Raw genomic sequence first — 230,686 nt, forward strand, 5'->3', positions numbered from 1 at the left:
TGTGACTGACACATAAACGTCTTCACTTGCTACTAAAACTTCCATATTGATTTTAATTTCCTCTATATCCTTTTCAATCACTGAAAGTCTGGTGTTTTCATATTGCTTCTTGATTGCTTTTAATTCTTTTTTAATTACTGAAAGTAATTTTGCATCACTTGTTAAGATGGCATCAAGCTGACTGATTTTTTGATCAAGCTCAGCTGATTCTTTTTGAAGTGCAGTTACATCTGTATTAGTCAGGCGGTAAAGCTGTAATGATACGATTGCTTCAGCCTGGGCTTCAGTGAAATCAAAGCGCATTTCAAGATTATTTTTTGCATCCTTTTTGTCTTTTGATGCACGGATTGTGTCAATCACCTGATCAAGAATCGACAGGGCTTTAATCAGCCCTTCAACAATATGCTTCCGCTTAATCGCTTTATCGTAATCATATTTGGTTCTTCTGGTTACAACTTCTTTCTGATGTTCAATATAAGCATCAAGTAAATCCCTCAGTCCCATGAGCACCGGACGCTTATTATGAATGGCTACCATATTAAAATTGTAATGCACCTGCAGATCTGTATTTTTGTATAAAAAGTTTAATACACCATTAGCATCCGCTTCTTTTTTCAGTTCTACCACGATCCGAAGTCCAGTACGATCTGTCTCATCTCTGACTTCTGCGATCCCTTCAACCTTTTTATCAGCACGGTATTCGTCCATTTTCTTAACCAGAACAGCTTTATTTACTTCATATGGTATTTCAGTAATGACAAGCTGCTGCTTAGCACCGCGGATGTCTTCAACTTCAACCTTTCCGCGAATGACAATTTTTCCTTTGCCGGTACGATATGCTTGTTCGATGCCATCAACTCCCTGAATGATCCCACCTGTTGGAAAATCAGGACCCTTAATAACCGTCATCAGATCTCCAACTGTGGCTTCAGGTTTTTCAATTTTCATGACAGCTGCATCAATCACTTCACCAAGATGGTGTGGTGGTATTTCTGTTGCATACCCAGCTGAAATTCCTGTTGATCCGTTAACGAGTAGATTCGGATAACGTGCAGGCAGTACAACCGGCTCTTCAGATGTATCATCAAAGTTCGGTATATGATCTACAGTGTCTGATTCAATATCGCGCAATAGTTCGCCTGAAATCGCTGATAGTCTAGCTTCGGTGTAACGCATAGCTGCAGCCGGATCCCCGTCGATACTGCCGTTGTTTCCGTGCATTTCTACAAGTCGGTTTCTTACTTTCCAGCTTTGACTCATTCTAACCATCGCTTCATATACAGAAGAATCACCGTGAGGATGATAATTACCGATAACATTACCAACCGTTTTAGCAGACTTTCTAAAACCTTTTAAATGAGTGTTTCCTTCCATATGCATTGCATATAAAATTCTTCTTTGTACCGGCTTTAAGCCATCACGGGCATCCGGCAGCGCTCTTTCCTGAATTATATATTTACTGTATCGTCCAAATCTGTCCCCTAAAACTTCTTCGAGAGGAAGATCCTGAAAGCGTTCTGTCGCTGTCATTACATTATTCCTCCTCTGATGTCATAATCTGTTCATTTTCAAGAATATTTTCGTTATCTTCAAGTCCGAATGCTACATGAGATTCAATCCACTTTCTTCTTGGTTCAACCTTATCGCCCATCAGTGTCGTAACACGTCTTTCAGCCCTGGCGCCATCATCAATTCTGACTCTGATCAGCGTTCTTGTAGCAGGATCCATTGTTGTTTCCCAGAGCTGGGAAGCATTCATTTCACCAAGACCTTTATAGCGCTGCAACATATAACCTTTTCCGACCTTCTTTTGAACTTTGCCTAACTCATCATCTGTCCATGCATATTCAATGACTTCTTTTTTACCTGTACCTTTGCTCACCTTGTAAAGCGGTGGCAGTGCTATATATACTTTACCAGCTTCAACGAGCGGCTTCATATAACGGTAAAAGAATGTTAGCAGGAGCACCTGAATATGTGCACCGTCAGTGTCAGCATCTGTCATAATGACAACTTTATCGTACTGGACATCATCAAGGTTAAAATCCGGTCCGACTCCCGCTCCAATCGCATGAATAATTGTATTAATTTCTTCATTTTTAAAGATATCAGCAAGCTTTGCTTTCTCTGTATTGATTACTTTTCCGCGCAGCGGCAATACAGCCTGGAACTTTCTGTCACGTCCCTGTTTGGCTGAGCCGCCGGCTGAATCACCCTCAACCAGGTAAAGTTCATTTTTCGCAGCATTCCTGGACTGCGCAGGCGTCAGCTTTCCTGAAAGAATTGTATCTGATTTCTTTCTTTTTTTACCGTTTCGGGCGTCTTCTCTTGCTTTTCGGGCAGCTTCTCTTGCCTGTTGAGCTCTGATTGCTTTTTTAATCAGCATCGAACTGATATCAGGATTTTCCTCAAGGAAATAAAGCAGCTTGCCTGCAACTACTGCATCTACAGCTGACCTTGCTTCAGAAGTACCAAGCTTTCCCTTCGTCTGACCTTCAAATTGAAGAATCTGTTCAGGTACTCTGATTGAAATAATACTTGCAAAACCTTCTCTGATGTCACTACCTTCAAGATTCTTGTCTTTTTCCTTCAACAGGCTGACTTTGCGGGCATATTCGTTAAAAATGCGTGTAACAGCAGTTTTTGCACCTGCTTCGTGAGTGCCACCGTCTTTTGTCCGGACGTTATTAACAAATGAGAGAATCGTTTCAGAAAACCCATCATTAAATTGGAAAGCAAATTCCACTTCAATACCACTTTGCTCACCATCAAATGCGACTACCGGATGAAGCGCATCTTTCTCGTCATTCAGATAGGATACAAAAGCCTGAATACCTGTTTCAAATTGAAACAGTTCTTTTTTGTCATCTCTAAGATCTGCTATTTCAATTGCAAATCCTTTTAAAAGAAATGCACTTTCACGAAGTCTCTCGCTTAATGTTTCAAAATTAAAATGAGTTGTACTGAAAATAGATGGATCCGGCTTGAAGTGTATAAGTGTCCCTGTTTCTTTTGTAGTGCCTTTTTTCTCAAGCGTTGTTACCGGTTTGCCTCCATTTTCAAATCGCTGTTTAAAAACAGAGCCATCCCGGTAAATCGTAACTTCCAGCCATTCTGACAGCGCATTAACAACTGAAGCGCCAACTCCGTGCAGTCCGCCACTTGTTTTATATCCGCCCTGACCAAATTTACCACCGGCATGAAGCACTGTAAAAATGACTTCAGGTGTAGGTTTGCCGGAGCGGTGCATGCCTGTTGGCATACCACGTCCATAATCACGCACTGAAATACTGTCATCTTCATGAATTTTTACATCTATACGGTTGCCGTAGCCACCTAGTGCTTCATCAACTGAATTATCCACAATCTCATAAACCAGGTGATGCAGCCCTCTTGCATCTGTGGAGCCTATATACATCCCGGGTCTTTTACGCACAGCTTCGAGCCCCTCAAGCACCTGGATTGCATCATCGTTATATTCCATCATTACTTTTTTAGCCACTAAAATTCCCCTTCCAACTATCCAAACACGTGTTCGTTTTTCTCCATTATAGCATATAAATGCTGTACCCATCATATTCTATACTTATTTTATCAGGCATTTCAAATGCATTTAGATAAAATACATGTGTCAACCCATAATATTTTTTATTTTACAGAAAATTAAACAGCAAAAGAGCACTGCAAAATGCAGTGCTCAATTTTACTAAGGCTGTGTAATACTATGCTCGACTTTAATACACCTGTCCATTATGACCTGTCGTCCTTTGGATTTCAGCTGACTGAATACCTCTTCATCAATAACGTCGAGCTGTGTCCAGAAAACAGGAACATCTGTCTCCAGGTATTCTTCAGCGAGATCCTTTAAAAACTCTGACCGTCTGAATACATTAACAATATCTACATGATCCGGGATATCCTTCAGGCTTTTCAATGACTTTTCACCAAGTGCTTCATCAATCATCGGATTTACAGGAATAATTTTGTACCCTGCATCCTGCATGGCTTTTGAAACGCTGTGTGAAGTGCGTGCCGGATTATCACTTAGCCCGACGACTGCAATCGTTTTAGCAGTCTGTAAAATTGATCTGATTTCATTACGTTCCGGGTTTTCCAATTGATCCATCTCCTTATTCTTCAATAAGTCCTTTGCTCATTAAGAATTCTTCAGCTACTGCTCTGTAATCTTCACCGTCTATATCAACTTTCGCGTTCATCTCCTGCATTTCCTCTTCAGAAATCTGTCCTGCAAGACCGCTCATCACTTCTTCAAGTTCAGGGTAGTTATCCAGAATTTCCTGACGTACGATTGGAACTGCATCATATTTAGGGAAGAACCCTTTATCATCTTCAGTTGTTGCCAGGTCGAATCTTTCAATCCGGCCATCTGTTGTAAAGGCAGGAATCACATCCACTTCGCCTGTTCTTACTGCGTCATACATGATACTTGCATCAAAGCTTTCAGCTGATGTGAATTCAAAATCATAAGCTTCAACTAATGCATCATAGCCATCACCTTCCCGCTCATAAAAAGAGTGGGGTGCGCCAAAAACAAGATCACTGCTTACCGCTGCAAGTTCAGTGTAATTTGATGCATCAAGTTCTTCACCGCTTCTGTATGCCATGGTATAACTGTTTTCAAAGCCGAGCGGTTCAAGCCATACGACGTCAAATTGTTCCTGATAGCCTTCTCTGACACGTTCAAGTACAGAGTCACTGCTTTCCCCCTGTTCTGCTTTTTCATTTAGTACCGCTTCAAGTCCTGTACCGGTATATTCTACATACATATCAATATCCCCATTTTCAAGAGAAGGCGTAAGGATAGATACTTCACCAAGACCTTCTTCAAGGTCAACTTCGTAATCTGAATTCCCCTCGATATAAAGTTCAAGAATATGTGGCAGTATATATTGTTCTGTCCATGGCTTACCAGCTACAATAATCGGATCGCTGCTGTCCCCGGATCCACTGTCACTCCCGCATGCTGCGAGAATACCAGATAATGCAATTAATGAAGCACCTGCTATGATTTTTGACTGTTTCATTTGACCACTCCTCATTATGATTTTAACCCTTTTGGTGTTGTTTTCTTTTCAAGCATTTTCAAAATAAAGTCAAACAGTAATGCTAAAAGCGCAACAGGAATTGCACCTGCCAGAACCAGACTGTTGTTATAAGACTGCAGTCCCCTCCAGATCACATCACCAAGCCCTCCTGCCCCTACAAAAGTGGCAAGTGTTGCAACTCCGACAGTAAGTACTGTTGCTGTTCTGATACCAGCCATTAGAAACGGGAGTGACAAAGGCAATTCGATTTTAAATAATATCTGGGAGTTGGTCATTCCCATTCCTCTTCCCGCTTCAATCACTGCCTGATCCACTCCTGTAATGCCTGTATATGTATTTCTTAAGATCGGCAGCAGTGCATAAATAATAAGGGCTATTAATGCTGTTTCGAAACCGATTCCCATAATCGGAACCAGGAATCCAAATAATGCGAGGCTTGGGATTGTCTGAAAAACTGCTGTAACCCCGATATAGAATTCAGCCACTTTCTGATTTCTTGAAATGAAAATACCCAGTGGCAAGCTGATCGCAATGGCAATAAAAATTGCTGTAAAAGATAAATACAGATGTTCTAATGTGGCTTCGACAATTAAATCCTGACGTGATGTGATCGTATCTATAAAAGTCTGGAAAAAATTCATTTGACCGCCTCCTCTTCATCAATACCTGCAAGCGCAGTCAGCAGACGATCTTTTTCCAGCATGCCAATCACTTCATTATCCTCTTTTACTGCAGCTGTATCAATTTTGTTAGTGATAAAGTACCTGACTGCATCTTTAATTGATAATGAGCTGTCAATCTGGTGTTCATTCCGAGGGTGCTTATTCCTGGCGTCAATAAATGGCTTTATATTTTGTCTTGAATGATCATTCAAATAAGTCTGAATTCTTTCTTCGCCTATAAATGACCTGACAAAATCATTAGCGGGATTTTTCAGGAGGTTTTCCGGTGAAGCGATCTGCTGAATGAAGCCATCTTTCATTACGACAATTTCATCAGCTATTTTTAATGCTTCGTCCATATCATGGGTCACAAAAACAATTGTTTTTTTAATTGTAGTCTGAAGCTGTTTTAATTCATTTTGGAGCTGTTCCCGGCTGATCGGGTCCAGTGCACTGAATGGCTCATCCATCAGAATAATAGGCGGTTCACCTGCAAGAGCTCTTACTACGCCAACACGCTGCTGCTGTCCTCCACTTAATTCAAGAGGATATCTCTTTTTGTATACTTTCGGATCCAATCCTACAAGTTTCAGCAGTTCATCCACTCTATTTTGATATTCAGTTTTCTTTTTCCCTTTTAATTTCGGGATCAGTCCAACATTTTCCTCAATTGTCATATGCGGAAAAAGACCGATCCGCTGAATTACGTAACCGATGTTTCTTCTCAGTTCCACTTCTTTTACATCACCTGTATCCTTGCCGTCGATTTCAATGGTACCAGAAGTAATACTGATCAAACGGTTAATCATTTTCATAGTAGTCGTCTTACCGCAGCCACTTGGACCAATCAAGGCTACAAGCTGTCCTTCTTTAATATGTAAGTTCATGTCTTTAATCGCTTCCGTTCCATCTTCAAATGTTTTGGAAACGTTTTTGAATACGATCATAGATCCACCCCTTTCTAGTATCTATCAATTATTTCCCTTGGGACAAACCTCCTAAACTTATTTTTGGATATTTCGACATTTTTTCATCAATGTTATTTGCTACTCGCGTAAAAATCTATTTTTTCGCTGAATGTTCATGATAAGATAAGGTTATTCATCATACATAATTTTTTAAGGAGATTAAAAATGGAAATTGCAATCATTTTTATTATCGCCTATATTCTTGGTTCCATTCCTTCAGGACTTTGGATAGGCAAAGCTTTTTATAAAAAAGATATCAGAGAGTTCGGAAGTGGAAATCTAGGTGCTACAAACACGTTCAGAACGCTTGGTAAAAAAGCAGGTATTGTCGTCACAATCATGGACATTTTAAAAGGTACAGCTGCAACGCTTACCCCCTTACTATTTAACATGCCGGATATGATGCTATTAGCTGGCATCATATCCGTGATTGGTCACATCTTCCCTATCTTTGCAGGATTTAAAGGTGGTAAGGCTGTTGCTACTTCTTCGGGGGTAGTACTTGGATATGCTCCGATTTTATTCGTGCTCGTTGTAATCGTGTTTTTGATCGTACTGAAGCTTTCAAAATATGTATCGCTTTCTTCAATGGCTGCTGCTTTATTCGGTATTCTTTATTGTCTGATTTTTACCAATGATGTATTTCTGACACTGATTGTGGGTGTGATGGCAGTATTTATTGTCATTAGACACAAGGATAATATTTCAAGAATTAAAAACAAAACCGAACCAAAAATTAAATGGATGTAAAAAACAACCGTGCTGTCAGAATCGACAGCACGGTTGTTTAATGACCTGCAAGGTGTGGAGAAACAAAAATCATTACAATCGCTGCAGCAGCCAAAATGCCCGTAGTCATCAAGAAAGCTTTTCTATTCTTTCGACTGAGCAATACTAGCCCCGTGTAAATTACTGCTGCTGCTAAAATCGAAAGCAATGCTTCAATATAATAATAACTTTCTAATTGTATAAAAACCTGTATGGTCAAACCACCAAAAATGAACGCACCAATGATCCAAAAAAGATTTTTTTCCATCTGTAACACCCTTTCTTTGTCACAATAAATTTCTTACTCTATAATGTAGATTAATCAGGCAGCAATCAGCTGCATTCGGGAAAGGAGTTTTTCAATTGAATATTACATTATCTGATGATGCACTTAAATGGTTTGAAAACGAAATGCAAATTGAAAAAGGCTCCCATGTCAGGTTCTTTGCAAAATACGGTGGATCAAGCGCTGTTCAGGAAGGCTTCTCTTTGGGTGTATCCAAAGATGAACCTATTGAGCCTGCTGCTGAAACCGAAAAATCAGGGATATACTTTTTTGTAGAAGAAAGTGATGTCTGGTATTTTGATGGGCATGATCTGCATGTTGCATATGATGACAAGCAGGAAGGGCCTGACTATCAATACAACAAAGCTTAAACCGCAGAAATGCGGTTTTTTTATTTCAGCTTAAACCGCATAATATGGTCTTCTAGCCCTTCTGCTTTTAAAATATCCAGCTGCGCATCCCCAATTAAATCATAGTGGGAATAGCCATCATTCCTAATATGAATCCACTCTTTTTTCAACCCATACTGTTTTCCCCATTGATAAAGCTGGTCAATACTGAGTGCACCTGCCTTTGTCACCGTTCTCATTTGGCTAAAGCGGTCATCGACCCAGTAATGCGTGAGAAATGCAATCTTCCCTTCATCAATATCATGCTTCCACTTCAATAATTCTGACCTTTTAATACCAAAAGCCATTAATGCTTACTTCCTTGCATTTCTGGATGCTTTTTATATGTCTCGCATGCTTCATGCCAGGCCGGGAAGTACTTTCTGACTGAGACGGGTCTGAAGTTCTCTTTTTTTACACATACATGTTTTGATAATCCAGAAGCTGCAATTGTACCGTCTTCAAGGAGAATTTTATAACCGTAATGAGTTCTTAATCCATCATAGTGCTCCATCCATGTATGTATCGTAACGACATCTCCATATTTAGCTGGGCTTTTGTAGGAAATGTTAATATCCATAACCGGAGCAAGGATGCCTTCATCCTCCATATCAGAATATTTAAATCCCATTGTTTCAATCAGTGATGTGCGTCCGATTTCCATCCAGACTAAATAGTTCGCATGATAGACAACACCCATTTGATCAGTTTCCGCATAGCGCACCTCTACCTCTTTTTTAGCTGTTAACATGCATAACCCTCTTTTCATTACAATCTAGCCTCATTATATATGAAATAAATCAGAAAAAAAATAAAAGCACCCTATCCAGGCTGGACAGAATGCGATCTGATTAGTTTTTTTCACTCCAGGTAATCCATCTTTTTTCTAACCGTTCTTCAATACGATCCATTTTTACTGGATCTTTTTTGATGTCAGATCGATTCTCTGCCAACAGCTCCTGAAACGACTTGCCTTTTACTCTCATCGTGCACACCTCCTATTTACAGTATGTCACATAATGAGACTGTTTAAACTAAAATAGTTAGAATTTTTTAATAATTATAGACAGAAAAAATCCGACAGTGAAAAAACTGCCGGATTAAATGAATTATACTGTTAACTTGTCACGCAGAACCATTCTTAAAATTCCACCATGACGGTAGTAATCTACTTCAACATCTGAATCAAAACGAGCTAGTACTTCAAATTCAGTCACTTTACCGTTTTCAGCAGTAGCTGTAACAGTCAGGATATCACGAGGCTTTACATCGTCTGTAATATTTACAGCGATTGTCTCTTTTCCTGTCAGGCCGAGTGATTCAGCACTTTCACCTTTTTTGAACTGAAGCGGCAGTACGCCCATAAATACAAGGTTTGAACGGTGGATACGCTCATAGCTTTCAGCAATAACTGTTTTAATTCCAAGAAGATTAGTACCTTTTGCAGCCCAGTCACGTGAAGAACCCATTCCATAATCTTTACCAGCAAGTACAACTAATCCAGTGTTGTCTTCCTGATACTTCATACAAGCATCATAGATCGCCATTACTTCACCTGTTGGCCAGTATGTTGTATACCCGCCTTCAGTACCTGGTGCAATCTGGTTACGGATACGGATATTTGCAAATGTACCGCGCATCATGACTTCATGGTTACCACGACGTGAGCCGTATGAGTTAAAGTCACGGATTTCTACACCATTTTCACGCAGGTATTTTCCTGCAGGCGTATCTTTACCGATCGCACCAGCCGGAGAAATATGGTCAGTCGTTACAGAGTCTCCAAACTTACCAACTACGCGCATACCGCTAAGCGTTTCAATCGCAGATGGATGTTCTGTAAGACCTTCAAAGAATGGTGGATTCTGAATGTATGTTGAATCATTCGAGAATGCATAAAGTGCATCATCATTTGTTTCAATTTCATTCCATCTTTCGTTATTATCAAATACACGCTCATACTCTTCACGGAAAAGCTCAGGCGTTACAGTCGATTTAACGATCGCATTAACCTCTTCAGTTGTTGGCCAAATATCTTTAAGGAAAATATCCTGTCCATCTTTCCCTTTCCCGATTGGATCTTTTTGCAGATCAATATCCACTGTACCTGCAAGTGCATAAGCAACAACAAGTGGCGGAGAAGCCAGATAGTTAGCGCGCACTAATGGATGGATACGCCCTTCAAAGTTACGGTTTCCTGACAGTACTGATGATACAAGCAGATCACTTTCTGAAATCGTTTTTTCAATTTCAGGAAGAAGTGGACCTGAGTTACCGATACATGTCGTACAGCCGTATCCAACAAGGTCAAAGCCAAGGCTTGCAAGCGGATCAAGCAGATTCGCATCACGAAGATAGCCTGATACGACCTTTGAACCTGGTGCAAGCGATGTTTTAACATACTTTGGTACTTCCATGCCAAGCTCTACTGCTTTTTGAGCGACTAAGCCGGCACCAAGCATCACGTATGGGTTGGATGTATTGGTACAGCTTGTAATCGCAGCAATTGCAATTGCACCAGTTTTCATAGGTGCTACATCACCATTACTGAATTCAACAACGGCTTCTTTATCGATTTCCTGTTTTTCAAGTCCAAATCCTTGAACGCCTTCTTTTGCAGTAAGCGCTTTGTGGAATTCCTTTTGCATAGCAGATAACGGAATCAGATCCTGAGGACGTTTTGGTCCTGAAAGATTCGGCTCAACAGTTGAAAGATCAAGTTCAACAACATCTGTATAGGTTGGATCTGCTTTATCAGTTGTAAAGAACATATCATTACGCTGAAGGTATTCTTTTACGACTGCAATGTCACTGTCTTCACGGCCAGTTAAGCGCATGTAGTTGAGTGACTCTTCATCCACCGGGAAGAACCCGCATGTAGCGCCATATTCAGGTGCCATGTTGGCAATTGTTGCACGGTCTGCAAGTGGCAGATTGGCAACGCCATCACCGAAGAATTCTACAAACTTTCCTACAACGCCTTTTTGACGAAGCACCTGTGTTACCTTCAGTGCAAGGTCAGTCGCAGTAGCTCCCTGTGGCAGCTGATTAGTAAGACGTACACCGATTACTTCAGGAATCGGGAAATATGAAGGCTGACCAAGCATACCTGCTTCAGCTTCAATACCGCCGACGCCCCATCCTAATACACCGATACCATTGATCATTGTTGTATGTGAATCAGTACCTACAAGTGTATCAGGGAAAGCAATTGTTTCACCCTCTGCGTTCTCAATTGCATGGACAACATTTGCAAGGTACTCAAGGTTAACCTGGTGTACGATACCTGTTGCAGGTGGAACTGCACGGTAATTGTCAAATGCTTTCTGAGCCCATGAAAGGAACTGGTAACGCTCTGCATTACGTTCAAATTCAAGGTCCATATTGACCTGAAGTGCATCAGGCGTTCCATATTTATCTACCTGTACTGAGTGGTCGATAACAAGGTCAACCGGAATCTCAGGGTTGATCTTATCGGGTGAACCGCCCATTTTAGACATTGCATCACGTAATGAAGCAAGGTCAACGACTGCCGGTACACCTGTGAAATCCTGAAGAATAACACGTGAAGGCTTAAATGGCACTTCTGAATCTTTCACTTCTTCAGAACCCCAGTTAGCGAGGTTTTTAATGTGGTCTTCTTTAATTACTCTGCCGTCATATTGACGCAATACAGATTCGAGTAAAACACGAATCGAGTATGGCAATTTGGAAATGTCAGTAAAGCCCTTTTCTTCAAGCGTTTTCAGCTCATAGTAATGATAGCGTTTACCTTCTAGCTCAAAAGATTTTTTCGATTGAAAAATATCCTGATTAGCCATCTTGTTTCCCCCTCTTAATTTTGTAAAGCGACGTTATGTAACTTTTTTCGCACAATTCAATCTTAATACAACTGGCTTCATAAGTAAATATCAATAAAGTTATGTTATTTGATAAGTTAAACTTATCAAATAACTGATATACGATTACAAAACATAAAAAATGTGAGTTTGTACAGAGTTTAATTTTTATTTTTTCTGAGATCACTATATAAAGTGCTTTTCTGACATAATATTAATTTTCGTTCATTAAAATATGACTGATATTTAACAGCCAGTGTTCATTGCCTTTTGGCGCCATCACCTGAACCCCTAACGGAAGGCCGCTTTCAGCAGTATATAAAGGCAGGCTGACAGCAGGCTGTCCGGTCAAATTCGCCAGTTGGGTGTACGGTGTCAGTGTTAAGCTTGGTTCAAACATCTGATAGATCAGTTCCTGCTGTTCCTGCGCTGGAAGTGAGTGAATTTCACTAAGTGCTTTCATCATTGACTCAGAATGTTCTAGCTGACCAATTAAAGGTGCAGTGTGAGCAGCTGCTGGCGTGACAAATAAATCATATTGCTGATGGAACTCATTCATCAGCGCAGCCGCCTGATCCCATGCAGCTAAACTCCTGCTGAAATCTCCAGCTGAACATTTCAACCCTGCCTGATAGAGTGCCCATGATTCAATTTCAACATCATCAATTTTCAGCTTTCTATTAAGCACTTGCTCCAAATTATGTACAAGACCTGCCATTTCTCCGCAATTCATCATGTAATATTGCTGCATCAATTCTTTTCCGTTGATAGGAGGCGCCGCTTCTTCACAATGGAAACCTGCTTCTTTCAGCATGTTCACTGTCTTTAGCACTGCCTTTTCAGCTTCTTTACTAACAGGGGTCCCAACTGGGGAATGAATGGAATAAGCAATTTTATAATTATGCTTTAAAGTTACAGCATTTGTGTATTTTGATGGATACAGTGGCGTGTGAAAGGCAGCTTCCTTCTGATAGACTTGCATACAATCCAGTAGTCCGGCTGTATCACGAACAGATTTCGTCAGGAAAAAGTCTATCGCTGCCCCCTGCCATTGTCTGCCTGCTCCCGGACCAACAGGCATTCTGCCCCTGGTTGGTTTTAAACCTATTAACCCTGAGAAAGATGAAGGTATCCTAATCGATCCCCCACCGTCACTTGCACCCGCTACCGGGACCATGCCACTGCCTACTGCTGCTGCAGCTCCACCGCTTGATCCACCTGGTGAGTGACTTGGGCTGAGCGGGTTTCTTGAAGGACCATGAAGTTTTGGTTCAGTTATATTTTTTAATCCGAATTCAGGCGCATTTGTGTGACCAAGAACAATAAAACCTGCTTGAATCAGCTGGTCTACGAAATGACTGTTTCTGATTGCACGGTTTTCCTTAAGTAATCTTGCACCTGCAGTAGCCGGTGAGCCTTTAACGTTTTGGGACATATCTTTTAATAAAATTGGCACACCTCCAAACGGAGCACTCAAATCAGCCTTTTCAGCTTCAGCCATCGCTTCTTCATACCTTAAGTGAGTTACTGCATTGACACGTGGATTCTCTGAATCAATGATTGCAAATGCAGTTTCAACCATTTCCTTAGATGTGACTTTATTAGATTTAATTAAAGCTGCCATTTCAGTAGCGTCTAACTTTGCGTATTCTTTTTTATTCAATTAACCTACCTCCTATTTAGGTGCCCTGAATCCCGCACTCTTAGCTTCTTCAATCGTACAAAACCACTCTTCAGGTATTGTCTGATCATAATATGAGGAACCTTCTGTATGATAGATTTTATCCCCTCTGGAATTAATATTCCCTTTTATTGTACATCCTTCTGCCGGTTTATCATTCTGCATTTCATTTTGGTAATTTTCAACTGACCATATACCCTGTTCTGCATTTTTAGCCTCATTTTCAATCGCTCTGAACTCATCAACATATTTAGTATTAGGCGGATATACCGCAACCCGTGCAAGCCCCTGTTCAAGAAGCATTTCATTAAACATCTCACCATCATGCCATACATAAGCAAGCATTCTGCCATAGCGATCTCTTTCAGCCACGTCGAGTTCAAGTTCAACAAACTCTCCTTCAAGCTGAGAAGTGAACGCTGAGGCTTCCGGTCCGAATGGTTCGACACCTACTGTCGGGTGTTTTGTTTCTGGCGTATCAATTAAAAGAAGACGGATTCTTTCTACAGTCCCGTCTTCAAGTTTTACATCAAGCGTATCCCCATCCACTACATAGGTTACATTTCCTGATAATCCATTTAATTCATTATCGCTGCATCCAGCCATTAATAAAATGGCAATCAACATTCCTATTTTTCGCATCTTTTCACCGCTTTATGGATGTTTTTCTTTATATTCATAATAATAACCTAAAACATCATCGACATATTGATCACTGCGGTTATAGAGAAATATGGCTCTTTCAAGGTCGCCGTCAGATGCGCCATTTTGAGATAAATAATTCGCCGCACTATAAACAGCATCTTCAATATGATAAGGGTCCGCCACGCCATCCTGGTTTGCATCTACCCCATAACCACCGTACTTCTCAATTGCTGATGGATCTGTCAGCTCTGCTTCCGGTATATTACCTTCACCAAGCCCTTCACAGCTGGGATGTTGCCAGCCGATAAAAGTACATGGCATAAATTGCATATGCCCTTCTGCTCCAACAGGTGAAACGAGCGTATCCATAGTGGAAAACCTTGTTTCAACCCTGTGATGTGCAGCAAGTAAATGCCAGTCAATATCATATTTATCCGCTGCGTCTTTATAAACGGAAATATACTCTTCAGGTATTTCAAGCTCGATAGGTGCACCATTCTGTTCTAAAAGGTCCAGTGTCTTCCCTCTGTATTCATCGTCATTTAAAACCACAAAAATTGTAGAAATCATTACGACTGTTATTAAAGTCAGTAAAGTTAATAATAGTCTGAATTTTACCGATTTAGTTTTTTTATTTTTTACCAACTCTTCAACCTCATCTTTCATAAGCGCTTCATTTTCTATTGTAACGGAATTATGAATGGGTGAACAGAAGTTACATTTGTCATAATGATTCTTGCTTTTCTTTAATAACCATATTTAATTTCTTCAATGATTCGATCACAGTTTCAATTTCATGGATCGAGAGATGTGTATAATATTCTTCTCGCATTTTCTCATTAAAATCTTTTATTCTTCTTGCAAACATTCTCCCTTTTGGTCCCAGGTAAATGAGCGTTTCCCTTTTATTATCAGGATTCTTTTCTCTTTCAATAAAACGGTCTTTTTCGAGCCTGGCAACCACTTGACTGATTGCGCTTTTTGACACCTGAAACTCCCTTACAAGATCCTTAGCAGTCGCCGGTTCGAATTGCACGCAGTACATCAGGTAGCTTTCCTGCTGTGGTGTCAGATTAAACTGACTTAAAGTATCTAAGTCTGCTGTAAGCAGTCTGCTTGTCTCATCAAACGTATAATGAAGCTCTTTTATATACTGATCAAGTGATTTCATATCTATTTCCTTTCGATTAGTTAAGTTAACTTAACTTAATTATTATAACATTATTCGATCAATTTTTACAGAGTTCATATGATAATGAGTAATATTATTAGGAAGTTTTACACAATTTTATATTACCCACTACTTAAATTTGCGTGTTCGTTTTCGCTCAAGGCGTACTTCATGACTGTGTGAACCTCGCAATATTATCCTTTCTTCCCCTTGGCCCCTGACCAGCACAAAAAAAACACCCCGGCTGTCGAGGTGCTTTTAATACGGCTAATTATGTTAATCAGCTGTTTGATTTTTGTTCAGCTGTTTTCTCTTTCACAGCTTTCCTTTTGGGTTTCAGCATTAAGCCGAGATCTTTACGTTCCTGATTTAGAGCTTTATATGTTGAAATCATCATCAGGATCATTATAAAGGAGAATGGGAATGCTGCAACAATTAATGCATTTTGTAATGCCTGCAATCCATCTGCTGATAACAGGATTACAGCTACAGTCGATTGTGCAAGTCCCCAAGTCAGTTTTACCGTATTAGGCGGAGTCAGAGAACCGTAAGTAGTCTGCATCCCTAATACAAATGTTGCCGAATCGGCTGATGTAATAAAGAACGTACTGATCAGAAGGATAGCAATAACTGATAATATAGCGCCTAACTGATATTCATTAAACACTGCAAATAAAACTTCCTCAGTAAGTAAACCAGTCAGGTCAACGTTTCCTTCCTGCTGTACATTAATTGAACTTGAACCGAATACTGCGAACCAAAAGAAGCTGACTAGTGACGGCAGTACAAGTACACCGGCCATGAATTCTCTGATTGTACGGCCACGTGATACGCGGGCAATAAAGATCCCTACGAAAGGTGACCATGAAATCCACCATGCCCAGTAAAAAATTGTCCAAGCATTGATCCAGTCACGATTGCCCTGATCAAGCGGCGCGATTCTGAAACTCATTTCCAGCAGATTCTGTGCATATAAACCTAAAGAATTTGTGAAAAGGTTAAGAATCAGCATTGTCGGTCCGATCACAAGCATAACAATCACAAGGGTAACAGCAAGAATCATGTTTGTATTTGATAGATATCTGATTCCTTTACTGATACCTGACCATGCAGAAATCATAAATAACACTGTAACAACTGCAATAATAATAACCTGTGTTGTAAAGTTGATTTCGATTCCTGTCAGATAAGACAGTCCACCATTGATCTGGATTGCACCGAAACCTAGAGTAGTTGCTACACCAACAACTGTAGCGAAAACAGCAAGCACATCAACTACTGTACCCCAGCCTCCGCGCATTTTGTCACCAAATAACGGAACTAGTGTAGCTGAGACTAACCCAGGTTCACCTTTACGGAATTTAAAGTATGCAAGTGCGAGTGCAACTACAGCGTAAATTGCCCAGGCGTGAAGTCCCCAGTGGAAGAACGTATATTGCATAGAGTCCCTTAAGGCCTGATCACTCCCTGCTTCAGCAAGAGGTGGGTTACTTGCAAAGTGAAGCATTGGTTCAGCTGCACCCCAGAAAACAAGACCGATACCCATACCGGCGCTGAACAACATGGCAAACCATGTGCTTGTTGAATATTCCGGACGTTCATCCGGCTTCCCTAGTCTGATCTGTCCGATCGGCGTTACTGCAAGTATGATACAAAAAATGACCATACCAGTAACGATAATTAAGTAATACCAGCCAAAAGTAGATGAGATAAACGACTGAAGATTTGCCGTTCCTTCTTCAAAGCTGGTTGGTGCAGCAATGGAATATATAACAGCTGCTAATACGATTGCTAATGTAATCCAAAAAACATTTGATATTTTTCTCATTTTACTCTCCTTCCTTTATACTTTTTGATTTGTGTCTATCCAGTTGATTAGACAAATTATGGTGAAATAGCCTTCTGGTTATTAGGGACTACACTTATATACCCTTAACCGGGAATTAAAAACACGTTCATCATCGTAACATACTGTTATAAAGCCTTACAAGTGATAACCGAAAAAATAAAGGCGCATGACATCAACCAGGCGCCTTAGGAAAATTTATCTAATTAGGATCTTGAAAGTTTACTTCAGGCTCAATCGGATCGTTTGGCATCCGGACTTCCGTATCCGCCTGGCTGTCTTCTGATGAATCATTGTCCTGGCTCTGATCTGGCAATTCTTTCTGAAAATCAGGTTCATCACCGGGAGTTTCACCAAAATACTCATTGACCGTTTCCCCTTCATTGAATGATGGTCCGTCTTTATTTTTATCAGTATTTTCTCGATCAGCCTCTTCTGAAACAGCTTTTTCAACTTCCTGCTGGTCAGGCTCATCTGGAACAATTATTTTATTTTCTGATTGAGTTTTCTCAGAAAAATCTGTCTCAGATTCTGATAATAGTAGCAGAATCATCGTCATTGCACTTGATATTAGAACTGTCGACATGATAATTAGCAAAACCCATTGTTTTCGGTTCAAACAGGACCTCCTAAATTAATACGTCGTAAGCTTTAACGTTTTTTGCATCCAGTAAACTCCTCTTTGCCAAAAAGATAGTGTATCCTGGTACTTTTCAAGCGGTAATGTATACTCAGCTCCTTCATTATTCCACATCTGTTGAAAGTAAGCTTCAGTATCTTTCATTACTTGTGCATCATGAGGACCAGAAACTATGATAGCACTCTCGAGGTTATAATCTCTCATATTTCTCATTGTAAAATTAGTAGATCCAGAAATAATTTTACTCATTTCATCTGTACGGACAAACATCATTTTGGGGTGGAATTGCTCTACGCCCACATTATACCACCTGATGTTAATCTTTTCATTTGAATTTTCAACCATTTCATTTACGACTGGTCTGTTTGGAAGTCCGGTTTTTTTATTACCAAAAGCAGTTTCGTTCGGGTCGAGCACAATCGATACATTTACTTCTCTATTTGCTGCTTCTACAAGTTCATCTATTATTTCAGGCTCTGATAAATAATACATTGCAAGCCAAATATCATCGTCTTCATCAGTGTTCTGTATAGCAGAAATTACTTGTAATTTTGTCTTCCCTTCTGTACTGTAAGCAACTTTCAAATCGGAGCCAGTGTAATCCTCTGTAATTTGATAATGGGGGAACTCAACATCACTGCCTGACATTTTTGCCACCGCTTCTTCTGCTCTTAACATATCTTCGATTATAGGCCCTGTTACCTCATACCCGACGTTATTATGAAACCCCGATTCATCATGTGCATTAGCTGACATCACCATCGCGCTCTGGTCAGTGATTACAACTTTTCTGTGATTAGCTTTTATATTTGCAAGATCCAGGAATGACCTGATTGTCATATCAGGACCTCCTTCTACAAATGGATTCGGCAGCCAGCCATTACTGCTTTTTCCCAGGTGCATCGGACCCATCCGCCAAATCGTTGAATAAATAGGTGTTGAATCTCTTAAATCAGCCAGGTCAGTGACAATAACGTCAACACCTGCGTCTGCCATTGGATGCAGCCACTTGCCTTCATAAGATCCATATCCCGTATTGTAAGGATCGGTTATAAAAATAATTGGCATATCAGGATGTTCTGATTTCTTCCGGATGATTTTCTCCATAAGATTACCAGCCAAATCCGGGTAACCTTTTTCTTCACTCACTCTTCCATCCATCATAAAGATATCCATTACAATAAAATTTTCTGCTTCATCAACCATTTCATATACACGATCATATATCTGATGATCCAGCACCCGTTCACCATTCTCTTCATAAGTCAAATCCCGATAGAATTCCACACTTCCAGCTCTATGTTCAGCACTGATAATAGAAATCCCTTCAGGCAGAGACTTGTACTGATGATAAGTAAAAATAATTAAATAAGTGATTAAAAAGCCGAAAAAGTAGAATCGTTTCTTTTTATACCATTTGCTATTTTTCAACTTTATCCCCCAAATCAGCTGTCTTGAAGTGTTTTCAGATCAGCAATTATTTCATCCTCCGGGACTGATTCCAAACCGTCATAACTTTTGACAACAGTACCCTCTGGACTGATCAGGTAAATGCTGGTAGGATGAGTCATTTGATCAGATTTCGGGTCGTCTACAACGAGACCCTGGAATGATTCAAGCGCAAGCGTGCTGACGGTTTCAAATTCATATCCAGTCAAAAAATCCCATTTATCTTCATTTAACTCATATCTTTCTATAAACTCCTGTAAAGCCTCAGGCGTATCTTTCTCGGGATCTACACTGAAAGAAACCATACGGTAGTCTTCCACACCTTCATCTTCTATGGCTTCTTGTAAACCAGTCATGTTATAAGTCATCGGTGGACAGACTGTGTCGCAATTCGTAAAAATAAAGTTAGCAACCACCGGTGTTCCTTCCAAATCTATATTTGTGACCTGTTCACCATTCTGATTTGTAAATTCAAATGATGTTAATTCTTTTTCCATATTCCCTTCAAAATCACCGGAACATGCTGACATTAAAAACATAGCAGTCATCCCTGCTGTTATTACTCTTTTATTCATAAAAAAGCTCCTTTTTTTCTGATACTCACTTGCATTTAATCGTACAGAAATGAGGAACCTGTGACAAGATAGTCTGCTGTATGATGTTGTATATATTGTGACACTTACAGCGTTTCAAATATAAACTTCGTTGAACTGCCGCCTTTCGTTGAAAACACTTCTAATCTCGCATCAATTCGTTCTTTTAATTCAGGAACGTGAGATATGACTCCCACCAGCCTCCCGCCTGTCTGAATATCCATTAATGATTCAATTGCCTGATCCAGCGATTCAGGGTCAAGCGTTCCAAAACCCTCATCAATAAACATTGTTTCAAGAGAGACACCACCTGAATATGATTGCACAACGTCAGCAAGACCGAGCGCAAGCGCAAGCGATGCTTTAAATGCTTCACCACCCGACAGCGTCTTCACGTGTCTTTGCTGTCCTGTATAGTGATCCATGACTAAAAGCTCAAGCCCTCCCTGCTTGTTACCCTTTGAACGATCTTCTTTTCTATGCAATTCATATCGGCCGGAAGTCATTTTCAATAGCCTCTCATTTGCAACAATTAAAATGTCTTCAAGATAATAAGCCAATACAAATCTTTCAAACGTCAGCTTTAATTCATTCTGTCCATTGGCAATATCAGATAGTTGTCCAATTAACAAATACCTTTTTTCAACCTCTGCTGAAGCAGTCAGGTTTTCTTTCAATTGGCTGATGATTTGTTCATGCTGCTGGATATAAGCTGACAGCCGGGATTGTCTCTCCTCAAGCTGCCTGAGTTCAATTTCAACTGCTTCTTTTTCTATTTCAAGCTTTCTTATATCCGGTTTTGTGACATCTTTCAGATCATGATTCAGTTTTTCAGCGTATTCTTTCAATGAAAAAACTTTCTTTTCATAAGACGATATTTTTTGTTCCAATTCGTCACGGTCAGAGTCAGAAAGTTTCCCCTCAAGCAGTTCGTCAATGTGATCAAATGAAGACTTTTTAAGTACTTCCTGAAAATAGGCTGAACCGTCTTTAAGGGTTTTTTCAGAATTAAATACTTCATTTTCAGCCTGCTTTAATCGTTCTGACAGTCTGTTAAACTCTTTATCTGTATGCAGAAATTCCGCTTCAGTCCGTTCATATAGTGCTTTAAATTGCTGAATATTCTTCTCAAGTGCACTGATCTGATTGCTCAGATATTCTTTACTGCGATATTCTTCCGGGATTTCTTCTTTTAACTGATTGACCAGACTTCTGATGGAAATATAATCATCACGTTTTTTCTGAACAACATCCTCGAGCTGTTGAATGCGCCGATTCAGTTCCAGATTTTTTTGTTCAATACGCTTCATTTCTGCTGATGGTTCATTTTCTTTTAATTGCCTCAATAGATCTTGCTGCTCAGTTTCAAAGGCTGCTTTCTTATCGACATAATGACCGAGGCTGTCACTCTGATCAAAATACTTTAACGATTCTTTTTCATCATTAAGCTTTTTGATCTCATCATCTATTTCCCTGATTCTGCTATCAGCATGCTGAATAGCTGATTCGTTTCTGATTTTTTCAGAATGAAGTGACTGGATCTCCTTTTGAATCCCCTCAGTGTCTATGATTTCCCCTTCTCTGATTGCCGGATTTGGATGATGAGTTGAACCGCATACAGGACAGGACTCCCCTTGTATTAATTGCTTGGAAAGTTCAAAGGCATGCTGAACAGATTGTTCCTGCTGAGCTTTATTCAGGAGGTTCTGCTCATTTGTCAGCTGTTTGTTAATTCTAGACAAATTTTCTTTCTTTTCATTTACATCATTCGCTAAATTGTTTTTGACAGACCTGATTTGCTCAATCTGTCTGAGAGTTTTTATTAAAGTGTCTAAATGATTAATCTCAACTTTTAAATCTGCTGTTCTTGCCTGTTGCTCATAGCGTTTTTGCTGTTTAGCTGACAGCTCAATTTTTAATTTTTCATTTTGATCAAGCTGCTGTTTCAACCCTTCCAGCTTCTCTTTTTCAACTTTTCCAGCCTGAGCATGACGGGTCAGCTCCTCTGTCTGGATAAGATACCGGTCAAGTTTTTCTTTGACTGAAAGCAATTCTGAACATTTACTTTCATCTTCAGCGATATTACTTTTTTGAAGATTTAGCTTTTCTATACTCCGTTTTACTTGATCATATTTCTGCTGAATAGCAGACAACTTAGCTTTTGTTTCATTTTTAAACTCTATTCTGTGTTCGTATTCTTTCTTTTTATTTTCCGCATCTTTATAATACGGCCAGATCTTATCTGCTTCTCTGGAAATGCGTAATGTTTCTTTCCAGTCAATGACTTCCTGCTGAATTTTTTTCAATTGGCCCAGTTCATCATTTGTTTTTTGTAACTCAGTAAAAGCCCGTTCAATATAACGGGCATTTTCAATTCTCTTCAAAATATCTTTATAATTTTCTTTTTTATTATGAATATTTTTAAACTGGTTATTAAAATCATCTTTCTGAGTTGCTACTAAGTTTTTTACTAGTGTGAAGATTTTGTCATCGTGCTTTTGTTCCTGATCTAACGCTTCAGTTAATTCTTCATCACCAAGAGGGTCAATCGCATTATAATATCGTGCGCGATCTTTTAGAAAACCAGCTGCATTCTCTCTCAGTTCTTTTGATTTAAACTTTAAATACTCCTGAAAATATCGATATGATTCAGTATGAAAGAGTTTTTGAAGTATTTTCTCTTTATCTGTACTATCCGACGTTAACAGGGTTCTGAACTCTCCCTGTGGTATCATCAGTATTTGTTTGAACTGATGAAAATCCAGCTGCATCAGTTTATTAATCTGATCATCCGATTCACTTAGCGTTGCCCCCAGAAGCTTCTCTTCTCCATCCGTAATCTGATAAATTTCCGCTTTTGCACTGACTGTCGTAAAACCTTCACCTCTTGTTTTTTTTCTACTCTGAATGGGTGAACGTACGATACGATAAGTTCTATTTTTAAGGGAAAATGTAAAATCAACGCTTGTCAGCATATTCTCATCTGCAAAATCACTTCTTAAATCCTGAGCAGACCGTTCCTCGCCGCTCGTTTTTCCGTAGAGCGCAAAAGCAATCGCATCAAAGATCGTCGTTTTTCCTGCACCGGTTTTACCGGAAATTACGAACATTGTTCTTGAACCAAGCTCTTCAAAGTTAATTTCTTCTGTTTTTGCATATGGACCGAATGCATTGATAATTAACTTTTTTGGTCTCATAATCTATCACTTCCCTTAAGACTTACATTCATGCTCTCTTGTACTTCTGCTTCCATTTCTTTTGTCCACTCGGCCTCTGTGACATATTCAAAGAAGCGCTTGAATAGTTCAGTATCTGACAAGTTTTCATGACTTTCACGCACCTGTCGATCCATTTTTTTATCTCTCTCTGATATATCTCTTTCAAGATGAAGCACATTTGGGTAAATAGATCTGAGTCTGTTTATAGGATCAATTAATGCACCTTCATCGGTCAGTACAGCCTTTATATAATCCTCTTTCCGATCATAGAAATCGGGTCTCATCAGTTCTTCAAGCGACCCCTTAAGGATTGCCATATCCCTTTTTGGTTCAAGTAAGATTTCTTCAACTGAAATATGATGGTTTTCTATGGTTACACACTTCACCATTTTAGTATGATTAGCTTCTGAAAACGAATATTTCATTAAGGAACCGGAATAATGTACTTTATCATCCCTGATCGCGTGCGGACTGTGCAAGTGACCAAGCGCTGTATATGTAAATGGTTCAAATAACTCCTTACCAACAGTTCCCGCACCGCCTACTGACAGCGTTCTTTCCGAGTCAGTTGTAGTGCCGCCCGTGACAAATGAATGTCCAATCAGAACTTCCGGTTTTTCACCAAAATCCTCCAAAGAAGAGATTTCTTCAGTGATTTTCTTCATGGCATCATGATGAGAGGTGATTGAGTCATCATTTAATATTTCTCTAATAACGGAGGGTTCAGCATAAGGAACTGAATGAAATCTGACTCCTTTAATTTCCACTCCTTTTAAAGCCGGGCTCCATTTTCCTGTTACATGAAGATCTGAATGTTTGTACCATGCCGACCCGAATGCGATTCGGTCAGCACTGTCATGATTTCCTGAAATCGCGACAATCGGTATCTTCATCTCTACATTTAACCTGTATAAAGTTTCATTTAATAGATTAACAGCTTCAGCAGGCGGTACTGAACGATCATATAAATCGCCAGCTACAATAATCGCATCAGGCTGAACACGCTCAGCCAATTTGATAAATTGATCAAGGATATCTGACTGGTCTTCTGTCATGTATACCCCATGTACAAGCTTTCCAAGGTGCCAGTCAGCTGTATGTAAAAATTTCATCTGATCATTCCCCTTTTACAGCATAATGATTTCATTATAACAGAACAGGCGTTTGTTATAAGTAATCAGATTTATCAATCGTGTCAAAACGTATAAAAATTCATACTTTTGACTGATTTATTAATTTGAATTTTCAGATATTATTGTATATACAACCGAAAGGAGGCGTATTTATGAGAAAAATCGAACAAGAATATGTTGAACAGCATGATTTAGAATCCGAAGATTATATACGCGTGACCGCAGACAACGAAAATATATATGAAGTCCGCCGTGAAAACCTACACCAGTTACTCTCTCTTGGCTACCGTCAGGTAAAATGATATCTGCCACCTTCCTTATTCACACAGATGACAAACTTCATAGATGTCTTTACAAACCAGTTCTTGAAGCTGTTCATAAACTCCTTTATAATATTTGTAGATTAACTGAACGGAGTGACGAATGTGCTTGAAGGCTGGTTTTTATGGTTTATACTTTTTTGGGTCGTCGTGCTTGTCTCTTTGTTTGCAATCGGCGGGTTTTTTATGTTCAGGAAATTCCTGAAAAGAATGCCTAAAGAAGATGGAAAGTCAGATCTGGACTGGGAAGAACATTATGTTAATCAGACGATTCATCTATGGGGAACGAATGAGAAACAATTATTAAACGAACTTGTCAGCCCGGTTCCTGAACTATTCCGTGATGTAGCAAAACAAAAGATTGCAGGTAATATCGGGAAGCTTGCAATCTCTGAGAATGCTGATCATATCACGCTTGATCTGATTGTCAGAGGCTATATTGTTGCGACTCCCAAAAGGGACCATAAATTTTTAAGAAAAAAACTGGATGAGTTGAATATCGACATCACAGAATATGAAGATTTATTTGCATTATAAAAAAACATCACAATATGTGATGTTTTTTTATATCTTAGCCTATGCCATCTGAGCAGGCTGAGAGCCAGACCCTTTTTCCATCCTTCTGTATTGCAGCAGCATCGCACTTCTCCACGGTACAATCATTCCAAACGCTAATATCCAGAACATACCGCTTAATGTTCCGAGTTCAATCGTTGTGCTTAACGCAAGCTTCATAATAATTCTTAAGATAAGCAATCCGATTAAAATGAAAGGAAAAGCTTTAGAAGCCTTCAAGTAAATGCCGTCTTCTCTTTGCTCAAATTTTGAAGTTCTGATCAATACGATTGAAAATAGTGCACCGACAACCATTGCTTCAACTGCTTCTAAAGGTGTTACGCGGAAGTAAGGAAAAATAAACATTAAAGCTCCTGTACTCATAAAAATCGGCGGAAGAAAGATTTTTCTTGCTGTGACTGGTTTTTTTGCAGCCTTTAATCTGACTATAAATACAGCCGTTCCCATTATGACAGCGGCAATTGTTGAAAGATAAACAAGCATATGCACCCATCCTTAATTTCTTACGTATGTAAAACCTCAATTAAGTATAATAGAGATTTCACCGTTTGTAAAAGGCGCCTATTACTTATTTATTGACTACGCGGCTTAGAGCGTCCACAACACGTGTCCCGTCAAATGGTTTTACAATAAAGTCTTTCGCTCCCGCTTCAATCGCTTCAATGACCATTTTTTGCTGCCCCATAGCTGAACACATAATAATATTTGCTTTCGGATCTGCCTTTAATATTTCTTTAGCTGCAGATATACCATCTAATACAGGCATTGTAATATCCATTGTAACCAGGTCAGGGCTTAAGGATTTGTATTTTTCCACTGCTTCTTCTCCGTTTTCAGCTTCACCGACCACCTGAAAAGAAGAGTTTTCCAATACATTTTTCAACGTCATTCTCATAAATTTCGCATCATCTACAACAAGAACTTTTGTCATTCATATCACCCTTACTTATATAGTTAATATTAACTATACAACTAAACTAAAAGTCCTTCAACACAAACATGCATCAAAATTTTACAGAGAAAAGACTGAGACAGCAGTCTCAGCCTGGTGATGGTTTTATATATAATAGGAGGAAGCCTTTTAAAAGCCTGTAAAATCCCCAAAGATCGGAAGCAACAGGTTAATAATCCATGTCAGGCCATCGAAAAATAAAATAATACCCATTCCGATCATAATCCAGCCCCCCGTTTTCATAATCAGCATACTCTTCTTTTTGATCCAGCCAATTCTGCCAATAAAAAACGAAAGAATAAAAAATGGCAGTGCAAAACCTAAAAAGTACGCCATCATATAAGGAAACCCTGACCCCGGGTTAGAAGCAGACAATGTGAATACCGCTCCCAATATTGGTCCCATACAAGGCGTCCAGCCGGCTGCAAAAGCGAGTCCGATTAACAAAGAGCCTATATAGCCTGATGGTCTCGATTTAAAGCTCACTCTTCTTTCTTTCATGAGGAATTCAGGTGAAAATACACCCACAATAACCAATCCAAACACAACAATTAAAATTGCTCCTATCTGTCGGATAAAGTCATCATACTGAACAAAAATATCTGAGATCCAGGTGGATGTAAATGCAAGGCCTATAAAAACAAGCAGAAAACCTAAAAGAAAGAACAGGGTATGCAGCAGGCTTGATGTTTGTCTCATGCCTTTACCTTTAGATAACTCGTCTACTGACATTCCAGTTATATAAGATAAAAAAGCAGGATAAAGAGGCAGTACACACGGAGAAATAAAGCTCAAAAATCCCGCTCCGAATGCCCACAAAATATTTAAATCTTCCATCTAAACACTCCGATCCGTATTCACTAGCTTCATTTTAGCAAATTAACGATAAGTTCTCATTGACCTTACAATAATATGTATCAAACTATTTTGCAGAAGTTATAGTTTTGTCACAAATACACTTGTAAAAATATTGGTATTAGGGATTAATTTCTTTTCAATTCACTCTTTTTTCTGTATACTATACCCTAAGTTAAATGAATGACAAATAATGTATAGGCTCCTTATAGATATAGGATCCTGATGAAAGGGTAGACTTTGAATGGGGGATCAACAAAAAAAGCTACTTGAAGCGATTGAAGATAAACGTCAGGTATTAATCCGCACTGCTGCAAAAGAAGGATTATCATCCCCTTCTGCCGTTAGATATTCACAGGAACTTGACGATCTTCTGAATGAATTTGAAAAAATACACACTTACAGACCTGCTGCGTTAGAAATGCAGACCAAATAAAAAAGGCTTCCTGCTGAGAAGCCTTTTTTATTTTGTTTAAAGCGATGTGTAATAAACATAAAAGGCACTTCAGCCTAAGCGAAGTACCTGTTCATTTATTATTTTTCCTGCTGCTTATTCATAGCACTCATCATCTGATTGATTTTCTTCTGCGACGGTTTCATTCCCATCTGCATCATCATCATACGAAGCATTTGCTCATTAATCGGCGGGTTCTTTTTAAGATAAGTCATCATGTATTTACGAGCGATGAAAAATCCAAGTGCGACTCCGGCCAGCAAAGCTACAACAATTAATACAATTGCAAGCCATAATTCCATTTCATATTGCCTCCTATTTGTTACTTTCATATAAAAGTGTACAAGAACAATCCGTATTATACAATCATTTATTACATAATTCGTGCAGTTATATGATTTTTATTTTCATGACCGCTACAAATAAAGCTGGTGAGCAGAGTTACCGCCCACCAGCTTAGTCATTTTGATTAGGCCTGAAGTAAAGACTCTACCCGTTTTACAACATTCTCTACTGTAAAGCCATATTCTTCAAGTACTTTCCCGCCTGGAGCTGAAGCACCAAACGTATCAATTCCAAGCACTTCGCCTTCATCGCCTGTATAACGTTCCCAACCAAGCGGTGATGCCATTTCAATCGCGAAACGCTTCTTAACATTCTTCGGAAGAACAGACTGCTTATATTCTGCTGACTGCTTTTCAAAGCGGTCCCATGAAGGCATTGATACAACTGCTGCATCAATATTTTTTTCACGTAATGATTGTTGCGCTTCATACGCAAGACCTACTTCAGAACCGCTCGCTAAAAGAAGTACATCGGCTTCATCTTTTTCAGATGGAGATACGATATACGCTCCTTTTTTAACACCTTCATAGGCGCTCTCTGCAGTACCTGGCAGTGTAGGTAACCCCTGACGTGTAAGGACAAGTGTTGTCGGGTGATCTTGCGCTTCCATAGACAGCTTCCATGCAGCAGCCACTTCGTTACCATCAGCCGGACGAATCACTGATAACCCTGGCATCGCTCTCAGTGACGGCAGCTGTTCAACTGGCTCATGTGTCGGACCATCTTCACCAACAGCAATACTGTCATGAGTGAATACGTATGTAACCGGTACACCCATTAGCGCTGAAAGTCTGATTGCAGGTCTTACATAGTCACTGAATACAAAGAATGTACCACCATACACACGCAGTCCTCCGTGCAGTGCCATACCATTTAGCGCAGTTCCCATCGCAAATTCACGAACACCGAACCAGATATTTCTTCCTTCAGGTGTTTCAGGTGTGAAGTCAGCTTCATCTTTCATCATCGTGTTGTTTGATCCCGCAAGGTCAGCTGAGCCGCCAAATAACGTAGGAACCGTTTTAGAGATTGCATTAAGGACTTCACCTGAAGATGCACGACTTGCAAGTGCTTTACCTTCTTCATACACAGGAAGTTCCTGATCCCAATTATCTGCAAGTTTTCCGTTCATGGCATTTTCAAGTTCCTGTGCAAGTTCCGGATAAGCAGATTTATAACTCTGGAACTTTTCATTCCATTCATTTTCTTTTTCAACACCATTTTGAGCGACAAGCTCTTCAAAGCGCTTATACACTTCATCAGGTACATAGAAAGACTCTTCAGCTTCCCACTGATAAGCTTCCTTAGCAAGAGTGGTTTCATCCGCACCAAGTGGAGCACCGTGTGCTTTTGAAGTGCCTGCTCTGTTAGGTGAGCCAAAACCGATAACTGTCTTAATTTCAATCATTGTAGGACGGCTTGTATCAGCTTTAGCCTTTTTAATCGCATCTGCAACGTCAGCAACATCGTTTCCATCATCAACACGGATATATTGCCAGTTGTAAGATTCGAACCTTTGTTTTACGCTCTCAGAGAATGAACGGTCAAGGTCGCCGTCAAGTGAAATATCATTTGAATCATAAAGAACGATCAATTTGTCCAGCTGAAGATGTCCTGCAAGTGAAGCTGCTTCAGAAGATACACCTTCCATCAGGTCTCCATCTCCGCATAGTGTATAAGTATAGTGATCAACTACATTGTATTTTTCACGATTGTATTTGGCGCTTAAGTGCTTTTCAGCCATTGCCATACCTACTGCCATGCCAATTCCCTGTCCAAGAGGACCAGTAGTTGCCTCAATGCCTTTCGTATGTTTGTATTCAGGGTGACCTGGTGTCTTAGATCCCCATTGTCTGAAGTTTTTAATTTCATCAAGTGATAAATCATAGCCGGAAAGGTGAAGCAGGCTATAAAGCAGCATCGAGCCATGACCAGCTGAAAGAACGAAACGGTCACGATCGAACCAGTCCGGATTCTTCGGATTGTGGTTCATGAACTGAGTCCATAAAGTATATGCAAATGGCGCAGCCCCCATAGGAAGTCCCGGATGCCCCGAGTTTGCTTTATCAATTGCATCAATTGATAACGTTCTGATTGTGTTAATTGCTAAATCATCTGTCTTGTTAAACATCATCTACATCCTCTCTAAACTCACGTGATACGTCTTATTGTACAAAAAAAAAAGAGAGATGTACAAACATCTCTTCTTTTCTACAAAAAACTTCTTACTCCAGGTAAAAACCGGAAACATTCAGTTCATTTTATTCCTGTTTTTTGCATCTTTAAGTTTTTGTGGAGTGACATCCTGGCCTTCAGGATCAATGACAGTAACATTTTCAATCGTTTGTTTCATTGATCCTCTAAACGCCTGTAAATATTCCTGTCTTAGAGCCTGCTGTTCATCTGCTTCAGCTTTAGTAAGAGTATCTTCTTTTGATTTTTTTGACAGTTCATTTATTCTTTTAATTTTATCTTCAGATAACATGTCTTTCACCCTTTCTTTCAGGTAAGCTTCTATGTATGTTAAAAGAAAGGTTTAAGTTTGACAAGTAATTTGTTTACGTTATCTCTGATTCCATATACTCAACATACCTTCTATGAACAGTTGCTTTAGACACAGGGTGTCCAAGACCTCTTAATACAGATGCAATTTCCTGAAATGTTAGCCCATTCCCTCTCAGCCTGACGATCTCATCGACTGGTATTTCAATCTTTTCCCTACCTTCTTTGTTTCCACGGTTCTTCAGATTTCTATGCGGTTTGAAGCCCTGCTCTACAGCACGCCTCATTCCTCTTTTAATTTTCAGGTTATGGAGTTTCCGCTGATGCTCTTCCACCATACTCACAATTTGAAGAATCATTGAATCTGATTCAGACAGCTGAAGTTCCCCATCATGTGCAATGGTGAATATCTTCACACCTTCTTTTTGCAATGTATGTAAAAGTGCAATTTTAGCGTTTCCTCTTCCGATCCGCGTCTCATCCTGAATTAAAAGACCTTCAGCATTAAACTCCCGAACCTGCTCCAGCAGCTCAAATACACCTTCACGATCCAGATCAAATCCACTTTCCTTTTTACTAATAATCGAAACTACCTGATAGTTCATTTTATCGGCAAGGGCAATCAGTTCCTCTTCCTGCCGTGTAAGTGAAGTTTCCTGAGTTTCTTTTTCTGTACTGACTCTGCAGTAAATAATTACTTTCAACACGTTCACTCCTTAATTCCGTTCAGATGCCAGGTGAATCGCGTCTTCACTGAATTTAAAAGCTTCCTCGGGTACCGGAAGCTTCAGCTGTTCCCCTGTGACAATTTTATGGGAAGATAGCCCATTATATTCAGTTACCCATTCAATAAACCCTTCCGGGGACATCGAAGTATGACTTGAGTATTCTTCAGCATACGCCCAGAGAGTATCTCCTTTTTGAACAGTTATTTCTGCATAGGTTGCATCACTGTTCGCTGTGTTCGTAAAGACAAGAAATAAGCTGAAAAAAAGTGCAGTCACCACGAATAGAATAACAAATGAATATTTCCTCCACAATCCTGTCATAATTAACCGCCTCCATCGAATATGTGTTCGCTTTTGTTAACTTGAGTATAATACGAACATTTGTTTTGGTCAACACAAAAACTCGAACTTATGTTTGTATTTTTAAAATCGCTATGCTATAATTTAGAAAAGTTTCAAACTGAAAAGAGGTGCTGCAGTGTGAAGAAATTATCAAAACGACAGCTTGATATATTAAACTTCATTAAACGCGAAGTTCAGGATAAAGGTTATCCACCATCTGTTCGTGAAATAGGTCTTGCTGTTGGGCTGGCATCAAGTTCTACAGTACATGGTCATCTTGCGAGACTGGAAAGCAAAGGGTTAATCAGAAGGGATCCAACAAAGCCAAGAGCGATTGAAGTGATCTCTCTTGAAGAAGAAAAAATCCCTACTCAGCGTGTAATAAACGTTCCGCTTGTTGGTAAAGTTACTGCCGGATCACCTATTACTGCTATTGAAAATGTAGAGGAATACTTCCCTCTTCCCGAGAGACTTGCCTCATCGGATGATGCCGTGTTCATGTTAGAGATCATGGGAGATTCTATGATAGAAGCCGGAATTTTAGACGGAGATCTCGTCATCGTAAAACAACAAAATACTGCGAATAACGGAGACATTGTTGTAGCAATGACAGATGAAGATGAAGCAACGGTAAAACGTTTCTTTAAAGAGAAAGATTATGTAAGACTACAGCCTGAGAATTCTTCTATGGCACCTATTATTTTAAGTAACGTTTCAATACTTGGAAAAGTAGTAGGCGTTTACAGACAGGTTCATTAAAAAAGCAGAACGCATTGACAAATTTGTCAATGCGTTCTGCTTTTTTAATGATGCCTGATCTAAACATCTTAATCTATTCATCAAGCACTTTTTTAATATAAGAGGAAACTTCCCCCGAGATCTCTATTGGTAGCATATGTCCCCCGGAATCGAACATATGCGTATTACATGTTCGTATTTTATCACCTGCCTTTTCAAGCAGCTTATACGGATCATAAATAACTTCATCTCTTCCAACTGCAACGTAGACAGGCATCATTAACGTATCCAGTTCAGCTGCTTTAAACAGTTTCGGTGGTGTCATTACATACTCCCAGCTGACATGCTTCTGTCCAAGGTAATAAAGGTTAAACAGCCGCTTATGCTCTTCCGTTTTCTCCCTGGTCAGCCAGCTGCAGAAATGATTTTTAATGACGGTCTCATTTGGAATCATGTTCGTTAATAACAATCTGGAATAGAAAGAGACATTCATTCTTTTTATTGAAGCAGCAGGAGATAATATAATTAGAGATTTCACTCTATCCGGCTTTAAAATGGCGTAATTAAGTGCGTGCCATCCACCATTGGAATGGCCGATCATCGTTACATTCGCTATGTTTAGAGCATCTATTAGCTCTGTTATCCAATCAACATAATCTTCCCGTTCATTTAAATGTTCCTTTGTGTTGCTGTTATTAAACTCTCCTAATACATCGACAAAGTAAAGCAGATAGTCTTCCGCTAAGTTTTCAGCACATCCATACCATTCTGCAGAACTGAAACCAAACGCATGAAAAAAGATGAGCGGTTCTTTTTGCCGATTTCCGCATTCCAGAACTGAAACGTCTCCAAACTTAGTTGTAATCTTATTATCTTTATATGGTATCTTCCATAACTTCATGACCTCTTTATATGCGGATTGATACTGATTATATCCCTCTATTGATTTAAATCCTTTATATGATTCAGCCATTATCATCCCCCCTTACCGTTTATATACCCAGCTTTTTCATTATTGTACTGCTAAATAGAAAAAACCTCTGAAGCAAAGTTGCTTCAGAGGTTTGATTGATTAATACATTTCTAAATACTGTTCTCTCTCCCATGGGTGAACCTGCGTACGGAACATATCCCATTCGATTTCTTTAGCTTCAACGAAATGCTCAAAGATATGTTCTCCAAGTCCGTCGATGATAACCTGATCGTTCTTAAGTTCTTCAAGCGCTGCAAAAAGAGTACCTGGAAGATCTTTGATACCTGCTGCTTCACGCTCAGCTTTATCCATTACATAGATATTTCTATCAATTGATTCTGGTGGTGTCAGACCATTTTTAATTCCATCAAGACCCGCTTTAAGCATAACGGCCATTGCAAGATATGGGTTTGCAGATGGATCTACTGAACGCACTTCCACACGTGTACTCATTCCACGTGAAGCCGGGATTCTGACTAGCGGGCTACGGTTTCTTGCAGACCATGCAATGTAGCAAGGTGCTTCATAACCCGGTACAAGACGCTTGTAAGAGTTTACAGTAGGGTTTGTCACAGCTGTAAACCCTGATGCGTGCTTAAGCACACCAGCCATGAATTGCTTCATTGTTTCACTTAGCTGCTGATCAGCATTTTCATCAAAGAATGAGTTCTTGCCATCCTTAAATAATGACATGTTAAAGTGCATTCCAGAACCATTCACACCAAATAATGGCTTAGGCATAAATGTAGCGTGTAATCCGTGCTTTCTTGCAATTGTTTTAACTACAAGCTTAAACGTCTGGATATCATCACAAGCTGAAATTGCATCAGCATATTTGAAATCGATCTCGTGCTGACCTGGTGCTACTTCATGGTGAGAAGCTTCGATTTCAAAGCCCATTTTTTCAAGTTCAATTACGATATCACGACGGCAGTTTTCACCAAGATCCGTCGGCGCTAAGTCAAAGTATCCACCTTTATCATTTAATTCAAGCGTTGGCTCACCGTTAACATCCAGCTTGAAAAGGAAAAATTCAGGCTCAGGTCCTAGGTTAAAATCAGTAAATCCTAACTCTTCCATTTCTTCAAGCACACGCTTCAGGTTATTACGCGGATCTCCTGAAAAAGGTGTACCATCCGGGTTGTAAATATCACAGATCAGTCGTGCAACTTTTCCATCACCAGCAGTCCAAGGGAATACAACCCATGAATCAAGATCCGGGAACAGATACATATCAGATTCTTCAATACGAACAAACCCTTCGATTGAAGATCCGTCAAACATCATTTTATTATCAAGTGCTTTTTCTAACTGGCTTACAGGAATTTCAACGTTTTTGATTGTACCAAGGATATCAGTGAATTGAAGTCTGATAAAGTTTACATTTTGTTCCTTTGCCATTTTCATAATGTCTTCTCTTGAATACGTGCTCATTTGTGATTCCTCCTGTTTTTTATGTAATTTTTTTAACGAAAGAACCTCGAAAGGTCTCCCGCTCTTAAACTGTTTTTGCTGTACTTGCCATTACCCATCATTTCCTGTTTTAACAGCTTTCTTAAATCACTCTCTGATAAGTCCGGCTTTTTAGCAGGTCGATCTGATTCGGCTTCTGTGCCATCCCCCAGGATCCGCTTGATTCCAGCCATATTGACACCTTGCTCAAGAAGATCTTTGATCTCAAGCAGTTTATCAATATCGTTTAATGAAAAGAGACGGCGATTACCTTCCGTTCTAGCCGGAGCGATTAATCCATGCTCTTCATAGTAGCGAATCTGACGGGCGGTTAAATCGGCCAGCTGCATGACTGTTCCAATTGGAAAGAGTGGCATGCTGCGTCTAATATCACTGCCCATCATATAACCCCTTTCTTGCCTGTCGACCACTTAACTATATAACATGTTAAATTTTCTGTCAACTACATGTTAGGTTTTATTACATGATATTTACCTGACTATTTTTTTGTTCCCTCATTTCACACGTTTTATGCATATAATTTAAAAATAAATAATTTTTATACATTTAGCTATGTAAAAAAAGCTGAGGCAATAAATACCTCAGCTTAAAATGATCCTGTTATTCAGTTTTGAATACTTTTCAATCAGTAGTTAACCTTATATAGTTTTCATTTTTTGAAGCGCTGCAGTAATGGCAATTTTAATATGTTCATAGGTAAGTCCTCCCTGTATATACGCAGCATACGGAGGTCTTAGCGGGCCATCTGCTGATAATTCTATACTTGAACCCTGAACAAATGTACCTGCTGCCATAATGACGTCATCTTCATAGCCGGGCATATAATCCGGATATGGCATAAAATGAGCATTTATCGGGGAAAACTCCTGAACACCCTGACAAAATGCAATCATTTTATACCGGTCATGAAACTCCACAGCCTGTATCAGATCAGTTCTGTAATCATCCCAGGCAGGTGTTGTTGTCATTCCTTCTTCCTCTAACAGAGCTGAGGTATAAACAGCTCCTTTTAAAGCCTGGCTGACTACATGAGGCGCTAAAAAGAATCCCTGATACATTTCCTGCAGAGCACCCAGACTCGCACCAGCTTCGGCACCAATTCCTGGAGAAGTCATGCGGTAAGCACATAAGTCAATCAGCTTCTGTTTCCCAGCAAGGTAGCCTCCCGTTTTTGCAAGACCGCCTCCAGGATTTTTAATTAACGAACCTGCAATGAGATCAGCCCCGGCTTCAATTGGTTCTGCCTCCTCAACAAACTCCCCGTAACAATTATCCACAAAGACAATGACATCCGGATAATGTTTTTTGATATGAGCAACCGCTTGTCTGATATCTTCAATGGTAAATGAAGGTCTGATCGCATAACCTTTTGAACGCTGAATTCCGATCACTTTTGTGTTTTTATTCATATTTGCGAGAACAGCATCAATATCAATACGGCCATCTTTGAGATCAGTCTGCTGATAATGAATTCCAAAATCTTTTAACGAACCATTAGCTGTCCCTCTTAGACCAATAATTTCTTCAAGCGTATCATAAGGCTTCCCTGTAATGTAATGCAGCTCGTCTCCTGGCCTTAAAATGCCGAAAAGCGCAATATTAATGGCATGTGTACCTGAAATAATCTGAGGCCGGACTAACGCTGCATCCGCTTTGAACGTATCAGCATATACAGCTTCAAGTGCATCCCTTCCCTGATCGTCATATCCATACCCGGTAGTTGGGTTGAAGTGACTGTCACTGATCTTATTATTTTTAAAAGCCTGAAGCACCTTTAACTGGTTCAATTCAGCAACCTTCTCAATTTCCCTGTGCCGCCAGGCGATTTTCTCTTCAATTTTATTACTTAATCTAAAAGCTTCCTCTGTATAAAAACTCATTTAAACGCTCCTGTGTTATATTTTGCTTGCGAGTGGATGGTCTGTACTGATATATCCTTCAGCAAGATAATGTTCTTTTTCTTCAATAAAAGATAAATTTAACAGCATACTCTCTTTTTTCAGCTGAGCTAATACTTTGCCGTCATCAGATGAAACCGTCATCGAATAAGGCTTCAAAATCTGCTTCACTTCTTTTTCAAGCTCACTCAGAACTTTTTTACTTTCTTTCTTTGCAGCACTCATCAGTACAAATGGGTCACTGCGATCAGCTACAAACTCACTCGAGAGCAGATCTTCTTTATTATATACAGTCATTCTCGGAATCTGATCCATTTCAAGTTCATTTAGCAGCTTCCTAACAGTTTTTTCATGTTCAGCATGGTTGGGATGAGATGCATCAACGATATGCATAAGAAAGTCAGCTTCCTTTACTTCTTCAAGTGTAGACCTGAAAGAAGCAATAAGAGATGTCGGCAAATCTTTAATGAATCCTACAGTGTCTGTCATAATCGTTTCAAATCCACTTGGCAGAATACATTTTCTTGATAATGGATCAAGTGTCGCAAATAATTGATTTTCTTCAAATGAATCTGCATGTGTAAGTAAATTGAACAGCGTGGATTTTCCTGCATTTGTATATCCGATTAAAGCAATTTGGAATGCCTGATTCTGCTTTCTCCGCTCTCTGTAAATCGAACGGTGCCTTACGACCTGATCAAGCTTCTTTTTAATTTCCCTGATCTCTCTGCGAATATGTCTGCGGTCTGTTTCAAGCTTGGTTTCCCCTGGTCCCCTTGTACCAATTCCACCTCCAAGACGTGACAGTTCAACCCCCTGTCCACCAAGTCTTGGCAGCATGTATTCAAGCTGAGCAAGCTGAACCTGCAACTTTCCTTCTTTCGACCGGGCCCGCTGCGCAAAGATATCAAGAATTAATTGCGTTCTGTCAATCACTCTCGCATTCAGCTCTTCAGATAAGTTTCTATTTTGACTGGGCGATAATTCACTATTGAAAATAATCAGTTCCGGTTCAAATTCTTCTGATGCAGCAGTAAGTTCCTGAAGCTTACCTTTTCCAATGTAAGTTGCCGGATGAACTTTCTCCATATTCTGGACCAGATTCAACACCGGCTCAGCACCTGCAGTTTCAGCTAAAGCATACAGCTCATTCATTGATTCATTAAAATCTTGATCTGTTCTATCAGTATTCACGCCAACTAAAATCGCTTTTTCAATTCCCATTCATCACCACACCCCTTTATTAGTTGTCATTATGTTAAAGAATATCAATTTCTGAGATTGAAATGCATTCGATTCATGATACAATCAACTTTGGTTCAATTCAAGCGGAAGGCAGGAGGATAATCGTTGACCTGGGAAGTATTAAGTATGATTGGCACAATTGCTTTTGCAATATCCGGCGCGATTATCGCAATGGAAGAAGAATACGATATTTTAGGCGTATATATACTTGGGATTGTGACTGCCTTTGGTGGCGGTGCAATCAGAAACTTACTTATAGGTGTTCCTGTATCAGCACTGTGGGAACAGGGCATGTTTTTTCAGATTGCACTCCTGTCTATCACAGCAGTCTTTCTCTTTCCACATAATTTACTTAAACACTGGAAACGCTGGGGAAACATATTTGACGCGATGGGGCTTGCAGCCTTTGCCATACAAGGTGCAATTTACGCAGTTGAAATGAATCATCCTTTAAGCGCAGTGATTGTAGCTGCAGTCCTGACCGGGAGTGGCGGCGGCATAATCCGTGATTTACTTGCAGGAAGGAAGCCTCTTGTGCTTAGAGCAGAAATATATGCGGCATGGGCAATTCTCGCCGGAGCGGCTGTGGGTCTGGGCATTGCATCAGAACCGTGGCAACTATATACTTTATTTGTCATAACCACTGCACTTCGCATATTATCATATATTTACAAATGGAGATTACCTTTTAAATCGATTCATACCGCGCACTCTTAAGCAGGATCAGTCTATTGATCCTGCTTTTCTTTTTTATATTTTTCAATTCCTTTTACAACATCATCCTCTGATATCATCATGCAGTCTTTTTTTGTCAGCTCTTCACACTTTAATAACCTCACTGCCTGAGACCTGATAATAAATTCAGTCAGATTTCTGACAAAACGCCCATTCCCTGATACATCATCCATTTCTCTCATACTGCGTAACAATCGTTCACTCGCGTGTCTGGATAACTGATAGTCTTTGCTGTAAAACATATTTACAGCAATCGTATTTAAATCCTGCAAAGAGTAATCAGGAAAATATAGAATGTGGGCAAAACGGCTTTTTAAACCTGTATTCATCCGTAAAAAACCATGCATTTCCCTTTTGTATCCTGCAAGAATACAAATAAAATGCCCGCTCCTGTCTTCCATGTGCTTCACGAGCGTATCAATTGCTTCTCTGCCAAAGTCTTTCTCTCCCCCTCGGGATAACGAATATGCTTCATCGATAAAAAGAATTCCGCCCTCCGCTCGTTTGATCAGTTCTCGTGTTTTAACTGCAGTATGCCCAATATACTCTCCGACAAGATCGGCACGCTCCGCTTCTACGAGATGACCCTTTTCAAGTATGTTTAATTCTTTCAGCAGATCCGCCATAATCCTTGCAGCAGTCGTTTTTCCAGTACCGGGGTTGCCATAAAAAAGCATATGATGAGACTGTTTTTCAGTCTTTAATCCGAATTCTTTACGCTTCTGATTCACAACAGCCCACGCAGCTAAAGATTTTAATGCGTCTTTTATATGATCTAAACCGACAAACTGTTTAAAAGCACGGTCGATTTTTTTCCATTCCTGACTTTCAATCTGTTCGGATGAATGTTTCTGGCTGATGATAAATTTAACCTGCCCGTTCATAATTCACCCCTTAAAATAATTCATAATTCATTATATGAAAGAACAGAAACTACATGATAAATGAAAAAGCACGCCACCAGGGCGCACTTTTTTATTCTGCTTCAGTTTGAATGACAACATTTTTCGAAGGAACAAACGTTGAGATCGCGTGTTTATATACCAATTGCTGCTTCCCTTCGGATTCAAGCATCACTGTAAAACTATCGAATGCTTTAATTTGTCCACGGATTTGAAACCCGTTTAACAGGAACACTGTTACAAACGTACTTTCCTTTCTTAATTGGTTTAATACCTGATCCTGAATATTAACAGCTTGTTTCATCTGAGCGCCTCCTAAAATTGACTGTCTCTATATGTTCGCCTCTTATGACTAAAATCCTGCAAAATAATTGATTATTTCCTTAATCTTTTTTTCTCTGTTTTCTGTCATGTTAAACCACTTGAAGTCCATTTTATTACGAAACCATGTTAATTGCCTTTTAGCGTAGCGCCTGGAATTCTGTTTGATGCTTTCAATCGCCTCATTATAAGTCGTTTTCCCATCAAAATAATCGTATAGTTCCTTATAGCCAATCGCCTGAACAGATGTCACGTTCCGGATACCGTCCTCATAGAGACTTTTCACCTCCTGAACAAGACCTTCATCAATCATCAGATCCACTCTTTTATTGATCCTCTGATATAAATGATCCCTGTCCATATCGAGCCCGATCAGTTCATGATCGTAGATTGCTTCAGGTTTTTGGAGTGACTTTAATTCAGCCGGGGTCATACCTGTTGACTCGATGATTTCAAGCGCCCTAATCACCCGCCGCACATTATTCGGGTGAATATCAGCAGCTGAATCCTGATCAACTACTGACAGTTTTTTATGTAAATCAATCCCCTGCTGATGTGCTTCTTCAAGTCTAGTCCGAATATCAGGGTCTTTGCCTTTATCAGAGAAGTTATAATCATACAGGACTGATTGAATATATAGACCTGTTCCTCCCGTCAGCACCGGGATTGCTCCCCGGTCATGTATTTCACTAATTTTTTTCCGGACAGCACGTTGATAATCAGCAGCTGAAAAAACCTGGTCAGGATCCAATATATCAAATAAATGATGAGGCACTCCCTGCATTTCTTCAGGTTTGATTTTAGCCGTTCCTATATTAAGCCTTCTATACACCTGCATGGCATCACCATTGATTACCTCACCATTCATGGCTTTAGATAATCTGATACTAAGTTCTGTTTTTCCTACAGCGGTAGGACCTGCAATCACAATTACTTTTTTATTCATTTTATCCCTCTATCTTTTTAATCCACTTAAAAACGCCTTCAATGACCTGATCTGAATTTAGTTCATTAAGCATTTCATGACGACCATTTTCGTAAAGGTGAACTTCAACCGATTGAATCCCTGCATTTTGATAAATATTAGCTGACTTTAAAATACCTTTTCCAAAATCTCCAACAGGATCATCTTCCCCGCTGACGAATAATATTGGAAGATTTTTTCGTATATCAGATATTGCCTTTTTATTATAAATCATGCTAATTCCATTAAATAGCTTTTTATAAAATCTGTTCGTTGTGATGAATCCGCACAGTGGATCATCAATATATTGCTGCACTGCTTTTTCATCTGATGAAAGCCAGTCAAATGGTGTTTTAGAATCTGGAAATGATTGGTTATAGCTTCCGAATGATAACTTATTCAATAATTTGGCTTTTTCAGTCGGCTTGTAAAAGCTCATGATTGAAGCAATTAAATTTGCTGGAAGACTAATTATACCCATCGGTCCATTTGTTCCTGACAAAACGACCCCATCATAAAAAGTTGAATACAATTGAATAACTCTCCGAACAATAAATGACCCCATACTGTGACCCACAAGATAGACAGGCGTAGTGCCGAGGCAGCGGTCTCTGATTTCCATTACATCATAGGCAAGCCGGGTAAAGTTCACATTTGGACCAAAATCACCGAACCTGCCGCTGTGCTCAGCGGTATTCCCGTGCCCTCTACAGTCATGCCCAAACACATGAAAGCCTTCCTGATTGCACCGGAGTGCAAATTCATCATAACGACCAATATGCTCTGCCATCCCATGGCAGAGCTGTATTGATCCTTTTATCTGAGACTGATCAGACCTCCATACAACTGTATAAAGGTCGTGACCATCTGATGTTCTGGTGTAAAATGACTCTTTCATTTAACCACCTCTGACTTTTATTTTACCGGTTCAACAGCATCGTGAAGTTCTTTTTCAAGTTCTGCCTGATAAGTCTGGTATGTTGCTTCATCCCAGCCTAACAGGTTTTGCATTAATTTTAACACAACTTCTTTCTGTTCGTGTACGGCTTTAATGTCGAAGAATAAACGGCCGGTTCTTCTGATAAAGAAGTCAACAGGTTTCACTGTCATTTCCTCCTGGACAGCATACACAACTTCTGCATAAAGAGCAGGTGTCATAGGCGACTGAAGCTGCATGCCTTTAGCTGCATGTGCAAGTGCAAATAACTTGTCCGCATTCGAACCGTAGAACGCCGCAATTCGCTCTCCTTCCCGTTCAGTCAGTCCATATTGAAGCGCTTCTTTTGCTTTTGCATCAACAAATTGCTGATAATTTGATGAGCCTCCAAATTCTGCACCAGAAAGCGGCATTTTTACCGTTTTGCATTTACTAAATGATTTTTTAGCTTCTTTTTTTAAGCGCTCCGCAGCTAGGTCCACAACGTGTTCAGCCATTTTACGGTAACCTGTTAGTTTTCCGCCAGCAATTGTGATCAGCCCGCTGTCATGTTCCCACACTTCATCTTTTCGTGAAATTTCTGAAGGATCTTTACCCTTTTCAAAAATCAGTGGTCTGACGCCTGCCCAGCTTGATTCTACCTGATCTTCAGTCACATCCACACCAGGAAACATATAATTAATTGCATCCAGTATATAGCGCTGGTCTTCTGCTGTCATTTTAGGGTTGGCTGTATCTTTATCAGTGCCATAGAATGTATCAGTTGTCCCGATATATGCTTTTCCATCGCGCGGAATCGCAAACATCATTCTGCCATCCGGCGTATCAAAGTAAAGCGCCTGGTTTAACGGAAATACAGACTGGTCAATTACCAGGTGAACACCTTTTGTCAGCTGAAGCTCTTTGTCATTGGTTGAATAATCTTTATTACGCACCTTATCCACCCATGGACCTGCAGCATTAATCACTTTTCTGCCTAAAATTGTTTGAGTATTTCCTGACAGCTGATCTTTTACTTCTATCCCGGATACTTTCTTTTTATCATACGTAAATCTCTCAGCTTTTACATAATTGATAAAATCAGCACCGTTTTCAACGGCTTTTTTGATAATTTCTAATGTCAGTCTTGCATCATCTGTTCTATATTCAACATAATAACCTGCACCTTTGAGACCATCCTGCTTCACTAATGGCTCTTTTTCAGTCGCTTCTGATGCACTGAGCATTTTTCTGCGCTCCTGCTTTTTGACGCCCGCTAAATAATCATATACACGGAGCCCGACTGATGTTGAAAACTTACCGAAAGTGCCACCTTTATGAATCGGTAGCATCATCCACTCAGGAGAAGTCACATGGGGAGCATTTTCAAATACAATTGCTCTTTCCTTACCAACTTCCGCAACCAATTTCACTTCGAACTGCTTTAGATAACGAAGTCCGCCGTGCACAAGCTTCGTTGAACGGCTGGACGTTCCACCTGCGAAATCCTGCATTTCAATAACAGCTACTTTCATACCGCGTGTAACTGCATCTAGTGCAATCCCTGCACCTGTAATCCCACCACCAATAATCACTAAATCATATACCTCTTCTGACATTTTCTTCAGCTTTTCAGCTCTGGTTACACTTGAAAAATTCATTGAAAATCCTCCTTCAGTCTATTCCCTTGATAAATTTGGTGAAATTTGTAAAAGAAGAAAAAAGAGAGACCGAATCCATATATGAAAAAACTCATAATGAATCCAGGCCTCTCTGTTCTCTACCCCGTTTATTAACTTGAGATTATCATAACATAAACGGCGATTACTTAAAAGCCTGAGCTGCTTTTACTGCTTTTTGCCAGCCGCTGTATAACTGGTCACTTTCTTCAGTATCCATTACAGGGTCAAACTCTTTATCCGTCTTCCACATTTCAGCAATCTCATCTTTACTTTGCCAGAAACCGACCGCTAATCCTGCGAGATAAGCTGCCCCGAGAGCTGTTGTTTCACTGATCACAGGACGCTCAACCGGAACGTTTAATAAATCACTCTGGAACTGCATTAAAAAATCATTCTCTACTGCGCCTCCGTCGACACGAAGCTTTTTCAGCTCAATCCCTGAATCCTTTTCCATCGCATCAAGGACATCCTTTGTCTGATAAGCAAGGCTTTCAAGTACAGCACGGACAAAATGCTCTTTTGAAGAGCCGCGTGTTAAGCCAAATACCGCTCCTCTTACATCACTATCCCAATACGGTGTTCCAAGTCCGACAAATGCCGGTACAACATATACACCCTCAGTTGAGTCCACTCTCTTTGCATAATCTTCACTTGCTGACGCTGTTTTCAGCATCCGGAGTCCATCACGCAGCCATTGAATTGCACTTCCTGCCACAAATATACTTCCTTCTAATGCGTATTCAACTTTACCATCGATTCCCCATGCAAGAGTTGTTAAAAGACCGCTGTCAGACTTGACAGATTTTTCACCGGTATTCATTAACATAAAGCAGCCTGTACCATACGTGTTTTTTGCCATCCCGGTTTTGTAGCATGCCTGACCGAATAAAGCCGCCTGTTGATCACCTGCAGCTCCTGCAATCGGTATCTGCTTACCGAAGAAATGATGAGGTGCTGTTTTTGCATAGATTTCTGAAGAAGCTTTTACTTCAGGAAGCATAGACTCAGGTACTGTTAAGTGTTTTAACAGCTCAGGATCCCACTTCAGGTCATATATGTTATACATCAGCGTTCTTGAAGCGTTCGAATAATCCGTTACATGCGCTTCTCCACCTGATAATTTCCAGATTAACCACGTATCAATTGTACCGAATAGCAGATCACCGTTTTCAGCTTTCTCTCTTGCCCCATTCACATTGTCTAAAATCCACTTCACTTTTGTTCCTGAAAAGTAAGCGTCAATTAATAGACCGGTTTTGTCACGGAATGTATCATTTAATCCCTGATCCTTCAATTCGTTACAAATGTCAGCTGTTTGTCTCGACTGCCAGACAATCGCGTTATAAACCGGCATTCCTGTGTTTTTATCCCAAACAACTGCTGTTTCACGCTGATTTGTAATCCCGATTCCTTCAATCTGGTCAGGTTTTACCTCTGCTTCAGAAAGTACTGAAGCGATGACTGAAAGAATTGAACCCCAGATTTCGTTTGCATTGTGTTCAACCCAGCCCGGCTTAGGAAAAATCTGTTCAAATTCCTTTTGAGCAACTTTAACAATTTCTCCTTTTTTATTAAACAGAATAGCTCTTGAACTTGTTGTCCCCTGATCCAGTGATAAAATGAATTTTTCCATTATTAACTCCTCCTTATTGAATGTATGAAGTTTGTTTTTTGTCAACTAAGTACGCAGCCAGTAAACATAACACTGTAACCGCTGCCATGATCCAGAACATCACGTGGAAATCTCCGGAAAATATATAGCGGTAAAATAAGCCGCCAAATGAACCGCCAAGTGCGGGCCCAAGGATCGGAATCCAGCTGTACCCCCAGTTTGAATTACCCTTACCGCTGATCGGTAAAACAAAATGGGCAATTCTCGGCCCGAGATCACGTGCCGGGTTAATTGCATAACCTGTAGTTCCGCCTAACGATAAACCAATTGCAACAATCAGCATTCCCACAATGAAAGGATTCAAGCCTTCAGTAAAATCATTTGCTCCAATAAAAAGAATAGCCAAAACAAGTATGAATGTACCAATAATCTCACTCAGCAAATTTGAAAAGTTATGAGGAATCGCAGGACCTGTTGAAAAAACGCCAAGCTTTGCTCCTTCGTCTTCTGTCACTTTCCAGTGAGGCAGAAAATGCAGCCAGACCAGAACCGCACCTATGAAAGCGCCTGCAATTTGTGCCGCAATATATCCCGGTACCTTTACCCATTCAAAATCACCATTAAATGCCAGACCGAGTGTAACAGCCGGATTGATATGTGCGCCACTGAACTCTCCTACAGCATATACAGCCATAGCAACACCAAGTCCCCAGCCGAACGCGATTGCAACCCAACCTGCTCCTTCAGCAAGAGATTTCTTCAAACTGACATTTGCAACAACGCCACCTCCAAATAAGATTAGAATTGCTGTCCCGATCAATTCTGCGATATATTCATTCATCTCTAATCCTCCTGTGTTTGTAAAAAGCAAAAAACCCACAGATTCCCCCCTCTTATATAAGCATATAAGCTTCAGGATCTGTGAGTCTCTTGGTCTCTTCACGTATTATTAACTTGATGAATATAATATCAACTTCTGAAAACGCTGTCAAACTATTTCCCGAAATATGTCCAAAGTTCTTTGGAAGATGTGGTAATGGCACTCGCACCGGCTTTAAGTGCAGCATCTACCTCTTCAGGGTGATCAATCAGGCCTCCTGCAATGATCGGCTTACCCGTTTCTTTTCTTATTCTTTCGATCATTTTCGGCACAACACCCGGTAGCAGCTCAATATAATCCGGGTCTGATTGTTTAATCAGCTCAACGCTTCTTCTGTAGGCATTTGAATCAATGACGAATGTGCGCTGAATGGCTTTCACGTTTAGTTCGCGCGCTCTTTTTACAACATTTTTTCTAGTGGAAATAATCCCATACGGCTTAACAGTCTGACAAATATACTCAGCAGCAAATTCATCGTTGGCTAACCCCTGGATTAAATCCATGTGCAGAAACATTTTTTTATTTTTGCTGTTGGCATAATCAAATACACTTTTCACCATACCAACATGAAGATCAAGAAAAACGCCATATTCAAAAGAATACTTCAGCATTTTATCAAAATCTTTCATAGAATGAACCGCAGGCAGAATTTTTTGATCACCGAATTCCATAAGTCACCTTCTCTTTATAATCACATTACTCTTTTAAACATCTTTTCCATTTCATAAGAAGAAAAATGAATGATGACCGGTCTCCCATGCGGACATGTAAACGGGTCTGCGCATCCAGACAGTTCATCAAGTAAGTGCTTCATATCTTCTTTTGTTAAATAATGATTTGCTTTTATTGACCGCTTACAGCTCATGAGAATCGCCATTTCTTCCCTCAGCTTATAGCGGTCAATCTGCTTGTCTCTCAGCAGCTGTTCAATCATTTCATCAATCAGTTCACTTTCTTCACCCTTTGGAAACCAGACAGGATGAGATCTGACAATCAGGCTGTTTGACCCGAATTCCTCAGCTTTCACACCGTATTTTTCAAGGAGATGAAGGTTTTCTTTTATTTTCAGGAACTGATCGCCTGAAAAATCAAAAGTTAGAGGTACGAGGAGATCCTGTACATCCCCTGTATTGTGCGCAAGCTTTTCCCGGAAATATTCATATTTGATTCTTTCCTGAGCAGCGTGCTGATCAATCATATATAACCCGTCTTCACTCTGACAGATAATATAAGTACCATGTGCCTGTCCAATCACTGAAAGCTCAGGCATTCTCTTTTCAGGCTTCTCCGGTTCAGCGTCAGGCTCTTCTTTTCTTACTCCCTGATTCTTCAACTCAGGCGTGAAATCTTCTGGAGGAGCCTCATAATCAACCGGTGGACTCTCTTCCTCTTTTTGAGGAGAAATCATTTCCTCATCAGAATGAGCAATATCCGGTAATGGTTTCTCATTTGCAGTTCCCCATTGAAAAGACGTTTGTTCACTGTATTTCTTCGGTTCTTTTTTCTCAGGTACTCCGCTTGGAATCAGCGTTTCTTTTCTAAAAGTCTGTCTGATCGTCTCTGAGATTACGTGCTGAAGTTCTTTCTCCTTACTGAAGCGGACTTCCTGCTTAGACGGATGTACGTTGACATCTACAAGAATCGGGTCCATTTCAATGGATAAAAGAATGACCGGAAACCTGCCGATCGGAAGCAGTGTGCGATATCCTTCAAGGACCGCCTGGGTGATTCCATAATTTTTGATATAACGGCCATTGACCAGTATAGAAATATAGCTTTTTGAAGCTCTTGTCACTTCAGGCAGCGCTGCCCAGCCTGAGATTTTAAAATCCAGTGATTCCCCTTGAAATGGAAGCATCTTTTTCACAGTCTGAATACCGTATATAGCAGATAAAACCTGTCTAATATCTCCCTGCCCATTTGTATGGAGGAGTGTTCTTCCATTGTGAACCAGCCTGATTGAAATTTCAGGGTGAGATAGCGCGAGACGGTTCACAATATCTGTTATATTACCAAGCTCAGTATTGATTGTTTTCATATACTTTAACCTTGCAGGCGTATTATAAAACAGCTCCTCAACCCGGATATCAGTACCTTTTCTCGCTGAAGCTGCACCCCGGTCTATCAGCTTGCCACCGTGAATGACAGCCTTAGTCCCCTGATCTCCTGTTGAAGATGTAATTTCAACCTTTGACACCGAAGCAATGCTAGGCAGTGCTTCTCCCCTGAACCCTAATGTCTTGATCCTGAAAAGATCATGCTCATTTTTTATTTTGCTTGTTGCGTGTCTCGAAAAAGCGGTCAGCAAGTCTCCTTCCAATATCCCGTCACCATTATCTTTTATTCTTATACTGGTAAGACCTGCTTCAGCAATATCAATTTCTATAATCGTAGAATGGGCATCAATGGCATTTTCCATTAGCTCTTTTACGACGGATGCAGGGCGCTCTACCACTTCACCTGCAGCAATTTTATTCGCTAGAAATTCATCAAGCTGCTGAATGTTACCCATCAAGACCCCTCCTTATCTTATGACTTTGCCAGTATTTTACCGGCTTTTTTCTGAAGTTTATAAAGTTCATTCATCGCTTCCATCGGTGTCATTTCAAGCACGTTTATCTTTTGAATTTCTTTTAACACCTTATGGTCATCCTGGTCTGATTTTTCCGGCAGATCAAACAGCGTCATCTGCTCCCTGGATTCTGACCCCTTTTCTTTTTCCGCTTCAAATAAAGAAAGTAATTCATTCGCACGGCTGATCAATGAAGCAGGCAGTTCAGCGAGCTCAGCAACGTGAATACCGTAACTCTTATCAGCCGGACCTTCTTTAACTTTATGAAGAAATATCACTTTGCCATCCTGTTCTGCCGCTGCAACATGAATATTTTTCAGGCGATCCAGTTTTGAAGATAACTCTACAAGTTCGTGATAATGTGTAGAAAAAAGCGTTTTAGCATGAATTGAATCATGTACATACTCAATAATTGCCTGCGCTAGTGACATCCCATCATAAGTTGAAGTACCTCTGCCAATTTCATCAAACAGAATTAAGCTGTTTTCAGTCGCATACTCAAGCGCGTGCTTCGCTTCAAGCATTTCCACCATAAAAGTACTCTGCCCACTCACCAGATCATCCGCTGCACCGATTCTAGTGAAGATTCTATCAAATACCGGGAGCTCAGCGTGGTCGGCAGGAACAAAACATCCGATTTGCGCCATCACCGAAATTAAAGCAACCTGGCGCATATAGGTACTCTTACCTGACATATTTGGGCCGGTGATCAAAAGCATGGAACGGTCTGCATCCATTTGGCATGAATTTGGTACATACTCATTTAAATCCATCACTTTTTCAATTACAGGGTGTCTTCCTTCTGTAATGTTTAATACTTTTTGTTTAGAGAATTCAGGCTTCACGTAATGCCTTTTTTCACTAATATAAGCAAATGCCTGGAGTACATCTACCTCACTAATATCTTTTGCTAACTGCTGAATACGCGGAATTTCTTTTTTCACCTGCTCTTTCACCGTCTGAAAAATCCGGTGTTCAAGTTCGACCGATTTTTCTTCCGCCTCAAGAATTAATGTTTCTTTTTCTTTCAGTTCAGGCGTAATATACCGCTCAGCGTTCGCAAGTGTCTGTCGTCTTTCATAACGTTCATCATTTAAAGACGGAAGATTAGCTTTTGTCACTTCTATATAGTAGCCAAAAATCCGATTATAGCCGATCTTGAGTGATTTAATGCCGGTTAATGCCCGTTCTTTCTGCTCAAGTTCCGCTATCCACTTCTTCCCGTTTCGGCTGGCATCTTTATATTGATCAAGCTCCTCTGAATAGCCATCTTTTATAAAATTTCCATCCTTGATCGCGATTGGTGCCTGATCATCAATTGATGCATCGAGTAAGTCTGCGATATCAATACAGGAATCCATTGAATCAGATCTTTTGAGTAAACCTTCATCCGGGATTTCAGATAATTTTTCTTTAATGAATGGCACCTGCTGAAGAGACCTTTTCAGCTGAACGAGATCTCTCGGACTGATCGAACCAAACGCCACCCTGCCCGCAAGCCGTTCAAGGTCATAAACATTCTGTAAAAGCTCCCGTAATGATTCTCTTTCAAAATAATAATTTTTCAGACTCTCAACCAGGCTCAGTCTTTCATTAATCTGTGTCTGGTCGATAAGTGGTCTTTCAATCCATGATTTAAGCTGTCTGCTGCCCATTGCTGTAACCGTTTCATCCAGCAGCCAGACGAGCGACCCTTTTTTTGACCCGCTACGGTTATTCTCAGTTAATTCAAGGTTTCTTTTAGAATTCGGATCTATCTGTAAAAAGGCATTGACCTCGTAATGCTCTGTCTTTTGTAAATGTTCAAGTGACCGCTTCTGAGTATCAGCAGTATAATGCAAAAGAAGACTGATGCCACGCTTAACATCATCCCCTTCAAGTAATGAAAGCAGCGATTCATCAAAAACCAATGAATCATCATTTACTTTCGATATAGCTGTGATTCCTCTTTCTTTGAACTTGCTGATCAAATCGTCACTGACTGAAGAAGGCAGGATTAATTCTTTCGCTTTAACCAGTGTGATTTCCTGAATCAATAACGCTTCATTCTCAACCACCGATGCCTTGGATTCACCGGTAGATAAGTCAAGATAAGCAATACTGAAGCGGTTGTTATCGAGCTGCACTGCTGACCCAAGAAAATGGTTTTCCTTCTCATTTACAGCATTGACGGCCGTACCGGGAGTGATCATCTGAACAATTTCTCTTTTTACAACACCTTTTGCGTGCTTAGGGTCTTCTGTCTGCTCACACAAAGCGACCTTATATCCCCTGTCCACCAATTTCTCTATGTATGAAGCTGCTGAATGATAAGGCACGCCGCACATCGGAATTTTGTCTTCTTTATTGCCTCCGCGGGCCGTTAAAGTAATTTCTAATTCTTTCGAAGCTTTCAGTGCATCATCAAAAAACATTTCATAAAAATCTCCAAGCCTGAAAAACAGAAATGCATCCGGCACATCTGCTTTTATTCTTAAATACTGCTGCATCATTGGTGTATACTTCGTCAAAACTTCTCTCTCCGTTCATCAACTTTTTATATGTGAAGAGTATAGCATAAATGGACGTTAATCACTTACCCGTATACTTACTGATGACAAGAAAAAACACTGTCCGGAGACAGTGTTTTACTCATGATCGAATACATCCTGATTAATATGTTCGAGCTCTTCATCAAGTTCATAATCATCCCAGTCATCATTACCGTGATAATCATTAGTAAATGCAACGCAGACCTTTGTTTCCCCGACACATTCAGCTGCGATTTCTCTTTCAGCATGCACAACGATATGCTGTCCTTTTTCAGAAACCTCCGCCTCTATACAGTTAGGCTGCTGAAGCACTCTCGCAATGACTTCATGATCATCCCTGGCATCCTTATCACGGTAACGCAGACCAATTTCATCTCTGTATGAAACACTTTCAATGATGACAGACGTCTTCGTGTTGTGATGGTGCGAATACCATACATTCAGCTCATACGACCCATTCACTTCAACTTTGTTCCCTGATTTTTTCGCAGAGTATTTATGGTTGATAATCCAGCAGCCGAGTATACTTGACGGTTTGTGGGGCGGCTGTACAGTATGTTTGGATTTAACGTATTTACGTCCTTTCGCCACCACTGACTTCGTAATAATCTCACGGTATTCCGTCATTAAAGCGGCCTCCTTTCATTTCTCCCTTATCTTATGCACCGTTTTAAAAACATGTGCAAATAACCTGGTTTTATAAAAATAATAACGTTATTATTTTTATGATCTTTTAATAACAATTGTTATTTTATTAATTAGCAATTATAATCAAATTAATAATAACGTTATTATTAAGGAGTGAAAACATGCCTGTCACAATAAAAGATATAGCAAAAGAAGCGAATGTCAGTTTTTCTACAGTGTCAAAGGCTTTGAATGATAGTCCCTTGGTAAAGGAACCTACTAAACAGCGGATTTTAACTCTTGCAAAAGAGATGGGATATGAAATCAATACTTCAGCAAAAATCCTTGCTACTGGACAATCAAATGCTGTAGGTATTTATTGCCCGGAGATTACTGAACCCAGATACGCTGCCTATGTCCAGGAAGTAAGCAGACAGTTAAAACTGCGCGGTTTTTTACCGGCAGTTGCCACTTCTTCTTTTGATGATGCAAAAGAGTTGTTTTCAAGGTTAAAAGCCTCCTGTGTACTTGTTGCAGATCAGAATGAAGTCAATTTTCCTAATATTGATTTCACGTACAATCCATTCAGCGACACTTCAGATTACACATTTGCGAGTCAGAAAGCATTAAAAAAAGATGCAGCTCTAAAAGCTGCATCCCTTCTGTTACATTCCGGCCACCGGTCAGTACTCATAATCAATGAACACAACGATGAATGGCTTTACAGTCTAATTAAAAGAGAAAATAAATTTGAAACCATTCATCACCTGCCTATTCACACCGGCGATCCTGACCGGTTTTATACGTATGTTAAAGCCGTACTCGACCATACCATGCCCGATGTCATTATTTGCTCTACACGCAAGCTGGCAGAATTCACATTATTGGTAAGCAAAAGCCTTAATCTTCATATTCCTCAAGAATGCTCGCTGATTGCTTATGATGAGAATACAGATGTTGCCTCCCCTGTTTCACTATTTGGCTATTCCACAAATAAAGCAGCGGAAATGGCAGCAGACTTCGTATTATCGAGAACAAATCAACAGGAAGAATATTATGTTAACTTAAAGCCGGAAATAGTTATTAACCAAACAATAAAGCTCTAATAATAACAACGTTATTATTAGAGCTTTATTTAATTTCCTGTAATTTTTTCATATGCCTCTTTATCTAAGTGCGCATCAGTTTTACTTAGTAAAGATACAACTTCTTCTCTGTCTTTCTCATTTACATAGAACTCCAGCAGATAATTAAATGTATCTGAGGAATCCGCACTGCTGATAACATCACGATCAGTAATGACTCCTGTGTTAGGCATTGAACTGGATGTGAAACTTAATGCAGGCAGCAAGAACGGATTACTGTCAGCGTCAGGAATAGAATCTATCCTGGCATCTCTGATTGGACACCTCTGTAGCTTTGCTAATGCAGTTTCTGCATCACTTTCATTTTTAAAATAAGCTTGTAGATGATGTTCCATTTACATCCTCCTTAACAGTACGATTTACAGAATTTTACCCTTAATCACCACAATTAAACAATCTAAAGCTCCAGGAAGCTATGCGGAGTTGTAATCGAATGATCTATCACCAAAAAAGATCTCATATAAAAAACTCCGGTAAAAAAACCGGAGCCGTCAATTTTAGAAGAATCCTAATTTCTTCGGGCTATAGCTGACAAGCATATTTTTCGTCTGCTGATAATGGTCAAGCATCATCTTATGGTTCTCTCGCCCGATTCCTGACATCTTGTATCCGCCAAATGCTGCGTGAGCCGGATACTGGTGGTAACAGTTCGTCCACACACGACCTGCCTGGATGCCTCTTCCAAAACGGTAAGCTGTATTAACATTTCTAGTCCAGATCCCTGCACCGAGTCCGTACAGCGTATCATTCGCAATTTCCATTGCTTCTTCATCATTTTTAAAAGTTGTGACAGAAAGAACCGGTCCAAAGATCTCTTCCTGGAAAATTCTCATGTCATTTGTTCCTTTAAAGATCGTTGGCTGAATGTAATAGCCTTCAGCAAACTCCCCTTCTTTTTTATTAATGTCTCCACCGGTAACAAGCTCTGCTCCTTCATCTTTACCGATTTGCAGATAAGACTGGATCTTTTCCATCTGTTCAGTAGATGCCTGAGCACCCATCATTGTATTCGGGTCGAGCGGATTACCTGTATTAATTTCTTTTACTCTCTTCACAACACGCGCCATAAATTCTTCATAAATATCTTCATGGATCAATGCTCTTGAAGGACACGTACATACTTCCCCCTGATTAAGCGCGAACATCAGAAGACCTTCTACTGCTTTATCAACGAATTCGTCATCCTGGTCCATAATATCTTTGAAGAAAATATTTGGTGATTTACCGCCAAGTTCAAGCGTAACAGGAATAAGGTTCTGAGAAGCATACTCCATTATCATCCGGCCTGTTGTTGTTTCCCCTGTAAAAGCAATTTTAGCAATACGTTTACTTGATGCGAGCGGTTTACCAGCTTCAAGTCCGAATCCATTTACAATATTAATGACGCCTTCAGGAAGAAGGTCTCCTACAAGTTCCATCAATACTAAAATTGAAGACGGTGTTTGTTCTGCAGGTTTTAAGACAATACAGTTACCTGCAGCCAGTGCCGGAGCAAGCTTCCACACAGCCATTAGTAACGGGAAGTTCCAGGGAATGATCTGCCCTACTACACCAAGCGGCTCATGGAAATGATATGCAACTGTATCGTGATCGATTTCACCAAGTGTGCCTTCCTGTGCACGGATAACACCTGCAAAGTATCTGAAGTGATCAATTGCAAGCGGCAAGTCGGCATTAAGCGTTTCTCGAACGGCTTTACCGTTTTCCCATGTTTCAGCTACTGCCAGCATTTCAAGGTTTTCTTCCATACGGTCTGCAATCTTATTTAAAATGACAGACCTTTCAGTTACAGAAGTTTTTCCCCACGCGTCTTTAGCAGCATGTGCTGCATCCAGCGCTTTTTCTATATCTTCTTCTGTAGAGCGTGCGATTTGACAGAAGACTTTGCCATCAACCGGAGAAGGGTTGTCAAAATACTGTCCTTTCACAGGCGCAACCCACTCTCCCCCTATGTAGTTATCATATTTTTTTTTAAAATTTACTAGAGATCCATCAGTATTCGGATTAGCGTAAGTCATTATTCTTCCCCCTGTTGTTCAAGATATTATAACCAAATTCACCTCTATCCCCCTTTTATGTAATCGCTTTCATTTAATCGCAAAATAATAAGCTCTTAAAACGAGCCATAATTTATTTTTATCAAAAATTAAGATCATTGTCAATTTTCTGAACTTAATTAATATAAAAAGATCCGGCATTAAACCGGATCCAGTTTCACCTTTTTATGAACAGCTGCCCCCGGGGGAATTCTTAATCTGGGCACCGGTTTCACCTTTCATAATGTCTCCGCCTGTCTGACGGATAATTTCATCAGTCACTGTGTTTGATACTGTGTTAGCTACCATTTGAAGTAGATCGTTTACTTCAGTCTGTGACTGTTTGAATTCCTGAACAATTGGAATTTCATCAATTTCATTTTCAACTTTTTCAATTTTTGCTTCGATCATTTTCAAGGCTTCGTGCTTACCGTAATGCTGGAAGTTTACCGCCTGCTTTTGAAGGCTTCTCAGGCTGGCGATTTTTTCTCTGATTTTCTGATTTTCCTGAATCTGTGCCTCTGCACGCTTGAAAAAGTCTACTTCTTCTGTTTCTGTAATCATTTGTGCAAGCTCTTTTGCACGGGCAATAATTTCTTTTTTAGTATATCTTTTTTCCATTATCCATTCACTCCTACTGGTTCATCCGCTTCAACCAGTTCACCGTTCAGGCTCCAGGTTCTAGCGTCAGTAATTTTGACCATCACTCTTTTTCCGATGATGTGCTTTGGTCCTTTAAAGTTAACAAGTTTACTTGTTCTTGTATAGCCTGACAATACTTCAGCATTTTTACGGCTTTCACCTTCTACTAATACTTCCATTGTTTGACCTTCAAGTTTTTTCATTGCTGCAAGAGACATTTCATTTACAAGGTTATTTAATCGCTGCAAGCGCTCTTTCTTCACTTCCATCGGTACATTATCCTGCATTTTTGCTGCTGGTGTACCTTCCCGTGGAGAATAAATATAAGTAAATGCTGTCTCAAACCCTACTTCTTTATATAGTGATAGGGTTTCTTCAAACTGTTCTTCTGTTTCATTCGGGAAACCTACAATGATATCCGTAGTTAGAACAGCATTTGGTATCGCTTTTCTGATCTTACCGACTAGCGTCAGGAATTGCTCACGTGTGTACTTCCTTGCCATCAGTTTAAGCACTTGTGAAGAACCGTGCTGAACTGGCAGGTGAATATGCTCGACGAGGTTTCCGCCTTTTGCAAGAACCTCAATTAAATAATCGTCAAAGTCTCTTGGGTGACTTGTTGTGAATCTGATTCGCGGAATATCAATTTTACGCAGCTCATCCATTAATTGTCCAAGCCCATAATCCATATCCTTCAAATCTTTCCCGTAAGCATTCACGTTCTGACCGAGAAGTGTAATTTCCTGATAGCCTTGTGCTGCCAGGTGTCTGACTTCCTGTATGATATCTTCCGGCCTTCTGCTGCGCTCTTTTCCTCTTGTGTAAGGAACAATGCAATATGTACAGAATTTATCGCATCCATACATAATGTTAACCCAACCTTTAATTGCACCTTTTCTCACTTTAGGAAGATTCTCAATTACGTCGCCTTCTTTAGACCAGACTTCAATGACCATTTCTTTACTCATATAAGCTTCATTTAGAATATTTGGCAGACGGTGTATGTTATGCGTACCAAAAATCATATCGATATGCGGATGTGTTTTAAGAATCTTATTTACAACTGATTCTTCCTGAGACATACAACCGCATACACCAATCAGCAGATCAGGCTTTTCAAGTTTTAAAGGCTTGAGGTGTCCGATCTCACCGAACACTTTGTTTTCTGCATTCTCACGGATCGCACATGTATTCAGCAGAATAACATCCGCATCTTCAGTCGTATCCGTCGGCTCGTATCCAAGCTGAAGGAATATGCCTGCCATTACTTCTGTATCATGCTCATTCATTTGGCAGCCATAAGTCCGGATATAAAACTTACGTCCATTCCCCATTCCCTGTAAGGACTGATCTATTTTGAAATCTTCATGGTAATTTACATCTTCTTTACCGCGTCTTTTTGCATCTTTTAACGATGGCGGGCTGTAGACAGTTTGAAAGTATTGACTGTAGTCTTTTTCTTTCTTCTGTCCCTGAGATGTCTGAGTGGCATCTTGACTTGCAAGGCGCTGCTCTTCATTCATCTTAATGTCCCCTTTCCTCCCGGCTTTAATCCGTGCATCATTTGTAACAGGGCTCTAAAAACCCATGTTATATAAGTATAAATGCTATTTTACATACTGACAACACACCCGTTGATGATGTCGATAAATTGACTCAATTTCAGTATAAAAGCGCACGCTTGAATCACGTGCGCTCGGCATTTTACATAAATTCTTTTACCAAGTTGTTAAAGTATTCTTCATCAAGCTCGAGGTTCTGACTGCTGAGTGGTGCTTCATCATAGCCATCAATCAGCTCCTGATAAGATGGCTGTTCGACATCCTGATAAATCAGACCAGTTACAAGACCATCGTGCTTCATCAGCGTCTGCATTGCCGCTTCCTTATTTTGAGCATCGTAACCGTCTACTGCAGAAAGCTTCACAAGATTTTCCTTAAACCAGTCATACGTATTGACTTTGTTATACGTTACGCAAGGACTAAATACATTAATTAAAGAAAAGCCTTTATGGTTTAGCCCCTGCTCAATCAGGCTCGTTAATTCCTTCAAATCAGATGAGAATCCCTGCGCCACAAAAGTGGCACCTGACGTCAGTGCCATTTCCATCGGATTAATGGATGGTTCGATTGCCCCTTTAGGTGTTGATTTTGTTTTAAAACCTGCAGAAGATCTTGGTGATGTCTGCCCTTTTGTTAAACCGTAAATCTGATTATCCATGACGATATAGGTCATATCGATATTTCTTCTGATCGCGTGGATGGTATGACCAAGGCCGATCGCAAATCCATCCCCGTCTCCACCTGACGCAATGACAGTCAGGTCTCTGTTTGCCATTTTCACTCCTTGAGCAAGTGGCAGCGCGCGACCATGAATACTGTGGAATCCATATGAATTAATGTAACCTGAGATTCTTCCGGAACATCCGATACCTGATACGACAGCAAGGTTTTCAGGTGTCAAGCCAATATTAGCTGAAGCCCGCTGGATCGCAGCCTGAACTGAAAAGTCTCCACATCCCGGGCACCAGTTTGGCTTTACATTATTTCTGAAGTCTTTGAATGTAACCAATTAAATCAGCTCCTTCGTTAACAGCTCAACCTCTGAAGGCAGAAACGGTGTACCGTCATATTTTTTCAGACTGTGAATTTTTGAAGCCATTCCGACGTTCATCTTAATTAATGATGCCAGCTGACCTGTTGCATTATGTTCAGCTACAACCACTTTTTTTGCACTTTCCATTAATGGAGCAAGCTTTTCAGCAGGGAATGGATGCAGCAGTCTGATATGTGCATGATTCACCTTTAACCCATCTGCCTCAAGTCTTTCCTGCGCTTCTTCCAAAGCACCACGGGTAGAGTTAAAACCAATCAGCAAGACATCTGCCTCACCGTGACTTGCATTGTCTATATCCACCGCTTTATGAAGCGAAACATGATCAAGCTTTCTCATTCTCTTGTCCATCTGCATCTGACGGTTCAACGATGATTCCGAAGGCTTACCTGTCTCGTCATGCTCAACACCGGTCACATGGTGAATACCATTTTTCATCCCTGGCAGTACACGCTGTGACACGCCGTCTTCTGTTATTTCATAGCGCTTGAAGTATTGCTTTGGCTCAAGTTCGTCGAGCTGTGATTCATCAGCAACCAGCTTTCCGCGTCCAACCTTTACTTTCGAGTAATTCAACGGGTCAACTGACTGCTTTCCAAGTGAAAGCTGTAAGTCTGATAGAACAATAACCGGACACTGGTATTGCTCTGCCAGATTAAAAGCATCAATTGTATCATAAAATGCTTCTTCAGCTGTACTCGGTGCCAGTACGATCTTAGGGATATCACCGTGAGAGCCGTAGATCATCTGCATGAGGTCAGACTGTTCCTGCTTAGTCGGCAGACCTGTTGAAGGGCCTCCACGCTGTGTATCCACGATCACAAGCGGCTGTTCAGTCATACCTGATAAACCGATTGATTCCATCATGAGAGACAATCCAGGACCCGCAGAAGCTGTGAATGCACGCACACCTGCATAATTTGATCCAATTGCCATCGTTGCGGCTGCGATTTCATCTTCCGTCTGAATGACCGCACCTCCGAGCGCCGGAAGCTTTTTAATTAAATATTCCATGATTTCAGAAGCCGGTGTAATTGGATAAGCAGCCATAAACCTGACGCCTGCCGAAATTGCACCTAGCGCAATCGCATCATTTCCAATCATATACATTCGCTGAATGCCATCAGCTTCTGATAGTTTGTGTGATCCTTTTTTATCTGCAAGCAATTCTGAAGCTTTTATGTATCCCGCTTCAATTGCTTCCATGTTTTTCTGAACAACGACATCACCTTTACGTTTAAAAGTCTCCTGTAACACACTGGTGAAAGCTTTAGTCGGAAGGTTCATAATAGCACATGTTGCCCCGATCGCCACCATATTTTTCATTAATGATGTGCCTAATTCAGAAGCGATTTCAGTAAAAGGTACAATGACCAGTTCTGACTCACAGTCTTCAGGGTTTACGGGGTTAAATTTTTCATCTGCAATGATGATCCCTTCCGGACCCATTTCGTGATAGTTAACATCAATTGTTTCCTGATCAAACGCTACTAATATATCAAGTCTGTCTTCTACCGCTCTTACTCTGGTTGTACTGACTCTGATTTTATTATTTGTATGCCCACCTTTAATTCTGGAAGAAAAATGGCGGTAGCCGTATAAAAAATAACCCAGGCGGTTCATTGCCATGGAAAAGATTTCGCCGGTACTTTCGATCCCTTCTCCCTGCTGACCGCCAACTTTCCAGGAAAGCTGCTGTTTCATTCTAATCTCTCCTTCAACTGCGCAATATGTATAAATTCATCATTGTTCATTTTATCACGTTTACTACATTCGACACACCTTTTTAACGATACAACATATAAATTCAGCCCTTAGAATGAATATAAGTTTACATAATACAATTATCGTTAATAATAAAAGCCGCTGCATAAGCAGCGGCTTTATCTTACCTTGGTTCAATGATCAGTTTAATCGCTGTTCTTTCTTCTCCCTCAATCTGAATATCTGTAAATGCAGGGATGCAAATCAGATCAATTCCTGATGGAGCAACAAATCCTCTGGATATTGCGACTGCTTTTACAGCCTGATTAAGCGCCCCGGCTCCAATGGCCTGGACTTCTACAAATCCTTTTTCTCTTAAAACACCTGCTAATGCACCTGCCACTGAATTTGGATTAGATTTTGACGATACTTTTAATACATTCAACTGCAGATCCCCCTTCTTCAACCGCTAACGTGTGCTAGTGTCCATTCACTATATTCGTTTTCTGCTGAAGTTATGCAGGTGCAGGCAATATTAAGTGAAGGTTTTAAAAAGGATGGTCTTCATTAATCAATATGCGCTCAATAGAATCTGCTTTACCTGTTTTACGATCTAATGTAATCAGGCAGCCACTTAATATTGCGCGACCGGTTTTTGGCACTTCAAACCTTGATGGTAAACCAGTTACAAATCTTTTTAATACCGCTTCTCTTTCCATTCCCAAAATTGCATCGTACGGTCCTGTCATCCCTACGTCAGATAAATAAGCAGTTCCTTCCGGCAGGATTCTATTATCAGCAGTCTGAACGTGCGTGTGAGTACCAACGACAGCAGAAGCTTTGCCATCAAGATACCAGCCCATCGCCTGTTTTTCACTCGTTGCTTCAGCATGAAAATCAACAAATACAAATGGCGTCTGTCTTTTTGCCTCTGTTACTGCCTGTCTCACAGCCGGGAAAGGATCGTCTACAGGGTTCATGAACGTTCTGCCCAGTGCATTCACTACTGCCACTTCAGCGCTTCCTGCCTGAAAATAGCGAATACCTTTCCCCGGCGTCCCTTTAGGGTAATTCAGTGGTCTGACTAACTGATCAGCTTTATCTATAAAGTTAAACAGGTCTTTATTATCCCATGTATGATTACCAAGCGTAATCATATCAGCACCTGCCTGGATGAGCTGATCATAAATTTTCTGAGTAATACCTCTCCCGGAAGCCGCATTCTCACCATTCACGATTATAGCATCAGGTTCATGTCTTGCTTTCAACTTTGGAAGATACTCATCAATCATTTCCCGACCGGGAGCGCCTACTACATCTCCAACAAATAGTATTTTCATATTAATCCTCTTTCTACTGATATATTCGTTCAAACTTTAGCATGAAAGCCGGAGGGTTTCAACTTCCCTGTCATCCATTCATATGAAAAACGGTGTGCACGAGGCACACCGCTTTCACTTATTTTGCGTATTCAACTGCTCTTGTTTCTCTAATCACTGTCACTTTTATGTGACCCGGGTAATTCAGCTCTTCTTCTATCTGCTTACGGATATCCCGTGCAAGCCTGTGAGCTGTAAGATCATCAATCTGCTCAGGTCGGACCATAATCCGTATTTCACGTCCGGCCTGTATTGCAAATGATTTCTCTACACCGTCATATCCTTCAGAGATCTCTTCAAGACGTTCCAGTCTTCTGATGTAGTTTTCTAGTGTTTCACTTCTCGCCCCAGGACGTGCTGCTGAAAGCGCATCTGCTGCTGCAACTAGCACTGCAATCACTGAAGTTGCTTCATAATCACCATGGTGAGAAGCGATACTGTTAATCACTACAGGGTGTTCTTTGTATTTCGTTGCAAGCTCTACGCCGATTTCAACGTGGCTGCCTTCCACTTCATGGTCAATTGCTTTACCAATATCGTGGAGCAGTCCTGCTCTTCTCGCAAGCGCAACATCTTCACCAAGTTCAGCTGCAAGCAAACCTGATAGATAAGCAACTTCTGTAGAATGCTTCAGAACATTTTGTCCGTAGCTTGTACGGTACTTCAATCTTCCCAGGATCTTAATGAGATCCGGATGGAGACCGTGAACACCAATATCGAATGTTGTCTGCTCACCAATTTCACGAATGTGCTCATCTACTTCACGTCGTGCTTTATCAACCATTTCCTCAATCCGCGCAGGGTGAATGCGCCCATCCTGTACCAGCTTTTCGAGCGCAATACGTGCTGTTTCTCTTCTGATTGGATCAAATCCCGAGAGAATAACAGCCTCTGGCGTATCATCGATAATTAAATCGATTCCTGTCAGCGTTTCCAACGTTCTGATATTTCGTCCTTCTCTTCCGATGATGCGCCCTTTCATTTCATCATTCGGCAGGTTAACGACAGAAACAGTGGTTTCAGCAACGTGGTCTGCCGCACACCTTTGAATGGCCAGAGATAATAGTTCTCTTGCTTTCTTCTCTGATTCTTCTTTTGCGCGGTTTTCCTGTTCTTTTACCATAATTGCAATGTCCTGCGACAGTTCTTTCTCTACCTGATCAAGTATAATTGCTTTCGCTTCTTCACGCGTCAGTCCAGATACACGCTCAAGTTCGAGCTCTTGCTTTTGAACCATCTCCTCCACTTTGCTTTCCATCTCTTCAATATGTTGTTGTCTTTCATGCAAGGATTGATCTTTACGTTCCTGCATTGATTCCCGCTTGTTGAGCGAGTCATCTTTGCGATCCAGGTTTTCTTCCCGCTGCATCAGGCGGTTTTCCTGCTTTTGTAATTCATTTCTGCGTTCACGAAGTTCTGCTTCCATTTCTGAACGAAGCTTATGATTTTCATCCTTTGCTTCAAGCAGCGCTTCTTTCTTCAGTGCCTCTGCTTCACGCCTCCCATTAGAAAGGATTTGTTCAACAGTTCCCTTTGCACCACCGACTTTAGCGTCCATCATGAATTTGTGTATCATATAACCAACAACCACACCGACGATAATGCCAACCAAAATGAAGGTGATTTCGAGTGCTCCCATCGTATTCACCTCCTCTTGCTATTTCTTTTTTTCACTTTGTCTTTTCAGAATCCCCCAAATGTTTATTGGAAGACTTCATGACATTTACTTATCAATTAGAAAAATTGAAAAATATACAATCTTAATTTTAAGTCTGCAAAATTTCATTGTCAAGTAACCTAGAATAATCTGCCTCATAACATTTCATAAGAAAAGAGACAGGAAAATATCCCCTGCCTCATTTTACCCTGCTTACTTATCTTCTAACAGATCAAATTCTTCCGCTTCGTTCTGCTCATTCTCAGGTGCAGCATGTGGCTGATCCATCCCATGATGCTCACGAATCTTTAAGAGAATTTGCTGGCGCAGATCGGTATTTTCTTTCAGGAACTGCTTGGCATTTTCTCTTCCCTGTCCAAGGCGCTCTCCTTCGTATGAATACCATGATCCGCTCTTTTGCACGATATCAGCTTCTGCACCAAGGTCGATGATTTCTCCCTCTTTGGAGATACCTTCACCGTACATGATATCAACTTCTGCAATACGGAATGGCGGCGCAACCTTGTTTTTAACTACTTTAATACGCGTTTTATTACCGACCATGTCGTTACCCTGCTTAAGTGTTTCAGCCCGGCGAACATCCAGACGGACAGAAGAGTAGAACTTCAGCGCACGTCCACCAGGAGTTGTTTCAGGGCTTCCGAACATAACCCCTACTTTTTCACGAATCTGGTTAATGAAAATTGCGATCGTATTGGATTTGCTGATTGCACCGGAAAGTTTTCTAAGCGCCTGAGACATTAATCGCGCCTGAAGACCAACATGGGAATCACCCATCTCTCCTTCAATTTCCGCTTTCGGTACAAGTGCTGCAACAGAGTCAACAATGACAATTTCAACGGCACCGCTTCGTACTAATGCTTCTGCAATTTCAAGTGCCTGCTCGCCTGTATCCGGCTGTGATAAAAGAAGTTCATCTATATTAACACCAAGCTTTTGTGCATATACAGGATCCAGTGCGTGCTCAGCATCAATGAAAGCAGCCTGCCCGCCATTTGCCTGAACTTCAGCAATTGCGTGAAGCGCTACAGTTGTTTTACCCGAGCTTTCAGGACCGTAAATTTCGATAACACGGCCTCTTGGATAACCGCCTACTCCTAAAGCTGCATCCAGTGAGACAGAACCGCTTGATACAGTATTGACTCTTCTGTCAGTCTGCTCTCCAAGTTTCATAATTGAACCTTTACCGAACTGTTTTTCTATTTGTTTAAGCGCCATATCCAGCGCTGCCTGACGATCACTCACATTAATTCCTCCTTTAATATAGACGCATTAATGACGTCTCATAACCTAACTCTACTATACTCTTTTTCAGAACAGATAACAAGCAAAAACCGAACATTTATTCGTATTTTTTTAAAAGGTCATTTTCATCAGGATTTTATTAATCAAATCGTAAATCCGCAGTTAAATTCATTTTTTGTATCTATTCAATTTGGTTGATTATTTCAAAAAAATTTATTTTACAAACGGTCCGGTATTTTTCTCAATCAATTGAATCAAACCGTACATTCCATGTTTTACCGCTCTGATTCTTTTAAAGTTTCGGTCACCTTTAAGCAGTAATTTAAATGAAGCGACAATACCACCTCTAACTGATACACCAATCCACACTGTCCCCTCCGGAATACCGTTATAGTCTCCAGGACCAGCTACTCCGGTAAAGCTGATACCAATCTGACTGTCAAACTTCAGACGGACCTGTTCTGCCATGTTTTCAGCGCATTCACTGCTGACTGCCCCGTATTGACCAAGCAGGTCTCCCGGTACCCCGAGCACAGATTGTTTCGCATCATTTGAATAGACCGTCACACCGCCTGAAAGATAATTACTGGCACCCGGAACTGAAGCGATCTCAGAAGAAAATAATCCGCCAGTCAGACTCTCAGCTGAAGCAATCGTTAATTCCTTTTGTTCTAATAGCAAAGTGATTTTATGAAGCAGATTGTTCTGATCATATCCGTAACAATAGTGTCCAACTCTGTCATCAAGCACCGTAATCATCTGATCAATCAGCGCTTCAGCTTCTTTCAGCTCTTTGCTTCTAGCAGTAATTCTAAGCGTCACTTCACCGTCCTCAGCAAGCGGCGCTATTGTTGGGTTGGTTTGTTCGCTCAGAATATCATCAATACGCGACTCAAGATCTGCTTCTCCTATTCCGAAGAAACGCATGACTTTTGAGTAAATAGAGCTGCTTTCTGCTTTTTGATGATTCAGGTAAGGAAGAACCTGATCCACTAGCATTGGTTTCATTTCCCTCGGAGGGCCCGGAAGCAGCAGATATTTAGTGTGATGAACTTCCTTTAGCATTCCCGGTGCCATCCCGTGAAAATTAAAAAACACAGTACTGTTCTCTAAGACCAGTGCCTGCTTTTTATTGTTCTCTGTCATCTCGCTCCCGGTCTGCAGATAATATTGTTCGATTGCTTCTAGGGATTCTTTATCATAGGAAAGACTGCAGTCCAGATGTCTCGCTGCAGTTTCCTTTGTTAGATCATCTTTAGTCGGGCCAAGCCCCCCTGTAATGATGACAATATCAGATCTTTTTCCGGCTGTAGTAATCGTCTGTAACAGCCGCTCCTCATTGTCTCCAACTACACTATGGTAATATACATTGATTCCGGACTCTGCAAGTCTTGCAGAGATAAACTGGGCATTTGTGTTTGCAATCTGACCAAGCAGTAATTCAGAACCTACTGCAATAATTTCAGCATTCATAACAGCATCTCCTTATTTGGAATCTTTAAAAGCACCCCAGTTTTTAATAAAGTAGTCAACACCTGACCATACAGTGAAAAATGCTGCAATATATAACCCAATCACATCAAATGGTATGTTAAACATTGTGAAGAAAATATTGTGAAGTAGAAGTGCCGAAATCGCAACGATCTGCATCCACATTTTAATTTTACCAAGCATAGCAGCAGCATGGACTTCTCCGGTTCCGGCAAGAACCAGTCTGAGGCCTGTAATTGCAAACTCTCTGGAGATAATGATTATCACAATCCAGGATGGTGCCATTTGCAGTTCCACCAGAATAATTAAAGCAGCAGATACTAATAATTTGTCTGCAAGCGGATCCAGAAACTTGCCAAGGTTCGTTACCTGGTTGTATTTTCTTGCATAATAACCATCCACCCAGTCAGTCGTCGCTGCAAAAATAAAGATTAATGCGCCAATGAGATGGCTGACCGGCATTTCAGCACCAAGCAGTGTGATATCTCCCCAGTTAAAATCCACCAGCATGATCACCATAAATAGCGGGATCAGAAAAATTCTTGAGATCGTAATCTTATTAGGTACATTCATATAAGTGCTCCTTTAAAACAAATTTTTACTTATTACTAATTAATAACCGTCACTTACATCTACGTAAACCCCGATCAAAAAAATAGTCATCACGCATGATGACTATTTTTAAACATTTATGAAGGGTTCTGTACTTCGAAAATCATATTCTGAGTAATAATATCAACAGCGCCAAAGTCCACTTGTTCACCATTTATTGAAACAGTGGTACCAGGCGCACTGCCGACACGTATTCTGAACCAATTCAATTCTGAAGCGTCAAAAGTAAGCTCTTCGCTTCCTGACAGCATCTGATCTACAAGCTGATTTCCTGCCTGATCAGTAATACCAACCCAGGTTGAATCAGAATTAATCGTTACGGTCAGCGGCTCTTCAGCAGAAGTGATCTGATAGCTTGTTGTATCCCCTTCAGTACCGGCATTCTCAATTGCTAATGTTTCTTCTGCCGGTTCTTCCTCTGGCTGCTCTTCTTCATCTAGTTCTTCAGCTGGCTCTTCCGGCGCTTCTTCTGTCGGTTCCTCTTCGCTTGCATCATCAGCAGGATCATCGGATTGATCAAATGATAAAGGCTCTTCCTGCTGGACTTCTTCACTGCCTTCCGGTTCTTCACTATCAGCAGCCATAAACGACTGGAATAATACCCATGCCAGCGCAACGATTCCGATAACAAATAAAACCATAACGACAGTAGGTATAAACCTGAAAGCCGTTGAAGTATTTTTACTTCCTCTTGTCTTAACCCTTGAAAGCTGTGAAGGAATGTGGTCGTCCTGATTTGTAGGAATATCTGATGAATAAGTTTCAAACAGTTCCTCTACATTCAGATCAACAGCTTCAGCATACTGCTTTATAAATGCCCGTATATAAAACGCTCCGGGCATCATTGAATAATCTCCCTCTTCAATTCCCTGGAGATAACGTTTTTGAATTTTAGTTACACCCTGAAGCTCTTCAAGCGAGTATCCTTTTTCTTCTCTCGCTTCTTTCAGGTGGATTCCTAATTCTGTCAATGTTTACACCTGCCAATACTTAAAAGTCAAATTCTCCAAAATCCGATCCGCTGAACATCGTATTCTTATACATTAATTCGTATGTAATTTCTTCATCCGGATCGTGCCTGAGTTCAATAATGTAATCAAAATCATCAATAGAGTATTCAGTGTTTTGTACAAAGATGTCCGGATGTTCAATTACTTTAATTGAGGGCATTCTCATAATCTCCCTCACCAGCTGCCAGTGCTTATCTGATGCACGCTGAGTGGACACCACGCCGTCTATGATGAATAGATTATTCTCATTGTACTCATCCGGAATTAATTTATCACGCACGGTCTGTTTTAATAAAGTGGATGATACAAACAGCCATTTTTTGTTTGCACACACGCTTGCAGCAACAATCGACTCTGTTTTTCCTACACGGGGTAACCCGCGTATGCCAATCAATTTGTGCCCATCCTGTTTATAAAGCTCAGCCATAAAATCAACAAGAAGACCGAGTTCATCCCTGATAAAGCGGAACGTTTTTTTATCATCTGCATCTCTTTGAATATATCGTCCGTGCCGGACAGCCATTCTGTCACGGAGTTTAGGTTCTCTGAGTTTTGTCATTTGTATCGTATCCATTGTGCGGAGGATCAGCTCAAGTCTGACAATCTGCTCATCACTTCTGGCAAGAAGTAGCATACCTCTTCGCCCTTCGTCGACACCATTGATCGTTACAATATTGATAGAGAGCATACCAAGCAGAGATGATATATCACCAAGCAGACCGGGACGGTTTTTTTGAATTTCATATTCGAGATACCATTCCTTTTTCTCCATGGTGTCAGCTCCTTAATATAATTTCTTTCCAATCTATAAGGTTAATAATAAAGCATTTGTATGGAATAGAAAAGGAAAAACAGAAATTGTATCGAAATAAGTAGAAAATTGCCGCCTCATAAAATTGAGGGGGCAATTTTTACAATTAATGTTTGACCGATCCGCTTGAAAGACGGATCATCAAATTGGCAAGAACGTGCTGCTCTTTTTCATCTGCTGCTCTCCAAAGGTCTGCAAGCACTCTTTCCTGTTCATTTTTAGGATCTACATTGTTCGCTAAGTAATTTCCGATCTGAAAAGCTACTTCAGACATTTTTTCTTTATCCATTCCCTGCTTTTGTGCTGCAATGACTTTGTCTCCCAGAAAATCTTTCCACTGCTGCCAGTTATCCAGAATTGACATGTTTTCTCCTCCTTTATTCATGAACCTTGAAGGCTCATGAATAGTATGAACATCAGAAGGAAAATTATGCGGATCCTACCATCCACCGTTTACTGAGAGGACATGGCCATTCACATAAGTGGACTGGTCTCCAATCAGAAAGATGACTGCATCAGCGATTTCACCGGGATGAGCGAACCTGCCCGCTGGAATATCAGCTTCCAGTTCTTTTTTTACATCCGGAGGATAATGAGCGGTCATAGCAGTCTCCACAGCACCCGGAGCTACTGCATTGACTCTGATTCCACTCGGTGCAAGCTCTTTGCCAAGCGCCTTTACAAAAGCAATCTGAGCACCCTTAACAGCTGAATACATGACTTCAAAGGATGCGCCAGTCTCACCCCAGATTGAACTGATAAAAACAATTGATGCGCCTGATTTGTGCCGCATACCGGGGATCAGGCTCCGGATGATTCTTGCAGGCTGATACATATGAACATTCCATAATTGACCGATGATATGATCAGGCGTCTCTTCAAACAGCCCTTCATAATGATGTCCCCCGGCATGAACAATACTGTCAGGCTTCAACAACCCGGGAATAGCAAGGTCTACTTCACTGCCGTTATTCAGATTTAATCTCAGTGGAATCAGCTGATCTGCATGATCAGCATAACTAGACAGGCTTTGTACTTTTTTTTCATTCGTATGAAACTGAGCGATCACTGTGTGCCCCGTCATTAAAAGCTTTTTACACACCTCAAATCCGATCCCGCCACTGCTGCCCAGTACTAAAACTGTCTTATCCATTTACTTTAGGGAGGATATAAAAACTTGTCATCCTATCTTTTTTTACAAGTGAAGACAATGCTTCATTTACATCCTCTAATGTTAGAGTCTCAAGGACCGGTACAGCTTCAAACAGGTCCATATCATTGAATGCGTATCTGGTAAACTGATTAGCGATAAATTCAGGTGAATTAAGGGATCTTAAAAAACCGCCAATGTTCTTCTTCTTAACAGACTGCAGCTGCTCTTCCGTAATTGAAGGTGACTCAACCTCACTTAGAATGATCTGCTTGATCCGTTCAGAAAGCGCCTGTGGATTTGACGTGTTACTGCCAATTAGTGCAAACCCAAAGTTACTTTCCTGTGTGAAGTCGTATGAAAAATGGTCATCAATCAGACCTTCATCATACAGAGAAGTATAATGCTCAGAAGTTTTACCAAACAATACATCAAGTGCGGTATTAACTGAAAGTTCTTTTTTCATCAGCTGGATTCCACTGATCTCTTTTTCATTCGACTTGATTCCAACCATACATTTTGCAACCTGAACATCCATATGAAGCTCGTGGTGATCTCTGTTTACTTCTTCCGGTTCATCCTCAAATTTTCTTTTGATATCTTCTTCCTGATCAAACTGTTTTGCCAGCTGATTTTCCCTTATATGTGTCATCACAGACTCAGGATCTACAGAGCCCACAATAAAGAGCATCATGTTAGATGGATGATAAAAAGTACGGTAACACTGATAAAGGTGGTCCTTTGTAATTGAAGTAATTGACTCTATCGTTCCTGCAATGTCTACTTTTACAGGGTGATTTTTAAACATATTTTCAATTGCACCAAAATAAAGGCGCCAGTCCGCATTATCATCATACATCGTTATTTCCTGACCAATGATCCCTTTTTCTTTTTCCACTGTCTCTTCAGTAAAATAAGGTGATTGAACAAAATCAATCAAAACATCGAGGTTCTTTTCAAAATGTGATGTACTTGAAAATAAGTATGCCGTACGCGTAAAGGATGTGAATGCATTTGCAGAAGCGCCATTCATACTGAATTTCTGGAATACGTCCCCTTCTTCTTTTTCAAACATTTTATGCTCAAGAAAATGCGCTACACCATCTGGTACTCGCACGAAATCTTCTTCACCGAGCGGCAGGAACTGATTGTCTATTGACCCGTACTTTGTTGTAAAGGTAGCGAAAGTTTTATTGAAATCTTTCTTAGGCAATATACATACCTGAAGCCCGTTCTCCATTTTTTCAATATAAATTTCTTCTTCCAGCTGAGAAAATACTTTTTTATGCACTTTCAGCCACCTCCTTTGCAGTTAAAACATAAGTTGTATCTTTAATCAGCTTATGAGCTGCTTTTATCACATGATCCTTTGTAACAGCTTCAATCTCTTTAAACCATTCATTAATATGAACAGGAATGCCGGCAGTTTCACCCTGATATAGCACTTCTACAATGCCTCTTGGTGAATCGAGCGTTTCGAGCATCTGATTGGTCATGACTGCTTTCGTCTGACTCAGCTCCTGGTCTGATACATCTCCATTTTTTATGGCTTCAAGCTGACGTTCAATAATTTCTTCTGCCTGATCCACTTTCCCAGGATCCACACCGGACATAATCACAATAAGTCCTTTATGACTTTCGAGGCGGCTTGCTGCATAGTAAGCGAGACTTTCTTTTTCACGCACATTAATAAACAGCTTCGAATGCGGAAACCCGCCTAAAATGCCGTTCATCACAGCCATCGGTAAATAATCCTGATCGCCATATACGGTTTGGGAGCGGTAGCCGATATTAAGCTTACCCTGCTTAATCTGCTGCTTTTCAACAACTTTTCTTGATTGATCTACTTTAATAGCCTGAAGTTCGGCATAAATATTTTCACGTTCATTTAAAGAGAACTTTTCATCGCAAAGCGTTTCCATCTGATCAGCTTCAACGTCTCCTACGATATAAAGGTCTACTTCATCACGTTCGATCATTTCCTGATAAGTCTGATAAAGACTGTGGGGTGTAATGGCTGCTAATTCAGATTCAATACCGTTTGGATGAAGAGAATAAGCTTCCCCGCTGCACATTTCTTCAACGAGACGCTGTGACGCATAGCGCATTTTATCATCTTTCACGGCTTTCAGCTTTTGCATTAACGTGCGTTTTTCCGCTTCAACTACCTTTTCACTGAACACACCCTGCTCAAGAAATGGGTTAAAAATCATTTCATTTAAAACGTCCATCGCTTTTTCAGTCAGTGGTGTTTTGTCCTGAAGGTACTTTTCATTCGGTACATCCACAGCAAAAGTCAGGATATGATATTCACCCTTTTTATTTACGTCAACAGCAGCGCTGGCGCCATATAAATCATCGAGATGACTTCTGAAAAGCGCAGTAGTCGGCCATTTTGCCGTGCTGCTTTGAAGCACATAAGGCAAAAGTGCTCTGGCACTGACGTTTTCTTTGGATAGAAGAGATTTGAACTTGAAAACAAATTGATTAGTTTTAAATTTTTTCGTTTTAATGATTCTAATGTTCAGACCTTGCTGCTTCATTTTATGTTCGTCTAAATGCATAAAGGTTCCTCCCGGATTCGTGGTTTCTTAATAGTATTTATATTCACTACATTCACTATACATTTGTTGAAGCTTGTACAACAAGCATTTATCACCATAAAAAAACCGCCTGAGTGAAGTCAGACGGTTTTATCAGTTTATCTGCTGCCTTTAATGTAAGGCTTACCAATTGATTTTGGTGCATCAGCACGTCCGATAAATCCGGCAAGAGCAAGAATTGTCAGGATATACGGTGCTGAAAGTAAGATCCAGTTTGGTACATCTGCAAGCAGCGGGAAGCTTGATCCGATAATCGCAAGTGATTGAGCAAGCCCGAAGAACATTGCTGCACCCATTGCGCCAAGCGGATGCCACTTACCAAAAATAACAGCTGCCAGTGCGATGAATCCCTGACCTGTGATTGTACCTGCGCTGAAATCCTGTGTGATCGTCTGTGCATAAACACCACCGCCAAGACCACCGAAGATCCCTGATAGAAATACAGCGATATAACGCATTTTGTATACGTTGATTCCCATTGTATCAGCAGCCATCGGGTGTTCACCTACTGATCGCAGTCTGAGACCAAATGGCGTTTTGAATAATACAAACCAGGCAATAATTGCCACAAAAATGGCAATGTAAGAAGTTGCATAGTTATTAAAGAAGATTGGTCCAATGACCGGAATATCATATAAGAAAGGTACTCTTTCATAATAAAACGGAACTGGAATTTTCGGCGTCTGTCCTGCGCCGTACCAGTCTTTAATCAGGTAAACACCAAGACCAAGTGCAAGGAAATTGATTGCGACACCACTTACAACCTGATCTGCACGGAATGAAATGGAGGCAACTGCGTGAAGCAGTGAGAATACCCCTCCGATGACCATGGCAGCAAGGAGTGCAATCCATGGTGTCCATCCACCAAGTGCTGCTGCGAATGTAATATTAAAAACAACTGCCGCAAAGGCGCCAATAACCATCAGACCTTCAAGACCGATATTAACAACACCAGACCGCTCTGAGAAGACACCGCCTATTGCTGTGAAAATTAGCGGGGCTGATGCAAATAGCATGGATTTAACTAATATTTCAAAAGCTGATAATACATCCATTTATTTTGCCCCCTTTTTGAAACGCTGCAGAAGATACGCAATGATGTAACTTGATGCAACAAAGAAAATAATGATAGCAATTACAATCTCAACTAATTCAGTCGGTACACCCGATTGGAGCGGCATGATCAGTGCACCCTGTTTCAGGATTCCGAATAAAGAAGCTGCCAGGATGACACCGATGGCTACGTTTCCACCAAGAAGTGCTACCGCGATACCGTCAAATCCTACTCCTGAGAAAGCACCGTGGATAAATCCGTAACCGAACGTTCCAAGCCCTTCCATTGCTCCGCCAAGTCCTGCGAAAGCACCTGAGATGACCATAGAAAGAATAATGTTCCGGTTAACGTTCATTCCTGCATACTCAGAAGCATGCTGGTTAAATCCTACTGAGCGAAGTTCAAATCCAGTTGTTGTTTTTTCAAGTACAATAAAATAAATAATTGCTGCAGCTAGCGCCAGGAAGATACCATAGTGCATCGTTGAGAATTCAGTCAGTGTTTCAAAGAAAGGTGACTTTAATGATGCAGATTCAGGCACACGGTCTGTTGTATTCTGCTCATCTGAAATCACATATCGCACAAGGTAGTTACATAAGTGCAGTGCAATATAATTCATCATAATTGTGACGATTACTTCGTGAACACGAAGCTTTGCTTTTAACAGCCCCGGCACAAAAGCCCATAGCGCGCCTGCAACCGCACCAGCTAAAATCGCTACTGGAAGGTGAATGATTTTCGGCAGATCAAATGCAAGACCCACCCATACAGAAGCAATCCAACCAACTAATAGCTGACCTTCTACACCAATGTTAAAGAGTCCAGTACGGAAAGCAAATGCTACTGCCAGACCCGCAAAAATATAAGGTGTAATCTGTCTGATTGTTTCACCGATATAAAACCCTTCACCCAGTGAACCTGCTACCAATGCTGCATATCCTTCAATCGGATTGTAGCCCGAAGCCACCATGACTATGGCTCCGACCAGTAAACCGAGAAGAACTGAGATAACAGGGATCAGGATTTTCTGCCACCTGCTGAATTGATTAAACATTCTCTGTTTCACCCGCCTTATTCTTAGAGCCGGCCATCAATAATCCAAGCTCCTGTTCCGTTGTCGTTTTAGGATCAACAATTTCAATAATATTACCGTCATAAATAACCGCAATACGGTCACTTACATTAATAATTTCTTCAAGTTCAAATGATACAAGCAGCACTGCTTTACCATTATCACGCTGTTCAATCAGGCGTTTATGAATAAATTCAATGGCCCCTACATCCAAACCTCGTGTTGGCTGGGCTGCAATCAGCAGATCAGGATCACGGTCAACCTCACGTCCGATAATTGCTTTTTGCTGATTTCCCCCTGAAAGTGCACGTGCAGGTGTGTTTTCTGATGGTGTTCTGACATCAAATTCCTGAATCAGTTTTTTGGCCTGCTTATTAATTTCTTTATTGTTCATCAGACTGTATTTTGAATATGGCTTGTGGTAGTAGGTCTGCAGCACCATATTGTCCCCAATCGGAAAATCTAGTACAAGACCGTGCTTATGTCTATCCTGCGGGATATGTCCTACACCGGCTTCTGTAATCTTTCGTGTCTTATAAGAGGATAGATCCTGATCGTTTAATTTGATTGATCCTGATGAGACTTTTCTAAGCCCTGTAATGGCTTCAATCAGTTCAGATTGTCCATTACCATCAACTCCGGCAATCCCCACGATTTCTCCTGCTCTGACAGTCAGATCCAGGTCCTTAACGGCGGTGACTCCCCGTGAATCCTTTACATTCAGCTTTGAGATTTCGAGTACATTATGTTTCGGAGTAGCTTCTGTTTTGTCCGTTTTAAAGGTCACTTCACGGCCGACCATCAGACTGGCAAGCTGAGTTGGAGTCGTCCCCTCAACGTCTAACGTATCAATCCCTACTCCTTTTCGAATCACCGTTACGCGATCACACACTTCAATAATCTCTTTCAGTTTGTGAGTAATCAGGATAATTGATTTTCCTTCTGCAATCAGTGTTCTGAAAATCTGTATTAATTCCTTGATTTCCTGCGGTGTTAATACGGCAGTTGGCTCATCAAAAATCAGGATCTCGGCGCCGCGGTAAAGTGTTTTTAAGATCTCTACACGCTGCTGCATCCCTACAGAAATATCAGCAATTTTAGCTTTCGGATCAACTTTCAGTCCATAACGGTCTGAAATCTCCTGAACCTGGCGTTCCGCTCTTTTCATATCTACAACGGTTCCTAAGACATTTGGTTCATTTCCAAGGACAATATTCTCTGTCACTGTAAAAGTATCCACCAGCATAAAGTGCTGGTGTACCATTCCGATTCCAAGATCATTTGCAACATTAGGGCTTGTAATCTTTACCTTTTCCCCGCGTACTTTGATCTCGCCTTTTTCCGGCTGATACAATCCAAATAACACATTCATTAAAGTTGACTTCCCGGCACCGTTCTCTCCTAAAAGCGCGTGGATCTCACCTTTTTTTAATTGAAGCGTGATATTATCGTTTGCAACTATACCCGGAAACTCTTTTCGGATGTCGAGCATCTCTATAACATAATCCATCCGTTATCACTCCTTTATTTATCATGCGGTGGTAGGTTGAATGAGGTCTGACTTCTTTTACCAACCCTTTTTAAAAATGCTAAATGAAGAAGGAAGAATTTTTCCCTTATTCAGTTAACATTCTTGCAAAAAAAAAGGGAATTTCGGGACCGAATCAGTCCCTCCATTCCCTATGCATTTGTTATTACTCAAGTGTAGAAGGTACTTCAATTTCACCAGCAACGATTTGCTCTCTGTAATTTGCAATCTCATCAAGGATTTCCTGAGACAGGTTGTCCTGACTTTCTGCGATCGCAATACCTTCTTCCTGGATTCCGTACTCAATTATTTCTCCACCAGGGAAGTCGCCTTCCATTGCACGAGTTGAGATATCCTGAACAGCAACGTCAACACGCTTAACCATTGAAGTAAGAGTTACGTTGTCTTCTCCAACCTGACCTTCATCCCACTGGTCACGGTCAACTCCGATTACCCATACCTGACGATCAGGATCCTGCTGCTTAAGGTTCTTCGCTTCAGTGAATACACCGTTACCAGTCCCACCAGCTGCGTGATAGATTACATCTGTTCCTGAACCATACATTGAAGCTGCAATCTGCTGACCGCGAGCTGCATCATTGAAATCTCCAGCGAATTCAATCTGAACTTCTGCATCCGGGTTAACTGCTTCAACACCAGCCTGGAAACCTGCTGCGAACTTATTGATCAGGTCAGATTCTACTCCACCAACAAATCCGATCTGATCAGATTCAGTTGTAAGTCCAGCTGCTACACCTACCAGGAATGAACCTTCATGCTCTTTAAACGTAATAGATGCTACGTTGTCGCCTTCAGATACATCATCAATTAAAGCGAAGTTTGTTTCAGGATTTTGGCTTGCTACCTCAGTCAGTGCCTGATTTAAAAGGAAACCAACTCCAAAAACAAGGTTAAAATCATTACGTACAGCAGTATTCATGTTCGTTACATAATCTGCGTCATTATTAGACTGGAAATAAGTAAAGCCGTCAGTTCCTTCTTCAAGTCCATTGTCAGATCCGAACTGCTGAAGACCTTCCCAAGCTGACTGGTTAAATGACTTATCATCAACACCGCCAGTATCAGTTACCATTGCTACTTTAAAGTCACTCGTTTCTTCAGTGCCTTCTCCGCCACCGTTACCTTCATCTGTACCTGTGTCAGCCTCATCGCTGCCACATGCTGCAAGAACTGTACCTGCTGCAAGAATCATTGAAAGTGCTACTCCGTACTTACGCTTCTTCATTTTGTTACCCCCTGAAAATTTTTTCGTGTATTAGTAGGAATGCATAAATGCATTAAACACGCTTACGTACAACATGAAAACTAAATCGATCAGCTTTAAAATAATTCAGAGAATAAAGAATAGGCTGATCTTTATCATCATAATGAAGCTGCTTTAAAACAAGTAAAGCAGTTTCAGGTTCACAACCAAGGATTGGTGATACTTTCTCATGATAGCCTGCAGGTTCAATGTGGGTAACAGCATAAGATATGTACATACCCCCATTTTCCTCAAGCAATGAAAAAATCGACCGGTCCTCATGTGTAAATGAAGTAGGCATCAGATCTGCCGGAATTTTATCAATGCAATAAACAACCGGATCCCCATTTGCTGTTCTTACCCGCTCAATGATTGTCATATCATCATCAGGTGAACAGTTAAAACGGTGTATATCTTCATCAGTCGGCTGATGTAATGATGAGCTCAGGAATACTGTGCCCGGTTCCATCCCAGCCATCCGGATCATATCAGTTACGCTGTATAACTGTTCGATTCCTGAAGAAAATAGTGGCTTTGCATTCACAAACGTTCCTACACCGTGACGCCTGACAATCCTGTTTTCTTCTTCCAAAATTCTCAATGCTTCTCTCAGTGTAGCCCTGCTGATCCCCAGCTGCCTCGAAAGTTCAAATTCTGAAGGCAGGCGTTCTTTTTCCTTATAAACGCCTTTGTCGATATCCTTCTTCAGTCTGTCAATTACCTGAAGATACAGATGCCGATTATCTGATTTAATAGTCATATAAAGACACCACCAACTCTTTTGACATCAGACATCTGATGTATTTCATTCCTACTAATCGAAAATACTATAACACTTTTCTATTTGAAAAGGAATACAATTGTGTAGTTTTCACAAAAATTCTTTCTATTTGATTACATATAAATTACAACTGTTACAACATTATAAAGAACAGTGAAAAGAAACCCTTTAAAATGGTAATATAAGGTTTATAATCGGCTCTTTATATCGTTATAGTATTTCTGAAAGCGGTAACAATAGTATATCCTATTCTATTATTTCTTGTATATAGGTCAGACATCAAATGTCTGATTTTTATTAAATATATTTTTAAAAGTTCATAAATCGTTAACCGCTTAAAAAAACAGCAGATTTCATCACCTGCTGTTTTTATTACTCTTCTTCACTTTTCGCTTTCAATACAGTTCTTGGCTTACTGCCTTCATACGGACCGACAATTCCCTGCTGTTCCATGGCATCGATTAACCTTGCAGCACGGGTGTAACCCACTCTGAATCTTCTTTGAAGCATTGAGACAGATGCCGTCTGCATATCAACGACAAGATCAACTGCTTCTCCATATAACTCATCATCAGATGATTCAGGTTTAGAGTCATCCACTTCATCGGGTATCATCTCTTCCTGATATTGAGCTTTTTGCTGTTCAATTACAGCATTTACTACCTTTTCAACTTCTTCATCACTCAAGAATGCACCCTGTACTCTTACTGGTTTATTAGCACCAACCGGCATAAATAACATATCTCCCCGGCCAAGCAGTTTTTCAGCTCCACCTGTGTCAAGAATTGTTCTTGAGTCGATTTGAGATGAAACTGCAAATGCAATTCTCGATGGAATATTTGCTTTGATAACGCCAGTAATGACGTCAACAGACGGTCTCTGTGTTGCAATAATCAAATGAATACCTGCAGCACGAGCCATCTGGGCAAGCCTTGTAATGGAATCTTCCACATCATTTGATGCAACCATCATCAGATCTGCAAGCTCATCAACAATGACAACGATAAAAGGCAGTTGAGGCTGCTTTTCTTCATTCTTCTCATTGTGCTTTCTGACATATTCATTATAGCCTTCAATATTTCTCGTCCCTGTATGCGAGAAAAGATCATATCTTCTTTCCATTTCGCTGACCACTTTTTTAAGCGCCTGCGATGCTTTTCTGGCATCCGTTACAACTGGTGCAAGTAAGTGAGGAATACCGTTATACACGTTCAGTTCAACCATTTTCGGATCAATCATCATCAGCTTCACTTCGTGCGGTTTTGCACGCATCAAAATTGACACAATAATCCCGTTGATACAAACTGATTTTCCGCTGCCTGTTGCACCTGCCACAAGCATATGTGGCATTTTATTTAATTCAGCTGCTACAGCTTCACCGGTAATATCTCTGCCAAGACCAATCAACAGCTTTGAGTCATCCCGTTTGCTTTTATTCGCTTCAAGCACTTCCCTGAGGGAGACCATGGCTACTTCTGTGTTTGGGACTTCAATGCCAATTGCAGATTTACCGGGAATTGGTGCTTCAATTCTAATGTCCTTAGCGGCAAGTGCGAGTGCAAGGTCATCGTTTAAATTAACAATCTTACTAACCTTTACACCTACATCAGGATGGACCTCATATTTTGTCACAGCAGGTCCGAGATGGACTTGTGTAACTTTTGCTCTGACACCAAAGCTTTGAAAAGTCTTTTCTAATTTTGATGCGTTCTTTTGTATTGCTTTATATTCACTGCTCTGATCAGCATGCGGCGGCACTGATAGAAGATCTAATTGTGGAACTTTATATTCTTTGTTTTCAACTTCTTCCACTCCAGGTGAAGAGGTGAATTCTTCGAGTGCGGGATCCGGTGACTCTTCTTCATGCACCGCTTTCTCTTGATCAGTATCATCTTTAGTTTGCAGCGGCTCCTGAACCGGTGCTGCCTTTTCAGCAAAACTTGAGATCAGCGGTTCAAAGCCCTGCGAATCTTCTTCTTTATCTTCATCTTCTAACATTTCTTTAGGCGCTTCTATTTTACTTGAAGCAGATCGCCTTGATATCTGAGTCTGTTTCCGTTTGGCAAGTCTTGCATCTTGCTTTTCACTTATCCAGTCAGCTATCAATGTGATAAGACCCTTCAATTTTTCTCCGATCCAGGAAACAATTATTCTTCCGGTCTCCCCTACCGATTTACCCGAAATCATAATCAGACCAATAATCAATAGCGTAGCGGAAGCGACTTTTGAGCCTGTAGATCCGAATAACAGATCAAAAATGGCATAAATGAATGCTCCTATCATACCTGCACCGGCATTTTCAGTAAATTCATCAGTCAGAATGGTGTGCGTCTGAACAAGCACGCTGCTGCTGGTGATGAACTGATCACGTGCCAGCTGATCAAATAATAAAACATGACTGAGTAAAAAAATACTGATTAAAATGAGTATGCTCCCAATAATTTTTGACCCCTTAAATGAAGGCAGCCCTCTGTAAAGAATCGCGTAAACTGATAGCAGGATAATGATAATCGGAAAAAGCAGCTGAAAGTTACCGATTAAATACGTGAAGACCAACGTAAATAACTGTCCGGCAGCCCCAAGCTGAAATGCAGCGATAAGCGCCATCGCGATCATAACGATACCTGTTAATTCATATGTAAGTGCTGTATTTTTCTTTCGCGCTCTTTTCGTATTTTTTCTGGCCTGAGTTTTTCTTTTTACTGGTTTTCTTTTGGCTTCAGCCATATCATCTTCCTCCTTTTCCGGCTGAAAAAAACAGACAGAAAAATTCTGCCTGTTTTTGATTAATTGCTTCAGTCATTCCTGAATTTATACTTCCATGATAATTGGTAAGATCATTGGACGTCGTTTAGTACGTGTGTATAACAGGTGATTTAGTGAATCCCTGATTTCCTGCTTAATGCCTGACCAGTCAAATGTACGATTTTCAACATTTTTCTCGACAATGTTTCTTACCACTGTCACTGATTCTTCCATCAGCTTTTCTGATTCCCTTACGTATACAAATCCTCTGGAAATCACTTCAGGGCCTGCAGCGATTGTTTTTGTTTTACGATTTAATGTAACAACAACTAACAGGACACCATCCTGAGATAGCAGTCTTCTGTCACGCAGAACAATATTACCTACATCCCCTACACCTTTACCGTCAATCAGGACATTGCCTGTTTGAATTCTTCCGCTCATTTTCATTTTACCCGACTGGTATTCAACAATATCACCTTTATCAGCAATGAAAATATTCGCACGCGGTATACCCATTTCTTCAGCAAGGCGGCCATGTGTAATTAAATGACGGTACTCTCCCTGGATTGGTATGAAGTATTTTGGCTTCATTAAGTTCATCATCATTTTAAGATCTTCCTGGCTGCCATGACCTGAAACATGTACATTCTTACTTGAAGTCAGTACATTCGCTCCAGCCTTTGTCATTTCGTTTACAGAACGGTACAGATATACTTCCATTCCAGGTGATGGTGTGAATGTAATCAGGACTGTATCACCTTCTTGTATATTCACAATCGGATGAGTCTGGTTCGCCATGCTCTCCATTACTTTGAATGGCTCGTCATGCGTACCTGATAATATAATCACAATCTCATCATTATTGTACTGATCAATTTCATGCGGTTTAATACGCGTTTCTTCTTCATACGTTAAGTGTTCAAGTCTGGAAGCAACATTCACGACACGCTCAGCAGCTTCCCCGATAACAGCAACTTTTCTGTCTGAAGCAGCAGCTGCATCAAAGATTTGCTGAATACGAATCAGATTTGATGCATAACATGTGACAATGACTCTTCCATTCGCCTGATTAATGCTGTTTGACACATGTTTTTCAATAACCGCTTCAGAAGTAGTGTGACCCGGCTTTTCAGCTTCTGTACTATCTGATAGCAAAGCAAAAACACCTTTATCTCCAAGCTTGGCCATTTTTCCGATATTAGATGCATAGCCGCCACGGGAAGACTGATCAAACTTAAATTCACCCGTATGTACGATTGCACCTTCAGAAGTATGAATCGCAATACCAAGCGAATCCGGAATACTGTGTGTTGTATTAAAGAATGTGACGTTAACAGAGTCAAATTTCATATTGCTCTTTTCATGCACTGTATAAAACTTCACGCGATCTTTATAGCCATACTCTTTTAATAATGCTTTTGCAAGTGCTACTGTCAGTTTAGATCCATATACAGGCACTTTCACTTTTTCAAGTAAGTAAGGAAGCGATCCGATTGAATCGTCATGACCGTGCGTCAGAAAGATTGCTTTAACACGTTCTTTATTCGCTTCGATATATTGGAAATCAGGAATGACAATATCAATTCCAAACATCTCATCTTCAGGAAACATTAATCCTGAATCAATAATAAATAAATCCTCGTCCACTTCAATGACATACATATTTTTTCCGATCTCGCCTACTCCGCCGAGGGGAATAATTTTTACTTTTTCATTTTTCTCTTTAGACAAACTAATTTCCTCCTACAAAAATGTTATCCGACCTTTTGAAACAGCTGTGTTCATTATACTGTAAGATTGGAAAACTGTACATGTATTTGTGAACAGCCAGCGCTGTAAAAACAGAAAGGTCTTTTTCCGGATCGGAAAAAGACCTTCTCATGATCTTTAAGAAATACCTGACATTTTTAAACGGAATTCATTTAAAGCTTCTCTCAGCTGAGTCTCTTCATTCTGGTCCAGTTCAACTAACGGAAGTCTTACGCCCCCGCATAAAATGCCCTGATGATTCAGTGCAGATTTAACCGGTGAAGGGCTGGGCTGGGCAAATAGGGCTCTTGTAAGCGGCAGAAGCAGCTGATGGATCGACGCTGCTTTTGAATGTTCACCACTTAGAAAACAGCTGATCATTTCCTGCATTTCATTCCCCGCAACGTGAGATGTAACAGATACTACACCCGCTCCCCCAATTGAAAGGAGTGGCAGTGTCAGTCCGTCATCACCGCTGTAAACCTGAAATTGATCCTCAGTACCTGCAATAATTTCTGTCATCTGATCGAGGCTGCCGCTTGCTTCTTTCACAGCGACAATATTAGGGACAGATGATAATGAAATCACCGTTTCGGGTTCAATATTCACGGCTGATCGCCCGGGAATATTATAAATCATCACAGGCAGGCCAACCTTTTCAGCTACTTCAGTAAAGTGTTTCTTCAGCCCTGCCTGACTCGGCTTACTATAATAGGGAGCAACAAGCATAATTGCATCAACTCCCGCATCTTTCGCAGCCAATGACAGACTGATCGTAGAATCAGTACTATTCGTACCTGTTCCTGCTACGACTGGCACTCTGCCATTTACGAATTTTACAGTTGCTTTAAATAGTTCAATTTTCTCTTCTGATGTCAGCGTCGGTGATTCACCTGTAGTGCCTGCTACCACGAGAGAGTCTGTTCCATTGTCTAATAGATGGTTAATAAGATTTTCCAGTCTGCCATAATCTATGCGATTCTGCTGATCAAATGGAGTAGTCATTGCAGTGGAAACTCTGCCAAAATTCATTTTCTTCACTCCTGTATGGTTACTAGTTCATTGTTAATAAAAAATTGATGCAGCAGCTGTTGTGCCAACACTGACTTATTACTGTCGAGCAATATCCAAAACGTCATGTGACTGTCAGCTGTCTGCCAGATATTAATTTTGTTTTCCGTCAGCAATGTGACAATCGAAGATGCCACTCCCGGACGTCCCGCAATTCTGCTGCCAATCAATGCAATTTTAGACACCTGGTGCCTGCAGCTGAAATAAATATGATGATGATCCAGCGTATTTTTTAATAACTGATAATCTTTATCCTGAATTGTAAACTTTACTTCTCTCGGTTGAATGGAAATCAGATCAATACTGATTTCTTTTTCAGCAAGCAACCTGAAAATATGATCACAATCCTGTGCCTGGACAGAAATTTGGACGAGATTTTCCACAGCTGTCACCGAATGAATTGATTCTGCGTGATCTGCCTGTAGTCCAATCCATGTACCGCCTTCTCCGGATAAATCCCCTGTCCAGACTGGAATATTTCCTTTTCTTGCCCACTCCACCGCTTTGGGATGAATAATCTTCGCGCCTTGATGTGCAATATGAAAAGCTTCATCATATGAGAGCCTTTCTACAACCTCTGCATGATCTACAATGTGTGGATCTCCACTCATTATACCTTTCACATCTGTATAAAGCTTACATGATGATGCTGTGATCGTAGCAGCGATTGCACAGGCTGAAGTGTCACTTCCTCCGCGGCCGAGTGTTGAAGTCCTGCCTTTATTATCTTCCCCCTGAAACCCGGGAACAATGATGACATCTGAATGGTTCAGCGCTTCACAAAGAACAGATGGACTGACTGAGAGAATATCAGCATTATACGTTTTGTCTGTTTTAATTCCAGCCTGTTTTCCTGTCAGAATCTCACTTTTAATCCCTTCATGGTGAAGCGCAGCTGAAAATATTGCTGCAGAGATTAATTCACCACACGACAGTAAAAGAGATTTCTGATGCGGCGGCAAGTAACGCTTTTCAGTTAATGATAAAAGCGTATCCGTTGCATATGGATCTCCCATTCTGCCGATAGCTGAGACAATGGCAATCACCTGGTGGTTACGAGATAATTCACGTTTCACATTCCGAACGGCAGCTTCTCTCTTATATGACTCTGATAGTGAAGTCCCACCGAATTTCAAAACTGAAATTGGCAATGTAACGCTCCTCTCTAAGAGTGCGCATTAGACAAGCTTTAGTTTAATCAGACTTTCTGCGATTTGTACTGAATTCCACGCAGCTCCTTTTAATAGATTATCTGAGACGATCCACATATGGAATCCATGATCCTCATCCGGATCTTTTCTTACTCTGCCTACAAATACATCTGTTTTACCTGCAGCTGTGCTTGGCATCGGATACTCCTGCTGATCAGGGTTATCCTGAAGTGTCACACCGGGTGCCCCAGAGAGAATTCTGTGAATATCAGCTGTATTCTTTCCTTTTTCTTCAACTTCTATATAGACAGATTCTGCATGCCCCGTTTCAACTGGCAGTCGTACACAGGTAGCTGAAACTTTAAGTGAAGGCATATGCATAATTTTCTTGGTTTCATTGATCATTTTCATTTCTTCGAACGTATAGCCGTTTGTATCAAACACATCAATTTGCGGGACGGCATTGAAAGCGATCTGATAATATTTTTTATCCCCTTTTACAGGTAAGACATTTGCCTCTGGCTCTTCACCGTTCAGGATTGCCTGAGACTGTGATTTCATTTCATCAATTGCCTGTACCCCCGCGCCGGACACTGCCTGATACGTTGACACAATTACTTTCGATAGTCCGAGCTCTTTTCTGATTGGTTCAAGTGCTGCGACCATTTGAATCGTTGAACAGTTTGGATTTGCGATAATCCCTTTGTGATCCTGCAGATCTAATTCATTTACTTCCGGAACGACAAGTGGTACATCCGGATCCATTCTGAATGCACTTGTATTATCTATAACAATTGCCCCGCGTTTTGCTGCTTCAGGAGCAAGCTTTTTTGAAATGCTCCCTCCAGCTGAGAATAATGCAATATCAATCCCTTCAAAGCTTTCAGGTGTTGCTTCTTCAACCGTTACCGGAGCACCATTGAATTGAATTGTCTGCCCTGCGGATCTTGCTGATGAAAGGAGTTTAATTGTTCCAACTGGAAAATCTCTCTGCTCAAGCATTGAAAGCATCTGAGTTCCGACTGCTCCTGTTGCACCTACTACTGCTACGTTATATCCTGTACCTTTCATTGAAAAAACTCCCTCCTACTCTTCCCCTGTAATGCGTTAGACAGGTAAAGCACTAATGTGTATTCATACAACACATTGTATCATTTATTCTTTGAATTTCTCAATCTCTTTTACTCTTTGTTCTTAATGTTATGACAGGCTGATGCTGTCTTCCATTTAATGCCTGAATCACCGTCTCCGGAAGTTCTTCCATATGAGCAACCAGAGAATTCGGTTTTTTCTCAGGATCATCCTGACTGAAAGGAACAAAATACAGATTTTTCGCCGCCATCAGTTTCATCAGATTTATTCCATTTAAGCCAAGACCGTCATTTGTAGATATAGCAGTGACTACAGGTTTATGATTTCGCATTGTTGCTTTTGCCGCCATTAATACCGGGGAATCTGTCAATGCATTCGCAAGCTTTGCCAGCGAGTTCCCTGTTAAAGGTGCAATGACCATACAATCGAGCGGCTTAACTGGTCCAAGTGGTTCAGCATCTGCAATTGATCTGATACACTGATTACCTGAAGCCTGCTCAATTTTTTTCACCCACTCTTCACCTTCGCCAAATCTGGTGTTAGTAGTTTGCATTGTAAAACTGACTACCGGTATAATTTCTGCTCCCATCTCTTTTAATCGAATGAGCTGAGGTAATGCCAAATGGTAAGTACAATGAGAACCTGTAAATCCAAAACCAATCCTCTTTCCTTTTAACATTTGTTTATTCCCCTTTTTCAATGATCTTATCAAGAATGGCCTTTGCCAGGATATTCCCTGCCGTTTTTGGTGCAACAAGCCCTGGCAAACTTGGCGCTTCTAAATAGTGTATATTTTTTTCACCGGTCAGCACCCGCTGTCTTGCATTAGGATGAGACGCAAGTTCGATGATAAATATGTTAGGATGACTTGCTGTTAATGTCTCTTCGTTGATGATGTCTGCTCCGGGAATTGTATTGATCCATATATTTGCGTCTTTTATACATAAGTGAAGATCTTTTAAATGCATAGCCTTGACGCCTACCTCATTCATTCTTGCGATCTCTGATTTATTATTCGACAAGGCGGTTACTTTTGCACCCAGTGAACGCAGTACCCTTGCGGCAGTCAGACCGACTCTCCCACAACCGGTAATGACAACTTCAGCACCATGAATCGTGTAATCAGTATCCTGAATGATCAGCCACAGAATTCCTTCAACTGTAGGGATTGAATTTTGAATGGCAATGTCATCTTCTTCAAACAAATAAACAAATTCCCTCTTACTTGATGCAGTCCAGGAGGTCTCTATACCTGAAAACAACAAGCAGCTTTCTGGACATCTTTCTAATAACTGATGATTAATGTTAAGGTTTGCTGCGCTGAAAGAAGATTTTATGTCACCATCAGATTTGATTCCGCTCACCGGAAATATGAGTGCATCAAGTGCTTCATAAGGAATATCATCTACCTGTACTTTCCGGTAGCCCGGTTCAGTCAGGTTCAACTGATCAAATCCGCATAAAAAGACCTCAGCACCCTTTTTACAAAGTGCTTCAGCGATAACAAGCTGCCTTGCATCTCCACCGACAACTGCAGTCTTCTTACCTAATAATTGTTCTTTATACACCAGGCATCCACTCACTTCATTCTTCTTTATTCTCCGGTATATTATGTAATTGAGGGTGATCTTGTGATTGTTTGCCTTTGATCAGGATTAATTCTTTTCCTACGGCATGAACACTTTTCCACGGAATCGCATATTCACCTTTTGATCGATTAAAAGGACTCATCTTGCCTGCAGGTACAAGTATATTGAGTATTTCTCCCGACTCATCATTAAATTCAATATCTGCATTACCAAGAATCCCCATTCTCTCTGCTTCATCAATATTAATCATTTCTTTTCTATATAGTTCGCTCATTCTCATTACGTTTCCCCCTCAGATTTTTTTGTTCCTGATCCTAATACATATGTGGAGACGCAGTGAAATATAAAAAAGATGAGACAAATTCGTCTCATCTTTCTTTTCACGTTAATATACTGATACTTTTTCTCCCTGAGGTGAAATAACTGAAGATGCAAACTTCCCACCCAGTACCTGATCAGCTACTTTCTTAACAGATTCCTGAGATACCTGATCAATTTTTTCAATCATCTCATCCATTGAACGGTGACGCCCGAGCATCAGTTCATTTTTACCGTTGCGGCTCATTCTTGCATTTGTGCTTTCGAGTCCGAGAACCAAATTCCCTTTTAATTGTTCTTTAGATGAATGAAGTTCATCATCTGATAAACCTTCTGCTTTCAGCTTGTCAGTAGTAGACTGGATTGTATCGTAAAGTGCATCAAGCTGCTCAGCACCTGTTCCTGCATAAATCGTTAGCAGTCCGCTGTCACGGTGAGCGGAGTGATAGGAAAAGACTGAATAAGCAAGTCCTTTATCTTCTCTTACATCCTGAAACAGTCTTGAAGACATACTGCCACCCAGTACATTGTTCATCACGATTAAGCTGTAAGTATCCTCATGACCGATTGGCAAACCGTCATACCCCAGACACAGGTGAGCCTGTTCAGTTTCTTTTCTTCTTGATAAATGAGCATAATTAAATGCAGGCTGCTCATTTTCTTTTTTCTCATCGGAAGACGCTGTGTAATCGCCGAATAAAGCTTCTACCTCTTTAATAAATTCCGGGCCAATATTCCCCGCAACTGATACAACAACATCTTCAGGACGATACATTTCATAGACATACTTTTTGAGGTCACTGCTTGTAAAAGATTTTAATGTTGTCTCAGTACCAAGAATCGGATAGCCAAGCGGATGATTCCCATAGACTGCTTCACCGAGCAGATCATGCACAATATCATCCGGCGTATCTTCATACATCTTAATTTCCTCAAGAACTACATTCTTTTCTTTTTCAAGTTCATCAGCATCATAAACAGAATTAAAAAACATATCTGCCAGTACGTCTAGTGCATGCTTTGCGTGATTATCCAATACTTTTGCATAATAGCAGGTATATTCTTTTGAAGTAAATGCATTAACGTGTCCGCCGATGCGGTCAAATTCTTCTGCAATCCTTCTGGCTGAACGTTCTTTCGTTCCTTTGAACAGCATATGCTCTATAAAATGTGAAATGCCGTTGTTACGCTGATTTTCATCTCTTGAGCCTGTACCAATCCATATTCCTACTGCAGCAGATCTGACTGAAGGTATATGCTCATATACAATCCTCAAACCATTTTTGCAGGTGTGACGTGTAATCATTTAAAACATCTCCTAAACTTATTGCGCTTAATGAAACATTTTACTACGGATAACGATTTTTTTCATCTGTAAAAGCTTTAAATCATTGAACCGCAGACATTTTATTTAATTCCATAGAAAAACCGGCTTCTTAAGCCGGTTTTTTATCTTATTTCTGCTCTTCTTTTTCTTTTTGCTCTTTAATCACAGCTTTGCGTGACAAGTTCACACGGCCCTGATTATCAATTTCAGTTACCTTCACTTCAATCTGATCGCCAAGTGAAAGGACATCTTCCACTTTGTTTGTACGTTCTTCCTGAAGTTCAGAAATATGCACAAGACCATCTTTACCGTTAAAGATCTCTACGAAAGCACCGAATTTCTCAATTCGCTTTACTTTACCAAGATAATTCTGTCCGACTTTTGCTTCTCTGACCATATCTTCAATAATCTGCTTCGCTTTCGCATTCATTTCAGAATCAGCTGATGCGATGAAAACTGTACCATCCTGCTCGATATCAATTTTAACGCCTGTTTCTTCAATGATTTTATTGATTGTTTTACCACTTGGTCCAATGACATCACGGATCTTGTCAGGGTTAATAGAAAGCTGAATAATTTTAGGCGCATATTCAGAAAGTTCTGTTCTTGGTTCACTGATCGTTGAAAGCATTGAATCAAGGATATGCATTCTGCCTTCTTTCGCCTGCATCAGTGCTTCTTCAAGAATTTCTTTTGTCAGTCCTTCAATCTTAATATCCATTTGAAGTGCCGTTACACCTTTAGCTGTACCGGCAACTTTGAAGTCCATATCGCCAAGGAAATCTTCCATTCCCTGAATATCAGTAAGGATTGTATAATCTTCACCCGACTTTACAAGACCCATTGCAATCCCCGCTACAGGAGCTTTTAATGGAACACCGGCATCCATCATTGCAAGCGTACTTGCACAAATACTTGCCTGTGAAGTAGAACCATTTGATTCAAGTACTTCTGATACAAGACGGATTGTATAAGGGAAGTCCTTTTCATCAGGAAGAACTTTTTCAAGGGCACGCTCACCAAGGGCACCGTGACCAATCTCACGACGGCCCGGTCCACGAATTGGTCCAGTTTCCCCTACGCTGAATAATGGGAAGTTATAATGATGCATGAAGCGCTTAGACTCTTCAAGTCCAAGACCATCAATGATCTGAACATCTCCAAGCGGTCCGAGTGTTGCAATACTCAAAGCCTGGGTCTGTCCACGTGTAAAGAGACCTGAACCGTGCGTTCTTGGCAGTGTACCAACTTCAGAAGAAAGCGGTCTGATTTCATTTGGTTTACGGCCATCAGGGCGAAGCTTGTCCTGTGTAATCTGACGGCGAACTTCTGCTTTGACCATCTGATCAAGCGCTTTTTTCGCATCTTTGATATAGTCTTCTTCAGCCTCTTCTTCTTCAAGAGCTGCAAGTACTTCATTTTTCACTGCAGAAATCGCTTCGTCTCTTGCATGCTTTTCATGTGTCTGCACAGCAGAAACCAGCTTTTCGCCTGCCATATCCTGCATTCTGCTGACAACATCAGCGTCAAGCTCGGATAATACGATTTCTCTTTTTTCTTTACCACACGCTGCTACAATCTCTTCCTGGAAAGCGATCAGCTTTTTGATCTCTTCATGGCCAAACATAATCGCTTCAAGCATCTTCTCTTCAGACACTTCAAAAGCCCCTGCTTCAACCATGTTAATTGCATCTTTTGTACCTGCAACGATTAGTTCCATTTCACTTTTATTCTGCTGTTCAATTGATGGGTTGATAATAAATTCTCCATCAATTAATCCAACCATCACACCAGCGATCGGTCCGCCAAATGGAATATCCGACACACAAAGTGACAGTGAAGACCCAAACATAGCAGCCATTTCAGATGAGCAGTCCTGGTCTACACTCATGACCATACTCATGATCTGAACATCATTACGGAAACCATCAGGGAATAACGGACGGATTGGACGGTCAATCAGGCGGCTTGTCAATACAGCACGCTCACTCGGACGACCTTCACGCTTAATGAATCCACCCGGAATCTTACCTACTGCGTACATTTTTTCCTCATAGTTAACTGTTAATGGGAAGAAATCCAGTGGTTTCGGCTCTTTTGAACCTGTAGCTGTACTTAGGACAACCGTATCACCATAACGGATAAGGGCAGCACCACTCGCCTGCTTTGCAAGCTGGCCTACTTCAACTGTAAGTTCTCTTCCTGCCCAGTTGGTTGTGAATACCTGTTTATTCTGATCCATCTAAAAACCCCTTTCTTGATTAAACATAGGAAATCATTTTACTGTTCTTTTCACTATGTACAAAATGTATCATTTTTATCCTAATAAAAAAGCGGGACGAGGCCCGCTTTTCATCTTTGCATTCTTATCGACGAAGACCAAGTTTGTTGATTAGTTCGCGGTAACGAGCTACGTCGTTCTTACGAAGGTATGCCAACAGATTACGGCGACGTCCTACCATTTTGAATAGACCGCGACGAGAGTGGTGGTCTTTCTTATGAGTACGAAGGTGCTGGTTCAGGTTGTTGATATCTTCTGTAAGAATCGCAACCTGTACTTCTACAGATCCTGTATCTCCTTCGTGTGTGCGGAATTCCTGAATAATTTCGTTCTTGCGTTCTTGAGTAATAGCCATAGTAAATAGCCTCCTGTATTTTTTATTAAAATCCCCAGTTACCGAGCAGACGGCGGAGTAACCGCGATGCCAAGCAAAGGTTCATTCGTACATCAATATACTACCATAAGCGTATTGCTGATGCAACCTGCAGTCATATGCTACTTCTTAAGAATCTCAACTGCTTTGTTTTTGTCTTTTTCAATCTGCGCAATCAGTTCTTCCACACCGTTAAACTTCTGTTCACTGCGGATCCGCTCAACCCACTGAACCTGAACCTTTTCACCATATATACTTTCATTAAATTCAAATAAATGTACCTCTACACTCAGCTCTGCCTGATCCGGGTTATTAAATGTGGGCTTGTACCCCACATTGCAAACACCATCATGCCAGCTGTTGTTGACATTCATCCTCACTGCATATACACCAGGTGCAGGGATCAAAAGACCGTTCAGCGTTTCAATATTAGCCGTTGGAAAACCGATTTTTCTCCCTCTTTTTTCGCCGTGGACGATCAGACCTTCTGTTTCATAATATGACCCGAGCAGTTGTGCTGCTTTCTCGGGATTTCCATTTGACAAAAGCTCACGTATTCTCGTTGAACTAATTTTTTCATGGTCATCTGTCTGTTTTTCAATCGTAGTTGAAGTAAATTTACCACGCGCATGAAATGGCAGTGTTTCCATTTTACCTCTGCCAAATTTCCCGTATGAATAATCAAAACCGGCTGTAATATGAACAGCATTTAAGCCGATTAAGTATTGATCAACAAACTCCTGCGGTTCAAGAGATGCAAATGCGGAGGTAAAGCGCACAACTAGCAAGTAATCAACACCTAACATTTCAATCTTCTGAGCTTTTTGCTCTAGAGAAGAAAGATACTTCACACTGCTCTTTTTGCTGCTTAACACAACAGATGGATGAGGATCAAAAGTCATTACAGCACTTTTTACGTCATGTTCTTTCGCATAGTCCAGTGCGCCTTGAATTACTTTTTGATGTCCAAGGTGAACACCGTCAAAAAATCCGAGTGCGATTGAAAGAGGTGGAAAATCTTTTTGTGTCAATTCATGTGGATGGTGAAGAGTATATACTTTCATGTTAATTCCTTTCTCATCCTGTCCAAATCACTTTAACTGGCTTCATCATTCCAGCCTTTTCCGGATGTAGGTGATAAATAGCCAAAACGTTGTGCTCATAAAATACTGCCACCGGCTCGCCCATCTCTCCCGGCCAGTCGATTGGAACCGGCAAAACAGCACCATGTTTCACTTTACTAGCAACTTTATCACTTACTGAGATCTTCTTCAATCCAGATAACCCGAGCTCTAGCGGTTTTAATACAGATTGTTGATCCTGAAGCGCTGCCAGCTCTTCAATCGTGACACAGTCAGATGCTGTAAATTGTGCTGAAGAAGTCCTTGTCAGCTTGGACATGTGACCTGGAAACCCAAGCAATTCCGCGAGCATAACGGCAAGCGTTCTGATGTATGTACCTTTCCCGCAGGAAATGTCAGCTTCAAACTTAAACGTATGATTTGATTCATCAAAAATCAGCGAAGATTTGTCTATTTTGATTTCATGAATACTCACAACTCTTGATGGCCGTTCAATTGTTTTACCGGCTCTTGCATACTCATACAGCCTTTTCCCATCCACCTTCACTGCTGAATACATTGGAGGTGTCTGCCTTATCTCGCCAGTTAGCTGTTGTGCAGCCTTGTTCAGCTGATCAATTGAAAATGGACTCTCAACATCTTTTTTCTCAATCACGCTGCCTGAAGCGTCTTCAGTTTCGGTTGATTCACCAATGACAAATTGAGCTCTGTAGGACTTCCCTGCTTCTGTTATGTACTCTGCAATTTTTGTTGCACGGCCTATACAGATAGGTAATACACCATCAACATCAGGGTCGAGTGTGCCGGTATGTCCTACTTTTTTTGTTTTTAAAATTTTTCTGATTTTAAATACGCAATCGTGGGAAGTCATCCCGGGTTCTTTCCAGAGTGGTAGTATGCCGTTCATATTGATGTCTCCTGTTCAGTTAAATTGATCATAATCTTTAAAAATGCTCTGTTAAAGGTGGCTGGAGATTTCCGCGGCCGGGCGGTGAGTCGGCACACCGTGCTTCTTCTCACCTGTCCCTTCCTGCGAGCTACCGCCCTACGCTCCAATTACCAGCTGTACTAAAACAACAAGTAGCATTTAACAAAGCCATTCAAAAAAGGCAGGCAGAATGGTTTCTGCCTGCCTTTTTCTTATTCACGTTCTTTCAAATCACGAATTAATGACTCAATACGGTTACCCGTTTCAATTGATTCATCAAATTCAAATAACAGTTCAGGTGTTTTACGAAGCCTGATTCTCTGTCCAATTTCAGAACGGATAAATCCTTTTGCTTTAGCGAGGCCGCGAAGTGTGTTTTCACGCTGTTCATCATCACCAAGTACAGTAATGTATACTGTCGCCTGCTGAAGATCACCAGTCACTTCAACATCCGTTACAGTAACAAAACCGATTCTCGGATCTTTGATCTTCCGGCCGATAATATCGCCAAGCTCTTTTTTCATTTGTTCTCCGACTCTGTTTGAGCGCAATGACATAACATGCCACCTCTTATCAAGAAGATTTGTTTCCGTTAAAGCCATTCTATCCTGGCAGCAACGGGTTCCCACTCGGGAAAAGATTCCATGAGTGAAATCGCCCGCTTAATTTCAGTTTCAGCAGCTGCATAATCTGCAGCTGCTGAAACGAGTTCAATGACTGTTCGCTGCCACTTATCCTGATAGTCTATCTCAGCAGCGGAAACATTATACTTTTGCTTTACCCTTGTAAGGACCCGTTTTAACACAGATCTCTTATCTTTTAATGAGTGTGAAAGAGGTAAGTGAAATTCACATTCAGCTCTGACAATCATCAGCGTTTGATTTCTTCCATCACAAACGCTTCAAAAATGTCCCCTTCTTTTACATCATTATAGTTTTTAAGCGTAATACCGCACTCGTAGCCTTTTGCTACTTCCTTGGCATCGTCTTTATAACGCTTAAGCGTATCAAGTTCGCCTTCAAACACCACGATACCATCACGGATCAGTCTGACGCCGCTGTCGCGTGTAATCTTGCCTTCTGTTACATAACTTCCGGCAATCGTTCCGACTTTTGATACTTTAAATGTCTGACGCACTTCAGCCTGACCGATTACTTTTTCTTCGAATTCAGGGTCAAGCAGTCCTGTCATTGCAGATTCAATTTCTTCAATGACCTTATAGATAATTCTATGAAGTCTCACATCAACTTGTTCTGCATCCGCTGCACGTTTTGCATTTGCATCAGGACGTACGTTAAATCCGATCACAATTGCATTTGAAGCGGCAGCAAGTGTGATATCAGATTCTGTGATAGCCCCTACTGCAGTGTGAATGATTTTTACATTTACACCTTCAACTTCAATTTTCAGAAGTGAGGCAGCAACTGCTTCGACAGATCCCTGCACATCACCTTTAACGATGACATTCAGATCTTTCATTTCTCCCTGCTTCATTTGTTCGAACAGGTTATCAAGGGATACGCGTGTTTTCTCACCGCGCTGAGCCTGAAGTGCCTGCTGCGCACGTGATTCACCAATTGAACGTGCCGTTTTCTCATCTTCAAATACGACAAAGCGGTCACCGGCAAGCGGAACATCATTCAATCCTGTGATTTCAACAGGAGTTGACGGACCGGCTTCTTTCACGCGGCGGCCAACATCATTGACCATTGCACGTACGCGGCCAAATGTTGTACCAACAACGATTGGATCACCTACGCGTAATGTACCATCCTGTACAAGTAGTGTTGCAACTGAACCACGGCCTTTATCAAGTTCGGCTTCAATGACAGTTCCCATTGCACGGCGTGTTGGATCTGCTTTTAATTCTTCAACTTCAGATACAAGACCAATCATTTCAAGCAGGTTATCAATACCTTCACCCGTAAGTGCTGATACTGGAACAAAGATTGTATCTCCGCCCCATGCTTCAGGTACAAGGGCATGTTCAGTAAGCTCCTGCATTACGCGATCAGGGTTAGCTGATGGCTTGTCCATTTTGTTCACTGCAATAATAATTGGTACTTCAGCAGCTTTCGCATGGTTGATCGCTTCAACTGTCTGAGGCATTACACCATCATCTGCTGCAACAACAAGGATTGTAATATCAGTCACCTTTGCGCCACGTGCACGCATTGTCGTAAACGCTGCGTGTCCAGGTGTATCAAGGAACGTGATTTTCTTATCTTCATGATCAATCTGGTAAGCACCGATATGCTGGGTAATACCGCCTGCTTCACCTTCTGTCACTTTTGTTTTACGGATTGAATCAAGAAGCGTGGTTTTACCATGGTCAACGTGACCCATAATCGTTACAACTGACGGACGTTCAACCAACTTTTCAGCATCTGGTTCTTCTTCAAAATATGTTTCAAGATCTGTAGAATCAACAAGAATTTCTTCTTCAACTGCTACACCATAATCATCACAGATCAGTTCGATTGAATCTTTATCAAGTTCCTGATTGACTGTTGCCATAACACCAACCATAAAGAGCTTTTTAACGATTTCAGAAGGTTCTCTGTGGAGCTTTTTTGCAAGCTCTGCTACAGTTAGTGATTCTGTAAATGTAATTTTCTCAGGAAGCTCTTTTGGCTTCATCGGTGTTGGTGTGAAAGGCTGTTTATTCTTTTGATTACGGTTGTTCTTGCCGCCTCTGTTCTGGCCTGGACGCTGTTGTCCACCGCGTCCTTTGCCGCCCTGGTTGCCCTGTCCGCTTTTACCGCGGTTTTGTGGCCCGCCACCCTGGCCGCCACGATTTTGCTGACCGCCGCCGCGGTTTTGGTTTTGTGGCTTATTCTGTGCTTGAGGCTTGGCTGATTGATCCTGCCCCTTTGTGTAAACCTTATCGAGTTTAGTTACAGCATCACCTTCTAGTGTTGCCATATGGTTCTTCACTTCAATATTAAACGTTTTTAATTTATCAATTACTTCTTTACTGGTGACATTTTGCTTTTTTGCGTATTCATATACACGTACCTTACTCATTCGTTCACCCCCGTTAAGATTCGTCGAGCAGTGAGATCAGTTTATCAGCGAAGCCTTTATCAAGTACTGCAACTGTTACCCTTGCATCCTTGCCGATCAGTTGTCCAAGCAGATAGCGGTCATTGATCATTCTGACCGGAACCTGATAGTAGGATGCTTTATCAGTCACTTTTTTTTTCGTGTTCGCTGATGCATCCTCTGACAGTAAAACCAGTTTTGCTTTACTGTTTCTGATCTCTTTTACAACTAATTCTTCGCCGGATATTACTTTTCCTGCCCGAGTCGCAAGACCCAATAAAGACATCCATTTAGGCTGTCTCATTTGCTTCCCGCTTCCACATAAGCTAAAAGCTCGTCATAGAGCTCTTCCGGAACTTCAGCTTCTAAGTGGCTTGATAATACATTTTTCTTTTTTGCTTTTAAAATTGCTTCTTTATCTTTAGATAAATATGCACCGCGTCCTGATTTCTTTCCGGTCGGATCAATAGAAACGACCCCTTCTTTAGAACGGACGATGCGGATCATCTCTTTTTTTTCTTTCATTTCATGCGTAGCAACACATTTGCGTAAAGGTATTTTGCGTTTTTTCGTCACTGGAATAAACTCCTTTACTCAATGTCGTCATCCGGATATGAGAATGAATTCTCCATATCTTCATCTGAGAAAAGCGGCTGATCATCGCGTGGGAAGATACCCATTTCACGTGCATCAGATTCACTCTTAATATCGATCTTCCAGCCTGTCAGCTTTGCTGCAAGCCTTGCATTCTGACCGCGCTTACCAATTGCAAGAGACAATTGATAATCAGGAACAACGACCGTTGTTGCTTTATCTTCTTCATTCACCTGCACATCAACAACTTTTGATGGGCTTAGTGCATTTGCAACGAATACAGTCGGATCTTCTGACCATTCAACAATATCAATTTTTTCACCTTTCAGCTCATTGACGATTGCCTGAACACGTCCACCCTTGGCACCTACACATGCGCCTACTGCATCCACTTCTTCATTATCAGAATGAACCGAGATCTTAGAACGGTCTCCTGCTTCACGGGAAACAGACTTTATTTCAACTGTTCCATCAAAGATCTCCGGCACTTCAATTTCAAACAGACGCTTTAAAAGGCCCGGATGTGTGCGTGATACAAAAATCTGAGGACCCTTAGTCGTTCGTTCAACCTTAGTGATATACACCTTGATCCGATCATGCGGCTTGTATGATTCATTTGGCATTTGCTCATTTAAAGGAAGTAATGCCTCAATCTTACCTAATGCCACATAAATAAACCTGTGATCCTGACGCTGGACAATACCAGTCATGATATCATCTTCACGGTCAACAAACTCAGTATAAATAATGCCTCTTTCAGCTTCTCTTACACGCTGTGTTACAACCTGCTTTGCAGTCTGAGCAGCGATACGGCCAAAGTCACGCGGCGTTACTTCAAGCTCAACAATGTCTCCCACTTCATAAGCAGGGTCAATTTCATGCGCATCATCAATTGAAATCTCAAGACGGGAATCAAATACTTCATCTACAACTTCTTTTCTGGCAAAAACACGCATAGATCCGTTATCAAGATTTAAATCAACACGGACGTTTTGTGCCTGATTAAAGTTGCGCTTATAAGCAGATACAAGTGCTGCTTCGATTGCATCAATCAGTACATCGCGGTCAATCCCTTTTTCTTTCTCAAGGTATGTGAGCGCATCGAGTAATTCAGTACTCATTCTTTTCTCTCCTTTCACCGGTTAAAATGTAACAGCTAACCTTGCTTTTGCTACTTTTTCTTTTGGAATTGCCATTTCTTTCTTTCTCGTTTTGATGGTAACCGTAATATTCAGTGTTTCTCCATCATAATTGTCCAGTACGCCTTCTATTTCTTTCATGCCATCGATTGGCTCGTATGTTTTTACGTATACCTGTTTGCCAATTGCATTGTGAAAGTCCTTTTCCTTTTTCAGAGGGCGCTCAGCACCTGGAGACGAGACTTCAAGAAAATAGTTCTGCTGAATTGGATCGAGCTCATCAATTTTTTCACTAAGACGTTCACTGACAATCCCGCACTCTTCAATATCAACGCCGGACTCCTTATCAATGAACACGCGAAGAAACCAGTTGGATCCTTCCTTCACAAACTCCACATCTACTAGTTCAAGGTTCATATCCTCTAGAATTGGGTTTACAAGTTCTTCAGTTAGTTCTGTAATTTTACTCATCTGTTTCCTCCATCATTCTCTGAAAAATGCCTGAAACAACACAAAAGAGCGGGCGGCACCCACTCTTTTGACGTCAGAGTTATCTAAAACATTTCCGTGAATATAATACCATATATTGCGAACCCGTGCAAATCGCCTAGAATAACGATAATTGGTTCTGATCAGGCAGTCCCTCGAGACACCCCTGGGAATCCAGATATTCAATAATGGTTTTTGAAACTTTACCACGCTTTTGAAGGTCTTCTTTAGAAAGAAACTCTCCACTTTTTCTTGCTTCAACGATATTGATCGCCGCGTTCGTCCCAAGTCCAGGGATTGCGTTAAATGGCGGAATTAATGAGTTTCCTTCAATCTTAAACTCTTTTGCGTCTGACTTATAGAGATCCACCTGTTTAAAAGTATAACCTCTTTCAACCATTTCAAGACACAGTTCAAGTACAGTCAGCAAACTTTTTTCCTTTGGAGCGGCATCAAGACCTTTAGCGTTAATCGCCTCAATTTTTGCTCTGATTGCCTGGGAACCGGCAGCCATTGCTTCAAGGTCAAAGTCTTCAGCACGCACTGTAAAGTATGCAGCATAATATAGAATCGGATGGTGGACTTTGAAATAAGCGATCCTTACAGCCATCAGAACGTATGCTGCTGCGTGTGCTTTCGGGAACATATATTTAATCTTTTTACACGAGTCAATATACCAGTCCGGCACACCATTGTTTTTCATTTCTTCTTCCCATTCAGGTGACAGCCCTTTCCCCTTACGCACAAACTCCATAATTTTAAAGGCAAGCGAAGGTTCAAGTCCCTGATAGATCAGGTATACCATAATATCATCACGACAGCCGATTACATCAGACAGCTCACAGATGCCATTATGAATCAGCTCCTGAGCGTTACCAAGCCATACGTCTGTACCGTGTGACAGCCCTGATATCTGTACCAGCTCTGAAAATGTAGTTGGTTTTGTATCTTCAAGCATCTGTCTTACAAAACGAGTTCCAAACTCAGGAATTCCAAGCGTTCCTGTTTTACACATAATCTGCTCTTGTGTCACGCCGAGAGATTCTGTACCACTGAAGATTTTCATCACTTCAGGGTCATCAGTCGGAATGGTTTTTGGATCTATACCGGATAGATCCTGGAGCATCCTGATTACGGTCGGGTCATCATGACCAAGAATATCGAGCTTTAACAGATTATCATGAATTGAATGGAAGTCAAAGTGTGTCGTTTTCCATTCTGATTCGCTCGCATTCGCCGGGAACTGAATTGGTGTAAAGTCATAAATATCCATATAGTCAGGCACAACAATAATACCGCCTGGATGCTGACCGGTTGTCCGCTTTACGCCTGTACAGCCACTTGCAAGCCTTTCAACTTCTGCCCCTCTGAAATGAAGGTTATGATCACCAGCATATCCTTTTACATAACCAAAAGCAGTTTTATCAGCGACGGTACCGATTGTTCCTGCACGATAAACGTAATCTTCACCGAACAGTACTTTTGTGTAGTTATGCGCGACCGGCTGATATTCGCCACTGAAATTTAAATCGATATCCGGTACTTTATCACCCTTAAATCCAAGGAAAGTTTCAAACGGAATATCCTGCCCGTCTTTAATATAAGGCACATTACATGCCGGACAATCCTTATCATCAAGATCAAAACCTGAACCGACAGAACCATCATTAAAGAACTCCGACTGCTTGCACTGAGGACAAACATAATGAGGCGGCAGTGGATTAACCTCAGTGATCTCTGTCATCGTGGCAACAAACGAAGATCCTACAGATCCACGGGAACCAACGAGATAACCGTCAATAAGCGATTTTTTCACAAGCTTATGTGAGATCAGATAAATAACAGCAAAGCCGTGGCCAATAATACTCTTCAGCTCTTTTTCAAGCCGCGCTTCAACGATCTCAGGCAGTTCTTCACCATAAATACTTCTTGCCATCCCATAACTCATCTCGCGCATTTCCTCATCAGCACCTTCAATTTTAGGTGTGTAGAGTTCATCTTTGATCGGGGTAACATTCTCAATCATATCAGCGATTTTATTTGTATTATCTATGACAATCTCTTTTGCTTTATCTTTTCCGATAAATGAAAAGGCGTCAATCATTTCATTGGTCGTTCTGAAATGCACATCAGGCAGTTTATGTCTGTTTAATGGATTTGCTCCCCCCTGGGAAGCAATCAGGATCTCTCTGTAAATTTTATCTTCTTCATTCACATAATGCACATTACCGGTTGCAACTGCAGGAATATTCATTTTATCAGCGAATTCTACAACCTTCTGGATAATCTCTTTCAGGTTATCTTCATCTCTTACTAACTCTAAATCTATTAAATGCTGATACGCAGCAGGTGGCTGCACTTCAATGTAATCATAGAAGTCTGCCAGATCTTCAACCTCTTCAGGCGATTTCTGCATCATTCCTTCAAAGATCTCACCCTTATCACATGCCGATCCGATCAACAAACCTTCTCTATGTTTATTTAACAGAGATCTCGGAATACGTGGCACACGATAAAAATATTCAAGGTGCGAGATGGATACAAGTTTAAACAGGTTTTTCAAACCTTCCTGTGTTTTCGCCAGAATCGTAATATGATTAGGTCTTGCACGCTTAAACGCATCACCTTCACCCATATAATCATTTAGCTGATTATGATTTGTAATACCTTTTTCTTTTGCTTCCTTTAATAGTCTGGCTAAAATATAGCCAGTTGCTTCAGCATCGAAAATGGCACGGTGATGCTGAGTTAATTCAACATCAAACTTTTTCGCCAGCGTATTCAGACGGTGGTTCTTAAATTCAGGATGTAAAAATCTCGCAAGTTCGAGTGTATCAATCACAGGATTAGAGGCTTTATCCATCCCTGCCCGCTTGTATCCAACGTTTAAAAAGCCCATATCAAATGACGCATTGTGAGCGACAAGTGTGTCGCTGCCACACCATGCCTTAAAATCAGCGAGTACTTCTTCTATTTCAGGTGCATCTCTGACCATATCGTCAGTAATGCCCGTCAGGTTGATTGTAGTTGCTGAAAGCGAATGATGGGGATTTGCAAACCGCTCGAAACGATCGATGATTTCCCCCTCTTTTACTTTAACTGCAGCAAGTTCAATGATTTTATCATACACGGCTGATAATCCGGTGGTTTCAACGTCAAATACAATATAAGATTCAGTTTCAAGCTCTCTGTCAGCTGAGTTGTAGGCAATTGGAACACCGTCATCGACGAGATTAGCTTCCAGGCCGTACAGAATTTTAATATCATTTTTTGCACCGGCAGCATGTGCTTCCGGATAGGACTGTGCAACTGCATGATCTGTAATGGCAACTGCTTTGTGTCCCCATTTACTTGCCTGGGAAACGAGTGAAGCAACAGATGATACAGCATCCATCTGGCTCATTGGTGTATGCAAATGAAGTTCTACGCGCTTTTCCTCAGATGTATCCTGTCTGAGTACAGGTTGAATTTCCATTACGTCCTGCGCAATCATGACAAGGTCTCTGACAAATGTATCATTTTGTATAGAGCCTTTTGCTCTGATCCACATGCCTTTTTTCAGCTGCTGCATAATCGCTGCATCTTCTTTGTCACGGGAAAACATCTTAACAAGGATAGAGTCCGTGTAGTCAGTCACTTTAAATGTCAGAAGTGATCTGCCACTTCTCAGCTCTTTTACTTCCGCATCAAAAACAAGTCCCTGAATTGCGATTTTACGTTCTTCTTCCTGAATCGTCTTAATCGCAACAGGCTCGTCCGGTTTGATTGAATAACCGATCGCAACAGGCCCGGTATGTGTATCAGCTGCATTTTTCTGTTCTTCGAGCTTCTGCATTTCAACAAGTGCCTGCTTTGCCCACTCTTCTTCTTCTTTTTTCTTTGATTCTACAAATGCCTCGTACTCTTCGTTGGTTCCTTCAGTTGAAACTTCAGCATGGAGAACAAATGGACCGAATCCCCATTTTTCAAATGCGCTGTTTAAAATATCGGCGTATTTGTTTTTAATTTGCATACCTTCTGTCTCGTTTGACACTTTTATCGTAATTTTATTTCCATTTACTTCAGGTTTTTGTGCCGTTAAAAGCTTCAGTAAAGGCGGCGCAATTCCCTGCAGCTCCTCAAGACAGGTTTCCCAGTAATCAAGGACTGTTTCTCCGGGCACATCTGCATCGGCAAGTTTGATTGTAAAAGAGACCTGAGCAATATGCTGAAAAGATTGATTAAGTCTCGCAGTAAAATCTTTCATTACCTGACACGGAACAACTGACCTCAGCTTAAAAACAAAATGCCACTTTTTTTCTTTTTTGTGCACTGCCAGCTTCTCTATTTCTGCTTCTTCAAAATGATCAGCATACAGATCACCCGTCATATTCAATTGAGTCAGTAACAGCCGGAACTTTTCTCTTTTTGACAAATCTGTACTCATAGTTCCTCCTTATTCAGACAGCAAAGGCTGGTGCAAGCACCAGCCTCAGGTTTTTAAATGGTTAAGCATTCGCTCTGCGAAAAATCTCCTGAAGTTTATCAGTTAATTCTTCTTTTTGAACTTCGTAAGATTCGCCATTCTTTCTGATTTTAATTTCTACAATTCCTTCTGAAGCACGTTTACCCACAGTTATTCTGACAGGCAGCCCCATCAGATCTGAATCAGCAAATTTAACACCGGCACGCTCTTTTCTGTCATCGAGCAGAACATCATAGCGGTAATCAGTCAGCAGCTTATAAAGCTCATCAGCTGTCTGTGCCTGGGCTTCATCTTTCATATTTACAGCAATTAAATGAATATCATATGGCGCAATATTTGTCGGCCAGATCAATCCATTTTCATCATTGAATTGTTCAGCCATAGCAGCTAGTGTACGGGATACACCAATCCCGTAGCAACCCATAATCATTGGATTTGAACGGCCATTTTCATCCAGAATATTTGCATTCATCGGCTCACTGTAGACTGTACCAAGTTTGAATACGTGACCAACTTCAATACCACGTGCGAACTGAATTGTTCCATTACCATCCGGCGAAGGATCTCCTTCAACCACAACACGGATATCTGCAAACTGTGAAACCTCAAAATCTCTTCCTGTCTGAAGGTGCTTATAGTGCACACCTTCCTTATTGGCGCCAGCAATGATATCACCCATTGCTTCTACTGCGTTGTCTGCAATTACTGTGACTTCTTCTGAAAGTCCAACAGGTCCAATTGACCCCGGCTTCACACCTGTATACTGAACGGTTTCTTTTTCTGTCGCCAGTTCCGCAACGCGACCATTCACGGCATTTTTCACCTTTACATCATTCACTTCGTGGTCACCGCGCACAAGAACAAGTACAGGCTTCTCATCTACGATAAAGAGCATTGATTTTACAGTGCTCTCTTTATCAGCACCAAGGAAATCAGCTACAGCTTCGATTGACTTTTGATCTGGAGTAGATACTTCTTCCTTCTCTTTCCCGCTGTGACTCTCTTTTTCATACTGTTTGTTAACAGCTGCCATTTCCAGGTTTGCAGCATAATCAGAGGAGTCTGAATATGCAATTGTGTCTTCACCGATCTCAGAGAGCACCATGAACTCATGATTGTCCTTACCACCGATTGCACCTGAATCTGCAAGTACTGCACGGAAGTTCAGACCGCATCTTCTGAAAATGTTTTTGTAAGCTTCAAACAGTCTGTCGTATGCCTCGTCAAGACTCTCCTGAGATGCATGGAAAGAATAAGCATCTTTCATTAAGAATTCCCGTCCTCTTAGGAGCCCAAAGCGCGGACGCTTTTCATCACGATATTTTGTCTGAATCTGATATAGCGTCAATGGAAGTCGCTTATATGATTTCACTTCATCTCTAAGAAGACTGGTGATCATTTCCTCATGTGTTGCACCCAGGGCAAATTCACGCTCATGACGGTCTTTCATACGCATCAGTTCAGGTCCGTAAGTAAACCATCTGCCTGATTCTTCCCAAAGTTCTGCCGGCTGCATAGCAGGCATCAGCATTTCCACGCCGCCTGCAGCATTCATTTCTTCACGAATAATGTTTTCTACTTTTTGAAGAACTTTCAGACCAAGCGGTAAAAATGAATAGATTCCGCTTGCGTTCTGTCTGATATAGCCCGCTCTCAGCAGAAGCTGATGGCTTTTAACATCAGCTTCTGAAGGTGTTTCTTTTAATGTTGGTATTAACGTTTGACTTTGTTTCATTTATAGCACCTCTATTTTCTCTCTGCTTATAAGAAATACCGCTGAATATCGTTCCATGTAACGACGATCATGAGCAGCATTAATAATGCGAATCCTACAAAATGAACCATACCTTCTTTTTGCCTGTCAATCGGTTTTCCACGCAGTGCTTCAAATCCGAAGAACAGCAGTCTTCCCCCATCGAGTGCAGGAAGCGGAAGCAGGTTCATAATTCCAAGGTTGATACTTAAAATTGCACCCCATTGCATCAGCTGGTAAATACCGGCTTTTGCTACTTCTTCTGTACTTTTATATATGCCAACCGGTCCCGCTAATGCATCAATTGAAAATTGACCGGTTATTAAATCACCGAGCAAATCAAAAATCGTGACAGTCCAGAAATAAGTCTGTTCAGCACCGTACTGGATACTCTGGAAAATGCTTGGCGATTCAATTCTGGGGTTATATACGCCGATGATCCCCTGAGAGATGGTTTCATCACCCTGCTCAAATGTTCTTTCTTCAGGTGTCACATTAAATGACAGTGACTCTTCTCCTCTTTGGACATCGATCGTTATCTCTTCGCCTGCTGAGTCACTGACAATGCCTGTAAGATCTGCCCAGGTTGCAATCTCTTCACCAGAGATCGCGGTAACTTCATCGCCTTTTTCAAGTCCCGCCTGATCAGCAGGATCACCAGGTACAATATCTCCAAGCACAGCCCGGTCAACAGGAATTCCGGCAGACATCCCAATAATAGATAGTACAATGAACGCCAGAACGAAGTTCATTGCCGGACCTGCAAAGATTGTTAAAAAGCGCTGATAAAGTTTTTTAGAGTTAAACTGCCTGTTCCACGGTGCAATCTGTGTTTCAACCCCATCTTCAATAAATACAGCTTTTTCAGAAAGCTCAAACCTCTGGAGCGTTTCTTCTCCTTCTTCATAGCCTTTAATATAAAGCTCTTTTTCAAGATCTGCTTCAGCCACTTCAATGACACGCAGATCCGGATAACGGTCTTTATTATTCAGGACCACTTTTTCTACTTTTTCATCCTCACCAAGAACCAGACCTGCTCTGAAGCCAGGTTTTAATTCCATTAATTCCGCATCTTCACCGGCCATTCTGACATAGCCGCCTATCGGAAGCAGGCGGAGCGTATATTGCGTTTCATTTCGTTTGAAAGCTAATACTTTCGGTCCCATACCAATTGCAAATTCACGGCATAATATACCCGCTCTTTTAGCAAATACAAAGTGCCCCAGTTCATGAAAAAATACGAGCGCACCGAAAATGACTATAAATGCGATGACTGAATTCATCGTCATACCACCTTTAACATAGTTATGTCCATTATTAACAGACTTTTACCCATTGTAGCACGTTCCAAAAATGCGGGGGTACAATCAGCCTTTAAATTCCGCAAGAATTTTTGAACGTGTATCCTGATCAATTTCTTTTATTGTCTCAAGATCAGGGTTCTGAATCGAATGATGGAATGACATCGCTTTTTCAATGACTTGTTCAATCTCCAGGAAACTGATTTTTTCTTTTAGAAATAATGCAACGGCAGCTTCATTCGCTGCATTCAAAACTGTCGGCATTGTACCGCCTGTTCTGCCGGCCTGATAGGCAAAATCAAGGCATCTGAAACGCTCAAAGTCCATTTTTTCAAAATGAAGCTTTCCAATTTCCTCGAGCTTTAACCTGCGGCCTGTCTTATGAATAAAGCGATCCGGGTAACTGAGTGCATACTGAATCGGCACCCGCATATCCGGTGTACCGAGCTGTGCCATGACTGAGCTGTCATGGAACTCTACCATTGAATGGATGATACTCTCCCTGTGCTGCAGTACATCGATTTTGTCATAAGGCAGGTCAAACAGCCATTTAGCCTCAATGACTTCGAGTCCCTTATTCATCATACTAGCCGAATCTATTGTGATTTTTGCACCCATTGACCAGTTAGGATGATTAAGCGCATCCTCAACAGTAACATTTTCAAGTTCAATGCGGCTCAGATCTCTAAAGCTGCCACCAGATGCAGTGATCACTAACCTTTCAATATTTTTACGGTCTTCTCCCTGAAGGGCCTGGAAAATTGCTGAATGCTCGCTATCAACTGGAAGTATCTCTACACCATGTTTTTGTGCAGCATCCATGACAAGATGTCCCGCAGTCACTAATGTTTCTTTATTCGCAATCGCAATCGTTTTACCTGCCTCAATCGCCTTTAATGTCGGTTCAAGCCCGACACTGCCCAACACCGCATTAACCAGCAGGTCAGTTTCAGGATGAACAGCTGTTTCAATTAAGCCTTCATTACCCGACATAACTGTAACTTTCCCTATGTACTCTCCAGCTAATTGATCTGCATCTTCTTTTAATTGTACAGAAACAAGAGAAGGATTGAATTCTTCGATAATCTTTCTTGCCTGATCAATATTCCGGCCTACTGAAAAAGCTTCGAGAGAAAAGCGATCCTGATGAGCGCGTAATACATCAAGCGTTTGAAGTCCAATGGAGCCTGAGGCACCCATTAATGAAATCTTTTTCATAGATTTAAAAGCTCCTTCTTCAGATTAATTGCAGGATATGCATCATTGGCAATACAAATAATAGACTGTCAAAACGATCTAACAGACCTCCGTGACCAGGAAGTATGTTTCCTGAATCTTTTACACCATAATGTCTTTTAAGTGCAGATTCTACTAAGTCACCAATCTGTCCAAACGCTGAAAGGATGACAGTTGATAGTAATAAATACCAGAGGATTGCATCAAGAGGCGCAATAAAATAAAAGATCACAACACCTACAAGTGCGCTTATAATCCCTCCAATAAAGCCTTCTACTGTTTTATTCGGACTGATATCCGGCCATAATTTTCTTCTCCCCATTGATTTACCTATAAAATAAGCGCCGGAATCTGTTGTCCATATAATAATCAATGCATAAACAACCCAAAGGATGTCTGCATCTCTCGTTTCGATAAAATAGAAAAAACCTATTCCCACATAAAGCATCGCAAATACTGCAAATGCAGCATCATCAAAAGTAAAACGGTTTTTCTTTAGTACCGTGTACACAAGTAATAGCAATACTGATAAAAGTGCGGTTTCTATTTTCGAATAATTTAACTGATTCAGCAGTTCATAATATTCATTAGGTAGTAGAAAAATCCAAAGTGTGATCATAGAAATTGCGCCCGGAATTGACCGGAACTGAATAGATCTCATTCTTAATACTTCATACAGCGCAACAGTTGCAATGAAGTATGTTCCAATAACAAACAACAATCCCCCAACCCAGACTAACGGAATAAAAAGAGCAGCTGCAAGAACACCTGTTATAATTCTCTGTTTCATGTTAAATCCTCACTTTTCAACCCGCCATATCTTCTCGAACGTTTCTGGAAACCTTCAATCGCTTCAATTAAATGTTCTTCCTTAAAATCAGGCCATAAAACATCAGTAAACCAGAATTCAGTGTATGCGAGCTGCCAAAGCATAAAGTTGCTCAGTCTGATCTCACCGCTTGTTCTGATCAGCAGATCCGGATCCCCAAGGTGCGGCGTCATCATATAAGAACCAAAAAGGTCATCCGTTAATTCGTCGGGTGAGACTTTACCTTCTTTTACATCTGAAGAAAATGATTTAACAGCCTGCAGAATTTCACTTCTGCTGCCATAATTTAATGCGAAGTTTAAAACAAGACCATCATTATGCGCAGTTTTTTCCATCGCCTGATCTACAGCTCTCAGTGTGTGTGCAGGAACCTGTTCCCGATCACCCATCATCTGCACCTGTACATTTTCCTCGATCAGCTCAGGTAAAAATGTTCCCAGAAACTCTTCCGGAAGTTTCATTAAAAACTCTACTTCCATCTTGGGTCTGACCCAGTTTTCTGTAGAAAATGCATATAACGTGAGTACTTTAACGCCAAGCTCATTTGCAAGCCTTGTAACTGGCTTTACAGTTTTCATCCCTTCATGGTGACCTGCTACTCTCGGCAGAGCTCTTTTGTTTGCCCATCTTCCATTGCCATCCATAATAATCGCAATATGATCTGGTATCTCATAATTCTTACATTCATTTATTCGTTGTGAAAGGGACTCCGGTTCTTTCAGGGATGTCCATCTTTTCATTTTCTCGAGCATTGTATTTCCCCCATCAGGTGATTGCATATTTTATGCTAGTCCTATCATATCAAATATATACTTGAAAATGTTGCCTTGTTTTGAAAAGGGGCATTAACGAAGAAAACCCCCTACACAGTAGAGGGCTTTCTGATAAAGGCTTAATTAAACCTCAAGGATTTCCTGTTCTTTTGCTTTTGCCAGCTCATCAATCTTTGCGATGTGCTCATCCGTCATCTTCTGAACATCATCACTGTAGCCGCGCAGGTCATCTTCAGTAATATCGCCTGCTTTTTCCTGCTTTTTCAGGTCATCGTTTGCATCACGGCGGATGTTACGGATCCCTACTTTAGCTTCTTCAGCTTCTTTTTTCACTTGCTTAGCAAGCTCACGGCGGCGTTCTTCTGTCAGCGCCGGGATTGTGATACGGATCAGAGAACCATCGTTTGAAGGGTTTAATCCAAGGTCTGATTTTTGAATTGCTTTTTCAATATCTCCAAGAGCCGTCTTATCATAAGGTGTAATCTGAAGCAATCTTGCTTCAGGAACAGAGATTGAAGCTACCTGGTTAAGCGGAGTTGGTGCACCGTAATAATCCACCTGAATTTTATCAAGTAGAGAAGCACTTGCACGCCCTGCTCTGATGCTTGCAAGATCACGTGAAAAAGATTGAATTGCTTTAGACATTTTGTCTTTTGTTTCATTCATCGTCTGTTGTGCCATTATTTTTTCCCCCTGACAACTGTACCGATTGGTTCACCAAGTGCGGCACGTTTAATATTTCCATTCTCCATAATTGAGAATACTATGAGCGGGATATCATTGTCCATACATAAGGATGAAGCTGTTGAATCCATTACAGCAAGACCATCTTTTAACACGTCTAAAAATGACAGTTCGTCATATTTCACTGCATCCGTGTCGACTTTAGGATCAGCTGAGTATACGCCATCTACATTATTTTTAGCCATGAGAATGACTTCGGCTTCAATTTCGGCAGCTCTAAGTGCAGCAGTTGTATCAGTAGAGAAATAAGGGTTTCCTGTACCCGCTGCGAAGATGACAACACGTTTCTTTTCAAGATGTCGAATGGCTTTTCTTCTGATGTAAGGTTCTGCAACCTGTCGCATTTCAATTGATGTCTGTACGCGGGTTTGAACCCCGACGTTTTCAAGACTGTCCTGAAGCGCCAGTGAATTCATCACTGTTGCAAGCATACCCATATAATCAGCAGATGCTCTGTCCATTCCCATTTCACTGCCGATCTTTCCGCGCCAGATATTACCGCCGCCTACTACAACAGCAACTTCGACACCAAGGTCAGAAAGTTCTTTAATCTGCTCAGCCACTGACTTAATAATCGGAGGGTGAATACCGAATCCAGCTTCTCCTGCAAGTGCTTCACCACTTAGTTTCAATACCACTCGATTGTATCTTGATTTACTCATAGAGTCCTCCCGTATGGTTCATTTTTTCCAAAAAAGAGGGAACACAAAGTGTCCCCGCTTTTCGTTTTAATGTACGATTATTTTTTCACCTGGCTCATTACTTCGTCAGCGAAGTTGTCCTGGCGCTTTTCAATACCTTCTCCAACTTCATAACGAACAAAGTCAGTCAGCTGTGCACTGTTAGAAGCAAGGAATTCTTTTACTTTCTGATCAGGGTTCTTAACGAATGGCTGATCAACAATGCAGATTTCCTCGAAGTATTTGTTCAGGCGGCCTTCTACCATTTTAGCAACGATATTTTCCGGCTTGCCTTCTTCAAGTGCCTGCTTAGTAAGGATTTCACGCTCTCTGTCAGCTTCTTCCTGAGAAACCTGGTCACGTGAGATAAACTTAGGGTTAAGTGCTGCAGCGTGCATGGCTACATCTTTAGCAACCTGCTCGTCAGTTGTTCCTTCTACTACTGAAAGAACACCGATTCTTCCGCCCATGTGAAGGTATTCGCCAAATGCAGCATTATCTTCTTTTGTGCGTACAGCAAAACGGCGAAGGCTGATCTTTTCACCGATCTTCCCAACGTTAGACGTGATGTAGTCTCCTACTGTCTGGCCGTTGCTCATTTCAGTTTCAAGTGCAGCGTCAACTGACTCAGGCTTAACAGCAAGAAGGTGATCTGCGATCTCATTACCAAGGTTTTGGAAACCTTCGTTTTTCGCAACGAAGTCAGTTTCAGAGTTAAGCTCAAGAATAACGGCATCGTTTCCGTTACTCTTGATGAAAGTAAGTCCTTCTGCAGCGATGCGATCAGCTTTTTTAGCAGCTTTAGCAATTCCTTTTTCACGAAGGAAGTCGATTGCCTGATCCATATCTCCATTTGTTTCTTGAAGTGCTTTTTTGCAGTCCATCATACCTGCACCAGTTTTTTCACGAAGTTCTTTAACCATTTGAGCTGTAATAGCCATGAAAATTCCTCCTTATATCTATTAAAAGTTCTTTTTTATCCTTTAAAAAAGGTGATAAGGGATTTTCCCGCTTATCACCTTTTAAAATTATTACTCAGCAGCTACTGCTTCTTCTTCCTCTTCTTCAACCTGCTTAGATTCAAGAATAGCGTCAGCCATTTTTGAAGTAAGAAGTTTAACGGCGCGGATTGCGTCATCATTTGCAGGAATTACGTAGTCGATTTCGTCAGGGTCACAGTTTGTATCAACGATCCCTACGATTGGAATATTCAGCTTGCGAGCTTCAGCAACAGCGATACGCTCTTTACGAGGATCGATGATGAATAAAGCATCCGGAAGCTTCTTCATGTCTCTGATTCCGCCTAGGAATTTAACAAGACGCTCATATTCTTTTTTAAGCTGAACTACTTCTTTCTTAGGAAGTACTTCAAATGTACCGTCTTCTTCCATCTTTTCGATCTTCTTAAGACGGTTGATACGAAGCTGGATTGTGTCAAAGTTTGTTAGCGTTCCACCTAACCAGCGCTGGTTGATGAAGTGCATTCCCGCACGTTCTGCTTCATCTTTAACAGACTCCTGAGCCTGCTTCTTAGTACCAACGAAAAGAACTTCTCCTCCGTCAGCTGCAACTTCTTTCACGAACTTGTAAGCTTCTTCTACTTTTTTAACCGTCTTTTGAAGGTCAATGATGTAGATACCATTACGCTCCGTGAAAATATACTTTTTCATTTTTGGGTTCCAACGGCGTGTCTGGTGGCCGAAGTGAACACCTGCTTCTAGCAGTTGTTTCATTGAAATTACTGACATAGTGTTATTTCCTCCTTGTGGTTATTCTCCTCCGCTCCGGTCATTTACAGGTCGGAAACTGCTTATCTTTTAAGCAGCACCATCCGCCCAATCACGAAGCGTGTGTATTAACACCGTTAACTACTATACCATATAAAAAAAAAGTCATCAAGTGGTTATTGATGACTCTTTTAATCGGTTTATGACTGACCGAACTTTAACATGAGTTCAATTTCAGTCTTGCCTTTTTTCAGCTCTTTCGCTACTTCTTCTATGGAATAGCCCTGATCAACCATTGCCCTTGCACGGTCACTCATTGATTCAGGTTTTTTTGGCTGTGGCTTTTTATAAGCTGCTGCCGCAAGGTTTCTTGTTGTCTTAACAGTCATCACCGTTTCAGCTGCTTCTGATGATTCAGAAGGTTTTATTTCATTTGCAGCAGTCTGGCGGCTGATTTTTTCAAACTGTTTTAGAAACGCTTCATTCTCATCCTTCATTTCAAGCAGGTACCCGGTAAAGGTCTGCTCAATTTCTGTGAGTGCTTTTTCATGCTGAACTTCCTTACTGATCAGCCTGTTTTGCCTCATAAATAATAAGTAGATGGATAAGAAGGAAGCAATATTAAATATCATCGAAAGTATTAGTAAAAATATAATCATAACGGCTCCTTTTCAACCCGAAAAATCCACTCTTCTACCTTTAAAAGGGTGCCTCTCCTCTGGTAAAGCAGATTGTTGCAGTTCTGCTGACATATTATTTTCCGTATGATCCTTAGTTCCTTTTTCACGTTCCCTTTTCTCTTTTGCTTTTTCGCTTTTTTCAAAATGATTGACAGTCTCAAGCTTTCTTAACCTTTCTTTTTCAGCTATCGCAGCCAAGTGACTCTGGTTAACCATACTTTGCTGTTGCTGATGATCTGCTATTTTCCCTGCATCAACCGTTTTAGGAATTGCCACTTGCAGTTCAACCAGTTTAAGACTCATATGATCTTCTCCTTTTTATGACTGGCTATATTCAGAAGCCAACAGTTTGCGAAGCTTGAACAAACATTTTGAGTGTATTTGAGAAATTCGGGAGGTTGATAGATTCATAACTTCACCAATTTCAGTCAGTGTTAATTCTTCAGTGTAAAACAGACTGAGCACCGTCTGTTCTTTATCATTGAGCTGGGTAATCACACTCGCCAGGTCCTGAATCAGTTCACCCTTAACCAATTGTTCCTCAGGCAGTATGGAGTGATGATCTCTTAAAGTAAATGCGGTGCCGTCATGATCATCGTCAGCTGACTGATCATCCATTGAAAGCACATTGGCAAATAAATGTTCCTGAGTGATCTGATAAACCTCGTCAACCGGCATATTAAGGGCTGCCGCAACTTCATGTGCTTCAACATGCCTGAGTGACTGCTGCTCAAGCTCCTCAATTTTTGCATCTACTTTCTTTGCCTTCTCTCTTGCTGACCTTGGCATCCAATCTTCTTTTCTGAGCCCGTCTATAATTGCTCCACGAACCCTGAAAGAAGCATATGTATCAAACTTTAAATCCCGGTTAGGATCAAACTTTTGAAGTGCGTCCAAAAGTCCCATCAAACCAAGACTTTTTATATCATCACGTGAAACATTCTTAGGCAGGCCTGCACTAATTCTTTGCACATGGTATTGAACCAGCGGCATATAACGCTGAACAAGCATATCGCCCGCATGAGGATCTCTGGAGGCAGTCCACATCTGCCAATAATATTTTTCCTGATCTTTTAACTCATCCATGACATGGTGCCTCCTCTCTTTTGTCTATATAGCCCATTCAATCTGGCAGGAAGATTATTATACCTTTAGACTGATTGTATATAATTCTTATTATATCAAAAGGAGGGACTTTTGTGTTTTTCAATTAAAAAAGAGCCATGAAGGCTCAAATTAAATTACTTTTTCTCCAATATTTACAGTTCTGATATGAAGCAGACACACTGCAGGGTCAAACTCAATTGTCCTCCCACTGCTTCCGCCGGTATCTTCACTGATCACCCTGATATTGTAGCTGCTCAGTATGTTCTTTACAGCTTCAACATTCCTTGGACCTATCCTCATCGTATCTTTTTGCCCGGCGAACTGAAACATCTGTGCGCCACCAGCCAGCTTGGCTTTTAATTTTACAGTCGGCAGTCCAAGCTTCTCGATTAAAAATGGAATACCTGTATCAGCAAATTTGGCAGGGTTAATGTCTCCCGATCTTGCGAGTGATGAATCAGGCAGCATTATATGGACCATTCCCGCTTTTTTACTGCGATCGTCATATAGTACAACTCCAACACAGGAGCCGAGTCCGGAAGTTCGAATTGTATCAGGCGGTGTTACTATATTAGCATCAGCAATGCCTACTTTAATAATGTTTCTAGTATTTATCAAATCAATCTACTCCTAGAGATCGAAACAGAACCTTAAATGACTCAGGGTCCGGCAATAGAAAAAACTGACCATTTGCGCCTTTTTGTTTCTCACCTTCATCAGTTAGTTCAGTGTCAATGACAATTACTTTATCTCCAGCCTGGGACAGTTCGACCAGCCCAAAGCTGATGATCGCCCCGGCCATGTCAATGGCGATCGCAGGGACAGTAGGATACAAATTTAAATGAGTAAAATCAGACAGTGAAGATAAATATGAACCTGACAGAATATTCCCCATCTCCTGCAAAGCAGAAAGACCGATTTCTGATCCAGCTATATCCTCAAATTTGAACGAACGGTTTTTTGTTAAAGTTCTGATAAAGCTTTCAGCTTGATGTGTTGACAGTATAAAAAACATACTGCCTGTCATCTCGCCTTCAATTCTCAGGAACACACTGACTACCACATTGTCAGGTCCTCCGGCAATATCCATCATCTCATCAAAGGATACTACTTTCACATGAGGAACTGCCATATCCACTTTATTACCCAGGAGAGATGAAAGTGCCGTAGCAGCATTACCTGCCCCAATATTACCGATCTCTTTTAAGATATCTAGATGATATTCAGTGATTTCCTCTTCATAGCTCATGCAGCATTCTCCAGCACTTTATCTAGTTGTAAAAGAATCAATAGTCTCCGCTCCAGTTTAGCGACTCCACTAATGAAATCATTCTCAATACTTCCTACCACATTAGGCTGGGGTTCAATTGAATCCTGAGGAAGGTCAATGACATCATTTGCTGAATCAACCACCAGACCAACTTCAATGCCGCCAATTGTCACAATAATCATTCTTGTATGTTCATTTTCTTCAGCATCTTCAAGAGAAAACCGTTTTCTAAGGTCAATAATAGGTGTAACAACCCCGCGAAGATTAATTACGCCTCTGACATACCCAGGTACACCAGGTACTCTAGTGATATGCATCACCTTTTCAATTGATTGTACATTCTCAACAGGTACTGCATATTCTTTATTTACAAGCTGAAATACGATGACTTTTAAATCGTTTTCCTGATTTGTCATACCGCTGCACTCCTCACTGCTTTAGTATACTTACACGAATCCACATTATTGAATCAGTGCGTTACAATCTACAATTAGCGCGACCTGGCCGTCTCCTAAAATCGTCGCTCCTGAAATCGCAAAAACATCACCCAGATAATCACCAAGAGACTTTAATACAACTTCCTGCTGACCAATAAATGAGTCAACGACAAGTCCTGCCATTTTTTCACCTTTACGTACAATGATGACTGAGTGAATATCTTCATCCTGATCTTTTTCTACATCAAAGACTTCATTTAAAAAGACCAATGGAACCACTTTACCTCTGAAATCAATGACTCGCTGGTTATGCGCATGCAGTATTTCATCATTTTTTATAATCGCCGTTTCGATAATAGAAGATAGAGGGATAGCAAATTTCTCCTCCTCCACTTCTACCAGCATAACGGAAATAATTGAAAGCGTGAGAGGTAACTGTACAGAGAATACAGATCCCTGACCTTCTGAAGAGTGTATAGTAATCGACCCGCCAAGCGACTCAATCGTTGTCTTCACTACGTCAAGGCCGACTCCCCGACCCGAAATATCTGAAATTGTTTCTGCAGTTGAAAAGCCTGAAGCCATAATGAGCTCAAATATTTGAGAGTCAGTCATTGACTTCGCCTGTTCCTGTGTCACAATTCCTTTGTTTAGCGCTTTGTTCAACACTTTATCTTTGCTGATTCCAGCGCCATCGTCTTCAATTTCAATAAACACATGATTTCCGCTGTGGTAAGCTCTCAGCTGAATCGTGCCTTCTTCCGGCTTACCTTTTTCTCTACGGATGTCTGGTGATTCCACACCATGATCAATGGCATTTCTCAGCAGATGGACAAGCGGATCCCCAATTTCATCAATGACTGTGCGGTCAAGTTCAGTTTCCTGTCCACTGATTTCCAGATTGATCTGTTTATTCAGGTCTCTTGCCAGCTGGCGGATCATTCTTGGGAAACGGTTAAATACAGTTTCCACCGGAACCATGCGCATTGTCAGAATAATTGACTGCAGGTCACCGGAGATACGCGACATACGTTCAACTGTTTCATTCAATTCTCCATGATTCAGTTCTTTTGAAATTTGTTCAAGGCGACCTCTGTCAATGACAAGTTCTTCAAATAGGTTCATCAGCACATCAAGCCTGTCGATATTTACACGAATCGTTTTATTTGAAACAGTGTTTTTCTGGGTTTCTTTTTCTTTCGGTTCTTCAACCACTTCTTTCACTGTTTCTGACGTCACAGCTGCTTCTTCAGCAGCACCTGCAGTCTCCTGCTCAAGGTTGACTAAATTGACATGAACTGTGTCAACTTCTGATACCTTCATGACACTTTTTTCTATAAATTCACTGTCTTCTTTCGAGGCCACCGTTACACAAAATTGCTGATCAAAGTTCTCTTCTTCAAGCTGATCAACGGTAGGTGATGATTTGATCACTTCTCCTATTTTTTCAAGCACTTCAAACACCATAAATACACGTGCTGCCTTTAACAGACAATCTTCTCTCAGACTGATCGTCAATTCATAAGCATGATAACCCTGCTCTAAAGATTGGAGGATCACCGTTCGTTCAAACTCATCATATTGAACAGACGATGAGTTTGTCTGTTTAACCGCTTCAGCAGGCTGACCTGTTAAGATACCTTCTAGCATCTCAAGTGAACGGCTGACATCTTTTTTTCCATCACCTCCGGATGCAATTGAAGCGATCATTTCTTCAAGGTCATCAACCGCTGAAAACAGTGCATCCATCACTGCTGTTGAAACGCTTATTTTTTCATTCCTAATATCATCCAGGACGTTTTCCATGTGATGTGTCAGACTGGCAAGGTCTTCATATCCCATTGTTGCAGACATCCCTTTAAGTGTATGTGCTGACCTGAAGATCTCATTCACAATACTGAGATCTGTCGGGTTTTTCTCAAGTTCAAGCATTTGTGCGTTGCAATTTTGTAAATGGTCCTTACTTTCCTCTATGAAAACTTCTAAGTATTGGTTCATCTCCATGTTGAACTCACCCCTCTGCTAATTTAACAATTCTATTTGCAATTTCATCAAGCGGCTCTATGTAATGTATCAGCCCGGTTGCATGAGCAGCTTTAGGCATTCCATATACAACACATGTTTCTTTGGATTCGGCAATTGATTCAGTATTTCCACTTTGGTTTAATTGTACCAGACCTTTAGACCCATCCGCACCCATTCCTGTCATAATCACTGCAATTTTTTTAATGTTTTTTAATTTTGACACTGATTCAAACATATAATCAACAGATGGACGATGGCCACTCATCGGCGGTTCTTTGCTAAGTGATAGAGTCAACTTCGGGTCCTGTCTGACATTCAAATGAAAATCACCTGGAGCCACATAGGCATGACCATTCAAACAAATATCCCCTTCTTCCGCCTCTTTTACTGTTATTGCTGAGAGCTGGTTCAATCTGTGCGCCAGTGACTTTGTGAATCCGGGCGGCATATGCTGAACGATCAAGATCGGGGCGTTCAGGTTTTTCGGGAGTGCAGACAGAACGTTTTGCAGTGCTCTTGGACCGCCAGTTGAGGTGCCGATACAAATAATTGTCTGTTTTTGTCCTGCATATTTACTATCGGACATCTCCGGTATCTTTTTACTAATTTGTTTTTGAATTTCGGATGAATCATTTTTTTGAAGTCTAACTGTTGCTTGAGAAGCGTTAATAACCTTTTGCACAAGCTCTTTTTTCACCAGGTGCAAGTCTAGTGATATAGTCCCGGATGGTTTCGCTATAAAATCCACTGCTCCGTAATCCATGGCTAAAAGAGCATTTTCAGCTCCTTGTTTCGTTGTACTGGATAACATGATTACTGGCAGTGGATTTTCATTCATCATTATTTTTAATGCTTCTAACCCATTCATTTCAGGCATTTCAACATCCATTGTCACTACTTCAGGTTTTAGCAGCCGAACCTTAGCGATCGCGTCTTTTCCATTACGGGCAGTCCCTACGACCGCAATACGATCATCTTCAGATAAAAATTCCTGTACCAGCTTTCTCATAAACGCAGAATCATCCACTACTAACACTTTAATCATATGATGATGCATGTCTTCACCTCACTTTTTTCTAAAAAATCCTGACAATCGCTCAGTGAATCGTTTTTTCACGTTATGAATTTCTTCATTTTGTTGTTCTGCATAGGCATGTACTATATTTTTTAATGTTTTCGATGCTGGTGAATTAGGATATAGCTTAGTAAATGGAGTTTGATTGATAACAGATCTTCTGACGTACGGATCTTCAGGCAGACTGCCGAGCAGACGCACATCTTTGTTGAGAAATTTGTTCATTGCTGAAGAGAGTCTGTGCAGGGCTATTTTACCTTCTTCAGGGTTCATCACGCGGTTACAAAGTAATGCGAAAGCCTTTTCAGGGTCGCGCATATGAATGAACTTCATCATTGAATAAGCATCCATAATTGATGTTGGCTCACCTGTTGTAATGACAATCACTTCATCAGCTGACATAATCAGCTCAAGACCATTTTCAGATGCTCCGGCCCCCATATCAAATATCAGATAATCATATGATTTTTGAAGAATAGAGAATCCATCCATCAGCCTTTGGATCTCAAGGTCTTTCCATTCTACTATTTTGTTCAGACCTGAACCTCCTGAAATATAGGATAGATTCTCTTCGATCTTTACAATTACATCTTCTATTGCCCCCTCACCCTCAAGGTAATGAAGAATGTTTTTATCTGAGGAAGCTCCGAGAAGGATATGAACATTACCCATCCCGATATCCATATCCATCAGCAGTACTTTGTTCCCTTTAGCTGCCAGCTCTGAAGCAAAGTTAATAGAAAAATTAGATTTTCCTACACCGCCTTTTCCGCTGACAACTGCAATCGCTTTAGCCTGAGGTTCATTGATCATAAGCATTTTCTGCCTTAATGTTTCAGCCTGATCCATCAGCTTTTCACACCTTTAGTTATCATTTCTTTGACCTGCTTGAGTGAGCCTTCTTTTATATCTTCAGGAACGGCCTGTCCATTTGTCAGGTAGGCAGTTCCAATCTTACTTTCGATCATCATATGGAAAGCCGGTCCAACCGTTAAGCTTTCATCACACTTTGTAAAAATCAATCCGTCAATTTTCAAGTCATTGAAGCGATCAAAAATCGTTTTCATTTCTTTGAATTTAGAGGTCATTGATAATACGAGGAAGGTCTGCATATCTTTATTGAAATCAATTGTTTTCATTAAATCTTCAACATATTGCACTTCTCTATAATTTCTGCCGGCTGTATCGATCAGTACATGATCAAAATCACTGAATCTTTCCACAGCGGTTTTAAAGTCTTCCCTGCTATAGATCACTTCAACCGGAACATTTAATAACTCAGCATATGTTTTCAATTGTTCAATGGCACCAATCCTGTAAGTATCTGATGTAATAAAGGCTATTTTCTTTTTATCTTCCATCACAAGCTTAGCTGCCATTTTGGCAATTGTCGTTGTTTTGCCTACGCCTGTTGGACCTATTAAACTAATATATTTTTTTGAAGCATCTATCCCACCATGGAATTGCTGTTCTAATGCAGATTGGATATGCTGTTCAGTCCATTTAGCCACTTCTTGATCGTGAGGGTGTTTTTCCCATTTTTCATGGAGCATTCTGCCTGTTTCTAGCAGCCAGCTTTCTTTAAAATCCTGTTCTTGAAGTTTTCTTAACATCGTCCGGACCGGGACCGGAAAGTCCTGATAGCCCGACTGTTTAACTGACAATGCCTGGACCATGTTTTTTAATTCTTTTATTTCATTTTCAAGCTTACCTTCATCATTTTTAACAACCGGTTTTTCATATGTCACAGCAATTTCCCGCTCCACAGGTTCTTCAGCATCAATTCCAGCTACGACTTCAATTTGCTTCTTTTTAAACAGTCCGAGGAACCCCCCGGTATAAATAACTTTTGAATTCAAAATAACAGCATCATTACCGAGTTCCCTGCGGACTTTTTTCATCGCTTCAGGCATTGTCGGTGCCAGCACTTTTTTCATTTTCAATCTATATTCACCACCCCAACACTTTGAACTTCAACATTTGCTTCTAATTCGTTATATGACAGAATCGGTATTTGTGGAAAATACCTTTCTGTTAATTGACGGATATACATTCTGACTGCAGGTGAACATAGAACAATTGGTGTCTGTTCAGTCATTGATAGCTGTTCAATCTGCTGAGCCATTGCTTCTAAAATTCGTTGAGAGTCATTCGGATCAAGAGATAAGTAATTTCCATGCTCAGTCTGCTGAACATTATCAGCAGTCATTTTTTCAACTCTTCCTGAGAGTGTAATAACTTTTAGAGTATCTCCTGGGTCTGCAAACTGACTCGTAATCTGCTTAGCTAAAGATTGTCTGACATATTCAGCAAGCACATCTGTATCGGAAGTCATTCTTGCATAATCTGCTAGCGTTTCGAAAATAATTGGCAAGTTGCGAATTGATACATTTTCACGCAACAGCTTTGACAGCACCTTTTGCACGTCTCCTACACTTAATGGTGACGGTGTGACCTCTTCAACGAGAATTGGATAAGACTCCTGAAGATGATCGACCAACTGTTTGGTTTCCTGGCGGCCAAGTAATTCATGTGCATGTCCTTTAATCATTTCTGTTATATGAGTAGAAACAACTGAAGGAGGGTCTACAACTGTATAACCTAGCATTTCAGCCTGGTCCTTCATGGATTCATCAATCCATTTAGCGGGGAGACCAAATGATGGCTCAATTGTATCAATCCCCTCAATAGAATCATCGTCACCAGGACTCATGGCCAGATAGTGATCTAATAAAAGTTCGCCTTTAGCAACTTCATTTCCTTTAATTTTCAAGCGATATTCGTTAGGCTGCAGCTGAATGTTATCGCGGATTCTGACAACTGGTATAACTAAGCCGAGTTCGAGAGCCAGCTGCCTTCTGATCATCACGATTCTATCGAGCAGATCTCCTCCCTGGTTAGCATCAGCAAGCGGAATGAGTCCATAGCCAAATTCAAATTCGATCTGATCGACATTTAACAGGCTGACTACACTTTCAGGGCTCTTCATTTCATCTGTCGCAGTCTCTTCTTCTGTTTCTGTAAATTCCTCTGTTTCAAGCTTTTTTGCTTTGGATAGCATGTACCCGCCAATGACTAAAATTAACGCGATTGGCAGCGTGAGTAGATTGCTGATTGGTGTAAAGAATCCAAGTAAAGCGATCGTTGTTCCTGCAACATACATGATCGGACCAAATGAAAATAACTGTGATGTAATATCCTGTCCGAGGTTTCCATCTGAAGCGGCTCTTGTTACAACAATACCAGTTGCAGTCGAAATCAGCAGGGCAGGTATCTGTGAAACAATACCGTCACCAACAGTTAGAAGAGAAAACTGATTTGCTGAATCAGCAAGTGACATCCCCATTTGAACAATTCCTATGATCATACCAAACGTTAAATTGATTAAAACGATGATAATCCCTGCAATGGCATCCCCTTTAACAAATTTCGTAGCACCATCCATCGCCCCGTAAAAGTCAGCTTCTCTGCCGACTTTTTCACGACGCTCTCTCGCTTCCACTTCTGAAATCATCCCAGCATTCAGATCAGCATCAATACTCATCTGTTTTCCGGGCATTGCATCAAGTGTAAAACGTGCAGCTACTTCAGACACACGTTCAGCACCCTTTGTAATAACGATAAACTGAATGATAATCAGGATGATAAAAACAACCATACCGACTAAAATATTTCCTCCGGTAACAAACGTACCAAAAGTTTCTACAACGCCACCTGCTTCACCCCTGCTCAGAATTGCTCTCGTAGTAGAGATGTTCAGACCGAGCCTGAATAAAGTTAATAGCAGAATTAACGAAGGAAAAATTGCAAATTCCAGTGGTTCTTTCATATTCATAGATGTAAGTAAAACAATTAATCCGAGCGTAATATTAATAATAATTAACACACTCAGTATCCATGAAGGCAGAGGGATTACCAACATGGCAATAATCAGAATCACACTGGCGAGTATAGCTAAATCTTTTCCTTTCATGCCGGTCCCCTTTCAAGTATCACACTTTGTTTTTAATTCTGTATACATAGGCAAGAATTTCAGCGACCGCTTTAAAAAACTCTTCCGGTATTGGATCACCAATCTCTGCCTGATCATATAATGCCCTTGCTAAAGGCCGGTTTTCGACTGCAACTACATCGTTTTCTTTTGCAATCGTTTTAATTTTCTGGGCAAGAAAATCTACTCCTTTGGCCACTACAACCGGTGCATCAAATTCACCGTCTTTATATTTGAGAACGATGGCATAGTGAGTTGGGTTTGTGATGACAACGTCTGCATCTGGTACTTCAGACATCATTCTTTTCATCGCCATTTCCCTCTGCCGCTGTTTAATTTTTGATTTGATCAGCGGGTCACCTTCCGTGTTCTTATATTCATCTTTAAGGTCTTGCTTTGACATTCGGATATTTTTTTCAAAATCATATTTTTGATATAGATAGTCAAGTACTGCAAGAATAATCAACAGTGCTGAAGCGAACAGACCCATTTGTACGGTTAGACTGCCAGCGACCTGTAACGTTGAAGTGACAGGTAAAAGCGACAGCTCCAACACATCTTCAATTCTGAACCATAAAACCAGAAATGTTGTCATTCCCACTAAAGAGATTTTTAGAATTGATTTTGCTAATTCAACAAGTGCTCTTGCAGAAAAAATTCTTTTTAACCCTTTGATCGGGTCAAGTTTTGATAATTTAGGCTTTAGGGGATCTGCAGAAATTAAAAAGCCAATTTGCAAATAGTTGCCGACAATCCCGCCCAGTGCTGCAACCGCCATGATTGGAAGTACAATCCATGCTACCTGTGAGAGCATTTCTCCATATACTAGGATGACAGTATCTGATGTTACGGGACGCTTGATATAATCCATCAAAGGCACAGCGACAAGATTTAACATTCTTTCTTCAAACCAGCCGCCGGCAAAGAATAAAAACAGAAATACGCTAAATAGAATAAATGCTGTATTAATATCCTGACTTTTAGCTACCTCACCTTTTTTTCGTGAATCCTGCCTTTTCTTCGGTGTAGCTTTCTCTGTTTTTTCACCGGCAAAATATTGAAGGTCTAATCTCAGCTTCATTTTTTTAACCGCCCCCAAGCGTGATCATTAAATCCCTCATCACCACAAATATTAAATCAAAGAGTCTCTGAATCACTTGAAATGTAACGCCCATTAAAACGATTAATACAATAAAAGCAACTGTAATTTTAATAGGGAAACCAATGACAAATATATTGAATTGCGGTGAGGTTCTTGCAACAATCCCGAGTGCGATATCCACTAGAAATAATGTTGCTACTACAGGTGCAGCCATCTGAAATGCGATGACAAAAGTTGCCGCAAATGCTTTCACGATTAACTCGGCAGTCATTGGATCTCCAAAGCCGAGTGTGACCTGATCGAGCGGAATATACTGATAGCTGAAGAAAATACCGTCTAAAATTAAATGGTGTCCATTAAGAGTAAGTAATAGAAGAATGGCCAGCGTATATAAATATTGTCCGATCAGCGGACTCTGGGCACCAGTCTGTGGATCAATAACATTTGCCATTGCAAATCCCATCTGAAAATCTATAAAGTTTCCGCCAATCTGAATAGCAGAGAGAATAATATAAGCAATCAATCCGAGAAATAAACCGACAGCAGCTTCTTTAATGATCAGCAATATGTACTCGCCATTGATATCAAATGGTTCTGCATCAAGCGTATAGTACATCATCCAGGATAATAAGATGGCAATCCCGATTCTATGTGTTGCAGGTATTGACCGGTGAGAAAATAAAGGCATTGTCACAAAGAAAGCTGAAATTCTGACGATAATTAATAATAATATTGTCAGTCTGGGGTACAATTCTTCCATAACTAACCGATATACCTTGTAAGATTAGTAAATATATCTGACGCATAACTGACAAGCTGAGTCAGCATCCAGGGTCCAAAAAAGATCAGTGCGATCATCACAGCGATAATTTTAGGAATAAAAGCAAGCGTCTGTTCTTGAATCTGCGTTGTTGCCTGAAATATACTGACCAGTAAACCGACGACCAGCGCAACAAGCATCAGCGGCAGACTGATAATCAGCGTAATCCATACGCCGCGTTCTGCTATGGCGATTACCATTTCTCCATTCATATTAACTCACCCACCTAAAAGCTCTGCAGCAGCGACTGCATGACGAGATACCAGCCATCTACTAGAATAAACAGCAGGATTTTGAAAGGTAACGAAATCATTACAGGCGGAAGCATCATCATTCCCATAGACATCAGAATGGAAGCAACAACCATATCTATAACAAGGAATGGGATAAAAACCATAAAGCCCATTTGAAATGCTGTTTTAATTTCACTTAATGCAAAAGCAGGAACCATTACGGTTAAAGGAATATCCTGAACGGTTTCCGGCCGCTCCGCTTCTGTATAACTTAAAAACAGCTCTAGATCTTTCTGACGTGTATGCTGACTCATAAAATCCTTAAATGGAATAGATGCCTCTTCATAAGCCGTCTCTAAATCTATTTCTTCATTAAATAACGGTGTTAACGCTCTATCATTCACTTCACTTAATACAGGAGCCATGATGAAGAATGTTAAAAATAGCGCCAATCCGATGATCACCTGATTAGGTGGCATTTGCTGCGTTGCCAGAGATGTTCTGACAAATGATAAAACAATTACAATGCGCGTAAACGAAGTCATCAGGATTAAGATCCCTGGTGCCAGTGACAGCACTGTTAACAGCAGCAGCAATCTGACAGAGGTTGCTACATCATCTGGCGGACTGTCATTAAAAAACTGTATGAACTCATCCATCTTCATTACGCTCCTTGCTTTTTGCTTTTTCAAACATTTTTTGACGCTCTGTGCGATGTTCTCTCAGCTGATCCTTAAAAAGACTGCCAAATGACTGCTCTTCTTTCATCTCTCTACCTGCACTTCTGTCTTTCAATTTTTCAATCCAGCCTGCCACCGGGCTTTGCTGAATTGTTTCACTTTGATCAAAGTAAGATTCAAGCTCAGCCATTTCTTCAGGCGTTGTCACCTCTTTAATCAAATTGACATCTTCTCCAACGCCTAGAATATAATAGCTGCCAGCAATTTTTACAATCTGTACTGAACGGTTACCGCCAAGTGTGGTACCACCCATGTTTTTAATCAGCCTGCTTTGTTGAAAATTTTTCGTTTTACTATTCACAAACTTTAACAGGGCAAATAACAGGATGACGACAAATGCGAGTGCTCCAATTAAGCGGACAAATGTCCAGAAGTTTATGCCTGAAGGTTCCCCTGAATCACTGATTGCAGGTACGTTTTGTTCCTGGCATTCCTCAGAAGGGTTATCTCCCATACAATCTATTACGTTACCGGGACTTGCATATAAAACTTGTTCTCCCCCGTTGACAAAAACAGTCAACAGAAGGAGAACAATGTATAGCTTTTGAATCATTTTCATCAACCTATCGCTTTTGAAATGGCCTCAATCACACGGTCCGCCTGAAACGGCTTAACAATAAAATCTTTTGCGCCTGCCTGAATGGCGTCGATCACCATTGCCTGCTGGCCCATTGCAGAACACATAATAATTTTTGCAGAACCGTCAATTTTCTTAATTTCCTTTAAAGCTGTAATGCCGTCCATCTCAGGCATCGTAATATCCATTGTTACAAGATCAGGTGTGGTCTCTTTATATTTTTCTACTGCCTGAGCACCATCTGCAGCTTCTCCAACTACTTCAAATCCGTTTTTCGTTAAAATGTCTTTAATCATCATGCGCATGAATGCTGCATCGTCTACAATCAGTATTTTCTTGGCCATGTTATTAACCCCCAGCTATATTAGCGTAATTTATTTAATCGGTCTGACTTACTGATGATGTCTGTCAATCTCACTCCAAAGTTTTCTTCAATGACAACGACTTCACCTTTTGCAATCAATCGGTTGTTTACAAGTATGTCCACGGGCTCACCTGCGAGTTTATCAAGCTCGATAATTGAACCTGATGTTAATTCAAGAATCTCCTGAACTGAGCGCTTTGTACGCCCTAATTCAACTGTTACCTGAAGCGGAATATCAAGTAGCAGATTCAGGTTTCTTGATTCACCCGCACTCAGACCCGGGCTATCAAATTGAGAAAATTGTGCCGGCTGCACTTCCACTGCTTTAGCAGGTGCACGGTCTCTGTTTAAATGAATGCCTTCTGAAGATTCTTCATCCGGTTTATGGATGTTTCTTGAAGGTTCTGCAGGTTCAGGTGATACCCGGTTTTCAGTCTCAACCGGTCTTTCAGCTACAGGTGCTGATGCTGCTGCTTCGTTTTGAGCTTCAGTCTGACCGCCACCCATCAACTGCTCAACAAGTGCTTGTCCAAATTCAAGCGGGATTAACTGCATAATATTTGAGTCAATCAGTGTACCGACTTTCAAGTTAAATGAAATTTGAATAACTTCTTCTTCTTCAGGAAGGTTAGCCATTCCATCTTGCGTTTCCAGGTCTACTAAATCAATGCTTGGGGGTGAAATATCAACTTTCACACCAAATATTGTAGACATTGATGTCGAGGCGGATCCCATCATCTGATTCATTGCTTCCTGTACAGCACTTAACTGAATTTCACCGAGATCATCTGAAGGATTAGTACCATCGCCACCAAGCATCAGATCTGCAATGACAGCAGCATCCTCCTGCTTAATCACGAGCAGGTTATTCCCCCTTAAGCCTTCTGTATAATGCACGTTAATCGCAACTGAAGGATGTGGGAACGACTTTGAAACTTCTTCAGTTTTTACAACTTGAACTGTTGGCGTTGTGATATCAACTTTCTGATTCAGTAATGTTGATAATGCAGTAGCCGAGCTGCCAAACGAAATATTACCAATCTCTCCTAAAGCGTCTATCGCCATCTCATCCAGCAGATCGGACGGTTCATCTATTTTTTCCTCAGGCTCCTCATCTGCAGTGCCTTTTAACAATGCATCAATTTCATCCTGGGAGAGCATGTCATCACTCATCATCGTCCTCTCCTCCTTTCACTTCTTCAATAATCTGAACGCCTATCTTCTTGCCAAGTTGTCCAGGCTGTGCAATAAATTTTGGTATGTCACTAATTTTCAGCACAACAGGTTCATCATAGCGATGATTCAATTCCAGCACATCACCGACTTCAAGCATTAAAAACTCTTCAATCGGAAGCATAGATGAGCCAAGTTCAGCAGAGATCTGCAAATCAGCTTTTTTGACACGTTTTTCAAGCTGAATCTGCTCCTCCGGTTTTAATTCTTTCTTCTCTGACTGCATCCAATGCTTAATTGATAAGTTTGGCATAATTGGTTCAAGTACTACATGAGGGAGACATATATTCATCATTCCTGTCGTTTCGCCTACTATCGTGTTTAGTGAAATCACTACAACTGTCTCATTGGGAGAGATCACCTGGAGAAACTGTGGATTCACCTCGAAATCAGTTAATATAGGGTCAATATCAGCAACGTTTCCCCAGGCTTCCCGTAAATTATCGAACGCTCTTTCAAAAAGAGTTGACATGATTTTTGTTTCGATTTCTGTTAAGTTATCTATCTTACTTACACTTGAACCATGTCCCCCTAGTACTCTATCCATCATGGCATAAGCAACATTCGGGTTAATTTCCATGAGAATTTTCCCGTCAAGCGGCGGGACCTCATATACATTTAAAATCGTCATCTTAGGTACAGATCGTATAAATTCTTCATATGGAATCTGATCTACAGATGCTACATTTATCTGAACATATGTCCGGAGCTGGGCAGAGAAAAATGTTGTGAGCAGCCTGGCAAAGTTTTCATGAATTCTTGAAATACTTCTGATCTGATCCTTTGAGAATCTTAGTGCTCTTTTAAAATCGTAAACTTTAACCTTTTTTTCCTGCTCTTCCTTTTTGATCTCTTCCGCTGACATTTCACCAGTTGAAATGGCTGATAATAATGCATCAATTTCATTTTGCGAGAGAATATCTCCAGCCACGTAACTTCACCTCCGTCCATCTGCATCTTTCATATTTATTGAACGACAAAAGAAGTAAGATATATATCTATTACTTCGCCTTCTTGCAGAAGATCATTCATTTTTGATGTCAAATTATTTTTTAGTATCTCTTTTCCTTCATCACTTTCAAGCTCTTGTTTTGTTAATGTGGTTAATTCTTCTATCAACATATCTTTCACTTGAAATTCAAGTAATTTTAGTTCTTCCGCTGCTTTTTTGCTATCTGTTTCAACGTACAGGGAGACTCTGGCAAAGTTATTACCAGCAATATTAGTCGTTACTTCTGGCACTTCGACAGTAGCTTCTACTCTCTCTGCTGCAGACAATGTTTCCTCTTCTTTTTCTCCTCCTTTTGCAAGCTGGTTTGAAACAACTAGTACAATTACGCCAATGAGTGTAATAGATACAAGGATGACGAGCATGGTTATAACTAATTTATTTTTACTCCTCATCTGTTTCCTCCTTTAGGTGTGTCAAGTTCAGTACATGAATTGTGCGATAAAATTCAGTGATTTTTCCTTTCACATCGTTCATTGAATCTTTAACAATGTACTTTTTTCCATTAGTTAATGTAATCGTTGTATCAGGAAATGCTTCTACTGTTTCAATATAAATTGCATTAATCATAAACTCTTTACCATTTAACCTCTTTAACTGGATCATAAAAGCCGGCGTCTTCAATTATTCTGAAGACGCCGTCACCCCCTCACCGGATTATCGCTTCAGATTAACTAGCTCTTCTAGAATTTGATCAGACGTTGTAATAATACGCGTGTTCGCCTGGAACCCACGTTGTGCTGTAATCATTTCAGTAAATTCTTCTGAAAGGTCAACGTTAGACATTTCAAGTGCACCTGCAGAGATGGAACCGCCTACTGTTGCCACATCACCGATATTCGCAACACCTGAGTTAACCGATTCCTGGAACAGGTTGTTTCCTGCTTTCACAAGGCCAGATGGGTTATTAAAATTTGCAAGACTGATTGATGCCATTGGCTCTACAAGCCCGTTTGAATATACTGCGTTAATGACACCTGTTTGTGAGACTGAGAAACTTTCGATTGTGCCATCAAGATTACCATTCGCACGTGCTTGAGCACTAACCTCTCCAGGTAAGTTTGTTAACCCTGTAAACATATCATTTGTAACATTAAAGTTGAAATCAACTGCGCCATCAGGTCTAACTAAATTTAAAGATGACCCTGCAGGCACTCCAGCAGTACCATTAGCAAAAGTTACATTTATTGTGTCTGAATTTAATGGATAACCAGCATCCCCTGGTTGTCCGGGATTAACTGAATTATTTATAAATTCCATTTGCCATACTCCAGTATTTATAACAGGAGGAGTAGCACCATTATTTGTTGGTGTCATTTTAACTTCATAAGTGTGTTCCTGACCCTGATCATCAACTATTTTCATTTGCTGAGAAATTTTGTAATTAATATCTGATACAGAGCTGGATAAATTTCCGCTAAATGTCATTTCCGTGGTTGTTTGGGCAGGCAACACGCCACTTGAATTAATCGTTATATCCTCCAGCACACCATTATTAAACTGCTGAACTCTATAGCCATCACCGTTCACAAGCGTACCTGCCTGGTCTAGATAAAAGTTTCCGCCCCGTGTATATAGGTTCTCACCACCCGGACCTTGAACAACGAAGAAACCATCTCCATTAATAGAAAGGTCAAGCGATCGACCGGTCGATTGCAGTGAAGCCTGTGTTTGAACACTGTCAATTGTTGCTGTAACTGAGCCAAGACCTACCTGCAACGGGTTCTTACCGCCTCGACCGTCTACCGCAGCAGTTGCACCGGAAATCGTCTGGTTCATTGCCTCCTGAAAAGTCACACGGCCTTTTTTAAAGCCAAATGTGTTTACGTTAGCGATATTGTTACCAATTACGTCTAATTTTGTCTGGAAGTTTTTTAGTCCTGCAATACCTGAATACATTGAACGAATCATTGTTTATTTTCCCCTTTCGTGAGCCGCTTCTGTCGGTCAGCTGGCTCTAAGGCTCCTTTATCTAAGGTCCGCCTATTCTAAGATGATTGTGCCATCAATGTCCGTGAATATCTGGTCGTTTAAATCTTTCTTATCCATAGCAGTAACAACTGTTCTGTTTTGAATACTGACAATTAATGCAGCCTGCTCAAGCAGAACGAGTGAATCTTTTACGCCTTTACTGTCAGCTTCATTTACTTTATCAGTTACCCTTTGCCACTGGTCATTTGTGATATGGATATTCCTCGACGTTAATCTCTCGTTTGCATGTTTACTGAATTTCAGCTCATCTCCTAAAACCTGCTGCAGCTTATCTGCAAATCCAGATTGCCTGATCTGTTTTTTAACAGGGGCAGCCGGTGGTGTGTGAAGCGGGTTAAATCGGATATGCTCCATGACCTCAAATCCTTTACTGTGCGATTTTAATCAGCTCATCAGCGGTTATACGCTGCTCATTTTCTGTGTGGAGCCAAATTGCACCATCTTTTCTTGAAACCGAAAGTACTGTACTTTCAAGCTCTTTATCGTCTTTCTTCCAGCTGACTTTTTTCCCAATCATCATGCTAGCCTGTTGCAAAGTATCCTGTAGCTCTCCTTTATTTACTTCAGATATATTACCTGGTGTGAGTGTTGTTCCGTCTTCAAGTGTAAATTCTACAGACCCGCCTTTAAACTTTACGGTTTCTACAACTCCTCTACCATTCGATGAAACCTCTTCTCCATCAACAGTGTCCATTTTATCCCATTTCACTTCTTTCCCTACAAACTCGTTGTATTGAATAAGCGCTGTCTGTTCCTGCATCCCAGCGAATTTTTCAAATGAGTTTGCCATATTTGTCATTTGCTCAAGACTTGAGAAATTAGCCATCTGAGAAATAAATTCTTTATCTTCCATTGGTTTGGTTGGATCCTGATTTTGAAGCTGTGCGATTAATAGTTTTAAAAACTGATCCTTTCCCATCGTATCGCTCTTAGGTTCAAGCTTCTTTTTTTCTAATGAAGAGAGAAATAAACTTTCGTTAATTCTTGTCGAGTCCAATCATTACACCTCAATATTTAAGAATATGTCATGGAATGACATCTGTTCATCATCACTCTGTTCGTTGTTATGTTGCTGATTATCTCGCTGATCTTCACCCTGTTGCTTTTGTTCACTATCTTTATTAAGTCTGTATTCAGCAGTTTCTGTCTGGGCAATCTCAATTTTTTCAACCTGCAAGTTCTGTGCGTTAAATGATTGTCTTAACTGATTCAGCTGAGCGTCAATCATTTCTTTTGCAACTGCTGTAGATGCAATGATTCGTGCGGTCATCATACCGTCTTTTTGAAGCAGTTCGATCTTTAAGGTTCCCAGGTGTTCAGGCTGAAGCCGGATCATCAGCTTTTCTGTCCCGTTCACTTTTCCAAAGTTCGCTTTTTGCATGACTTGCTGAAATTGTTCCATCAGCTGTTGTGAAGCGTCAGGCTGCCTTGTGCTCTGCGCTAATGACCATTTCACCGGCCCAGCTTGCAGCTGTAATGTTTGCAGGTTCAACATGCCGTTTTCAGTTTTCAATGGTTCAGGTGCCAATGACTTGTTGTAGTGCTCCTGCTTAATTGGAGCGTCCAAGTCCTTCACAGCAGACTTGAAGATACCCTCAACTTCTTCCATTAAATGAGTCAAATTTTGCACCAGCTTTGACTGGTCTGCGCCTGACTTTTTCTGATCAATGAGTGATAGCCCTTTAGTAAGAATTATCAGTTTAGCAAGATCTTCATGAATAAATGTCAATTTGCCGTTTTGAACATCAGGTTTTGAAGGTTCATTGTTTTGGCTGATGGCCTGTGACATTAACTGCAATATCCCATTAAGTAATGGTTTAATAACAGACTGCTTATCAGTTCCTTCAGTAACTGAACTGTCTATTAACAACTGTTCAATTTCTGATACGGTTGAAACGGCTGCCCGATCAACCAGGTCTTCACTTACTCCTGCTGCAAGTAACAGTTCCGGCAACGTCAGATCCATGATTTCTTCATTATCAAACATTAAAAACATCTGTTTAATTGAAGGGTCTACTTTCTCTGCTGTTTTCAAAAATGAAGAGAAATCTTCTGTCTCCAAGACCTCCATCAGATCTCCAAAGAGAGATTTGATATCTGATATTTCTACTTCATTCAGATTCAAAGATTCTTCCCCGGCTTTTAACAGCATTTTGCTAAACAAATCTTTTGAAGCACTTACTTTATCCATCACACTGCCTAATTGCTGAGGAGCATTTGCTGTCTGTAGCGTTAATGGTCCGATCAATTCTTTTCACCTCCTTTCAATTATTACTGAGTACGTGATGATATCAGCTCTGTATAACGCGCTGCTTCTGCTGAAGGCATAGCTGAAAAGATTTCGGCAACCATTTCAGCTGATAGACTTGAGAGAATTCGAATCGCATCTTCATCATTCAGGTCCATGATGATAGGTGCCGCTTCCTTCCCTTTCATGTCCTCATAAACTGATACAACTTCTGCAAATTCCCTGCCCGCTGCTTCACGTTCTGCCTGTAGTCTTTCAATTTCAGCCTGTAGTTTTTCCTGACCTTCAATTAATAGATCATTCTCATCTTCAAGACTGACCATTTCTTGTTCCAGCTGAGTGATATACACATCTTTTTCTTCTATTTGGGCCTGAAGGCTGACAATTCTTTTTTCAGGATTTTCAGGTGCTTCTAAAACTTCTTCATCTCCGCTAATAAAAGGAATACTTATACCTGCTTCTTCTGCTTTTTCGACAATATTGAAATCGAGAATTGACAACACAATCAGCGATATAAAGATCAAAAAGAGTAACGGTACAAAAATCAGCATAAAAAATACCTGTAATTTTCCGGGGGATTTAGTTTCTTCCACTTCACTCCGGATCGACTGCTTCTGCTGTTTTTGTTTCATTTATATCACCTGTTTCTGCGGTTCATAAATTGCGCAATTGACAATTCGTTCATCTGCTCTCTGTCAGCCTGTTCCTGTTCTGCAATATACCGCTTTTTGTCATGTTCACGTATCTTTTCATATTTTCGGACTTCTATGTTTCGCTCCATCAGTCGGTGTTCATGGCGCTGCATGTTTGTTCGGGCATCCATCACTAATTTTTGCTGGTAAGAAATGCTTTTTTCAATGTTTGTCAGAAACTGCTGACCGTGTCTGAGTAATTGCACAGGGATACCGGATTTCATCTGATCCGCCTGTGAGTCTTCCATCAATTCTTTCTTTTTTAAAAGTTCATATAATTTCTGAGCCATTTTTTCAAAAGAATTAACTGAGTCTCTGTACCGGTCTTCTGCTTCTTTTTGCTCTCTTTCTCTCACAGTCAGTACACGTTCGAATCTGTATTGATAAGCCATATACTACCCCTCACCCTTTTCAGATAACTGAATCAGCTGTCCTGCACTTTCAGACAGCTGCACTTTCACATCAGTGGACTGTTTTAAAAATTGTTTGATCAGCGGTTGATATTGTATTGCCTGATCGATTTCCCTGGATGAACCTTTTTTATAAGCACCGATGTTGATCAGGTCTTCAGCCTGTTCATACGTGCTCATCATTTCCCTCATTTTTTCAGCAGCTCGCAGGTGTCCTTCGTCAACGAGGTGGTTCATGAGCCGGCTGACACTTTTTAACACATTGATCGCCGGATAATGTCCTTTATTAGCAATTGAACGGTCAAGTACAATATGTCCATCGAGTATCCCCCGCACTGTATCAGCTATTGGTTCGTTCATATCGTCTCCATCAACTAAAACAGTATAGAAAGCAGTAATGCTTCCGTGTTCATTTGTACCCGTTCTCTCAAGAAGTTTTGGTAATAATCCAAAAACAGAAGGTGTGTAACCTTTGGTAGCTGGCGGTTCACCGACCGCCAGACCAATTTCACGCTGGGCCATCGCCACACGTGTAACAGAGTCCATCATAAGCATGACGTTCAAGCCCCGATCCCTGAAATACTCCGCGATTGCGGTTGCCGTCAAAGCGCCTTTAATTCTCATCAGTGCAGGCTGATCAGAAGTAGCTGCAATGACGATGCTTTTCTTCACACCTTCAGGACCTAAGTCCCGCTCAATAAATTCCCTTACTTCTCTGCCACGTTCTCCGATTAGCGCAATTATATTAAGGTCCGCTTCTGTATTCCTTGCAATCATGCCAAGCAGCGTACTTTTGCCGACGCCACTTCCTGCAAATATCCCTACCCTCTGACCTTTTCCAACCGTCAGCATGCCATCGATTGCTTTTACACCGACTTCCATTACTTCATTAATCGGAGGTCTTGTTAACGGATTTGGCGGTTCCTGTTCTGTTGTAACGTTTTTCATCCCTGCAGGAAGAACACTCTCGTCAATCGGATGCCCGAGCGGATCCACAATTTTCCCGATCAGCGCCTCACCTACACGAATTTCAAGCGGCATCCCACTTGCTTCAACAATGCAGCCGGGAGCAATGTCCTGAACATGTGTAAAGGGCATTAAAACAACCATTTCATCTTTAAAACCGACCACTTCAGCTTTAATTTTGATTGTCTGTTTTCTTGAGCTGGAATGGACATGTATGTAACACACTTCTCCAATCGAGCTTTCAGGACCTTGAGATTCAATCATGAGCCCAATGACCCTCTTCACTTTTCCATAGTGGCGAACGGTTTTAATCGTTTGAATATGTTTGATTAGCTCTGCGGCTTTCATTTTGTACTCCTCAAAATTTCAACCAGACCTGCTTTTAACTCTGTAAGCTGTGTATCAATACTGATATCGATTCGTCCATTTGCCGTTTCGATAAAGCATTTATACGGCTCTAATTCTTCTTCCGGATAAATATAGAGTTTTACATCTGTTGGGAATAATGCGAGCAGTTCTTCTCTTTCACTCTGCAAATACGTAAATTGCTGAACAGCTGTATAGATCTTTACTTCCTTCATTTCCCTTGCTTCTTTAATGCCTTTTTTCACAACAGGAAGGTATTTCTCGGGTGACCCTCCGAGCTGCTGAGATATAATTTTCTCTGCGGCTTTTATTGCCAGTTCAAGGATGACCATTTCATTCTCTTCAAGGTGAGCCTGCAGAGCTTCTTTTGCCGATGCAGCGACTTCCTGCGCTCCATTAATTAAATGAGATACATCGTTATAGCCTTTATTTCGCCCTTCTTCATATCCTTGGGCAAACGCCTCTTCATATGCCTGTTTTTGAAGCGCTTCTTTTTCAATCTGCCACTGATTCTTCTTTTCTTCAATACGCGACAGGAGCTCTTCTGTCTGCTGCTGCGCGTCTTCAAGTAATTGCTGTGCCTGAACATTAGCATCCTGAACCAGTTTATTTGATTCACGTCTCGCCTGTTCAACGGTCCATGTTAAGGTATCGTCAGTGTGTTCAGCATTTGAGAGGATCTGTCTGAACGGAATAGGCTTTCCTACAGATTGTGGTTCCCCTACGAAACCCGATTTGATGATTCTAGACAATCACATCATCTCCTCCACCGCGTGCTACAATGATTTCACCGGCTTCTTCAAGCCTTCTGATGACTGCAACAATTCTACTTTGCGCTTCTTCTACATCACGTAATCTGACTGGACCCATATATTCCATTTCTTCCTTGAAATTTTCAGCCATTCGCTGTGACATATTCTTAAACAGCACACTCTTAACATCATCAGCTGATACTTTCATAGAAAGCAGCAGGTCTTCGTTTTCACAATCTCTGATTACTCTCTGAATAGATCTGTTATCAAGCGTTACGATATCTTCAAAGACAAACATTCTTTTCTTGATTTCTTCAGCAAGCTCAGGATCCTGAATTTCAAGTGAATCCAGAATCGTTTTTTCTGTTGCCCGGTCTACACCGTTTAACACTTCTACAACAGATTCAATTCCACCGGTTTCAGTGTGGTCCTGCTGAACCGTACTCGACAGCTTTCTTTCAAGCACAGATTCAATTTCACTGATGACCTCAGGACTTGTACTATCCATAACAGCAATTCTCTTGGCGATATCAGCCTGAACATCCTGCGGAAGACTTGATAAAATCTGTCCTGCTTGCTGTGGGTTCAGATACGATAAGATCAGTGCAATCGTCTGTGGGTGCTCATTTTGGATGAAATTAAATATCTGCATCGGGTCGGCACGCTTCGCAAAATCAAAAGGTCTCACCTGTAATGAGGATGTCAATCTGTTAATCACGGCATTCGCCTGATCGGCTCCTAATGCCTTCTCCAGAACAGACTTCGCATAGCCAATTCCGCCCTGAGAAATATAATCCTGGGCAAGCGCAATATGGTGAAATTCCTCCAGGATTTCCTCCTTTACTTCTGATTCAACTTTTTTAACCCCGGATATTTCGAGTGTCAGCCGCTCAATCTCTTCCTCGTCCAGATGCTTGTAAACAGAAGATGCTACATCAGGGCCGAGTGAGATGAGCAAAATTGCTGCTTTTTGCTTCCCGCTTAATTCTTTTTCTCTTCTAGCCACTTAAAACACTCCTATTCATCAGCAATCCAGGACCTGAGAAGCTTTGCGAATTCCTCGGGTTTTTCTTTCGCCATTTTCTCAAGCTGTTTTCTTTTTAATGTTCCTTCAGTTTCTTTCTCATCATTTACATCCGGTACATCAAATGATTCCTGTACCTCCATAAAGCTCTCTTCTTCCTCTTCAACCCGTCTTCTTGAGCGGATAATAAAGATAATCAAACCAATGACAACAAGCAGTAACACCCCTCCTGCAATGTAAGCCCATAAAGGAATGGCTGGTGAAGTTTCAGTTTCCGCAAAGTCAATTCCACCATTGAATACCTGTGCTGACACAACTACTTTATCAGCAATTTCTTCTGGTGTTATCTCTGCCGCTACATCAGCATCAATTGACGTACTGATAATTGTTTCGAGCATATTTTCAATATCTGCTATAGGAAGTGAAGCCGGATCGTCTGGATCTGGCGGCTCAACCATGACCTGAAAGCCGATATCACGAATTCGGTATGGACTTTCAACAATCTCTCTTCTGATTCTGTTTACTTCATAATTAACTGTTTCTTCTTCGCGCTCATAGTCTCCTGATCCGCTAGCACCTTCAACAAATCCAGTGAGGTTATCAGCAGGGTCTTCTCCTTCAGGGACACCCCCTGCTGCATCAGTACCTTCAAACGTTTCAGTGATTCTTCTTGCGCTTACTTCAATGCCCTCCATGTTTTCTTCATTAACAGGAGTGACTTCATTTACTTCACGGTTTTCCTGATCAAAATCAATATCAGTGGAGACACTTACAACTACTTTATTCTGGCCGACCAGCGTGCCAAGCAGCATCTGAACCTGCCGCTGCAGATCCCTTTCAATGGTCTGTTTTAGCGCCATCTGGTCAGTTAAGTTAACACCCGCAAGAGATGAGTTTTGGTTTTGCATATCAAAATACTCAAAAAATTGATTCATAATGACGATATTATCAGTAGGCAAATCAGGGACACTTTTTGATACTAAGTGATAGAGTGATTGAACCTGTCCCTCATCAAACTGATAACCCGGTTGTGTATTCAACACGACAGATGCTGAAGACTGTTCCGGGTTATCATTCAGGAAAACACCCTGCTCAGGAATCGTGATCATGACTCTTGCGTCCTGTACACCATCAATTCCTTGAAGCAATGTCGCAATCTCTGTTTGCATTGCATCTACATGCATGACTTTAAATTCGTTATCTGTCATACCAAAACCGGCATTTTCACTAAAAAATGAGTAATCAATGTTACCCGTGTTTGGTATTCCTTCAGCAGCAAGCTCCACCATTAAGGTCTCAGCCTGTATATCCGGCACCAGGATCGCAGTTCCGCCTTCTGTTATTTCGGACGGTATCCCTCTGCCATCAAGCGTTTCTTTAATCATGCCAGTTTCTGAGGGCGTAAGATTGCTGTATAACGGTACCATTGTTTGTCTGGTTGAAAAGAATGTAATTAGTACAATAAGCAAAATAGCCAATACCGCAATCCCGCCGAATAAATACCACTGTTTTTTAGATCTTGTGCCGGCGAATGTCTTTACGCTTGTAAACATCTGATTAAATCTCTCGTTCATGACAATCCTCCGGTCTCCCATTTAAAAATATCGTTATACAGGCATTCTCATTATTTCCTGATACGCTTCAACGGCCTTATTCCTCATCTCCATTGAAAGGTTCAGGGACACAGATGCCTTTTGGGAAGCAATCATTACGTCATGGAGTTCAACATCTTCTCCATTAATCATCCGGGTTGTCATCTTGTCGCTTTCAATTTGAGCAGCATTTACTTCATTAATTGAATCTTTCAGCATCGCTGCAAAGTTCTGCTGTGCATTATAAGGTGAAATTTTATTTGAATGTTGTTCAGTTGACAGACTTAAAAGATTCAGCCCTGCCGTATTAATATTGTGTATCGTCACTTAACTTCCTCACTTTCAGATATTAAGATCGCCCAATCTGAAGGGCCTGCATCATCATTGACTTATTGGCATTAAACACAGTTACGTTCCCTTCATAAGAGCGTGTAGCAGACATCAGATCTACCATCTCCCTCAGCGGATCGACGTTTGGCATCTCAACATACCCTTCTTCGTTCGCATCGGGGTGCTCCGGATCATACAAAAGCTCGCCCGGCGTTTCATTATCTTCAATAATTCTAGAAACCGTTACACCTTCCCCTGCTTTTGAAGGTTTATTAATCGCTGTATTCAAAAAGGATGAAAAATTTTCACCCTGCGGTTTTAACACAACTGCCTTGCGCTTATAAGGCTGCCATTCACCATTTTCAAATGTTGCTCTGGTTGTATCCACATTTGCCATATTAGAAGAAATGACATCCATCCTAAGGCGCTGTGCTGTAAGGGCTGAGGCCGTTGTATTCATCGAATGAAACATTGTCATTACTGACCTCCTCTAATCACACTGTTCAGTGAACCAAACTTGCCGCTGATTCTCTCAATTAGTGCATTATAGTAAATCTGGTTCGTAGCAAGATCCGCCATTTCTTTATCCACATCAACACCATTTCCATTTTCTCGCACGCTGTAAGGACGGTCTGTAATGACCGCATGATCATATTGATGATCTGATAAATCAAAATGTTTAGGATTTGATTGATTTGATGACAATTTCATTTCACTTTGTAACATTGATTTAAAACTCACGTCTTTAGACTTATACCCTGGTGTATCCACGTTTGCCACGTTATTTGCAATGACTTTTTGCTTAACCGCAGAATAATCAAGTCCCCTTTCGAGAGAGTTAATCGTTCCCGAAAATAAGTTCATTCAGATACCTCATTTCTCTGACATTCGACTAATTGTCTTATTTTCAGACAATATAAAAAATCACTTATACATCATTTTAATGGCATAACTATGTCTAGTCTATACTTTCTTTTTAAAGTTTTGTAGTCATAAAGATACATTTTAATAAAAAGGTACTTTTATATCAGTTTAAACCGAAGAACAAGTGTTTTCTAATATCTATGTACAATTTATGGAACTACTATTACAGAGGCATTTTTGGCGTTATTATTTTGAAACCTGACATCCATATTTATACTCTAATATCTAACCGTCCATCCTCTTTTGTTCACATTATAGACACATTAAAATATTTAATTCCAAAAAAATACAGCACCGATCGTTGCTGCTGATGCTGAATTATCTATATCCTTTTTAGAGCGATAAATTTATTTTCTGCCTTTTATAGCATTTTTTGCATAACAAAAGCCGGCATATAGCCGGCTTCACATTAGTTTCTTTTCAGGTTTTCAAGTTCAACTAGGAACTTGTCATTTAATACCTTAATGTAAGTACCCTTCATCCCAAGCGAGCGGGACTCAATTACTCCGGCACTTTCAAGCTTTCTTAGCGCGTTAACAATGACAGAGCGTGTAATTCCTACACGGTCGGCAATTTTTGAAGCAACTAATAAACCTTCTTTACCATCAAGTTCTTCAAAAATATGCTCAATCGCTTCAAGTTCACTATATGAAAGTGAACTGATCGCCATTTGAACAACTGCTTTACTTCTTGCTTCCTCTTCAATTTCATCTGCTTTTTCACGCAGAATTTCCATTCCTACAACTGTAGCACCGTATTCACCAAGGATCAGATCATCATCTTCAAACGCCTGTTTCACACGCGCAAGAATTAATGTACCAAGACGGTCTCCCCCGCCAATAATCGGAACGATTGTCGTAAGGCCTTTAGCAAAAAGATCTTTGTTTTCAACAGGGAATGCTGTATATTCACTTTCGATATCAAGGTTTGGTGATGTTTCAGTAATGTTGAACAGGTTTTTTGTGTATTGCTCAGGGAATTGACGATCCTCAAGCATCTGCTTCATCCGCTCGTTTTCAATCTGTTGATTAACAGCAAATCCTAGAAGTTTTCCTTTTCTGCTTAATATAAATACGTTTGCTTCAATGACACCGCTTAGTGTTTCAGCCATTTCCTTAAAGTTAACCGGCTTACCGGCTGATTGTTGAAGCATTGAGTTAATTTCTCTTGTTTTTCCTAGTAAATTCATATCCTGAATTCCTCCTGCGATTATCTATTTTTTCTTATCATCTTTCCCTGAATCAAAAATCTCAAAACATTTATAGAATGAACTCGCTAAGATCTCTGTTCCCGGCAATTTTACCGAGTTTTTCATCGACATAAGCAGGCGTAATTGAAATTGTGCCAAGCGCGATGTCAGAAGCTTCAAAGGATAAATCCTCAAGCAGTTTTTCCATGATTGTGTGAAGCCTTCTGGCACCAATATTATCAGTTTCCTGATTCACCTGGTAAGCAATCTCTGCAAGCCTTCTGACAGCATCTTCTGTGAAGTCCACTTCAATCCCTTCAGTCGCCATTAAAGCAGTATACTGCTTTAATAACGCATGATCAGGCTCTGTTAAGATTCGTACAAAATCTTCAACAGCAAGCTTTTGTAATTCCACACGGATCGGGAAACGTCCCTGCAGCTCCGGAATCAAATCTGACGGCTTCGCTGTATGGAAAGCACCCGCCGCGACAAAAAGTACGTGATCTGTCTTCACAGGACCATACTTCGTACTTACTGTAGAACCTTCAACGATTGGCAGGATATCACGCTGTACGCCTTCTCTTGAAACATCCTGGGAGCTCGAACCAGTTGACTTTGATGCGATCTTATCAATTTCATCTATAAAAATGATACCTGTCTGTTCTGCACGGTAAAGCGCCTCCTGTGACACTTCATCCATATCAATCAGCTTTTGTGCTTCATCATGCGTCAGCACTTTTCGTGCATCGCGTACTGATAATTTTCGCTTCTTTTTCTTTTTCGGCATCAGGTTACTTAAAGCGTCCTGAAAGTTCATACCCATCTGCTCCATACCTGATCCCTGAAGCATATCATACATAGAAGCTGACTGACTCTCATCTACTTCAACCGTAACGATTCGGTCTTCAAGCTCTCCAGCTTTCAGTTTCTGCGCAATTTCACTCCGCTTTTCCTTCAGTGAGGATTCGTCTTCCTGATTGTCAGACTGCTGATCCTGATTTGGTTCATTGCCACCGAACATCATTTCAAAAGGGTTTTTAAAATTTTGAGATTTTTTAGCAGAAGGTACAATGAGCTTCACAAGCCTTTTATTCGCATTGTCTTCTGCTTTCCCCTGCACTGAAACCATTTTTTCTTCTTTTACGATTCTCACAGCAGTTTCCATCAGATCACGGACCATTGATTCAACATCTCTGCCCACATAGCCTACTTCAGTGAACTTGGTAGCTTCGACTTTTATAAATGGTGCACCAACGAGCTTAGCAATTCTTCTTGCAATCTCTGTTTTACCGACACCTGTAGGTCCCATCATCAAAATGTTTTTTGGTATGATCTCATTTCTCATTGATTCATCAAGAAGATTTCTTCTGTACCGGTTTCTAAGTGCTACAGCAACCGCCCTTTTTGCGTCGCGCTGACCTACAATATACTGGTCAAGCTTTTCAACAATCTGCTTAGGTGTTAACTCTGTTGACTGTCTCATCTGACCGCCTCCTTAAAGCTCTTCAACAATGATATTATGATTCGTGTAAACGCAAATGTCTGCAGCAGTCTGTAATGATGCACTTGCAATCTCACTTGCAGTCATATGTTCTCCTGCGTGCTGCTTCAGTGCTCTTCCTGCTGAAAGCGCATAGTTTCCGCCTGACCCAATTGCAAGGATGCCGTCATCAGGCTCAATGACTTCTCCTGTACCGGAGATCAGCAGAAGACCATCTTTATTCATGACGATCAACAAGGCCTCAAGGCGTCTGAGCACTTTATCACTTCGCCACTGTTTCGCTACTTCAACCGCAGCTCTTTGCAGATTACCGTTATATTCCTGAAGTTTCCCTTCAAACATTTCGAACAATGTAAATGCATCTGCCACTGAACCCGCAAATCCGGCAACTACCTGACCATTGAAAATTCTCCTTACCTTTTTTGCAGTGTTCTTCATGATTACTGCATTTCCAACTGTCACCTGGCCATCACCAGCCATTGCTGCACCGTCTTTATGTTTAATTGCAAAGATCGTTGTTGCGTGAAATTGTTCCATAAACACCCTTCTCTCTTATTTAGGCTCTCGGATGAAATGATTGATAAGTATTTTTTAAATGTTCTTTTGTTACATGCGTATAAAGTTGTGTAGATGATAAATGCGCATGTCCAAGCAGCTCCTGAACAGTTCTGAGATCCGCTCCGCTGTTTAGCATATGTGTAGCAAAAGTGTGCCTGAGCATATGCGGATGAATTGAATGTGTTAAGGCTGTCTGCTCTAAAAGTTTAGTTAAAATATGCCGGACCCCCCTTGGTGTAAGCGGGCTCCCTCTATGATTTACAAATAACAAAGTATGCTGATCTTTCATGAGATCTTTTCGCGCGTGATCAATATAGTCCCGGAGTGCTTTTTCGGCAAAATGTCCAAAGGGAACATACCTTTCCTTACTGCCTTTACCTCTTATCAGGACTGTACCGATTGAGAGGTCCAGATCCTTCAATTGAATTCCTGTACATTCAGATACACGGATTCCGGTTGCGTACAATAATTCAAGTAATGCTTTGTTCCTTTTAGATAACGGATCATCTCCGTTGCACGCTAAAAAAAGCTGCTCCATTTCATTCTCATAAAAAAAATGAGGCAGCCTGCCTTCTTTTTTTGGATGGATCACGTAAGACATTGGATTAATAAATTCCGGGTTCTCTCTATTTAAATAGCTGAAAAAAGTCTTCAGGCTCGAAATCTTTCGCGATACAGATGCACGCGAATAAGATTGTTCATGGAGACTGACAAGGTAGCCCCTTGCAAGCAGATCATCCGTTTCATTAAGATGCCTCACACCTTCACGGTTCAGAAATTCAAAAAAATGATCAAGGTCATGTATATAGTGTTCTACTGTTAATGAAGAATAATTCTTTTCAGTCTGTAAATATTGAATAAAAGAATGTTTGGCTTCATCAGAATATTGAATCATTTTTTCACCTCACAAAAGCCTCTAAATCTTATCATGATTTAGAGGCTTTTGCAATTAATATTACACTTTTTTCACAAAGTTCTGAATTGTTTCGATTGCGCGCTCAGCGTGTTTCTCAGCACGTTCCTTTTTATTTTTGATTCTTTCTCCAAGGTCTGGGAATAAACCAAAATTAGCATTCATCGGCTGGAAGTTCTTTGTATCTGCCTGAGTAATGTAACGCGCCATACTGCCCATTGCAGTTTCTGCCGGGAATAACAGTAACTCTTCACCTTTAACAAGTCGGGCAGCATTAATTCCTGCCACCAGGCCGCTCGCTGCTGATTCCACATAGCCTTCAACACCAGTCATCTGCCCCGCAAAGAAAAGATCTTCTCTTGCTTTTAACTGATAAGTTGATTTAAGAACGCTTGGTGAATTGATAAAGGTATTTCTGTGCATGACACCATATCTGACAATCTCAGCGTTTTCAAGACCAGGAATCATTCTGACAACTTCTTTTTGAGGCCCCCACTTCAGGTGAGTCTGGAACCCTACAATATTATAAAGCGTACCAGCTGCGTCATCCTGTCTCAATTGTACAACAGCATAAGGACGCTTTCCTGTTTTAGGATCTTCCAGTCCAACAGGCTTCATTGGTCCGAATAGAAGCGTTTTTCTCCCTCTAGCAGCCATTACTTCAACCGGCATACAGCCTTCAAAGTAAATCTCTTTTTCAAATTCTTTTAGTGGAACAACCTCTGCTTCAATTAAAGCATCATAAAAACGGTTAAACTCTTCTTCGGTCATCGGGCAGTTAAGGTATGCAGCCTCACCCTTATCATAACGTGACTTCAGGTAAACTTTATCCATGTCAATACTGTCTTTTTCCAAAATCGGCGCAGCTGCATCGTAAAAGTAAAGGTACTCCTCGCCAGTCACTTCTTTAATACTTTTTGCTAACCCTTCAGTCGTCAGCGGGCCTGTCGCAATAATCGTAGGACCTTCAGGAATTTCAGTGATCTCTTCTGAATACACTGTTACATTCGGGTGGTTTTTCACTCGCTCTGTTACATAACCCGCAAATTCATGACGGTCAACCGCAAGCGCTCCACCTGCCGGAACTGAGCTCGCATCTGCTGCAGAAATAATCACTGAATCAAGTGTACGCATTTCCTCTTTCAGCACACCAACTGCATTTGTAAGGCTGTTCGCACGAAGAGAATTACTGCAGACAAGTTCTGCGAATTTGTCTGTATGGTGAGCAGGCGTCTGTCTCACCGGTCTCATTTCATAAAGGTTAACTGGAATGCCTCTTTCAGCGATCTGCCATGCGGCTTCACTTCCTGCTAGACCAGCTCCGATTACATTTACACTTTGTGTCATGTTGCTTCCTCCATTCTGAAAATCACAAGAAAGAGCCTGGCGGAGAAACCGCCAGGACCATTTATACCTGCTGTTCTTCTTTATAATCACAGTTCGGGCACTGAATCTGATTGCCCTTTTTAAGTTTCTTCTCAATCAGTGTTGTATCACACTTCGGACATTGTCTGTCAACCGGCTTATCCCACGAGAGATATTCGCACTCTGGATAACGGTCACAGCCATAAAATATTCGGTTTTTCTTACTCTTGCGCTCGATTACGTTTCCTTCTTTACACGTCGGGCATTTCACACCGATTTCTTTTACAATTGGTTTTGTGTTTCTGCAGTCAGGGAAATTGCTGCAGGCCATAAAACGGCCGTAGCGACCCATTTTTATTACCATAGCATTTCCACACTCTTCACAGTCTTCACCGGCGTATTCGTCTTTGATTTCAACCTTTTCCATTTCCTGCTCGGCTTTTTCAAGGTGTCCTTCAAAGTCTTTATAGAATTCATCAATAATCTTTACCCATTGTATCTGACCTTCTTCTACATCATCAAGTTCTTTCTCCATTTTTGCTGTGAATTCAACATCAATGATCTCAGGAAAGAACTCTACAATCAGCTCGAGTACGATTTCTCCAAGTTCTGTCGGAACAAACCGTTTATTATCCAGTGACACGTAGCCGCGCTTTTGAATTGTATCGAGTGTAGGCGCATATGTGGATGGTCTTCCTATACCCAGCTCTTCAAGTGTCTTTACCAATCTCGCCTCAGTGTATCTCGGCGGCGGTTGTGTAAAGTGCTGTTTCGGTTCGATTTCATCAGAAGATACTGTTTCCCCTTCTTTCAGGTCAGGTAAATAGTTCTCATTATCATCTAACTTATCATCACTGCCTTCGATATACACTTTCATAAACCCGGCAAACTTTACTTTCGAGCCGCTTGCTCTGAATTGAACATCACCATTCATCAGATCAACACTCATTGTATCCATGACTGCAGGCGCCATTCGGCTGGCAACAAACCTTTCCCAGATCAATTTGTATAGTCTGTATTGATCTCTGCTCAGGTATTGTTTAACTGAAAGTGGTGTTCTCAGGGCACTTGTCGGACGGATTGCCTCGTGTGCATCCTGAGCATTGCTTTTTTTCGCCGCTTTCGGTTTTTCTGTTGTCAGGAATTCCTTCCCGTATTGTTCTTCGATCACACTGGCTGCTTCAGTTTTTGCAACATCAGATACGCGTGTTGAGTCTGTTCTCATATAAGTGATCAGACCAACTGTACCTTCTTTTTTACCAAGATCGATTCCTTCATAAAGCTGCTGAGCAAGCATCATCGTTTTTCGGGCTCTGAAATTTAACTTTCTTGCGGCTTCCTGCTGAAGTGAGGAAGTAATAAATGATGGAGCAGGGTTACGTTTGCGTTCTTTCTTCGTTACATTTTGAACTTCAAACTTTTTACCCTTCATCTGATTTAATACTTCTTTAACGTTCTCTTCATTTTCAAGTTTTATCTTTTTACCATTCAAACCGTAAAATGAAGCCTGAAAATCTTTGCTGCCTTTTTTGAACTGTCCGTCAATCGTCCAGTACTCTTCAGGCTGGAAATTCTTGATTTCATTCTCACGGTCAATGATCAGCCGGACTGCAACTGATTGAACACGGCCGGCACTTAGGCCCTTTTTAACTTTCTTCCATAGTATAGGGCTGATATTATAACCAACCAGCCGGTCGAGAATCCTTCTTGCCTGCTGCGCATCCACTCTATCCATATCAATTTTACGCGGATGTTTAAATGATTCTTTAATTGCGTCTTTTGTAATTTCGTTGAATACGACACGACACTCTGAATCGAGATCCAGATCAAGGCTATGTGCCAAATGCCACGCGATCGCTTCCCCTTCTCTATCGGGATCGGCTGCAAGAAAGACGCGTTTTGCTTTTTTAGCAGCCGTCTTTAATTCTTTTAATACAGGGCCTTTGCCTCTGATTGTAATATATTTCGGTTCGAATTCTTTTTCTACATCTACACCCATTTGGCTTTTCGGGAGGTCTCTTACATGTCCCATAGATGCTTTCACTTTATACTTTTTTCCTAAATACCGCTCAATCGTTTTAGCTTTGGCGGGTGATTCAACAATTACTAAAAAATCTGCCATTCTTAGTCCTCCCTGGAGGTTTACTTAACCTTCTTATGCGTAACTATATGTGTAACTTTTTCCATTTGTCAATTATTTTTTCTATAGTCTGACTGTTCATTAATGAAAAATTCCGGTATTGGTGACGGTGATTAATATTGCCGCTGCATCATCATTGTTAGCGTTTTCAGCTGAACAAGTCGAAAAAATCTCTTCTTATGTGCATTTTACGGTCTGAGACACAATGTAAACCATATTTTTTTAAAATGCAACTTTTTTATTTTGATTTCACTGTGTTTGAGGGATTTTAAAGCACTTTTACAAACAGATTCAGTTCATCTTCACTTTTTTTAACAATCCCATAAACCTAAAGTAAGTGCCATTCATTTAAAATATCATCAGCATGAACAGTGCATTTTGCACCCTGCGCAATCAGCATATTTGTCCCTGCACTCAACGGATGTCCGACGGGTCCAGGCACAGCAAATACATCTCTTCCTTCTTCAAGCGCGCGGTCAACTGTAATCATTGTTCCACTTTTAACAGCTGCCTGAGTGATGAGAAGGCCATTTGAGCAGCCTGCTATAATTCTATTTCTCATAGGAAAATGATGTTTTTGTGGTTTAACATAAGGCGGGTATTCTGATATAAGGAGATGGCTGGTGATCATTTTTTGATATAGGCTCCGATTGATCTGCGGGTATTGATGCTGAAAACCACTTCCGACGATTCCTATTGTCTTACCGGTAAGTGCGAGGTGATGAGCGGCAGCGTCTGCTCCCTGAGCCATTCCGCTGATAATTCCTACTCCACTATCAATCAGAGCGGGTAGAATGTGCTGAAGCACATTTTTTGTATATTGATCGGCTTTTCTTGACCCTATAACGGCAAGCTGATGCTGATTCGTCAGATAGTCAATGTTTCCTGTTGTATATAACACGACCGGCGGATCGTATATTTCTTTTAAACGTTCGGGATACAACTCATTGAAAATTGTCAGATATGATGTGCTGGATGCAGACATATGCGAAGTAATTTCATTAAATGTAGCGGATGCATGATAGGAAGAAATTTTACGTGTCTGGTCCGGAGTGAGTTGAACAGGGATTGGAGGCTGGTTTAGAGGCCTTTCAAGACTTGGATCGTCCCTCAGCCATAGCAAAAGCTGTCTGTTTGTTAAAACGTTCATATAATGCAAATAAAGTAGTTTTTGATTAAATCTTTCTGTATTCATCGCAGAACTCCTTTTAATGGATTGAGAAAAAGAGCTGCCTGTAAACAGACAGCTCCATTGATTAATGAGTTTTACACTTATCATATAATCCTTTTTCTTTTAGTACTTTGATCAGCGTTTCTCCCATTACAGATGGTGTTTCTGCAACAGCTATTCCGCACTCATTCATCACACGAATTTTTTCTTCAGCTGTGCCTTTACCACCTGAAATGATAGCGCCTGCGTGACCCATTCGCTTCCCTGGAGGTGCAGTTGCGCCGCCGATGAAACCTACTACAGGCTTCTTCATGTTTGCTTTAACCCACTCAGCAGCTTCTTCTTCAGCTGTTCCGCCGATTTCACCAATCATGATGACTGCTTCAGTTTCAGGGTCATTATTAAATGCTTCGAGTGCGTCGATGAAGTTTGTACCATTCACCGGATCTCCACCAATACCAACGGCAGTTGACTGGCCGATCCCCTCTTCTGAAAGCTGGTGTACAGCTTCATAAGTCAGTGTACCCGAACGTGATACAACCCCTACATGACCTTTTGTATGAATGTATCCAGGCATAATGCCGATTTTACACTCGTCAGGTGTTATCACACCAGGGCAGTTAGGACCGACAAGACGTGTCTTTTTACCTTCCATATAACGCTTAACTTTAACCATATCTACAACCGGAATATGCTCAGTAATACAGATCGCCATATCAAGCTCTGCATCAACACATTCTAAAATTGCATCTGCAGCAAACGGTGCCGGTACATAAATGACCGAAACGTTAGCACCTGTTGCTTTAACAGCTTCTTCAACTGTGTTAAATACAGGTACGCCTTCTACCTCATTTCCACCTTTACCAGGTGTCACGCCTGCTACGATCTGAGTACCGTATTCAAGCATCTGCTTTGTATGGAATAAGGCTGTAGAGCCTGTGATTCCCTGAACTAATACTTTTGTATTCTTATCAATAAAAACACTCATTTATGCTCCCTGCCTTTCTCAGCCTACAAGTTCCACGATCTTTTGAGCGCCATCAGCCATTGTGCCTGCTGCAACGATATCAAGATCTGACTCATTTAGAATTTTCTTACCAAGTTCTACATTTGTTCCTTCAAGACGTACAACAAGCGGCACTTTCAGACCAACCTGCTTTGCTGCTTCAACGACACCTTCAGCAATGATATCGCACTTCATAATTCCACCGAAAATGTTAACGAAAATTCCTTTAACGTTTTCATCTGAAAGAATGATTTTAAATGCTTCAGTTACCTTTTCAGCAGTCGCGCCGCCCCCAACATCAAGGAAGTTAGCCGGGTCTCCGCCATAATGTTTGATGATATCCATTGTTGCCATAGCAAGACCTGCACCGTTTACCATGCAGCCGATATTTCCATCTAATGAAATATAGCTGAGGTCATATTTAGATGCTTCAATCTCTTTCGGATCCTCTTCATCAAGGTCACGGAATTCCATCACATCTTTTTGACGGTACAATGCATTTGCATCAAAGTTCAGCTTCGCATCAAGCGCCATGACATTACCGTCTCCAGTTGTAACCAGCGGGTTGATCTCAGCGATTGAACAATCTTTTTCAACAAACATTTTGTATAGGCCAAGCATAAAGCGTACAGCTTTATTTACCATCTCTTTAGGGATATTAATGTTAAATGCAATTCGGCGTGCCTGGAATGCTGTTAGACCTACAACCGGATCGATTGTCTCACGGAAGATCTTTTCAGGTGTTGCTTCAGCAACTTCTTCAATTTCAGTTCCCCCTTCTTCAGATGCCATCAGTGTAATACGTGAAGTTGCACGGTCAAGTACAAGTCCTACGTAATATTCCTTTTGGATATCACAGCCCTCTTCGATAAGTAAGCGCTTAATTTCCTTACCTTCAGGCCCTGTCTGGTGTGTCACAAGTGTTTTTCCAAGTAGTTCTTTTGCGTATGTACGGACTTCATCTAGATTTTTTGCAATTTTTACTCCGCCCGCTTTACCACGGCCGCCCGCATGGATCTGTGCTTTAACAACTGTTACTGCTGATCCAAGTTCTTTTGCTGCTTCAACAGCTTCTTTTGGCGTGAAAGCCACATAACCTCGGGGTACGGTTACTCCATATTTTCTAAGGAGTTCCTTTCCCTGATACTCATGGATATTCATGTTCCATCCTCCTATCAAACTCTTTTGAAAATAGACTGCGCTTTCATTGTATAGAATGTAAGAGGTGCTGTCTACTATTTGAGGCGATATTGTGAAAATTCGATCATTGTCTGAATAATCTTATTTTTTGAGCTTATCTAGACGATAGATAAATGCAAAAACTTCTGCCACTGCCTGGTACAGTTCATCTGGAATTGTTTCATTCAGTTCAAGCTGACCAAGCAGTTCGACGAGCGATTCATCCTGCTGAATCGGCACATCATGCGCTTTCGCTTTTTCGATGATTGATTCTGCAATTTTCCCTTTGCCTTTAGCTGAAACAACAGGTGCCTGACCTTTCTCAGCATGATAAGTAAGCGCAACCGCTTCAAGCCTTTTATGCTCTTTCATATCTTAATATCCACCTTATGATAAATTGATGATAGTGCGTCTTCTGCAGGATTCAAAATAGGGGGATCCACTTCCTTAGTATTGTGGAACTTAACTGCTGAAAAAGCGTATCCTGCCTTTTCAAGTGCAGATTGCAAAACAGGAATTATTGGTTTCGCCAACAGGTCAAGCTGATGGTGTTCATTGTAAATATCAAGTGATACCACTCTATTTTGAACATTCATATCAATGATACTTTCTTTTAGTTCTGAAAGTGTGATATAAAAGAGAACTCTGACGTGTTCAGGGTCAAGTGAACCGTCACTTTTCTTTTTGCCGTTCATCTTCATCATGACATCTGTCTGATGATCTCCAAGCTCGAATGGGAACTGCATAATCAACTGCTGCTGTGGTCCGTTATCAGATGATAAAAGCTGCATACCGTTAAGACGGTTCAGAACCTGCTCTGCGCTTTCTCTGACCTGCGCGGTTAATCCAGGCATCTCCAGTAACGATACCAGTTGTGCTTTTAAAGTCTGTGCTGTTTCAGCCGGATTTCCTGTATTCTGAATTCGCGCCTCATAATCAGAGCCCATTTTCTGAATAAGATCTTTTAACATTAATTGAATCGCAGTACTGCTCTGCTGTCCGATTGTCTGCTGCACATCACCCAGCGCTTGCATAAAGGCCGGGTGCTGAGAAGTGCTGCCTGAAGGCACCTGTAAGATTTGTAGACTGTAAAGCTGTGATTGAGGCTTTGACTGCTGGAGTACACCCTGCCCCCTAATGACAGCTTCAGCAAGCTGCCTGGTATCTCCGGTCTGTAATGCTTTTAGTCCTTCCTGAAGCTGAACAATCTGATTCTGGACAGTCTGGGTTTGAGGAATCGCTCTGAGTGCATTAATCATACCCTCAACCTGCTTAGCCGAAGGCGTTTGCAACGAATGATGCCAGTTAGTTAATGTTGCTGATTTAGGCAGAATCTGCATTGTTTTCATCGCTTCAAGTGATTGGTTTTTTTCTGTAGCTGTACCGGAAGTCATTTTTTCAAACAATTGCTGTACCGCCTGATCGTGTATTACATTGGAATAAGGTTTGTTGATCGATAGCATCACCTGATTGATCGGACCTGCCTGTTGAAGCTGGCTGGTAAGTTGATTTAATAAACCGTTTAATGGTGATGAAACCCCTTTGTTAGCTGATAGTAAAGGCTGAAACAATGCATCCTTCAGAGGCATTTCTTTAGACATCATCCATTTGATAACAGACAGCCCTTCTTTTTTATCAGAAGTACCTGCTAATAATCCGGCTGCAGCAGTTAATTTCTCAGCTGATACCGGCTGTTGCTGGCGGATCATTGAAGAAAGCAGTTCTTTTACTTCTTTATTGCCTCCAAGCCCAATAGATTGCAGCAGCTGCTGAACATCAGGCTTTCCTGACCCATCTGCTTTAACAGGCTTCAGTACAGGGGGCGGACCAGCACTTTCAACCTGAAACCACTTTGACTCCCCTTCTGTTATAACACCGGAGAGTACTGCTGTCAGTGTTCTTCCGCCAATCTGCACCTCCATTTGCTGATTCCCCAGGCTTTTGATCATTTTCCCGTGGAGCATTTGTCCAGCTCTGATCGGCTGCTGACGATCAGCCTGTTGAGAACTGCTTACAGACCGCTGCTGGCCTGAAATGTATGACGCCATGCCTTTTCACCTCCGATTATAACTGAATCATTGATTTGACAGGTTCAAATGACCGCCTGTGTTCTTCTGTTAATCCATGCTTATGAATCGCCTCTATGTGGTCTTTCGTTCCATAACCTGCGTTTTTTTCCATGCCGTAACCCGGATATTTTGCACCGGCTTCTTTCATCAGCCTGTCCCTGGTTACTTTAGCAACGATTGATGCAGCTGCGATGCTGACACTTTTCGCATCACCTTTAATAATCGCTTCCTGGGGAATCTGAGTATCGAGCGTAACTGCATCCGCCAATAGATAATCAGGCTGCTGTTTTAACTGTCCGATCGCCTTCATCATCGCTTTTTTTGATGCATTTAATATATTGATCCGGTCAATCTCTTTTGCATCAATAATACCTATCCCAACGTCTGCTGATGAAATGATTTCTTCGAAAAATCGCTCTCGTTTTTTCTCGCTTAGCTTTTTAGAATCATTCAGACCAGGCAGATAGTATTGCTCAGGTAAAATGACTGCTGCTGCCACAACAGGACCTGCAAGAGGACCTCTTCCGGCCTCATCAGTTCCTGCAATAAAATTGTATCCTTTACTGACAGCTGATCTCTCAAATGACTGCATTTCATAGAACTGTTCAGCCAGTTTTCTTTCTTTGTCCAATTGTCTATCGTAAGCCTGCAGGAGTTTTTGCACTCCCTTTCGCTCATCTGCTTTTAATTGATTAATTAGATTGTCGTCCGGAGATCCAGCGAGACATTCTTTTATTTGCTGAATGGTCAGCATTTGATCACCTGTCCTTTATATCGGGTAAAGTAAAAAAAATTAAAGACTCCCACTTGTGCGGAAGCCTAATGGTTATTCTTCTTCTAAATGTTCAAGGTCAAATGTCAGCGGTCCAAATTGTACGTTTCTGACATCCCTTACGATAATATCAGCTGTTTTATCGTAATCAATTTCTCCACCTGACATCAGGCATCCGCGCTTTTTACCAATATGATCAAAAAGTGCTGCAGGATCTTGAGGAATCTCGTCCATACTGTATCTTTCCTTCAAACGTTCCGGATAATAGGATTCCAAAAAGCGTAGCGCATATAAAGCAATATCCTGGAGATTCAGAATGTTGTCTTTAATTGCGCCTGTCAAAGCCAGTCTGTATCCAACTTCCGGATCTTCGAACTTCGGCCATAAGATGCCCGGTGTATCAAGCAGTTCCATTTCCTTACCTGCTTTAATCCACTGCTGTGCTTTCGTTACCCCCGGCCGGTTACCGGTCTGGGCAATATTTTTCTTGGCGAGACGGTTGATCAGTGTAGACTTCCCTACATTTGGAATACCAACAATCATCGCTCTGACGGCGCGTGGCCGGATCCCTCTTGATTTCATCCGATCCCATTTTTCTTTCAGGATACTCATCGTTTCTTTTTGAATCTGCTGAAGACCAGACCCTTTTTCAGAATTGATCGCTACAGCACGAATACCTTTTTTCTCAAAATAAGTAATCCATTCTTTCGTTCGATTTGGATCAGCCATATCCGCTTTATTAATTAAAATCAGTCTTGGCTTTTGACCGATAATCTCTTCAATCATTGGATTTCTTGATGAAAGCGGTATTCTGGCATCTACAAGTTCAAATACGATGTCTACAAGCTTCAGTTTTTCTGTCACCTGTCTCCTTGCTTTAGCCATATGTCCCGGAAACCATTGGATGCTCATCTCATCACTCCTTAGTAAACAGTTTTATATCTTCAAAAGGCCAGTAAATCAGGGGCGTTTCCCCCACCACCTCTTCAATCGGAACCGGCCCGATATGACGGCTGTCTTTACTGTACTCACGGTTATCGCCCATTACAAACAAATGTCCTTCAGGAACCTCTTCATAACCAAGTTCATTCAAATCAAAATCCTCAGTAAATATGTCAGTTCCACGGAACTCCTCTTCAACCGGCTCTCCATCTATGTATAACTGGTCATCTGAATAAGCGACAGATTCACCCGGCAGACCAATCACTCTTTTAATATAATCCTCCTGATCTGAAAAGTGGAAAACAACAATATCAAACCGTTCTGGGACAGTTACTTTATATTGAAATTTGTTCACAATCATCCGGTCACCGTCCTGAAGCGTCGGCACCATTGAGCTGCCATCGACTACAACAGGCGAAAAGAAAAACAGACGGATAACCCCTGCAATGATAACAGCTGCGAGTAGTGTTTTAGCCCATTCCCACCATTCATTTCTGATCTCCATATCATTGCCCCCATCTATCTCAGATGAACATATTGTAACATAGAACAGATGCGTTCATTCAGCCATCTGAACATAAAAAAAGAGCCCGCAGGCTCTTTTTTTACAATTAGCGAATTTCTTTAATTCTAGCCGCTTTACCGCGTAGGTTACGCAGGTAGTAAAGTTTCGCACGACGAACTTTACCGCGACGCACAACTTCAAGTTTCGCAATTTTAGGTGTATTTACAGGGAATGTACGCTCAACTCCAACGCCGTAAGAAATCTTACGTACTGTGAAAGTTTCACTTACACCACCACCGCGGCGCTTAATTACAACACCTTCAAACACCTGGATACGTTCGCGAGTTCCCTCAACAACCTTAACGTGAACTTTTACAGTATCACCAGGCTTGAATGTAGGAAGATCAGAACGAAGCTGTTCTTTAGTAATTTCCTGAATCAGGTTATGCATCATTTTCAACTCCTTCCAACAAATGCTCTTGCTTCTTTTGCAGCGGAACATTGTGTTCAAGGCTTATTCACTTATGTGAACTAAGCACAAAAACTATAATACCACATAGAAGCAGGCTATTCAATGTTATTTTTAAATTCTTTCAGCCATTTACGATGCTCTTCACTGAGCTCAATCTGCTCGAGTAAATCTGGCCGTCTTGTATAAGTTCTGCGAAGTGATTCTTTCATTCTCCAGTCATCAATCCTCGCATGATTCCCTGACAACAACACCTCTGGCACTTTCATTCCTTCATAATCAGCAGGCCTTGTATAATGAGGATGCTCAAGCAGACCGCTTGAGAAGGAATCCTTCACTGCAGACTCGTCATTCCCCAGTACTTCAGGAAGCAGCCTGACCACACTGTCAGTCACAACCATTGCACCAAGCTCCCCACCTGTTAGAACAAAATCTCCAATAGAGATTTCATCTGTCACCAGGTGTTCTCTGATCCGCTCATCATAGCCCTCGTAATGTCCGCAGATGAAAATCAGATGATCCTCCTGCGAGAGTTCTTCAGCTTTTTTCTGAGTAAACCTCTCACCCTGAGGACACATCAATATCACACGGGGTTTTGAAGTTGTTTTTTCAGTCAGTTGCTGAACTGCCCGGAAAATCGGCTCCGGTTTAAGCACCATACCGGCGCCGCCGCCATATGGATAATCGTCAACCGAATTATGCTTGTTGTTTGAAAACTGACGGAAGTCTGTGACATTATACGTTACAGCTCCTTTTTCTGCTGCTTTTTTTAAGATTGACTCTCCTAAAACCCCATCAAACATCGCTGGGAATAGTGATAGAATATCAATTTTCATTACAGCAAACCTTCCATCGCATGAATGATGACTTTTTTATCTGAAATACTCACTTCTTTTACGACAGATTCAATATAGGGAATCAGCACATCTTTTCCGCTTTCAGGCTTGATTACCCACACATCATTTGCACCAGGTGAGAGGATCTCAGTAATGCGTCCGATGCGTTCACCTTCTTCTGAGAAGACCTCACAGCCGATAATTTCATGATAATAGTACTCATCTTCATCAAGTTCATTCTGCTGATCTGCAGATACCTTGAGTTGAGCTTCTTTAAAAGCTTCAACGAGATTGACATTGTCATAGCCGTCAAAAGTCAGCAGATCAAAGTTTTTATGTCTTCTGTAGCCGGAAACGGTTAATTTAAGCGGTTCCTTACCAGATTGGAAAAGGTAAAGTGTTTTGCCCCGCTGATACCTTTCCTCAGGAAAATCAGTACTTGAGATCACTCTGACTTCTCCTTTGATACCATGGGTGTTTACGATCTTGCCCACATCAAACCATTCCATTTTTACCACCCCTGACGGATCTCTTTCACCATACCGTCTTCAAGTACGATGACAGGCTTCTGATCTGGGTGCCAGATGCTTCCCTGGTCCAGTTCTACAAGCATGTCTGTTTCTCTTAATGTATATTCAGTACCCATAGGCATCTCATCAATTGTTTTTTGCTGAGTTTCTGTCTGGGCCAATAATTGCTTTCGCTTATTGATTTCCTGATTAATCCGGTTTTTAACAGCATCTGAAGATTGTTCAAACTGTTTTTCAAGCTTCTTTTGCTGAAAGATCAGCTGTTCAATCTCTTTTTGAGCACGCTCAGATTTTTGTGTAAGAGAATCCTTGAGACGCTTTTTAGAAGAGTTCGTCATAATTTCTTTCACAATTACCTTTTGAGTTACCTGCATGATCTGCACCCCTTTTTAATTTCATGATACAGCAAAAGGGAGGACATTGGCCTCCCTTTTACTTATCAACTATTTCAATTACGGTTTTTTTCTTCTGCTGGCTTTCACCAGCAAAAGAAACAGTTCGTATAGCTTTCGCAACTCTGCCTTGCTTGCCAATGACTTTACCCATATCGTCCGGGTGGACGGAAAGTTTGTGAGTGATCGTTCTGTCAGTTTCCTGCGTCTCGATCTTTACAGCTTCAGGGTAATCAACGAGAGGCTTGACAATCGTTTCGATAAGCTCTTTCACGACTCTTACTTACCGCTCTTTGAGTTATGGAATTTCTCCATAATGCCTTCGTTAGAAAGAAGGTTACGTACTGTGTCAGATGGCTTAGCGCCGTTACCCATCCACTTAAGGACTGCTTCTTCATTGATATCTACAACAGCAGGGTTTGCAACCGGGTTGTAAGTTCCTACTGTTTCGATGAAACGTCCATCACGTGGTGAACGAGAATCTGCTACTACAATACGATAGAAAGGAGACTTGTTAGCTCCCATACGCTTTAAACGAATTTTTACTGCCATGTTATTGCACCTCCGAATAGTTTCACACAAGATAGTATAATACCAAGGGTTTCTCCCTTTGTAAAGTCTTTTTTCTTAACACACACATTTTTTCTTAAAAAAAGCTGTTATTGCATAAATGGGAAGTTGAATCCGCCACGCTTTTTACCCTTACCCTGGGCATTTGTCATCTGCTTCATCATTTTTTTCATTTCTTCAAACTGCTTCAGCAGACGATTAATTTCCTGGATCGGTCTGCCGCTTCCCCGGGCAATTCTCTTTCTTCTGCTGGCATTAATGATTTCAGGCTGTTCTTTTTCTTTCGCCGTCATAGACTGAATAATCGCTTCGACATGACCAAGCTGTTTGCCATCCACGTCGATATTATCCAGCCCTTTCATTTTATTGGCACCAGGAATCATTTTCAGTAATTCATCCAGCGGTCCCATCTGCTTCACCTGACCGAGCTGGTCAAGGAAATCATCAAGCGTAAAAGAAGCTGTGCGGAGCTTTTGTTCCATCTCCTTCGCTTTCTCTTCATCCACGTTTGTCTGTGCCTTTTCAATCAGAGACAGCATATCGCCCATTCCAAGAATTCTCGATGCCATTCTTTCAGGGTGGAACGGTTCTAACGCGTCCATTTTTTCACCCATCCCGGCAAACTTAATCGGCTTACCTGTGACTGAACGGATTGAAAGTGCTGCCCCGCCTCGTGTATCGCCATCAAGCTTTGTTAAAACGACACCCGTAACGCCCAGTGCATCATCAAAGTTCTGAGCGACTGTAACAGCATCCTGACCAGTCATTGAATCGACTACAAGGAAAATTTCATCAGGAGAAGAAAGCTCTTTGATCTGCTTCAACTCATCCATCAGGTCTTCATCGACATGAAGGCGCCCTGCAGTATCAATCAGCACGTAATCATGATGTTCTTCTTTCGCCTTTTCAATTCCTGCTTTTGCAATCTCAACAGGGTTCACCTGATCTCCCATGGAGAATACAGGCAGACTCAGCTGCTTACCGATTGTCTCAAGCTGTTTAATGGCTGCGGGACGGTAAATATCAGCTGCAACAAGTAATGGTTTGCGGTTATGCTTTTTGCGCAGAAGACTGGCAAGCTTCCCGGCAGTTGTTGTTTTACCGGCACCCTGCAAACCAACCATCATAATGACAGTCGGCGGCTTTTTTGCTACAGCGATCTGGCTCTGCTCTCCACCCATCAGTTCTGTGAGCTCTTCTTTTACGACTTTTATAACCTGCTGACCGGGCGTCAGACTCTGCATGACTTCCTGACCGACAGCACGCTCACTAACCTGCTTTACAAAGCTTTTTACAACTTTAAAGTTAACATCGGCTTCTAATAGCGCAAGGCGGACCTCACGCATCATTTCTTTTACATCAGCTTCGCTAACTTTGCCTTTTCCGCGGATCTTTTGGATGGAACCCTGCAGACGTTCGGCTAATCCTTCAAATGCCATAAATGCAAAGCCTCCTATTCCAATTCCTCAAGCGTTTCAATAATAGCAAGAAGTTCCGGCTGCTGTCCGGCTGCCGTTTTAAGTTCTCCTATTACCTTCGTCCGCTCCTGGAACTTTTGAAATAACAATAATTTAGACTCATACTCCTCAAGCATCGCTTCAGTTCTTCTGATATTGTCATAGACCGCCTGGCGGCTGACATCATACTCTTCCGCAATTTCGCCGAGTGAGTAATCATCAAGATAATAAAGAGACATGTAGCTCCGCTGCTTAGGCGTCAACAACATCTGATAAAAATCATAGAGAAAGTTTACCCTGGTTGTTTTCTCGAGCATCACATATCCCCCTTTGTTAAGTGAAAAGCCTTTACACAGAAATCATACAGACTCAATGGCTCTGTGTCAACCCGAAAGGATTGATTACTCATCCTCTTCATCAATTAATTCTTCTTTGTCAACCAGATCAGAAAACAATCCGTAGACATACTTTTCTGCATTAAACGGCTGAAGGTCATCCATTTTTTCACCAAGCCCCACAAACTTAACCGGAATACCGAGCTCTTTTTTAATAGCAAGCACGATTCCGCCTTTAGCAGTACCATCTAGCTTCGTCAGTACAATACCTGATACATTTGTTGCCTCTTTAAAGATCTTTGCCTGTGTCATCGCATTTTGACCTGTCGTTGCGTCAAGTGCAAGCAGCACTTCATGCGGCGCACCCGGGATCTCCCGTTCAATGACACGCTTTACTTTTTCAAGCTCTTTCATCAGGTTCACTTTATTTTGAAGACGGCCGGCTGTATCACAGATTAATACATCCGCTTTTTTTGCACGTGCTGAATGTACTGCATCATACATGACAGCAGCGGGGTCTGAACCTTCACTATGTTTAATGACATCAACACCGACACGCTCTCCCCATACTTCAAGCTGCTCAATTGCCCCTGCACGGAATGTATCTCCGGCAGCAAGCACGACCTTCTTGTCTTCTGACTTAAACTGATGGGCAAGCTTCCCGATCGTAGTTGTTTTACCAACCCCATTCACGCCGACAAACAGAATCACTGTCAGTTCATCTTCCTGCATACTCAGCAATTCATCAGGCTCCTCCCCATCATAATAAATATCAACAAGTTTTTGAGAGATCACGCTGCGGATGCTTTCAGTATCTTTAATATTTTGTCTCTTCACTTCCATTTTCAGTTCTTCTACAAGTTCCATCACTGTATCGAAACCTACATCAGCCTGAATCATAATCTCTTCAAGCTCTTCAAAAAAGTCTTCGTCCACAGTTCTATAACTTGCCACAAGATCGTTTAATCGTGAAGTAAAACTGTTACGTGTTTTAGACAATCCGTCTTTATATTTATCTGTTGCAGTATCCTGCGTCGTAAATTTTTCTTTCAATTTCTTAAAAAAGCTCATGACCTGTCCCCTTTAATTCAGATTTATTTGTTCTTCAAGCTTAACAGAAACGAGCTTGGATACACCTGATTCCTGCATTGTAACTCCGTACAATACGTCTGCACCCTCCATCGTTCCCTTGCGGTGGGTAATGACGATAAATTGCGACTGCTCACTGAACTGATTCAGGTAATCACTAAAACGCTGGACATTGGCTTCATCAAGTGCGGCTTCCACCTCATCAAGAATACAGAACGGCACAGGACGGACATGAAGAATAGAAAACAGCAAAGCAATCGCAGTCAGTGCACGTTCGCCTCCTGATAACAGACTCAGGTTCTGAAGCTTTTTACCCGGAGGCTGCGCGACAATATCAATACCTGTTGCGAGCATATCATCAGGGTTCGTCAGCTTCAGCTCAGCATGTCCGCCGCCAAAGAGCTTTTGGAATACACTCTTAAAGTGATCTTTCACCTGATAAAACGTTTCACTGAACCTTCTCGACATTTCAGCATCCATATCTTTAATCACAGAAAGCAGATTTTCTTTTGCTTCCTGAAGGTCGTTTTGCTGATCAAGCAGAAACTCATACCTTTCAGACACACGGTCATATTCTTCAATTGCCCCGATATTTACATGTCCCAGTTCTGAAATTGACAGCTTGATCAATTTAACTTTTGATCTGGCTTCAGCAGGGTCCAGCTGAAGTGGATATTCCTCTTTTGCCGCATTAAATGACAATTCATATTCTTCCTGCAGTTTATTCAGCCTGAAGTCGATCTCTGACGATAATTTGCCTGCAGTGAGCTTCAGTTCATTGATCTGTTCCATCAGACCGTGATGAATTCTGCTAGATTCTTTATAAGATCCTGTTAATGACTGCAGCTCAGCTTCAAGCGTTTCACGCTGACGTTTAATATCGTTCAGTTCTTTGGATAGCGACAGACTTTCTTCCTGCTTAATCCGGATCTGGCTGTGAAGCTGATCCGCCTGACCTTCCCCGGATGACATTTCCTCTGTCAGCCATTTCAGATCTTCTAATGACAGCTCATATTTTTCTTTCGTTTCTTCCTTTAAAAGTGCAGACTCTTTCAGTTCACGCCTGATTTGTGCAGCTTTTTCTTCTGCAACGGCAAGCTTAGCCTGCAGACCTGATTTTGTTTCAAGCATTTCATCTCTTGATGATTGCTGAGTTTCTTTTTGTTTTTTCAGCGCTTTAATCTCAAGGTCCAGTTTAACCAGGCGTCTCTCCGCTTCTGCTGATTGTTTCTGCAGTTCAGCTGCTTTATCTTCAAAAGAACCTTTTGAATGAGTGAATTCAGCCATTTCCAGGTCATACAGCTTTAACTGCTCATCTGCCTGTCTGATTGCTGTTTCCACTTCACGTAGATCTGCCTTCAGTTCAGCTTCTTTTACACGCTGCTGTTCACCCTGCATTCTGTGTGAGTCCATTTCCAGCTCAAATTCAGCAGCCTGATTTTTCAGACTTTGCACCTTCTGCTCAAGCTTCAACGCTGTTTCTTCGTAAGCAGGAATCTGGCTGCTAAGCTGATCCAATTCATTTTTTCTTGAAAAGATTGAAGAGGACTTTTTAGCCTGGGAACCTCCACTCATTGATCCCCCAGGGTTTACAATGTCTCCATCAAGGGTCACAATACGGTATCTGTACTGAAGTATTTTTGCAAGCTCATTTGCTCCCTTAAGTGACTTTACAACGACAACATGCCCTAACAGATTTTCAATCACGTGTCTGTATTGGCTGTCAAACACAACAAGATCTGAAGCAGCACTGATAAAGTCATCGTGCTCAGCCGCCCGTGTTAAAAGAGCTTCCGGCAGCGTGCGCGATTTGATCACAGACATTGGAAGGAAGGTTGCACGACCTGCACGGCTTTGCTTCAGAAACTGAATTGCCTTTCTGGCATCAGCCTCATTGTTCGTTACAATACTCTGCATAGACGCACCAAGTGCTGTTTCCACTGCTGTCTCATATTCTTTTCGGACATCAATCAGTTCAGCGACAGCACCTTCAATTCCGCTTAATGTTCCTCCGCGGTTTTTGAGCACTTCTTTTACACCCTGGTAAAAGCCTGAAAACTCTTCTTCCATGGATTCAAGCATTGATTTTCTGGACTTAGCTTCACTGACAAATTGATAGGCTTTATAAAGATTTTTTTCCAGATCAGCCAGTTCAGTCCGGATTTCATCTCTGCTTTGAACAGCTTTTTTATAGTTTGCTGCAGTGATTTTCAGTTCATCTGTTACCTCTTCAGATAAAGCTCTCAGCTTTTGATGCTGTTCATTCCATTTTTCACGTTCTTCGATATACCTTACATTATTACCCGTCAGTTTTTCAGCTCTTTTATGCTCCTGATCACGCTGCTGATTGAGGTAACTCAATTCATTCTGGATTGCTGTTTTATTGTTTAGCGCCTCAAAATAATCGTTTTTTGCTTTTTCAAGCTGCTGTTCAATCTGGTCTACGGAAGTTCCAAGCACACTGTCTGTTTCAGCAATCTGCTGTTTGATCAGCGAGATGTCTTTTTTAACATCTTTTGCAACCTGCTCTTTTTGATCAATTTTTTCAGTGATACGAATAAGTTGTTCATCAAAATCTTTTACTTTTTGTTTGAGCTGGTCTTCATTCTGATCTGCATTTTTCTGTCTTTCAATTAATACCTGACGGCGCCCTTCAAGTTGCTCAGCTTCTTTTGTAACAGTGAGCAGCTTGGATTGAAGCTCCTCGATATTTTTCTCACAGACTGATCGCTCTTTTTGTTTTTCATTAAGCGCCTCATCGTCTTCAGCAAGCTTTAATCTAAGCTTTTCTTCATGCTCTTTTACTCTTAACAATTCAGCTTCTTTTGATTCCCATTCAGCCGTCATTTCTTCGGCTTCATATGCAAGAAGACCGGATTCAGTCTTTTTCAAATCCTCTTTATATTCAAGATATTCACGTGCCAAAGAAGCCTGCTGTTTCAGCGGCTCAACCTGTGCACTTAATTCATGAAGGATATCCTGGACCCGGTATAGATTATCTTGCGTTTCATCGAGTCGCTGGTCTGCTTTTTTCCTGCGGCCTTTATACTTTAATACGCCGGCTGCTTCTTCCAAGATCACTCTTCGTTCTTCAGGTTTGCTGTTCAGGATCTGATCAACTCTACCCTGACCAATGATGGAAAAGGCTTCTTTACCTAACCCCGAATCCATAAACAGCTCTGTAATGTCTTTTAATCTGCAGGAGACCCCGTTCAGCATGTATTCACTATCACCTGAACGAAAAACTCTTCTTGTGACACTTACCTCAGCATAATCCAGCGGAAGAGTTCCGTCTGTATTATCAAGTACAAGCGAGACTTCAGCAAAGTTCAGCTGCTTTCTCGAATCGCTCCCTGAAAAAATAACGTCTTCCATTTTACCGCCGCGCAGGGATTTTGCAGATTGCTCCCCAAGCACCCATCTGATTGCTTCTGTAATATTACTTTTTCCGCTGCCGTTTGGTCCGACAACTGCCGTAACACCCGGCACAAAATCAATTTGCACTTTCTCTGCAAATGATTTAAAGCCAAGCACTTCAAGCTGTTTTACATACATTATTTATTCTCCCGGCTTCCTGACTTTTTTAAGAACGCAAGTGCCTGTTCAGCAGCATGCTGTTCAGCTTCTTTTTTAGATCGGCCTGTACCGGTTCCAAGTTCTTCATCTCCAAGTAATACCCTTGAAACGAATTCGCGGTTGTGCGCCGGGCCCTTTTCTTTTAAAATCTCGTATTGCAGCACGCCTGAATGGTTGCGCTGAATAAATTCCTGAAGCTGACTCTTATAATCCATCACATGCGAAAAAGCACCGGTATCTACTTTAGGGAAAACGACTTTCTCAAGGATCTGCCTCACTGGCTCCATTCCCTGATCAAGATATAACGCACCAATAAATGCTTCAAACACGTCAGCAAGCAATGCAGGTCGCATTCTGCCTCCGGTTTGTTCTTCCCCTTTACCAAGCAGAATTAAATTACCAAAGTTCATTTCGTTCGCAAAAATGACCAATGAAGGTTCGCATACGATGGCTGCCCGTAATTTTGTCATTTCACCTTCACTCATAGAAGGATATTTATTAAACAGATAATGAGAAACTGAAAGCTCCAGTACAGCATCACCAAGAAATTCAAGTCTTTCATTGTCCTCATAAGGTTTTTTACGGTGTTCATTCACATAAGATGAATGCGTAAATGCCGTCATGATTAATTTTTGATTCTGAAACTGGATTTGATGTTTTTCCTGAAATTCTTTAAACTTTTGTTCCAAACCTTTTGAATATTGCTCTCTTTTATATTTACCCACTCCGACTTCACCTTGCCATTCATATTCATTTTCATTTCAACATTACACCGGATCTGTTAAGCCCGGCAGGAAAATCTGCTTCACTCTTTTTAAAACACAAAAGCTTGGCATGATGTAATCATGCCAAGCGTATAGAATGGTTCGTCCCGGCTGATTACATTTTGCTTTCTATGTAACTCACTGCGTCTCCAACGGTACCAATCTTTTCTGCATCTTCATCAGAAATTTCCATATCAAATTCATCTTCAAGCTCCATTACCAATTCTACTACATCAAGTGAATCAGCACCAAGGTCTTCCTTGAAAGAAGCTTCAAGCTTAACTTCAGACTCATCTACACCTAAACGGTCAACGATGATTTTCGTTACGCGGTCTAATACTTCTGCCATGTTCGTTCACCTCCCTTCAAGTATTATAGTGTAAAACAGCGCTGATTAAAACAGCCTTTTTACATCACCATTCCACCATCAATATGAATTGTCTGACCAGTGATGTAATCCGAGTCATCAGACGCTAAAAAAATCACTGCTTTAGCGATATCCTCAGGCTTTCCAAAACGGTCAAGCGGTATCATCTGTTTCATTGAAGCCTGAACATCTTCTGCAAGCTCCCCAGTCATATCTGTTTCAATAAACCCTGGTGCAACGGCATTTACATTGATACCTCTTGGCGCAAGCTCTTTTGCAGATGTTTTTGTCAGTCCAATTACACCTGCTTTAGATGCAACGTAATTAGCCTGTCCTGCATTACCCATTACACCGACAATTGATGATACGTTAATGATCTTACCTTTACGCTGCTTCATCATTGGGCGTGCAGCTGCTTTTGTTGTAAGGAAAACGCTTTTCAGATTAATGTCCATCACCTGATCCCAGTCGTCTTCTTTCATTCTCATTAACAGGTTGTCTTTAGTAATCCCTGCATTATTAACAAGAATGTCGATGCTGCCGAATTCACTAAGTGTTTCTTTCAGCATTGCCTGTACATCATCTGCATTTGATACATCTGCTTTGAATACAAGCGCCTTTGCACCTGCCGCTTCAACTTCCTTTGCTGTTTCCTTCGCTTTTTCTTCATTTCCGCTATAGTTCACAACTACATTTGACCCGTTTTTAGCAAGTTCAATAGCGATTGAGCGGCCAATCCCGCGAGATGCACCTGTTACAACAGCTGTTTTACCTTCTAATTTCATGTTTATTGCCCTCCAAGCTTTTGGATTGTCTGTTCAAGTGTTTCCTGATCGTATACCGGATACACGTTCGCTCTGCGATTGATTTTTTTCACAAGCCCGGATAATACTTTTCCAGGACCAGCTTCGATGAATGTATCTACTCCGAGGTCAATCAGTTTTTCAACTGTATCTTCCCATAAAACAGGAGAGTAAAGCTGCGTTACTAACAGCTTTTCAATTTTGTCTGCTTCAAATACAGCATCAGCAGTTACATTTGCAACGACTGGTACTGAAGCGTCAGAGATTGAAATGTTCTTCAGTTCACTTGCGAATTTATCTGCTGCAGGTTTCATAAGAGAAGAATGGAAAGGACCGCTTACGTTGAGCGGCAGACATCTTTTTGCTCCACGCTCTTTTGCAAGTGCTGATGCCTGCTCAACACCTTTTGCAGTTCCTGATATTACAATCTGACCTGGGCAGTTCAGGTTTGCCAGCTGAACAGATTCACCATTTCCTGTTATTTCATCGGTTACGGATTTAAGCGCTTCACGATCCATTCCGAGTACAGCTGCCATGGCTCCTTCACCATTTGGCACAGCTTCCTCCATCAATTCACCGCGTTTTCTGACCGTTTTCAATGCATCCTGAAAAGATAACGAATCAGCTGCAACGAGCGCAGAGTATTCTCCCAGACTGTGCCCTGCAACGTAATCCATATGAAATCCTTTTTCCTTCAGAACACTCAAAATCGCAATACTTGCAGTGAGCAATGCAGGCTGTGCATTCGTGGTCTTTGTTAATTCTTCCTGGGGACCTTCCTGCATCAGTGTGACAAAGTCCTCTCCAAGAATGGCTTGGGCCTGATTGAAGATTTCTTTTGCCGTGTCATGGCTTTGTGCGATTTCATGCCCCATTCCTACTGACTGGGCGCCTTGCCCCGGAAATAATACTGCTATTTTTGCCATCAGAAAAAACCTCTCTTTATTGATTTAATGATGCGGAAATCTTTCCGCTGACGTCATTTTCAGCCATTGTATGAGCCTGTTTGATTGCATTGTATACAGCTGTCGCGTTTGAAGACCCATGGGCTTTGATGACTGGAGCATTCAGTCCAAACAATCCCGCGCCGCCGTATTCAGTGTAATCAAGCTTTCCTTTTAACTGCTTTAAATCACTTTTAACAAGTCCTGCTGCAAGCTTTGTTTTTACTGACGATGTAAAAGTCTCCTTCAGCATGCCAAATAGCGCCTGCGCAGTTCCTTCAATTGTTTTAAGCACCATATTCCCTGTAAACCCATCTGTCACAACGACATCACTTACGCCATTCAGCAGGTCACGTGATTCAACATTCCCGACAAAATTCAGCCCTGATTCCTGAAGTAGTTCATATGCCTGTTTTGTCAGATCATTCCCTTTTCCTTCTTCAGTCCCGATATTTAAAAGACCAACCGTCGGATTTTTAATTCCCCGGACCTGCTCGGCATAGATGCTGCCCATCACGGCGTACTGAAGAACATGTTCAGGCTTTGCATCAGCATTTGCACCAAGGTCAAGCATGACAAAACCCTGTCCGTCGATCGTTGGAAGTGTTGGTGAAAGTGCAGGACGGTCAATGCCTTTGATTCTTCCGACTACAAATAGACCCGCTGCCATCAGGGCACCTGTGTTACCTGCTGATACACACGCATCAGCTTCCTTATCTTTCACAGCCTGCGCCATGAGCACCATAGAAGCGGTTTTCTTTCTTCTGACTGCTCTGACTGGTTCATCTGTTGACAGAATGATCTCGTCTGTATGTATGACTTCAATATTTTTTTCCTGATTAAGCAATGGCTGAATTTGTTTTTCATCCCCGTAAAGTTTAATTGTTAAAGATGGATTCTCCGCGGCAGCTTGCACTGCACCTTTTACAATTTCACCCGGCGCATGATCGCCACCCATCGCATCTACAGCAATGATCAATTTAATCTTCCTCCTTTTCAACAGATGAACGATACATCTCAAATTCACCTTTAAATACAACTTCTTTTCCAACTGATGATTTTACTTCCACAATCGTTCTTCGTTCATCATTTTTAACAGCTCTGGCTTTTGAAATCACCCGATCACCTGAATGAACAGGTTTGCAGAATTCAATAGAGGCCTTAGCGGTCAGCGCCAGGTCATCATTAATAAGCGCAACAGCAAGCGAATTCGCCTGCGCAAACAAATGGTGACCTCTGGCAATATTGTTCCGCTGAAAGACGTGTTCTTTTTGAACATCAAGGATAGAGATTGCATGGTCATCAAGTTCCACATCAATAATCTCTCCAATTACTTCATCAATCGGAAGTGATCTTACTTCATCTTCGAATGTCTGTTCAGCTACATTTTTAATGCGTTCTCTTAATTCAGGAATAGATAATTCCATTCGATCAAGTCTGATTGTCTGAACACTGACGTCAAAAATTCTGGCAAGTTCATCATCTGTTACGAATGGATTTTCATCAATTTTATTCATCAGCTCTGACTGACGCTCTTTTTTTGTCCGTTTCATTTCCTCACCGTCCGATACTAACACTTGGTACTAATAGTAGTATATAAATAAATAGTCCTTTTTGCAAAGGATATTGATGGGACGGTTGTTTGCTGGAAAATTGAAAAAAACCTGCGACTATAAAAATGCAGGTTAGATAACCGTTTCACTGCGCTTCAGGAGGACGCTTTCCACAGGGCCGGCGGTGAGCCTCCTCAGCTTCGCTTCCGGATCTCACCTGTCCGACTTCTCCTGCTGCAGTCGCCGCCTTACGCTTCGTTCCACTCAATATATACTTTAGGATTTAAAAAGCTATACCAAAACTTCACTTAACTTTTTATTTCAATCATTTTTATGAAAATAATTATCTTGAAAGTTAATCCAGCTTTCCCCCACTGATGACGCCTTCTGTCTGGAGGTAGGTTCTTAATGGTTCGTATTCTTCACTTTGCCAGAATGCCTCACTTTCGATGAGCTGGTGTGCGTCGTCTCTTGCAGTCTCTAGGGCTCTGTAGTCATGGACCATATCTGCCACTCTGAATTCAGGCATTCCGCTTTGTTTGCGGCCGAAGAAGTCACCCGGTCCTCTGAGTTCAAGATCTTTTTCACTGAGCACAAAGCCGTCATTTGTTTCTGTCATAATTTTCATACGCTCTTTTCCGACTTCATTTTTAGGATCCGCCATCAATATACAGTATGACTGGTCACTGCCCCGGCCGACGCGGCCTCTGAGCTGATGCAGCTGTGACAGCCCGAACCGTTCTGCATCATAGATCAGCATGACTGAAGCGTTAGGTACGTTCACACCTACTTCTACTACAGTAGTGGAGACAAGTATATGCGTATTATTTTCAGCAAATTGCTTCATGATCGCTTCTTTTTCCTCAGGATGTAGCCTGCCGTGCATTAATCCCGCTTCATATCTCCCGGCATAATATAGGGCGAGCTGCGCGTGAACATCGATTGCATTTTGCACGTCGAGCTTGTCAGACTCCTCAATCAAGGGACAAATCACATAAGCCTGTCTGCCCTTGGCAAGTTCTTTTTCAATAAAACTTAAGATACGGTTCATCATATTTTCTTTAACCCAGTAGGTTTCAATCGGCTTTCGACCAGCAGGCATTTCATCAATAATCGAGACATCCATTTCACCAAATACTGTTATCGCAAGGGTTCTTGGAATCGGTGTTGCAGTCATAAATAATACGTCAGGACTTTCACCTTTTTCACGTAACACCCGTCTTTGCTGTACGCCAAAGCGATGCTGCTCATCCGTTATAACAAGTCCGAGGTGTTGAAAATCCACTTCGTCCTGTATTAACGCATGCGTCCCGACAAGCAGATCTATTTCACCCTGTTTGAGCTGTTCAAGCAGTAATTTCCTTCTTTTACCCTTTACTGAACTTGTCAGCAGCGCCACATTAACATCAGTATTAGCAAATAAGGCCGAAAGTGATTCAGCATGCTGTTCAGCAAGAATTTCCGTCGGTACCATCAGTGCACCCTGGTAGCCGGCAGTGATGACGGCATATAGTGCAATGGCAGCCACCACCGTTTTCCCTGATCCAACATCCCCCTGCAATAAACGGTTCATTCTAAAAGGTGAAGAGAGGTCAGAAAAGATTTCTTTTAACACACGCTTTTGTGCGTTCGTCAAAGGGAACGGCAGCTGATCAGTAAATACTCTCAGCTTTTCAGCGTCATATTCAAAATGAACGCCTTCCGACTGTTCTCTTTCAATTTTTCTTAACCCCTGCATTTTCAGCTGAAAATAAAAGAATTCCTCATAGACAAATCTTCTTCTTGCCTGCTTCATACTTTCGGGTGATGAAGGAAAATGCATCGCCTGAAGGGCTTCCTTACGATTGACCAATTTATATTTCAACATTAGCGCTTGCGGCAATGTTTCTGTGAGGTCATTGCTGTAAAGCTCAAGCGCTTGTTTAATAAATTTCCGGAGCGTCTTATTCGTCACGCTCCCTTTTAACGGGTATACAGGGGCGAATAATTCATCCTGGACCCCTTCCCCGAGCTTATAGGTTTGAGCTGTAATCAGCTGCCGCTGTCGGTCCCACTTACCGGTCACCGTGACTTTATCATGAAGATTGATTTTCTTTTTCAGATATGGCTGATTAAAAAAAGTTACCTTCACACTGTGCGGACCGGTTAACAGTCTGAAAGTCAGTCTTGATTTTTTCCGCCCATAAAATTGAAGGGCAGGTTCACTATGAACACTGCCTTCAACGGTTACGCGCTCTTCATGAGCAGCTTCTGATAAATCTTTCAGTCTGAAGTCATCATACCTGTATGGCAGGTAATTAATCAGATCTGATACTGTATTGATTCCCATATCTGCCAATTGTGAAGCAGTTTCTTCCCCGATGCCCTGAAGCACTGAAACTGATTTCAAAAGAGGATGATCAGGATTTTTTATCAAGAGAGAATCCAAAGATTTTCGCCTCCAGCTCCCGGCCGGTAGGTGTCGCTGCCAATCCGCCCTGAGCTGTCTCACGTAAGGCTACCGGCATTGTCTGGCCGATTTTATACATAGCATCAATCACTTCATCACAAGGAATTCTGCTTGTTACGCCGGCAAGCGCCATATCTGCAGCTACCATTGCATTTGCAGCACCCATTGCATTTCTCTTCACACATGGAACCTCTACAAGTCCTGCAACAGGATCACAGACAAGACCCAGCATGTTTTTAAGGGTGATCGCCATCGCTTCTGCACACTGCGCAGGTGTTCCGCCAGCCATTTCAGTGATTGCTGCAGCAGCCATTCCCGCTGCAGAACCTACTTCCGCCTGACAGCCGCCTGCTGCCCCTGAAATCGAAGCATTATTTGCTACAACAAACCCAAACGCCCCTGAAGTGAAAAGGAATCTGAGCTTTTCTTCACGTGTCGGATTCAATTTGTTCTGAACCGCAAAAAGTGTACCAGGCACAACGCCTGCTGACCCTGCAGTCGGTGTTGCACAGATTGTACCCATTGCCGCATTCACTTCATTCGTCGCAACCGCTTTACTAACCGCATCAAGTAACAGCTCTCCTGACAAAGATTTGCCGGATGCAATATAATTTTGAATTAATACTGCGTCACCGCCTGTCAGTCCGGAATGCGATTTAACACCTTTCAGTCCACGTTCGACCGCTTCCTCCATGACAGTCAGATTTCTATCCATTGTTTCAAATACTTCTTCACGCGTTTTATTGCGTACTTCCATTTCCTGTTCAATCATAATATCTGAGATTTTTTTATTGTGCGTTTCAGCCAGTTCAACCAGCTCTGCAACATTTCTAAACATATTAACCCTCCTGTAATGTAAGCGCTATCACTTTATTAATCAGTAATTTTTGTGACCTGTGTAACTTCAGGAAGCGCTTTTAGCTCTGTAAGTAATGCATCTTCTACATTCTGATCCACTTCAATGGTCATAAGTGCCATTTTACCAACATCCTGTCTTGATACATCCATTTTTCCTATATTCATCTTATGTCTGGCTAATACAGTTGAAACGGCAGCTACCGCTCCAAAACGATCTTCGTGAACAACCAGAATCGCAGGGTGATGACCTGTCAGGCTCAGTTCAAAGCCGTTCAATTCAATAATTTCAATTTTACCGCCGCCGATTGAAATACCGACAAGCTCCATTTCCCCGTCTTTATCTCCAAGCTTAATTCTCGCTGTGTTTGGATGGTCAGTCAGCGCTTCTTCTTCACGGATTTTAACACGAATACCTTTCTCTCTTGCAATCTTTTTCGCTTCAATAATCCGCTCATCGTCTGTCTCAAAATCCATGATGCCACCTATAATCGCAACATCTGTCCCATGCCCTTTATATGTTTTCGCGAATGATCCGTAAAATGAAATATTTGCCCATTCTGGATCTCTGCCAAAAAGCTCTCTAGCCATTTTTCCAATTCTGGCTGCTCCGGCAGTATGTGAAGATGAAGGTCCGATCATGACCGGTCCGATAATATCAAATACACTTTTGTATTTCATGGCTGTTCCCTCTTTCATACAGACAATTTTGGCACTTCAAAAAAATAGAAGGGCCGCGCCCTTCTATTTTCTCTTGTTTCAGCCTATTTTTCAATGTTCTTATTCGACTGATAAAATATATGAATAAAGCGGCTGTTTGCCGTTATGGATTTCTACTTCCACTTCCGGATAACACTCTTCGATAAATGCTTCGATTTTTGAAACTTCGTCTACTGGTGAATCCTCACCATACAGGACTGTGATGATTTCAGACTCTTCATCAATCATATGCTCAAGCAGTTTTTTCACCGTTTCAAAACGGCTGTTTCCTGATGTAACGATTTTACTCTCAGCGATTCCCATATGGTCATCTTTTTTAATTGAGATCCCATCAATCGAAGTATCACGGACAGCAAATGTCACCTGGCCTGTTTTTACATGCTGCAGCGCATCAGTCATTGTTTCTCCATTTTCTGCAAGCTCTGCAGAAGGATTGAATGCAAGAAGTGATGCCATTCCCTGAGGCACAGTTTTTGTCGGAACTACCACAGCTTCCATTTCTACTACCTCGGCTGCCTGCTCGGCTGCCATAATAATATTTTTATTATTAGGTAAAATGATGACACGTTCAGCATTTGATTCCTCTATTGCTTTTACAATATCTTCAGTGCTTGGGTTCATTGTCTGACCGCCTTCAATCACACCGGTCGCACCAATGCTCTTGAACAGTTCAGAAACGCCTTCACCCATTGCAACTGTAATGATTGCATACGGCTGCTTTTCTTTAGGCTTGGACGGCTTTTCAGCTGCGCGGTGACCTTCTCCGACGATTTCAGTATGCTGCTCACGCATATTTTCGATTTTCATTTTAATCAGGCTTCCATACAACTGTCCCTGCGAAAGTGCTTTCCCAGGCTCTTCAGTGTGTATATGTACCTTTGCTACTTCATCGTCAGAAATCACGAGCAGTGAATCCCCGAGTTCACTTAAGTCTTCACGGAATTTCATTTCATCATAAGGGTGATCCTGAAGCTTCTTCTCTTCAAACTTCACCATAAACTCAGTACAGTAACCAAATTCAATGTCTTCAGTGTTCATAAAGCCCTGCACTCCGATATGATGCTCTGCGCTGACAAGCTCGTCCATCGATGGAGAAGAAGGTGAATCTGAAATCTTCTCGCCCTTTAATTCTGCAAGAAACCCTTCATAGACGTGAACAAGTCCCTGTCCTCCGCTGTCTACAACGCCTACTTCTTTTAATACCGGCAGCAGATCCGGCGTACGCTTAAGTGATGCTTTGGCTTCTTCAAGCGTAATTTCCATCAGTTTTGTTATATCTTCTTCAGTTTCTGCAGCTTCAACTGCTTTCTTTGCAGCGTCCTTAGCAACCGTCAGAATTGTTCCTTCAACAGGCTTCATTACTGCTTTATATGCAGAAGCTACACCTGCATCAAGCGCTTCAGCGAAATCTTTTGCATTTAATACAGCTTTTGATTCAACTGATTTGCCAAACCCTCTGAATAACTGAGACAAAATAACACCGGAGTTCCCGCGTGCACCCATTAACAACCCTTTTGAAAGTGCAGTTGATACTTTACCAAGGTGATCTCCGGTGTTGTTTTTTACTTCTTTTGACCCCGAAGTCATCGAAAGGTTCATATTTGTTCCTGTATCCCCATCAGGCACCGGAAACACATTCAGTGCATCCACAGTATCTGCATGATTTGAGAGGCAGGCTGCCCCCTGTAGTACCATTCCGGCAAACGTATTGCCGTCTATCTCTTTTCTAATCACAAAACTTTCCTCCTATCACAGGTTCGTCACCCTGACTCCCTGAACAAAAATATTGACTGCTTCTACTGAAAGCCCAACAGTTTTATCAAGTGTATATTTTACTGATGACTGAACGTTGTGAGCAACTTCTGAAATCTTTGTACCATATCCCACAATTATATACATATCGATCGTTACTTTATCGCCATCCTGACGTACAATCACGCCACGGGTAAAATTTTCACGTCTTAAAATATCGGTGAGCCCGTCACGGATCTGATGCTTGGATGCCATTCCGACGATCCCGTAACATTCGATTGCTGCTCCACCGGCAACCATTGCAATGACGTCATTTGAAATATCAATTTGACCATATTTGGTAGTTAATTCAATCGCCATAGAGTGCTCCCCCTTTGAATACTGTTTTGGCTACAGATATTTTACTATACTACAGCTATGATTGAAAGATAAACAGTACTTATCGCGTTCCTGAACGTGTAAAGCAAAAAAACTTGATAGAACTTATTATTTTTATTGCATAAAGTAGTTCCTTGTGATAAATTAGATAAAGTGTGATTGACTAAGTGAAAGATTGAAACAATGTTTTCAGCTTCATTTGTTAGGAGGGGAATAGAATGGCAAAACAATGTGTTGTAACAGGTCGTAAAACACGTTCTGGTAACGCTCGTTCCCACGCAATGAACGCTAACAAGCGTACATGGGGAGCTAACCTTCAAAAAGTTCGTATTCTTGTTGATGGTAAGCCTAAGCGTGTTTGGGTTTCTGCTCGTGCTCTGAAATCAGGCAAAGTAGAACGCGTGTAATAAATGATGACAGTAAAAAGACCTGAAGATCATGATGATCTTCAGGTCTTTTTGATCTATGTGCTATGCTGTTCTCCTTCTAAATAGACTTAACACCCCTCTTACCATTCCTCCGAGCATTCTCGGCAGTTTGATTGAATAGAAGCGCATATGACTCCCTCCCTGCTAATCTCTGCTTCTTATCATCATTAATATGCCGTCTGCAAATGAAATAGAAGCAAAGTCATCAACAATTTCATTACTGAGTGTCAATGTCATGCCATATGTAATCAATTGCTGTTTGAGTGGATACTTTACACCTGAAAGTGTGAGGCCCTTTACCTCCGTAGTAAAGGGAATGAACGAAAGATACGGGTATTGATCATTTTTTTCCACTGTAAAACTTCCGGGCAAATGGCATGTCAGCTGATTATTTTCATCTTCTATTCTGATTGTATGAGGGTGCGTGAGCGCTGGATGTGATAACAGAAGCTGAATATTCCCAAAAAAATGATCCTGTCTTCCGCCAGTAACACCCAGTATTCTGATTGGCTGGTCCTTCTTAAGTGCCCAATTCAGCGCAATCTCCATATCTGTCATATCTTTCTCAGGAGGCTCCTCATGTATATGATTAACTTGTTGACGTATTAGATCCATCTCACTTGCAGTGACTGAATCAAAGTCCCCAAATGCGTATTCAGGCCGGATGTTTCTGTTCATCAGAAAAACAGTGCCGCTGTCTACCCCGATCCATTGACCGCTTTTATCCAATTTTTCAAACCACGTTTCATTTATTGGTCCGCCACCTAATAGATTAATCATACTCCCACACCTTTGTTTACATAATATTAATACAATAAACTAAAATAAAAATAATAAACGCACAGAGAATTCTCGGGAATCCCCTGTACGTTTATTCATTTACTTCGCAGCTTTTTTTAGTGACGAGATTGCCGCTTCACGGTCATTTTTGCCATAGACAAATGATCCTGCAACTGCAACATCTGCCCCTGCATTTGTACAAAGTGCAATTGTTTCATCCGTGACACCGCCATCAACTTCAATTTCGTAGTTATAGCGCTCTTTTGTTCTTATTTCATTCAATTCTTTTATTTTTGTCACTGTTTCTTTGATAAAGGTCTGCCCGCCGAATCCCGGGTTAACAGTCATCACAAGCACGAGATCAGCTTCACTAAGGCAATGCTTAACTGCTTCAACAGGTGTATGCGGATTGAGTACAATCCCCGCTTTCACACCCGCTGACTTGATTAATTGAATCGTTCTGTGAAGATGCTTGGTTGCTTCAGCATGAACAGAAATGATATCAGCACCTGCTTTAGCAAATAATTCTACATATCGCTCAGGCTGTTCAATCATAAGGTGCACATCGAGTGTCAGTGAAGTAACAGGTCTGATTGCCTCAACGACGAGTGGACCCATCGTAATATTCGGGACAAACATGCCATCCATCACATCTATGTGAATATAATCTGCACCTCCTTTTTCAACTTCCCGTACTTCATCACCTAATTTTGAAAAGTCTGCTGATAAAATAGATGGTGCGATTTTAACCATAGATCTAATACCTCGGCTTTCTGGATTTTATTTCTTCATAAAACTGCTGATAATGATCGTATCTATACTGCCTGATTTCACTTGACTCCACGTCTGATTTGACCGCACATTTCGGCTCATTCATATGAAGACAGCCACGGAATTTACAGCGTTCAGAGGCTTCTGCCATTTCCGGAAAGCAATCGGACAATTCTTCAAGCTCAAGCGCTGAGAATTCCAATGCACTGAAACCAGGCGTATCAGCTACAAAACCTTCACCTATTTCAATTAATTCAACATGGCGCGTCGTATGCTTTCCTCTGCCGAGTGAGCTTGAAATCTGATCTGTTTTTAATTCCAGATCAGGTCTTAAAGCATTCAGTATAGAAGATTTACCTACTCCTGACTGCCCGGCAAAAACAGTGACATAGTCGTCTAATATTGGTTTTAACAGCGCCATGCTCTCCTCCCATTTAGCTGAAGTTAAAATGACTTCATAACCGATTTTTCTGTAATCATCAGCAAATTGCTCAATTCTCTGTTGCTGCTCATCATTTAACAGATCGATTTTTGATATACAAATGACTGGTCTAATATGGTGGCTTTCAACAAGCACGAGAAACCTGTCCAGTAAAGATGTACTGAAGTCTGGCTCAACTGCTGAGAAAACCAGTACAGCCTGATCTACGTTCGCAATTGGCGGTCTGACGAGTTCATTTTTTCTGGACTGAATATCCAGTATATATCCTTCCTGAGCGTTATCCGCCTGATATTCGACGTAATCTCCAACAAGCGGAGTGATTTTATTTTTACGGAATATTCCCCGGCCTCTGCACTGGATGACTGAATCCTGATCTTTTACGTAATAAAAACCACTCAGGGCTTTCATAATTTTTCCTTCGGGCATACACACGCTCCTTTACTCATTTTCCTGATAGGAGATTGTATCTTCAAGATAGGTTTCCCCATTCCTTTTAATGCGGTACGAACCGCTGCTGCCTTCTTCAATCGTTAACCGGATATTACGTTCTGTGTCTTCTGTGATTGTAAATTCTTCAACCGGTTCATCCATTGAGTTATTTTTATCTTCAATGTAAATGGCAATGACCTGCTCCGGTAACTCAGGCGGGTCTTCTCCTTCTTCAGGCTGATCTTCCTCCTGAAGATACTCAATTGTTACGGGAATCACTACATTATTCACTGGTACCGGCGGAGCGCCTAGTGAAGTGACTATATTAATACTACCACCGACTTCCACCATTGTACCGGCTTCAGGATTTTGCGAGATCACTGTGCCGGCAGGGTAGTCACCAGAGTATTCTTCTCTTGTAATCGTTACACTGATTCCGTTTTCCTGTTCATACGCTGCGATTTCTTCAGCGGTATACCCTGTCAGGTCAGGCACTTCAGACTGCTCAGGACCCTGACTGATCACAAGTCTCATCACAGTGTCTCCAGGCACAACTTCTTCACCTTCCCGCGGGTCCTGTTCAAGAATCGTACCTTCTGCGGCATCATCATATTGCTCAGTCAGTTCAATCCTGAAACCTGCTTCACGAATCAGATCTTCTGTATTACTGAAGTTTCTGCCCACATACCCATCTACTTCAATTGTTTCTTTACCACTGCTGACAGTAAGATTAACAGCTTCTCCTTCGTCAACTGACCTTGTGGCTTTAGGCGAGCTCCTGAGGACGATATCTTCTTCAGTTTGTTCATTCGGTTCATAGGTCACTTCACCGACGGTTAATCCGGCTTCAGTGATGATATCTTCAGCGTCTTCAATATTTTCCCCTGTCACATCCGGAACCTGAACCTGCGCGGGGCCAAACATACCCATTGCAGCCATTACGCCTCCGCCTAATAAAAGAATAAATATGAGCGCCATAATCCACGGCCATTTCTTTTTCTTCTTTTTAGGCTTTTCTTTTTGTTTTTCAGGTTCATGTATTTTTGTGTCTTCTGAAGGCATCACATCCATACGATCCCTGATAATCGGTATTGCTTTTGTAGCTTCAAGATCAGGAGCCGGTGCAAATAGCGGCTCAGAAGCACGCTCAGGGTTCAGTACCGTTTTCAGATCATCTGTCATTTCATCAGCATTTGCATAGCGGTAGTGAGGATCCTTTGCTGCAGCTTTTAAAATGACATTTTCAAGACTCTGCGGAAGGTCCTGAATGACTTCAGATGGCCTTGGCAGATCACTTTGCAAATGCTTCAGCGCGATTGAAATCGGTGTTTCCCCTTCATATGGCAGTGTCCCTGTAATCAGTTCATACATGACAATACCGAGAGAATAGATATCTGATTTTTTAGAAGCAGTTCCTCCTCTCGCCTGCTCGGGTGAAAGGTAGTGAACCGTACCCATTACTGAATTAGTCTGAGTGATCGCCGTTGCGCTAAGCGCCATTGCAATACCAAAATCCGTTATTTTAATGTTACCTTCCTGATCAATCAATATATTTTGCGGCTTTATATCTCTGTGAATAATACCGTTATGATGGGCGTGTGCGATTGCAGAAGTCAGCTGAAGCATAATATGGATTGCATCATCAAGTGCAAGTGGTGAATGCTCCTGAATATACTGCTTTAGCGTCATTCCCTCGACATATTCCATCACTAAGAAGTAATAATCATCTTCATCACCAACATCGTACATGCTGACAATATTAGGGTGAGTCAGGCTTGTCGCGGATTGTGCTTCACGCTGAAACCGTTTAAGCATATTACCTTCACTGACATAATCCATCCGGAGCACTTTAACCGCTACATCTCTGTCGAGGATCATATCCCTGGCAAGATAGACATTCGCCATTCCTCCACTTCCGATGGATCTGAGCACTTTATATCTACCGCTTAACCGTTTACCAATCATAAGGATTCACCACCCTCTTCGTGCAGGGAAAATTTAACAGCTGCAAGAGTGATGTTGTCTTCTCCGCCATGATCGTTAGCCAGACGGATCAGGTGATCTGCCATCTCTTCAAGCCTCTCAGACTCAGCCGCAATCGCTCTGATTTCCTGCTCTGAAACTTTGTTTGAAAGACCGTCAGAGCATAATAATATGAGTGTTCCGTCTTCGGGAATAATCGTTTTAACAGAAGGTTCTGCTTTGTTTTTTGAACCGAGTGCTTTCAGCAGCAGATTTTTCTTGGGATGATGCTCTGCATCTTCCCTTGATATTTCACCCGATTGGACAAGTGCATTGACAAAAGAGTCATCTTCAGTCATTTGAATCACTTTTAATTGGTCGATGATATAACCCCTGCTGTCTCCTACATGAGCGATTGAGATAAAATCTTCTGTGCATAATGCAGCCACGAGCGTTGTGCCCATCCCGGCGCAGTCAGGATTTTGTTCAGCATACTGATAAAGTTCAGTATTTACTTCTTCTATGGTCTTACAAAGCCACTCTTCAGCAGCTCCTGCTCTAAGTTCTTCGTTGAGTTCATACCATTTTTTCTCTACGAGTTCCACTGCCATTTTACTCGCTACATCACCTGCCCGGTGGCCTCCCATTCCGTCTGCTACCAGGGCAAGAATTGAAGAATGGTTTTGAAATATGCCCCCTGAGTCTTCATTCAGCTTTCGTACTTTTCCACGATCGCTTTTAAAAACGGCTTCCATCCATCCACCTCGTTTATCTTCTGCTTTTAACTGTTCTTTTTAAACACTGCAATAAAAAACCCATCCCCGTCAAAATCCTGAGGGAAGATTTGAAGCATGTTGTTTTCTGCAAGGACTGAGATCTGCTCCGGCAGATGATCCGGTGCTGTCAGTGACATTTCAGGATGTTCAGCTAAGAACTTCTTCACAGTCCCCTCGTTTTCTTCTTTATCTACCGTGCAGGTACTGTATACAAGAATTCCTTCCTGTTTGAGACTGTTAACAGCAGCATGCAGCAGTTCCTGCTGGATACGTGAAAGTGATTCAAGGTCCTGTTCTCTTTTTGCATATTTGATATCCGGCTTTCTGCGTAAAACACCAAGCCCGCTACACGGGGCATCTACCAGAATCCTGTCGAATGTCTTTTCAGGATAACGTTCCTGCAGCTTGCGGCCATCCATTGCTTCGCCTTTCACATTACTCAACTTCAGGCGATCAGCATTCTCTTTAATCAGTTTAATTTTATGTTCGTGAAGATCAAGTGCGAGCACTTCTCCCTCATTATTTAAACATTCGGCAATATGTGTGGTTTTTCCTCCTGGCGCTGCACACATATCAAGAATTAATTCACCCGGAACAGGTGCTAAAGCATATGCAACAAGCATTGAACTCTCATCCTGAACAGTAATAAAACCTTCTTTATATGCTTGAGTATGCGCAATATTTCCTTTTTTGACACGTATGCCTGATGGGATAATCGGACTTTCAGATGCTTCTACACCTTCTTCTTCAAGAAGCTTCAACGCTTCTTCCCTGCTGATTCTGCTTGTATTCACTCTGGCTGTCTGAACAGGTGCAATCAGGTTTCTTTCACACATTTCTTTTGCCTTCTCGACGCCAAAGTGTGCAGCCCATCTCTTTACCAGCCACTCGGGGTGACTCGTTTCAATTGATATTTTTTTGATCGGATCCACTATCTCATCAACTGATCTGACGCCTTCACGCTGGATTGAACGTAGTACACCGTTTACCATGCCTGAAATTCCTTTATGTCCTTTTTTCTTTGCAATTTCAACTGCTTCGTGAATTGCAGCGCGTTCAGGTACGCGATCAAGATAGAGCATCTGATAAAGGCTTAATCTCAGCAAATTCTGAACCCAGCCTTCGACTTTCTTTTTCAGAAACGGTTCCAGAAAATAATCCAGCGTCATTTTACGCTGAATCGTCCCGTACGTAATTTCTGTAAGCAGTCCTGTATCTTTTTTACTGATCTCAAATTTTTTGATTGCATGGTTAAGCAAAAGGTTACTATAAGATTGATTTTTATCAATCTGATCCAGAATATGAAGTGCTGCTTCTCTTAATGAAAACTTACTCATACTGAACCTTCTCTCCAACCTGAATATTAGATCCGCGCATGAAATCAGCTGCGGCCATTTTCTTTTTGCCGGATGGCTGCAGTTCAGTTACAAGCACAGCTTCAGCGTCAGCTGTCGCAATTAAAAGCCCTTCACCATCTACACCGATAATTTCACCGGGTGCTCCGCTTCCTGTTGAAAGCTTTGCCTGCTGAATTTTTAACGGCTTATCTCTGAAAGTCGTATAAGCTGTTGGCCATGGATAAAGCCCTCTGATTTGATTAAAGACTTCTCTGCCCGGGCGGTTCCAGTCGATTTTTTCTTCTTCTCTTTTAATGTTCCAGGCATAAGTTGCCTGCTCATGATTTTGTTCCGTTCTATCTGCCTTCCCATCAATCAGTAAAGGCAATGTTTCTGATAACAGATCTGCGCCTGTTTCACTTAATTTATTGTGTAGTGAGCCAACATGATCTTCATCCGTAATTCCCACTTCCCGCTGGCTGATGATATCCCCTGCATCCAGTTTTTCAGCCATATACATAATCGTGATACCTGTTTTTTCATAGCCTCTGATAATGGCGTGATGAATCGGTGCGCCGCCTCTCAGTTCAGGCAGCAGAGATGCATGTACATTGATACAGCCAAGCTTCGGTGCATCAAGCAGTTCCTTAGGCAACAGCTGTCCGAAAGCCGCCGTAATAATTAAATCAGCTTCAAGTGCAATGATTTCTTTCAGTTCATCTGATCCTGAAAGCTTTTCAGGCTGAATCACTTTCAGGTCATGATTCAACGCTTCACTTTTAACAGGAGGAGGTGTCAGGACTTTTTTTCTTCCGACAGGTCTGTCAGGCTGTGTAACAACTGCCTTCACTTCGTATCCATCTGCAATGATTCTCTGCAGAACAGGAACTGAAAAGTAAGGTGTACCCATAAAAATTACTGAAGTCATTCCGCTTCCTCCTCTAACGCTTTAAGTTCTTCTTCTGTGACATAGCGCGTTACTTTTGAAGTAAATAAAACGCCATCTAAATGATCCGCTTCATGCTGGATTGCTCTTGAAAGATATCCGTCAGCTTCCATCACAAATGTCTTTCCGTTACGGTCCTGCGCTGACAGGACAATCTGATCTGTTCTTTTAACCTCTCCAAAGATACCAGGGAAACTCAAACATCCTTCCACATCAGTTTCTTCTCCTGCAATGTATTTAATTTCAGGGTTTATCATTTCTATCACACCTGACTCATCATCAAGATAAACGATGGCGATCCTTTCAGTGATCCCTGCCTGTGGTGCTGCAATCCCAATACCATCATGCTCCATCATGAGATCAAAAAGCTGGTCTAACGTATCGTGCAGTTTCTGATCAAATATCGTTACTTTACTGCACTTCTGTTCAAGTCTTTCATCAGGGTGTGTAACAATTTCAAATTTCTTCATATTTTCCTCCATCTTTTACATCATAATATAAGGCTGAACGTCTATATTGATCGATACAGCATCTTTACCTGTATCACTGTATTGATCAAGTATTTTTTTCAGCAGATTCTTCAGTTCCGGCTCATGCTTGTACTTAATGATGCATTGATACCGGTATTTATCCTGGATTCTGGCGATTGGTGATGCAACAGGACCCAATATAATCGACTGACTGGATAAACGGTTTTTCAAAATGTCAGCAATCTCATTACATACTCCTGCTGCCTTATTCACATTCTCATGGCTGAGCGTGATCAGTGAAATATAATAAAAAGGCGGGTATTGAGCAGCTTTACGCATCATCATTTCCTTTTGATAAAACCATTCATAATTTTGTGTTTTGGCCAGTTCAATCGAGAAGTGTTCAGGTGTATACGTCTGGATAATCACTTCACCCGGCAATTCATGTCTGCCTGCTCTCCCGCTTACCTGGGTTAACAGCTGAAATGTTTTTTCAGATGCCCTGAAGTCAGGGAGGTGCAGCATTGTATCTGCACTGAGTACACCCACAAGTGTAATATTTGGAAAATCCAGCCCTTTTGCGATCATCTGAGTGCCCAGCAGAATATCAGCTTCCCCCCGGCCAAATGCATCTAACAGTTTTTCATGGGAGCCTTTTTTTGAGGTAGTATCCACATCCATGCGGATTGTTTTGACATGCGGCATCAGTTTAAACAGTTCTTCCTCTACTTTTTGCGTACCTGTTCCGAAATATCTGATATGCTCACTTTCACATTCAGGACAAGTATTTGGCACATGCTCCTCATATCCGCAATAGTGGCATTTCATACTTTCTTTATATCTGTGATAAGTAAGAGAGACTTCACAGTGAGGGCATTGCATAACCGTTCCGCAGTCTCTGCACATGATAAAAGAAGAATAGCCTCTTCTGTTGAGAAAAAGAACAATCTGTTCCTTCCGCTCAATTCTTTTTTCAATTTCAAGCAGCAGATCCCTTGAAAACATTGATCTGTTTCCTTCACGCAACTCTTCACGCATATCAATAATCTTCACTTCAGGGAGATCCTGCTGATTCATTCTATATTCAAGCTCAAGCAGCTGATAATTCCCTTTTTTCGCTCTGGCAAAGCTTTCAAGTGAAGGTGTCGCACTTCCTAAAATCACAGGGCAACCATGTCTCATGCTTCTTTCAATCGCAACATCTCTCGCATGATACCTTGGTGAATCCTCCTGCTTGTAGCTCGTTTCGTGTTCTTCATCTATGATAATCACACCAAGCTTTTTAAACGGGGCAAAAATGGCTGAACGCGCTCCGACAACTACATTCACTTCACCTCTGTGGATCCTTCTCCACTCATCATACTTTTCCCCGACAGATAATCCGCTGTGCATCACAGCTACCTGATCCCCAAATCGTCCCTTAAAGCGCTGAACCATCTGGGGAGTCAGTGAAATCTCGGGTACCAGCATAATCGCCTGCCTGTCCTGCTTCAATACCTGATCGATTGTCTGTAGGTATATTTCTGTTTTACCACTTCCGGTTACACCATGCAGAAGAAAGGTCTGCTGCTTGTATTGATGTACTTTTTCAAGAATTGGTGTAATGGCTTTTTTCTGATCATCAGTAAGCGTAAAGTGATTCGTTTTTTCAAACGTTCTCTCAGCAAATGGGTCCCTGTACTGCTCACTGAAGATTTCTTTTAAGTACCCCTTATCAATCAATGTCTTAATAACGGCATTAGTCGTCCCTGCCGCTTCTTTCAGTTCAGCAACGGACATTTTCCCTTCATTCTGCTCGAGGAGATCCATAATTAATTTTTGTTTTTTTGCATTTGACGGAATCTCCCCGGAATGCTGTCTGTTGATTTCAACGAATCTTTTTTTCTTAACGTTCATTGATTGCTTCACAACGTATTTCATTTCAACTTTACGCTGTTTAATGAGCTGCTGCAGATCTTTAAGCGCCTGATGCTCATCAGCTGTTTTCCAGGTTAAAGGCGATTCCTTTTCAAATAGAGCGCTAATATGAGCTGGAATGTTGTCTCGATCCAGCAAATGGAAGAATTTATTATATTTCGCTTTCATCGCAGCCGGCAGCATGACCTGCAGTGCTGATATTCTGTAGCAAAGCGTCTGGTCAGTCAGCCATTCTGATAAAGACATTAATTCTTCATTTAATACAGGCTCTATATCTACGACTTCTTCAATCGGTTTCAGTTTTTTGACAGAAGATTCTTCTTTCACTTCTAAAATAAACCCCTGAATCTTCCTCGGCCCAAAAGGAACAACCACTCTGATTCCTTTTTGAACCACTGCCTGCAGCCGCTCTGGAACTGTATAATCAAACGTTCTGTCGATTTGTTTTGCAGGAACATCAACGATGACTGAAGCGATCATACAGATCTTCCTTTTAGTAACTGGTTGATTTCATTCATCAGTGCTTCAGCTACCTGCTCCTTTGTCTGCATCGGCAGTTCAGTTACTGTGCCATCTTTTCTGAAAAACGTAACCGCATTTGTATCTGTACCGAATCCTGCTCCATCAGTGAGAATGTTATTCCCCACAATGAGATCTGCATTTTTCTTTTCCAGCTTACGCATCGCATACGTTTCAAGCAGTTCTGTTTCAGCTGCAAAACCGATCAGGATCTGATGTTTTTTCTGCTCACCTAACGTTTTTAAAATATCCTTCGTCCGTTCAAATTCCACTGTCAGCGGACCGTCTTTCTTTTTCATTTTCTGGTCACTGGTTTCTGCAGGACGGTAGTCTGCAACCGCTGCACTTTTAATGACAATGTCAGCAGTCTCAAAATGTCTGATTACCTGCTCATACATTTCTTCCGCTGTTTCAACGTGAATTGTATTGACGCCTGCCGGAGGTGTAATAGAGACCGGCCCTGATACGAGCGTAACCTCTGCACCGGCTTCAGCTGCAACTTTGGCAATGACATAGCCCATTTTCCCGGAGGAATGATTGGTAAAAAAGCGGACCGGGTCTATTTTTTCACGCGTTGGGCCTGCTGTTATAACCACCTTTTTGCCTTTTAAGGGCTGTGTGCTTTTCCGTTTAAAATAAGTTGCTATGATTTCAGTAATTTTTTCAGGTTCCTCAAGTCTGCCTTTTCCTACATATCCGCATGCTAAAAACCCTTCAGAAGGTTCAATGAAACGGACACCGCGCTCATGAAGTGTTTCGATGTTTTTTAATACAGCAGGGTGACTGTACATATGAACATTCATCGCAGGAGCTGCCCATACTGGTGCAGTTGTAGCGAGTAACGTTGTGGTGATCATGTCATCTGCAATCCCATTGGCAAGTTTTCCAAGAACGTTAGCTGTTGCGGGTGCGATAACGACGAGATCTGCCCAGTCTGCCAGATCGATATGCGCAATCTTGGCTGAATCCTTTTCATCAAATGTATCATAATATACATCGTTTCTTGACATTGCCTGGAATGTAAGTGGTGTGACAAATTCCATCGCACTTTCTGTCATGATTACTTTCACATTAAAGCCCGCCTGACTTAATTTGCTTGTCAGTGCGACCGCTTTATATACAGCGATTCCCCCTGATACACAAAGGAGTATATTTTTCTTCACCAATGCAGCCATCTCCCCATTAAATAGATACTTCCATTATGAACGAAAAAACAACATTTTTCACTCAACAGGTATGAATCTTTATAAAAGTGTTGTGTACTTTGGCTGAGATTTCCGCTTCAGGGGAACGCTTCCCCCGTGGTTTTGTCTCAAGCCTCGCTTTGCGGGGTCTCAGCTTCCGTTCATATCCCGGTGTAGTCGCCCCATTACGCTTCCATCTCTGCTGTGCAAATATTTATATTTATCTTTTACTTGAATACAAAAAAGAAAAAACAACCGGCAGCGGCTGTTTTTTTCTGTTGATCTTATTTTTCGTCTTCGTAGAGAATGCCTTCCTGCGGCTTTTTCATGACAAGCTGCCCTGCTGCAATTTCTTCAAGGGCCTGACCGACGAATTTTACTGAGTGATAAGAGTCGAGTGAACCTTTATCACCTTTTTCCTGCATATTACGCGCGCGCTTTGCGGCCACGCTTACTAATGAATATTTAGAATCAATATTTTTTCTTAATGAATCAGATGATGGGTATAACATATTATTCGACCTCCAGCATTTTTTTATAGCGGGCTTCAACCCGTTCTCTTTTAAGATGTTCTGCCATGACAATTGCGTTGATCCGCTCACATGCGTTTTCTACATGATCGTTTTCTACAACGTAATCATACAGATTCATCATAGAAAGTTCTCTTCTTGCAGCCTCCACACGGGTTTTAATGACATCGTCACTTTCCGTCCCGCGTGTTACAAGGCGTGTTTCAAGCTCTGAAAGGCTTGGCGGTGCAAGAAAAATAAAAAGTCCTTCAGGAAACTTTTCTCTTACCTGCTTAGCGCCTTCTACTTCAATTTCAAGAAATACGTCTTTTCCATTATCAAGTGTTTCTCTCACATAATCAACAGGTGTTCCGTAATAGTTCCCTACATATTCTGCGTATTCAAGAAGCTTGTCCCGCTCTATTAGTGCTTCAAACTCTTCTCTTGTTTTAAAGAAATAATCTTTTCCATCAATTTCTCCTTCGCGTGGAAGTCTTGTTGTCATGGAAACAGAATATTCATATGCTGTGTTCTCTGCTGAAAATAATTCTTTTCTAACTGTACCTTTACCGACTCCTGAAGGACCGGACAGCACAATCAGTACGCCTTTTTCTATCATTTTTACCCTTCTTCCTGACTATCATCTTTATCTGTAAAACGGGATGCCACCGTTTCCGGCTGGACTGCGACAAGTATGACGTGATCACTATCCATGATCATGACAGCTCTGGTTCTGCGTCCGTATGTTGCATCGATCAGCGTTCCTCTTTCCCGTGCATCCTGTACAAGCCTTTTAACAGGTGCAGATTCAGGACTGATGATTGTGATGATGCGATTGGCAGACACGATATTCCCAAATCCGATATTGATTAACTTTATTGACATCCCTGACACCCCTTAATCGATTTCACTCAATATTTTGAACCTGTTCCCTGATCTTCTCGAGAATAGATTTCATGTCAATCACAGCAGCAGCTACATCCTCATCCCCGGCTTTGGATCCAACCGTGTTCACTTCACGGTGCATCTCCTGAGTGAGAAAATCGAGTCTTCTGCCGATTGGTTCATTTTTGCTGAGCGCATTTTCAAATTGTTTGATATGACTGAGCAGTCTTGTGAATTCCTCCGTCACATCTGCTTTATCTGCAAATATTGCTACTTCTGTCAGCAGTCTGCTCTCATCCACGCCATTTGTATACTCTCTGATCGTTTTTTCGAGACGATCTTTATATTTTTTTGATACATCCGGAGATCGTTCCATTGCATACTCGACATTTTGCTTTAATGATTGTACTTGATATCGCAGCTCGTTTTCAAGCTCTTTTCCTTCATTTGTCCGCATATCTGAAAGCTTTCCACATGCTTCTTTTAATGCAGTCAAAATGACGTCGTCTGCTGAATGTTCTTCTTTTATTTCAACCGCAGTAAATGCGTCTGTCTGTTTCAGCAGATCCCTGACACGCAGGTCTTCTTCAATGCCGTATCTCTCGGCGGCATCTTTTACAAACTGCGTATAGGCATCAAGCAGCTCCCAGTCAACGAGTAGCTTATGACTGTTGGGCTTTTCACTTTCTACTGATATATAAACATCCACTTTACCACGCTTTATGTATGAAGAGATGATTTTTTTTACTTTTTCTTCAGTTTCTGCATACATTCTCGGCATTTTAACCGTACATTCATGGAAACGGTGATTAACTGATTTGATCTCTACCGTTACGGCCAGAAGCTCCTGCCTTGCTGTTCCTCTTCCAAATCCGGTCATACTTTTTGTCATCTCGTAAATCACCTGCTTATCTCTTTCAATGTACTTCATTATAGCATACAGACCATCTGAAAAGATGATAAGATGGGACAGAAGATAAAGAAAGACGGAAAGAGGGATTTGTATGTCATTCGATGGATTATTCACAAGAGCCATCACAAAAGAATTAACCGATCAATTAGACGGTGGCCGGATCAGCCGGATTCATCAGCCCTATCAGAATGAATTAATGATGGTCATTCGTGCACAGGGTAAAAATCACAAACTGCTTCTCTCAGCCCACCCTTCTTACTCCAGAATTCAGTTAACTGAAGAGCAGTATGATAATCCTTCAGAACCACCTATGTTCTGCATGCTTCTTCGTAAGCATTTAGAAGGTGCTATCATTGAATCCATCAGTCAAAAAGATATGGAACGGATCATTGTGTTTGAAGTAAAAGGACGTAATGAAATTGGAGATATCTCTTATAAGCAATTAATAGTAGAGATTATGGGCAGACACTCGAATATCATATTAGTTGATAAGGAACGCAATATGATTTTAGACAGTATTAAACACTTAAATCCTTCTGTGAATCGTGCGAGAACGATTCTGCCTGGCGCTGATTTTGAATGGCCGCCTGAACAGAACAAGTTAAACCCATTTGAAGTAAATGAAGAGTTATTCTTAAGAACGATGGACTGGAACAGCGGAAAGCTTGATAAACAGCTTGTACAGCATTTTGCAGGATTCTCTCCTTTATTTGCAAAAGAAGTGATTGAACGTGCAGGACTGACAGAGAAAAAGCGTGTATTTGACGCCTTCGGCGAGCTGCTTGACCGAATGAAGGTTCACGATTATGAACCTGCTTTTATGCAGCAAAACAATAAAGATTACTTTTATCTGTATCCGCTCAAACAGCTGAAGGATGCAGAGAGCCAATCATATCCATCAATCAGCCAGCTCCTTGATCGCTATTACTTTGGAAAGGCCGAACGTGACCGTGTCCGTCAGCAGGGACATGACCTCGAGCGTTTTATTAAAAATGAAAAAGATAAGAACGTATTAAAAATAAAAAAGCTGAATAAAACGCTCGATCAGGCAGCAGAAGCCGGAAAATATCAGCTGAGCGGCGAGCTGCTCACTGCTAATATTTATGCTATTGAACGTGGAATGTCTGAAGTGGAAGTGCTGAATTATTATGAAGAAGACTCTCCGCAAGTCACGATTAAGCTTGATCCGCGTAAAACACCGTCAGAAAATGCACAGTGGTATTTTACAAAATACCAGAAAGCAAAAAATGCGGTAGATATCGTTAAAGAGCAGATTGAGATTGCTGAAAAAGAAATTCAGTATTTTGACCAACTGATGCAGCAACTCGATTCAGCTTCACCATCAGATCTTGAAGAGATAAGAGAAGAGCTTGCTGAAGAAGGTTATATGAAAGCAAAGAAACAAAAAAAGAAAAAATCAAAACCGCAAAAGCCTGTACTTGAAGAATATATTGCAAGCAACGGTACTTTGATTCTCGTTGGTAAGAATAATAAACAGAATGATTATCTGACAAATAAGGCTGCAGGAAAAGATGAGATCTGGCTTCATACAAAGGATATTCCGGGTTCACACGTTGTGATTCGGGATAAGGAACCTGATGAGGAGACAATTTTAGAAGCAGCTAAAATTGCAGCGTATTTCAGTAAGGCGAGGGCTTCAAGTTCGGTGCCTGTTGATTTTACAAAGATCCGTCATGTTAAAAAGCCTAGCGGTTCAAAGCCAGGCTATGTGATTTATGAACAGCAGGAAACGGTGTATGTAACGCCTGATGATGAATTGATCAGACGTTTAAAAAAATGAACTTTTTATAACCGCTGAGCCTTTCCGTGGAGGACTACGCTTTCCTGCCCCCGGACGGTGAGCTTCCTCAGGCTCCGCCTTGCGGGATCTCACCTGCCCTTTCCGGGGCAGGAGTCTTCGTCCGCAACGTAGAGGCTCAGCTAACTTTTCTTTATAACTTAACATTTAATTAATACACCCACTATAAATCAAAACTCACTCTTCCATTTCGCCAGCTCTGTCACCTGATCTTTGCTGATATAATTCATCTCTTCAGCTTGCTCAATCAGGGTGTCAAAGTCGGTGATTGTGTAGCAAGGGACACCCGCTTCCTTGAATTGCTGCTCTGCTTTTTTGAAGCCATATGTAAATAATGCGGCAACCCCTAATACTTCGATCCCCTGATCTTCCAGTGCTTTTACAGCGTCAATACTGCTTCCGCCTGTTGAGATTAAATCTTCTATGACCACTGCCTTTTTACCCGCTGTCACTTTCCCTTCAATCTGATTCGTCTTCCCATGTTTTTTAGCAGAAGAGCGCACGTAATTCATTGGCAGATTCATTCTTTCACTGACCCATGCAGCATGCGGAATTCCAGCTGTTGCTGTTCCTGCAATGATGTCTGCTTCAGGGAAGTTTGTTTTGATCAGCTCTGTCAGCTGGTCTGCAGCGAAAGATCTGATCTCAGGATAGGACATGATTAACCGGTTATCGCAGTAGATTGGTGATTTGATACCTGATGCCCAGGTGAACGGGTTTTCGGGATTTAATTCCACCGCTTTTATTTCAAGCAGATATGCTGCCAATTGTTTATTCATCAGTCCCGCTCCATTCTTTTTTAATTTGATGATAGCTCTGAACAGGATTTTCGCTACCTGTAATGGCTCTTCCTACAACGATTGCCGATGCGCCGAGCTGTGCGGCTTCTGCAGGAGTCGCTGTGCGGACCTGGTCATTTGCAGAGATCCCTTCCGGCCGGATACCCGGCGTAATGTAATGAAAATCTGTTCCGAGCTCGTTAACTAAGTGTCTGCAATCTGTAGCTGCGCACACGACGCCATCGAGCCCCGCCTTTTTTGCGAGTGCAGCGTAATGCTGAACTGAATGAATTAGTTCACCCTGAATCTGCTGCTCGTTTTGCATCTGCTCCTGTGATGTGGAGGTAAGTTGAGTAACTGCAATAATGACAGGTCTTTTTCTGTTTTCAGCCCCTTCATATAAGCCTTGAACTGCAGCTTCCATCATTTGAAGCCCGCCGGCTGCGTGAACATTCACGAGGTCTACATCAAGTGCTGCAAGCTGCTTCATCGCTTTTTGCACGGTCGTAGGAATATCATGCAATTTCAGATCTAAAAAGATTTTGTGACCCAACAATTTTATGTCTCTGATGATCGAGGGACCGCTTTCATAAAACAGTTCCATTCCCACTTTGACGAAAAGTTGTTCATCAAACTGTTTCAGAAAGCTGATTGCTTCTTCACCGTTTAAATCAAGCGCGATAATTGGCAGTTTCTCCAACTTTCCAGGACCTCCCTTTAAGATCTAAAATATGTTCTGCTCCAAGTTCATCCAGTATTTCCGGGAGTTCTTCAATGATTTCTTTGCAGACAAACGGATTCACAAAGTTTGCAGTACCCACTGCAGCAGCACTTGCGCCGGCTGAGATGAAATCAATCACGTCCCACGCTGAGCTGATACCGCCCATTGCAATAATTGGAAGAGATGATACCTGACTGACTTCATACACCATGCGGAGTGCAACCGGTTTGATTGCGGGGCCTGAGAGTCCGCCTGTTTTATTTGCAATGATAGGTTTACCTGTTTTGTGATCAAGACGCATGCCGACGAGTGTATTGATCATTGTCAGACCGTCCGCACCGCCTTCTTCTACAGCGAGCGCCATTTCGGAAATATTTGCAACGTTTGGTGACAGCTTGACATAAACAGGGACCGAGGAAACTGCTTTGACTTTTTCAGTCAGGTCTCTGGCAACTTGCGGATCTGTTCCAAATGCAATACCGCCTTCTTTTACGTTCGGACAGGAAATGTTCAGTTCTAGCGCTTTTACGTTATTCACCTGTGAAATCTTTTCTGCTACTGCAGCATAATCTTCAGTCATTGACCCTGCTACGTTTGCAATCACCGGCAAATCATATTGTTCCAGCCAGGGGAGCTCGGTGCTGATTACTTTTTCAAGCCCGGGATTTTGCAGACCAATGGCGTTCAGCATACCGGATGATGTTTCTGCTACACGCGGAACCGGGTTACCAAGCCTCTGTTCCAGGGTGGTCGCCTTCACCATGATCGAACCGAGCAGACTTAAATCATAAAACTGACTGTACTCACGACCGAAACCAAAGCAGCCTGATGCCGGCATCACCGGATTTTTTAATTCCAGCCCAGGTAAACTGACATTAAGCTTATCCATATACCAACTCCCCCTTTCTGAAGACCGGTCCGTCTGTGCAGACTTTTTTGTATAGTTCAGGTCCATTTACTGTACATACACATGCAAGACACGCGCCGATCCCGCAGCCCATCCTCTGTTCCATGGAGATGAACCCCGGTATATCATCGAGCTGTTTTTCCACCGCACCAAGCATCGGGACAGGACCACATGCATAAAACACATCTGCCTGCAGGTTAAACGCCCTGATCGCATCAGTTACAAATCCATTAGTACCGTAAGAACCATCTGCCGTAGTGATGTAAACTGAACCAAGCGCTTTAAACGCTGATTCGTAAAAGACAGTTTCTTTTGATTCAAATCCGAGTACATGTATCACTTTAAACCCTTTATTCTTTAACTGCTTTGAACATTCATAGAGAGGCGGGACGCCAATTCCGCCTCCAATTAATATAGCTGTTTTTCCTTCTGCGCCATCGACCGGGAAGCCGCTACCGAGCGGCCCCATGACATCAATTTCATCTGTTTGATTGGTCAGTTCTCGCGTACCGAGTCCTGACGCTCTGTAGATCAGTGTCATTGTCTGTTGCTCTTTATCATAAGACGAAATACTGATCGGTCTTCTTAATAGCGGATCATTGGCTGTATTTACTTTAATATGGACAAATTGTCCCGGCATGGAAATTTCATTCACTAAAGTACCTTTCAGCTTCAGCTCATAGATGTTTTTTGCAATTTCGGTCTGCTTTTCAATTTTCATTTTTTCAACTTTGATCATACAAGTGCTACCTTTTTCACAGGGCTCATTGGTGCCATCGTAAAGTTCATCGACTCCAATACGCGCAGCATCGCTTCTGCTGTATCGAGTGAAGTCAGACAAGGCACACCATTTTCTACAGATTCACGGCGGATTCTGAAGCCGTCTCTTGCTGGCTGCTTGCCTTTTGTCAGTGTATTCACAACAAGCTGGATTTCTCCAGACTGAATTCCGTCAATCAGCGTTTTCCCCTGCTCACCGATTTTATTAATTGGCTCAGCAGGTATGCCTGCTTCTCTGAAGGTCTGAGAAGTTCCTTCAGTAGCAAGGATGTGGTAGCCGAGACGGTGGAATCTTTCAGCGAGCATTGTTCCAGCTTCCTTATCCTTATCCGCTACTGTCAGCAGAACTGACCCGTGATGTTTAATATTCATCCCTGCTGCAGTTAAGCCTTTGTACAGGGCCTTCTCAAGCGTTTCATCCTTTCCGATTACTTCCCCTGTTGACTTCATTTCAGGTCCAAGTGTAATATCAACGCGCTTCAGCTTGGCAAATGAGAAGACTGGTACTTTCACGTACACCCCGTCTTTTTGTGGAACAAGTCCTGTATTAAAACCGAATGAACTGATCTTCTCCCCGAGAATTGCTTTCATTGCCATATTGGCCATTGGAATGCCCGTTATTTTACTCATAAAAGGAACAGTACGGCTTGACCTCGGGTTTACTTCGAGTACAAAAATCTCACCCTTAGATATGACATATTGAATATTGATTAATCCTTTTATATTCAACCCTTTTGCCAGACGGATCGTGTAGTCTTCAAGCGTTGCAATCTGTTCTTCAGTCAATGACTGCGGCGGGTATACGGCAATGGAATCCCCTGAGTGAACACCTGCACGTTCAATGTGTTCCATGATTCCCGGAATACAAACTGTCTCACCGTCACTGATTGCATCGACTTCAATCTCTTTACCAGTCAGGTAGCGGTCGATCAGGACAGGATGTTCAGGGCTTGCTTTGACTGCAGTATTCATATATTGACGAAGCTCTTCTTCATGATAGACAATTTCCATCGCGCGGCCACCGAGTACATATGACGGACGGACAAGTACCGGATAACCGATCTCACCGGCAATCACGACTGCCTGCTCTTCTGATACAGCTGTTTTACCTTCAGGCTGAGGAATACCAAGGTTTTTAAGTGCTTTTTCGAACTGATCTCTGTTTTCTGCGCGGTCTACATCCTCAAGTGAAGTACCAAGAATTCTCACACCTCTTTTTGATAGGCCGTCTGCTAAGTTAATTGCTGTCTGACCGCCGAATTGAACAACAACTCCTTCCGGCTGTTCAAGATCAATAACATGCATAACATCTTCAAGCGTTAATGGTTCAAAATAAAGCTTGTCGGAGATCGAGAAGTCTGTAGACACTGTTTCCGGATTACTGTTAATCACAATTGCTTCATAACCCGCTTCTTTAATGGCCCACACTGAATGAACCGTTGCATAATCAAATTCTACACCCTGTCCGATTCTAATTGGACCCGACCCGAGTACGACAACTTTTTTGCGGCTGCTGACAACTGATTCATTTTCATCTTCATATGTTCCATAAAAGTATGGTGTTTCAGATTCAAACTCAGCAGCGCATGTATCAACCATTTTATAGACAGGTATAATGCCTTCTGCTTTTCTTCTGTTATAGACATCTTCTTCAGATACGTTCCAGAGTGCGGCAATTGTTTTATCGCTGAATCCCATTCTTTTTGCTTTATACAAAGTATCGTATGACTGATCTTCACGGAGATCTTTTTCATACTGGACAATCTTGTTCATCTTATGAAGGAAAAAGTGGTCGATTTTACTCCAGTCATGAATTTCTTCAGTCGATACACCCATACGGAGTGCTTCACCGATATAAAACAGACGCTCATCTCCTGCTTTTCTAATGCGGCGCTCAACCCATTCAGGATCGTTTTGCTCGATCTCGAGATGGTACACATTATTTTCGAGTGAACGGACTGCTTTTAAAAGCGACTCTTCAAGCGTTCGTCCGATTGCCATGACTTCTCCTGTTGCCTTCATCTGAGTACCAAGGTTACGCTTGGCAGCTTCAAATTTATCAAATGGCCATCTTGGAATCTTTGTGACTACATAATCAAGTGCCGGCTCAAAGCAGGCATATGAAGTACCTGTCACAGGATTAATCATTTCATCAAGCGTCAGCCCCGTTGCAATTTTTGCTGCCAGCTTGGCAATCGGATAGCCTGTTGCTTTTGATGCGAGTGCAGAAGATCTGCTGACGCGCGGATTCACTTCGATGATGTAGTATTGAAAGCTGTCAGGATCGAGTGCAAGCTGTACGTTACAGCCTCCTTCAATGCCGAGCGCACGGATAATTTTAAGTGAGCAGTCTCTGAGCATCTGATATTCTCTGTCGCTTAACGTCTGGGAAGGTGCCACAACGATCGAATCCCCTGTGTGAATACCGACCGGATCAATATTTTCCATATTACATACAACGATTGCATGGTCGTCTTTATCACGCATCACTTCATATTCAATTTCCTTGAAACCTGCGATGCTTTTTTCAAGAAGACATTGTGTGACAGGGCTGTATTTCAAGCCGGAACTGACCACTTCAATCAGTTCTTCTTCATTGTTACAAATACCTCCGCCTGTACCCCCAAGTGTAAATGCAGGACGGACAATAACCGGATAGCCAATTTCCTGGACAAAAGCATACGCTTCATCAAGATTATGAATAATTTCACTTTCCGGAACAGGCTCATTCAATTCATTCATCAACCTTCTGAAAAGGTCTCTGTCTTCTGCCTGCTGAATCGCATCCAGCTTTGTTCCAAGGATCTCCACGTTACACTCTTCAAGGATGCCGCTTTCAGACAGTTCAACTGCCAAATTCAACGCAGTCTGACCGCCAAGTGTCGGCAGAAGTGCATCAGGTCTTTCCATTCTGATGATTCTGCTGATGAACTCCACCGTTAAAGGCTCCATATATACTTTATCTGCAATTTCAGTATCAGTCATGATGGTTGCAGGATTCGAGTTCACCAGTACCACCCGATATCCTTCTTCTTTCAGCGCAAGACAGGCCTGTGTGCCTGCATAGTCAAACTCAGCTGCCTGTCCAATAATAATTGGACCGGACCCGATCACTAAAATGGTTTTAATATCAGTACGCTTAGGCATATTGAACTTCCTCCTTCTCCATCATCTGAATAAAGCGGTCAAATAATTCATTTGCATCCTCAGGGCCCGGTGAAGCCTCAGGGTGATACTGCACTGAAAATGCTGCGTGATCTCTGTGCGCAATCCCTTCTACCGTGCCGTCATTTAATGCTTTATGTGTCACAATAAAATCTGTTGTCAGCAGTGAATCTTCATCTACTGCGTAGCCGTGGTTTTGTGCAGTAATGGCTACTTTCCCTGTTTCAATATCCTTTACAGGGTGATTCGATCCACGATGACCGAATTTCAGTTTGAATGTGTCTGCTCCACCCGCAAGTGCGAGCAGCTGGTGGCCAAGACAAATACCAAAGATCGGCACTGTTCCTACCAGTTCTTTTACTGTCTGTACTGATTCAGGCACTGATTTCGGGTCGCCGGGTCCATTTGAAAGCACAACTCCATCCGGATGCAGTCTTAGTATTTCTTTCGCTGAAGTGTGATAAGGAACCACGATCACATCACACTGTCTGCGATTTAATTCTCTTAAAATCCCGTGCTTCATTCCGTAATCCACAACCACTACACGCTTGCCTCTCCCTGGACTCGGGTAAGACGATTTTGTCGATACACGGCTCACCTGATCTGTTGCAAGTTCTGATGATGAAAGCTCAGCTACCACTTGATCAATATCAGCCGTTTCTGCGCAGATTCTGCCTTTCATCGTACCGTAGCTCCGGATCCGCTTCGTCAGTCTTCTTGTATCAATACCCGAAAGACCTGGAATTTTCTTTTCCTTCAGCAGATCATCAATGCTTGCTTCACTTCTGAAATTCGATGGCAGATCGCACGCTTCACGGACGATCAGTGCTTTTATATATGGATGAATCGATTCAAAATCATCTCTGTTAATGCCGTAATTTCCGATCAGCGGATATGTCAGCACAACCATCTGCGCACAATAGGATGGATCCGATAGAATTTCCTGATAGCCCGTCATGCCTGTATTGAATACTACTTCACCTTCAGCATCTCCCATCCAGCCGAAGCCTTCCCCTTTAAATACTGAACCATCTTCTAAAATTAACAGTTTATTTGTCATACGAGCTCCTCCTGAAATACAATTTTTCCTTTGCTGATTGTCATGACCACTTTTCCACTTACCTGATCTCCGTTAAATGGTGTATTCTTTCCTTTTGACTGAAAGCTTTCAGCGTCAATTTCGCTTTTTTCATACAGATCGAGCAACACCAGATCTGCGTCAGCGTTTTCAGTGAGTGTGCCTGCGTTCAGTCCAAATACAGCTGCAGGTTTTACTGAAAGCCATTCAATCAGTTGATTAATCGTCCAGCGGCCGGTTTCTACAAATGCTGTGTTTAAAAGCTGGAATGCTGTTTCAAGCCCGGTAATGCCAAACGGTGCTCTCAGCATTCCTTCCGCTTTTTCCTCATCCGCATGGGGTGCATGGTCTGTTGCAATAAAATCCAATGTGCCTTCTTCAAGTCCTTCAATCAGTGCCTGCTGGTCTTCTTTAGAACGGAGCGGCGGGTTCATTTTATAATTTGCATCGTTACCAGGTATTGCTTCTTCATTTAACAGAAGGTGATGAGGTGTCACTTCAGCTGTCACCTTTACTCCAGCCTTTTTAGCGTCACGAATGACTCTGACTGACTCTTTCGTTGAAACATGACAAACGTGATAGTGACAGTCCGCTGCTTCAGCCAGCAGGACATCACGTGCAATCTGTACTGATTCACACACTGATGGAATGCCGGGCAACCCTAGTTCTTCTGAGCGTTTTCCTTCATGCATACATCCGCCATGTATCAGGCTGTTATCTTCACAATGGGCAACCACTGCTTTTCCTAACTTTGATGCTCTCTTCATAACCTGAAGCATCTGATCAGCACTTTGAATGCCTACTCCATCATCTGTAAAGGCAAATGCTCCCTGTGCTGCAAGTGCTTCTAAATCATTAATTTCTTTTCCTGCAAGGTTCTTTGTAATTGACGCATAAGGCAATACAGGAACCAGTGCATCCTGTTTGATTTTATGCTGAATATATTCAAGTGTTTCTATGTCATCAGGTACCGGTCTGGTATTTGGCATTGCACATACAAGCGTATATCCTCCGCGCGCTGCTGCCGCTGTTCCTGTTTTAATCGTTTCTTTATGTTCTCCACCAGGCTCTCTCAAATGTATGTGAACATCTGTAAACCCGGGTGAGAGCACTTTACCGGAAGCTTCAATAACCTCCTCATTATGTAAAGGTGAACACTCACCAATTGACTGTATAATGCCTTCAGAGATTCTAACGTCTGTAACCCCATATCCAAACACGTCTGCACCTTTAATTAATAAGTTCATGTTTTGTCTCCTCTCTTTTTGCAAGCACATATTGCAGCATAGCCATTCTTGTTATAACCCCGTTTTTCATCTGCTTAAAAATACGTGACCGGTCGCATTCAACCAGCACATCTGCAATCTCGACTCCCCGGTTTACTGGTGCAGGATGCATAATGATGCTGTTCTTTTTCATCTTTTTCTCTCTTTCAACGGTCAGTCCATACTGATTGTGATACGCCTCTTTTGTGAAGTTTTCTCCGAACGCATGCCGTTCATGCTGCACACGCAAAAGCATGACAACATCACTTTCTTGTACCGCCTGATCCATTTCAATAAAAGAGATCTCTTCCATTTCAGGATCCCGCCATGCAACTGGTCCTGAAAAGCTTACATTCGCACCTAGTCTTTTCAGTGCGTACGTGTTTGAGCGTGCTACACGGCTGTGTCTGATATCCCCTGCAATCGTCACATTCAGACCCTTAAAGCCGCCAAATTCCTGATAGATCGTCAGCAGGTCAAGCATACACTGGGACGGGTGATGCCCCATTCCGTCTCCTCCATTAATGAGTGAGGTTGACACTTTATCTTTCAGTGCATCAAAGTACCGTTCTTCACTGTGCCGGATGACTGCAACATCAACTCCAATTGCTTCAAGTGTTTTAACTGTGTCATACAGCGACTCACCCTTACTGATTGAAGCGGTACCTGCATCAAATGACAGAACGTTCATCCCTAGCTTTCTCTGTGCCATTTCAAAGCTGCACTTTGTTCTTGTGCTGTTTTCAAAAAACAGATTAACTGCGTAGAGGTCCGGTCTTGGCAGCGGCTTATGTTTTTTTAGTGCTTCAGCCTGGTGAAGTACCTCATAAATATCATCAATTGACAGTTCATCAAGCGTAAGAAAATGCATGTTTGAACCTCCTTGTTTTAACTTGCGTTGTCCGCGAATGATTTTCGCTCGGTAATTAATAACTGATCTTTCACCGCTTTCTACATAAAAAACCGCTTTTTGAGAGCAGGCTCAAAAAGCGGTTTTAGACAGACTGGTCCTGTCAGAAACCCTTTTGAAAGCCTCTCTGGACTTCAATTAAAAGGATTGTTATGCGGCTTTATTTTCATTAAATAGTGTTTCTTCTTCCGGTTTACGTCCCGGTAAGATCAGGTTCAGTACAATTCCGATAATGGCTGCAAGTGCCATACCCGGAAGTATAAATGTGTCTGTAAACTGGACGTAGGCACCGCCTACACCAATGATCATAATGACTGAAGCGATTATCAGGTTTCGTTTATAAGAAAAGTCCACTTTTGCTTCGATCAGCATTCTGAGTCCGCTTGAAGCGATGATCCCGAAGAGCAGAATCGATACACCGCCCATAACCGGTGTCGGGATCGAGCTGATCAGCGCAGAAACTTTGCCGACAAATCCGAAGAAAATGGCCAGGACTGCTGCGCCTCCGATGACGAATACACTGAAGATTCTTGTGATCGCAAGTACCCCGATATTTTCTCCGTACGTTGTGTTTGGCGGTCCACCGATCATTGAAGCGATCATTGTGGCAACCCCATCACCAAGCAGTGATCTGTGTAACCCCGGCTTTTCAAGGAAGTTTCTTCCTACTACTTTACTGACCACCATCTGATGGCCTGTGTGTTCTGAAAGCGTAACGATTGCTACAGGTACCATAATGGCGATTGCTGTCCAAGAAAAGCTTGGTGTGTAATCTACAAATGGCATGTATAGATCCGGTACGGCAAACCATGGTGCGTCAATCACCTGCTGGAAGTTTACAAGACCTGCAAACAGCGCTGCAATGTAGCCTCCTGTAATCCCAACCAGTACAGGAATCAGTCCGAAAAATCCTTTAAAATAGATGGAAGCAATGACCGTAATGGCGAGCGTGATTAGTGCAACTGTTATATGTGTGCCGCTGTAGACAAACTCAGTTGGATCTGCCAGTGGATTTTCATACATCGCCATATTCACAGCAGTTCCGGCAAGGCTCAGACCGATTACAATGATCACAGGTCCAACAACAACCGGTGGAAGTATTCTCATCAGCCAGTTGACGCCAAACTTGTAAATCAGCATGGCAACTGCCCCGTATGCAAGTCCTGCGAAAAATGCCCCAAGCATGGCAGCCTGCGGACCGCCGATTTCAGTTGCTGTAATAATCGGTGCGATGAATGCGAATGATGACCCGAGATAGGCCGGGATTTGACCTTTTGTAATAATGAGATAAGCGATTGTTCCAAGTCCGCTAGAGAGCAGTGCAGTTCCCGGGCTCAGTCCGACAAGCATCGGGACTAAAACTGTCGCTCCGAACATGGCGAAAAGGTGCTGGAGACTTAGTGTGAGCCACTGATTTAATTTTGGTTTTTCTTCTACATCAAGAATTGGTTTTGCTGTTTGCATCGTTGTTTCCTCCTCATAAAAAAACCTCTTTGCCAAGAAGCATGGCAAAGAGGTTCGTGAGGATATACTAATCCCCAATCGTCTCCTTTGCCAGCCTCTCGGGACTGCATTAAAGGATTTATTTTTGTATGGTTACCTGTTCATTTTCATCTGTCTCATTTAACTCTACGCTGATTTTTTCAGTGCTTGAAGTCGGAATATTTTTTCCGACAAAGTCAGCTCTGATCGGCAATTCTCTATGACCCCGGTCGATCAGCACCGCCAGCTGGATCTGTGTTGGTCTGCCGTTATCCATAATGGCGTCCATTGCTGCTCGTACTGTTCTTCCTGTATAAAGCACGTCATCAACGACGATCACTTTTTTGTTATTAATCTCTAATGAAATATTCTTACTGTGTACAACCGGCTCACCGGAATTGTGCTTTTTTTTAAGGTCGTCACGATACATTGTAATATCCAGCTCACCGACTGGCACACTTACCTGTTCGATTGACTCAATTCTTTCTTTCAGGCGTTCTGCTAAGTGAATGCCTCTGGTTTTTATACCAACCAGCACACAATCTTCAACACCTTTGTTACGCTCGATGATTTCGTGGGCAATTCGCGTCAGCGCCCTTTTCATCATCTGCTCATCCATTACGACAGTTGCAGACATCTGATCATTCCTTTCGACATATAAAAAGCCCTTCCGGCTGAAGGCAGACGGAAGGGCAGAAATATACGAGGTACATTCGCTAAGCCTTTCCTGCCTCTCTGGACCGGATTAAAGGTTTCAGTTATTAAGTTGTTCTCAGTTTAAACTTTCATGAGGACAATGTCAACGGTCGTTCTTAAGTTTTTCAATAAATTCGTTAAGGCTTTCAGGTGCTGGTGCGGTAAATTCCATATATTCTTCTGTAGAAGGATGAATAAATCCAAGCACGCCAGCGTGAAGCGCCTGCCCATTCAAATCAGGTGTCTTACGCGGACCATATTTCGGGTCTCCGGCAAGCGGGAAACCGATATGTTTCATATGAACGCGGATCTGATGCGTACGGCCGGTTTCAAGGATACACTCAACAAGCGTAAAATCTTTAAAGCGTTCAATCACGTTAAAGTGTGTAATGGCCTGTTTTCCGCCGTCTACAACTGTCATGCTCTGGCGGTCTTTTTTATCGCGGCCAATCGGTGCATCGATTGTTCCTGCATCATGTGTAATGACACCATGCACAACTGCCGTATACTTTCTTGTTACGCTCTTATCCACCAGCTGCTGAACCAGCTTTTCATGAGCTGAATCATTTTTTGCAACCATCAGAAGACCTGATGTATCTTTATCGATTCTGTGTACAATACCCGGGCGCAGGACGCCATTGATCCCTGAGAGGTCTTTACAATGAGCCATCAGACCATTCACAAGCGTTCCAGTCAAATGACCGGGTGCAGGATGGACAACCATGCCTTTTGGTTTATTTACTACTAATACATCTGCATCTTCATAATAGACATCCAGATTCATCTCTTCTGCTTCCACATCCAGCGGCTCAGGGTCAGGTATCTCAACCTGCACATCAGCACCAGGTACGCATTTGTAATTCGGCTTTGTCGTTGCACCGTTTACTGTCACATTACCTTCTTTGATCCACTGCTGTACCTGTGTTCTGGACCAGTTATATTCAAGCCCTGCTAAAACTGCATCAAGGCGTTTTCCTTTTTCATTTTCCTGTATTGAATGTTGAATGTTTTCCATTTTTCTTCCTCTTTTCTTGCACTTCTTCTATAATCATTTGAAGAAATAACATGATTACTCCAATTGTCAGCGCGGCATCCGCTATATTAAATATAAAGTTGAAGAAAGTAAACTGTAAAAAGTCTACAACTTCCTGCCTGAAAATACGGTCAATAAAGTTCCCGACTGCACCACCCAGTAGCACCATCAGGCTTGCACTGAACAATTTATTTCCTTTAGCATGTTTGTGATAGTAATAAAGAATTCCTCCAATGACAATGAGTGTGACAATATAAAATAGCCACATCTGCCCTTCAAGCATCCCCCATGCAGCACCTGTATTACGGTGCGAGGTCAGGTAGAAAAAACCGTCAATCACATTGACCGATTCTCCTACTTCCATATTTCGGACTACCAGCCATTTCGTAAGCTGGTCCAGTGCGATAATAAATAAAGCCAGCAAATAATAGATCACTTGTCTACCTCCGTTATCTCGTTGCAAACCCTTAAAGTATTGTAGCATAATTCAGCACCCTCGGCATGATTACAGCAGATGTTTTGAAAATAGTTTGCGCAAAATTGAACAATGAATGGGTTTTGATACAACCACGTTCGATTTTGGCTCATTTACCGGATAAAAGAAGAAGCACGGAATTTCAAGCTCGCTTGATTCCGTGCTTCTTCTTTTATCCGGTACTTTTCAAGCTCTGCTTGAAAAGCCATGCCTGCCTGCAGGCATAGAATGAGCCAAAATCTATGCATTCACAAAATAAAAAACTGCCGGCATCATAACCGGCAGCTCCAAGGAATTTATTCCGCAGTAACGTCTGCGTAGTTTTCTTTTACAACAGTTGCACATCTTGTGCAAAGTGTCGGGTGATCGCTGTCTTTGCCAACATCAGTTGTGACAGTCCAGCAGCGCTCACACGTCTCACCTTCAGCCTTTTCAACAGCAACCGTGTGTCCGTCAAACTTAATTGCCTGTTCCGGCAAATTGTCAGTTGAAGTTGCTAGTTCAAAGTCAGAAACGATAAACAGCTGCTTCAGGTCTTCGTTTACAGATGAAAGTAGCTCATACGTCTTTTCATCTGCATACAGCGTAACTTTCGCTGCAAGAGACTTACCGATCAACTTCGTGCTTCTTGCTTCTTCAAGCGCCTTAAGCACATCATCTCTTACATCAAGGAAAGCATTCCACTTATCAAGCAGTACTTTTTCATTGTCATACGATTTTGCCTCAGGCATGTCAGTCAGCTGTACGCTATCTTCTTCAACGCCAGGAATGAACGCCCACACTTCATCAGCAGTATGAGAAAGAATTGGTGACAGCAGTTTAACAAGCGATACAAGTGATTCATACATCACCGTCTGCATCGCACGGCGGTCCTGGTGGTTCTCAGCCTCGATATAAAGGATGTCTTTTGCAAAGTCCAGATAGAACGAGCTCAGGTCAGTTGTACAGAAATTGTTGATTGTATGATAAATAGATGCAAACTCATAATTTTCATACGCATTTGTCACAGATTTCACGACCTGGTTCAGTCTTACCATCATAAACTGATCAACTTCTCTTAAATCTTCAAATGATACAGCATCTTTTGAAGGGTCGAAATCAGCCAGGTTTGCAAGTAGGAAACGCAGTGTATTACGCATCTTACGGTAAACTTCCGCAACCTGCTTTAAAATTGGATCAGACACACGTACATCTGCCTGATAATCCACTGAAGCAACCCACAGACGGAGAATATCCGCTCCAAGCTGATTCATTACCTTAGAAGGCAGTACAACGTTACCAAGAGATTTACTCATCTTACGGCCATTGCCATCAAGTGCAAACCCGTGGCTTAATACGCCTTTATAAGGTGCTTTACCAGTGACAGCTACACCTGTAGTCAGTGAAGAGTTGAACCAGCCTCTGTACTGGTCACTTCCTTCAAGATAAAGATCTGCAGGGCGCTGAAGTTCATCGCGGACCTTCAGTACAGACTGATGTGATGACCCACTGTCGAACCATACATCCATGATATCCGTCTCTTTTGTGAATCGTCCGTTTGGACTGCCTTCATGTGTAAAGCCTTCCGGCAGAAGCTCTTTCGCATCGCGCTCAAACCAGATATTTGAACCATGCTCTGCAAAAAGATTAGATACATGATCAATTGTTTCTTCAGTAATGATCGCATCCCCATTTTCAGCGTAGAATACAGGGATCGGTACACCCCATGCACGCTGCCTTGAGATACACCAGTCTCCGCGGTCACGCACCATGTTAAATAGTCTTGTTTCTCCCCACCCTGGAATCCACTTCGTATCTTTTACGGCCTGCATCAGTTCATCTCTGAACTTATCAATGGAAGCAAACCATTGTGCTGTAGCACGGAAGATAATCGGTTTTTTCGTTCTCCAGTCATGCGGATAGCTGTGTGTGAAGAATTCAAGCTTTAACAATGCGCCTGCTTCTTCAAGCTTTTCAGTGATCGGCTTATTCGCTTTGTCATAAAACAACCCTTCAAAACCAGGTGCCTCATCAGTGAACACACCTCGGTCATCAACCGGGCAAAGTACGTCTAGTCCGTACTGTTTCCCAACGATAAAATCATCCTCACCATGTCCTGGTGCAGTATGAACACAGCCGGTACCTGCATCAGTTGTTACGTGCTCACCAAGAACAACAAGTGATTCACGGTCATATAACGGATGAACTGCCGTTACATGCTCAAGTTCTGACCCATTGAACGTCTCAGTCACTTCAGCCTTTTCCCAGCCCATTGCTTCCTGAACACTCTCAAGCAGTTCTTTTGCAACAACAAATTTTTTACTGCCTGTATCAACAGAAACATACTCCAGTTCCGGATGCAGCGCGATTGCCAGGTTGGCAGGAATTGTCCAAGGCGTCGTTGTCCAGATGACAAATGCTGTATCCTGATCCAGCTTGCCTTTACCATCTTTTACATCAAATGATACATAAATAGAAGCTGAGCGCTTATCCTGATACTCAATTTCCGCTTCTGCTAACGCAGATTCACTTGAAGGTGACCAGTAAACAGGCTTTTTACCTTTATAGATATACCCTTTTTTTGCCATTTCACCAAATACGCGGATCTGTTCAGCTTCATACTCAGGATTAAGAGTGATATAAGGGTTATCCCAATCACCACGCACCCCGATACGCTTAAATTGTGTGCGCTGATTATCGATCTGCTGAAGTGCATACTCTGCACACTTTTCACGGAATTCAGCAACAGTCATTTCTTTACGCTTTACACCTTTATTTGTTAGGGCCTGCTCAATTGGAAGACCATGCGTATCCCAACCAGGAACGTAAGGCGCCTGGAACCCGCTCATTGATTTATAACGTACGATAAAGTCTTTCAGCACTTTGTTGAGTGCATGCCCCATATGAAGGTCTCCGTTTGCATATGGAGGACCGTCATGCAGAACAAATAATGGTCTTCCTGCTGTTCTTTCCTGTACTTTTTTATAGATATCCATTGCTGCCCACTTTTCCTGCATTTCAGGTTCGCGGTTTGGCAGGTTGCCACGCATTGGGAATGCCGTTTTTGGCATTAATAACGTATTTTTGTATTCCATCTTTACTCCTCCTAAGTTCTTAGAAAAATAGCTTTATTAAAGGTAAATGTTGTTCTAGCCCAGCTGGTGATTGTAGCGGAAGGGAGCGACTCCATCAGGAGAAGCGTCCCCCTGGAGCGTAAATTAACAGCGCCTTAAAAAATAAAAAACTCCCCCATCCCTGGTAAAGGGACGAGAGAGCTTGTGCTTCACGCGGTACCACCCTTATAGAAAAAGATTAGACTTTTTCCACTTAAGTAACGGTTAACGCTGTCACACGTTCAGACTTACTTCAGTTCAGTCTGAAAACTCCGGGATGATATTCTTCTGACTGTCCGCTCCGGGCTTCCACCATCCCCGGATCGCTTTTTTGGCGGTCATCAATCAGCTTACTGTTCCCTTCAAAGTTGATTCAATGTATAAGTGCATATGAATTGAATTACATTTTAACAGTTTAATTATAGTAACATAAATATCATACGTCAATCTTTCTTATTCGTGTTCCGGCTCCAGGCTTTTTAGCTCTTCAGTATCCAGATCATATTCCATCAGCTCATCCCAGTCATCATGACTGATCAGATCAAGCTGCGCTTCAATCAGCATTTTAAAGCGCGTACGGAAAACTTTAGATTGTTTTTTGAGATCTTCAATTTCAAGCGCGATTTTACGTGCTTTCGTCAGAGATTCATTTACAATACGGTCTGCATTTTTTTCCGCTTCCTTCACAATCAGCTTCGCTTCTTTTGTCGCGTTCCGCTTTACTTCTTCTGCTGCTTCCTGAGCGACAACAATGGACTTATTTAAAGTTTCTTCAATTGTTGTGAAGTGACCAAGCCTTTCTGTGTTGTTATTGAGCTTTTCTTCAAGCTCTTTCTTTTCACGTAACACGAGCTCATAATCTCTCATCACATGATCCAGAAATTCATTGACCTCATCCTCGTCGTAACCTCTGAATCCTCTGCTGAAATCTTTATTATGTATATCAAGTGGCGATAATGGCATCATGTGCACCTCCATGTCTTTGTTATCTATTTCCCATTATACTGATGATTCGACGTTTTGTGTAAAAATCCTCTTAATTCTTAAATTATGATTGCAGAAAATAAAAATTCAGTCGGATCTTATCTTTCTTTGTGACACCGCTCTGCTCTCCTACACGCATTCTGCCGTAGCCTCTGACAGAAATCATATCTCCCTGGTCGAGCTCAAACGATGTTTTCTCTTCCTGCCTGAAGTTTACTTTCACTTTCCCTCCCTGAATAAGGAGCTGAGCTTTTTGTCTGGAGATATTTACAGCACCCGCGAGCACTGTATCAAGCCTCATAGAAGAAACCAGTACATTTTTTTCAGTCCATTTATTTTCAGGAACGATGATGTTTTCCCATTTTTCTTCAGTGACATTCACTTTTGCTTTTCCTGCCTGAACAAGATTCATGATCAGAAAATCCTTCATTTCATTTGTTGCAATGATCTGAATGCGATCTCGGGATGTCAGTATGTCCCCCAGGGCTTCCCGTTTTATACCAAGACCCATTAGCGATCCCAGGATGTCACCGTGAGACAGCTGAACAAATTTCGAAGGGAATCCAACATCAAGACATACAAGTTCAAAGTCATCTTTTTCCGGTGTTAAATAATCAGGATGAATGAGTGCTCTTTTACGTTCGCTATCTTCTGCTCCACCTTCAAACGCTACTTTTATATCACCAGCAGAGCCGATAATCGACTTCATGATATGCTGCTGACGCGGATCAAGAAATGAAGTAAGGCGAGGTGCGTACTTTAATTCTACGTCCTGTTTCCAGTCAAGCACCTGATCAACAAACCCTTTTTCCTCTTCACGAAAATGCTGATAAACTGACATATATTTTCACCCCTCCAATAAAAGAAAACCCGGTGATAGCCACCGGGCTGATGTTAGATAATCATACGGTATAGCTGTCCTAAGCCGGATACAGCGAAATTCAATGCAATAATTGCAACGAGTGGCGAGATATCAATCATGCCAAGCGGCGGTATAATCTTACGGAATGGCTCCAGGTAAGGCTCACAGATTTTTGCCAGTAGCTGACCGAAGCTGCTCTCTCTGGCATTTGGAAACCATGAAAGTAAAATATAAATAATTAGTGCATAGCTGTAAAAGATCAACAACTGCTGTAATAAAGGAAATACTGTATTTAACACACTTTGCATGCTGCTTTTAACCACCCATCATCTTAATCTTCTTGAATCAGATCAGTAATATTTCCACTGACCTCTATATTATCAGGTGTACATAAGAATATATCTGTACCTACACGCTGAATGTCACCGCCAATTGCGTATACGGTCCCGCTCAGGAAATCAACGATTCTCTTCGCCTGATCTTTGCTGATCCGCTGAAGGTTCACCACGACTGCACGGTGATTTTTCAGATGATCTGCAATTTCCTGTGCTTCAGCATACATTCTCGGTTCCATTAATACCATTTTTGATGACTGCTGAATGCTCTGGAGGCTGACAACATTCTGCTTTTGAGCAGATTTCCTGACACTCTTTACTTCTTCAGGAGCTGTCTCGGTTTCAGCTACTTCCTCCATATATTCTTCTTCTTCACCAAAGAAAAAATCTTTAAATTTTGTTTTCATCCCCATAACACGGATTTCCTCCTTTATTCTCCGACGAGCGAAGATCCGATTCTTATGTAGGTAGCTCCTTCTTCAATGGCAATGGTAAAGTCATTTGACATACCCATTGACAACTCAGTGCATGGTGCATGCTGCAGGTTTTTAGCAGCGATTGAGTCTCTCAGCACTGCCAGCTGTTTGAAACAGCTGCGGATCACCTCTTCATCTTCAGTCAGCGGCGCCATTGTCATCAGTCCAATTACGTTTATTTTATCATAGTTTGCAAGTTCTTCGACAAATTGAGCCGCATTTTCTGGAGAAAGTCCATGTTTTTGTTCCTCTCCCGACACATTTATCTGTAAAAAACAATCAATTGGATGATCAGCACGCTTTTGTATTTCCTTTGCAAGCGACATTCTGTCCAGCGAGTGAAGATAATCAATGTCATTGATCACATTCTTAACTTTTCTGGATTGCAAAGAACCGATATAGTGCCACTTTACATTTCCGGAGATCGCCTCACTTTTTTCTTTAAAACCTTCAGGACGGTTCTCACCAAGGTCAATCAGTCCTGCATCCACTGCTTCCTGTGTACGTTCGTTACTCACATATTTTGTGACTGCTACAATTTTAACTGATTCAGCCTGCCTGCCTGAGCGTTCACAGGCTGAAAAAATTTCCTTATTTATCAAATTAAGCTTTTCAGATACGTTCAATGTTATGATTCCCTCCATCCAATGACTGCAGACATTCTGCCTGTTTTGCCGTTATCTCTTCTGTGTGAGAAAAACAGATCTTTATGACAGGATGTACACATCCCACTCATTTCGATATTCTGTTCTTTCACACCTGAGAGTATCAAAAGCTGCTTATTCAATTCCTGAAGATTAAGTTTATATTGATTCTCTTCAGTCATTTCAAAAATACCAGCAGAGCCGGACACTTCATGTGGGATCTGTTCAATCACCCTGTTATCTACCTGATAACAGCACTCCCCTATAGAAGGCCCGATCATTGCATGTATTTTTTCGGGGCAGACACCTGCAAAAGCAGCCTGTCTGACCATTTCACCAACTATATTTCCAACAGAGCCTTTCCATCCTGCATGAGCCACACCGGCATACCCGGTTTCAGGCTCAGCAAAATAGACCGGGACACAATCAGCAAAGCCAAGTGACAGACCAAGCCCGCGGTCAAATGTCCAGAGGCCGTCCGCTTGCTTGACGGCACCGCTATAATGTTCAGCTCCCATTCCTGCATGTCGAGATGTAACCTGTACAACGCGTGTGCCATGCACCTGATCTGCAAATATCCATTTATTTAAATCCCAACCACTGTTACGGGCAACATTTTTTCGATTTTCTATCACATCATTACGCTGGTCGTTCACGTGTAATCCGGTATTTAAAGATGAAAAATAACCTTTACTGACACCGCCATTTTTTGTTGTAAAGATGGCAGTCAGACCTGGAAACTTGGTATTCCACAAAGGGGATTCCAGAAACGTATTTGTGCGATCATTATTCATTCCCATCATGACCAAACCTTTCTGTACATGCAGAGATTCTCTAAAAAGTGTATCACAAAATCATCAGAATCTCTCTAATTGATTGACCCATCTACTTTATCAATGTTCTTCACTAATATCACATCATTTCCAATCTTCGCAACATCCTTCCATTTGATTCTGACTTCCTCACCACGGTTGAACCAGCCTCCGGAAGATTGCAGCACAAATGAATCAATCATTCCTGTATACACATTAAGGTCAATATCTGCAATCAGGCCGAGCTTTTTACCATCTGTAATAGATACAACATCCTTTGATTGAAGATCAGAAATTCTCATTATTTATCTCCTCCTTACACTAGTCTATGCAAGGAAGTCTGTTTTACGAAGCAATCAAAAAAGAGAAGAATTGAATATTCTTCTCTCATGAAAAATACTTATTCATTTGTTTAATAGCTCCTTTTTCAAGCCGGGATACTTGCGCCTGGGAAATTCCGATTTCTTCAGCAACTTCCATTTGTGTCTTACCGTTAAAAAATCTGTTTTTTACAATCAGCCTTTCCCGTTCTTCAAGATCGAGCATTCCTTCTCTGATTGAGAGTTCTTCAATCCATCTTTCATCGCTGACGCGCGTATCTTTGACCTGATCCATTACAAACACCGGGTCTCCTCCATCCTGATATACAGGTTCAAACAGTGATACAGGCTCTTGTATCGCATCAAGCGCGAAAACGATATCTTCTTCAGGGATTTCAGCCCGCTTTGCAATTTCGCCGATCGTTGGTTCCTTTGAAGTTTCTGATATTAATTGTTCTTTTGCTTTTAAAGATTTATAAGCAATATCTCGAAGGGACCTTGAAACTCTAATTGGATTATTGTCTCTGAGATGTCTTCTGATTTCACCAATAATCATCGGAACCGCGTATGTGGAGAAACGCACATTTTGACTCAGATCAAAATTGTCGATTGATTTTAACAGCCCTATACAGCCTACCTGAAACAGGTCATCTGGGTTTTCATTTCTGTGGCTGAACCGCTGGATCACACTCAGTACAAGTCTCAGATTTCCGTATACCAGCTTTTCTCTGGCTTCACTATCTCCATTTTGAAAAGCAGAGAAATACCGTCTCATTTCTTCATTTTTATAAATTGGGAGTGAAGACGTATCAACACCGCAAATTTCAACTTTCCGGGACATGAGATTTTCCTCCAGTCGGGAGTAATTGTTCTCGTTCAGTATGTCCCTGCTGATGAAAAATATGCGGTTGCAGGTCAAAGGAAAAGAATGGCTGTTATACCAATTTTGCTACTTCTCTTTGCAGTCTTTTAATGATTCGTTTCTCAAGCCTTGATATGTAGGACTGCGAAATTCCCATCATATCAGCGACATCTTTTTGCGTATGCTCTTTCCGGCCATTCAGTCCGAATCTTGACTCAATAATAAAAGATTCCTTCTCGTCTAAAACATTCAAAGCCTGATACAACAGTACTCTGTCCATTTTTTCTTCTATCCCTTTAACGATCAGGTCATTTTCTGTTCCAAGCACATCAGACAGCAAAAGCTCGTTACCGTCCCAATCCGTATTAAGCGGCTCATCAAAAGATACTTCAGATCTCAATTTGCTGGTTCTCCTTAAGTACATCAAAATTTCATTTTCAATACACCTTGAAGCATATGTTGCAAGTTTAATGTTTTTTTCTATATTGAATGTATTAATTGCTTTGATTAAACCAATTGTACCGATACTGATCAGATCTTCTAGATTAATACCTGTATTTTCAAATTTTCTCGATATATACACAACAAGTCTTAAATTCCTCTCAATCAGGAGAGACCTTGCCTGTTCATCCCCATTTGCGAGCCTTGCCAGAACTTTTGCCTCTTCCGGCCTTTCAAGCGGAGAGGGAAGTGCTTCACTTCCACCAATATAATGAATTTCTTTTGCTTTTAGTTTCCCTGTAACCTGAACAATCCACAATTGGATTTTCTTTTTTGCATCCATTAAATTCAATCTGCAGCACTCCTTATTTTTGATGACAATGAAGCATTTGCAATGGACTAAGCAGACAGTGACAGGATTTTTCAACGTAATGAGTTTCTTTGCTGAAAATAACGGGGATATGCTCATATACGAATGTCTTTCCTTCCGCCTCAACTTCTACACTGTCACACTCAATGCCAAGCAAAATTTCACAGTCTTTATGAACTGTTTTAGTAGGGATAAATGAGACCTTCTTCTTCCATTGTTCAGGACATTCTGACTGACCGTTCATGTACGAGACCACTTCAGCCGGCAGTAAATTTGATGCAACAGATGCATCTGCGAACATCACCGGCTTTCCGCTAAAAGGTGCTAAAAGCGCGTTTCCTGAATCCAGATAACCTTTGCCTTGCCATAACGACTTTCCCTGTTTAAGCGTAACCTGACATATGAATGATGCTTGTACAGATGAATAGCTCATCCATTCAGCTACTTTTCCCGCAAAAACAAAGTGACCTGCGAGCGTAATCGATAAAAATAGTGCAGACCACAAAAATAATTGAATATTCAGTAAATTAACTGTGTAAATAGCCAGTGATCCCGTAGAAAAGATAAAAAATAATAAGATAGCTGCATGTAAAATCACTTGTCCTTTTACAGCATATTTACTGATCACAAAAATAGTTACCGCTGCTAAGAAACCTGTTGCCTGAGGAATAAAAGACATAACTACCCATTCAGCCATTGTATAGAGAAATAATATGACACACGCTGACTGAATATTAATTACGGTTTTCAGACACCTGCTTACTGCAAACAATACCAGCAGTCCCCCACAAATATTTACGAGAAGTAAATACTCGATATACAATGTCATCAATCCCGTCCTCCCAATAACCACATTCTACAAATAAGGCAGAACGAAACTTGTCAATTTCTCAATTAAATTTAATAAATCGTTACTTAAATTACGCCACCAACCCACAAAAAAACCTGAGACAAAGTCGTCTCAGGTTTTCTATTCGTTTCACTGCACTTAGATAAATGATTGAATTAGTTTTCTCATTAAGATTTTAAAGACTGGCTTATCCTCTACGTCTGTTACGGTTGCGCAGGAATGTTGGAATATCCAGTGTATCTTCTACAGGCTGCTGGTTGCGCTGCTCAGCCTGAGGAGCTTCTTCCCGCTGCTCGCGCTGGTGGTGCTGCTCACGGGGCTCTCTTTCACGCTTTGGCTGCTGAGGCTGCTGTCTGACCTGACCGCCCATCTGAGGACGTGCAGGTTTTGCCTGATTAAGTGTTTCACTGAATCCAGTTGCAATAACAGTGACAAGAATTTCATCTTTCAGATCTTCATCAATAACCGATCCGAAAATCATATTTACTTCCTGATCAGAAGCACTCGCAACAATATCTGCCGCTTCCTGTACTTCATAAAGGCTCAGGTTCGTACCGCCAGTTATGTTCATTAATACACCTTGTGCCCCGTCGATAGATGTCTCGAGTAATGGACTTGAGATTGCTTTTTTAGCTGCTTCTGATGCACGGTTTTCACCTGATGCAACACCAATACCCATAAGGGCTGATCCCTTATTAGACATGATTGTCTTAACGTCTGCAAAGTCAAGGTTGATCAGACCAGGTACTGCAATCAGATCCGAAATACCCTGAACACCCTGTCGTAATACATTATCTGCCTCACGGAATGCTTCAAGCATCGGAGTGCTCTTATCAACGATTTCAAGAAGTCTGTCATTTGGAATGACAATTAGTGTATCAACCGCTTCTTTCATTGAACTGATACCGCCTGCAGCCTGAGTCGCACGCTTACGTCCTTCAAAAGTAAATGGACGTGTCACAACCCCAACAGTCAGACTGCCAAGTTCTCTTGCAATCTGAGCAATTACCGGCGCCGCACCAGTACCCGTTCCACCACCCATTCCGGCTGTTACGAATACCATATCTGCGCCTTTGATCGCTTCTTCGATCTGTTCACGACTTTCTTCAGCTGCTTTTTTACCTACTTCTGGATTCGCACCTGCACCAAGTCCCCGTGTAAGTTTCCCACCGATCTGCATCTTAATTTCTGCTTTCGAAAGATTAAGAGCCTGTGCATCAGTGTTTACTGCTATAAATTCTACTCCCTGCACACCGTGCTCGATCATACGGTTAACAGCATTATTTCCGCCGCCGCCTACACCGATGACCTTAATCGTTGCCAGGGAGTCAACATTCGTATCGAAATCCAACATCGCAAATCCTCCTAATTCAAATTACTCTCAGGATACCCTTCTTTATTCAAAGAAGTATCCAAACAGTTTCTTAAATCTTCCCTCTTCATTTTTCTGCTTTGGCTTTTGCTGCTTCGTACTTGTTTCAGAATTTCTTGGTTTTTGTGCATATTCCTGATGGTCAAATTCTGAAGCTGACGGCTTCTTATCCGACTGCCCCTGTAACTTGGCATGCTTGTACGCATATTTAATTAATCCGACTGCAGTTGTATACTGAGGCTCTCTGACCCCAATATAATCAGGTACTGCTACACGAACCTGGTTTTGAAGCACCGCCTGTCCAAGCTCAAGTACGCCCGGCATTGCAGCCGATCCGCCAGTAAGAACAAATCCGCCAGGCAAATCATGGATGTTAAGCCTTTTTAATTCATTCACTACCAGTTCAAACATCTCTTCCATTCGTACTTCAATGATATCAGAGATTTCCAGCTGATTAAATTGCTGGTGCTGATCACTGCCGATAATTGGTACACTGAATACTTCATCTTCTGATGCATAATCATAGAAAGCGTGACCATGTTTACGTTTGATTTTTTCAGCATCATCCGTTGTTGTTCTCAAGCCAATTGAAAGGTCTTTCGTAATGTGTTCACCACCGGCAGGTATCGTCGATGCTGCAATCAGATGTCCGTGTTCGAACACTGCAATACTTGTGGAACCTCCACCGATATCAATAATTGCAGTACCAAGATCCTGCTCATCTTTAGAAAGTGCGATTGTACCTGCTGCGAGCGGCTGTAAAAAGATATCTGCCACCTGCAAACCCGCTTTTTCTACGCATCGCAGGATATTGTGAAGCATAGTTTTTGAACCCGTCACAACCGTACCTTCCAGCTCAAGCCTCACGCCGATCATGCCACGTGGATCTTTAATTTCATCAAGACCATCCACAATAAACTGACGCGGAATGACATTAATGAGCTCTCTGTCCGGAGACATTGGCATTACCTGTGCCGCATCCATTACACGGGCAATATCTTCATCACGTATTTCTTTATCTTCTGTAGAAACTGCCACTACTCCATGGCATGGCTGCAGGGCGACATGATTTGCTGGTATTCCGACAATTACATTATGTATTGAAAGACCCGTCATCCGTTCAGCCTGATCGACTGCTTTTTGAATAGATTGTACGGTTTCATCAATATCAACAATTGATCCTTTACGGATTCCTTCAGACTGTACGTTTCCGACCCCTATAATATTAACTGAATCATGGACCAGCTCTGCAATAACTACTTTTACAGATGATGATCCGATGTCAAGACTGACATAATACTCGTTGTTGCTCACGTGTGGCACCTCCTTCAAACCTGTAAATGTTCATTTTAAAATCATTCATTTTTAATATTGACTCTGTTAAAGTTGGCTGTTGATTTCCGTTTCGGGCGATGAGCCACCGTCCTACGCTCCAATCATCAGCTGTGCTAAAATATCAATCACCTTTAACATAGCGTTTCTTTTAATTTTCATTGTTGAAAAGAAAACTATATACCGGTTTCATGCTGAAACCTCAATAGGTATAGTCTACACCAATTGAGATACGCAGAAAAGTAATAAATGACCGATATTACTGACAAATTCATACTTTAGCAGTTTTATCCTTCTGAGCTATCCTCAATGATTGGTACATCATTGTCCGGCAACCCTTCAGCTGCTTCTTCAATCTGTTCCTCAAGCGCTTCCTCTGTCTCCCCGTTTGCTGTTTCTCCAGTTTCATAAGCACGGAAGTAGGATCCGACTTCGAGGTCGATAACGCCTTTAACGTCAGGATTCAGCTGACTAACAATAGAAGGGTAATGTGTCATTTTTTCAACCAGCGTAGGTATCACTGCATGAACTTCAAAACCATCATTCATATATAATATGATTCTATTGGAATCTACTTCAGAAGGGGAGTAATGCACTTCTGAAATTGAGTTTAGTACGTTATCAGGAAGATCTGACAAAGCGGATGCAAGGTCATTCAGCACCTCTCCCTGCGTAAAACCATTCAGGACCGGGGCACTGAAATCAATCTCCTGCACTGTTTGAGGTTCACTTATAAAGCCGTTTTCAAATACTGACTTATACAGCTGCCCTTCTCTGTTAAGTGCTACTTTATTAAATTCTTCAATCTTTACTTCTACATTTAGAGGGAAATCCCTTTTAATTTCTGCATTTTTAATCATATGATTATCCTGAAGCTTTTTTTCAGCTTCTTCAGTATCTAATGTCCAGTACGGGTCTCCGGTTGAAAGCCCACTTAACCGGATTGTCTGTTCATCAGAGATCTCACTGTTCCCTGATAATTGAATATTCTGCACTTTGCTGTAAGGAGATTGAAAGTACAACACAATCGTAATCAGAAAAACGAAAAGCAGAACTACTCCAATTAAGCGCCTGTTCGCTCTTTTACGCCGGCGCTGTCTTAATTGTGGAACTCTGTCTTCCAGTGAGACAACCGGCTTGCGTTTCATTTCTTTCACTCCAGTCATGCGGTTTGACCACAATCACATTACTCTTTATAAATCTAACTTAATACTACACTATTGAACGTATATAACATACAGAAAATTGTTGATCGTCATGAAAATGTAAAATAGCTACTTGCCATACCTGCTGATATTTAATAATATACCGCTCATGCCAAGTACAACCATCAGTGATGAGCCCCCATAGCTGAAAAAAGGGAGCGTAATGCCCGTTACAGGAATTAACCCGATCACGACTGATATATTCATGACAGCCTGTAATCCAAGGGAAATAACGATCCCTCCTGCAAGCAGCTTACTGAAGCTGTCAGGTGCATGAATGGCAATCAGAATTCCTCTCCAAATGACGACAGAAAACAAAAGAACGATCAACAGACTTCCAGCAAGCCCTAATTCTTCAGCTGCAATTGCAAAGATGAAGTCATTCTGAGGTTCCGGCAGATAAAAATGTTTTTGTCTGCTCGCGAAAAACCCGGCACCAAAAAGACCACCGGGCCCAGCTGCATAAAGTGACTGGATAATCTGAAACCCGGCTCCAAGCGGATCCTGCCAAGGGTCTATAAATGAATAAATTCTTTGCATTCTATATGGTGCAGCAATGACGAGCCCTGCAAACCCTGCCACCCCAAATCCAAACAGACATAAAAAAAATCTGATACTCACACCAGCCAAAAATAATAGTGACAAACCGCTTCCCGCTAAGACGGTTCCAGTACCAAGGTCCGGCTGAAGCATCACAATGCCAAATGGAATTAATACAACGAGCATCAGGAAAAATGTCTGTTTCATTGCAGGTTTTTTTCTCATTGTACTAATCAGACCTGCTGTCATCATCAGAACACCAGCTTTTGCAAGTTCAGCAGGCTGTATTGATAGAGGCCCAACGCCGATCCAGCTTTGTGAACCATTCCTCTCAAGACCAATCCCTGGAATTAACACAACCACAAGCAACAGGGTTGTAATGATATATATGGATTTTGCATGCCTGTACCAAAAGAGATAATCAACTTTTGATACAATCAGCATGACCACCAGACCGGCAACAAGAAAAACAGCCTGTCTTAACGAAAAAAAATGGGCATTACCGAAACGGTCTAATGCCCATACGCTGCTTGCACTATCAATTAACAAAACACCAAATAATGAGCAGATCATTACGAAAGTAAATAGCAGACGATCCATACCATTCGTCCCTTCAACGTATTTACTTCAGCTTATTCACCGCTTCAATAAATATGTCTCCACGAACTTCGAATGTTGGATACTGATCCCAGCTTGCACATGCAGGGGAAAGTAAAACAACATCACCGCTCTCAGCAGCATTTGAAGCTGCGGCTACCGCTGCTTTTACATCCTCTACTTTGACAATAGATTTCACCCCTGCGATATTAGCTGCTTCCGCCATTTTGTCTGCAGTTTCACCAAAAACAACGGCTGCTTTAACATTAGACATTGATCCGGCTAATTCATCAAAGCTGTTTCCTCTGTCAAGACCGCCGCATAATAGAATCGTCGGGGCCTGAAATGCATCGAGCGCACTTTGGGTTGCAAGTATATTTGTTGCTTTTGAATCATTATAGAATTTAATATCATTCCATGCTCTGACAAATTGTGTACGGTGCTTCACACCTGAGAATTCCGAAAGAACTTGTCTGATACTTTCATCTGACACCCCGTAAATTCTGGCTGCACCGATTGCCGCCATGATATTTTCAAGGTTATGCCTTCCCGGAAGGACAATCTCATTCAGTGAAACGACTGCTTCACCGTTCATAAAAATCTGCTCGCCGTCAGTTGAGATACCCTGATCCAAATACCGTTTTGTAGAAAAAGGAATAAGCGTTGCTTTGCTCTGACTGATTGCTGTCATCAGTTCGTCCTGATCCGCATTGACAATTAGGTAATCATCAGCTGTCTGATTTTTTGTAATCGCTGCTTTTGCTTCCACGTATTCCTCTTTTGAAGCATGGTAGTCCAGATGAGCATCATAGATATTCGTAATAATTGAGATGGAGGGTGCAAATTGTTTGATACCCATCAGCTGGAAAGATGATAATTCCACAACCATAGCCTCATCCTTCTTTGCAATTTGAGCTACTTCACTTGCGACCGTCCCAATATTACCTGCTGCATATGATTTCTTACCATCTTTAGTAATCATTTCATGAATCAGCGTAGTTGTAGTCGTCTTACCATTTGTACCTGTTACCCCGATAATCGCTGCTTCGCTGATGTTATAAGCGAGCTCCACTTCTGTCAGAACAGGGAGCCCCTTAGCAATAGCACCCTTAATCAGAGGGTTTGAATAAGGTATACCCGGGTTTTTAACAATTAATTCGAAGCCTTCATCCAGCAATTCAACCGGATGACTTCCACAGATTACTTTGATGCCCTGATCAAGCAGCTGCTGGGCATCTTTGTTTTCTGATAGTGGTTTCCAATCATTCACTGTTACAAAAGCACCGAGTTTGTGAAGCAGTAAAGAGGCTGCAACACCACTTTTAGCAAGTCCGACAACCAGTACTTTTTTATTTTGATACCCTTTGTAATTAATCATCAGCCATACACTCCTATCAGAACGCCCAAGATTCCCGCAGCAAGACCAACTGTCCAAAAGACAGTGACAACTTTCCACTCTGACCACCCAGTCAGTTCAAAGTGGTGATGAAGCGGACTCATTTTGAACACTCGTTTTCCTGTAGTTTTAAAAGATGTCACCTGTATCATGACAGATAAAGTTTCAAGTACAAAAACAATACCAATTAATAATAGCAACACTTCCTGTTTTGCTAATAATGATACTGTCCCGATTGCTCCACCAAGTGCAAGAGAGCCTGTATCTCCCATAAATACTTTTGCCGGGTGCGCATTGAATAACAAGAAGCCAAGCAGTGCTCCTACAGCAGCCATACAGAAAATAGCCAGTGCAAGCTGCTCCTGCTGCCATGCAATTAATGCAAATGCTCCAAATGCAATAACCGCTGTTCCGGAAACAAGACCATCTAGTCCGTCGGTCAAGTTCACTGCATTAGAGAAACCGACCAGCCAGAAAATCACGAAGGCTACATATAAAATTCCAAGGTTTATTTCAATTGATGTAAACGGAATTGAAATAATCGACGAAAAGTCATTTGCACTGAAAATAATATAAAATATAATTGCAATCACAATTTGCCCGAGAAGCTTCTGTTTTGACGTCAGTCCCAGATTTCTCTTTTTTGCAACTTTAATAAAATCATCTAAAAATCCTAAAACACCAAAAGTGATTGTAACCATTAACAGTAAAAGCGTTGTAACTGAAAGAACGCCGTAGATAGCACTGACAATAATTGTGGCAAGTGTCATTGCACTTAAAATAATTAGTCCGCCCATCGTTGGTGTACCTGATTTTTTCTGGTGGGACTCGGGACCCTCTTCCCTGATACTTTGTCCAAATTTTAACCTTCTTAAATATGGAATGAAAACCGGCGCTGCTGCCGCGGAAATTCCAAACCCGAATATTGCTGCCAATAGCACAGCCCAAACTGACATCTTGCTTCCTCCTAACAAATCGTTCCATTTTATTGTACTTTTTATGTTGTATGCTGACAATCTCTCATTTTACCATAATTATAGTGATTTTAATGCTAAAGTTTTTTACATTTTAATTTCATTACCTCTATAAAGAAGGTTTTCAACTAAAAAAAGGCTGGACATTTGTCACAACCTTTGATTAACCGTTTCGCTACACTTCACTTAAATTACTAAATAAGAATATTTGACTCGCTTAGTTCAATAATTTGCATAGATAAGAACGTCTCCGTTATGAATGACCGCTTTTTTACATCGAAGCTATATTAAAGACTAATGATGTTTAAATACAGCTGGTGATTGTAGCGGAAGGGGGTCGACTCCAGCAGGAGAAGCGTGACAGATGAGACCCCGCAGACGCGCAGCGTTGAGGAGGCTCACCGCACGCCCTGCAGAAAGCGTTCCCCCTACAGCGAAAATCACCAGCTACCTTTAACATAACCTATACTACTTACTTTCAGCGTGGCGTGCGTTCAAAAATTGCTGTGCCACTGATTTATCGTCAAATGGAATTTTTTCTCCTTTAATGAGCTGATACGTTTCATGTCCTTTTCCTGCAATAAGGATAATGTCTCCCGGTGACGCTTTTTCGATGGCAAAACTGATTGCAGCCCGCCTGTCTTCAATCATGTGATAATGCTGACCATGAACACCCTTTTCCATGTCCCTTAGAATTTTTTTAGGATCTTCACTTCTAGGGTTATCAGATGTGAAAATAGCACGGTCTGCGTATTGACAAGCAATTCTCGCCATAACCGGTCTTTTCGCACGGTCCCTGTCTCCGCCGCAGCCTACCAGAACAGTCAGGTTTTCAGGCTTCATTTTTACCGCTGCCTCCAGAATATTTTTCAGACTGTCAGGTGTATGAGCGTAATCAACAATGACTGTAAAGGGGCCTTGATGCTTAACGATTTCAAAGCGGCCCGGTACACCGCTCACACTTTCAAGACCTTTTGCAATTAGATGATCCGGCACCTTTTTAACAAAGCCTGCCGCAGCAGCCGCCAGTGCATTATAGACATTGAACAACCCTGCAAATTTCAATTCAACCCTGGTTTTTCCATACGGCGTGCAGAGTGTAAATGCAGTAGCTTCTTTATCCACTTTAATATCCTCAGCATAAATATCCGCCTCCGGTGTCAGGCCATAGGTAACGACATGCGCAGAGGTTGCGGTTGCAATCTCTTTTGAAAATGGGTCATCATGATTTAACACTGCAAACTTCGGAATATGTTTTATATGTGAATGTCCGAGCTGTGAAAAAAGTAATGTTTTAGACCATTTATAATGTTCCATTGTTTCATGATAGTCCAGGTGATCCTGCGTGATATTTGTAAAAATGGCAATATCTACATCACACCCATAGAGTCTGCCTTGTGATAACCCATGAGAAGAAGCTTCAAGTACAGCAGTCCCTACTCCTTCAGCTCGGAATTCAGCAAGGGTCTTTTGCAGCAAAAGGCTGTCAGGCGTTGTGTTTTCTGCTTTCTTTATCTGATCTCCCTGTTTCATATAGAGCGTTCCAATAATACCGGACTTCATTCCGTAAAGCTCGAGCATCCCCTGAACCATATGCGTGACAGTCGTTTTCCCGTTCGTTCCTGTCACTCCGATCACATTCATATCAAAACTGGGATAATCATAAAAATGATTTGCAATATACGCCAGGGCATGCCGCGGGTGTCTGACAATAATTAATGGCACAGGCAGGTCGTATTCTGTATCCGACAGTACAGCAGCTGCACCATTTTGAATGGCTCTATCTATATAGACCCTCCCGTCTGACTGCTCACCTTTCATTGCCGCAAAAAGGGATCCGGGTTCCACATCTTCATGATGATGGCAGATCTTAAGAATATCAGGATCTGATTCAGGGCCTTTTTTCTCATAAAAGGGCAGACAGCCTGTCAGCTCTGAAAGTCTCATACATCCAACTCCTCGAACATTTCTTATATTGTTATCTTAACTGATAGGTCGAAAGAATGCTATTGACCAATAAATATTCGGAGTGTTGCGCCTTCTGAAATCACAGTCCCCGGTTCAGGTGATTGCCTGATCACTTTTTTACCTTCACCTTTGATATCAAGCTTAACGTTCATTTGCATTTCCAGCAGTTCACTTTTCGTTTTTCCTCTCAGATCCGGCACTTTCACTTCGGGTGGATCTGTCCATCTGACTTCTTTTTCTATTTGATCATTTCTTTTTTCAATTCCTAACACATTTAATGATTCTTCAATCATTTTTCCAACAATCGGGGCAGCTACAACTCCACCGAATTGAATCGTATTTTTCGGATGATCCACCGCGAGATAAATGAGTATTTCAGGATCATCACTTGGGGCAAATCCGATAAAAGAAACAATATAGCTGTCTTTCATGTACTGTCCATTTTCTACTTTTTGTGCAGTCCCTGTTTTCCCGCCAACCCTGTAACCTTCAACAAATGCTCCGCGCCCTGTTCCCTGGGCAACAACTGATTCAAGCGCTTCTCTCATTTCTGCTGATACACCTTCTGAAATGACTTTTTTCTTCATCTTGACCGGCACTTCATTGATTGTGTCACCGGTTAACGGATCCGTCCATTTTTTCGTAATGGTCGGGGTTGGCAGGGTTCCGCCATTAATGACTGCAGATACTGCAGCAGCCTGCTGGATCGGCGTAACTGATACCCCCTGACCAAAAGCTGTCGTTGCCTGCTCAACCGGACCCATGTTTTCCGGTTTAAATAAGATTCCGCTTGCTTCTCCCGTTAAATCAATTCCGGTTTTCTGCCCAAAACCGAAGTCATGAATATATGACAGCAGCCTGTCTTTACCCAATCTGTTCCCCAGTTCAATAAATCCGGGGTTACAGGAATTTTGGACAACTTCAAGAAACGTCTGGCTGCCATGACCTTCCCGCTGCCAGCAGTGCAGATGAACCCCGCCTACCTCTAAATGACCACTGTCATAAAATTGTTCTTTTTCAAGATCAACCAATCCCTCTTCAAGCGCTGCAGCAAGCGTAATAATTTTAAAAGTTGATCCCGGCTCATAAGTTCTCCAGATTGGAAGCACCCTGTTATAAATATCCGGGGAGAATTTCTGATAATTTGCAGGTTCAAAATCAGGTCTTGAAGCCATACCGAGAATTTCACCTGTCTTGGGATTCATTGCGATCGCTAATATCTGATCTGCATCATATTTCTCCTGAGCGTTCGTCAGTTCTCTTTCAAGGACATTTTGAACATCCAGGTCAATTGTCAGGTGAAGATCCATCCCATGGGCCGGATCTTTGTGATAAGTACCAGCTTTCTCCATTTCCTTTCCTTTCGCATCGGTAAATAACCCTTCTGCCCCCTGTTGACCGTACAGCTGTTCATCATATAATAATTCAAGCCCGGATAGCCCCCTGTTATCCACTCCGATAAAACCAAGAACATGAGACAGCATTCTCCCATGCGGATAAGAACGTTTGTAATCATCAGCGATATAAACGCCTGGCAAAGAGGCTCCTTCAAGTGCTCTTACTTGTTCATAACTAAGTTTTCTTCCTTCAGGGTGCAATTTTTCGATTGATCCTTTTCTATTAACAAATGTTAATGCTTTTTCAGATGAGATTTTCAGGATCTCACTTAACTGGGAAGCTGTATGCTCGCGGTCTTCAATTTGTTTTGGAATAATAAAAAGGCTAGGTGCAGATTCATTTAATACAATCGGCTCACCTTGGCGGTCATATATTGTCCCTCTTTTTGGCTCTAAGGGCAGTTCACGTGTCCAGCTTTCAACGGCTTTTTTGTATAGTTGCTCATGAACAACTACCTGTACATAAAAAAGTCTAGCTGCTACGATCGTCAGCATGAATAAAAATAATAACAGGACAAACATCAGTCTTTTTTTTAACAGCCTTTCAGAAAAATGCTGCACACTCTTCCCCCTGTCTCAAGAATCTATATATTCATCGTATGATGAGAACCATTTCATATGCAAAAAGCCTTTTCTGATCAATGTGATCAGAAAAGGCTTTTTAGGCTCAGTCCTGCGGAAGTTCACTTTCATCTTCCGGCTGACTTAATCTTGTTCTGGTTTCTTCAGGTGTTTCAAATTTTACAGTGAGTGGCTGATTTGAACTGATTACTGTATTTGCTGTGAGATTTTGTGAGACGGCATATCCCGCACCAGTTGCATTTAACTGAAGATCTGCTGCTGCAGCTGCTTTCACAACATCCCTGTAAGACCATCCGGTGAAGTCAGGAATCGTCAGCTCTCCATCAGTCACAAGGATTAATCGTTCTCCAGCCATTAACTCTTCATTCACAACGGATTGATGATTGATCATATCACCGTTACCGATCAATTCCACGGACAATCCTTTACTTTCAAGCGCTTCTTTTACAGAAGCAGCCGGCTGTCCCTCGTAATTCTCAACCATCACACTTTCCCTCATAGGCGCTTCTGCCGGCTGAATATTACGGTACTTCAGGCTGTTTAACATGACCGGGTTAAAAACTTTTGAAACCGGAATAGAACTGATTTCATCCGGTGGCAGGTCAGGCTGCTGAATACCAATATAGACAATTAATTCAGGATCATCAGCAGGTGCCATACCAATAAATGAGAAAAGATAATTGGACCTTCCTGTCATATAGCGTCCGGTTGCAGGGTCTGGAATCTCTGCTGTGCCTGATTTTCCTGATACTTCATAGCCTGGAATACTGAAAGGCTGACCGGTTCCTACTTCACTGGTAACCGTTGTTGCAAGGTATTCTCTGACTTTGGCTGCCGTATCAGCAGAGATCGGCTGACCGCTCACTTCAGGTTCACCTTCATAGACAGCTTCTCCTGTTTCAGGATCTACTACTTTTGAAAGGACAAAAGGTCTTTTCATCTTTCCATCTCCGGCAATTGCCGTCTCAGCCTGTATCATCTGAAGCGGAGTTACAGTACTACCCTGCCCGAAAATGGTCGTTACTTTTTCAAGTGGATAATTATAAAGGATTGTCCCGGGCGCTTCGTTCGGCAAGTCAATTTCAGTTTGTTGTCCAAAACCAAAGTCATCGAGGTAGTTTCTGTATACATCGTCACCCATCTGTTCAAGCAATTTGGCGAAAGCAGTATTTGACGACCGCTGAACACCTTCCAAGTAACTGATTGTTCCCCAGCCACTGACGTTATGGTCTTTGATTTCCTGTCCAAGAACATCATATGAACCTGACTGGTAAGTGGCGTTCGGATTAAACACGCCTTCTTCAACTGCTGCTGCAAGTGAAAACGTCTTAAAAGTCGAGCCGGGTTCAAAAGTACTTTCGACAATCTGGTTGTACCAGTTGTCGCTTAATCCGACTCTCGTATCAGGATCAAATGTCGGCCGCTGACTCATCGCCAGGATCTCTCCTGTTTTTGCATCAGCTACAACACCAAACATTTTCTGAGGGTTATATTCTTCTGCTGCCTGACTTAGCGCATCTTCAAGAAACGTCTGTATTTTCTTATCAATTGTCAGATAGACGTCATGACCATCTTTCGCTTTTTGAATAGCCTCTTCTCCACCAGGAAGTAAAAATCCACGTGCATCTGTCTCGAATGATAACTTACCGTTTTCTCCTTCAAGATAGTCGTTCAGATTTCTTTCAACTCCCATCTGACCAACCGTTTTCATCATACCATCCTCAGTTTCTTCAGGCTGGGCATACCCGATCAGGTGTGAAGAAAAAATGCCGTTTGGATAGAAGCGTTTTAAATCCTGGAGAAAGAAAATCCCCGGGAGTTCAGCCTCTTCGATTTTCTGCTTAATCTCAAGCGGGATGTCTTTTCCTGCTGTTCCGAATTCGACCTGCTTTTTATCCTGCGTTAAAATATCGAATATCTCAGGCTCACTAAGATCGAGATATTCAGAAAGAGTCGCAGCAGTTTCTTCCGGATCGAGGACATGTCTTGGATTATCATCATTCGTTGTCAGGTTTTCATCTAAAACCGCAACAATTTTATACGTCTGCGTATCTTCAGCGATCACTTCTCCATTACGGTCAAGGATTTTTCCTCTTTCAGCTTCGAGAATCTGACTTCTTGCATATTGTGCCTGAGCCTGAGCTGCTAAGTCACGGCCTTCTGCTTCCCCTGTAATTTGTAACGTCAGGAATCGTGTGATTAATAAAAAAAAGAGAGCGCTAAATACTGTAAACAGCAGGTAGGCTCCCCAATTCTTTTTCAATTTCCTCATGGCTGCTGCACAACCTTGACATTTGAATCATTCAGCGTAAGTCCAAGTTCTTTTGCCTTTTCCCATACCCGTTCATATGTACTCATCTGGCTCACTTGAATGGTCAGGTCGTTATTAACATTTTCCTGCGCTACCACATTAGATTCCAACTGTTGGATTTCTTTGTTCGTACTGTAGATCTCAGCCTGTGCACTAATAATATGAAGACTCGCAAAGCAAACAAATGCTGCAAATACAGCGGCGATTACTTTTTCACCGAGCGTAAATGCAGAAGATCTTTTTCTCAGTACTTTTTTAGGCCTGGTTTGAATGGACGGCTTTTGCTCGACCTTCCTTGCAGTGTTCATCATTCTAATTCCCCCATTTCACTGATCTCTGTTTTTATTTGTTTTTCTCTGCAATTCTAAGTTTTGCAGATCTTGAACGATTATTATGTTCTAATTCTTCTTCACTTGCTGTAATCGGTTTTCTTGTTATGAGTTTCAGCACAGGCTCATAGCCTTCCGGAATAACCGGCAGCCCTGGCGGCAGTTCCGGTCCTTTAGAAGCTTCCTTGAACATCGTCTTACAGATTCTATCTTCTAAAGAGTGGAACGTTATGACACTGATCCTTCCCCCAGGATTCAGCATGTCAATTGCCTGCTCCAAAGATTCCTCAATTACACCAAGTTCATCATTAACAGCAATCCTGATTGCCTGAAAAATCCGCTTTGCCGGATGTCCGCCTTTTCTTCTTGCCGGTGCCGGAATGCCGTCTTTAATCAGTTCAACAAGTTCTGCAGTTGTTTCAATCGTTTTTTGCTCACGTGCTGCTTCAATTTTCCGGGCAATCTGCTTTGAAAATTTTTCTTCCCCATATCTGAAAAAAATTCTGACCAGATCTTCATAAGCCCATTCATTTACAACTTCTTTAGCTGATAATGGAGATGATTGATCCATCCTCATATCCAATGGTGCATCGTGGTGATAGCTGAACCCTCTTTCAGGTGTATCAAGCTGTGGTGAAGAAACACCAAGGTCATATAAAATGCCGTCAACTTTCTCTACACCCAGTTCATTTAATTCACTTTTCAAATGCCTGAAATTTGACTGGATAAATGTAACCTGTCCATCGTAAGGCTTCAATTTTTCTTTTGCATGTTCAATTGCGGTTTCATCCTGGTCAAAACAGTAAAGATGACCTTCGTTGGATAACTGGGATAATAAGTACTCACTGTGTCCTGCTCCGCCAAGCGTACAGTCCACATAAATACCGTCCTTTTTTATATTTAGTCCATCAACTGTTTCTTTAAGAAGGACAGTAGTATGATCAAACATTTTTGACACCTCAACACTTTAAATTCTATCTATAAGTCGAAATCAATCAGGTTTTCTGCTATTTCTGCGAATGACTCTTCTGATTCAGTAAGATAATCGTTCCACACTGCTTTATCCCAGATTTCAATTCTTGATGATACACCAATGATCATGCATTCTTTTTCAATTTTTGCATAGTCAATTAAGTTTTTCGGGAGATTGATTCTTCCCTGTTTGTCAATTTCACATTCAACTGCACCTGAGAAGAAAAACCTTGCAAACGCTCTGGCATCTTTCTTTGTAACAGGAAGTGATCGAACTTTTTCTTCAAGGCGCCGCCATTCATCCATAGGATAACCAAATAAACACTGGTCAAGACCTCTTGTAATGACAAAAAGATCTTTTACATGTTCACGGTATTTTGCAGGGACAATGATTCTCCCTTTTGTATCGATTGAGTGCTGATACTCCCCCATGAACATCCGGCTTCCCACCTCTCAAAATAAATGTACCACAGTCCCCCACTTTGTACCACTCGTTTCTCATATTCTAACACAACTGTAATAATAAAAAGTTCAAAATGAATGAATTTTCTAAAAATATATTAGAATTTTGTGATTAAAGTTTTTTACCATAATAAAAAGGATGAAACATAGTGTCTCATCCTTTAATCGTTCCGCTGCGCTTCGGGCGGATGCTTTCCGGACGGTGGTTGCTGAGCCTCCTCAGGCTTCGTCTTGCGGGGTCTCAGCTTCCCACTTATCGTCCCGGAGTCACCGCCCTACGCTCCGCTGCACTCAATTTATGATTGAAATATTGTTGGTCTATTAAAAAACTCAGATCTTCTATTCTTCAAATAGATCACACGTATACAACATTGTGTTTGTGATTAAATTCAACTTCTGCCTTCAGCAGGTCCTGTATAAAGGACTCGCCATAGCGATTTATATAATAATAAATGTTCCAGATTCTTTCCTGCGGCCCGCCTGAGGGTCTGAGTGCATTTTCAATCCGGTCATATTTCTTCAAGACATGTTGATGCTTCTGCTGCAGTGCATCATCTGACTTCATTTGTAAATATGAAAGCTGCTTTAAGTGGAAGTTGAGATTCTTTTCAACGATCTGATTAAAGTTTGGATCATATTTGTCAGATAGCTGTTTAATCTGCTCATACTGACTGTTGAGCTTCTTTTCCGTTTCATCAATTACTGCTTTGAGGGACTGGTCTTTTACCGATTCCCAGAATGAAGTTCTTTCACTTTCAACACCTTTAGCAATTACATGGTTGATAGAGAGGTTCAGTTCTTTTGCATCCTGCTCTATATTCCGCTCAACAATTGAGTAGGTTAATCTCGGTACAACCGGCGGCATATGAAAGCCGGTTTTCTCAAAAGCGGTTTTCAATTCGGCCCAGTAAGCAAT

The 230,686-nt window shown here is 41.5% G+C and carries 228 protein-coding genes and 1 other annotated feature (2 of these 229 only partly in view); of the genes, 10 read left to right on the forward strand and 218 right to left on the reverse strand.

The features are described 5' to 3' along the window. The 6 genes from parC to ACH6CZ_RS03330 form a co-directional block, all read right to left on the reverse strand. Positions 1–1,530, reverse strand: the 5' portion of a protein-coding gene (parC, locus tag ACH6CZ_RS03305; protein WP_374095994.1) for a DNA topoisomerase IV subunit A. It extends 894 nt beyond the left edge of the window; the window shows 1,530 of its 2,424 coding nt (coding positions 1–1,530); it begins with the start codon at positions 1,528–1,530; the stop codon falls past the left edge of the window. Positions 1,531–1,534: 4 nt separating this feature from the next. Further along, a complete protein-coding gene (parE, locus tag ACH6CZ_RS03310; protein ID WP_374096508.1) occupies positions 1,535–3,487 on the reverse strand; it encodes a DNA topoisomerase IV subunit B in 1,953 nt (650 codons plus the stop codon). Between the two features lie 219 nt (positions 3,488–3,706). Then, positions 3,707–4,126, reverse strand: coding sequence for a CoA-binding protein (locus ACH6CZ_RS03315; RefSeq protein ID WP_374095995.1), 420 nt, complete (start codon positions 4,124–4,126; stop codon positions 3,707–3,709). 4 nt (positions 4,127–4,130) lie between these two features. Beyond that, entirely contained in the window at positions 4,131–5,045 is a 915-nt protein-coding gene (locus ACH6CZ_RS03320) for a glycine betaine ABC transporter substrate-binding protein (RefSeq protein WP_374095996.1), read from the reverse strand. 14 nt (positions 5,046–5,059) lie between these two features. After that, positions 5,060–5,707: an ABC transporter permease gene (locus ACH6CZ_RS03325; RefSeq protein WP_374095997.1), complete on the reverse strand. Its 648-nt coding sequence runs from the start codon at positions 5,705–5,707 to the stop codon at positions 5,060–5,062. Then, a complete protein-coding gene (locus tag ACH6CZ_RS03330; protein ID WP_374095998.1) occupies positions 5,704–6,675 on the reverse strand; it encodes an ABC transporter ATP-binding protein in 972 nt (323 codons plus the stop codon). The genes ACH6CZ_RS03325 and ACH6CZ_RS03330 overlap by 4 nt, the downstream gene beginning before the upstream one ends. A 186-nt stretch (positions 6,676–6,861) precedes the next feature. Between ACH6CZ_RS03330 and plsY the strand changes: the two genes are divergently transcribed. Next, positions 6,862–7,446 carry a glycerol-3-phosphate 1-O-acyltransferase PlsY gene (plsY, locus tag ACH6CZ_RS03335; protein ID WP_374095999.1) on the forward strand — a complete coding sequence of 195 codons (585 nt, stop codon included), beginning with the start codon at positions 6,862–6,864 and terminating at the stop codon, positions 7,444–7,446. Between the two features lie 37 nt (positions 7,447–7,483). On the opposite strand, the gene ACH6CZ_RS03340 is transcribed toward plsY, so the two are convergent. Continuing rightward, a complete protein-coding gene (locus ACH6CZ_RS03340; RefSeq protein WP_374096000.1) occupies positions 7,484–7,732 on the reverse strand; it encodes a hypothetical protein in 249 nt (82 codons plus the stop codon). Positions 7,733–7,827: 95 nt separating this feature from the next. On the opposite strand from ACH6CZ_RS03340, the gene ACH6CZ_RS03345 reads away from it, so the two are divergent. Beyond that, positions 7,828–8,121, forward strand: a complete 294-nt coding sequence (locus ACH6CZ_RS03345; protein WP_374096001.1) for a HesB/YadR/YfhF family protein — start codon at positions 7,828–7,830, stop codon at positions 8,119–8,121. 20 nt (positions 8,122–8,141) lie between these two features. Here the strand turns inward: ACH6CZ_RS03345 and ACH6CZ_RS03350 are convergent, their stop codons facing one another. The 14 genes from ACH6CZ_RS03350 to ACH6CZ_RS03415 all read right to left on the reverse strand — a co-directional run bounded on the left by ACH6CZ_RS03350 (position 8,142) and on the right by ACH6CZ_RS03415 (position 24,333). Then, a complete protein-coding gene (locus tag ACH6CZ_RS03350; RefSeq protein WP_374096002.1) occupies positions 8,142–8,447 on the reverse strand; it encodes a hypothetical protein in 306 nt (101 codons plus the stop codon). Further along, positions 8,447–8,890, reverse strand: coding sequence for an acyl-CoA thioesterase (locus ACH6CZ_RS03355; protein WP_374096003.1), 444 nt, complete (start codon positions 8,888–8,890; stop codon positions 8,447–8,449). The genes ACH6CZ_RS03350 and ACH6CZ_RS03355 overlap by 1 nt, the downstream gene beginning before the upstream one ends. Positions 8,891–8,990: 100 nt before the next feature. After that, positions 8,991–9,125, reverse strand: coding sequence for an FbpB family small basic protein (locus tag ACH6CZ_RS03360; RefSeq protein WP_322420845.1), 135 nt, complete (start codon positions 9,123–9,125; stop codon positions 8,991–8,993). A gap of 123 nt (positions 9,126–9,248) precedes the next feature. Then, positions 9,249–11,960, reverse strand: coding sequence for an aconitate hydratase AcnA (acnA, locus tag ACH6CZ_RS03365; RefSeq protein ID WP_374096004.1), 2,712 nt, complete (start codon positions 11,958–11,960; stop codon positions 9,249–9,251). Between the two features lie 232 nt (positions 11,961–12,192). Beyond that, a complete protein-coding gene (locus ACH6CZ_RS03370) occupies positions 12,193–13,641 on the reverse strand; it encodes an amidase (RefSeq protein WP_374096005.1) in 1,449 nt (482 codons plus the stop codon). 12 nt (positions 13,642–13,653) lie between these two features. Then, positions 13,654–14,301, reverse strand: a complete 648-nt coding sequence (locus ACH6CZ_RS03375) for a thermonuclease family protein (RefSeq protein ID WP_374096006.1) — start codon at positions 14,299–14,301, stop codon at positions 13,654–13,656. Positions 14,302–14,313: 12 nt separating this feature from the next. Further along, complete coding sequence (locus tag ACH6CZ_RS03380) at positions 14,314–14,949, reverse strand: lytic transglycosylase domain-containing protein (protein ID WP_374096007.1); 636 nt, start codon at positions 14,947–14,949, stop codon at positions 14,314–14,316. A gap of 79 nt (positions 14,950–15,028) precedes the next feature. After that, positions 15,029–15,475 carry a MarR family winged helix-turn-helix transcriptional regulator gene (locus tag ACH6CZ_RS03385; protein ID WP_374096008.1) on the reverse strand — a complete coding sequence of 149 codons (447 nt, stop codon included), beginning with the start codon at positions 15,473–15,475 and terminating at the stop codon, positions 15,029–15,031. Between the two features lie 280 nt (positions 15,476–15,755). Next, the gene (locus ACH6CZ_RS03390; protein ID WP_374096009.1) at positions 15,756–17,303 is read right to left on the reverse strand and encodes a glycine betaine uptake BCCT transporter; all 1,548 of its coding nucleotides are present in this window, start codon (positions 17,301–17,303) and stop codon (positions 15,756–15,758) included. 220 nt (positions 17,304–17,523) lie between these two features. Then, the gene (locus ACH6CZ_RS03395) at positions 17,524–17,940 is read right to left on the reverse strand and encodes a hypothetical protein (RefSeq protein ID WP_374096010.1); all 417 of its coding nucleotides are present in this window, start codon (positions 17,938–17,940) and stop codon (positions 17,524–17,526) included. A gap of 15 nt (positions 17,941–17,955) precedes the next feature. Next, on the reverse strand, positions 17,956–19,392 hold the full coding sequence (locus tag ACH6CZ_RS03400) for a phospholipase D-like domain-containing protein (RefSeq protein ID WP_374096011.1): 1,437 nt from the start codon (positions 19,390–19,392) through the stop codon (positions 17,956–17,958). 14 nt (positions 19,393–19,406) lie between these two features. Then, a complete protein-coding gene (locus ACH6CZ_RS03405) occupies positions 19,407–19,985 on the reverse strand; it encodes an SCO family protein (RefSeq protein ID WP_374096012.1) in 579 nt (192 codons plus the stop codon). A gap of 104 nt (positions 19,986–20,089) precedes the next feature. Continuing rightward, entirely contained in the window at positions 20,090–23,200 is a 3,111-nt protein-coding gene (locus ACH6CZ_RS03410) for an AAA family ATPase (RefSeq protein WP_374096013.1), read from the reverse strand. Then, on the reverse strand, positions 23,197–24,333 hold the full coding sequence (locus ACH6CZ_RS03415) for an exonuclease SbcCD subunit D (protein WP_374096014.1): 1,137 nt from the start codon (positions 24,331–24,333) through the stop codon (positions 23,197–23,199). The genes ACH6CZ_RS03410 and ACH6CZ_RS03415 overlap by 4 nt, the downstream gene beginning before the upstream one ends. Positions 24,334–24,506: 173 nt before the next feature. Between ACH6CZ_RS03415 and ACH6CZ_RS03420 the strand changes: the two genes are divergently transcribed. Further along, positions 24,507–24,656, forward strand: a complete 150-nt coding sequence (locus ACH6CZ_RS03420; protein WP_374096015.1) for a hypothetical protein — start codon at positions 24,507–24,509, stop codon at positions 24,654–24,656. 123 nt (positions 24,657–24,779) lie between these two features. Then, complete coding sequence (locus ACH6CZ_RS03425; RefSeq protein WP_374096016.1) at positions 24,780–25,211, forward strand: DUF2621 domain-containing protein; 432 nt, start codon at positions 24,780–24,782, stop codon at positions 25,209–25,211. A 39-nt stretch (positions 25,212–25,250) separates the two neighbouring features. Here ACH6CZ_RS03425 and ACH6CZ_RS03430 read toward each other — a convergent pair whose 3' ends face one another. The 3 genes from ACH6CZ_RS03430 to ACH6CZ_RS03440 all read right to left on the reverse strand — a co-directional run bounded on the left by ACH6CZ_RS03430 (position 25,251) and on the right by ACH6CZ_RS03440 (position 27,039). Then, positions 25,251–25,733, reverse strand: coding sequence for a CcdC family protein (locus tag ACH6CZ_RS03430; protein WP_374096017.1), 483 nt, complete (start codon positions 25,731–25,733; stop codon positions 25,251–25,253). Between the two features lie 85 nt (positions 25,734–25,818). After that, positions 25,819–26,181, reverse strand: coding sequence for a response regulator (locus ACH6CZ_RS03435; protein ID WP_374096018.1), 363 nt, complete (start codon positions 26,179–26,181; stop codon positions 25,819–25,821). Between the two features lie 150 nt (positions 26,182–26,331). Continuing rightward, entirely contained in the window at positions 26,332–27,039 is a 708-nt protein-coding gene (locus ACH6CZ_RS03440; RefSeq protein ID WP_374096019.1) for a cytochrome c biogenesis protein CcdA, read from the reverse strand. Between the two features lie 262 nt (positions 27,040–27,301). On the opposite strand from ACH6CZ_RS03440, the gene ACH6CZ_RS03445 reads away from it, so the two are divergent. Continuing rightward, complete coding sequence (locus ACH6CZ_RS03445; protein WP_374096020.1) at positions 27,302–27,493, forward strand: Spo0E family sporulation regulatory protein-aspartic acid phosphatase; 192 nt, start codon at positions 27,302–27,304, stop codon at positions 27,491–27,493. 98 nt (positions 27,494–27,591) lie between these two features. Here the strand turns inward: ACH6CZ_RS03445 and ACH6CZ_RS03450 are convergent, their stop codons facing one another. The 5 genes from ACH6CZ_RS03450 to yneA all read right to left on the reverse strand — a co-directional run bounded on the left by ACH6CZ_RS03450 (position 27,592) and on the right by yneA (position 31,407). After that, on the reverse strand, positions 27,592–27,813 hold the full coding sequence (locus ACH6CZ_RS03450) for a YneF family protein (RefSeq protein WP_374096021.1): 222 nt from the start codon (positions 27,811–27,813) through the stop codon (positions 27,592–27,594). Positions 27,814–27,980: 167 nt separating this feature from the next. After that, positions 27,981–29,987 carry a transketolase gene (gene tkt / locus ACH6CZ_RS03455; protein ID WP_374096509.1) on the reverse strand — a complete coding sequence of 669 codons (2,007 nt, stop codon included), beginning with the start codon at positions 29,985–29,987 and terminating at the stop codon, positions 27,981–27,983. A gap of 120 nt (positions 29,988–30,107) precedes the next feature. Then, on the reverse strand, positions 30,108–30,341 hold the full coding sequence (locus ACH6CZ_RS03460; protein ID WP_374096022.1) for a DUF896 domain-containing protein: 234 nt from the start codon (positions 30,339–30,341) through the stop codon (positions 30,108–30,110). A gap of 73 nt (positions 30,342–30,414) precedes the next feature. After that, positions 30,415–31,062, reverse strand: coding sequence for a YneB family resolvase-like protein (locus ACH6CZ_RS03465; protein ID WP_374096023.1), 648 nt, complete (start codon positions 31,060–31,062; stop codon positions 30,415–30,417). Positions 31,063–31,074: 12 nt separating this feature from the next. Further along, positions 31,075–31,407 carry a cell division suppressor protein YneA gene (gene yneA, locus ACH6CZ_RS03470; RefSeq protein WP_374096024.1) on the reverse strand — a complete coding sequence of 111 codons (333 nt, stop codon included), beginning with the start codon at positions 31,405–31,407 and terminating at the stop codon, positions 31,075–31,077. 159 nt (positions 31,408–31,566) lie between these two features. On the opposite strand from yneA, the gene lexA reads away from it, so the two are divergent. Beyond that, positions 31,567–32,187, forward strand: coding sequence for a transcriptional repressor LexA (gene lexA / locus ACH6CZ_RS03475; RefSeq protein ID WP_374096025.1), 621 nt, complete (start codon positions 31,567–31,569; stop codon positions 32,185–32,187). A gap of 73 nt (positions 32,188–32,260) precedes the next feature. Here the strand turns inward: lexA and ACH6CZ_RS03480 are convergent, their stop codons facing one another. From ACH6CZ_RS03480 to hflX, 5 genes are all read right to left on the reverse strand, one after another. Further along, positions 32,261–33,139: an alpha/beta fold hydrolase gene (locus ACH6CZ_RS03480; RefSeq protein ID WP_374096026.1), complete on the reverse strand. Its 879-nt coding sequence runs from the start codon at positions 33,137–33,139 to the stop codon at positions 32,261–32,263. A gap of 99 nt (positions 33,140–33,238) precedes the next feature. Continuing rightward, a complete protein-coding gene (gene glnA, locus ACH6CZ_RS03485) occupies positions 33,239–34,573 on the reverse strand; it encodes a type I glutamate--ammonia ligase (protein WP_374096027.1) in 1,335 nt (444 codons plus the stop codon). A gap of 32 nt (positions 34,574–34,605) precedes the next feature. Next, the gene (locus ACH6CZ_RS03490; RefSeq protein WP_374096028.1) at positions 34,606–34,992 is read right to left on the reverse strand and encodes a MerR family transcriptional regulator; all 387 of its coding nucleotides are present in this window, start codon (positions 34,990–34,992) and stop codon (positions 34,606–34,608) included. Between the two features lie 258 nt (positions 34,993–35,250). After that, complete coding sequence (locus ACH6CZ_RS03495; RefSeq protein WP_374096029.1) at positions 35,251–36,492, reverse strand: methionine gamma-lyase family protein; 1,242 nt, start codon at positions 36,490–36,492, stop codon at positions 35,251–35,253. Positions 36,493–36,507: 15 nt separating this feature from the next. Then, positions 36,508–37,734 carry a GTPase HflX gene (gene hflX, locus ACH6CZ_RS03500; RefSeq protein WP_374096030.1) on the reverse strand — a complete coding sequence of 409 codons (1,227 nt, stop codon included), beginning with the start codon at positions 37,732–37,734 and terminating at the stop codon, positions 36,508–36,510. A 126-nt stretch (positions 37,735–37,860) separates the two neighbouring features. On the opposite strand from hflX, the gene ACH6CZ_RS03505 reads away from it, so the two are divergent. Further along, entirely contained in the window at positions 37,861–38,472 is a 612-nt protein-coding gene (locus tag ACH6CZ_RS03505) for a trimeric intracellular cation channel family protein (protein WP_374096031.1), read from the forward strand. Between the two features lie 11 nt (positions 38,473–38,483). On the opposite strand, the gene ACH6CZ_RS03510 is transcribed toward ACH6CZ_RS03505, so the two are convergent. The 11 genes from ACH6CZ_RS03510 to cotE all read right to left on the reverse strand — a co-directional run bounded on the left by ACH6CZ_RS03510 (position 38,484) and on the right by cotE (position 51,497). Then, positions 38,484–39,374: an AAA family ATPase gene (locus ACH6CZ_RS03510; protein WP_374096032.1), complete on the reverse strand. Its 891-nt coding sequence runs from the start codon at positions 39,372–39,374 to the stop codon at positions 38,484–38,486. A 91-nt stretch (positions 39,375–39,465) separates the two neighbouring features. Continuing rightward, complete coding sequence (gene hfq, locus ACH6CZ_RS03515; protein WP_322420816.1) at positions 39,466–39,696, reverse strand: RNA chaperone Hfq; 231 nt, start codon at positions 39,694–39,696, stop codon at positions 39,466–39,468. Positions 39,697–39,744: 48 nt separating this feature from the next. Then, on the reverse strand, positions 39,745–40,659 hold the full coding sequence (gene miaA, locus ACH6CZ_RS03520; RefSeq protein ID WP_374096033.1) for a tRNA (adenosine(37)-N6)-dimethylallyltransferase MiaA: 915 nt from the start codon (positions 40,657–40,659) through the stop codon (positions 39,745–39,747). Between the two features lies 1 nt (position 40,660). Then, complete coding sequence (locus tag ACH6CZ_RS03525) at positions 40,661–41,575, reverse strand: alpha/beta fold hydrolase (protein WP_374096034.1); 915 nt, start codon at positions 41,573–41,575, stop codon at positions 40,661–40,663. A gap of 17 nt (positions 41,576–41,592) precedes the next feature. Beyond that, positions 41,593–43,254, reverse strand: coding sequence for a glycerol-3-phosphate dehydrogenase/oxidase (locus tag ACH6CZ_RS03530; RefSeq protein ID WP_374096035.1), 1,662 nt, complete (start codon positions 43,252–43,254; stop codon positions 41,593–41,595). 163 nt (positions 43,255–43,417) lie between these two features. Continuing rightward, complete coding sequence (gene glpK / locus ACH6CZ_RS03535) at positions 43,418–44,908, reverse strand: glycerol kinase GlpK (RefSeq protein WP_374096036.1); 1,491 nt, start codon at positions 44,906–44,908, stop codon at positions 43,418–43,420. A 13-nt stretch (positions 44,909–44,921) separates the two neighbouring features. Next, positions 44,922–45,728 (reverse strand): MIP/aquaporin family protein, encoded by an 807-nt coding sequence (locus tag ACH6CZ_RS03540; RefSeq protein ID WP_374096037.1) that lies wholly within the window; start codon positions 45,726–45,728, stop codon positions 44,922–44,924. Positions 45,729–45,880: 152 nt separating this feature from the next. Next, positions 45,881–46,438: a glycerol-3-phosphate responsive antiterminator gene (locus ACH6CZ_RS03545; protein WP_374096038.1), complete on the reverse strand. Its 558-nt coding sequence runs from the start codon at positions 46,436–46,438 to the stop codon at positions 45,881–45,883. A gap of 20 nt (positions 46,439–46,458) precedes the next feature. Next, complete coding sequence (gene mutL, locus ACH6CZ_RS03550) at positions 46,459–48,279, reverse strand: DNA mismatch repair endonuclease MutL (RefSeq protein ID WP_374096039.1); 1,821 nt, start codon at positions 48,277–48,279, stop codon at positions 46,459–46,461. 17 nt (positions 48,280–48,296) lie between these two features. After that, positions 48,297–50,849 (reverse strand): DNA mismatch repair protein MutS, encoded by a 2,553-nt coding sequence (mutS, locus tag ACH6CZ_RS03555; protein ID WP_374096040.1) that lies wholly within the window; start codon positions 50,847–50,849, stop codon positions 48,297–48,299. A 117-nt stretch (positions 50,850–50,966) separates the two neighbouring features. Further along, on the reverse strand, positions 50,967–51,497 hold the full coding sequence (cotE, locus tag ACH6CZ_RS03560) for an outer spore coat protein CotE (protein WP_374096041.1): 531 nt from the start codon (positions 51,495–51,497) through the stop codon (positions 50,967–50,969). A 182-nt stretch (positions 51,498–51,679) separates the two neighbouring features. On the opposite strand from cotE, the gene ACH6CZ_RS03565 reads away from it, so the two are divergent. After that, complete coding sequence (locus tag ACH6CZ_RS03565; protein WP_374096042.1) at positions 51,680–52,603, forward strand: LacI family DNA-binding transcriptional regulator; 924 nt, start codon at positions 51,680–51,682, stop codon at positions 52,601–52,603. A 29-nt stretch (positions 52,604–52,632) separates the two neighbouring features. On the opposite strand, the gene ACH6CZ_RS03570 is transcribed toward ACH6CZ_RS03565, so the two are convergent. The 122 genes from ACH6CZ_RS03570 to ACH6CZ_RS04175 form a co-directional block, all read right to left on the reverse strand. Next, complete coding sequence (locus tag ACH6CZ_RS03570) at positions 52,633–52,977, reverse strand: hypothetical protein (protein WP_374096043.1); 345 nt, start codon at positions 52,975–52,977, stop codon at positions 52,633–52,635. A 162-nt stretch (positions 52,978–53,139) separates the two neighbouring features. Continuing rightward, positions 53,140–54,660: an aldehyde dehydrogenase gene (adh, locus tag ACH6CZ_RS03575; protein WP_374096044.1), complete on the reverse strand. Its 1,521-nt coding sequence runs from the start codon at positions 54,658–54,660 to the stop codon at positions 53,140–53,142. 204 nt (positions 54,661–54,864) lie between these two features. Next, positions 54,865–55,299, reverse strand: coding sequence for a YlbF/YmcA family competence regulator (locus ACH6CZ_RS03580; RefSeq protein WP_374096045.1), 435 nt, complete (start codon positions 55,297–55,299; stop codon positions 54,865–54,867). Then, the gene (miaB, locus tag ACH6CZ_RS03585; protein WP_374096046.1) at positions 55,299–56,843 is read right to left on the reverse strand and encodes a tRNA (N6-isopentenyl adenosine(37)-C2)-methylthiotransferase MiaB; all 1,545 of its coding nucleotides are present in this window, start codon (positions 56,841–56,843) and stop codon (positions 55,299–55,301) included. Before miaB ends, ACH6CZ_RS03580 begins: the two co-directional genes overlap by 1 nt. A gap of 181 nt (positions 56,844–57,024) precedes the next feature. Further along, the gene (locus ACH6CZ_RS03590) at positions 57,025–57,891 is read right to left on the reverse strand and encodes a 2-oxoacid:ferredoxin oxidoreductase subunit beta (protein WP_374096047.1); all 867 of its coding nucleotides are present in this window, start codon (positions 57,889–57,891) and stop codon (positions 57,025–57,027) included. Beyond that, positions 57,892–59,637: a 2-oxoacid:acceptor oxidoreductase subunit alpha gene (locus ACH6CZ_RS03595; RefSeq protein WP_374096048.1), complete on the reverse strand. Its 1,746-nt coding sequence runs from the start codon at positions 59,635–59,637 to the stop codon at positions 57,892–57,894. A gap of 184 nt (positions 59,638–59,821) precedes the next feature. Next, a complete protein-coding gene (locus ACH6CZ_RS03600) occupies positions 59,822–60,082 on the reverse strand; it encodes a stage V sporulation protein S (RefSeq protein WP_041122465.1) in 261 nt (86 codons plus the stop codon). A 103-nt stretch (positions 60,083–60,185) separates the two neighbouring features. After that, the gene (locus tag ACH6CZ_RS03605) at positions 60,186–60,977 is read right to left on the reverse strand and encodes a TIGR00282 family metallophosphoesterase (protein ID WP_374096049.1); all 792 of its coding nucleotides are present in this window, start codon (positions 60,975–60,977) and stop codon (positions 60,186–60,188) included. A gap of 118 nt (positions 60,978–61,095) precedes the next feature. Further along, positions 61,096–62,655 carry a ribonuclease Y gene (gene rny, locus ACH6CZ_RS03610; RefSeq protein ID WP_374096050.1) on the reverse strand — a complete coding sequence of 520 codons (1,560 nt, stop codon included), beginning with the start codon at positions 62,653–62,655 and terminating at the stop codon, positions 61,096–61,098. A gap of 231 nt (positions 62,656–62,886) precedes the next feature. Then, complete coding sequence (recA, locus tag ACH6CZ_RS03615; RefSeq protein WP_374096051.1) at positions 62,887–63,939, reverse strand: recombinase RecA; 1,053 nt, start codon at positions 63,937–63,939, stop codon at positions 62,887–62,889. 213 nt (positions 63,940–64,152) lie between these two features. After that, entirely contained in the window at positions 64,153–65,412 is a 1,260-nt protein-coding gene (locus ACH6CZ_RS03620; protein WP_374096052.1) for a competence/damage-inducible protein A, read from the reverse strand. A gap of 12 nt (positions 65,413–65,424) precedes the next feature. After that, a complete protein-coding gene (gene pgsA / locus ACH6CZ_RS03625) occupies positions 65,425–66,003 on the reverse strand; it encodes a CDP-diacylglycerol--glycerol-3-phosphate 3-phosphatidyltransferase (RefSeq protein WP_374096053.1) in 579 nt (192 codons plus the stop codon). A 116-nt stretch (positions 66,004–66,119) separates the two neighbouring features. Beyond that, positions 66,120–67,013 carry a helix-turn-helix domain-containing protein gene (locus ACH6CZ_RS03630; protein ID WP_374096054.1) on the reverse strand — a complete coding sequence of 298 codons (894 nt, stop codon included), beginning with the start codon at positions 67,011–67,013 and terminating at the stop codon, positions 66,120–66,122. A 19-nt stretch (positions 67,014–67,032) separates the two neighbouring features. Next, positions 67,033–67,824 (reverse strand): YmfK family protein, encoded by a 792-nt coding sequence (locus ACH6CZ_RS03635; RefSeq protein ID WP_374096055.1) that lies wholly within the window; start codon positions 67,822–67,824, stop codon positions 67,033–67,035. Positions 67,825–67,969: 145 nt separating this feature from the next. Next, positions 67,970–68,227, reverse strand: a complete 258-nt coding sequence (locus ACH6CZ_RS03640; protein ID WP_374096056.1) for a DUF3243 domain-containing protein — start codon at positions 68,225–68,227, stop codon at positions 67,970–67,972. Positions 68,228–68,302: 75 nt separating this feature from the next. After that, a complete protein-coding gene (gene ymfI / locus ACH6CZ_RS03645) occupies positions 68,303–69,016 on the reverse strand; it encodes an elongation factor P 5-aminopentanone reductase (protein WP_374096057.1) in 714 nt (237 codons plus the stop codon). Continuing rightward, a complete protein-coding gene (gene yfmH, locus ACH6CZ_RS03650; protein ID WP_374096058.1) occupies positions 69,009–70,304 on the reverse strand; it encodes an EF-P 5-aminopentanol modification-associated protein YfmH in 1,296 nt (431 codons plus the stop codon). The genes ymfI and yfmH overlap by 8 nt, the downstream gene beginning before the upstream one ends. Then, positions 70,297–71,577: an EF-P 5-aminopentanol modification-associated protein YfmF gene (gene yfmF, locus ACH6CZ_RS03655; RefSeq protein ID WP_374096059.1), complete on the reverse strand. Its 1,281-nt coding sequence runs from the start codon at positions 71,575–71,577 to the stop codon at positions 70,297–70,299. Before yfmF ends, yfmH begins: the two co-directional genes overlap by 8 nt. Before the next feature lie 137 nt (positions 71,578–71,714). Further along, complete coding sequence (locus tag ACH6CZ_RS03660) at positions 71,715–72,671, reverse strand: ABC transporter permease (protein ID WP_374096060.1); 957 nt, start codon at positions 72,669–72,671, stop codon at positions 71,715–71,717. Beyond that, positions 72,672–73,724 carry an ABC transporter permease gene (locus ACH6CZ_RS03665; RefSeq protein ID WP_374096061.1) on the reverse strand — a complete coding sequence of 351 codons (1,053 nt, stop codon included), beginning with the start codon at positions 73,722–73,724 and terminating at the stop codon, positions 72,672–72,674. After that, positions 73,717–75,252 carry an ABC transporter ATP-binding protein gene (locus tag ACH6CZ_RS03670; RefSeq protein WP_374096062.1) on the reverse strand — a complete coding sequence of 512 codons (1,536 nt, stop codon included), beginning with the start codon at positions 75,250–75,252 and terminating at the stop codon, positions 73,717–73,719. Before ACH6CZ_RS03670 ends, ACH6CZ_RS03665 begins: the two co-directional genes overlap by 8 nt. A gap of 184 nt (positions 75,253–75,436) precedes the next feature. Further along, complete coding sequence (locus ACH6CZ_RS03675; protein WP_374096063.1) at positions 75,437–76,516, reverse strand: BMP family lipoprotein; 1,080 nt, start codon at positions 76,514–76,516, stop codon at positions 75,437–75,439. Between the two features lie 52 nt (positions 76,517–76,568). After that, positions 76,569–77,294 carry a GntR family transcriptional regulator gene (locus ACH6CZ_RS03680; RefSeq protein WP_374096064.1) on the reverse strand — a complete coding sequence of 242 codons (726 nt, stop codon included), beginning with the start codon at positions 77,292–77,294 and terminating at the stop codon, positions 76,569–76,571. Between the two features lie 393 nt (positions 77,295–77,687). Then, positions 77,688–80,042, reverse strand: a complete 2,355-nt coding sequence (locus ACH6CZ_RS03685; protein ID WP_374096065.1) for a DNA translocase FtsK — start codon at positions 80,040–80,042, stop codon at positions 77,688–77,690. An 84-nt stretch (positions 80,043–80,126) separates the two neighbouring features. Next, positions 80,127–81,794, reverse strand: coding sequence for a ribonuclease J (locus tag ACH6CZ_RS03690; protein WP_374096066.1), 1,668 nt, complete (start codon positions 81,792–81,794; stop codon positions 80,127–80,129). A 156-nt stretch (positions 81,795–81,950) separates the two neighbouring features. Further along, entirely contained in the window at positions 81,951–82,844 is an 894-nt protein-coding gene (dapA, locus tag ACH6CZ_RS03695) for a 4-hydroxy-tetrahydrodipicolinate synthase (protein ID WP_374096067.1), read from the reverse strand. 5 nt (positions 82,845–82,849) lie between these two features. Next, positions 82,850–84,034 carry an aspartate kinase gene (locus tag ACH6CZ_RS03700; protein ID WP_374096068.1) on the reverse strand — a complete coding sequence of 395 codons (1,185 nt, stop codon included), beginning with the start codon at positions 84,032–84,034 and terminating at the stop codon, positions 82,850–82,852. A 27-nt stretch (positions 84,035–84,061) separates the two neighbouring features. After that, entirely contained in the window at positions 84,062–85,105 is a 1,044-nt protein-coding gene (asd, locus tag ACH6CZ_RS03705; RefSeq protein ID WP_374096069.1) for an aspartate-semialdehyde dehydrogenase, read from the reverse strand. 100 nt (positions 85,106–85,205) lie between these two features. After that, positions 85,206–85,805, reverse strand: coding sequence for a dipicolinate synthase subunit B (locus ACH6CZ_RS03710; RefSeq protein WP_374096070.1), 600 nt, complete (start codon positions 85,803–85,805; stop codon positions 85,206–85,208). 4 nt (positions 85,806–85,809) lie between these two features. After that, positions 85,810–86,694, reverse strand: a complete 885-nt coding sequence (gene dpsA, locus ACH6CZ_RS03715; protein WP_374096071.1) for a dipicolinate synthase subunit DpsA — start codon at positions 86,692–86,694, stop codon at positions 85,810–85,812. Positions 86,695–86,710: 16 nt separating this feature from the next. Beyond that, positions 86,711–86,995 carry a YlmC/YmxH family sporulation protein gene (locus ACH6CZ_RS03720; RefSeq protein ID WP_374096072.1) on the reverse strand — a complete coding sequence of 95 codons (285 nt, stop codon included), beginning with the start codon at positions 86,993–86,995 and terminating at the stop codon, positions 86,711–86,713. A 105-nt stretch (positions 86,996–87,100) separates the two neighbouring features. Next, positions 87,101–88,339, reverse strand: coding sequence for a M16 family metallopeptidase (locus tag ACH6CZ_RS03725; protein WP_374096073.1), 1,239 nt, complete (start codon positions 88,337–88,339; stop codon positions 87,101–87,103). 148 nt (positions 88,340–88,487) lie between these two features. Next, positions 88,488–90,602 (reverse strand): polyribonucleotide nucleotidyltransferase, encoded by a 2,115-nt coding sequence (gene pnp / locus ACH6CZ_RS03730; protein ID WP_374096074.1) that lies wholly within the window; start codon positions 90,600–90,602, stop codon positions 88,488–88,490. Positions 90,603–90,726: 124 nt separating this feature from the next. Then, the gene (rpsO, locus tag ACH6CZ_RS03735) at positions 90,727–90,996 is read right to left on the reverse strand and encodes a 30S ribosomal protein S15 (RefSeq protein WP_374096075.1); all 270 of its coding nucleotides are present in this window, start codon (positions 90,994–90,996) and stop codon (positions 90,727–90,729) included. Positions 90,997–91,136: 140 nt separating this feature from the next. After that, the gene (ribF, locus tag ACH6CZ_RS03740) at positions 91,137–92,078 is read right to left on the reverse strand and encodes a bifunctional riboflavin kinase/FAD synthetase (protein WP_374096076.1); all 942 of its coding nucleotides are present in this window, start codon (positions 92,076–92,078) and stop codon (positions 91,137–91,139) included. 13 nt (positions 92,079–92,091) lie between these two features. Further along, a complete protein-coding gene (gene truB / locus ACH6CZ_RS03745; RefSeq protein ID WP_374096077.1) occupies positions 92,092–93,003 on the reverse strand; it encodes a tRNA pseudouridine(55) synthase TruB in 912 nt (303 codons plus the stop codon). Positions 93,004–93,236: 233 nt separating this feature from the next. Beyond that, the gene (gene rbfA, locus ACH6CZ_RS03750; RefSeq protein ID WP_039808966.1) at positions 93,237–93,581 is read right to left on the reverse strand and encodes a 30S ribosome-binding factor RbfA; all 345 of its coding nucleotides are present in this window, start codon (positions 93,579–93,581) and stop codon (positions 93,237–93,239) included. Positions 93,582–93,616: 35 nt separating this feature from the next. Continuing rightward, a complete protein-coding gene (locus ACH6CZ_RS03755) occupies positions 93,617–93,895 on the reverse strand; it encodes a DUF503 domain-containing protein (RefSeq protein ID WP_374096078.1) in 279 nt (92 codons plus the stop codon). Further along, positions 93,895–96,051: a translation initiation factor IF-2 gene (infB, locus tag ACH6CZ_RS03760; protein WP_374096079.1), complete on the reverse strand. Its 2,157-nt coding sequence runs from the start codon at positions 96,049–96,051 to the stop codon at positions 93,895–93,897. Before infB ends, ACH6CZ_RS03755 begins: the two co-directional genes overlap by 1 nt. A 13-nt stretch (positions 96,052–96,064) precedes the next feature. Further along, the gene (locus tag ACH6CZ_RS03765; RefSeq protein ID WP_374096080.1) at positions 96,065–96,373 is read right to left on the reverse strand and encodes a YlxQ family RNA-binding protein; all 309 of its coding nucleotides are present in this window, start codon (positions 96,371–96,373) and stop codon (positions 96,065–96,067) included. Continuing rightward, complete coding sequence (rnpM, locus tag ACH6CZ_RS03770) at positions 96,370–96,645, reverse strand: RNase P modulator RnpM (RefSeq protein ID WP_374096081.1); 276 nt, start codon at positions 96,643–96,645, stop codon at positions 96,370–96,372. The genes ACH6CZ_RS03765 and rnpM overlap by 4 nt, the downstream gene beginning before the upstream one ends. 14 nt (positions 96,646–96,659) lie before the next feature. Next, entirely contained in the window at positions 96,660–97,784 is a 1,125-nt protein-coding gene (gene nusA / locus ACH6CZ_RS03775; RefSeq protein ID WP_374096082.1) for a transcription termination factor NusA, read from the reverse strand. A 21-nt stretch (positions 97,785–97,805) separates the two neighbouring features. After that, entirely contained in the window at positions 97,806–98,273 is a 468-nt protein-coding gene (gene rimP / locus ACH6CZ_RS03780) for a ribosome maturation factor RimP (RefSeq protein WP_374096083.1), read from the reverse strand. A gap of 136 nt (positions 98,274–98,409) precedes the next feature. After that, on the reverse strand, positions 98,410–102,717 hold the full coding sequence (locus tag ACH6CZ_RS03785; RefSeq protein ID WP_374096084.1) for a PolC-type DNA polymerase III: 4,308 nt from the start codon (positions 102,715–102,717) through the stop codon (positions 98,410–98,412). 61 nt (positions 102,718–102,778) lie between these two features. Next, entirely contained in the window at positions 102,779–104,491 is a 1,713-nt protein-coding gene (locus ACH6CZ_RS03790) for a proline--tRNA ligase (RefSeq protein ID WP_374096085.1), read from the reverse strand. Positions 104,492–104,517: 26 nt separating this feature from the next. Continuing rightward, positions 104,518–105,792: an RIP metalloprotease RseP gene (gene rseP, locus ACH6CZ_RS03795; RefSeq protein WP_374096086.1), complete on the reverse strand. Its 1,275-nt coding sequence runs from the start codon at positions 105,790–105,792 to the stop codon at positions 104,518–104,520. Between the two features lie 84 nt (positions 105,793–105,876). Then, positions 105,877–107,028 carry a 1-deoxy-D-xylulose-5-phosphate reductoisomerase gene (gene dxr, locus ACH6CZ_RS03800; RefSeq protein WP_374096087.1) on the reverse strand — a complete coding sequence of 384 codons (1,152 nt, stop codon included), beginning with the start codon at positions 107,026–107,028 and terminating at the stop codon, positions 105,877–105,879. A 19-nt stretch (positions 107,029–107,047) separates the two neighbouring features. Next, positions 107,048–107,836, reverse strand: coding sequence for a phosphatidate cytidylyltransferase (locus ACH6CZ_RS03805; RefSeq protein ID WP_374096088.1), 789 nt, complete (start codon positions 107,834–107,836; stop codon positions 107,048–107,050). After that, on the reverse strand, positions 107,833–108,627 hold the full coding sequence (locus tag ACH6CZ_RS03810) for an undecaprenyl pyrophosphate synthase (RefSeq protein ID WP_374096089.1): 795 nt from the start codon (positions 108,625–108,627) through the stop codon (positions 107,833–107,835). The genes ACH6CZ_RS03805 and ACH6CZ_RS03810 overlap by 4 nt, the downstream gene beginning before the upstream one ends. 144 nt (positions 108,628–108,771) lie before the next feature. After that, the gene (frr, locus tag ACH6CZ_RS03815; protein WP_374096090.1) at positions 108,772–109,329 is read right to left on the reverse strand and encodes a ribosome recycling factor; all 558 of its coding nucleotides are present in this window, start codon (positions 109,327–109,329) and stop codon (positions 108,772–108,774) included. Continuing rightward, positions 109,329–110,054, reverse strand: coding sequence for a UMP kinase (pyrH, locus tag ACH6CZ_RS03820; protein ID WP_374096091.1), 726 nt, complete (start codon positions 110,052–110,054; stop codon positions 109,329–109,331). The genes frr and pyrH overlap by 1 nt, the downstream gene beginning before the upstream one ends. 77 nt (positions 110,055–110,131) lie before the next feature. Beyond that, positions 110,132–111,013 (reverse strand): translation elongation factor Ts, encoded by an 882-nt coding sequence (gene tsf, locus ACH6CZ_RS03825; RefSeq protein ID WP_374096092.1) that lies wholly within the window; start codon positions 111,011–111,013, stop codon positions 110,132–110,134. Positions 111,014–111,103: 90 nt separating this feature from the next. Next, a complete protein-coding gene (rpsB, locus tag ACH6CZ_RS03830; RefSeq protein WP_039808933.1) occupies positions 111,104–111,820 on the reverse strand; it encodes a 30S ribosomal protein S2 in 717 nt (238 codons plus the stop codon). A 179-nt stretch (positions 111,821–111,999) separates the two neighbouring features. After that, positions 112,000–112,458: a hypothetical protein gene (locus ACH6CZ_RS03835; RefSeq protein ID WP_374096093.1), complete on the reverse strand. Its 459-nt coding sequence runs from the start codon at positions 112,456–112,458 to the stop codon at positions 112,000–112,002. Positions 112,459–112,470: 12 nt separating this feature from the next. After that, positions 112,471–112,782: an RNA polymerase subunit sigma gene (locus ACH6CZ_RS03840; protein WP_374096094.1), complete on the reverse strand. Its 312-nt coding sequence runs from the start codon at positions 112,780–112,782 to the stop codon at positions 112,471–112,473. Between the two features lie 15 nt (positions 112,783–112,797). Further along, on the reverse strand, positions 112,798–113,565 hold the full coding sequence (locus tag ACH6CZ_RS03845) for a FliA/WhiG family RNA polymerase sigma factor (RefSeq protein ID WP_374096095.1): 768 nt from the start codon (positions 113,563–113,565) through the stop codon (positions 112,798–112,800). A 150-nt stretch (positions 113,566–113,715) separates the two neighbouring features. After that, the gene (locus ACH6CZ_RS03850) at positions 113,716–114,204 is read right to left on the reverse strand and encodes a chemotaxis protein CheD (RefSeq protein WP_374096096.1); all 489 of its coding nucleotides are present in this window, start codon (positions 114,202–114,204) and stop codon (positions 113,716–113,718) included. Position 114,205: 1 nt separating this feature from the next. Continuing rightward, positions 114,206–114,835: a chemotaxis protein CheC gene (locus tag ACH6CZ_RS03855; protein WP_374096097.1), complete on the reverse strand. Its 630-nt coding sequence runs from the start codon at positions 114,833–114,835 to the stop codon at positions 114,206–114,208. Then, positions 114,832–115,272 carry a chemotaxis protein CheW gene (locus ACH6CZ_RS03860; protein WP_374096098.1) on the reverse strand — a complete coding sequence of 147 codons (441 nt, stop codon included), beginning with the start codon at positions 115,270–115,272 and terminating at the stop codon, positions 114,832–114,834. Before ACH6CZ_RS03860 ends, ACH6CZ_RS03855 begins: the two co-directional genes overlap by 4 nt. Before the next feature lie 45 nt (positions 115,273–115,317). Further along, the gene (locus ACH6CZ_RS03865) at positions 115,318–117,297 is read right to left on the reverse strand and encodes a chemotaxis protein CheW (RefSeq protein WP_374096099.1); all 1,980 of its coding nucleotides are present in this window, start codon (positions 117,295–117,297) and stop codon (positions 115,318–115,320) included. A 7-nt stretch (positions 117,298–117,304) separates the two neighbouring features. Next, entirely contained in the window at positions 117,305–118,375 is a 1,071-nt protein-coding gene (locus ACH6CZ_RS03870; RefSeq protein ID WP_374096100.1) for a protein-glutamate methylesterase/protein-glutamine glutaminase, read from the reverse strand. A gap of 9 nt (positions 118,376–118,384) precedes the next feature. Then, positions 118,385–119,242, reverse strand: coding sequence for a MinD/ParA family protein (locus ACH6CZ_RS03875; protein ID WP_374096101.1), 858 nt, complete (start codon positions 119,240–119,242; stop codon positions 118,385–118,387). After that, positions 119,242–120,330 (reverse strand): flagellar biosynthesis GTPase FlhF, encoded by a 1,089-nt coding sequence (gene flhF, locus ACH6CZ_RS03880; protein ID WP_374096510.1) that lies wholly within the window; start codon positions 120,328–120,330, stop codon positions 119,242–119,244. Before flhF ends, ACH6CZ_RS03875 begins: the two co-directional genes overlap by 1 nt. A 2-nt stretch (positions 120,331–120,332) precedes the next feature. Beyond that, positions 120,333–122,366, reverse strand: coding sequence for a flagellar biosynthesis protein FlhA (flhA, locus tag ACH6CZ_RS03885; RefSeq protein WP_374096102.1), 2,034 nt, complete (start codon positions 122,364–122,366; stop codon positions 120,333–120,335). Positions 122,367–122,385: 19 nt separating this feature from the next. Beyond that, positions 122,386–123,465, reverse strand: a complete 1,080-nt coding sequence (gene flhB, locus ACH6CZ_RS03890; protein ID WP_374096103.1) for a flagellar biosynthesis protein FlhB — start codon at positions 123,463–123,465, stop codon at positions 122,386–122,388. A gap of 4 nt (positions 123,466–123,469) precedes the next feature. After that, a complete protein-coding gene (fliR, locus tag ACH6CZ_RS03895; RefSeq protein ID WP_374096104.1) occupies positions 123,470–124,246 on the reverse strand; it encodes a flagellar biosynthetic protein FliR in 777 nt (258 codons plus the stop codon). A 2-nt stretch (positions 124,247–124,248) separates the two neighbouring features. Next, positions 124,249–124,518, reverse strand: a complete 270-nt coding sequence (gene fliQ / locus ACH6CZ_RS03900; RefSeq protein WP_374096105.1) for a flagellar biosynthesis protein FliQ — start codon at positions 124,516–124,518, stop codon at positions 124,249–124,251. A gap of 14 nt (positions 124,519–124,532) precedes the next feature. Further along, positions 124,533–125,198: a flagellar type III secretion system pore protein FliP gene (gene fliP, locus ACH6CZ_RS03905; RefSeq protein ID WP_374096106.1), complete on the reverse strand. Its 666-nt coding sequence runs from the start codon at positions 125,196–125,198 to the stop codon at positions 124,533–124,535. Then, a complete protein-coding gene (locus ACH6CZ_RS03910; protein ID WP_374096107.1) occupies positions 125,191–125,832 on the reverse strand; it encodes a flagellar biosynthetic protein FliO in 642 nt (213 codons plus the stop codon). Before ACH6CZ_RS03910 ends, fliP begins: the two co-directional genes overlap by 8 nt. Before the next feature lie 5 nt (positions 125,833–125,837). Then, positions 125,838–126,200 carry a chemotaxis protein CheY gene (gene cheY, locus ACH6CZ_RS03915; protein ID WP_374096108.1) on the reverse strand — a complete coding sequence of 121 codons (363 nt, stop codon included), beginning with the start codon at positions 126,198–126,200 and terminating at the stop codon, positions 125,838–125,840. Positions 126,201–126,220: 20 nt separating this feature from the next. Further along, positions 126,221–127,396, reverse strand: a complete 1,176-nt coding sequence (gene fliY / locus ACH6CZ_RS03920) for a flagellar motor switch phosphatase FliY (RefSeq protein WP_374096109.1) — start codon at positions 127,394–127,396, stop codon at positions 126,221–126,223. Next, positions 127,386–128,384, reverse strand: a complete 999-nt coding sequence (gene fliM / locus ACH6CZ_RS03925; protein WP_374096110.1) for a flagellar motor switch protein FliM — start codon at positions 128,382–128,384, stop codon at positions 127,386–127,388. Before fliM ends, fliY begins: the two co-directional genes overlap by 11 nt. 35 nt (positions 128,385–128,419) lie before the next feature. Then, a complete protein-coding gene (locus ACH6CZ_RS03930) occupies positions 128,420–128,857 on the reverse strand; it encodes a flagellar basal body-associated FliL family protein (RefSeq protein WP_374096111.1) in 438 nt (145 codons plus the stop codon). Further along, a complete protein-coding gene (locus ACH6CZ_RS03935) occupies positions 128,847–129,068 on the reverse strand; it encodes a flagellar FlbD family protein (RefSeq protein ID WP_374096112.1) in 222 nt (73 codons plus the stop codon). The genes ACH6CZ_RS03930 and ACH6CZ_RS03935 overlap by 11 nt, the downstream gene beginning before the upstream one ends. 51 nt (positions 129,069–129,119) lie before the next feature. Further along, on the reverse strand, positions 129,120–130,373 hold the full coding sequence (locus ACH6CZ_RS03940) for a flagellar hook protein FlgE (protein ID WP_374096113.1): 1,254 nt from the start codon (positions 130,371–130,373) through the stop codon (positions 129,120–129,122). Between the two features lie 72 nt (positions 130,374–130,445). Then, positions 130,446–130,808 carry a TIGR02530 family flagellar biosynthesis protein gene (locus ACH6CZ_RS03945; protein WP_374096114.1) on the reverse strand — a complete coding sequence of 121 codons (363 nt, stop codon included), beginning with the start codon at positions 130,806–130,808 and terminating at the stop codon, positions 130,446–130,448. A gap of 13 nt (positions 130,809–130,821) precedes the next feature. Beyond that, positions 130,822–131,451, reverse strand: a complete 630-nt coding sequence (flgD, locus tag ACH6CZ_RS03950; protein ID WP_374096115.1) for a flagellar hook assembly protein FlgD — start codon at positions 131,449–131,451, stop codon at positions 130,822–130,824. A gap of 3 nt (positions 131,452–131,454) precedes the next feature. Then, positions 131,455–132,702 carry a flagellar hook-length control protein FliK gene (locus ACH6CZ_RS03955; RefSeq protein ID WP_374096116.1) on the reverse strand — a complete coding sequence of 416 codons (1,248 nt, stop codon included), beginning with the start codon at positions 132,700–132,702 and terminating at the stop codon, positions 131,455–131,457. Positions 132,703–132,725: 23 nt separating this feature from the next. Beyond that, positions 132,726–133,334 (reverse strand): MotE family protein, encoded by a 609-nt coding sequence (locus tag ACH6CZ_RS03960; protein WP_374096117.1) that lies wholly within the window; start codon positions 133,332–133,334, stop codon positions 132,726–132,728. A gap of 5 nt (positions 133,335–133,339) precedes the next feature. Then, positions 133,340–133,786 carry a flagellar export protein FliJ gene (gene fliJ, locus ACH6CZ_RS03965; protein WP_374096118.1) on the reverse strand — a complete coding sequence of 149 codons (447 nt, stop codon included), beginning with the start codon at positions 133,784–133,786 and terminating at the stop codon, positions 133,340–133,342. Positions 133,787–133,789: 3 nt separating this feature from the next. Beyond that, complete coding sequence (fliI, locus tag ACH6CZ_RS03970) at positions 133,790–135,118, reverse strand: flagellar protein export ATPase FliI (RefSeq protein WP_374096119.1); 1,329 nt, start codon at positions 135,116–135,118, stop codon at positions 133,790–133,792. Continuing rightward, positions 135,115–135,888, reverse strand: a complete 774-nt coding sequence (fliH, locus tag ACH6CZ_RS03975; protein WP_374096120.1) for a flagellar assembly protein FliH — start codon at positions 135,886–135,888, stop codon at positions 135,115–135,117. Before fliH ends, fliI begins: the two co-directional genes overlap by 4 nt. Beyond that, on the reverse strand, positions 135,881–136,894 hold the full coding sequence (gene fliG, locus ACH6CZ_RS03980; RefSeq protein ID WP_374096121.1) for a flagellar motor switch protein FliG: 1,014 nt from the start codon (positions 136,892–136,894) through the stop codon (positions 135,881–135,883). Before fliG ends, fliH begins: the two co-directional genes overlap by 8 nt. A gap of 11 nt (positions 136,895–136,905) precedes the next feature. Beyond that, positions 136,906–138,486: a flagellar basal-body MS-ring/collar protein FliF gene (fliF, locus tag ACH6CZ_RS03985; RefSeq protein ID WP_374096122.1), complete on the reverse strand. Its 1,581-nt coding sequence runs from the start codon at positions 138,484–138,486 to the stop codon at positions 136,906–136,908. Positions 138,487–138,519: 33 nt separating this feature from the next. Next, the gene (gene fliE / locus ACH6CZ_RS03990) at positions 138,520–138,831 is read right to left on the reverse strand and encodes a flagellar hook-basal body complex protein FliE (RefSeq protein WP_374096123.1); all 312 of its coding nucleotides are present in this window, start codon (positions 138,829–138,831) and stop codon (positions 138,520–138,522) included. A gap of 22 nt (positions 138,832–138,853) precedes the next feature. After that, positions 138,854–139,312 (reverse strand): flagellar basal body rod protein FlgC, encoded by a 459-nt coding sequence (flgC, locus tag ACH6CZ_RS03995; RefSeq protein WP_374096124.1) that lies wholly within the window; start codon positions 139,310–139,312, stop codon positions 138,854–138,856. Beyond that, positions 139,312–139,698, reverse strand: coding sequence for a flagellar basal body rod protein FlgB (gene flgB, locus ACH6CZ_RS04000; protein ID WP_374096125.1), 387 nt, complete (start codon positions 139,696–139,698; stop codon positions 139,312–139,314). The genes flgC and flgB overlap by 1 nt, the downstream gene beginning before the upstream one ends. Before the next feature lie 469 nt (positions 139,699–140,167). After that, positions 140,168–140,947 carry a GTP-sensing pleiotropic transcriptional regulator CodY gene (gene codY / locus ACH6CZ_RS04005; RefSeq protein ID WP_374096126.1) on the reverse strand — a complete coding sequence of 260 codons (780 nt, stop codon included), beginning with the start codon at positions 140,945–140,947 and terminating at the stop codon, positions 140,168–140,170. 70 nt (positions 140,948–141,017) lie between these two features. Next, a complete protein-coding gene (gene hslU, locus ACH6CZ_RS04010; RefSeq protein WP_374096127.1) occupies positions 141,018–142,430 on the reverse strand; it encodes an ATP-dependent protease ATPase subunit HslU in 1,413 nt (470 codons plus the stop codon). A gap of 12 nt (positions 142,431–142,442) precedes the next feature. Then, on the reverse strand, positions 142,443–142,985 hold the full coding sequence (gene hslV / locus ACH6CZ_RS04015; protein ID WP_374096128.1) for an ATP-dependent protease subunit HslV: 543 nt from the start codon (positions 142,983–142,985) through the stop codon (positions 142,443–142,445). Positions 142,986–143,004: 19 nt separating this feature from the next. Then, positions 143,005–143,901 (reverse strand): tyrosine recombinase XerC, encoded by an 897-nt coding sequence (gene xerC, locus ACH6CZ_RS04020; RefSeq protein ID WP_374096129.1) that lies wholly within the window; start codon positions 143,899–143,901, stop codon positions 143,005–143,007. A gap of 60 nt (positions 143,902–143,961) precedes the next feature. Further along, positions 143,962–145,266 carry an FADH(2)-oxidizing methylenetetrahydrofolate--tRNA-(uracil(54)-C(5))-methyltransferase TrmFO gene (trmFO, locus tag ACH6CZ_RS04025; protein WP_374096130.1) on the reverse strand — a complete coding sequence of 435 codons (1,305 nt, stop codon included), beginning with the start codon at positions 145,264–145,266 and terminating at the stop codon, positions 143,962–143,964. Between the two features lie 61 nt (positions 145,267–145,327). Next, the gene (topA, locus tag ACH6CZ_RS04030; RefSeq protein WP_374096131.1) at positions 145,328–147,406 is read right to left on the reverse strand and encodes a type I DNA topoisomerase; all 2,079 of its coding nucleotides are present in this window, start codon (positions 147,404–147,406) and stop codon (positions 145,328–145,330) included. 346 nt (positions 147,407–147,752) lie between these two features. Continuing rightward, positions 147,753–148,619 carry a DNA-processing protein DprA gene (gene dprA, locus ACH6CZ_RS04035; protein ID WP_374096132.1) on the reverse strand — a complete coding sequence of 289 codons (867 nt, stop codon included), beginning with the start codon at positions 148,617–148,619 and terminating at the stop codon, positions 147,753–147,755. A 61-nt stretch (positions 148,620–148,680) separates the two neighbouring features. Next, positions 148,681–149,583 (reverse strand): succinate--CoA ligase subunit alpha, encoded by a 903-nt coding sequence (gene sucD, locus ACH6CZ_RS04040; protein ID WP_374096133.1) that lies wholly within the window; start codon positions 149,581–149,583, stop codon positions 148,681–148,683. An 18-nt stretch (positions 149,584–149,601) separates the two neighbouring features. After that, entirely contained in the window at positions 149,602–150,762 is a 1,161-nt protein-coding gene (sucC, locus tag ACH6CZ_RS04045) for an ADP-forming succinate--CoA ligase subunit beta (RefSeq protein WP_374096134.1), read from the reverse strand. A gap of 120 nt (positions 150,763–150,882) precedes the next feature. After that, positions 150,883–151,152: an EscU/YscU/HrcU family type III secretion system export apparatus switch protein gene (locus ACH6CZ_RS04050; RefSeq protein ID WP_374096135.1), complete on the reverse strand. Its 270-nt coding sequence runs from the start codon at positions 151,150–151,152 to the stop codon at positions 150,883–150,885. Further along, entirely contained in the window at positions 151,149–152,828 is a 1,680-nt protein-coding gene (locus ACH6CZ_RS04055; RefSeq protein WP_374096136.1) for a hypothetical protein, read from the reverse strand. The genes ACH6CZ_RS04050 and ACH6CZ_RS04055 overlap by 4 nt, the downstream gene beginning before the upstream one ends. A 16-nt stretch (positions 152,829–152,844) precedes the next feature. Continuing rightward, positions 152,845–153,603, reverse strand: a complete 759-nt coding sequence (locus ACH6CZ_RS04060) for a ribonuclease HII (RefSeq protein ID WP_374096137.1) — start codon at positions 153,601–153,603, stop codon at positions 152,845–152,847. Positions 153,604–153,675: 72 nt separating this feature from the next. Next, complete coding sequence (gene ylqF, locus ACH6CZ_RS04065; RefSeq protein WP_374096138.1) at positions 153,676–154,533, reverse strand: ribosome biogenesis GTPase YlqF; 858 nt, start codon at positions 154,531–154,533, stop codon at positions 153,676–153,678. A 4-nt stretch (positions 154,534–154,537) separates the two neighbouring features. Then, a complete protein-coding gene (gene lepB / locus ACH6CZ_RS04070) occupies positions 154,538–155,068 on the reverse strand; it encodes a signal peptidase I (RefSeq protein WP_374096139.1) in 531 nt (176 codons plus the stop codon). A gap of 106 nt (positions 155,069–155,174) precedes the next feature. After that, on the reverse strand, positions 155,175–155,519 hold the full coding sequence (gene rplS / locus ACH6CZ_RS04075) for a 50S ribosomal protein L19 (RefSeq protein ID WP_039808852.1): 345 nt from the start codon (positions 155,517–155,519) through the stop codon (positions 155,175–155,177). A gap of 116 nt (positions 155,520–155,635) precedes the next feature. After that, positions 155,636–156,373, reverse strand: a complete 738-nt coding sequence (gene trmD, locus ACH6CZ_RS04080; RefSeq protein ID WP_374096140.1) for a tRNA (guanosine(37)-N1)-methyltransferase TrmD — start codon at positions 156,371–156,373, stop codon at positions 155,636–155,638. Continuing rightward, entirely contained in the window at positions 156,373–156,882 is a 510-nt protein-coding gene (rimM, locus tag ACH6CZ_RS04085) for a ribosome maturation factor RimM (RefSeq protein WP_374096141.1), read from the reverse strand. The genes trmD and rimM overlap by 1 nt, the downstream gene beginning before the upstream one ends. A gap of 2 nt (positions 156,883–156,884) precedes the next feature. Next, complete coding sequence (locus tag ACH6CZ_RS04090; RefSeq protein WP_374096142.1) at positions 156,885–157,277, reverse strand: YlqD family protein; 393 nt, start codon at positions 157,275–157,277, stop codon at positions 156,885–156,887. 58 nt (positions 157,278–157,335) lie between these two features. Further along, the gene (locus tag ACH6CZ_RS04095; RefSeq protein WP_374096143.1) at positions 157,336–157,569 is read right to left on the reverse strand and encodes a KH domain-containing protein; all 234 of its coding nucleotides are present in this window, start codon (positions 157,567–157,569) and stop codon (positions 157,336–157,338) included. A 5-nt stretch (positions 157,570–157,574) separates the two neighbouring features. Beyond that, the gene (gene rpsP, locus ACH6CZ_RS04100) at positions 157,575–157,847 is read right to left on the reverse strand and encodes a 30S ribosomal protein S16 (RefSeq protein WP_039808841.1); all 273 of its coding nucleotides are present in this window, start codon (positions 157,845–157,847) and stop codon (positions 157,575–157,577) included. 107 nt (positions 157,848–157,954) lie between these two features. After that, the gene (ffh, locus tag ACH6CZ_RS04105; protein WP_374096144.1) at positions 157,955–159,304 is read right to left on the reverse strand and encodes a signal recognition particle protein; all 1,350 of its coding nucleotides are present in this window, start codon (positions 159,302–159,304) and stop codon (positions 157,955–157,957) included. Between the two features lie 14 nt (positions 159,305–159,318). Then, entirely contained in the window at positions 159,319–159,639 is a 321-nt protein-coding gene (locus ACH6CZ_RS04110) for a putative DNA-binding protein (protein ID WP_374096145.1), read from the reverse strand. An 84-nt stretch (positions 159,640–159,723) separates the two neighbouring features. Beyond that, positions 159,724–160,728: a signal recognition particle-docking protein FtsY gene (gene ftsY / locus ACH6CZ_RS04115; RefSeq protein ID WP_374096146.1), complete on the reverse strand. Its 1,005-nt coding sequence runs from the start codon at positions 160,726–160,728 to the stop codon at positions 159,724–159,726. Between the two features lie 12 nt (positions 160,729–160,740). After that, positions 160,741–164,301 (reverse strand): chromosome segregation protein SMC, encoded by a 3,561-nt coding sequence (gene smc, locus ACH6CZ_RS04120; protein WP_374096147.1) that lies wholly within the window; start codon positions 164,299–164,301, stop codon positions 160,741–160,743. Next, on the reverse strand, positions 164,301–165,047 hold the full coding sequence (rnc, locus tag ACH6CZ_RS04125; RefSeq protein WP_374096148.1) for a ribonuclease III: 747 nt from the start codon (positions 165,045–165,047) through the stop codon (positions 164,301–164,303). Before rnc ends, smc begins: the two co-directional genes overlap by 1 nt. Before the next feature lie 154 nt (positions 165,048–165,201). Then, positions 165,202–165,435: an acyl carrier protein gene (gene acpP / locus ACH6CZ_RS04130; RefSeq protein WP_039808828.1), complete on the reverse strand. Its 234-nt coding sequence runs from the start codon at positions 165,433–165,435 to the stop codon at positions 165,202–165,204. 59 nt (positions 165,436–165,494) lie between these two features. Then, positions 165,495–166,238, reverse strand: coding sequence for a 3-oxoacyl-[acyl-carrier-protein] reductase (gene fabG / locus ACH6CZ_RS04135; protein WP_374096149.1), 744 nt, complete (start codon positions 166,236–166,238; stop codon positions 165,495–165,497). Between the two features lie 2 nt (positions 166,239–166,240). After that, positions 166,241–167,182, reverse strand: a complete 942-nt coding sequence (gene fabD / locus ACH6CZ_RS04140; protein ID WP_374096150.1) for an ACP S-malonyltransferase — start codon at positions 167,180–167,182, stop codon at positions 166,241–166,243. A gap of 16 nt (positions 167,183–167,198) precedes the next feature. After that, complete coding sequence (gene plsX / locus ACH6CZ_RS04145) at positions 167,199–168,179, reverse strand: phosphate acyltransferase PlsX (RefSeq protein ID WP_374096151.1); 981 nt, start codon at positions 168,177–168,179, stop codon at positions 167,199–167,201. Position 168,180: 1 nt separating this feature from the next. Continuing rightward, positions 168,181–168,753: a transcription factor FapR gene (gene fapR / locus ACH6CZ_RS04150; RefSeq protein WP_374096152.1), complete on the reverse strand. Its 573-nt coding sequence runs from the start codon at positions 168,751–168,753 to the stop codon at positions 168,181–168,183. A 355-nt stretch (positions 168,754–169,108) separates the two neighbouring features. Next, positions 169,109–171,181 (reverse strand): ATP-dependent DNA helicase RecG, encoded by a 2,073-nt coding sequence (recG, locus tag ACH6CZ_RS04155; RefSeq protein ID WP_374096153.1) that lies wholly within the window; start codon positions 171,179–171,181, stop codon positions 169,109–169,111. Next, entirely contained in the window at positions 171,153–172,040 is an 888-nt protein-coding gene (gene sdaAA / locus ACH6CZ_RS04160) for an L-serine ammonia-lyase, iron-sulfur-dependent, subunit alpha (RefSeq protein WP_374096154.1), read from the reverse strand. Before sdaAA ends, recG begins: the two co-directional genes overlap by 29 nt. 35 nt (positions 172,041–172,075) lie before the next feature. After that, the gene (gene sdaAB, locus ACH6CZ_RS04165) at positions 172,076–172,738 is read right to left on the reverse strand and encodes an L-serine ammonia-lyase, iron-sulfur-dependent subunit beta (RefSeq protein WP_374096155.1); all 663 of its coding nucleotides are present in this window, start codon (positions 172,736–172,738) and stop codon (positions 172,076–172,078) included. A 99-nt stretch (positions 172,739–172,837) separates the two neighbouring features. After that, entirely contained in the window at positions 172,838–174,472 is a 1,635-nt protein-coding gene (locus ACH6CZ_RS04170; protein WP_374096511.1) for a DAK2 domain-containing protein, read from the reverse strand. Positions 174,473–174,526: 54 nt separating this feature from the next. Next, positions 174,527–174,889, reverse strand: a complete 363-nt coding sequence (locus ACH6CZ_RS04175) for an Asp23/Gls24 family envelope stress response protein (protein ID WP_374096156.1) — start codon at positions 174,887–174,889, stop codon at positions 174,527–174,529. 236 nt (positions 174,890–175,125) lie between these two features. Here ACH6CZ_RS04175 and rpmB point away from each other — a divergent pair, with 236 nt between their 5' ends. Beyond that, positions 175,126–175,314, forward strand: coding sequence for a 50S ribosomal protein L28 (gene rpmB, locus ACH6CZ_RS04180; protein ID WP_039808810.1), 189 nt, complete (start codon positions 175,126–175,128; stop codon positions 175,312–175,314). A gap of 63 nt (positions 175,315–175,377) precedes the next feature. Here rpmB and spoVM read toward each other — a convergent pair whose 3' ends face one another. The 15 genes from spoVM to ACH6CZ_RS04255 form a co-directional block, all read right to left on the reverse strand. Beyond that, entirely contained in the window at positions 175,378–175,464 is an 87-nt protein-coding gene (spoVM, locus tag ACH6CZ_RS04185) for a stage V sporulation protein SpoVM (RefSeq protein WP_039808808.1), read from the reverse strand. A gap of 15 nt (positions 175,465–175,479) precedes the next feature. Then, positions 175,480–176,115: a thiamine diphosphokinase gene (locus ACH6CZ_RS04190; protein WP_374096157.1), complete on the reverse strand. Its 636-nt coding sequence runs from the start codon at positions 176,113–176,115 to the stop codon at positions 175,480–175,482. A 99-nt stretch (positions 176,116–176,214) separates the two neighbouring features. Beyond that, positions 176,215–176,868 carry a ribulose-phosphate 3-epimerase gene (gene rpe, locus ACH6CZ_RS04195; protein ID WP_374096158.1) on the reverse strand — a complete coding sequence of 218 codons (654 nt, stop codon included), beginning with the start codon at positions 176,866–176,868 and terminating at the stop codon, positions 176,215–176,217. 4 nt (positions 176,869–176,872) lie between these two features. Then, positions 176,873–177,754 carry a ribosome small subunit-dependent GTPase A gene (gene rsgA / locus ACH6CZ_RS04200; RefSeq protein ID WP_374096159.1) on the reverse strand — a complete coding sequence of 294 codons (882 nt, stop codon included), beginning with the start codon at positions 177,752–177,754 and terminating at the stop codon, positions 176,873–176,875. A 12-nt stretch (positions 177,755–177,766) separates the two neighbouring features. Further along, complete coding sequence (pknB, locus tag ACH6CZ_RS04205) at positions 177,767–179,722, reverse strand: Stk1 family PASTA domain-containing Ser/Thr kinase (RefSeq protein WP_374096160.1); 1,956 nt, start codon at positions 179,720–179,722, stop codon at positions 177,767–177,769. Continuing rightward, positions 179,719–180,474 carry a Stp1/IreP family PP2C-type Ser/Thr phosphatase gene (locus tag ACH6CZ_RS04210; RefSeq protein WP_374096161.1) on the reverse strand — a complete coding sequence of 252 codons (756 nt, stop codon included), beginning with the start codon at positions 180,472–180,474 and terminating at the stop codon, positions 179,719–179,721. Before ACH6CZ_RS04210 ends, pknB begins: the two co-directional genes overlap by 4 nt. 26 nt (positions 180,475–180,500) lie before the next feature. Then, a complete protein-coding gene (gene rsmB, locus ACH6CZ_RS04215; RefSeq protein WP_374096162.1) occupies positions 180,501–181,832 on the reverse strand; it encodes a 16S rRNA (cytosine(967)-C(5))-methyltransferase RsmB in 1,332 nt (443 codons plus the stop codon). Next, positions 181,825–182,760, reverse strand: a complete 936-nt coding sequence (gene fmt, locus ACH6CZ_RS04220) for a methionyl-tRNA formyltransferase (protein ID WP_374096163.1) — start codon at positions 182,758–182,760, stop codon at positions 181,825–181,827. Before fmt ends, rsmB begins: the two co-directional genes overlap by 8 nt. Further along, positions 182,757–183,248, reverse strand: coding sequence for a peptide deformylase (gene def, locus ACH6CZ_RS04225; RefSeq protein WP_374096164.1), 492 nt, complete (start codon positions 183,246–183,248; stop codon positions 182,757–182,759). Before def ends, fmt begins: the two co-directional genes overlap by 4 nt. Positions 183,249–183,263: 15 nt before the next feature. After that, on the reverse strand, positions 183,264–185,645 hold the full coding sequence (priA, locus tag ACH6CZ_RS04230) for a primosomal protein N' (protein WP_374096165.1): 2,382 nt from the start codon (positions 185,643–185,645) through the stop codon (positions 183,264–183,266). Further along, complete coding sequence (coaBC, locus tag ACH6CZ_RS04235) at positions 185,642–186,859, reverse strand: bifunctional phosphopantothenoylcysteine decarboxylase/phosphopantothenate--cysteine ligase CoaBC (protein WP_374096166.1); 1,218 nt, start codon at positions 186,857–186,859, stop codon at positions 185,642–185,644. The genes priA and coaBC overlap by 4 nt, the downstream gene beginning before the upstream one ends. A 293-nt stretch (positions 186,860–187,152) precedes the next feature. Next, positions 187,153–187,380: a DNA-directed RNA polymerase subunit omega gene (gene rpoZ / locus ACH6CZ_RS04240; protein ID WP_374096167.1), complete on the reverse strand. Its 228-nt coding sequence runs from the start codon at positions 187,378–187,380 to the stop codon at positions 187,153–187,155. Position 187,381: 1 nt separating this feature from the next. Further along, entirely contained in the window at positions 187,382–187,996 is a 615-nt protein-coding gene (gene gmk, locus ACH6CZ_RS04245; RefSeq protein WP_374096168.1) for a guanylate kinase, read from the reverse strand. 2 nt (positions 187,997–187,998) lie between these two features. Continuing rightward, on the reverse strand, positions 187,999–188,262 hold the full coding sequence (gene remA / locus ACH6CZ_RS04250) for an extracellular matrix/biofilm regulator RemA (RefSeq protein WP_039808784.1): 264 nt from the start codon (positions 188,260–188,262) through the stop codon (positions 187,999–188,001). A gap of 22 nt (positions 188,263–188,284) precedes the next feature. After that, positions 188,285–189,154, reverse strand: a complete 870-nt coding sequence (locus ACH6CZ_RS04255; RefSeq protein ID WP_374096169.1) for a YicC/YloC family endoribonuclease — start codon at positions 189,152–189,154, stop codon at positions 188,285–188,287. Positions 189,155–189,266: 112 nt separating this feature from the next. On the opposite strand from ACH6CZ_RS04255, the gene ACH6CZ_RS04260 reads away from it, so the two are divergent. Next, positions 189,267–190,976 carry an Rqc2 family fibronectin-binding protein gene (locus ACH6CZ_RS04260; protein WP_374096170.1) on the forward strand — a complete coding sequence of 570 codons (1,710 nt, stop codon included), beginning with the start codon at positions 189,267–189,269 and terminating at the stop codon, positions 190,974–190,976. Positions 190,977–191,164: 188 nt separating this feature from the next. Here the strand turns inward: ACH6CZ_RS04260 and pyrE are convergent, their stop codons facing one another. The 36 genes from pyrE to bshC all read right to left on the reverse strand — a co-directional run. Next, positions 191,165–191,773, reverse strand: a complete 609-nt coding sequence (pyrE, locus tag ACH6CZ_RS04265) for an orotate phosphoribosyltransferase (protein ID WP_374096171.1) — start codon at positions 191,771–191,773, stop codon at positions 191,165–191,167. Continuing rightward, complete coding sequence (gene pyrF / locus ACH6CZ_RS04270; protein WP_374096172.1) at positions 191,766–192,473, reverse strand: orotidine-5'-phosphate decarboxylase; 708 nt, start codon at positions 192,471–192,473, stop codon at positions 191,766–191,768. Before pyrF ends, pyrE begins: the two co-directional genes overlap by 8 nt. Then, on the reverse strand, positions 192,445–193,383 hold the full coding sequence (locus tag ACH6CZ_RS04275; protein WP_374096173.1) for a dihydroorotate dehydrogenase: 939 nt from the start codon (positions 193,381–193,383) through the stop codon (positions 192,445–192,447). Before ACH6CZ_RS04275 ends, pyrF begins: the two co-directional genes overlap by 29 nt. Next, the gene (locus tag ACH6CZ_RS04280) at positions 193,376–194,140 is read right to left on the reverse strand and encodes a dihydroorotate dehydrogenase electron transfer subunit (protein WP_374096174.1); all 765 of its coding nucleotides are present in this window, start codon (positions 194,138–194,140) and stop codon (positions 193,376–193,378) included. The genes ACH6CZ_RS04275 and ACH6CZ_RS04280 overlap by 8 nt, the downstream gene beginning before the upstream one ends. After that, positions 194,137–197,328 (reverse strand): carbamoyl-phosphate synthase large subunit, encoded by a 3,192-nt coding sequence (carB, locus tag ACH6CZ_RS04285; protein ID WP_374096175.1) that lies wholly within the window; start codon positions 197,326–197,328, stop codon positions 194,137–194,139. The genes ACH6CZ_RS04280 and carB overlap by 4 nt, the downstream gene beginning before the upstream one ends. Next, entirely contained in the window at positions 197,321–198,406 is a 1,086-nt protein-coding gene (locus ACH6CZ_RS04290) for a carbamoyl phosphate synthase small subunit (RefSeq protein WP_374096176.1), read from the reverse strand. Before ACH6CZ_RS04290 ends, carB begins: the two co-directional genes overlap by 8 nt. Next, complete coding sequence (locus tag ACH6CZ_RS04295; protein ID WP_374096177.1) at positions 198,403–199,671, reverse strand: dihydroorotase; 1,269 nt, start codon at positions 199,669–199,671, stop codon at positions 198,403–198,405. The genes ACH6CZ_RS04290 and ACH6CZ_RS04295 overlap by 4 nt, the downstream gene beginning before the upstream one ends. Continuing rightward, positions 199,655–200,560: an aspartate carbamoyltransferase catalytic subunit gene (locus tag ACH6CZ_RS04300; protein WP_374096178.1), complete on the reverse strand. Its 906-nt coding sequence runs from the start codon at positions 200,558–200,560 to the stop codon at positions 199,655–199,657. The genes ACH6CZ_RS04295 and ACH6CZ_RS04300 overlap by 17 nt, the downstream gene beginning before the upstream one ends. 189 nt (positions 200,561–200,749) lie before the next feature. Beyond that, positions 200,750–202,063, reverse strand: a complete 1,314-nt coding sequence (gene uraA / locus ACH6CZ_RS04305; protein WP_374096179.1) for a uracil permease — start codon at positions 202,061–202,063, stop codon at positions 200,750–200,752. Between the two features lie 118 nt (positions 202,064–202,181). Then, positions 202,182–202,718 carry a bifunctional pyr operon transcriptional regulator/uracil phosphoribosyltransferase PyrR gene (pyrR, locus tag ACH6CZ_RS04310; protein ID WP_374096180.1) on the reverse strand — a complete coding sequence of 179 codons (537 nt, stop codon included), beginning with the start codon at positions 202,716–202,718 and terminating at the stop codon, positions 202,182–202,184. A gap of 162 nt (positions 202,719–202,880) precedes the next feature. Continuing rightward, positions 202,881–203,792 (reverse strand): RluA family pseudouridine synthase, encoded by a 912-nt coding sequence (locus tag ACH6CZ_RS04315; protein ID WP_374096181.1) that lies wholly within the window; start codon positions 203,790–203,792, stop codon positions 202,881–202,883. Further along, a complete protein-coding gene (gene lspA, locus ACH6CZ_RS04320) occupies positions 203,758–204,246 on the reverse strand; it encodes a signal peptidase II (RefSeq protein ID WP_374096182.1) in 489 nt (162 codons plus the stop codon). Before lspA ends, ACH6CZ_RS04315 begins: the two co-directional genes overlap by 35 nt. 335 nt (positions 204,247–204,581) lie before the next feature. After that, positions 204,582–207,359, reverse strand: a complete 2,778-nt coding sequence (ileS, locus tag ACH6CZ_RS04325; protein WP_374096183.1) for an isoleucine--tRNA ligase — start codon at positions 207,357–207,359, stop codon at positions 204,582–204,584. Between the two features lie 164 nt (positions 207,360–207,523). Beyond that, positions 207,524–207,752 (reverse strand) — a binding site (T-box leader). Positions 207,753–207,830: 78 nt separating this feature from the next. After that, complete coding sequence (locus tag ACH6CZ_RS04330) at positions 207,831–208,340, reverse strand: DivIVA domain-containing protein (protein WP_374096512.1); 510 nt, start codon at positions 208,338–208,340, stop codon at positions 207,831–207,833. Positions 208,341–208,425: 85 nt separating this feature from the next. Then, complete coding sequence (locus ACH6CZ_RS04335; protein ID WP_374096184.1) at positions 208,426–209,202, reverse strand: YlmH family RNA-binding protein; 777 nt, start codon at positions 209,200–209,202, stop codon at positions 208,426–208,428. A 53-nt stretch (positions 209,203–209,255) separates the two neighbouring features. Further along, positions 209,256–209,531 (reverse strand): YggT family protein, encoded by a 276-nt coding sequence (locus ACH6CZ_RS04340; protein ID WP_374096185.1) that lies wholly within the window; start codon positions 209,529–209,531, stop codon positions 209,256–209,258. A gap of 23 nt (positions 209,532–209,554) precedes the next feature. Then, complete coding sequence (locus ACH6CZ_RS04345; RefSeq protein ID WP_374096186.1) at positions 209,555–209,971, reverse strand: cell division protein SepF; 417 nt, start codon at positions 209,969–209,971, stop codon at positions 209,555–209,557. Between the two features lie 17 nt (positions 209,972–209,988). Further along, positions 209,989–210,660 carry a YggS family pyridoxal phosphate-dependent enzyme gene (locus ACH6CZ_RS04350; RefSeq protein WP_374096187.1) on the reverse strand — a complete coding sequence of 224 codons (672 nt, stop codon included), beginning with the start codon at positions 210,658–210,660 and terminating at the stop codon, positions 209,989–209,991. A 2-nt stretch (positions 210,661–210,662) separates the two neighbouring features. Further along, positions 210,663–211,481 carry a peptidoglycan editing factor PgeF gene (gene pgeF / locus ACH6CZ_RS04355; protein ID WP_374096188.1) on the reverse strand — a complete coding sequence of 273 codons (819 nt, stop codon included), beginning with the start codon at positions 211,479–211,481 and terminating at the stop codon, positions 210,663–210,665. Between the two features lie 65 nt (positions 211,482–211,546). Further along, positions 211,547–211,792, reverse strand: a complete 246-nt coding sequence (locus ACH6CZ_RS04360; protein WP_374096189.1) for a YlmC/YmxH family sporulation protein — start codon at positions 211,790–211,792, stop codon at positions 211,547–211,549. Positions 211,793–211,877: 85 nt separating this feature from the next. Beyond that, positions 211,878–212,651, reverse strand: coding sequence for an RNA polymerase sporulation sigma factor SigG (gene sigG, locus ACH6CZ_RS04365; protein WP_374096190.1), 774 nt, complete (start codon positions 212,649–212,651; stop codon positions 211,878–211,880). A 94-nt stretch (positions 212,652–212,745) separates the two neighbouring features. Next, positions 212,746–213,456 (reverse strand): RNA polymerase sporulation sigma factor SigE, encoded by a 711-nt coding sequence (sigE, locus tag ACH6CZ_RS04370; RefSeq protein WP_374096513.1) that lies wholly within the window; start codon positions 213,454–213,456, stop codon positions 212,746–212,748. A 22-nt stretch (positions 213,457–213,478) separates the two neighbouring features. Further along, positions 213,479–214,312, reverse strand: a complete 834-nt coding sequence (locus tag ACH6CZ_RS04375; RefSeq protein ID WP_374096191.1) for a sigma-E processing peptidase SpoIIGA — start codon at positions 214,310–214,312, stop codon at positions 213,479–213,481. 208 nt (positions 214,313–214,520) lie between these two features. Then, the gene (gene ftsZ, locus ACH6CZ_RS04380) at positions 214,521–215,687 is read right to left on the reverse strand and encodes a cell division protein FtsZ (RefSeq protein ID WP_374096192.1); all 1,167 of its coding nucleotides are present in this window, start codon (positions 215,685–215,687) and stop codon (positions 214,521–214,523) included. Between the two features lie 42 nt (positions 215,688–215,729). Beyond that, positions 215,730–217,019, reverse strand: coding sequence for a cell division protein FtsA (gene ftsA / locus ACH6CZ_RS04385; protein WP_374096193.1), 1,290 nt, complete (start codon positions 217,017–217,019; stop codon positions 215,730–215,732). A gap of 305 nt (positions 217,020–217,324) precedes the next feature. Next, a complete protein-coding gene (locus ACH6CZ_RS04390) occupies positions 217,325–218,185 on the reverse strand; it encodes a cell division protein FtsQ/DivIB (RefSeq protein ID WP_374096194.1) in 861 nt (286 codons plus the stop codon). 126 nt (positions 218,186–218,311) lie between these two features. After that, on the reverse strand, positions 218,312–219,382 hold the full coding sequence (ftsW, locus tag ACH6CZ_RS04395; RefSeq protein ID WP_374096195.1) for a putative lipid II flippase FtsW: 1,071 nt from the start codon (positions 219,380–219,382) through the stop codon (positions 218,312–218,314). 22 nt (positions 219,383–219,404) lie between these two features. After that, on the reverse strand, positions 219,405–220,757 hold the full coding sequence (gene murD, locus ACH6CZ_RS04400) for a UDP-N-acetylmuramoyl-L-alanine--D-glutamate ligase (RefSeq protein ID WP_374096196.1): 1,353 nt from the start codon (positions 220,755–220,757) through the stop codon (positions 219,405–219,407). Beyond that, entirely contained in the window at positions 220,757–221,731 is a 975-nt protein-coding gene (mraY, locus tag ACH6CZ_RS04405; RefSeq protein ID WP_374096197.1) for a phospho-N-acetylmuramoyl-pentapeptide-transferase, read from the reverse strand. Before mraY ends, murD begins: the two co-directional genes overlap by 1 nt. Before the next feature lie 486 nt (positions 221,732–222,217). Further along, positions 222,218–223,696: a UDP-N-acetylmuramoyl-L-alanyl-D-glutamate--2,6-diaminopimelate ligase gene (locus ACH6CZ_RS04410; protein WP_374096198.1), complete on the reverse strand. Its 1,479-nt coding sequence runs from the start codon at positions 223,694–223,696 to the stop codon at positions 222,218–222,220. Positions 223,697–223,755: 59 nt separating this feature from the next. After that, complete coding sequence (locus tag ACH6CZ_RS04415) at positions 223,756–225,636, reverse strand: stage V sporulation protein D (protein WP_374096514.1); 1,881 nt, start codon at positions 225,634–225,636, stop codon at positions 223,756–223,758. A 145-nt stretch (positions 225,637–225,781) separates the two neighbouring features. Beyond that, entirely contained in the window at positions 225,782–227,968 is a 2,187-nt protein-coding gene (locus ACH6CZ_RS04420; RefSeq protein ID WP_374096199.1) for a penicillin-binding transpeptidase domain-containing protein, read from the reverse strand. Continuing rightward, positions 227,965–228,318 carry a cell division protein FtsL gene (gene ftsL / locus ACH6CZ_RS04425; RefSeq protein WP_374096200.1) on the reverse strand — a complete coding sequence of 118 codons (354 nt, stop codon included), beginning with the start codon at positions 228,316–228,318 and terminating at the stop codon, positions 227,965–227,967. The genes ACH6CZ_RS04420 and ftsL overlap by 4 nt, the downstream gene beginning before the upstream one ends. Positions 228,319–228,349: 31 nt before the next feature. After that, positions 228,350–229,285, reverse strand: a complete 936-nt coding sequence (gene rsmH, locus ACH6CZ_RS04430; RefSeq protein WP_374096201.1) for a 16S rRNA (cytosine(1402)-N(4))-methyltransferase RsmH — start codon at positions 229,283–229,285, stop codon at positions 228,350–228,352. Between the two features lie 29 nt (positions 229,286–229,314). Further along, positions 229,315–229,746, reverse strand: a complete 432-nt coding sequence (gene mraZ, locus ACH6CZ_RS04435; RefSeq protein WP_322420581.1) for a division/cell wall cluster transcriptional repressor MraZ — start codon at positions 229,744–229,746, stop codon at positions 229,315–229,317. Positions 229,747–230,125: 379 nt separating this feature from the next. Continuing rightward, positions 230,126–230,686: the final stretch of a bacillithiol biosynthesis cysteine-adding enzyme BshC gene (gene bshC, locus ACH6CZ_RS04440; RefSeq protein ID WP_374096202.1), read on the reverse strand. The gene runs 1,050 nt beyond the window's last position; the window shows 561 of its 1,611 coding nt (coding positions 1,051–1,611); its start codon lies off the right edge, out of view; the stop codon is at positions 230,126–230,128.

This window comes from Jeotgalibacillus sp. JSM ZJ347, from assembly GCF_044383825.1.
Taxonomy (GTDB): Bacteria; Bacillota; Bacilli; order Bacillales; family Jeotgalibacillaceae; genus Jeotgalibacillus.

Excerpts from the sequence above, each read along its gene's own strand:
- fliI (WP_374096119.1), bottom strand. The coding sequence starts at position 135,118 with ATGAAAGCCGCAGAGCTAATCAAACATATTCAAACGATTAAAACCGTT.
- ACH6CZ_RS04280 (WP_374096174.1), bottom strand. The coding sequence starts at position 194,140 with ATGATCAAAGTTGAAAAAATGAAAATTGAAAAGCAGACCGAAATTGCA.
- ACH6CZ_RS03330 (WP_374095998.1), bottom strand. The coding sequence starts at position 6,675 with ATGATCGTATTCAAAAACGTTTCCAAAACATTTGAAGATGGAACGGAA.
- ACH6CZ_RS03870 (WP_374096100.1), bottom strand. The coding sequence starts at position 118,375 with ATGCATCATCATATGATTAAAGTGTTAGTAGTGGATGATTCTGCGTTT.
- gmk (WP_374096168.1), bottom strand. The coding sequence starts at position 187,996 with ATGATAGAAAAAGGCGTACTGATTGTGCTGTCCGGTCCTTCAGGAGTC.
- ACH6CZ_RS03545 (WP_374096038.1), bottom strand. The coding sequence starts at position 46,438 with ATGGAATTCGGTGATCAAAAAATTCTGCCTGCGGTTCATTCTATGAAA.
- ACH6CZ_RS04055 (WP_374096136.1), bottom strand. The coding sequence starts at position 152,828 with ATGGCGTCATACATTTCAGGCCAGCAGCGGTCTGTAAGCAGTTCTCAA.
- ACH6CZ_RS03805 (WP_374096088.1), bottom strand. The coding sequence starts at position 107,836 with ATGAAACAGAGAATTATAACAGGTGTTCTTGCAGCTGCTCTTTTTATT.
- acpP (WP_039808828.1), bottom strand. The coding sequence starts at position 165,435 with ATGGCAGAAGTATTAGACCGCGTAACGAAAATCATCGTTGACCGTTTA.
- infB (WP_374096079.1), bottom strand. The coding sequence starts at position 96,051 with ATGAGTAAGGTACGTGTATATGAATACGCAAAAAAGCAAAATGTCACC.
- ffh (WP_374096144.1), bottom strand. The coding sequence starts at position 159,304 with ATGGCATTTGAAGGATTAGCCGAACGTCTGCAGGGTTCCATCCAAAAG.
- ACH6CZ_RS03420 (WP_374096015.1), top strand. The coding sequence starts at position 24,507 with ATGAGAAAAATCGAACAAGAATATGTTGAACAGCATGATTTAGAATCC.
- frr (WP_374096090.1), bottom strand. The coding sequence starts at position 109,329 with ATGGCACAACAGACGATGAATGAAACAAAAGACAAAATGTCTAAAGCA.
- ACH6CZ_RS03860 (WP_374096098.1), bottom strand. The coding sequence starts at position 115,272 with ATGACAAATCAGGAAAACGATTTAAAAGTCATCGTATTTCAGCTTGTA.
- nusA (WP_374096082.1), bottom strand. The coding sequence starts at position 97,784 with ATGAGTACTGAATTACTCGATGCGCTCACATACCTTGAGAAAGAAAAA.
- ACH6CZ_RS03565 (WP_374096042.1), top strand. The coding sequence starts at position 51,680 with ATGCCTGTCACAATAAAAGATATAGCAAAAGAAGCGAATGTCAGTTTT.
- ileS (WP_374096183.1), bottom strand. The coding sequence starts at position 207,359 with ATGGAATACAAAAATACGTTATTAATGCCAAAAACGGCATTCCCAATG.
- rpsB (WP_039808933.1), bottom strand. The coding sequence starts at position 111,820 with ATGTCAGTAATTTCAATGAAACAACTGCTAGAAGCAGGTGTTCACTTC.
- flhB (WP_374096103.1), bottom strand. The coding sequence starts at position 123,465 with ATGAAGCTGAGATTAGACCTTCAATATTTTGCCGGTGAAAAAACAGAG.
- ACH6CZ_RS03810 (WP_374096089.1), bottom strand. The coding sequence starts at position 108,627 with ATGCTCGAGAAAATGAAAAGATGGACATCCCTGAAAGAACCGGAGTCC.
- ACH6CZ_RS03675 (WP_374096063.1), bottom strand. The coding sequence starts at position 76,516 with ATGAAGAAGCGTAAGTACGGAGTAGCACTTTCAATGATTCTTGCAGCA.
- rpsO (WP_374096075.1), bottom strand. The coding sequence starts at position 90,996 with ATGGCTATTACTCAAGAACGCAAGAACGAAATTATTCAGGAATTCCGC.
- ACH6CZ_RS03835 (WP_374096093.1), bottom strand. The coding sequence starts at position 112,458 with ATGATTATATTTTTACTAATACTTTCGATGATATTTAATATTGCTTCC.
- fliP (WP_374096106.1), bottom strand. The coding sequence starts at position 125,198 with ATGGATGAGTTCATACAGTTTTTTAATGACAGTCCGCCAGATGATGTA.
- hslU (WP_374096127.1), bottom strand. The coding sequence starts at position 142,430 with ATGAGACAGTCAACAGAGTTAACACCTAAGCAGATTGTTGAAAAGCTT.
- ACH6CZ_RS04345 (WP_374096186.1), bottom strand. The coding sequence starts at position 209,971 with ATGGGGATGAAAACAAAATTTAAAGATTTTTTCTTTGGTGAAGAAGAA.
- ACH6CZ_RS03480 (WP_374096026.1), bottom strand. The coding sequence starts at position 33,139 with ATGGCTGAATCATATAAAGGATTTAAATCAATAGAGGGATATAATCAG.
- glpK (WP_374096036.1), bottom strand. The coding sequence starts at position 44,908 with ATGGAAAAATTCATTTTATCACTGGATCAGGGGACAACAAGTTCAAGA.
- ACH6CZ_RS04410 (WP_374096198.1), bottom strand. The coding sequence starts at position 223,696 with ATGAGACTTTCAGAGCTGACAGGCTGTCTGCCCTTTTATGAGAAAAAA.
- ACH6CZ_RS04295 (WP_374096177.1), bottom strand. The coding sequence starts at position 199,671 with ATGAACTTATTAATTAAAGGTGCAGACGTGTTTGGATATGGGGTTACA.
- uraA (WP_374096179.1), bottom strand. The coding sequence starts at position 202,063 with ATGCAAACAGCAAAACCAATTCTTGATGTAGAAGAAAAACCAAAATTA.
- ACH6CZ_RS03340 (WP_374096000.1), bottom strand. The coding sequence starts at position 7,732 with ATGGAAAAAAATCTTTTTTGGATCATTGGTGCGTTCATTTTTGGTGGT.
- ACH6CZ_RS03430 (WP_374096017.1), bottom strand. The coding sequence starts at position 25,733 with ATGCTTGTTTATCTTTCAACAATTGCCGCTGTCATAATGGGAACGGCT.
- ACH6CZ_RS03595 (WP_374096048.1), bottom strand. The coding sequence starts at position 59,637 with ATGAAACAGCAGCTTTCCTGGAAAGTTGGCGGTCAGCAGGGAGAAGGG.
- adh (WP_374096044.1), bottom strand. The coding sequence starts at position 54,660 with ATGACTTACGCTAATCCGAATACTGATGGATCTCTAGTAAATTTTAAA.
- fliR (WP_374096104.1), bottom strand. The coding sequence starts at position 124,246 with ATGGAAGAATTGTACCCCAGACTGACAATATTATTATTAATTATCGTC.
- ribF (WP_374096076.1), bottom strand. The coding sequence starts at position 92,078 with ATGAAAGTATATACTCTTCACCATCCACATGAATTGACACAAAAAGAT.
- acnA (WP_374096004.1), bottom strand. The coding sequence starts at position 11,960 with ATGGCTAATCAGGATATTTTTCAATCGAAAAAATCTTTTGAGCTAGAA.
- fabG (WP_374096149.1), bottom strand. The coding sequence starts at position 166,238 with ATGAAATTAGAAGGTAAAACAGCTGTTGTAACAGGTGCATCTCGCGGG.
- ACH6CZ_RS04420 (WP_374096199.1), bottom strand. The coding sequence starts at position 227,968 with ATGAGGAAATTGAAAAAGAATTGGGGAGCCTACCTGCTGTTTACAGTA.
- flgB (WP_374096125.1), bottom strand. The coding sequence starts at position 139,698 with ATGAACTTATTTTCGGGAACGATTAACTCTCTCGAAAGGGGACTTGAT.
- ACH6CZ_RS04175 (WP_374096156.1), bottom strand. The coding sequence starts at position 174,889 with ATGGCGATTGAATTAACTACCAAATATGGTCAAATTGATATTTCAAAT.
- rpsP (WP_039808841.1), bottom strand. The coding sequence starts at position 157,847 with ATGGCAGTAAAAATTCGTTTAAAGCGTATGGGAGCTAACAAGTCTCCT.
- ACH6CZ_RS03940 (WP_374096113.1), bottom strand. The coding sequence starts at position 130,373 with ATGATTCGTTCAATGTATTCAGGTATTGCAGGACTAAAAAACTTCCAG.
- ACH6CZ_RS03665 (WP_374096061.1), bottom strand. The coding sequence starts at position 73,724 with ATGTTTAATCAATTCAGCAGGTGGCAGAAAATCCTGATCCCTGTTATC.
- ACH6CZ_RS04290 (WP_374096176.1), bottom strand. The coding sequence starts at position 198,406 with ATGACAAATAAACTGTTAATTTTAGAAGATGGTTCAGTATTTAAAGGG.
- ACH6CZ_RS03460 (WP_374096022.1), bottom strand. The coding sequence starts at position 30,341 with ATGTTATCTGAAGATAAAATTAAAAGAATAAATGAACTGTCAAAAAAA.
- priA (WP_374096165.1), bottom strand. The coding sequence starts at position 185,645 with ATGATCGCTTCAGTCATCGTTGATGTTCCTGCAAAACAAATCGACAGA.
- rseP (WP_374096086.1), bottom strand. The coding sequence starts at position 105,792 with ATGAATTCAGTCATCGCATTTATAGTCATTTTCGGTGCGCTCGTATTT.
- sigG (WP_374096190.1), bottom strand. The coding sequence starts at position 212,651 with ATGTCCCGGAAAGTTGAAATTTGCGGTGTTGATACGTCTTCACTCCCA.
- ACH6CZ_RS03405 (WP_374096012.1), bottom strand. The coding sequence starts at position 19,985 with ATGAATAAAAGAGTAATAACAGCAGGGATGACTGCTATGTTTTTAATG.
- ACH6CZ_RS04170 (WP_374096511.1), bottom strand. The coding sequence starts at position 174,472 with ATGGTACTACAGGGGGCAGCCTGCCTCTCAAATCATGCAGATACTGTG.
- trmD (WP_374096140.1), bottom strand. The coding sequence starts at position 156,373 with ATGAAAATTGATATTCTATCACTATTCCCAGCGATGTTTGATGGGGTT.
- rpmB (WP_039808810.1), top strand. The coding sequence starts at position 175,126 with ATGGCAAAACAATGTGTTGTAACAGGTCGTAAAACACGTTCTGGTAAC.
- cheY (WP_374096108.1), bottom strand. The coding sequence starts at position 126,200 with ATGGCCAAGAAAATACTGATTGTAGACGATGCAGCATTCATGCGCATG.
- ACH6CZ_RS03620 (WP_374096052.1), bottom strand. The coding sequence starts at position 65,412 with ATGAATGCTGAAATTATTGCAGTAGGTTCTGAATTACTGCTTGGTCAG.
- ACH6CZ_RS03845 (WP_374096095.1), bottom strand. The coding sequence starts at position 113,565 with ATGGATGAGTTAAAAGATCAGGAAAAATATTATTGGCAGATGTGGACT.
- ACH6CZ_RS03360 (WP_322420845.1), bottom strand. The coding sequence starts at position 9,125 with ATGAGAGTAAAAGGCAAGTCGTTTCAGGAGCTGTTGGCAGAGAATCGA.
- rbfA (WP_039808966.1), bottom strand. The coding sequence starts at position 93,581 with ATGTCATTGCGCTCAAACAGAGTCGGAGAACAAATGAAAAAAGAGCTT.
- ftsY (WP_374096146.1), bottom strand. The coding sequence starts at position 160,728 with ATGAGCTTTTTTAAGAAATTGAAAGAAAAATTTACGACGCAGGATACT.
- ACH6CZ_RS04090 (WP_374096142.1), bottom strand. The coding sequence starts at position 157,277 with ATGCAGGTAACTCAAAAGGTAATTGTGAAAGAAATTATGACGAACTCT.
- rsmH (WP_374096201.1), bottom strand. The coding sequence starts at position 229,285 with ATGTTTGATCATACTACTGTCCTTCTTAAAGAAACAGTTGATGGACTA.
- fliJ (WP_374096118.1), bottom strand. The coding sequence starts at position 133,786 with ATGGCTTATCAATACAGATTCGAACGTGTACTGACTGTGAGAGAAAGA.
- ACH6CZ_RS04300 (WP_374096178.1), bottom strand. The coding sequence starts at position 200,560 with ATGCATTTTCTTACGCTTGATGAACTGTCAATTGATGATATTTATGAG.
- fmt (WP_374096163.1), bottom strand. The coding sequence starts at position 182,760 with ATGACTTCAGTAATTTTTATGGGTACACCTTACTTTTCAGTTCCTGTT.
- ftsL (WP_374096200.1), bottom strand. The coding sequence starts at position 228,318 with ATGATGAACACTGCAAGGAAGGTCGAGCAAAAGCCGTCCATTCAAACC.
- sdaAA (WP_374096154.1), bottom strand. The coding sequence starts at position 172,040 with ATGTTTAGAAATGTTGCAGAGCTGGTTGAACTGGCTGAAACGCACAAT.
- rplS (WP_039808852.1), bottom strand. The coding sequence starts at position 155,519 with ATGCATAACCTGATTCAGGAAATTACTAAAGAACAGCTTCGTTCTGAT.
- ACH6CZ_RS03410 (WP_374096013.1), bottom strand. The coding sequence starts at position 23,200 with ATGAGACCAAAAAAGTTAATTATCAATGCATTCGGTCCATATGCAAAA.
- yneA (WP_374096024.1), bottom strand. The coding sequence starts at position 31,407 with ATGACAGGATTGTGGAGGAAATATTCATTTGTTATTCTATTCGTGGTG.
- ACH6CZ_RS03640 (WP_374096056.1), bottom strand. The coding sequence starts at position 68,227 with ATGTCAATTCTGGATAACTGGCAGCAGTGGAAAGATTTTCTGGGAGAC.
- ACH6CZ_RS03930 (WP_374096111.1), bottom strand. The coding sequence starts at position 128,857 with ATGAGGAGTAAAAATAAATTAGTTATAACCATGCTCGTCATCCTTGTA.
- def (WP_374096164.1), bottom strand. The coding sequence starts at position 183,248 with ATGAAGAAATTTGAAATTGTTACACACCCTGATGAAAGACTTGAACAG.
- pyrE (WP_374096171.1), bottom strand. The coding sequence starts at position 191,773 with ATGAATAAACAATTGGCAGCATATCTGCTTGAAATAAAAGCGGTGGAA.
- pknB (WP_374096160.1), bottom strand. The coding sequence starts at position 179,722 with ATGATTGGTAAACGGTTAAGCGGTAGATATAAAGTGCTCAGATCCATC.
- ymfI (WP_374096057.1), bottom strand. The coding sequence starts at position 69,016 with ATGGATAAGACAGTTTTAGTACTGGGCAGCAGTGGCGGGATCGGATTT.
- ACH6CZ_RS03375 (WP_374096006.1), bottom strand. The coding sequence starts at position 14,301 with ATGCGAAAAATAGGAATGTTGATTGCCATTTTATTAATGGCTGGATGC.
- ACH6CZ_RS04330 (WP_374096512.1), bottom strand. The coding sequence starts at position 208,340 with ATGCCATTATCGCCACTTGATATACATAATAAAGATTTCAGCAGAGGA.
- ACH6CZ_RS03670 (WP_374096062.1), bottom strand. The coding sequence starts at position 75,252 with ATGGATTATGTTATAGAGATGCTCGACATCCGAAAAGAGTTTCCGGGT.
- rpoZ (WP_374096167.1), bottom strand. The coding sequence starts at position 187,380 with ATGTTATACCCATCATCTGATTCATTAAGAAAAAATATTGATTCTAAA.
- ACH6CZ_RS04050 (WP_374096135.1), bottom strand. The coding sequence starts at position 151,152 with ATGAAAGAGCATAAAAGGCTTGAAGCGGTTGCGCTTACTTATCATGCT.
- ACH6CZ_RS03355 (WP_374096003.1), bottom strand. The coding sequence starts at position 8,890 with ATGTTAACAGCTAAAAAAGAGGTAGAGGTGCGCTATGCGGAAACTGAT.
- ACH6CZ_RS03710 (WP_374096070.1), bottom strand. The coding sequence starts at position 85,805 with ATGTTAAAAGGAAAGAGGATTGGTTTTGGATTTACAGGTTCTCATTGT.
- ACH6CZ_RS03960 (WP_374096117.1), bottom strand. The coding sequence starts at position 133,334 with ATGAAACAAAAACAGCAGAAGCAGTCGATCCGGAGTGAAGTGGAAGAA.
- ACH6CZ_RS03490 (WP_374096028.1), bottom strand. The coding sequence starts at position 34,992 with ATGGGCAGTGATATTAGACGCAGCATGCCACTCTTTCCAATTGGAACA.
- ACH6CZ_RS03910 (WP_374096107.1), bottom strand. The coding sequence starts at position 125,832 with ATGATTCAAAAGCTATACATTGTTCTCCTTCTGTTGACTGTTTTTGTC.
- plsY (WP_374095999.1), top strand. The coding sequence starts at position 6,862 with ATGGAAATTGCAATCATTTTTATTATCGCCTATATTCTTGGTTCCATT.
- ACH6CZ_RS03680 (WP_374096064.1), bottom strand. The coding sequence starts at position 77,294 with ATGACTATTAAATCAGATAATCGGCATCTGTATCTTCAGGTAATTGAC.
- ftsW (WP_374096195.1), bottom strand. The coding sequence starts at position 219,382 with ATGGATCGTCTGCTATTTACTTTCGTAATGATCTGCTCATTATTTGGT.
- ftsZ (WP_374096192.1), bottom strand. The coding sequence starts at position 215,687 with ATGTTGGATTTCGATACGAATGTTGACTCCCTGGCAACGATTAAGGTC.
- ACH6CZ_RS03570 (WP_374096043.1), bottom strand. The coding sequence starts at position 52,977 with ATGGAACATCATCTACAAGCTTATTTTAAAAATGAAAGTGATGCAGAA.
- ACH6CZ_RS03755 (WP_374096078.1), bottom strand. The coding sequence starts at position 93,895 with ATGATTGTCAGAGCTGAATGTGAATTTCACTTACCTCTTTCACACTCA.
- mraY (WP_374096197.1), bottom strand. The coding sequence starts at position 221,731 with ATGTCAGTTTGGGCTGTGCTATTGGCAGCAATATTCGGGTTTGGAATT.
- rsgA (WP_374096159.1), bottom strand. The coding sequence starts at position 177,754 with ATGCCCGAAGGAAAAATTATGAAAGCCCTGAGTGGTTTTTATTACGTA.
- ACH6CZ_RS03635 (WP_374096055.1), bottom strand. The coding sequence starts at position 67,824 with ATGGAGAAAAAGGAATGGTATCTCGAATATGAAATTCAAAAAAACCGT.
- ACH6CZ_RS03390 (WP_374096009.1), bottom strand. The coding sequence starts at position 17,303 with ATGAGAAAAATATCAAATGTTTTTTGGATTACATTAGCAATCGTATTA.
- ACH6CZ_RS03785 (WP_374096084.1), bottom strand. The coding sequence starts at position 102,717 with ATGAGTACAGATTTGTCAAAAAGAGAAAAGTTCCGGCTGTTACTGACT.
- sdaAB (WP_374096155.1), bottom strand. The coding sequence starts at position 172,738 with ATGAAATACAAAAGTGTATTTGATATTATCGGACCGGTCATGATCGGA.
- parE (WP_374096508.1), bottom strand. The coding sequence starts at position 3,487 with ATGATGGAATATAACGATGATGCAATCCAGGTGCTTGAGGGGCTCGAA.
- carB (WP_374096175.1), bottom strand. The coding sequence starts at position 197,328 with ATGCCTAAGCGTACTGATATTAAAACCATTTTAGTGATCGGGTCCGGT.
- ACH6CZ_RS03350 (WP_374096002.1), bottom strand. The coding sequence starts at position 8,447 with ATGGCTTTTGGTATTAAAAGGTCAGAATTATTGAAGTGGAAGCATGAT.
- ACH6CZ_RS03320 (WP_374095996.1), bottom strand. The coding sequence starts at position 5,045 with ATGAAACAGTCAAAAATCATAGCAGGTGCTTCATTAATTGCATTATCT.
- trmFO (WP_374096130.1), bottom strand. The coding sequence starts at position 145,266 with ATGACACAAAGTGTAAATGTAATCGGAGCTGGTCTAGCAGGAAGTGAA.
- ACH6CZ_RS03385 (WP_374096008.1), bottom strand. The coding sequence starts at position 15,475 with ATGAAATCACTTGATCAGTATATAAAAGAGCTTCATTATACGTTTGAT.
- ACH6CZ_RS03540 (WP_374096037.1), bottom strand. The coding sequence starts at position 45,728 with ATGAATGAATATATCGCAGAATTGATCGGGACAGCAATTCTAATCTTA.
- rsmB (WP_374096162.1), bottom strand. The coding sequence starts at position 181,832 with ATGAGTAAGTTTTCATTAAGAGAAGCAGCACTTCATATTCTGGATCAG.
- codY (WP_374096126.1), bottom strand. The coding sequence starts at position 140,947 with ATGAATTTACTAGGAAAAACAAGAGAAATTAACTCAATGCTTCAACAA.
- ACH6CZ_RS04275 (WP_374096173.1), bottom strand. The coding sequence starts at position 193,383 with ATGGATAAGCTTAATGTCAGTTTACCTGGGCTGGAATTAAAAAATCCG.
- ACH6CZ_RS03580 (WP_374096045.1), bottom strand. The coding sequence starts at position 55,299 with ATGGAAAAAAGATATACTAAAAAAGAAATTATTGCCCGTGCAAAAGAG.
- rny (WP_374096050.1), bottom strand. The coding sequence starts at position 62,655 with ATGGGAGCACTCGAAATCACCTTCATTTTGGTTGGCATTATCGTCGGT.
- hfq (WP_322420816.1), bottom strand. The coding sequence starts at position 39,696 with ATGAAACAAGCTGTTAATATTCAGGATCAGGTATTAAACCAATTAAGA.
- rpe (WP_374096158.1), bottom strand. The coding sequence starts at position 176,868 with ATGGTTAAAATCGCACCATCTATTTTATCAGCAGACTTTTCAAAATTA.
- ACH6CZ_RS03525 (WP_374096034.1), bottom strand. The coding sequence starts at position 41,575 with ATGAAAGAGTCATTTTACACCAGAACATCAGATGGTCACGACCTTTAT.
- ACH6CZ_RS03450 (WP_374096021.1), bottom strand. The coding sequence starts at position 27,813 with ATGGAATTATGGCTTGCAATTGTATTAATTGTTGTAGCTTTGCTGGCC.
- tsf (WP_374096092.1), bottom strand. The coding sequence starts at position 111,013 with ATGGCTATTACAGCTCAAATGGTTAAAGAACTTCGTGAAAAAACTGGT.
- hflX (WP_374096030.1), bottom strand. The coding sequence starts at position 37,734 with ATGGGAATTGAAAAAGCGATTTTAGTTGGCGTGAATACTGATAGAACA.
- fliF (WP_374096122.1), bottom strand. The coding sequence starts at position 138,486 with ATGAACGAGAGATTTAATCAGATGTTTACAAGCGTAAAGACATTCGCC.
- ACH6CZ_RS04315 (WP_374096181.1), bottom strand. The coding sequence starts at position 203,792 with ATGGAAAACATTCAACATTCAATACAGGAAAATGAAAAAGGAAAACGC.
- ACH6CZ_RS04340 (WP_374096185.1), bottom strand. The coding sequence starts at position 209,531 with ATGCAAAGTGTGTTAAATACAGTATTTCCTTTATTACAGCAGTTGTTG.
- ACH6CZ_RS04360 (WP_374096189.1), bottom strand. The coding sequence starts at position 211,792 with ATGAGAATTTCTGATCTTCAATCAAAGGATGTTGTATCTATTACAGAT.
- dapA (WP_374096067.1), bottom strand. The coding sequence starts at position 82,844 with ATGAATTTTGGCAGAGTTTCCACTGCAATGACTACTCCATTTGATCAG.
- ACH6CZ_RS04210 (WP_374096161.1), bottom strand. The coding sequence starts at position 180,474 with ATGGAAGCCGTTTTTAAAAGCGATCGTGGAAAAGTACGAAAGCTGAAT.
- ACH6CZ_RS03790 (WP_374096085.1), bottom strand. The coding sequence starts at position 104,491 with ATGAAACAAAGTCAAACGTTAATACCAACATTAAAAGAAACACCTTCA.
- ACH6CZ_RS04110 (WP_374096145.1), bottom strand. The coding sequence starts at position 159,639 with ATGCTCGAGAAAACAACCAGGGTAAACTTTCTCTATGATTTTTATCAG.
- ACH6CZ_RS04375 (WP_374096191.1), bottom strand. The coding sequence starts at position 214,312 with ATGACATTGTATATCGAGTATTTACTTCTCGTAAATATTTGTGGGGGA.
- xerC (WP_374096129.1), bottom strand. The coding sequence starts at position 143,901 with ATGATTCAATATTCTGATGAAGCCAAACATTCTTTTATTCAATATTTA.
- dxr (WP_374096087.1), bottom strand. The coding sequence starts at position 107,028 with ATGAAAAAGATTTCATTAATGGGTGCCTCAGGCTCCATTGGACTTCAA.
- ACH6CZ_RS03445 (WP_374096020.1), top strand. The coding sequence starts at position 27,302 with ATGGGGGATCAACAAAAAAAGCTACTTGAAGCGATTGAAGATAAACGT.
- pnp (WP_374096074.1), bottom strand. The coding sequence starts at position 90,602 with ATGGATCAGAATAAACAGGTATTCACAACCAACTGGGCAGGAAGAGAA.
- truB (WP_374096077.1), bottom strand. The coding sequence starts at position 93,003 with ATGAACGGCATACTACCACTCTGGAAAGAACCCGGGATGACTTCCCAC.
- pgsA (WP_374096053.1), bottom strand. The coding sequence starts at position 66,003 with ATGAATGTACCTAATAAGATTACGATCTCAAGAATTTTTCTGATCCCG.
- mutL (WP_374096039.1), bottom strand. The coding sequence starts at position 48,279 with ATGGGTAACATTCAGCAGCTTGATGAATTTCTAGCGAATAAAATTGCT.
- glnA (WP_374096027.1), bottom strand. The coding sequence starts at position 34,573 with ATGAGCACGTATTCAAGAGAAGACATTATGAAAATGGCAAAGGAACAA.
- yfmF (WP_374096059.1), bottom strand. The coding sequence starts at position 71,577 with ATGCATTTAGACGAACATAAAATGAAGCAGCAAGGTCTGAACATTAGA.
- ACH6CZ_RS03685 (WP_374096065.1), bottom strand. The coding sequence starts at position 80,042 with ATGGCTGAAGCCAAAAGAAAACCAGTAAAAAGAAAAACTCAGGCCAGA.
- ACH6CZ_RS04255 (WP_374096169.1), bottom strand. The coding sequence starts at position 189,154 with ATGACAAAAAGTATGACCGGATTTGGAAGAGGAACAGCAAGGCAGGAG.
- pyrR (WP_374096180.1), bottom strand. The coding sequence starts at position 202,718 with ATGTCTGCAACTGTCGTAATGGATGAGCAGATGATGAAAAGGGCGCTG.
- ACH6CZ_RS03875 (WP_374096101.1), bottom strand. The coding sequence starts at position 119,242 with ATGGATCAGGCTGAAACATTAAGGCAGAAAATGCTTATGATCAATGAA.
- fapR (WP_374096152.1), bottom strand. The coding sequence starts at position 168,753 with ATGAAACGGACAAAAAAAGAGCGTCAGTCAGAGCTGATGAATAAAATT.
- hslV (WP_374096128.1), bottom strand. The coding sequence starts at position 142,985 with ATGGAACAATTTCACGCAACAACGATCTTTGCAATTAAACATAAAGAC.
- flgC (WP_374096124.1), bottom strand. The coding sequence starts at position 139,312 with ATGACAATGTTTCATTCGATGAATACAACGGCCTCAGCCCTTACAGCA.
- sigE (WP_374096513.1), bottom strand. The coding sequence starts at position 213,456 with ATGGATGCAAAAAAGAAAATCCAATTGTGGATTGTTCAGGTTACAGGG.
- pgeF (WP_374096188.1), bottom strand. The coding sequence starts at position 211,481 with ATGATGGGAATGAATAATGATCGCACAAATACGTTTCTGGAATCCCCT.
- ACH6CZ_RS03945 (WP_374096114.1), bottom strand. The coding sequence starts at position 130,808 with ATGGAGCATATCCGATTTAACCCGCTTCACACACCACCGGCTGCCCCT.
- rimP (WP_374096083.1), bottom strand. The coding sequence starts at position 98,273 with ATGAGTAAAATTACAGAACTAACTGAAGAACTTGTAAACCCAATTCTA.
- cotE (WP_374096041.1), bottom strand. The coding sequence starts at position 51,497 with ATGACGGAATACCGTGAGATTATTACGAAGTCAGTGGTGGCGAAAGGA.
- fabD (WP_374096150.1), bottom strand. The coding sequence starts at position 167,182 with ATGGCAAAAATAGCAGTATTATTTCCGGGGCAAGGCGCCCAGTCAGTA.
- ACH6CZ_RS03865 (WP_374096099.1), bottom strand. The coding sequence starts at position 117,297 with ATGGAGATGAACCAATACTTAGAAGTTTTCATAGAGGAAAGTAAGGAC.
- ACH6CZ_RS03720 (WP_374096072.1), bottom strand. The coding sequence starts at position 86,995 with ATGAGAATGAGCGAACTATATAGAAAAGAAATGATTAATATTGATGAA.
- ACH6CZ_RS03855 (WP_374096097.1), bottom strand. The coding sequence starts at position 114,835 with ATGAGCTATGAAGAGGAAATCACTGAATATCATCTAGATATCTTAAAA.
- ACH6CZ_RS03840 (WP_374096094.1), bottom strand. The coding sequence starts at position 112,782 with ATGAGTCTTAAACTGGTTGAACTGCAAGTGGCAATTCCTAAAACGGTT.
- ACH6CZ_RS03415 (WP_374096014.1), bottom strand. The coding sequence starts at position 24,333 with ATGAAATTTTTACATACAGCTGACTGGCACCTTGGAAAGCTTGTACAT.
- ylqF (WP_374096138.1), bottom strand. The coding sequence starts at position 154,533 with ATGAGCATCCAATGGTTTCCGGGACATATGGCTAAAGCAAGGAGACAG.
- ACH6CZ_RS04060 (WP_374096137.1), bottom strand. The coding sequence starts at position 153,603 with ATGCTGACCATTCAGCAAATAAAAGAATGTCTCGCTGGATCTCCGGAC.
- smc (WP_374096147.1), bottom strand. The coding sequence starts at position 164,301 with ATGTATGTAAAACAGCTTGAAGTGCTTGGCTTTAAATCATTTGCAGAG.
- fliY (WP_374096109.1), bottom strand. The coding sequence starts at position 127,396 with ATGATGAGTGATGACATGCTCTCCCAGGATGAAATTGATGCATTGTTA.
- ACH6CZ_RS03660 (WP_374096060.1), bottom strand. The coding sequence starts at position 72,671 with ATGGATGTATTATCAGCTTTTGAAATATTAGTTAAATCCATGCTATTT.
- remA (WP_039808784.1), bottom strand. The coding sequence starts at position 188,262 with ATGTCAATAAAGTTAATCAATATCGGATTTGGGAATATCGTGTCTGCC.
- murD (WP_374096196.1), bottom strand. The coding sequence starts at position 220,757 with ATGATTAATTACAAAGGGTATCAAAATAAAAAAGTACTGGTTGTCGGA.
- ACH6CZ_RS03605 (WP_374096049.1), bottom strand. The coding sequence starts at position 60,977 with ATGAAAATACTATTTGTTGGAGATGTAGTAGGCGCTCCCGGTCGGGAA.
- rimM (WP_374096141.1), bottom strand. The coding sequence starts at position 156,882 with ATGGAATGGTTTGATGTGGGCAAGATCGTAAACACCCATGGTATCAAA.
- fliQ (WP_374096105.1), bottom strand. The coding sequence starts at position 124,518 with ATGAATGGAGAAATGGTAATCGCCATAGCAGAACGCGGCGTATGGATT.
- spoVM (WP_039808808.1), bottom strand. The coding sequence starts at position 175,464 with ATGCGCTTCTATTCAATCAAACTGCCGAGAATGCTCGGAGGAATGGTA.
- ACH6CZ_RS03495 (WP_374096029.1), bottom strand. The coding sequence starts at position 36,492 with ATGAGTTTTTATACAGAGGAAGCTTTTAGATTAAGTAATAAAATTGAA.
- ACH6CZ_RS04390 (WP_374096194.1), bottom strand. The coding sequence starts at position 218,185 with ATGAAACGCAAGCCGGTTGTCTCACTGGAAGACAGAGTTCCACAATTA.
- miaB (WP_374096046.1), bottom strand. The coding sequence starts at position 56,843 with ATGAATGAAGAGCAGCGCCTTGCAAGTCAAGATGCCACTCAGACATCT.
- ACH6CZ_RS03510 (WP_374096032.1), bottom strand. The coding sequence starts at position 39,374 with ATGAACGGGCAGGTTAAATTTATCATCAGCCAGAAACATTCATCCGAA.
- ACH6CZ_RS03935 (WP_374096112.1), bottom strand. The coding sequence starts at position 129,068 with ATGATCCAGTTAAAGAGGTTAAATGGTAAAGAGTTTATGATTAATGCA.
- ACH6CZ_RS04190 (WP_374096157.1), bottom strand. The coding sequence starts at position 176,115 with ATGATTAATCTATTAGGTGGCGGACCAATAAATGAAACGTGGTTTGAA.
- dprA (WP_374096132.1), bottom strand. The coding sequence starts at position 148,619 with ATGAATACAGAAAGATTTAATCAAAAACTACTTTATTTGCATTATATG.
- pyrH (WP_374096091.1), bottom strand. The coding sequence starts at position 110,054 with ATGAGTAAATCAAGATACAATCGAGTGGTATTGAAACTAAGTGGTGAA.
- sucC (WP_374096134.1), bottom strand. The coding sequence starts at position 150,762 with ATGAATATCCATGAGTATCAGGGAAAGGAACTCCTTAGAAAATATGGA.
- mraZ (WP_322420581.1), bottom strand. The coding sequence starts at position 229,746 with ATGTTCATGGGGGAGTATCAGCACTCAATCGATACAAAAGGGAGAATC.
- ACH6CZ_RS04415 (WP_374096514.1), bottom strand. The coding sequence starts at position 225,636 with ATGTTTGTCCTGTTATTATTTTTATTCATGCTGACGATCGTAGCAGCT.
- flhF (WP_374096510.1), bottom strand. The coding sequence starts at position 120,330 with ATGAAAAAAGTGCTGGCACCGACAATGCCTGAAGCGATGAAAAAAGTC.
- ACH6CZ_RS03315 (WP_374095995.1), bottom strand. The coding sequence starts at position 4,126 with ATGGATCAATTGGAAAACCCGGAACGTAATGAAATCAGATCAATTTTA.
- flhA (WP_374096102.1), bottom strand. The coding sequence starts at position 122,366 with ATGAAAGGAAAAGATTTAGCTATACTCGCCAGTGTGATTCTGATTATT.
- ACH6CZ_RS03325 (WP_374095997.1), bottom strand. The coding sequence starts at position 5,707 with ATGAATTTTTTCCAGACTTTTATAGATACGATCACATCACGTCAGGAT.
- sucD (WP_374096133.1), bottom strand. The coding sequence starts at position 149,583 with ATGAGTGTTTTTATTGATAAGAATACAAAAGTATTAGTTCAGGGAATC.
- asd (WP_374096069.1), bottom strand. The coding sequence starts at position 85,105 with ATGAAAGGTACAGGATATAACGTAGCAGTAGTAGGTGCAACAGGAGCA.
- tkt (WP_374096509.1), bottom strand. The coding sequence starts at position 29,987 with ATGTTTAACAAGACAGATGATTTAGCAATTAACACAATCAGAACGTTA.
- ACH6CZ_RS03435 (WP_374096018.1), bottom strand. The coding sequence starts at position 26,181 with ATGACAAAAGTTCTTGTTGTAGATGATGCGAAATTTATGAGAATGACG.
- lepB (WP_374096139.1), bottom strand. The coding sequence starts at position 155,068 with ATGGAGATCAGAAATGAATGGTGGGAATGGGCTAAAACACTACTCGCA.
- ACH6CZ_RS03440 (WP_374096019.1), bottom strand. The coding sequence starts at position 27,039 with ATGGAAGATTTAAATATTTTGTGGGCATTCGGAGCGGGATTTTTGAGC.
- ACH6CZ_RS03725 (WP_374096073.1), bottom strand. The coding sequence starts at position 88,339 with ATGATTACACGTCACACCTGCAAAAATGGTTTGAGGATTGTATATGAG.
- coaBC (WP_374096166.1), bottom strand. The coding sequence starts at position 186,859 with ATGGCTGCATTGGTGAAGAAAAATATACTCCTTTGTGTATCAGGGGGA.
- ACH6CZ_RS03765 (WP_374096080.1), bottom strand. The coding sequence starts at position 96,373 with ATGAGACAGCCTAAATGGATGTCTTTATTGGGTCTTGCGACTCGGGCA.
- ACH6CZ_RS04335 (WP_374096184.1), bottom strand. The coding sequence starts at position 209,202 with ATGTCAGTTTATCAGCATTTTCGTGAAGAGGAAAAAGGGTTTGTTGAT.
- miaA (WP_374096033.1), bottom strand. The coding sequence starts at position 40,659 with ATGAATAAAAAAGTAATTGTGATTGCAGGTCCTACCGCTGTAGGAAAA.
- ACH6CZ_RS04260 (WP_374096170.1), top strand. The coding sequence starts at position 189,267 with ATGTCATTCGATGGATTATTCACAAGAGCCATCACAAAAGAATTAACC.
- topA (WP_374096131.1), bottom strand. The coding sequence starts at position 147,406 with ATGGCAGATTTTTTAGTAATTGTTGAATCACCCGCCAAAGCTAAAACG.
- ACH6CZ_RS03530 (WP_374096035.1), bottom strand. The coding sequence starts at position 43,254 with ATGAATTTTTCAAGTGTAACCAGAGCTGAAAAGCTGAAGAAAATGTCA.